219 protein-coding genes and 4 tRNA genes (2 of these 223 only partly in view) are annotated in these 230,686 nt (G+C 41.6%); 90 read left to right on the top strand and 133 right to left on the bottom strand.

The window, feature by feature from the left end:
- From pdxR to ACY3ZI_RS10085, 3 genes are all read left to right on the top strand, one after another.
- On the top strand, nt 1-515 hold the 3' portion of the coding sequence (gene pdxR, locus ACY3ZI_RS10095) for a MocR-like pyridoxine biosynthesis transcription factor PdxR (RefSeq protein ID WP_211885534.1). 973 nt of this gene lie to the left of the window's left edge; only the last 515 of its 1,488 coding nucleotides appear in the window; its start codon lies off the left edge, out of view; it ends in the stop codon at nt 513-515.
- 94 nt (nt 516-609) lie between these two features.
- A complete protein-coding gene (locus ACY3ZI_RS10090; protein WP_487377378.1) occupies nt 610-1,191 on the top strand; it encodes a YebB family permuted papain-like enzyme in 582 nt (193 codons plus the stop codon).
- A 245-nt stretch (nt 1,192-1,436) separates the two neighbouring features.
- Nucleotides 1,437-1,763 carry a hypothetical protein gene (locus ACY3ZI_RS10085; RefSeq protein WP_036948116.1) on the top strand — a complete coding sequence of 109 codons (327 nt, stop codon included), beginning with the start codon at nt 1,437-1,439 and terminating at the stop codon, nt 1,761-1,763.
- Between the two features lie 107 nt (nt 1,764-1,870).
- On the opposite strand, the gene ahpF is transcribed toward ACY3ZI_RS10085, so the two are convergent.
- The 6 genes from ahpF to ACY3ZI_RS10055 all read right to left on the bottom strand — a co-directional run bounded on the left by ahpF (nt 1,871) and on the right by ACY3ZI_RS10055 (nt 10,219).
- Entirely contained in the window at nt 1,871-3,445 is a 1,575-nt protein-coding gene (gene ahpF / locus ACY3ZI_RS10080; RefSeq protein WP_487377376.1) for an alkyl hydroperoxide reductase subunit F, read from the bottom strand.
- A gap of 126 nt (nt 3,446-3,571) precedes the next feature.
- Nucleotides 3,572-4,135, bottom strand: a complete 564-nt coding sequence (gene ahpC / locus ACY3ZI_RS10075) for an alkyl hydroperoxide reductase subunit C (protein ID WP_006659869.1) — start codon at nt 4,133-4,135, stop codon at nt 3,572-3,574.
- Nucleotides 4,136-4,357: 222 nt separating this feature from the next.
- Entirely contained in the window at nt 4,358-5,485 is a 1,128-nt protein-coding gene (locus tag ACY3ZI_RS10070) for an ABC transporter permease (RefSeq protein ID WP_036948121.1), read from the bottom strand.
- A gap of 2 nt (nt 5,486-5,487) precedes the next feature.
- Entirely contained in the window at nt 5,488-8,229 is a 2,742-nt protein-coding gene (gene rbbA, locus ACY3ZI_RS10065) for a ribosome-associated ATPase/putative transporter RbbA (protein ID WP_211886404.1), read from the bottom strand.
- 41 nt (nt 8,230-8,270) lie between these two features.
- Nucleotides 8,271-9,341, bottom strand: coding sequence for an HlyD family secretion protein (locus ACY3ZI_RS10060; protein WP_211885528.1), 1,071 nt, complete (start codon nt 9,339-9,341; stop codon nt 8,271-8,273).
- 401 nt (nt 9,342-9,742) lie between these two features.
- Complete coding sequence (locus ACY3ZI_RS10055; protein WP_211885526.1) at nt 9,743-10,219, bottom strand: GNAT family N-acetyltransferase; 477 nt, start codon at nt 10,217-10,219, stop codon at nt 9,743-9,745.
- A gap of 415 nt (nt 10,220-10,634) precedes the next feature.
- Between ACY3ZI_RS10055 and ACY3ZI_RS10050 the strand changes: the two genes are divergently transcribed.
- Nucleotides 10,635-12,380: an ABC-F family ATP-binding cassette domain-containing protein gene (locus ACY3ZI_RS10050; RefSeq protein ID WP_487377373.1), complete on the top strand. Its 1,746-nt coding sequence runs from the start codon at nt 10,635-10,637 to the stop codon at nt 12,378-12,380.
- 183 nt (nt 12,381-12,563) lie between these two features.
- Here ACY3ZI_RS10050 and ACY3ZI_RS10045 read toward each other — a convergent pair whose 3' ends face one another.
- The 5 genes from ACY3ZI_RS10045 to ACY3ZI_RS10025 all read right to left on the bottom strand — a co-directional run bounded on the left by ACY3ZI_RS10045 (nt 12,564) and on the right by ACY3ZI_RS10025 (nt 18,215).
- Entirely contained in the window at nt 12,564-12,782 is a 219-nt protein-coding gene (locus ACY3ZI_RS10045; protein ID WP_487377371.1) for a DEAD/DEAH box helicase, read from the bottom strand.
- 1 nt (nt 12,783) lies between these two features.
- Entirely contained in the window at nt 12,784-13,380 is a 597-nt protein-coding gene (locus tag ACY3ZI_RS10040) for a PadR family transcriptional regulator (RefSeq protein WP_487377369.1), read from the bottom strand.
- A 250-nt stretch (nt 13,381-13,630) separates the two neighbouring features.
- Nucleotides 13,631-14,779, bottom strand: a complete 1,149-nt coding sequence (gene tyrP, locus ACY3ZI_RS10035) for a tyrosine transporter TyrP (protein WP_487377516.1) — start codon at nt 14,777-14,779, stop codon at nt 13,631-13,633.
- An 82-nt stretch (nt 14,780-14,861) separates the two neighbouring features.
- The gene (locus tag ACY3ZI_RS10030; protein WP_211885513.1) at nt 14,862-16,802 is read right to left on the bottom strand and encodes a pyridoxal phosphate-dependent decarboxylase family protein; all 1,941 of its coding nucleotides are present in this window, start codon (nt 16,800-16,802) and stop codon (nt 14,862-14,864) included.
- A 402-nt stretch (nt 16,803-17,204) separates the two neighbouring features.
- On the bottom strand, nt 17,205-18,215 hold the full coding sequence (locus ACY3ZI_RS10025) for an NAD(P)H-quinone oxidoreductase (protein ID WP_487377367.1): 1,011 nt from the start codon (nt 18,213-18,215) through the stop codon (nt 17,205-17,207).
- Nucleotides 18,216-18,557: 342 nt separating this feature from the next.
- Between ACY3ZI_RS10025 and fnr the strand changes: the two genes are divergently transcribed.
- Entirely contained in the window at nt 18,558-19,313 is a 756-nt protein-coding gene (gene fnr, locus ACY3ZI_RS10020; protein WP_006659880.1) for a fumarate/nitrate reduction transcriptional regulator Fnr, read from the top strand.
- 126 nt (nt 19,314-19,439) lie between these two features.
- Nucleotides 19,440-20,384 (top strand): universal stress protein UspE, encoded by a 945-nt coding sequence (uspE, locus tag ACY3ZI_RS10015; RefSeq protein ID WP_036948142.1) that lies wholly within the window; start codon nt 19,440-19,442, stop codon nt 20,382-20,384.
- 186 nt (nt 20,385-20,570) lie between these two features.
- Here uspE and pntB read toward each other — a convergent pair whose 3' ends face one another.
- Both pntB and pntA read right to left on the bottom strand, forming a co-directional pair.
- Nucleotides 20,571-21,959: a Re/Si-specific NAD(P)(+) transhydrogenase subunit beta gene (gene pntB / locus ACY3ZI_RS10010; protein ID WP_487377514.1), complete on the bottom strand. Its 1,389-nt coding sequence runs from the start codon at nt 21,957-21,959 to the stop codon at nt 20,571-20,573.
- Nucleotides 21,960-21,972: 13 nt separating this feature from the next.
- On the bottom strand, nt 21,973-23,502 hold the full coding sequence (gene pntA / locus ACY3ZI_RS10005; protein ID WP_487377365.1) for a Re/Si-specific NAD(P)(+) transhydrogenase subunit alpha: 1,530 nt from the start codon (nt 23,500-23,502) through the stop codon (nt 21,973-21,975).
- Between the two features lie 387 nt (nt 23,503-23,889).
- Here pntA and ydgH point away from each other — a divergent pair, with 387 nt between their 5' ends.
- From ydgH to ACY3ZI_RS09990, 3 genes are all read left to right on the top strand, one after another.
- A complete protein-coding gene (gene ydgH / locus ACY3ZI_RS10000) occupies nt 23,890-24,840 on the top strand; it encodes a DUF1471 family protein YdgH (RefSeq protein ID WP_154603864.1) in 951 nt (316 codons plus the stop codon).
- 331 nt (nt 24,841-25,171) lie between these two features.
- On the top strand, nt 25,172-26,563 hold the full coding sequence (locus tag ACY3ZI_RS09995; RefSeq protein WP_211885511.1) for an amino acid permease: 1,392 nt from the start codon (nt 25,172-25,174) through the stop codon (nt 26,561-26,563).
- Between the two features lie 155 nt (nt 26,564-26,718).
- On the top strand, nt 26,719-26,964 hold the full coding sequence (locus ACY3ZI_RS09990) for a hypothetical protein (protein WP_487377362.1): 246 nt from the start codon (nt 26,719-26,721) through the stop codon (nt 26,962-26,964).
- A gap of 232 nt (nt 26,965-27,196) precedes the next feature.
- Here ACY3ZI_RS09990 and hrpA read toward each other — a convergent pair whose 3' ends face one another.
- The gene (hrpA, locus tag ACY3ZI_RS09985; RefSeq protein WP_487377360.1) at nt 27,197-31,096 is read right to left on the bottom strand and encodes an ATP-dependent RNA helicase HrpA; all 3,900 of its coding nucleotides are present in this window, start codon (nt 31,094-31,096) and stop codon (nt 27,197-27,199) included.
- 222 nt (nt 31,097-31,318) lie between these two features.
- Here hrpA and ACY3ZI_RS09980 point away from each other — a divergent pair, with 222 nt between their 5' ends.
- A complete protein-coding gene (locus ACY3ZI_RS09980) occupies nt 31,319-31,918 on the top strand; it encodes an FMN-dependent NADH-azoreductase (RefSeq protein WP_036948157.1) in 600 nt (199 codons plus the stop codon).
- A 99-nt stretch (nt 31,919-32,017) separates the two neighbouring features.
- Here the strand turns inward: ACY3ZI_RS09980 and ACY3ZI_RS09975 are convergent, their stop codons facing one another.
- The 4 genes from ACY3ZI_RS09975 to ACY3ZI_RS09960 form a co-directional block, all read right to left on the bottom strand.
- On the bottom strand, nt 32,018-32,347 hold the full coding sequence (locus ACY3ZI_RS09975; RefSeq protein ID WP_211885507.1) for a YdbL family probable chaperone protein: 330 nt from the start codon (nt 32,345-32,347) through the stop codon (nt 32,018-32,020).
- A complete protein-coding gene (locus ACY3ZI_RS09970; protein WP_036948339.1) occupies nt 32,344-32,529 on the bottom strand; it encodes a YnbE family lipoprotein in 186 nt (61 codons plus the stop codon). The genes ACY3ZI_RS09975 and ACY3ZI_RS09970 overlap by 4 nt, the downstream gene beginning before the upstream one ends.
- Before the next feature lie 38 nt (nt 32,530-32,567).
- On the bottom strand, nt 32,568-35,210 hold the full coding sequence (locus ACY3ZI_RS09965) for a YdbH family protein (protein ID WP_487377357.1): 2,643 nt from the start codon (nt 35,208-35,210) through the stop codon (nt 32,568-32,570).
- Between the two features lie 235 nt (nt 35,211-35,445).
- Complete coding sequence (locus ACY3ZI_RS09960; RefSeq protein ID WP_487377355.1) at nt 35,446-35,955, bottom strand: AAA family ATPase; 510 nt, start codon at nt 35,953-35,955, stop codon at nt 35,446-35,448.
- Between the two features lie 276 nt (nt 35,956-36,231).
- On the opposite strand from ACY3ZI_RS09960, the gene ACY3ZI_RS09955 reads away from it, so the two are divergent.
- Nucleotides 36,232-37,230 carry a 2-hydroxyacid dehydrogenase gene (locus ACY3ZI_RS09955; RefSeq protein ID WP_036948169.1) on the top strand — a complete coding sequence of 333 codons (999 nt, stop codon included), beginning with the start codon at nt 36,232-36,234 and terminating at the stop codon, nt 37,228-37,230.
- A 14-nt stretch (nt 37,231-37,244) separates the two neighbouring features.
- Nucleotides 37,245-37,682 carry an META domain-containing protein gene (locus ACY3ZI_RS09950; RefSeq protein WP_211885505.1) on the top strand — a complete coding sequence of 146 codons (438 nt, stop codon included), beginning with the start codon at nt 37,245-37,247 and terminating at the stop codon, nt 37,680-37,682.
- An 82-nt stretch (nt 37,683-37,764) separates the two neighbouring features.
- Here the strand turns inward: ACY3ZI_RS09950 and grxB are convergent, their stop codons facing one another.
- On the bottom strand, nt 37,765-38,409 hold the full coding sequence (gene grxB, locus ACY3ZI_RS09945) for a glutaredoxin 2 (RefSeq protein ID WP_211885503.1): 645 nt from the start codon (nt 38,407-38,409) through the stop codon (nt 37,765-37,767).
- 620 nt (nt 38,410-39,029) lie between these two features.
- Between grxB and ACY3ZI_RS09940 the strand changes: the two genes are divergently transcribed.
- Entirely contained in the window at nt 39,030-39,341 is a 312-nt protein-coding gene (locus ACY3ZI_RS09940; RefSeq protein WP_132495890.1) for a helix-turn-helix domain-containing protein, read from the top strand.
- A gap of 234 nt (nt 39,342-39,575) precedes the next feature.
- On the opposite strand, the gene ACY3ZI_RS09935 is transcribed toward ACY3ZI_RS09940, so the two are convergent.
- The 8 genes from ACY3ZI_RS09935 to ACY3ZI_RS09900 all read right to left on the bottom strand — a co-directional run bounded on the left by ACY3ZI_RS09935 (nt 39,576) and on the right by ACY3ZI_RS09900 (nt 48,662).
- A complete protein-coding gene (locus ACY3ZI_RS09935; protein WP_211885501.1) occupies nt 39,576-40,592 on the bottom strand; it encodes a fimbrial protein in 1,017 nt (338 codons plus the stop codon).
- A complete protein-coding gene (locus ACY3ZI_RS09930) occupies nt 40,583-43,057 on the bottom strand; it encodes a fimbria/pilus outer membrane usher protein (RefSeq protein ID WP_487377351.1) in 2,475 nt (824 codons plus the stop codon). Before ACY3ZI_RS09930 ends, ACY3ZI_RS09935 begins: the two co-directional genes overlap by 10 nt.
- An 8-nt stretch (nt 43,058-43,065) precedes the next feature.
- A complete protein-coding gene (locus tag ACY3ZI_RS09925) occupies nt 43,066-43,767 on the bottom strand; it encodes a fimbrial biogenesis chaperone (RefSeq protein ID WP_132495887.1) in 702 nt (233 codons plus the stop codon).
- Nucleotides 43,768-43,855: 88 nt separating this feature from the next.
- The gene (locus ACY3ZI_RS09920; RefSeq protein ID WP_036948189.1) at nt 43,856-44,431 is read right to left on the bottom strand and encodes a fimbrial protein; all 576 of its coding nucleotides are present in this window, start codon (nt 44,429-44,431) and stop codon (nt 43,856-43,858) included.
- A 1,670-nt stretch (nt 44,432-46,101) separates the two neighbouring features.
- Nucleotides 46,102-46,545, bottom strand: coding sequence for a cysteine cluster protein YcgN (ycgN, locus tag ACY3ZI_RS09915; RefSeq protein WP_196231028.1), 444 nt, complete (start codon nt 46,543-46,545; stop codon nt 46,102-46,104).
- A gap of 17 nt (nt 46,546-46,562) precedes the next feature.
- Nucleotides 46,563-47,219, bottom strand: a complete 657-nt coding sequence (locus ACY3ZI_RS09910) for a fumarylacetoacetate hydrolase family protein (protein ID WP_036948193.1) — start codon at nt 47,217-47,219, stop codon at nt 46,563-46,565.
- A gap of 20 nt (nt 47,220-47,239) precedes the next feature.
- Nucleotides 47,240-48,343, bottom strand: coding sequence for a lytic murein transglycosylase (locus ACY3ZI_RS09905; RefSeq protein ID WP_036948195.1), 1,104 nt, complete (start codon nt 48,341-48,343; stop codon nt 47,240-47,242).
- 49 nt (nt 48,344-48,392) lie between these two features.
- Nucleotides 48,393-48,662, bottom strand: coding sequence for a YcgL domain-containing protein (locus tag ACY3ZI_RS09900; RefSeq protein ID WP_036948197.1), 270 nt, complete (start codon nt 48,660-48,662; stop codon nt 48,393-48,395).
- Nucleotides 48,663-48,791: 129 nt separating this feature from the next.
- Here ACY3ZI_RS09900 and minC point away from each other — a divergent pair, with 129 nt between their 5' ends.
- The 3 genes from minC to minE are packed head-to-tail and all read left to right on the top strand — an operon-like array spanning nt 48,792 to nt 50,656.
- Nucleotides 48,792-49,517 (top strand): septum site-determining protein MinC, encoded by a 726-nt coding sequence (minC, locus tag ACY3ZI_RS09895; RefSeq protein ID WP_036948199.1) that lies wholly within the window; start codon nt 48,792-48,794, stop codon nt 49,515-49,517.
- A 23-nt stretch (nt 49,518-49,540) separates the two neighbouring features.
- Entirely contained in the window at nt 49,541-50,356 is an 816-nt protein-coding gene (gene minD, locus ACY3ZI_RS09890; RefSeq protein ID WP_036948201.1) for a septum site-determining protein MinD, read from the top strand.
- Nucleotides 50,357-50,359: 3 nt separating this feature from the next.
- On the top strand, nt 50,360-50,656 hold the full coding sequence (minE, locus tag ACY3ZI_RS09885; protein WP_036948203.1) for a cell division topological specificity factor MinE: 297 nt from the start codon (nt 50,360-50,362) through the stop codon (nt 50,654-50,656).
- A gap of 72 nt (nt 50,657-50,728) precedes the next feature.
- On the opposite strand, the gene ACY3ZI_RS09880 is transcribed toward minE, so the two are convergent.
- The 9 genes from ACY3ZI_RS09880 to yoaA all read right to left on the bottom strand — a co-directional run bounded on the left by ACY3ZI_RS09880 (nt 50,729) and on the right by yoaA (nt 64,177).
- A complete protein-coding gene (locus ACY3ZI_RS09880; RefSeq protein WP_249215388.1) occupies nt 50,729-51,508 on the bottom strand; it encodes an energy transducer TonB in 780 nt (259 codons plus the stop codon).
- A gap of 50 nt (nt 51,509-51,558) precedes the next feature.
- Nucleotides 51,559-54,591 carry a TonB-dependent receptor domain-containing protein gene (locus ACY3ZI_RS09875; RefSeq protein ID WP_487377346.1) on the bottom strand — a complete coding sequence of 1,011 codons (3,033 nt, stop codon included), beginning with the start codon at nt 54,589-54,591 and terminating at the stop codon, nt 51,559-51,561.
- Between the two features lie 18 nt (nt 54,592-54,609).
- The gene (locus tag ACY3ZI_RS09870; RefSeq protein ID WP_211885498.1) at nt 54,610-56,043 is read right to left on the bottom strand and encodes a surface lipoprotein assembly modifier; all 1,434 of its coding nucleotides are present in this window, start codon (nt 56,041-56,043) and stop codon (nt 54,610-54,612) included.
- 64 nt (nt 56,044-56,107) lie between these two features.
- Nucleotides 56,108-56,860, bottom strand: coding sequence for a Slam-dependent surface lipoprotein (locus ACY3ZI_RS09865; protein WP_211885497.1), 753 nt, complete (start codon nt 56,858-56,860; stop codon nt 56,108-56,110).
- Between the two features lie 518 nt (nt 56,861-57,378).
- Nucleotides 57,379-58,500: a ribonuclease D gene (rnd, locus tag ACY3ZI_RS09860; RefSeq protein ID WP_487377344.1), complete on the bottom strand. Its 1,122-nt coding sequence runs from the start codon at nt 58,498-58,500 to the stop codon at nt 57,379-57,381.
- A 108-nt stretch (nt 58,501-58,608) separates the two neighbouring features.
- Entirely contained in the window at nt 58,609-60,297 is a 1,689-nt protein-coding gene (gene fadD, locus ACY3ZI_RS09855) for a long-chain-fatty-acid--CoA ligase FadD (RefSeq protein ID WP_211885494.1), read from the bottom strand.
- A 332-nt stretch (nt 60,298-60,629) separates the two neighbouring features.
- Nucleotides 60,630-61,232, bottom strand: coding sequence for a Slp family lipoprotein (locus ACY3ZI_RS09850; RefSeq protein WP_036948218.1), 603 nt, complete (start codon nt 61,230-61,232; stop codon nt 60,630-60,632).
- 220 nt (nt 61,233-61,452) lie between these two features.
- Nucleotides 61,453-62,148, bottom strand: a complete 696-nt coding sequence (gene tsaB / locus ACY3ZI_RS09845) for a tRNA (adenosine(37)-N6)-threonylcarbamoyltransferase complex dimerization subunit type 1 TsaB (RefSeq protein WP_487377341.1) — start codon at nt 62,146-62,148, stop codon at nt 61,453-61,455.
- A 103-nt stretch (nt 62,149-62,251) separates the two neighbouring features.
- Nucleotides 62,252-64,177, bottom strand: coding sequence for a DNA repair helicase YoaA (gene yoaA / locus ACY3ZI_RS09840; protein WP_487377340.1), 1,926 nt, complete (start codon nt 64,175-64,177; stop codon nt 62,252-62,254).
- Between the two features lie 148 nt (nt 64,178-64,325).
- On the opposite strand from yoaA, the gene ACY3ZI_RS09835 reads away from it, so the two are divergent.
- Nucleotides 64,326-64,673, top strand: coding sequence for a RidA family protein (locus tag ACY3ZI_RS09835; RefSeq protein ID WP_036948225.1), 348 nt, complete (start codon nt 64,326-64,328; stop codon nt 64,671-64,673).
- A gap of 103 nt (nt 64,674-64,776) precedes the next feature.
- Here ACY3ZI_RS09835 and ACY3ZI_RS09830 read toward each other — a convergent pair whose 3' ends face one another.
- From ACY3ZI_RS09830 to mdtJ, 3 genes are all read right to left on the bottom strand, one after another.
- On the bottom strand, nt 64,777-67,059 hold the full coding sequence (locus ACY3ZI_RS09830; RefSeq protein WP_211885491.1) for an autotransporter domain-containing protein: 2,283 nt from the start codon (nt 67,057-67,059) through the stop codon (nt 64,777-64,779).
- Nucleotides 67,060-67,603: 544 nt separating this feature from the next.
- Nucleotides 67,604-67,936, bottom strand: coding sequence for a multidrug/spermidine efflux SMR transporter subunit MdtI (mdtI, locus tag ACY3ZI_RS09825; protein WP_211885489.1), 333 nt, complete (start codon nt 67,934-67,936; stop codon nt 67,604-67,606).
- A 1-nt stretch (nt 67,937) separates the two neighbouring features.
- Nucleotides 67,938-68,366 carry a multidrug/spermidine efflux SMR transporter subunit MdtJ gene (mdtJ, locus tag ACY3ZI_RS09820; RefSeq protein ID WP_036948234.1) on the bottom strand — a complete coding sequence of 143 codons (429 nt, stop codon included), beginning with the start codon at nt 68,364-68,366 and terminating at the stop codon, nt 67,938-67,940.
- Nucleotides 68,367-69,022: 656 nt separating this feature from the next.
- Here mdtJ and pdxK point away from each other — a divergent pair.
- A complete protein-coding gene (gene pdxK / locus ACY3ZI_RS09815; protein ID WP_108478183.1) occupies nt 69,023-69,871 on the top strand; it encodes a pyridoxine/pyridoxal/pyridoxamine kinase in 849 nt (282 codons plus the stop codon).
- Nucleotides 69,872-69,926: 55 nt separating this feature from the next.
- On the opposite strand, the gene ACY3ZI_RS09810 is transcribed toward pdxK, so the two are convergent.
- Nucleotides 69,927-70,115: a hypothetical protein gene (locus ACY3ZI_RS09810; protein ID WP_487377336.1), complete on the bottom strand. Its 189-nt coding sequence runs from the start codon at nt 70,113-70,115 to the stop codon at nt 69,927-69,929.
- 188 nt (nt 70,116-70,303) lie between these two features.
- Entirely contained in the window at nt 70,304-71,779 is a 1,476-nt protein-coding gene (gene zwf / locus ACY3ZI_RS09805) for a glucose-6-phosphate dehydrogenase (RefSeq protein WP_211885487.1), read from the bottom strand.
- Between the two features lie 459 nt (nt 71,780-72,238).
- Between zwf and ACY3ZI_RS09800 the strand changes: the two genes are divergently transcribed.
- A complete protein-coding gene (locus tag ACY3ZI_RS09800; protein WP_154603894.1) occupies nt 72,239-73,084 on the top strand; it encodes a MurR/RpiR family transcriptional regulator in 846 nt (281 codons plus the stop codon).
- A gap of 200 nt (nt 73,085-73,284) precedes the next feature.
- On the top strand, nt 73,285-74,727 hold the full coding sequence (pyk, locus tag ACY3ZI_RS09795; protein WP_036948247.1) for a pyruvate kinase: 1,443 nt from the start codon (nt 73,285-73,287) through the stop codon (nt 74,725-74,727).
- A gap of 55 nt (nt 74,728-74,782) precedes the next feature.
- Here pyk and ACY3ZI_RS09790 read toward each other — a convergent pair whose 3' ends face one another.
- From ACY3ZI_RS09790 to znuA, 8 genes are all read right to left on the bottom strand, one after another.
- Nucleotides 74,783-75,805: a fimbrial protein gene (locus ACY3ZI_RS09790; RefSeq protein ID WP_487377333.1), complete on the bottom strand. Its 1,023-nt coding sequence runs from the start codon at nt 75,803-75,805 to the stop codon at nt 74,783-74,785.
- A gap of 8 nt (nt 75,806-75,813) precedes the next feature.
- On the bottom strand, nt 75,814-78,327 hold the full coding sequence (locus ACY3ZI_RS09785; protein WP_487377331.1) for a fimbria/pilus outer membrane usher protein: 2,514 nt from the start codon (nt 78,325-78,327) through the stop codon (nt 75,814-75,816).
- 3 nt (nt 78,328-78,330) lie between these two features.
- A complete protein-coding gene (locus ACY3ZI_RS09780; RefSeq protein WP_487377329.1) occupies nt 78,331-79,128 on the bottom strand; it encodes a fimbrial biogenesis chaperone in 798 nt (265 codons plus the stop codon).
- Nucleotides 79,046-79,567 (bottom strand): fimbrial protein, encoded by a 522-nt coding sequence (locus ACY3ZI_RS09775; protein ID WP_211885483.1) that lies wholly within the window; start codon nt 79,565-79,567, stop codon nt 79,046-79,048. Before ACY3ZI_RS09775 ends, ACY3ZI_RS09780 begins: the two co-directional genes overlap by 83 nt.
- A 194-nt stretch (nt 79,568-79,761) precedes the next feature.
- On the bottom strand, nt 79,762-80,610 hold the full coding sequence (locus ACY3ZI_RS09770; RefSeq protein ID WP_487377326.1) for a LysR family transcriptional regulator: 849 nt from the start codon (nt 80,608-80,610) through the stop codon (nt 79,762-79,764).
- A gap of 220 nt (nt 80,611-80,830) precedes the next feature.
- Complete coding sequence (gene lpxM, locus ACY3ZI_RS09765; protein WP_211885480.1) at nt 80,831-81,805, bottom strand: lauroyl-Kdo(2)-lipid IV(A) myristoyltransferase; 975 nt, start codon at nt 81,803-81,805, stop codon at nt 80,831-80,833.
- A 117-nt stretch (nt 81,806-81,922) separates the two neighbouring features.
- Nucleotides 81,923-83,248: a murein DD-endopeptidase MepM gene (mepM, locus tag ACY3ZI_RS09760; protein WP_211885478.1), complete on the bottom strand. Its 1,326-nt coding sequence runs from the start codon at nt 83,246-83,248 to the stop codon at nt 81,923-81,925.
- A gap of 29 nt (nt 83,249-83,277) precedes the next feature.
- Nucleotides 83,278-84,237: a zinc ABC transporter substrate-binding protein ZnuA gene (gene znuA / locus ACY3ZI_RS09755; protein ID WP_132495867.1), complete on the bottom strand. Its 960-nt coding sequence runs from the start codon at nt 84,235-84,237 to the stop codon at nt 83,278-83,280.
- A gap of 73 nt (nt 84,238-84,310) precedes the next feature.
- Between znuA and znuC the strand changes: the two genes are divergently transcribed.
- Together znuC and znuB are read left to right on the top strand one after the other, a co-directional pair.
- On the top strand, nt 84,311-85,078 hold the full coding sequence (znuC, locus tag ACY3ZI_RS09750) for a zinc ABC transporter ATP-binding protein ZnuC (RefSeq protein WP_108478188.1): 768 nt from the start codon (nt 84,311-84,313) through the stop codon (nt 85,076-85,078).
- Nucleotides 85,071-85,856, top strand: coding sequence for a zinc ABC transporter permease subunit ZnuB (gene znuB, locus ACY3ZI_RS09745; RefSeq protein WP_036948270.1), 786 nt, complete (start codon nt 85,071-85,073; stop codon nt 85,854-85,856). The genes znuC and znuB overlap by 8 nt, the downstream gene beginning before the upstream one ends.
- A 97-nt stretch (nt 85,857-85,953) precedes the next feature.
- Here the strand turns inward: znuB and ACY3ZI_RS09740 are convergent, their stop codons facing one another.
- The 7 genes from ACY3ZI_RS09740 to aspS form a co-directional block, all read right to left on the bottom strand.
- Nucleotides 85,954-86,313 carry a hypothetical protein gene (locus tag ACY3ZI_RS09740; protein ID WP_211885474.1) on the bottom strand — a complete coding sequence of 120 codons (360 nt, stop codon included), beginning with the start codon at nt 86,311-86,313 and terminating at the stop codon, nt 85,954-85,956.
- Nucleotides 86,314-86,565: 252 nt separating this feature from the next.
- Complete coding sequence (gene ruvB / locus ACY3ZI_RS09735) at nt 86,566-87,576, bottom strand: Holliday junction branch migration DNA helicase RuvB (protein ID WP_036948275.1); 1,011 nt, start codon at nt 87,574-87,576, stop codon at nt 86,566-86,568.
- A 16-nt stretch (nt 87,577-87,592) separates the two neighbouring features.
- Entirely contained in the window at nt 87,593-88,210 is a 618-nt protein-coding gene (gene ruvA / locus ACY3ZI_RS09730; protein WP_132495865.1) for a Holliday junction branch migration protein RuvA, read from the bottom strand.
- An 84-nt stretch (nt 88,211-88,294) separates the two neighbouring features.
- A complete protein-coding gene (gene ruvC / locus ACY3ZI_RS09725) occupies nt 88,295-88,816 on the bottom strand; it encodes a crossover junction endodeoxyribonuclease RuvC (RefSeq protein WP_036948281.1) in 522 nt (173 codons plus the stop codon).
- Between the two features lie 225 nt (nt 88,817-89,041).
- A complete protein-coding gene (locus ACY3ZI_RS09720; protein ID WP_036948283.1) occupies nt 89,042-89,785 on the bottom strand; it encodes a YebC/PmpR family DNA-binding transcriptional regulator in 744 nt (247 codons plus the stop codon).
- Nucleotides 89,786-89,815: 30 nt separating this feature from the next.
- Nucleotides 89,816-90,250, bottom strand: coding sequence for a dihydroneopterin triphosphate diphosphatase (nudB, locus tag ACY3ZI_RS09715; protein ID WP_108478191.1), 435 nt, complete (start codon nt 90,248-90,250; stop codon nt 89,816-89,818).
- Nucleotides 90,250-92,019 carry an aspartate--tRNA ligase gene (gene aspS / locus ACY3ZI_RS09710; RefSeq protein WP_036948289.1) on the bottom strand — a complete coding sequence of 590 codons (1,770 nt, stop codon included), beginning with the start codon at nt 92,017-92,019 and terminating at the stop codon, nt 90,250-90,252. Before aspS ends, nudB begins: the two co-directional genes overlap by 1 nt.
- Nucleotides 92,020-92,370: 351 nt before the next feature.
- Here aspS and ACY3ZI_RS09705 point away from each other — a divergent pair, with 351 nt between their 5' ends.
- From ACY3ZI_RS09705 to cmoB, 5 genes are all read left to right on the top strand, one after another.
- Nucleotides 92,371-92,709 (top strand): DUF4377 domain-containing protein, encoded by a 339-nt coding sequence (locus tag ACY3ZI_RS09705; RefSeq protein WP_036948292.1) that lies wholly within the window; start codon nt 92,371-92,373, stop codon nt 92,707-92,709.
- A 72-nt stretch (nt 92,710-92,781) separates the two neighbouring features.
- On the top strand, nt 92,782-93,186 hold the full coding sequence (locus tag ACY3ZI_RS09700; protein ID WP_036948295.1) for an NUDIX hydrolase: 405 nt from the start codon (nt 92,782-92,784) through the stop codon (nt 93,184-93,186).
- 105 nt (nt 93,187-93,291) lie between these two features.
- Complete coding sequence (locus ACY3ZI_RS09695) at nt 93,292-93,690, top strand: MAPEG family protein (protein ID WP_211885468.1); 399 nt, start codon at nt 93,292-93,294, stop codon at nt 93,688-93,690.
- Between the two features lie 92 nt (nt 93,691-93,782).
- Nucleotides 93,783-94,535 carry a carboxy-S-adenosyl-L-methionine synthase CmoA gene (gene cmoA / locus ACY3ZI_RS09690; protein ID WP_487377318.1) on the top strand — a complete coding sequence of 251 codons (753 nt, stop codon included), beginning with the start codon at nt 93,783-93,785 and terminating at the stop codon, nt 94,533-94,535.
- Nucleotides 94,535-95,506, top strand: a complete 972-nt coding sequence (gene cmoB / locus ACY3ZI_RS09685) for a tRNA 5-methoxyuridine(34)/uridine 5-oxyacetic acid(34) synthase CmoB (protein ID WP_211885464.1) — start codon at nt 94,535-94,537, stop codon at nt 95,504-95,506. Before cmoA ends, cmoB begins: the two co-directional genes overlap by 1 nt.
- 102 nt (nt 95,507-95,608) lie before the next feature.
- Here cmoB and ACY3ZI_RS09680 read toward each other — a convergent pair whose 3' ends face one another.
- The 3 genes from ACY3ZI_RS09680 to ACY3ZI_RS09670 all read right to left on the bottom strand — a co-directional run bounded on the left by ACY3ZI_RS09680 (nt 95,609) and on the right by ACY3ZI_RS09670 (nt 97,669).
- Nucleotides 95,609-96,037, bottom strand: coding sequence for a hypothetical protein (locus ACY3ZI_RS09680; protein ID WP_487377316.1), 429 nt, complete (start codon nt 96,035-96,037; stop codon nt 95,609-95,611).
- Between the two features lie 138 nt (nt 96,038-96,175).
- A complete protein-coding gene (cutC, locus tag ACY3ZI_RS09675) occupies nt 96,176-96,937 on the bottom strand; it encodes a copper homeostasis protein CutC (RefSeq protein WP_108478196.1) in 762 nt (253 codons plus the stop codon).
- A gap of 177 nt (nt 96,938-97,114) precedes the next feature.
- Nucleotides 97,115-97,669 carry a VOC family protein gene (locus ACY3ZI_RS09670; RefSeq protein WP_211885459.1) on the bottom strand — a complete coding sequence of 185 codons (555 nt, stop codon included), beginning with the start codon at nt 97,667-97,669 and terminating at the stop codon, nt 97,115-97,117.
- Between the two features lie 174 nt (nt 97,670-97,843).
- On the opposite strand from ACY3ZI_RS09670, the gene argS reads away from it, so the two are divergent.
- The 3 genes from argS to amtB all read left to right on the top strand — a co-directional run bounded on the left by argS (nt 97,844) and on the right by amtB (nt 101,469).
- Nucleotides 97,844-99,574 (top strand): arginine--tRNA ligase, encoded by a 1,731-nt coding sequence (gene argS, locus ACY3ZI_RS09665; protein ID WP_487377313.1) that lies wholly within the window; start codon nt 97,844-97,846, stop codon nt 99,572-99,574.
- A gap of 251 nt (nt 99,575-99,825) precedes the next feature.
- Nucleotides 99,826-100,164 (top strand): P-II family nitrogen regulator, encoded by a 339-nt coding sequence (locus ACY3ZI_RS09660; protein WP_036954549.1) that lies wholly within the window; start codon nt 99,826-99,828, stop codon nt 100,162-100,164.
- 12 nt (nt 100,165-100,176) lie between these two features.
- Entirely contained in the window at nt 100,177-101,469 is a 1,293-nt protein-coding gene (gene amtB / locus ACY3ZI_RS09655; protein ID WP_487377311.1) for an ammonium transporter AmtB, read from the top strand.
- 71 nt (nt 101,470-101,540) lie between these two features.
- On the opposite strand, the gene murJ is transcribed toward amtB, so the two are convergent.
- Both murJ and rimJ read right to left on the bottom strand, forming a co-directional pair.
- Nucleotides 101,541-103,079 (bottom strand): murein biosynthesis integral membrane protein MurJ, encoded by a 1,539-nt coding sequence (murJ, locus tag ACY3ZI_RS09650; protein WP_487377309.1) that lies wholly within the window; start codon nt 103,077-103,079, stop codon nt 101,541-101,543.
- Nucleotides 103,080-103,157: 78 nt separating this feature from the next.
- On the bottom strand, nt 103,158-103,745 hold the full coding sequence (gene rimJ, locus ACY3ZI_RS09645) for a ribosomal protein S5-alanine N-acetyltransferase (RefSeq protein ID WP_036954560.1): 588 nt from the start codon (nt 103,743-103,745) through the stop codon (nt 103,158-103,160).
- Nucleotides 103,746-104,001: 256 nt separating this feature from the next.
- Here rimJ and ACY3ZI_RS09640 point away from each other — a divergent pair, with 256 nt between their 5' ends.
- Nucleotides 104,002-105,024 carry an alpha/beta hydrolase family protein gene (locus tag ACY3ZI_RS09640; protein WP_211885451.1) on the top strand — a complete coding sequence of 341 codons (1,023 nt, stop codon included), beginning with the start codon at nt 104,002-104,004 and terminating at the stop codon, nt 105,022-105,024.
- A 140-nt stretch (nt 105,025-105,164) separates the two neighbouring features.
- Here the strand turns inward: ACY3ZI_RS09640 and ACY3ZI_RS09635 are convergent, their stop codons facing one another.
- Nucleotides 105,165-107,420, bottom strand: a complete 2,256-nt coding sequence (locus ACY3ZI_RS09635) for a TonB-dependent receptor domain-containing protein (protein ID WP_487377306.1) — start codon at nt 107,418-107,420, stop codon at nt 105,165-105,167.
- Nucleotides 107,421-107,966: 546 nt separating this feature from the next.
- On the opposite strand from ACY3ZI_RS09635, the gene mdtH reads away from it, so the two are divergent.
- Together mdtH and ACY3ZI_RS09625 are read left to right on the top strand one after the other, a co-directional pair.
- Nucleotides 107,967-109,172: a multidrug efflux MFS transporter MdtH gene (mdtH, locus tag ACY3ZI_RS09630; protein ID WP_036954565.1), complete on the top strand. Its 1,206-nt coding sequence runs from the start codon at nt 107,967-107,969 to the stop codon at nt 109,170-109,172.
- Between the two features lie 39 nt (nt 109,173-109,211).
- Nucleotides 109,212-109,772: a lipoprotein gene (locus ACY3ZI_RS09625; RefSeq protein WP_154603922.1), complete on the top strand. Its 561-nt coding sequence runs from the start codon at nt 109,212-109,214 to the stop codon at nt 109,770-109,772.
- A 111-nt stretch (nt 109,773-109,883) separates the two neighbouring features.
- Here the strand turns inward: ACY3ZI_RS09625 and ACY3ZI_RS09620 are convergent, their stop codons facing one another.
- The 3 genes from ACY3ZI_RS09620 to ghrA all read right to left on the bottom strand — a co-directional run bounded on the left by ACY3ZI_RS09620 (nt 109,884) and on the right by ghrA (nt 112,540).
- The gene (locus ACY3ZI_RS09620; protein WP_487377305.1) at nt 109,884-110,612 is read right to left on the bottom strand and encodes a YnfC family lipoprotein; all 729 of its coding nucleotides are present in this window, start codon (nt 110,610-110,612) and stop codon (nt 109,884-109,886) included.
- A 76-nt stretch (nt 110,613-110,688) separates the two neighbouring features.
- On the bottom strand, nt 110,689-111,249 hold the full coding sequence (locus ACY3ZI_RS09615; RefSeq protein ID WP_487377304.1) for a TorD/DmsD family molecular chaperone: 561 nt from the start codon (nt 111,247-111,249) through the stop codon (nt 110,689-110,691).
- A 349-nt stretch (nt 111,250-111,598) separates the two neighbouring features.
- On the bottom strand, nt 111,599-112,540 hold the full coding sequence (ghrA, locus tag ACY3ZI_RS09610) for a glyoxylate/hydroxypyruvate reductase GhrA (protein ID WP_211885444.1): 942 nt from the start codon (nt 112,538-112,540) through the stop codon (nt 111,599-111,601).
- Nucleotides 112,541-112,881: 341 nt separating this feature from the next.
- On the opposite strand from ghrA, the gene ACY3ZI_RS09605 reads away from it, so the two are divergent.
- Nucleotides 112,882-112,969 (top strand) — tRNA-Ser (locus ACY3ZI_RS09605).
- Between the two features lie 13 nt (nt 112,970-112,982).
- Here ACY3ZI_RS09605 and ACY3ZI_RS09600 read toward each other — a convergent pair.
- The 5 genes from ACY3ZI_RS09600 to ACY3ZI_RS09580 form a co-directional block, all read right to left on the bottom strand.
- The gene (locus ACY3ZI_RS09600; RefSeq protein WP_132495850.1) at nt 112,983-114,497 is read right to left on the bottom strand and encodes an alanine/glycine:cation symporter family protein; all 1,515 of its coding nucleotides are present in this window, start codon (nt 114,495-114,497) and stop codon (nt 112,983-112,985) included.
- Between the two features lie 84 nt (nt 114,498-114,581).
- Complete coding sequence (locus tag ACY3ZI_RS09595) at nt 114,582-116,066, bottom strand: aldehyde dehydrogenase (RefSeq protein ID WP_487377302.1); 1,485 nt, start codon at nt 116,064-116,066, stop codon at nt 114,582-114,584.
- An 11-nt stretch (nt 116,067-116,077) separates the two neighbouring features.
- Entirely contained in the window at nt 116,078-116,944 is an 867-nt protein-coding gene (gene dapA, locus ACY3ZI_RS09590; RefSeq protein ID WP_211885440.1) for a 4-hydroxy-tetrahydrodipicolinate synthase, read from the bottom strand.
- Between the two features lie 15 nt (nt 116,945-116,959).
- Nucleotides 116,960-118,207, bottom strand: a complete 1,248-nt coding sequence (locus tag ACY3ZI_RS09585; protein WP_487377301.1) for an NAD(P)/FAD-dependent oxidoreductase — start codon at nt 118,205-118,207, stop codon at nt 116,960-116,962.
- Nucleotides 118,208-118,216: 9 nt separating this feature from the next.
- On the bottom strand, nt 118,217-119,167 hold the full coding sequence (locus tag ACY3ZI_RS09580; RefSeq protein ID WP_487377298.1) for a 4-hydroxyproline epimerase: 951 nt from the start codon (nt 119,165-119,167) through the stop codon (nt 118,217-118,219).
- Between the two features lie 152 nt (nt 119,168-119,319).
- Here ACY3ZI_RS09580 and ACY3ZI_RS09575 point away from each other — a divergent pair, with 152 nt between their 5' ends.
- From ACY3ZI_RS09575 to dauA, 6 genes are all read left to right on the top strand, one after another.
- Entirely contained in the window at nt 119,320-120,156 is an 837-nt protein-coding gene (locus ACY3ZI_RS09575) for an AraC family transcriptional regulator (RefSeq protein WP_487377296.1), read from the top strand.
- Nucleotides 120,157-120,455: 299 nt separating this feature from the next.
- On the top strand, nt 120,456-121,079 hold the full coding sequence (locus ACY3ZI_RS09570) for a CDP-alcohol phosphatidyltransferase family protein (RefSeq protein ID WP_487377292.1): 624 nt from the start codon (nt 120,456-120,458) through the stop codon (nt 121,077-121,079).
- Nucleotides 121,080-121,088: 9 nt separating this feature from the next.
- The gene (locus ACY3ZI_RS09565; protein ID WP_487377288.1) at nt 121,089-122,855 is read left to right on the top strand and encodes a bifunctional alpha/beta hydrolase/class I SAM-dependent methyltransferase; all 1,767 of its coding nucleotides are present in this window, start codon (nt 121,089-121,091) and stop codon (nt 122,853-122,855) included.
- Between the two features lie 164 nt (nt 122,856-123,019).
- On the top strand, nt 123,020-124,360 hold the full coding sequence (locus ACY3ZI_RS09560; protein WP_211885429.1) for a phosphatase PAP2/dual specificity phosphatase family protein: 1,341 nt from the start codon (nt 123,020-123,022) through the stop codon (nt 124,358-124,360).
- A complete protein-coding gene (locus ACY3ZI_RS09555) occupies nt 124,357-124,770 on the top strand; it encodes a hypothetical protein (RefSeq protein ID WP_187129040.1) in 414 nt (137 codons plus the stop codon). Before ACY3ZI_RS09560 ends, ACY3ZI_RS09555 begins: the two co-directional genes overlap by 4 nt.
- Before the next feature lie 281 nt (nt 124,771-125,051).
- Nucleotides 125,052-126,767 carry a C4-dicarboxylic acid transporter DauA gene (gene dauA / locus ACY3ZI_RS09550; protein ID WP_211885428.1) on the top strand — a complete coding sequence of 572 codons (1,716 nt, stop codon included), beginning with the start codon at nt 125,052-125,054 and terminating at the stop codon, nt 126,765-126,767.
- A 95-nt stretch (nt 126,768-126,862) separates the two neighbouring features.
- Here the strand turns inward: dauA and ACY3ZI_RS09545 are convergent, their stop codons facing one another.
- From ACY3ZI_RS09545 to hemA, 7 genes are all read right to left on the bottom strand, one after another.
- Nucleotides 126,863-127,615, bottom strand: coding sequence for a tetratricopeptide repeat protein (locus ACY3ZI_RS09545; protein ID WP_108478209.1), 753 nt, complete (start codon nt 127,613-127,615; stop codon nt 126,863-126,865).
- Between the two features lie 72 nt (nt 127,616-127,687).
- Nucleotides 127,688-128,590, bottom strand: coding sequence for a tRNA modification radical SAM protein MnmL/YtqA (mnmL, locus tag ACY3ZI_RS09540; protein WP_211885426.1), 903 nt, complete (start codon nt 128,588-128,590; stop codon nt 127,688-127,690).
- A gap of 12 nt (nt 128,591-128,602) precedes the next feature.
- Nucleotides 128,603-129,457 carry a 3-deoxy-8-phosphooctulonate synthase gene (gene kdsA / locus ACY3ZI_RS09535; RefSeq protein WP_487377279.1) on the bottom strand — a complete coding sequence of 285 codons (855 nt, stop codon included), beginning with the start codon at nt 129,455-129,457 and terminating at the stop codon, nt 128,603-128,605.
- Between the two features lie 43 nt (nt 129,458-129,500).
- Complete coding sequence (locus tag ACY3ZI_RS09530) at nt 129,501-130,310, bottom strand: transglutaminase family protein (RefSeq protein ID WP_036954641.1); 810 nt, start codon at nt 130,308-130,310, stop codon at nt 129,501-129,503.
- 24 nt (nt 130,311-130,334) lie between these two features.
- Complete coding sequence (gene prmC, locus ACY3ZI_RS09525; RefSeq protein WP_487377276.1) at nt 130,335-131,168, bottom strand: peptide chain release factor N(5)-glutamine methyltransferase; 834 nt, start codon at nt 131,166-131,168, stop codon at nt 130,335-130,337.
- Nucleotides 131,168-132,250: a peptide chain release factor 1 gene (gene prfA / locus ACY3ZI_RS09520; protein ID WP_211885422.1), complete on the bottom strand. Its 1,083-nt coding sequence runs from the start codon at nt 132,248-132,250 to the stop codon at nt 131,168-131,170. Before prfA ends, prmC begins: the two co-directional genes overlap by 1 nt.
- A 31-nt stretch (nt 132,251-132,281) precedes the next feature.
- Nucleotides 132,282-133,544 (bottom strand): glutamyl-tRNA reductase, encoded by a 1,263-nt coding sequence (gene hemA / locus ACY3ZI_RS09515; protein WP_036954652.1) that lies wholly within the window; start codon nt 133,542-133,544, stop codon nt 132,282-132,284.
- Between the two features lie 357 nt (nt 133,545-133,901).
- Here hemA and lolB point away from each other — a divergent pair, with 357 nt between their 5' ends.
- From lolB to prs, 3 genes are all read left to right on the top strand, one after another.
- The gene (gene lolB / locus ACY3ZI_RS09510) at nt 133,902-134,546 is read left to right on the top strand and encodes a lipoprotein insertase outer membrane protein LolB (protein WP_187129832.1); all 645 of its coding nucleotides are present in this window, start codon (nt 133,902-133,904) and stop codon (nt 134,544-134,546) included.
- Nucleotides 134,543-135,418 (top strand): 4-(cytidine 5'-diphospho)-2-C-methyl-D-erythritol kinase, encoded by an 876-nt coding sequence (gene ispE, locus ACY3ZI_RS09505; RefSeq protein WP_487377270.1) that lies wholly within the window; start codon nt 134,543-134,545, stop codon nt 135,416-135,418. The genes lolB and ispE overlap by 4 nt, the downstream gene beginning before the upstream one ends.
- Before the next feature lie 67 nt (nt 135,419-135,485).
- Nucleotides 135,486-136,433, top strand: a complete 948-nt coding sequence (prs, locus tag ACY3ZI_RS09500; RefSeq protein ID WP_006661866.1) for a ribose-phosphate diphosphokinase — start codon at nt 135,486-135,488, stop codon at nt 136,431-136,433.
- Nucleotides 136,434-136,758: 325 nt separating this feature from the next.
- On the opposite strand, the gene ACY3ZI_RS09495 is transcribed toward prs, so the two are convergent.
- A complete protein-coding gene (locus ACY3ZI_RS09495; protein WP_154638228.1) occupies nt 136,759-137,031 on the bottom strand; it encodes a DUF2583 family protein in 273 nt (90 codons plus the stop codon).
- A 309-nt stretch (nt 137,032-137,340) separates the two neighbouring features.
- Between ACY3ZI_RS09495 and pth the strand changes: the two genes are divergently transcribed.
- Complete coding sequence (gene pth, locus ACY3ZI_RS09490; protein WP_036954667.1) at nt 137,341-137,931, top strand: aminoacyl-tRNA hydrolase; 591 nt, start codon at nt 137,341-137,343, stop codon at nt 137,929-137,931.
- 102 nt (nt 137,932-138,033) lie between these two features.
- Nucleotides 138,034-139,125: a redox-regulated ATPase YchF gene (gene ychF / locus ACY3ZI_RS09485; RefSeq protein WP_036954672.1), complete on the top strand. Its 1,092-nt coding sequence runs from the start codon at nt 138,034-138,036 to the stop codon at nt 139,123-139,125.
- 107 nt (nt 139,126-139,232) lie between these two features.
- Here the strand turns inward: ychF and ACY3ZI_RS09480 are convergent, their stop codons facing one another.
- From ACY3ZI_RS09480 to ACY3ZI_RS09470, 3 genes are all read right to left on the bottom strand, one after another.
- Nucleotides 139,233-139,703, bottom strand: coding sequence for a hypothetical protein (locus tag ACY3ZI_RS09480; RefSeq protein WP_487377266.1), 471 nt, complete (start codon nt 139,701-139,703; stop codon nt 139,233-139,235).
- A gap of 78 nt (nt 139,704-139,781) precedes the next feature.
- A complete protein-coding gene (locus ACY3ZI_RS09475; RefSeq protein ID WP_211885417.1) occupies nt 139,782-140,747 on the bottom strand; it encodes an XdhC family protein in 966 nt (321 codons plus the stop codon).
- 25 nt (nt 140,748-140,772) lie between these two features.
- Complete coding sequence (locus ACY3ZI_RS09470) at nt 140,773-141,333, bottom strand: nucleotidyltransferase family protein (protein ID WP_036954684.1); 561 nt, start codon at nt 141,331-141,333, stop codon at nt 140,773-140,775.
- 207 nt (nt 141,334-141,540) lie between these two features.
- On the opposite strand from ACY3ZI_RS09470, the gene ACY3ZI_RS09465 reads away from it, so the two are divergent.
- Genes ACY3ZI_RS09465 through ACY3ZI_RS09455 form a run of 3 tightly spaced genes read left to right on the top strand, consistent with a single transcriptional unit; the run spans nt 141,541 to nt 146,116 of the window.
- Nucleotides 141,541-144,336 (top strand): xanthine dehydrogenase family protein molybdopterin-binding subunit, encoded by a 2,796-nt coding sequence (locus tag ACY3ZI_RS09465; protein WP_487377263.1) that lies wholly within the window; start codon nt 141,541-141,543, stop codon nt 144,334-144,336.
- On the top strand, nt 144,333-144,884 hold the full coding sequence (locus ACY3ZI_RS09460; protein WP_036954690.1) for a (2Fe-2S)-binding protein: 552 nt from the start codon (nt 144,333-144,335) through the stop codon (nt 144,882-144,884). Before ACY3ZI_RS09465 ends, ACY3ZI_RS09460 begins: the two co-directional genes overlap by 4 nt.
- Complete coding sequence (locus ACY3ZI_RS09455; protein ID WP_487377257.1) at nt 144,881-146,116, top strand: c-type cytochrome; 1,236 nt, start codon at nt 144,881-144,883, stop codon at nt 146,114-146,116. Before ACY3ZI_RS09460 ends, ACY3ZI_RS09455 begins: the two co-directional genes overlap by 4 nt.
- A gap of 80 nt (nt 146,117-146,196) precedes the next feature.
- Here ACY3ZI_RS09455 and ACY3ZI_RS09450 read toward each other — a convergent pair whose 3' ends face one another.
- Nucleotides 146,197-147,198 carry an acyltransferase family protein gene (locus ACY3ZI_RS09450; RefSeq protein WP_211885411.1) on the bottom strand — a complete coding sequence of 334 codons (1,002 nt, stop codon included), beginning with the start codon at nt 147,196-147,198 and terminating at the stop codon, nt 146,197-146,199.
- A 294-nt stretch (nt 147,199-147,492) separates the two neighbouring features.
- On the opposite strand from ACY3ZI_RS09450, the gene ACY3ZI_RS09445 reads away from it, so the two are divergent.
- Nucleotides 147,493-147,951, top strand: coding sequence for a hypothetical protein (locus ACY3ZI_RS09445; protein WP_249215384.1), 459 nt, complete (start codon nt 147,493-147,495; stop codon nt 147,949-147,951).
- Between the two features lie 118 nt (nt 147,952-148,069).
- Here the strand turns inward: ACY3ZI_RS09445 and ACY3ZI_RS09440 are convergent, their stop codons facing one another.
- Nucleotides 148,070-148,594: an Lrp/AsnC family transcriptional regulator gene (locus ACY3ZI_RS09440; RefSeq protein WP_051422784.1), complete on the bottom strand. Its 525-nt coding sequence runs from the start codon at nt 148,592-148,594 to the stop codon at nt 148,070-148,072.
- Between the two features lie 151 nt (nt 148,595-148,745).
- Between ACY3ZI_RS09440 and ACY3ZI_RS09435 the strand changes: the two genes are divergently transcribed.
- Entirely contained in the window at nt 148,746-149,357 is a 612-nt protein-coding gene (locus ACY3ZI_RS09435; protein ID WP_211885409.1) for a LysE family translocator, read from the top strand.
- A gap of 46 nt (nt 149,358-149,403) precedes the next feature.
- Here the strand turns inward: ACY3ZI_RS09435 and ACY3ZI_RS09430 are convergent, their stop codons facing one another.
- The gene (locus tag ACY3ZI_RS09430; protein ID WP_036954705.1) at nt 149,404-150,822 is read right to left on the bottom strand and encodes an aminotransferase-like domain-containing protein; all 1,419 of its coding nucleotides are present in this window, start codon (nt 150,820-150,822) and stop codon (nt 149,404-149,406) included.
- A 244-nt stretch (nt 150,823-151,066) separates the two neighbouring features.
- On the opposite strand from ACY3ZI_RS09430, the gene ACY3ZI_RS09425 reads away from it, so the two are divergent.
- The 4 genes from ACY3ZI_RS09425 (at nt 151,067) to ACY3ZI_RS09410 (ending at nt 154,534) form a co-directional block, all read left to right on the top strand.
- On the top strand, nt 151,067-152,404 hold the full coding sequence (locus ACY3ZI_RS09425; protein ID WP_036954708.1) for a cytochrome ubiquinol oxidase subunit I: 1,338 nt from the start codon (nt 151,067-151,069) through the stop codon (nt 152,402-152,404).
- On the top strand, nt 152,394-153,404 hold the full coding sequence (cydB, locus tag ACY3ZI_RS09420) for a cytochrome d ubiquinol oxidase subunit II (protein WP_036954711.1): 1,011 nt from the start codon (nt 152,394-152,396) through the stop codon (nt 153,402-153,404). The genes ACY3ZI_RS09425 and cydB overlap by 11 nt, the downstream gene beginning before the upstream one ends.
- Nucleotides 153,361-153,540: a DUF2474 domain-containing protein gene (locus tag ACY3ZI_RS09415; protein WP_071992173.1), complete on the top strand. Its 180-nt coding sequence runs from the start codon at nt 153,361-153,363 to the stop codon at nt 153,538-153,540. The genes cydB and ACY3ZI_RS09415 overlap by 44 nt, the downstream gene beginning before the upstream one ends.
- Nucleotides 153,541-153,694: 154 nt before the next feature.
- Nucleotides 153,695-154,534, top strand: a complete 840-nt coding sequence (locus ACY3ZI_RS09410; protein ID WP_108478222.1) for a siderophore-interacting protein — start codon at nt 153,695-153,697, stop codon at nt 154,532-154,534.
- A gap of 71 nt (nt 154,535-154,605) precedes the next feature.
- Here ACY3ZI_RS09410 and phoH read toward each other — a convergent pair whose 3' ends face one another.
- The 4 genes from phoH to ACY3ZI_RS09390 all read right to left on the bottom strand — a co-directional run bounded on the left by phoH (nt 154,606) and on the right by ACY3ZI_RS09390 (nt 158,440).
- Nucleotides 154,606-155,391 carry a phosphate starvation-inducible protein PhoH gene (gene phoH / locus ACY3ZI_RS09405; RefSeq protein WP_036954719.1) on the bottom strand — a complete coding sequence of 262 codons (786 nt, stop codon included), beginning with the start codon at nt 155,389-155,391 and terminating at the stop codon, nt 154,606-154,608.
- Between the two features lie 486 nt (nt 155,392-155,877).
- Nucleotides 155,878-156,843, bottom strand: coding sequence for an endonuclease (locus ACY3ZI_RS09400; RefSeq protein WP_148444747.1), 966 nt, complete (start codon nt 156,841-156,843; stop codon nt 155,878-155,880).
- A gap of 323 nt (nt 156,844-157,166) precedes the next feature.
- Nucleotides 157,167-157,628: a threonine/serine exporter gene (locus ACY3ZI_RS09395; protein ID WP_080675670.1), complete on the bottom strand. Its 462-nt coding sequence runs from the start codon at nt 157,626-157,628 to the stop codon at nt 157,167-157,169.
- Entirely contained in the window at nt 157,628-158,440 is an 813-nt protein-coding gene (locus ACY3ZI_RS09390; RefSeq protein WP_211885394.1) for a threonine/serine exporter family protein, read from the bottom strand. The genes ACY3ZI_RS09395 and ACY3ZI_RS09390 overlap by 1 nt, the downstream gene beginning before the upstream one ends.
- Before the next feature lie 148 nt (nt 158,441-158,588).
- Between ACY3ZI_RS09390 and ACY3ZI_RS09385 the strand changes: the two genes are divergently transcribed.
- Nucleotides 158,589-159,227, top strand: coding sequence for a TetR/AcrR family transcriptional regulator (locus tag ACY3ZI_RS09385; RefSeq protein WP_487377244.1), 639 nt, complete (start codon nt 158,589-158,591; stop codon nt 159,225-159,227).
- On the opposite strand, the gene ACY3ZI_RS09380 is transcribed toward ACY3ZI_RS09385, so the two are convergent.
- The gene (locus ACY3ZI_RS09380) at nt 159,222-159,629 is read right to left on the bottom strand and encodes a hypothetical protein (protein ID WP_211885390.1); all 408 of its coding nucleotides are present in this window, start codon (nt 159,627-159,629) and stop codon (nt 159,222-159,224) included. The genes ACY3ZI_RS09385 and ACY3ZI_RS09380 overlap by 6 nt on opposite strands.
- A 246-nt stretch (nt 159,630-159,875) precedes the next feature.
- Here ACY3ZI_RS09380 and ACY3ZI_RS09375 point away from each other — a divergent pair, with 246 nt between their 5' ends.
- Nucleotides 159,876-160,169 (top strand): DUF5339 domain-containing protein, encoded by a 294-nt coding sequence (locus ACY3ZI_RS09375; protein WP_487377506.1) that lies wholly within the window; start codon nt 159,876-159,878, stop codon nt 160,167-160,169.
- A gap of 71 nt (nt 160,170-160,240) precedes the next feature.
- On the opposite strand, the gene ACY3ZI_RS09370 is transcribed toward ACY3ZI_RS09375, so the two are convergent.
- The 5 genes from ACY3ZI_RS09370 to sra all read right to left on the bottom strand — a co-directional run bounded on the left by ACY3ZI_RS09370 (nt 160,241) and on the right by sra (nt 163,512).
- Nucleotides 160,241-160,690 (bottom strand): universal stress protein, encoded by a 450-nt coding sequence (locus ACY3ZI_RS09370; RefSeq protein WP_154627980.1) that lies wholly within the window; start codon nt 160,688-160,690, stop codon nt 160,241-160,243.
- A gap of 189 nt (nt 160,691-160,879) precedes the next feature.
- The gene (locus tag ACY3ZI_RS09365) at nt 160,880-161,218 is read right to left on the bottom strand and encodes a hypothetical protein (RefSeq protein ID WP_211885388.1); all 339 of its coding nucleotides are present in this window, start codon (nt 161,216-161,218) and stop codon (nt 160,880-160,882) included.
- A 117-nt stretch (nt 161,219-161,335) separates the two neighbouring features.
- Entirely contained in the window at nt 161,336-161,764 is a 429-nt protein-coding gene (locus tag ACY3ZI_RS09360; protein WP_006660028.1) for a universal stress protein, read from the bottom strand.
- Between the two features lie 485 nt (nt 161,765-162,249).
- Nucleotides 162,250-163,029 carry a YaeF family permuted papain-like enzyme gene (locus ACY3ZI_RS09355; protein ID WP_211885386.1) on the bottom strand — a complete coding sequence of 260 codons (780 nt, stop codon included), beginning with the start codon at nt 163,027-163,029 and terminating at the stop codon, nt 162,250-162,252.
- 267 nt (nt 163,030-163,296) lie between these two features.
- Nucleotides 163,297-163,512, bottom strand: coding sequence for a stationary-phase-induced ribosome-associated protein (gene sra, locus ACY3ZI_RS09350; RefSeq protein ID WP_211885384.1), 216 nt, complete (start codon nt 163,510-163,512; stop codon nt 163,297-163,299).
- 396 nt (nt 163,513-163,908) lie between these two features.
- Between sra and ACY3ZI_RS09345 the strand changes: the two genes are divergently transcribed.
- Both ACY3ZI_RS09345 and ACY3ZI_RS09340 read left to right on the top strand, forming a co-directional pair.
- Nucleotides 163,909-164,607, top strand: a complete 699-nt coding sequence (locus ACY3ZI_RS09345) for an aspartate/glutamate racemase family protein (RefSeq protein WP_487377240.1) — start codon at nt 163,909-163,911, stop codon at nt 164,605-164,607.
- 131 nt (nt 164,608-164,738) lie between these two features.
- A complete protein-coding gene (locus tag ACY3ZI_RS09340) occupies nt 164,739-164,972 on the top strand; it encodes a helix-turn-helix domain-containing protein (RefSeq protein ID WP_487377238.1) in 234 nt (77 codons plus the stop codon).
- An 80-nt stretch (nt 164,973-165,052) separates the two neighbouring features.
- Here ACY3ZI_RS09340 and ACY3ZI_RS09335 read toward each other — a convergent pair whose 3' ends face one another.
- The 4 genes from ACY3ZI_RS09335 to ACY3ZI_RS09320 all read right to left on the bottom strand — a co-directional run bounded on the left by ACY3ZI_RS09335 (nt 165,053) and on the right by ACY3ZI_RS09320 (nt 166,591).
- Nucleotides 165,053-165,196, bottom strand: a complete 144-nt coding sequence (locus ACY3ZI_RS09335; protein ID WP_211885380.1) for a hypothetical protein — start codon at nt 165,194-165,196, stop codon at nt 165,053-165,055.
- A gap of 133 nt (nt 165,197-165,329) precedes the next feature.
- The gene (locus ACY3ZI_RS09330) at nt 165,330-165,551 is read right to left on the bottom strand and encodes an HP1242/YdcH family protein (protein ID WP_108478997.1); all 222 of its coding nucleotides are present in this window, start codon (nt 165,549-165,551) and stop codon (nt 165,330-165,332) included.
- Nucleotides 165,552-165,693: 142 nt separating this feature from the next.
- Nucleotides 165,694-166,143 (bottom strand): carboxymuconolactone decarboxylase family protein, encoded by a 450-nt coding sequence (locus tag ACY3ZI_RS09325; RefSeq protein WP_211885378.1) that lies wholly within the window; start codon nt 166,141-166,143, stop codon nt 165,694-165,696.
- Nucleotides 166,144-166,234: 91 nt separating this feature from the next.
- Nucleotides 166,235-166,591, bottom strand: a complete 357-nt coding sequence (locus tag ACY3ZI_RS09320; protein ID WP_211885376.1) for an MmcQ/YjbR family DNA-binding protein — start codon at nt 166,589-166,591, stop codon at nt 166,235-166,237.
- Nucleotides 166,592-166,770: 179 nt separating this feature from the next.
- Between ACY3ZI_RS09320 and ACY3ZI_RS09315 the strand changes: the two genes are divergently transcribed.
- On the top strand, nt 166,771-167,115 hold the full coding sequence (locus ACY3ZI_RS09315) for a two pore domain potassium channel family protein (RefSeq protein ID WP_154603968.1): 345 nt from the start codon (nt 166,771-166,773) through the stop codon (nt 167,113-167,115).
- A gap of 45 nt (nt 167,116-167,160) precedes the next feature.
- On the opposite strand, the gene ACY3ZI_RS09310 is transcribed toward ACY3ZI_RS09315, so the two are convergent.
- Nucleotides 167,161-167,268 (bottom strand): DUF4113 domain-containing protein, encoded by a 108-nt coding sequence (locus ACY3ZI_RS09310; protein ID WP_211885374.1) that lies wholly within the window; start codon nt 167,266-167,268, stop codon nt 167,161-167,163.
- 342 nt (nt 167,269-167,610) lie between these two features.
- Here ACY3ZI_RS09310 and ACY3ZI_RS09305 point away from each other — a divergent pair, with 342 nt between their 5' ends.
- Together ACY3ZI_RS09305 and ACY3ZI_RS09300 are read left to right on the top strand one after the other, a co-directional pair.
- Nucleotides 167,611-167,742, top strand: coding sequence for an entericidin A/B family lipoprotein (locus ACY3ZI_RS09305; protein WP_036954779.1), 132 nt, complete (start codon nt 167,611-167,613; stop codon nt 167,740-167,742).
- 170 nt (nt 167,743-167,912) lie between these two features.
- Entirely contained in the window at nt 167,913-168,146 is a 234-nt protein-coding gene (locus tag ACY3ZI_RS09300) for a DUF1161 domain-containing protein (protein ID WP_487377234.1), read from the top strand.
- A 609-nt stretch (nt 168,147-168,755) separates the two neighbouring features.
- Here the strand turns inward: ACY3ZI_RS09300 and ACY3ZI_RS09295 are convergent.
- The 3 genes from ACY3ZI_RS09295 to cspE form a co-directional block, all read right to left on the bottom strand.
- The gene (locus ACY3ZI_RS09295) at nt 168,756-168,842 is read right to left on the bottom strand and encodes a hypothetical protein (protein WP_487377504.1); all 87 of its coding nucleotides are present in this window, start codon (nt 168,840-168,842) and stop codon (nt 168,756-168,758) included.
- A gap of 118 nt (nt 168,843-168,960) precedes the next feature.
- Complete coding sequence (locus tag ACY3ZI_RS09290; protein WP_036954788.1) at nt 168,961-169,416, bottom strand: Hsp20 family protein; 456 nt, start codon at nt 169,414-169,416, stop codon at nt 168,961-168,963.
- Between the two features lie 344 nt (nt 169,417-169,760).
- Nucleotides 169,761-169,973, bottom strand: coding sequence for a transcription antiterminator/RNA stability regulator CspE (gene cspE, locus ACY3ZI_RS09285; RefSeq protein ID WP_036954791.1), 213 nt, complete (start codon nt 169,971-169,973; stop codon nt 169,761-169,763).
- Nucleotides 169,974-171,055: 1,082 nt separating this feature from the next.
- Between cspE and ACY3ZI_RS09280 the strand changes: the two genes are divergently transcribed.
- From ACY3ZI_RS09280 to ACY3ZI_RS09260, 5 genes are all read left to right on the top strand, one after another.
- Nucleotides 171,056-173,974: a xanthine dehydrogenase family protein molybdopterin-binding subunit gene (locus ACY3ZI_RS09280; RefSeq protein ID WP_154609917.1), complete on the top strand. Its 2,919-nt coding sequence runs from the start codon at nt 171,056-171,058 to the stop codon at nt 173,972-173,974.
- Complete coding sequence (locus tag ACY3ZI_RS09275; protein WP_036953454.1) at nt 173,971-174,537, top strand: (2Fe-2S)-binding protein; 567 nt, start codon at nt 173,971-173,973, stop codon at nt 174,535-174,537. Before ACY3ZI_RS09280 ends, ACY3ZI_RS09275 begins: the two co-directional genes overlap by 4 nt.
- Nucleotides 174,538-174,548: 11 nt before the next feature.
- Nucleotides 174,549-175,868: a cytochrome c gene (locus ACY3ZI_RS09270; RefSeq protein ID WP_132494990.1), complete on the top strand. Its 1,320-nt coding sequence runs from the start codon at nt 174,549-174,551 to the stop codon at nt 175,866-175,868.
- Between the two features lie 322 nt (nt 175,869-176,190).
- On the top strand, nt 176,191-176,637 hold the full coding sequence (locus tag ACY3ZI_RS09265; protein WP_036953459.1) for a DUF3290 domain-containing protein: 447 nt from the start codon (nt 176,191-176,193) through the stop codon (nt 176,635-176,637).
- Nucleotides 176,638-176,645: 8 nt separating this feature from the next.
- The gene (locus ACY3ZI_RS09260) at nt 176,646-177,296 is read left to right on the top strand and encodes a DUF421 domain-containing protein (protein ID WP_036953461.1); all 651 of its coding nucleotides are present in this window, start codon (nt 176,646-176,648) and stop codon (nt 177,294-177,296) included.
- 57 nt (nt 177,297-177,353) lie between these two features.
- On the opposite strand, the gene ACY3ZI_RS09255 is transcribed toward ACY3ZI_RS09260, so the two are convergent.
- Nucleotides 177,354-177,602, bottom strand: coding sequence for an Arm DNA-binding domain-containing protein (locus ACY3ZI_RS09255; protein WP_487377230.1), 249 nt, complete (start codon nt 177,600-177,602; stop codon nt 177,354-177,356).
- 159 nt (nt 177,603-177,761) lie between these two features.
- Here ACY3ZI_RS09255 and ttcA point away from each other — a divergent pair, with 159 nt between their 5' ends.
- The gene (gene ttcA, locus ACY3ZI_RS09250; RefSeq protein WP_211885368.1) at nt 177,762-178,676 is read left to right on the top strand and encodes a tRNA 2-thiocytidine(32) synthetase TtcA; all 915 of its coding nucleotides are present in this window, start codon (nt 177,762-177,764) and stop codon (nt 178,674-178,676) included.
- 267 nt (nt 178,677-178,943) lie between these two features.
- On the opposite strand, the gene zntB is transcribed toward ttcA, so the two are convergent.
- Nucleotides 178,944-179,927 carry a zinc transporter ZntB gene (gene zntB / locus ACY3ZI_RS09245; protein WP_211885366.1) on the bottom strand — a complete coding sequence of 328 codons (984 nt, stop codon included), beginning with the start codon at nt 179,925-179,927 and terminating at the stop codon, nt 178,944-178,946.
- A 362-nt stretch (nt 179,928-180,289) separates the two neighbouring features.
- Nucleotides 180,290-181,912, bottom strand: a complete 1,623-nt coding sequence (locus ACY3ZI_RS09240; protein ID WP_487377227.1) for a peptide ABC transporter substrate-binding protein — start codon at nt 181,910-181,912, stop codon at nt 180,290-180,292.
- A gap of 460 nt (nt 181,913-182,372) precedes the next feature.
- On the opposite strand from ACY3ZI_RS09240, the gene tpx reads away from it, so the two are divergent.
- Nucleotides 182,373-182,873: a thiol peroxidase gene (tpx, locus tag ACY3ZI_RS09235; protein ID WP_036953469.1), complete on the top strand. Its 501-nt coding sequence runs from the start codon at nt 182,373-182,375 to the stop codon at nt 182,871-182,873.
- A gap of 87 nt (nt 182,874-182,960) precedes the next feature.
- Here tpx and ACY3ZI_RS09230 read toward each other — a convergent pair whose 3' ends face one another.
- The 8 genes from ACY3ZI_RS09230 to pspA form a co-directional block, all read right to left on the bottom strand.
- Nucleotides 182,961-183,335, bottom strand: coding sequence for a hypothetical protein (locus ACY3ZI_RS09230; RefSeq protein WP_036953471.1), 375 nt, complete (start codon nt 183,333-183,335; stop codon nt 182,961-182,963).
- A 273-nt stretch (nt 183,336-183,608) separates the two neighbouring features.
- Nucleotides 183,609-184,040 (bottom strand): DUF2059 domain-containing protein, encoded by a 432-nt coding sequence (locus ACY3ZI_RS09225; RefSeq protein ID WP_249215382.1) that lies wholly within the window; start codon nt 184,038-184,040, stop codon nt 183,609-183,611.
- A 1-nt stretch (nt 184,041) separates the two neighbouring features.
- A complete protein-coding gene (tyrR, locus tag ACY3ZI_RS09220) occupies nt 184,042-185,607 on the bottom strand; it encodes a transcriptional regulator TyrR (protein WP_487377502.1) in 1,566 nt (521 codons plus the stop codon).
- Nucleotides 185,608-185,838: 231 nt separating this feature from the next.
- A complete protein-coding gene (locus ACY3ZI_RS09215) occupies nt 185,839-186,894 on the bottom strand; it encodes a YcjF family protein (RefSeq protein WP_487377224.1) in 1,056 nt (351 codons plus the stop codon).
- Entirely contained in the window at nt 186,891-188,288 is a 1,398-nt protein-coding gene (locus ACY3ZI_RS09210; protein WP_211885359.1) for a YcjX family GTP-binding protein, read from the bottom strand. Before ACY3ZI_RS09210 ends, ACY3ZI_RS09215 begins: the two co-directional genes overlap by 4 nt.
- A 92-nt stretch (nt 188,289-188,380) precedes the next feature.
- Nucleotides 188,381-188,737: an envelope stress response membrane protein PspC gene (gene pspC, locus ACY3ZI_RS09205; RefSeq protein ID WP_036953477.1), complete on the bottom strand. Its 357-nt coding sequence runs from the start codon at nt 188,735-188,737 to the stop codon at nt 188,381-188,383.
- On the bottom strand, nt 188,737-188,967 hold the full coding sequence (pspB, locus tag ACY3ZI_RS09200) for an envelope stress response membrane protein PspB (RefSeq protein WP_006660057.1): 231 nt from the start codon (nt 188,965-188,967) through the stop codon (nt 188,737-188,739). Before pspB ends, pspC begins: the two co-directional genes overlap by 1 nt.
- Before the next feature lie 74 nt (nt 188,968-189,041).
- Nucleotides 189,042-189,707 (bottom strand): phage shock protein PspA, encoded by a 666-nt coding sequence (pspA, locus tag ACY3ZI_RS09195; RefSeq protein WP_006660058.1) that lies wholly within the window; start codon nt 189,705-189,707, stop codon nt 189,042-189,044.
- Nucleotides 189,708-189,991: 284 nt separating this feature from the next.
- On the opposite strand from pspA, the gene pspF reads away from it, so the two are divergent.
- From pspF to sapF, 6 genes are all read left to right on the top strand, one after another.
- A complete protein-coding gene (pspF, locus tag ACY3ZI_RS09190; protein WP_487377221.1) occupies nt 189,992-190,993 on the top strand; it encodes a phage shock protein operon transcriptional activator in 1,002 nt (333 codons plus the stop codon).
- Between the two features lie 372 nt (nt 190,994-191,365).
- Nucleotides 191,366-193,051 carry an ABC transporter substrate-binding protein SapA gene (sapA, locus tag ACY3ZI_RS09185; RefSeq protein WP_487377219.1) on the top strand — a complete coding sequence of 562 codons (1,686 nt, stop codon included), beginning with the start codon at nt 191,366-191,368 and terminating at the stop codon, nt 193,049-193,051.
- Complete coding sequence (sapB, locus tag ACY3ZI_RS09180) at nt 193,048-194,013, top strand: putrescine export ABC transporter permease SapB (protein ID WP_487377217.1); 966 nt, start codon at nt 193,048-193,050, stop codon at nt 194,011-194,013. Before sapA ends, sapB begins: the two co-directional genes overlap by 4 nt.
- Entirely contained in the window at nt 194,000-194,890 is an 891-nt protein-coding gene (sapC, locus tag ACY3ZI_RS09175) for a putrescine export ABC transporter permease SapC (RefSeq protein ID WP_211885356.1), read from the top strand. The genes sapB and sapC overlap by 14 nt, the downstream gene beginning before the upstream one ends.
- Nucleotides 194,890-195,885 (top strand): putrescine export ABC transporter ATP-binding protein SapD, encoded by a 996-nt coding sequence (sapD, locus tag ACY3ZI_RS09170; RefSeq protein ID WP_211885355.1) that lies wholly within the window; start codon nt 194,890-194,892, stop codon nt 195,883-195,885. The genes sapC and sapD overlap by 1 nt, the downstream gene beginning before the upstream one ends.
- Entirely contained in the window at nt 195,885-196,688 is an 804-nt protein-coding gene (gene sapF, locus ACY3ZI_RS09165) for a putrescine export ABC transporter ATP-binding protein SapF (protein WP_154603991.1), read from the top strand. The genes sapD and sapF overlap by 1 nt, the downstream gene beginning before the upstream one ends.
- Before the next feature lie 53 nt (nt 196,689-196,741).
- On the opposite strand, the gene ACY3ZI_RS09160 is transcribed toward sapF, so the two are convergent.
- Nucleotides 196,742-197,608, bottom strand: coding sequence for a DUF817 domain-containing protein (locus tag ACY3ZI_RS09160; protein WP_211885354.1), 867 nt, complete (start codon nt 197,606-197,608; stop codon nt 196,742-196,744).
- Nucleotides 197,609-197,898: 290 nt separating this feature from the next.
- Here ACY3ZI_RS09160 and gstA point away from each other — a divergent pair, with 290 nt between their 5' ends.
- On the top strand, nt 197,899-198,513 hold the full coding sequence (gene gstA, locus ACY3ZI_RS09155; RefSeq protein ID WP_154628001.1) for a glutathione transferase GstA: 615 nt from the start codon (nt 197,899-197,901) through the stop codon (nt 198,511-198,513).
- 85 nt (nt 198,514-198,598) lie between these two features.
- Here gstA and pdxY read toward each other — a convergent pair whose 3' ends face one another.
- The 4 genes from pdxY to anmK form a co-directional block, all read right to left on the bottom strand.
- Nucleotides 198,599-199,462: a pyridoxal kinase PdxY gene (gene pdxY / locus ACY3ZI_RS09150; RefSeq protein ID WP_211885353.1), complete on the bottom strand. Its 864-nt coding sequence runs from the start codon at nt 199,460-199,462 to the stop codon at nt 198,599-198,601.
- A 111-nt stretch (nt 199,463-199,573) separates the two neighbouring features.
- Nucleotides 199,574-200,848, bottom strand: coding sequence for a tyrosine--tRNA ligase (gene tyrS / locus ACY3ZI_RS09145; RefSeq protein ID WP_036953505.1), 1,275 nt, complete (start codon nt 200,846-200,848; stop codon nt 199,574-199,576).
- Between the two features lie 160 nt (nt 200,849-201,008).
- Nucleotides 201,009-201,662, bottom strand: coding sequence for a pyridoxamine 5'-phosphate oxidase (gene pdxH, locus ACY3ZI_RS09140; RefSeq protein WP_187129015.1), 654 nt, complete (start codon nt 201,660-201,662; stop codon nt 201,009-201,011).
- Between the two features lie 20 nt (nt 201,663-201,682).
- The gene (anmK, locus tag ACY3ZI_RS09135) at nt 201,683-202,807 is read right to left on the bottom strand and encodes an anhydro-N-acetylmuramic acid kinase (RefSeq protein ID WP_230082496.1); all 1,125 of its coding nucleotides are present in this window, start codon (nt 202,805-202,807) and stop codon (nt 201,683-201,685) included.
- A gap of 525 nt (nt 202,808-203,332) precedes the next feature.
- Between anmK and ACY3ZI_RS09130 the strand changes: the two genes are divergently transcribed.
- Nucleotides 203,333-203,800 carry an outer membrane lipoprotein gene (locus ACY3ZI_RS09130; RefSeq protein WP_036953512.1) on the top strand — a complete coding sequence of 156 codons (468 nt, stop codon included), beginning with the start codon at nt 203,333-203,335 and terminating at the stop codon, nt 203,798-203,800.
- 473 nt (nt 203,801-204,273) lie between these two features.
- Here ACY3ZI_RS09130 and slyA read toward each other — a convergent pair whose 3' ends face one another.
- Together slyA and ACY3ZI_RS09120 are read right to left on the bottom strand one after the other, a co-directional pair.
- Nucleotides 204,274-204,708 carry a transcriptional regulator SlyA gene (gene slyA, locus ACY3ZI_RS09125; RefSeq protein WP_036953515.1) on the bottom strand — a complete coding sequence of 145 codons (435 nt, stop codon included), beginning with the start codon at nt 204,706-204,708 and terminating at the stop codon, nt 204,274-204,276.
- 507 nt (nt 204,709-205,215) lie between these two features.
- On the bottom strand, nt 205,216-205,455 hold the full coding sequence (locus ACY3ZI_RS09120; RefSeq protein ID WP_036953518.1) for a DUF1289 domain-containing protein: 240 nt from the start codon (nt 205,453-205,455) through the stop codon (nt 205,216-205,218).
- 184 nt (nt 205,456-205,639) lie between these two features.
- Between ACY3ZI_RS09120 and gloA the strand changes: the two genes are divergently transcribed.
- Both gloA and rnt read left to right on the top strand, forming a co-directional pair.
- Nucleotides 205,640-206,047: a lactoylglutathione lyase gene (gloA, locus tag ACY3ZI_RS09115; RefSeq protein WP_211885351.1), complete on the top strand. Its 408-nt coding sequence runs from the start codon at nt 205,640-205,642 to the stop codon at nt 206,045-206,047.
- A gap of 128 nt (nt 206,048-206,175) precedes the next feature.
- Entirely contained in the window at nt 206,176-206,820 is a 645-nt protein-coding gene (rnt, locus tag ACY3ZI_RS09110) for a ribonuclease T (RefSeq protein WP_006660075.1), read from the top strand.
- Nucleotides 206,821-206,910: 90 nt separating this feature from the next.
- Here rnt and ACY3ZI_RS09105 read toward each other — a convergent pair whose 3' ends face one another.
- Nucleotides 206,911-207,258, bottom strand: a complete 348-nt coding sequence (locus ACY3ZI_RS09105; RefSeq protein WP_036953526.1) for a Grx4 family monothiol glutaredoxin — start codon at nt 207,256-207,258, stop codon at nt 206,911-206,913.
- A 599-nt stretch (nt 207,259-207,857) separates the two neighbouring features.
- Here ACY3ZI_RS09105 and sodB point away from each other — a divergent pair.
- Nucleotides 207,858-208,436 (top strand): superoxide dismutase [Fe], encoded by a 579-nt coding sequence (sodB, locus tag ACY3ZI_RS09100; protein ID WP_211885350.1) that lies wholly within the window; start codon nt 207,858-207,860, stop codon nt 208,434-208,436.
- Between the two features lie 88 nt (nt 208,437-208,524).
- Here sodB and cydH read toward each other — a convergent pair whose 3' ends face one another.
- Nucleotides 208,525-208,608 carry a cytochrome bd-I oxidase subunit CydH gene (cydH, locus tag ACY3ZI_RS09095; protein WP_108479009.1) on the bottom strand — a complete coding sequence of 28 codons (84 nt, stop codon included), beginning with the start codon at nt 208,606-208,608 and terminating at the stop codon, nt 208,525-208,527.
- 267 nt (nt 208,609-208,875) lie between these two features.
- Between cydH and purR the strand changes: the two genes are divergently transcribed.
- Nucleotides 208,876-209,901: an HTH-type transcriptional repressor PurR gene (gene purR, locus ACY3ZI_RS09090; protein ID WP_006660078.1), complete on the top strand. Its 1,026-nt coding sequence runs from the start codon at nt 208,876-208,878 to the stop codon at nt 209,899-209,901.
- 15 nt (nt 209,902-209,916) lie between these two features.
- Here purR and punR read toward each other — a convergent pair whose 3' ends face one another.
- On the bottom strand, nt 209,917-210,822 hold the full coding sequence (gene punR / locus ACY3ZI_RS09085) for a DNA-binding transcriptional activator PunR (RefSeq protein WP_487377211.1): 906 nt from the start codon (nt 210,820-210,822) through the stop codon (nt 209,917-209,919).
- A 122-nt stretch (nt 210,823-210,944) separates the two neighbouring features.
- On the opposite strand from punR, the gene punC reads away from it, so the two are divergent.
- From punC to ACY3ZI_RS09070, 3 genes are all read left to right on the top strand, one after another.
- Nucleotides 210,945-212,168, top strand: a complete 1,224-nt coding sequence (gene punC, locus ACY3ZI_RS09080; protein WP_487377209.1) for a purine nucleoside transporter PunC — start codon at nt 210,945-210,947, stop codon at nt 212,166-212,168.
- 173 nt (nt 212,169-212,341) lie between these two features.
- Nucleotides 212,342-213,097 carry a helix-turn-helix transcriptional regulator gene (locus ACY3ZI_RS09075; protein ID WP_487377207.1) on the top strand — a complete coding sequence of 252 codons (756 nt, stop codon included), beginning with the start codon at nt 212,342-212,344 and terminating at the stop codon, nt 213,095-213,097.
- A 24-nt stretch (nt 213,098-213,121) separates the two neighbouring features.
- On the top strand, nt 213,122-213,394 hold the full coding sequence (locus tag ACY3ZI_RS09070) for a putative quinol monooxygenase (protein ID WP_036953541.1): 273 nt from the start codon (nt 213,122-213,124) through the stop codon (nt 213,392-213,394).
- An 81-nt stretch (nt 213,395-213,475) separates the two neighbouring features.
- On the opposite strand, the gene ACY3ZI_RS09065 is transcribed toward ACY3ZI_RS09070, so the two are convergent.
- Nucleotides 213,476-214,153: a riboflavin synthase subunit alpha gene (locus tag ACY3ZI_RS09065; RefSeq protein ID WP_487377205.1), complete on the bottom strand. Its 678-nt coding sequence runs from the start codon at nt 214,151-214,153 to the stop codon at nt 213,476-213,478.
- Nucleotides 214,154-214,435: 282 nt separating this feature from the next.
- On the opposite strand from ACY3ZI_RS09065, the gene ACY3ZI_RS09060 reads away from it, so the two are divergent.
- From ACY3ZI_RS09060 to ACY3ZI_RS09035, 6 genes are all read left to right on the top strand, one after another.
- Complete coding sequence (locus tag ACY3ZI_RS09060) at nt 214,436-215,809, top strand: MATE family efflux transporter (protein WP_036953546.1); 1,374 nt, start codon at nt 214,436-214,438, stop codon at nt 215,807-215,809.
- A gap of 159 nt (nt 215,810-215,968) precedes the next feature.
- Nucleotides 215,969-216,045 (top strand) — tRNA-Val (locus tag ACY3ZI_RS09055).
- A gap of 41 nt (nt 216,046-216,086) precedes the next feature.
- Nucleotides 216,087-216,163: transfer RNA gene (locus tag ACY3ZI_RS09050), tRNA-Val, on the top strand.
- A gap of 42 nt (nt 216,164-216,205) precedes the next feature.
- Nucleotides 216,206-216,282: transfer RNA gene (locus tag ACY3ZI_RS09045), tRNA-Val, on the top strand.
- Between the two features lie 448 nt (nt 216,283-216,730).
- Nucleotides 216,731-218,143 (top strand): pyruvate kinase PykF, encoded by a 1,413-nt coding sequence (gene pykF / locus ACY3ZI_RS09040; RefSeq protein WP_036950412.1) that lies wholly within the window; start codon nt 216,731-216,733, stop codon nt 218,141-218,143.
- A gap of 458 nt (nt 218,144-218,601) precedes the next feature.
- On the top strand, nt 218,602-218,838 hold the full coding sequence (locus ACY3ZI_RS09035) for a major outer membrane lipoprotein (protein WP_004263789.1): 237 nt from the start codon (nt 218,602-218,604) through the stop codon (nt 218,836-218,838).
- A gap of 107 nt (nt 218,839-218,945) precedes the next feature.
- On the opposite strand, the gene ACY3ZI_RS09030 is transcribed toward ACY3ZI_RS09035, so the two are convergent.
- The 9 genes from ACY3ZI_RS09030 to ydiJ all read right to left on the bottom strand — a co-directional run bounded on the left by ACY3ZI_RS09030 (nt 218,946) and on the right by ydiJ (nt 229,794).
- Nucleotides 218,946-220,001, bottom strand: coding sequence for a L,D-transpeptidase family protein (locus tag ACY3ZI_RS09030; RefSeq protein ID WP_036950414.1), 1,056 nt, complete (start codon nt 219,999-220,001; stop codon nt 218,946-218,948).
- Between the two features lie 250 nt (nt 220,002-220,251).
- Nucleotides 220,252-220,668: a cysteine desulfuration protein SufE gene (gene sufE, locus ACY3ZI_RS09025; RefSeq protein ID WP_036950416.1), complete on the bottom strand. Its 417-nt coding sequence runs from the start codon at nt 220,666-220,668 to the stop codon at nt 220,252-220,254.
- 71 nt (nt 220,669-220,739) lie between these two features.
- Nucleotides 220,740-221,978 carry a cysteine desulfurase SufS gene (gene sufS / locus ACY3ZI_RS09020; RefSeq protein ID WP_487377201.1) on the bottom strand — a complete coding sequence of 413 codons (1,239 nt, stop codon included), beginning with the start codon at nt 221,976-221,978 and terminating at the stop codon, nt 220,740-220,742.
- 4 nt (nt 221,979-221,982) lie between these two features.
- Nucleotides 221,983-223,290, bottom strand: coding sequence for a Fe-S cluster assembly protein SufD (gene sufD, locus ACY3ZI_RS09015; protein ID WP_211885346.1), 1,308 nt, complete (start codon nt 223,288-223,290; stop codon nt 221,983-221,985).
- Nucleotides 223,265-224,011, bottom strand: a complete 747-nt coding sequence (sufC, locus tag ACY3ZI_RS09010; protein WP_211885345.1) for a Fe-S cluster assembly ATPase SufC — start codon at nt 224,009-224,011, stop codon at nt 223,265-223,267. Before sufC ends, sufD begins: the two co-directional genes overlap by 26 nt.
- A 45-nt stretch (nt 224,012-224,056) precedes the next feature.
- Nucleotides 224,057-225,556: a Fe-S cluster assembly protein SufB gene (gene sufB / locus ACY3ZI_RS09005; RefSeq protein WP_036950424.1), complete on the bottom strand. Its 1,500-nt coding sequence runs from the start codon at nt 225,554-225,556 to the stop codon at nt 224,057-224,059.
- 16 nt (nt 225,557-225,572) lie between these two features.
- Nucleotides 225,573-225,941: a Fe-S cluster assembly scaffold SufA gene (sufA, locus tag ACY3ZI_RS09000; protein WP_036950521.1), complete on the bottom strand. Its 369-nt coding sequence runs from the start codon at nt 225,939-225,941 to the stop codon at nt 225,573-225,575.
- Nucleotides 225,942-226,324: 383 nt separating this feature from the next.
- Complete coding sequence (locus ACY3ZI_RS08995; RefSeq protein ID WP_036950426.1) at nt 226,325-226,741, bottom strand: hotdog fold thioesterase; 417 nt, start codon at nt 226,739-226,741, stop codon at nt 226,325-226,327.
- Nucleotides 226,738-229,794 carry a D-2-hydroxyglutarate dehydrogenase YdiJ gene (ydiJ, locus tag ACY3ZI_RS08990; protein WP_487377198.1) on the bottom strand — a complete coding sequence of 1,019 codons (3,057 nt, stop codon included), beginning with the start codon at nt 229,792-229,794 and terminating at the stop codon, nt 226,738-226,740. Before ydiJ ends, ACY3ZI_RS08995 begins: the two co-directional genes overlap by 4 nt.
- Before the next feature lie 254 nt (nt 229,795-230,048).
- Between ydiJ and ydiK the strand changes: the two genes are divergently transcribed.
- A protein-coding gene (gene ydiK, locus ACY3ZI_RS08985) for an AI-2E family transporter YdiK (RefSeq protein WP_036950431.1) crosses the window boundary here: on the top strand, nt 230,049-230,686 show its 5' portion. It continues 478 nt past the right edge of the window; the window shows 638 of its 1,116 coding nt (coding positions 1-638); the start codon lies at nt 230,049-230,051; the stop codon falls past the right edge of the window.

Raw genomic sequence — 230,686 nt, 5'->3', positions numbered from 1 at the left:
ATCAACGTGTTATATATGCCGGTACATTTTCTAAAATGATGTATCCCGGTTTTCGCCTTGGATTTTTAATTGTGCCAGAAAGTCTGAGTGAAACTTTTACGATGATGAAATATTACAGTGACAGTCATTGTAGTTATTTAGAACAAGCCGCTTTAGCGCAGTTTATTCAAGAAGGTCATTACGCGAGACATATTCGTAAGATCCGCAAAATTTGTTATGAACGCCAAACTGCTTTTTGCCAATCCATCAATCAATATCTCCCGCATATTTTTGATGCCCAAATGAATGATTCAGGAATCCATACCGTCTGTTGGGTAAGAAAAGGCTATAACTTAGAGATTATCCTAGAACAGTGTCGTAACCTTGGTTTTGGTGCACAGCCATTATCTCGTTATTGTATTAACAGCCAAAATAATGATGCCATTCTATTTGGATATGCCGCCCACACTGAACAAGAGATCATCCAGAACATTCAGTTATTAAGTGAGGCATTGTTGAAAATATACCCAGGTTAAACAGAAATGATATTCGCCGCAATTCCGATTGCCGCTAGTATTGGACGGCTTATAAGATGACCTCAATGTAACTTTTCACTCTATTGAGGTGTCTATGACAAAAATAAGCTACCCATATGAACTGGAAATCGGTGACATTGTTTTCACCAGTATCGGCACTGAAGTTTTTCGCCAAATCGCTTCTGCATCAAAGTGTTGGAGTAACCATGTGGGCATGATCGTTGGTCATGATGGAGAAGACTATTTAGTCGCAGAAAGCCGCATTCCTTTATCGACTACCACCACATTATCCCGTTTTATTGCCCGCTCATCTGAGCATCGTTACAGTGTGCGCCGCTTATCCACACATTTAACCGAAGCACAAAAACAAGCGTTAGTGACACAAGTTTTTCCACGATTAAATAAGTTTTACCATACAGGGTTTAAATACGATTCATCACGCCAGTTTTGCTCCAAATTTGTATTCGACATTTACCAATCTGCCCTATCTATTCGTATTGGTGAAATCGAAACTTTCCAAAAATTATTAACAAAAAATCCGAATGCCAAATTAAAATTCTGGAAGCTGTGGTTTATTGGTTCCATTCCTTGGGAGCGCACGACCGTCACCCCTGCTAGCTTATGGCATCATCCAGAGCTTTCTTTGGTGTACCGTAGTCACGAAGATATTCATTAATTCCTGCATTTAACAACTGATTGATTGACTCTGACTACACAGATAAAGAGCCCTGAACCACAGGGCTTTAGCTAGCAACTCAACGTTTTTAGGAGTAACTTCAGCACTATCTTCACGCTATTTTTTGACTCTATTTCCTCATCAAAATACCCTCCTACCCCATACACCGATTTTTATGCCCGTTCGTTTGTTCAAAACGCAATTATGGATGAGCACGTTCAGTAAAAGGATTGAGGAGAAACGCAATGGCGAATCAATTCCGAGAAAAACAAGTCCCTTTAATGTTATTTGTTTCTTACAGCGATAATTCATTTAAACAGCATCATCCAAGAGCATCTCATGGGGGAAATAATATGGATTCAAAGTTAAATAGCTTAGAAAAAGAGATCGATAAAATGAAAAATGATCTGCATGAAGTCAAAACCAATATCGCCGTAATTAAATCCAACTATTCCACCAAAGAAGCTTTAGCCGCCAGCGCCAATAAAATTATTTTATGGTTTGTGGGTAGTGTGATATTGACTCAATTACTACCAGTGGTGGCTAGAGTTGTGGATGTGTGGGTAAAGTGATTAGCAATTATATTAATGAAATTGCCTTACTTATCTTGATTATTAGAACCACAAAAAAAGGCACTCGCCCCCGAGTGCCTTTTGGCTACAACCCGCTAAACTATGAGCTATTCAGCGGTTCTGGTACTTGTGCGGATAAGGTAATCAAATGCGCTCAATGCGGCTTTGGCACCCTCTCCGGCGGAAATGATAATCTGTTTATAAGGCACTGTTGTACAGTCACCTGCGGCGAATACGCCCTTCACGCTGGTTTCGTTACGAGCATCAACTTCGATTTCGCCCATACGGTTGCGAGCAACGGCATCACCCAACCAATTGGTATTTGGTAATAAACCGATTTGAACAAACGCACCTGCTACTTCCAAAGAATGCACGCTTTCATCCGTGCGGTCTTTGTACTCTAAGCTAGTCATCTTGCTGCCATCGCCTTTAACTTCAAGCGTTTGAGCATTCAAAATAATATCGATATTGCTCAGGCTGCGGGCTTTGGCTTGCAACACGGAGTCCGCTTTCAATTCTGGCGCGAATTCCAATACCGTCACATGCTCAACGATACCCGCTAAATCGATCGCCGCTTCGATACCGGAGTTACCGCCACCGATTACCGCGACACGCTTGCCTTTAAACAGTGGACCATCACAGTGAGGACAGAATGTCACTCCTTTTGTACGGTACTCTTGTTCGCCCGGAACACCCATATTTCTCCAGCGTGCGCCAGTGGCAATAATAATACTGCGTGCCTTCATCACACCGCCTGATGCGGTTTCGATTTGGTGATATCCGCCAATTTGTTCAGCAGGAATAAGCTTAGTGACAGATTGACCATCAATCACATCAACATTGTAGCTATCCACATGATTTTTCAGGGCGCCAGCTAAAATTGCGCCTTCAGTTTTTAATACCGAAATATAGTTTTCGATATCAACGGTATCCATGACTTGCCCACCGAAACGCTCACCGATAACACCGGTACGAATGCCTTTACGCGCAGTATAAACCGCAGCGGATGCACCCGCTGGACCACTACCGATGATCAGAACTTCAAATGGATCACGTTCGCTAATCGCTTTTGCCGCACGCGCGTCAGCATTGGTATCCACCTTGCTCACGATTTCGCTTAATGTCATGCGACCTTGACCAAATTCTTTGCCGTTTAAGAAAACAGCAGGAACACCCATGATGTTGCGTTCGTCAATTTCGTTTTGGAACAGCGCACCATCAATCGCCGTATGGCTGATGTTCGGATTCAATACCGCCATTAAGTTCAGCGCCTGCACAACGTCAGGGCAGTTATGGCAAGATAATGAATAGTAAGTTTCAAAGTTAAAGTCGCCTTCCAGCCCTTTCACTTGATCCAACAATTCTTGTGCTTCTTTGGATGGATGACCACCCACTTGCAAGAGAGCCAGCACTAAAGAGGTAAATTCATGGCCTAATGGTGAGCCTGCAAAACGCACGCCAATATTAGTCCCTGGGTTGGTGATTAAAAATGAAGGTGTTCTTTGTGCAGCATCGCGCTCTTCACGCACAGTCACCTTGTCAGACAGCGACGCAATTTGTTCAAGTAATTGTTTTATTTCAATTGATTTTGCGCTGTCATCTAAATTCGAAACTAACTCTACGGGTTTAGTTAATCTTTCCAGATAGGCTTTTAATTGAGCCTGTAAATTATTATCGAGCATGTAATCCCCTTGGTCATAAAATCGGGTACATATACCCGTCGAATAGCCCGTTGCAGGCTTTTACTTAATTGTGTTTAGCGCCTGCAACGTGGCTTATTTTGCAATATTCTTATCGAGGGTTATCGATTAGATTTTGCCGACTAAATCTAAAGATGGAGACAGTGTTGCTTCGCCTTCTTTCCATTTAGCTGGGCAAACTTCACCTGGGTGGCTTGCAACATATTGAGCAGCTTTAACTTTACGCAGTAAGTCAGCAGCGTCACGACCAATGCCTTCCGCAGTGATTTCGATAGCTTGGATGATACCTTGTGGATCAACAACGAATGTACCACGGTCAGCCAGACCTTCGTTTTCACGCATGTTTTCGAAGTTACGAGTCAGAGCACCTGTTGGGTCGCCGATCATCGCGTATTTGATTTTACCGATGGTTTCAGAGCTTTCGTGCCATGCTTTGTGAGTAAAGTGAGTGTCAGTCGATACAGAGTAGATATCTACGCCCATTTTTTGGAATTCAGCGTAATGGTCAGCAATGTCGCCTAATTCAGTTGGGCAAACGAAAGTGAAGTCCGCTGGATAGAAGAAGAAAACGCTCCATTTACCCGCAACATCTTTCTCTGTTACTTCGATAAATTTACCGTCTTTAAAAGCTTGATTAGAAAAAGGTTTGATTTGAGTATTAATTAATGACATTTGATGTCCTCCTGTTTGGTTGACTATTAAGTTACTGTTTCACAGAGACTTAATCCAATCAGTCGTTGCTATCGATTTGATAGGCAAAATCTAATCATTAATTAAAAATTGATAGGCATAGTATTTTATATGGTTCTGCATTAGAACGCTTGCCGATAAAATCTGCAAGCGTTTTGTGAGAAGTAATTCGAGGTAATTTAATGGGAGCTGATGCAATAAAAACTATGCCATTGTGGCAATGGTTTTGCGAAAGCGCATTAATGCAAAGCTGAAAAATACGCTACCAATGACCACTAAAATAACAAACTGTGGCCACACAATTTCGAATCCCGCACCACGATATAAAATGGCTTGCGCTAGGCTAACAAAGTGGGTTGTCGGCATGGTTAGCATGATGTCTTGTACCAGTTGCGGCATACTTTCACGGGCAGTCATCCCCCCAGAAAGCATGTTTAACGGTAATAATACTAAGATCATCAATAGACCAAATTGTGGCATTGAGCGCGCAATCGTTCCCATAAAAATCCCAATCGATGTGGTGGCAAACAGGCTAAGCGCAACCCCACACATAAACAGCAATATCGACCCTTCAATCGGTACTTGCAGCAAGGTTTTCACCACCAGCAACAGTGAGACTGCCGAGGCAATCAGTACCACTAATCCCATCGACCAAATCTTTGACATCATGATTTCAAAAGGCGTTAACGGCATCACCATTAAATGCTCGACAGTACCATGTTCACGTTCCCGGATCAGTGCAGCACCAGTTAGAACAATCGATAACATTGTAATGTTGTTAATGATAGCCATCACAGAACCAAACCAAGATTGCGTTAAGTTTGGGTTAAACCGCATACGCACTTCAAGATCAACCGGTAAACGCCCTTGGCTGCGGTATTTCGCCAAAAATTCGTTCACTTCTCCTAAGGTAATATTTTGGATATAGCTATTACCCAAAAAGGCCTGACTCATGCGTGTTGCATCAATATTAACTTGCAATTGAGGATGACGCCCTGCAAGTACATCCCGTTGAAAGTTAGGTGGAATATCAATTGCAAACGTATAGGCGCCTCTATCCAGTAAGCCATCTATTTCATTCGGTACAATATCCGCTGGCGGTAAGAAATACGGTTCATAGAAGCTATTAATAATACGGTTTGAAAGCTGGGATTTATCCTGATCTGCAATGGCTATCGGAGCATTATGCAGCGAACCCGGCGTTACCGTTGCAGATGAATAAATCGAGACAGTAAACGCAAACACAATCAGCGCCAGCATTGCCTTATCACGCCCTAAGCTTCGTAATTCTTTCACACCCAAGTTGAAAATATTCTGTATTTTACGAAACATCCCTATGCCTCCTGCTTTTTCAGGAAATAAACACTCAAACCAATCACAATCGGGATCGTGATGGCTAGCGGGATAAATGAGGCTTGTAAATCAAAGAAATTAAGCCCTTTAGAGAAGGTTCCCCGTGTAATGGTCAAAAAGTGGGATGTTGGGTAAATTTGCCCTACCCAGCGACCAATCCCTTCCAAGGAAGAAACAGGGTCAATCATGCCGGAGAATTGGGTTGCAGGGATCAAGGTAATAATTGATGTCCCAAAAATGGCTGCGATTTGGCTCTTCATAAAACAGGATATCAGCAGCCCCATTCCGGTTGCTATGGTGATGTACAAAAACGCTGCCAAGCTCAATGACAAGAAACTGCCTTTAAATTCCACACCAAAAACATAGACGGATAAAATGCAAAGTAAAACAAAGTTGAACATCCCTAAAACAATATAAGGGAGTTGTTTACCGAGCAGGAATTCTAATTTGGTGATCGGGGTGACATAAAGGTTAATAATTGAGCCCAACTCTTTTTCACGCACCACACTGAGCGCGCTGAGCATCGCAGGGATCATCATTAATAATAGAGGAATAACGGCGGGAACAATCGCCGGTAAGCTACGAACATCCGGGTTATAACGATAGCGTGTTTCGATATCAATAGCGGGAATTCCTGCAACACCTGCAGGCTGACGCGCCGCCATAGTGCTTAACCACGCTAAATGCATCGCTTGCACATAGCCACGCACCGTTTCCGCACGATTTGGCATCGCGCCGTCTATCCATACGCCCAGTTTAACGTTATTTCCTTTGGCGATATCACGAGCAAAATTAGGCGGTATTTCAATCGCCACCGTGATTTTTCCGCTGCGCATACCCGATTCGAGCTGCTCATAATCTTGCAATGGAGGCTGCTCAATAAAGTAGCGAGAACCTGCTAAGTTCAGCGTATAGCCTTGGCTCAAACCTGTTTGGTCTCGGTCGAGTACAGCAAAACGTAGGTTTTCCACGTCCATGCTGATCCCATATCCCATGATAAACATCAGGATCACCGTCCCTAATAACGCCAATGTGGAACGCACAGGATCTCGCCGTAACTCCATACCTTCACGAATGCTATAGCTAAATAAACGTCGTAAACTGAAGCGTTTTTTGAGTGCTTCCGCCGCTTGCTCTTTCAGTTTTGCATCCACATGAAATTCAGGGGCGGTCTCTTTGCCCGTATCTTTATCGCCCACTGCATCCTGCAAATAGGCAATAAACGTGGCTTCTAAGGTATCTAACCCACGCTTTTTGATCAGATTTTCTGGGGTATCACAATCCAGTACTTTGCCTGCATGCATCAATGAGATTCGATCGCAACGCTCCGCTTCATTCATAAAGTGTGTGGAGATAAAAATAGTGACACCGTCACGTCTTGAAAGATCGACCATTAAGTTCCAGAACATATCCCGAGCGACGGGGTCAACCCCGGAAGTCGGTTCATCGAGGATCAGCATTTCTGGCTGGTGGATAACCGCGACAGCCAAAGAGAGGCGTTGACGTATCCCTAGTGGTAGGTCATCAGGGAGTGTTTCTCGCACATCCTCCAAGTCAAAACGCTGACACATTTCATCAATGCGCTGGTTAATTTTATCTTCGGGAATGTGGAATAGTTTGGCATGTAATTCAAGGTTTTGCTGAACGCTTAATTCGCTGTACAAAGAGAAGGCTTGGGACATGTACCCAACGCGCTTGCGGGTTTCAATATCTTTTGGGTCAATCTCTTGCCCGAAGAGCCACGCTTGACCTTCACTGGCTTGCAATAAGCCTGTTAACATTTTCATGGTGGTGGATTTACCACACCCATTGGAACCTAAAAAGCCGAAAATTTCTCCTTTCGGAATTTTAAAATTCACATGATCCACCGCCACAAAGTTACCGAAACGCATCGTTAAATCCTGAGCTTCGATAGCGATAACGTCATCACCTCGTGTATCTCGAGGAGGAATCACCACTTTTTGGTGACCCGCACGTTTTTCTTCGGGTAATAGCGCGATAAAGGCCGCTTCGAGGTCATCACAACCCGTTTGGGCTTTTAATTCAGACGCATGCCCAGTTGCCATCACTTTGCCATCATCCATCGCCACCAACCAATCAAAGCGCTCCGCTTCTTCCATATAAGCCGTGGCCACCAGCACGCTCATATTGGTTTGGCGCTCTCGAATGCGGTCAATAAGATCCCAAAACTGCGCCCGAGATAAGGGGTCAACCCCCGTTGTCGGTTCATCAAGAATTAATAAATCTGGGTCATGAATTAGCGCGCAGCATAATCCTAGCTTTTGTTTCATCCCGCCCGATAACTTCCCTGCGGGTCGGTCTTTAAAGGGAGCTAGCCCTGTACTTTCAAGAAGATCCTGAATGCGATAGGCTCGCTCTTCGTTGGATTGCCCAAATAATCGACCGAAAAAATCCACGTTCTCGTACACGGAAAGCGTATGGTAAAGGTTTTTCCCTAACCCTTGAGGCATATAGGCAATTTTGGGACAGACATTGCGACGATGGTCGCTGTTATGCATGTCCCCATTGAGTACATTGACTTGCCCCTGCTGGATCACACGGGCGCCTGCAATCAGTGACATTAAGCTTGATTTGCCCACGCCATCGGGGCCAATCAGCCCCACCATTTTTCGAGCAGGAATTGCGAGAGTGATGTCATCCAACGCACAGTTATCACCGTAATTTTGGCTGACATGCTGTAAATCAACAATCACATCATCCATCAATTTATCGGTCTTTATTTTATGGATCATTGTGTTAGCGATCATTGTGGTAATCTCACCTCAAGATCAGTTGGCCATGCGGCTTGTGCATCTAAGCGAACGTATGCTTTTCCGGGCAAACCTGTTTTGACATATTCAAGGTGTTTTTCCAGCAATTCAGGAGAAATACGTGCACGAACGCGGAACATTAGTTTCAAGCGTTCATTTTGGGTTTCCACTGTTTTAGGCGTAAATTGTGCAACACTGGCAACGAATGAGGTTTTGGCTGGGATCACAATATTTGGGGCCGCATCGAGAATAATATGAACTTCACTTCCAAGAGCAACCTTGCCAGCTTGTTCTGTTGGCAAGAAAAAGGTCATATACACGTCACTTAAATCCACCATGTTCAGCACGCGACCACCCGCACCAAGGACTTCACCTGGCTCCGCCACTCGATATTGAATGCGTCCATTACGTGGTGCTTTTAGAATACTGTCTTCTAAATCAGCCGTGATGCGTCTTTCTGTTGCCGTTGCAGCTTCTACGCGGTTTTTCGCTTGGACGATACCCGCTTGTGCAGAGTCAATGGCGGCGGTGGATGCAGCAACTTGAGCCTTTGAAGCTTCAAGCGCAGCCTTTGCACCTTGCATTTGTGCTGTGTCGTCATCCACTTGCTGTTGAGAAACGGCTTTAGTTTTCACTAGGACGCGAGAACGATTTAACCGTTTTTGTGCAGCATCTAGCTCCGCTTCACGTTGACGAACGACTGCCTGAGCCGCCAGCTTTTCACTTTTGCGCTGTACTAACCCTGACTCTGCCGTGGCAACCGCACTAATGGCTTGGCGTAACTGAGCTTGTACTTCATGGAGTTGTTCCTGTAGGGCACGGGTATCCATACGGGCGAGTTCTTGCCCTTGTTGGACAAAGTCCCCTTCTTTGACAAGGATGGTATCAATTCGCCCTGCTGTTTTAGTCGCTATATCTATCTCGGTGGCTTCAATTCTGCCATTACTTTGTGCAAAACCCTCAGGAAGACTACTCGAGTTTTGGCTCCAGTAATAATATCCGACCGCTATAATTGCCAGAACCAAAATAAGATAAAACGATACTTTGCGCTTATTTATTTTCATACCATCCCTTCTCTATTCATTGAATAAATTAGTGAACCACAGTTGTTTTTGGTCGTTAATTAAATTAATTAGTCACATTACAAAACTGTTTTCTCTTGAAATAAATATCATCTACATTTTATTGTTTTATTATTTTTATAACGGACAAAGTCTATATAACAGCCATTTTGCGAGGCTATCTTATTATTTATTATAACTTTATCAGAATTTAGCTTAGGTTAAATCGTTATGTATCACAAAAAAGTCACCCTCTCGAAAAAAGAGATTGTTTCAAGTGTAGATAGGAATATAAAAAAGTAACAATAAAGCCAGCAACGTTATTTGCTGGCTTTGACATGGTGATGAAAATATTATTTAAGCGTTAATGTTTTTTTAGCAGTTAATATTGCTTTGCTAGCAAATTAATTGGCAAACTTCGCAATTGTTTCAGCATCCATGCGATATCGCACCCATTCGTCTTGTGGTTGTGCACCGATGCTTTGGTAAAAATCAATGGCTGGCTGATTCCAATCTAATACACTCCACTCTAAGCGCTGGCACTGGCGTTCAAAAGCCAATTGAGCAATGTGCTTGAGGAGTTTTTTCCCTGCCCCCGCGCCACGGCGCTCGGGTGAAACGTACAAATCTTCTAAATAAATCCCATTATTGCCTAACCATGTTGAATAACTGGTAAAAAATACGGCATAACCCGCCGGTTTACCATCAACGTAACACAGTAACGCTTCGGTTTTGGAATCTGGTGCGAACAATGAGTTTTCAATATCAGCAACACTGGCTTTTACTTCATGACGCGCTTTTTCATAGACGGCTAACTCAATAATCATCTCTAAAATCAGCGGGGCATCTTCACGGGTTGCCGTTCTAATTTGTATATCCATTATTATCTCTCTTGTTGTTTGAGGCTCAATTTTAACCATCGATGGCGCTAAACCCTAACGCTCAGCAGTTTTATTCATCAAAGCAACGCCATTATAAGAATGATTTATAACCAATAACTCATAACAACAGATAAACAGAATGAATGGGTCTATTGCTCTAAAATCCCCTTCTTTGCTATCATCCACCCCATTGTTCAACCGAAATATTGAAAATAAAAAAGGAGGCTAATCTTATGCTGTTGTGTGATCTTATTGAATACTCACACTTCTTTGGTAATCGCCAGAGCTCAGGCTTTCACAGTGTTACACTGCGATAACCCTGCCTGAGCAAAGCAGCTAAAGAGTCTTTTCTCAGCTTACTGGGTTGTCGTATCGACGATACCCGGCGTTTTTACGCCTAGAAATTGAGTAAGCTATGAGCACATTATTATCTGTAAAATCATTAAACTACGATACCTCCACCACCTCATTACTGTCTGATATCAGCTTCACTTTACTTCAAGGTGACCGTATTGGTTTGATTGGTCACAATGGTAGCGGCAAAAGTACCTTATTGAAGCTTTTGACCTCTCAGTTATCGCCAAATAGCGGGCAAATTACCTATTCCAATCATTGTGTGACTGCGTATATCGAGCAGCATCTTCCTGCGAAAGTCGCCCCATTAACCTTGATAGATGCGCTACTGCAAAAACTGCCCACGCAAGAACATGTTTCTGAACGTTGGCGAGCAGAAGTGTTATTAACGGAATTAGGGTTTGCACCTCATCAGTGGGAGCAATCGGCAAATGCCATTAGTGGCGGTCAACATACGCGTTTACTGTTAGGGCGCGCGTTAATCAGCCAGCCTGATTTATTGCTGTTAGATGAACCGAGTAACCATTTGGATTTACCTACCCTTATTTGGTTAGGGAATTTCCTTCAAAGTTGGAAAGGTAGCTTTGTGTTGGTTTCTCATGACCAATCTTTGTTGGATAAGGTGACAAACAGTACGTGGATTTTGCGAGATAAAACTCTGCATTTTTATCGGCTTCCATGCAGCCAAGCACGCCAAGCATTAGCAGAAACCGACCGCGCCGATGAGCATCGCTTTAACGCCGAGCAAAAGGAAATTGACCGTATTGCTTCAAGTGCCAAGCGGTTAGCGATTTGGGGCAAAGTTTATGACAATGAAGGGCTTGCTCGAAAAGCGAAGCAAATGGAAAAACAGATAGATCGTTTAAAAGAGGATCAAACAGACCTCACTGAAGGCTATCAATGGCAATTGTTACTGAATGGAAAAGCGATACCTGCGGATCGAGTACTTGAGTTAGATAATACACAAGTCACCACGCCGGATGGACAACTTCTGTTTTCAGTCCCCTTTTCGCAAGTGAAAAGCGGTGACCGAATTGCCATTATGGGTGCCAATGGCTGCGGAAAATCCACGCTACTGCGTTTGATTTGGCAGCAATACCTTGCTGACCTGCGTTATGAAACACAGTTAAAGTTCCATCCAACGATTTCAGTAGGTTATTACGATCAGCAATTAGCACAGTTGAATGACCATGATAGTTTAATCGATGCATTGCGGCATTTTGCCCCTATCACCGATGAACAGCGAAAAATGGCGCTGATCAGTGCAGGATTTGCCTATTCTCGCCATCAGCAAAAAGTGGCAACGCTAAGTGGTGGTGAACGAGCGCGTTTGTTATTTATTGGGCTAAGTTTGGCGCAATATGCGCTAATTTTGCTGGATGAACCGACAAACCACCTTGATCTTGAAGGTAAGGAAGCGCTGAGCGAGCAAATTTCCCAATTTGAAGGGGCGCTGTTAGTCGTTAGTCATGATAAATGGTTAATTGAAAATAGTTGCCAGCGTTATTGGTATATTCATAATAATCGCTTGGAAGAGTATCTGGATCTGGAAGAAATTTACCAGAAGATAGAGAAACAATCCGCCTTCTCAGAGAACGAGTTGGAAGAGAGCCAAACCCGTTTAATTTCTGAAAATACACAAGGGGTCATGCCTCATTCTCATGAAGATGACCTACTTGAGCAGCTGTTGGAGCTGGAAGAAAAGTTAGCAGCAGATAAACAACGTAAAGTTGCGCATCAGAAGCCTCTTCTTCAGCAACAGTGGATTGAGGAAATGAAGCGAATTCAAACTTTGCTAGAGATCTAAAATAATAAAGCCCCTAGATGCCAACGTGCACTAGGGGCTTTTCATTGCTTCAATAACAAAACAATACCGTGACAAAATAATTATTAATAAAGTAACGCAAATCCTTATCGGTGAAATGGGGTCAATCACCCTATTTACTCTCATTTTATGAATAACTGTTTTGCCACCTGTGTTACATCTAACTTAATATTTCTGTTTTTTTGCTCGCTTAAAGTATGACATTGGCACACTAGGACAAACTACCTCTTTAAATTTAACCTTACTCTTCGACGCGGAATCTGCCTGTTCATCTTTTAGCTCGATTTGCTTATTTTCTTCCGGCTGCATCACTTGTTCTGGCTGCATGGTCTCTTTCATATGAATTTGCTCTTTAACTTGGATAATATGACGGGTTTTTGCCATGTTATTTTCCTTCTACTGCGTTCTTCTCTAAAACGGCATTATTTTCCGAGACTACGTTATTTTCAGAAACTAATAGCGCCTCATTCACTTGCTCAATTCGTTTTACGGCTTGGTTGATAATATCCACCACTTGAGCCGATTCTTGCTTTGATAACTGCTGTAATACAATTTTATGCCGGAGTAATGATTTGAATTTATCTACCGCTAACTCAATTTCATTGGCAAATTGGTTACCCGCTTTCAGCTCTTGCGCATAATTTAGCTTCATTTTAACTTCAGCCAGAATGTCCGCTTTCAAAAGTAAAAAACAGCGGCCTTCCGGCGTGATAGCAAAGCATTTACGCCCTTTACCCGTTTCTTTACTGGTTGAAATAAAATTCAGTTCTTCCAGTAATGTCAGTGTCGGATAAATCACGCCAGGGCTTGGGCAATAAAATCCAGCTGTTTCCTCACTGATTTTTTTTATCAGTTCATAACCATAATTCGCGCCATCTACGAGTAAATGCAAAATATAAATACGCAGCTGTTTTGGATTAAACATGCGCCGAACACTTTTACCCTCACATAGACATGTATCGAGGGTTTTTGGATTGTCCATTTGGTCTCTCAGTAAATGTGCAAAAAATTAAAAACCGATATATCTAATATCATAATCGGTTTTCTGAATAATGCCAGAATTAGATATATCTGTTTTTATCAATACGTGCTAATGATAACCATTATCATTATGATAGCGAGAAAATTAGCGTCTTAGAGTACAAAAAGTGTTTTTAGTGATCCAAGTAAATGAAAAAAGCCAGTTCTGCGAGAGAACTGGCTTTCTAAATCAAAACAATAACTCGTTAGTGTTAGCCAATATCCGGCAGAACTTTGAAGACAATACCGAGCTGGATGCCGATAACTGCAATACCACACAGGAACACAATCACTAATGCTGGCTTACCACCGAGTACTTGGTATTTGCGAGGGTTAACATGACGAGATTTCAGAGCCATCGCACTTGGCAGTAATAACGCTAAGATAGACAGCGCGATTGCCGCATAACCCAACGCCATCACGAAACCTTTCGGGTAAAACAATGCGAAAACAAGCGGAGGTAAAAAGGTAATCAGCCCGGTTTGAATACGCCCTGATGCATTATCTTGGCGCTTAAACAAGTCGGCTAAGAAGTCAAACAAACCTAACGCAACCCCAAGGAATGATGTGGCTAATGCAAGGCTCATAAACATTTGTGCGACGAATTCAGTTTTACCTGACTGTGCAACCGCTTTAATGGCTTCCAGTAGTCCATTTAACCCAGAATTCTCAGCTAAAATTCCCACAAAGGTATTCGTGCCAATACTGCCCAGCGTAGCGATTTGCCATAAAATATAAGCAACTAGCGGAATCGCACTGCCTAATATAAAGATAATTCGCAGTTTTTTGACATCACCACCCATATATTTCACGACACTTGGCACACTTCCGTGGAAACCAAATGAGGTAAAAAAGACAGGGATAGCCGCGAGGATCAAAATTTTATCGGTTGGTGCTGACAATAAATTTAACTGTTCCACATGCGGGAACATCATTGCCAGAATGATCACTAAAAAGACGATTTTCGCGGTAAACAAGATGCGGTTAATAAAATCGACGGATGAAGTACCAAAGCAAACAACCCCACCACCAATAATGGTAAAGACGACAATGCCCATCCAGTCTGCCATTTCAATGGCAAAACTGCTTTTCAGATTGGAGGTAATGATTTGCCCTGCTCCCGTCACATACGCGGCAGTTAAGGCATACATTAAAAACATCATACTGAAACCTGTGATGAACTTCCCACTCGAGCCTAAATAGCGCTGGGCAACGCTACCTATCCCAGTTTCATGGGATTCATGCTGATAAACTTCAACCAGCAATAATGCGGTGTAGCACATTAGCGCCCACAGACCAAATAGCATCACTAAACTGACTGAAAACCCATTACTTCCCGCTGCAATTGGCATCGCCAACATTCCAGCGCCGATCGTAGTACCTGCAACAATAAAAACACTACCAAGTGTGCGATTTTTCATATTGAGATCCTAACAAAATTAATTAAACACTAACTTTTTGAATGGAATGATTACGTTTATTTTCTTCATCAATGAGCTGTTGTAGTTTGTCTTCAAAGATGTTTCTTAATTCATTCCAGTAGTTATCGAAGTGCTGTTTATCACGCAGGCAATGGGTCATAATTGCGGCCCTTAATACATAAATTGAATGGACTTTATGCCATTCCTCTTCCTTGAAATTCGCCTCTAGACACAGATTCTGAGGATTATCACCGTACTCTTCATGGGTAAGTGATGTTGACGACGTTAAAAAATCATTTGCATAAGTGCGTCCTGCTGCATAAGAGCAGAGTTCATACAAACGTTTATTTAACTGGTTTTGTTTCTCTAATGAGGTGTTTCCCGTTTCCCTGAACATAAAGTTGATCATGTGGAAATCCGGTGCAGGCATCGCTGCCAATGTAAACTCACGCCCATCAATCACAAACGGCTCGCTGGCATTGATTTTTTCAATCATCCAATTGGCGGTTGTTACCCCAGCCGCAATGACTTTGCCATACCCCAATAAGTTCAGCGGAACTAACCGATGTGCAGCCCATACTGCTGCTGCCGTCGCGCCAGCTTTTGAGCCTTCCATAATCGATGAGCCCAGTAATACATTCTGTTGCTTATCGGTTTTACGGCTACTTTCTTTCACTTCTTCAAACACATAGGCCGCATGATAGGAAATCAAATCGACAATGCGTTTGTCCTTCATACAAATCGCCCCAGCAGCATAAGGGATAAAACCGACTTTATGCGGATCAACTGTGATGGAGTCAGCTTGGTTTAAAGCTCGGAAACTCTGATAAACATCAGGCTTTGGCCAAACGATATCTGGCGGGAAAACACCTTCGTCATGGTAACGTGCAATAAGCGCATCATATTCAAGGAATTGGTTGTTTTCATCACGGAACATTGCACAGGCATAACCTGCATACGCCGCATCAATATGCACATAGAATGAAACGCCAAAGCGTTGCTCACATTCCTCGCGTAATTTAATGACTTCAGCGACGTTATCAATAGCACCTGTTTCAGTGGTACCTACAACAGCGACTACTGCAAGAATAGGCTCGCCTTTTTCAATCAATGAGAAAACAATGTCACGCATTTGCGAAACATCCGTGCGATAACGTTTATCAACGGGAAGTTGAACAATGTTTTGCTGCCCTAACCCTAAGATATCCATCGCTTTCATCCACGAATAATGCTTGGATTGCGGCACTAACAATTTACCGAGTTTACCTTGTTCAACACCGGTGCCTCGGCAGGTCAGATTGCGAATTTCTTCAAACAACCCTTGCTTTTTCAACTCATCAATCAGATCCAATACATCACAGGTACGCATATTCAGTAACGCGTTTTCTGAAACATCAGTTAAGAGTTGTTTGGCTTGAGGGTGGGATGCCATGGCTAAAGGTAAGGTTTTAATGTTTCTCGCGACCCATAACCCTTCGTAGTTAGCTACTGTGCCACCCGAGGTAATGTGCCCCCAAGATTTTTGCACGTCATATCCAAACATACCGCATAAATCTAACCCCGCTTCGATTTCTAATACCGTCGTTGTCGGTGAAGATTCTTGTGCGCAGTTATTTGGGTTGTACATCATAGCCATGACATACGCGAGATTGGAGATCATCAAAGTATCCGCGTTCATATGCCCCATGTAACGCGGTGAAAACCAAGGCACTGACGTAGTTTTCAACTTTGAGGAAAGCTGATTAAGGATACCTTCAGTGCGATATAACGTATCCCGATATTCCGGTGCATATCTATCGACGGTAGTAATTAAATCGGGATCTTCAGGATGATAACCAGAACGCCAATGCATATGCTCAGTCACTGCATATTCCATCATTTCTCTGAAAAATACCGCATTTTCAGATTTAGGTCCGAGGAACAATGCATCTACGTTCATGCTTTTATTTTTAAAATTATTCATTATCACTACACCTTCAAACTACAGCTGGCTGGCACCAGCTGCATTAAGTTACTCAACTCATTATCATTGGAAAGTGCAATAACGGGGGGATGTCTGTGTCGAATGACAACTTGTTAATGATATGACTAGACTTATATCCTTAACCTATATTCAGTAGTAGACAAGCCGTTAATGAGCCAACTTGTCTATAGATATAATCCATCTTCATTAAAACATTAACAAACTCATCTTAATTTTGTTCGGATTTGTGGACAGGCACAAAAATTCAAAAATTAATCATCTGTAAAGAGATATTTACGCTCAAAAGACTTGATAATGTAAATTATTTGTTATAAATAACAAATAATACCCTACGTAATTATTATCTAATTATATAAAGATTAAAAAATAGTTAGGTCGTAGCTACCTGTTTATTAAAATAATTTTACCAATCAAATCCCCTGACTCCATATGGTGATGTGCACGTTCCACCTGACACAATGTATATATTTTGTTAATTATTGGTTTTATCTTACCATTCTGTAACATTCCCCAAACTTGCTGATGCAGCTCTTTTGCGATTTGCGCTTTCTCTTCATTACTTCGAGAGCGCATTGTCGATCCAGTGTGGGTTAAACGTTTTACCATCATTGGCATCATGTTCAGCTGAGTTGGGTTTCCTTTCATCATGCCAATTTGGATAATCCGTCCAAATTTTGCGGCTACTACGTAATTTTTACTGACATAGTCTCCACCAATAATATCGACGACCATATTCACACCATGATGATTTGTATACTCCTGAGTCACTTTAACAAAATCGTCTGTTCGGTAATTAATCACACAATCCGCACCAAGTGATTTCGCCGCTATCGCTTTATCTTCTGAGCCAACCGTCGTTATCACCGTGGCACCAAAGGCTTTTGCTAACATGATGGCGACACTACCAATACCCGAGGTACCACCATGAATAAGTACTGCTTCCCCTTTTTTCAACTGCCCAATCTGGAACATATTCGCCCAAACAGTAAAAAAGTTTTCTGGGATAGCAGCCCCTTCTTCAAAGGATAAATTTCCTAATGGCAAAGCAATATCCTGATGCACTAAGCAGTACTCTGCGTAACCACCACCTGCTACAAGTGCACAAATTCGGTCGCCTATCGCCCACGTTGTTACATCATCAGCTTTAGCCACAACTGTACCTGATACCTCAAGTCCCATGATTGGTGAAGCATCTGGCGGTGGTGGGTATGAGCCTTTGCGTTGGAAAATGTCAGGACGGTTAACACCTGAGGCTTCCACTTTAACGATTAAATGACCAGGAAGGAGTTTAGGGAGCGGAATTTCTATTAGCTGCAGTTCATCCGAAACGCTTGGATCAATAATGTCGACAGCTGTCATTAATGGGGGCAACGACATCAAATTGTTATTCATTATGACCTCTTTTTATAAGTTAATAGGAAAAAATGATATTTTTCTGTTTATTCTTGTGTTAATTTAATGCTAATAAATGACGTAAAATAAAACGTGTTTTTATTAAGTTTTTTGTCCCTCTTTTTATATATTAAATTTATGTATTTAATATATGTCAAATCATGAAATTGCGAATATCCCGTAAATTAGCATGATCTGCTGAATCTATTAGATTGGTAAATTTAGCATTCTTTGCTTTTTTATTTAATAACTCGTTTCTGTCTTATATAGCCCTTACCTGATCAATTATCTTATGCTAAAATTGACTCATATCAATAATTTTAACCTGATTGAGCATTTAATATGATCCCAGAAAAAAGAGTTGTTCGTCGCATCCAGTCTGGTGGTTGTGCTATTCATTGCCAGGATTGCAGTATTAGTCAGCTGTGTATTCCTTTTACTCTGAATGAACACGAACTGGATCAACTCGATAATATTATCGAACGTAAAAAACCTATTCAAAAAGGCCAAGCTTTATTTAAAGCCGGCGATGAATTACGTTCTTTATACGCTATTCGCTCTGGCACAATTAAAAGCTACACCATTACTGAAGAAGGCGATGAGCAAATCACTGGTTTCCACTTAGCGGGCGACCTCGTTGGTTTTGATGCCATTATTCATACACAGCACCCAAGTTTTGCTCAAGCGCTAGAAACTTCAATGGTTTGTGAAATTCCATTTGAAACGCTGGACGATTTATCTGGCAAAATGCCTAACCTGCGCCAGCAAATTATGCGCCTGATGAGCGGTGAAATTAAAGGGGACCAAGAAATGATCCTCTTATTATCTAAGAAAAATGCGGAAGAGCGTTTAGCTGCATTTATTCTTAACCTATCTCATCGTTTTGCTGAGCGTGGTTTCTCACCAAGAGAATTCAGACTCACCATGACTCGTGGCGATATTGGTAATTACCTTGGCTTAACCGTTGAGACAATTAGCCGTCTGTTAGGCCGCTTCCAAAAAAGCGGTATGCTCAGCGTTAAAGGTAAATATATTACCATCGACGATATGGCGAAACTGACTGATATCGCTGGTAAAGTATCCCCTGTTTCTTGCTAGTATTCCTATAAACGGGTCACAAACTTTGTGATCCGTTGTTACTTTTTAATCACATTTCTTGCGTATTTATCCCCAATAACATAGTTTAGAGAGATGGAACTATCCGTTTATTGAGAGGATGTCAGCATGGCTAACTATAAAAATCTTTTAGTAGCAATCGACCCAAATCAGGATGATCAACCGGCATTAAGGCGTGCAGTTTATATCGTGCAGCGTAATGGCGGACGGATAAAAGCCTTCCTGCCTATCTACGACCTATCTTATGATATGACCACCCTGCTTTCTCCTGAAGAACGCAATGCGATGCGCAAAGGGGTGATCAGCCAAAAAGCTGCTTGGATCAAACAGCAAGCCCATTTTTATTTAGAAGCGGGTATTGAGATAGAAATTAAAGTCATTTGGCACAACAAGCCTTATGAAGCCATCATTCAGGAAGTGATCAGCGGTCAACATGACCTTCTACTGAAAATGGCGCATCAAACTGACAACTTAGAGTCCATCATTTTTACCCCGCTAGACTGGCATTTATTAAGAAAATGCCCGTGTCCTGTTTGGATGGTAAAAGATAAAGTTTGGCCAGATCACGGTTCTGTTGTGGTTGCAGTGAATCTTTCTAATGAAGAATCTTACCATGATGACCTAAATATCAAATTGGTTGAGAAAACCCAAGATCTTGCGCGACGGGTTATTAAAGAGCAGGAAATTCATTTAGTTAGCGCTTACCCGATTGCGCCAATGAACATTGCCATTGAGCTGCCTGATTTTGACCCAAGCTTGTATAACAATGCCCTACGCGGTCAGCATCTGATAGCCATGAAAAGCCTGCGGCAGAAATTTGCGATTGATGAGAAATATACCCATGTTCGTGAAGGGCTACCTGAAAAAATCATCCCTGACATGTGTGAAGAACTACACGCGGGTGTCGTGGTGCTCGGTATATTAGGTCGTACTGGGCTTTCAGCTGCCTTCTTAGGGAATACGGCAGAACATGTTATTGATAAGCTAAAATGCGATTTATTAGCGATTAAACCTGACGGTTTTGTCTGCCCTATTAGTGCCGCAGATGATTAGTTAAACTGGCAATAACAATCAAATTTAGACGCTCATAAATAGAAATATTTATGAGCTTTTTTCTATTATCTTCTTAATGACCATTCTTAATTACTCATAATTCGATTAATAATAAAAAGCGAATATTCAGATATAAAAACGCCCTGAATTCAGGGCATTTTATTTTATATTGTCAATGATAAGCAATTACAGCACTTTTAAAATTGCATCCACGCTGGCTTTCGCATCACCAAATAACATTTGAGTATTTTCTTTAAAGAACAGTGGGTTTTGTACCCCCGCATACCCTGTATTCATTGAGCGCTTAAACACAACGACATTATTTGCCTTCCAAACTTCTAATACAGGCATACCCGCAATTGGGCTATTTGGATCCTCTTGTGCCGCTGGGTTCACGGTATCATTCGCGCCGATAACCAGCACCGTATCTGTTTCGGCGAAATCATCATTAATTTCATCCATTTCTAATACGATGTCATAAGGAACTTTCGCTTCCGCTAACAGTACGTTCATGTGTCCTGGTAAGCGCCCTGCAACTGGGTGAATACCAAAACGAACATTGATACCGCGTTCACGCAGTTTTGCCGTAATATCATGCACCGGATACTGCGCCTGAGCTACCGCCAGACCATAGCCCGGAGTAATAATCACTGAAGTTGAATTTTTCAACATTTCAGCGACTTCTTCCGCTGTCGTTTCGCGGTATTCGCCCATCTCTTCTTCAGAACCTGTTGATGAACCATCAGTACCAAACCCGCCAGCAATAACACTGATAAACGAACGGTTCATTGCTTTACACATGATATAAGAAAGGATAGCACCCGATGAACCAACTAAGGCCCCTGTCACGATAAGTAAGTCATTACTGAGCATGAAACCTGCCGCTGCCGCTGCCCATCCTGAATATGAGTTCAGCATGGAAACAACCACTGGCATGTCTGCACCACCGATAGAGGCAACTAAATGCCAACCGAAGGCTAATGCAATCGCGGTCATGATCAACATAACAAATACTTGCAAGCCAACGCTGTCAGTTTTAACGAAAATAACCAGCAAAATAAATGAAACGACTAAGGCTGCAAGGTTAAGTTTATGGCGATTTGGTAACATCATCGGCTTCGATGACATTTTTCCCGACAGTTTGCCATAAGCCACAATTGAGCCTGTAAACGTGACCGCACCGATGAAAATGCCCAAGAAAACTTCCGTTAAATGAATATTTTCCATCACGCTGCTGGCGTGACCTTCACTTGCAATAAAGCTGTTGAAGCCCACGAGTACCGCCGCCAAACCCACAAAACTGTGCAAAATAGCAACCAGCTCAGGCATTTCGGTCATTTCAACTTTTTTGGCTAAACGAATACCAATCACGGCACCGATCACCATTGCCACAATCATCCAACCCACATTGGCGCTATGAGGTCCTAAGATGGTTGCAATCAGGGCAATCCCCATACCGATAATGCCGTATGTGTTCCCGCGTTGAGAACTTTCATGGCGAGATAGCCCCGCGAGGCTGAAAATAAATAGGATAGCAGCAACGATGTAGGCTGCTGTCACAACTCCACTTGACAACATAAGTTACCCCTTATCCCTTACGAAACATTTTTAACATACGTTGAGTTACTGTGAACCCACCGAAAATATTGATGCTTGCGATCAAGATCGCAATAAAGGATAAGAAACTTACCCAGCCACCGCTGCCAATTTGCAGCAATGCACCAACAACAATAATCCCTGAGATGGCGTTAGTGACCGACATCAACGGGGTATGCAGCGCATGGGTGACGTTCCACACCACGTAGTATCCCACCACACAAGCCAGCGCAAAGACGGTAAAGTGCGATAAAAACTCGGCTGGAGCTGAGTTGGCGAACCAACCAAACAAGATGATAGCCAGTGCCATCAGCGCCATTTTGGTTACCGGTGACATCTTTTTCTCTGGCGCTTTCATCTTTTCAACGGCTTTCGGCTTCGCTTGTGGCTGAGCTGAAACTTGAATTGGCGGTGCTGGCCAGGTGATTTCGCCTTGCTTGATAACCGTAACGCCGCGAATGACTAAATCATCAAAATCAATCGTGATTTCGCCATCTTTTTCTTTGCATAACAGCTTCATCAAGTTAACAAGGTTAGTACCATATAGCTGAGACGATTGCGTTGGTAAACGGCTTGGTAAATCGGTGTAACCGATGATTTTGACACCATTATCGGTGACAACTAATTTATCTGCTTGGGTCAGCTCGCAGTTACCACCCGTTTGTGCAGCAAGATCAACCACCACACTGCCCGGCTTCATTGATTCAACCATCTCTTTGGTGATCAATTTTGGCGCAGGTCTACCCGGAATAAGTGCTGTTGTTACAATGATATCCACGTCTTTTGCTTGAGCAGCAAATAGCGCCATTTCTGCCTTAATAAAGGCTTCAGACATCACTTTCGCGTAACCATCTCCACTCCCCGCATCCTCTTTAAAATCTAATTCGAGGAACTCGGCACCCATACTTTGAACTTGCTCTTTCACTTCAGGGCGAGTATCAAATGCGCGAACAATCGCGCCTAAGCTGCCTGCCGCACCAATCGCAGCAAGACCCGCCACACCCGCACCGATGATCATCACTTTTGCTGGTGGCACTTTACCAGCAGCAGTAATTTGTCCGGTGAAGAAGCGTCCAAATTCATGAGCGGCTTCCACAATCGCGCGGTAACCGGCAATATTTGCCATTGAACTCAATGCATCGAGTGATTGTGCCCGAGAAATACGCGGCACTGCATCCATTGCCATTACGTTGATATTACGAGCTTTTAATGCCTCCATTAATTCAGGGTTTTGCGCCGGCCAAATAAAGCTGACTAAAGTCGCCCCTTCTTTCAATAAAGGAATTTCGTCCGACAATGGTGCATTCACTTTAAACACAATATCCGCAGAAAACGCGCTCTCACGAGAGACAATTTCTGCACCAGCTTGCTCATAAGCTGCATCATCAAAACTTGCTAAATGTCCCGCATTTTGCTCAACACACACCGAAAAACCCAATTTTAACAATTGGGTGACTGTTGATGGTGTAGCGGCAACACGCGCTTCATTGGCAAGTCGTTCTCTTGGTATACCAATTCGCATAATATTCCCTTTTTAAAGCTCGAAGTAATCTATGTTGTAGGTTATTCGCCAAAAAAATGACTGCCTTATCAAAAGGAAAAGTCCTATTTTGTCGTTGAACAGCTGTAAAATGTCCTAATAACCTACTGAAATTAGCCTTATTGATCCATAATTGATCACGATTCTAAGACAGTAAATGGAATTCACCGTGGAAATCTTAGTTTTAGGTCAATAAAATACTGGATACTTTAAAAAAACTGGTAAATTTGACTAGTCAATCATTATTTGTGTCTTATAAAAATAAAATAGTGCGACAACATGGGCAGTTACGTGTAATAATCACCGCCATGTGTTACTACTATTATTCAGCATGTTTATAATAAATTGCGCAAGGCGGAAGGATTTTGTATGAAGCTGAAAACTACGGTCATCGCAGCCGCGGTGCTATCATTAACTAGTATAACCGCTACACAGGCGGCTGTTGAATTAACGCCAAAACAGGCTACTGAATTACAACCTTATGAGCGTATAACCGTCACTGGGCGTTTTAATGCTATCTATGAAGCATCCGATGCAGTTTCCCGTAGGGCTGATAAGATGGGGGCTTATGCCTTTTACATTCAAAGCCTTGATGATGTAGGTGACAGTGGCAACATGCGTGTTGTTGCTGATGTGTACGCAAAAGATGCATCAAAACGTGAAGAATCTGCTCGCCGAGTTTTCGGTGGTGTTGAAGAAATGTCTAAAGCGGACGCAAAAGTGTATCAACCTTTTGATGCCGTCACTGTAAGTGGTTTCTACCCATCTGAACCTGACTTATACGAAGCAATCGCGAAAAAAGCCAAAGAAAAAGATGCAGCCTCATTTTATGTGGTTCGTAACGTAGCCATGAATGACGGCGGTAACACTTTAGCAACCGCATATATCTATAAGAAAGATGCACCTAAGCGCCAAATTCAAAAAGAAGAAGCAGTTGTTCCTGCTGATTCAGAAGCGGGTCGTGCGTTGTTAGCGCAGGGTGGTGAAGCCGCTGATAAAGTTCTGATCCCAGGTGTTGCAAGCTCAGAAGAACCAACCGAAGCGGTTGGCCGTTTCTTCGAAACTTCCTCAAGCCAGCCGGGTCGTACTAGCGTGACATTACCAAGTGGTTATGTCATTGAAGAAGTGAACAAAACAGCAGCAGCCATGATGGTTCCATTTGATTCCATTACCTTCTCTGGTTATTACACCAATACCCCAGAAGTTCGTTATCAAATCGCCAAACGTGCAGAAGCTAAAGGTGCAAAATACTACCATATCACTCGTGAATGGCAGTCGAATGGTGGCAGCGTCACCATCAGTGCAGACCTGTTCAAATAGTCGATAGCTCTACTTTATTATGAAAGCCAGCTTAAATATTAAGCTGGCTTTTTTTGTTTGCATTGCCCTACTTCCTGATACCTATTCCTGAACAGCTCAAATTAGCACTTTATAAAATGTGAGCCTATTTACCATAAATAGCGAAAGTGAATAAAACATCTTGTTCTGTGCATATTTTCCCATTGCATCTGGCGCATTTCATTCGTAGAATCCACACTCTAATTTAGCAGGTGATCCAACTGGATTTAAAAGCTGTGACAGTGAATCCATTTATAGCATTGCTATCTTAACGTGATTTTAACTTTTGATTGCACAACAACCAGGATATACATTGAAAAATACATTAAGCCTTACTGCACTCACCGCGCTAGTTCTTAGCTCAATGGTTGGTGCTGGTGTATTTAGCCTTCCTCAGAATATGGCTGAAGTGGCAAGCCCATTAGCGTTAATTATCGGCTGGTCCATCACGGGCGTAGGGATCTTATTTCTTGCATTCTCTCTTTTACTCCTTTCCAGAATTCGTCCTGACCTGGATGGCGGAATATTTACTTATGCAAAAGTAGGATTTGGTGAGTTTATTGGCTTTTGTTCTGCATGGGGCTATTGGTTGTGTGCTGTTGTCGCCAACGTTTCCTATTTAGTGATTGTCTTTGCCGCGATCAGCTTCTTCACCGATACACCGGATAACATTGTGTTTGGCGATGGTAATACTTGGCAAGCTCTAATCGGTGAATCTATCTTACTGTGGGTTGTGCATTACTTAGTTCTTCGCGGTGTGCAAACTGCGGCGGGGATCAACAAACTCGCCACGATGGCGAAATTAGTCCCTCTTGGGTTATTTATCGTACTCGCATTCTTTGCCTTCAAGCTCGATATTTTTGATGCCGATTTTAGCGGTATTGACCTTGGCATTCCCGTTTGGGAACAAGTAAAAGACACCATGCTGATCACTCTGTGGGTCTTTATTGGTATTGAAGGGGCGGTCGTCGTCTCCGCTCGGGCGAAAAACCGCCGAGATGTCGGTCTAGCTACCATTTTTGCGGTAAGCTCCGCATTAATTATCTATATTCTTGTCACCCTACTATCTCTTGGGATCATGCCTCGTGCCGATCTGGCTGAGATTAAAAACCCGTCGATGGCGACTTTAATGGTCTCTTTAATTGGCTCTAGCGGTGACATCATTATTGCCGCAGGTTTGATTATCTCTGTTTGTGGCGCGTATTTGAGCTGGACAATTATGGCCGCTGAAGTTCCATATATTGCCGCACAATACCAATCATTCCCTAAAATTTTCAATAAATTAAATAAAAATGATGCACCATCTTCCTCGTTATGGTTCACCAACGGTGCAGTTCAACTATCATTAGTGCTAATTTGGTTAAGTGGCAGTAACTACAATACTCTGCTGACTATCGCTTCAGAGATGATTTTGGTTCCTTACTTTTTAGTCGGTGCCTTCTTAGTCAAAGTTGCTTATCAACGCCATAGCAAAGCCCTGCTCGCGGTTGGTTTTGTTGCTGCTGTCTATGGATTATGGCTGTTGTACGCGTCAGGATTGATTAACTTGATGCTCTCCGTGGTACTTTATGCGCCGGGGATCATTCTTTTTCTGTATGCTCGTTCACAGCAAACAGCAAAAGCCCCACTGAAGTTAATAGAGAAAATTTTAGCATTTGGGATTGCGATAGCCTCAGTACCAGCTTTATATTCCCTGTTAGCGTAATCCACTCTTTATTAATGAGCTAAATTTAACCCATTAAATTTAGCTCATTTTTTATTATCTTCATTTCCCCCTGACCAACCTCCTCGTTTTTTACAATTCTCATCCTTTTTTGTGATGTAGTTTTTGAATGACTATTCACCAATAAGGAAACTCAAATGAATCTAATCCCAACAAATCAGCGTACAGTCACATTTGCGGAACGCCCTTCTCTTATTCATTCGTTGTCAGAAGTACCGCATTTGGTGGCTCAAAGCATAATAGCCGTAACCCAATCATTCCCTACTCAACCATCAAGCCTCTTTCAGCAAAAGTTACCTAAAATTAAAGCGCAGGAGCGTGTCGAAGGCTTTCAGTTTAAATTAGCGACTCAGCAACAAATAGAACGAACTATTGAACGATAAATCCAAAACAGCGCTAGCTAGATAAATATATTGCAAACAACTCAATTGTTAATGTAGAGGTGGTACCAATCCATTGGTATGTTGTAACTAAATTGGGGTTGGATAGTAAAGCTTATCCGTAATTAATAATCTAATAATAAAAAATGCGCGAGCGGCACAGTGACCCAATCGCGCATTTTTATCTTATTATCCAATAAATTATCGTCAGCCTAACGCTATCATTGCCCCCTAACTACAGTTGCTGCGTTAAACTTTCCATGGTTTGAATGATCCGTTTATCCGATATCGGATATGGAGTTCCTAATTGTTGGGCGAACAAGCTCACGCGTAACTCTTCAATCATCCAGCGAACTTCCTGTACTTCCGGTAACTGCTTTTGTAGTGGCGTAAGTTTACTCATCCACTGCTGCCACATAGTTTGTACGTGTTCAACTTTGCTCATCTGAGCACGGTCACGATTTGGATCGATGGCTAACTTTTCTAACCGACGTTCAATGCCGTTTAAGTAACGCAAAATATCCGGTAATCGCTTCCAGCCCTGCTCTGTCACAAACCCTTTAAATACCAATCCTGACATTTGAGCTTTGAGATCAGACAATGCGAGCGCCATCGAAAAATCGACGCGACCTTTCAGCCGTTTATTGATAGCAAATACAGCCGTTAAGATTTGCTCAACTTGCTTGGCGATATTCACAACCACATCGTTCAATTCCGCTCTCGCGTACTCTTTTAATGATTCGAACTGCTCTTCAGTCCATACGGCACCGCCATAAGTTGCAATCAGCTGATCAATACCGCACGCGATACAGTCATCAATTAACTCAAGCACTTTGCCGTAAGGGTTAAAATAGAGCCCTAATTTGGATTTATTCGGTAGCTTTTCATGCAAATATTTGATTGGCGAAGGAATATTTAACAGTAATAATCGACGAACGCCGCCCCACATTGCTTGCTGTTGCTCGAATTCAGTTTCAAAAACACGGATCCCCACACTGTTCTTTTCGTCCACTAACGCAGGATAGGCTTTAACTGAATATCCCCCGCGTTTTTGTTCATAACGTTGTGGCAACTCACCGAAACTCCAAATATGCAAGCCACTTTGTTCAATACCATCATCCACAACCTCGGACAGTGTTTCTTGCACTTTTTCCTTAAGACTGTCTTTTAACGCATCCAGATCTTGCCCTTCCGCGACAGTTTTATTTTTGTCATTCACCACTCGGTAAGTCATTTTTAAATGCACTGGAAGTTGATCTAATTGCCAAGCCTCACGCTCAACCGTTACCCCCGTCATTCGACGCAGTTCGCGCTCTAGCTTATCTAACACGCTACCTTCCGGGGTCGGAACTCGCTCCAAAAATGCAGAAGCATAATTTGGCGCGGGTACAAAATTACGGCGAATAGGCTTAGGCAATGATTTGATTAACGCAACGATTAATTCATGGCGCAGACCCGGAACTTGCCAGTCAAAGCCCACATTTTGCACCTGATTCAAAATAGCTAATGGGATATGAACAGTGACGCCATCGGCGTCAGTACCTGGCTCAAACTGGTAGCTTAAACGGAATTTAAGATCGCCTTGATACCAATAATTTGGGTAATCAAGCGCCGACACATTCCCAGCATCTTCTTTGATCAGCATATTTTTTTCAAAGCTGAGCAAATCCGGTTGCTGTTTTGATGCAGTTTTCCACCATTTATCAAAATGGCGAGAGGAAATCACATCATTCGGGATACGCTGGTCATAAAACGCAAATAGCGTTTCGTCATCCACTAAAATATCTCGGCGGCGTGATTTATGTTCCAAATCTTCCACTTCTGATAACAGTTTTAGGTTAGCTCTGAAGAAAGCGTGACGAGTATTCCAGTCACCTTCCACCAGTGCGTGACGAATAAAGAGTTCGCGGCATAATAATGGATCAATCGAACCATAATTCACTTGGCGTGAAGCCACAATCGGCAATCCGTATAAAGTCACTTTTTCCGATGCTGTGACAGCACCTTCTGATTTTGACCAGTGGGGTTCGCTATAATGGTGTTTTACTAAATGCTCAGCGAGTGGTTCAATCCATTCGGGATCAATCGAAGCCGCAATCCGTCCCCACAGCTTTGAGGTTTCAACCAGTTCAGCAACCATCGTCCACTTCGGTGGTTTTTTGAATAAACCTGAACCAGGGAAGATAGTAAATCTCGCATTTCTCGCCCCCGTAAACTCATGTTTTTCAGCGTCTTTCTGGCCGATATGCGAGAGCAATCCTGCCAATAGCGAGACATGAATACTGCGAAAATCTGCTGGGGCGCTATTGATAGCAAACCCTTGTTCTTTCACGACTTGGCGCAACTGCGTGTAGAGATCTTGCCACTCGCGAATTCGCAAATAGTTAAGAAAATCCTGACGGCACATTTTTCTAAATTGTGCGTTAGATAATTCCTCTTGCTGCTGTTTTAAATAATCCCACAGATTTAAAAATGCCAGAAAATCCGATTGTTTATCATGGAAACGTCGATGTTTTTCATCAGAAGCTTGCTGTTTATCCAGCGGTCTTTCGCGGGGATCTTGAATCGATAATGCCGAAACGATCACCATAGTTTCGCGTACCGCACCATACTTTCTGGCTTCTATCACCATTCGCGCTAAACGCGGGTCAACGGGGAGTTGTGCTAACTGACGCCCGATATCGGTTAATCGATAACCTTTGTCTGCATCTTTGTGAGGTTGGATCCCACCTAACTCTTCCAGTAATTTGACACCATCTTGAATATTACGTTTATCCGGCGCTTCAACGAATGGGAATGCCGCAATATCCCCCAGCCCGATTGAAGTCATTTGTAAAATAACTGAGGCCAGGTTGGTTCTCAAAATTTCAGGATCGGTAAATTCCGGTCGAGATAGAAAATCTTCTTCAGAATACAAGCGGATACAGATACCGTCCGAAACACGACCACAGCGCCCTTTACGCTGATTAGCAGAGGCTTGCGAAATCGCTTCAACAGGCAGACGTTGTACCTTGGTGCGATAACTATAACGGCTGATACGTGCATAACCCGTATCAATCACATACTTGATCCCCGGAACCGTCAACGAGGTTTCAGCTACGTTAGTGGCAAGAATAATTCGACGGCCGCCATGAGGATGGAAAATTCGGTTTTGCTCACTGTTAGATAACCGTGCAAATAGCGGTAAGACTTCCGTATGGCGCAACTGTAGCTTGGATAAGGCGTCGGCGGTATCACGAATTTCTCGCTCACCACTCATGAAAATCAGAATATCGCCGGCACTTTCACGTCCTAACTCATTAACGGCATCGATGATACCGTCAATTTGGTCGCGTTCGCTGTCATTATCGTCCCCCATAATTGGGCGATAACGCACTTCAACTGGGTATGTCCGCCCTGAGACTTCAACAATTGGCGCATGACCAAAGTGTCGAGAGAATCGTTCTGGATCTATCGTCGCTGACGTAATAATGACTTTTAAATCAGGGCGCTTAGGCAATAATTGACGTAAATAACCTAAAATAAAATCAATATTTAAACTGCGCTCATGGGCTTCATCGATAATAATTGTGTCGTATTGCAGCAGTAACTTATCATTCTGCAATTCCGCCAGTAAAATACCGTCCGTCATTAATTTAACTTGGGTGGTATCACTCACTTGGTCACTGAAGCGAACTTTATAACCGACGTTTGCGCCTAGCTCACACTCTAATTCTTGTGCAAGGCGCGAAGCCACTGAGCGAGCCGCTAATCTTCTTGGCTGAGTATGACCAATAAAGCCCTTCACGCCACGACCCAGCTCTAAGCAAATTTTAGGGATCTGCGTGGTTTTACCTGACCCTGTTTCACCGGCAATGATCACCACTTGATGCTGATTAATCGCATCAAAAATAGCTTGTTTTCTTTGGCTAACTGGTAGGTTTTCAGGGTAAACAATTTTTGGCATATTCAGACGTTTTTTCTCAACCTTCTGTTTTGCCTTTTCAATATCCCCTTTGATGACTTCGATAACTGCCATACGAGATTTTTGATCTTGTATTTTTGCGATGCCGTGAAGGCGTTTCTTCAGTTGCCATTGATCGCGCAGTGATGTTTGTTCAATTTCAGCATGTAATGCTGATAGAATGGGATCCATTCTTAAATCCTTATTTTTCAATTCATTATAACGCCACTCATCAACCTATAATCATGTGGTGGCTAAAGATAATATTTAGGTTTGTTTTATGATTTTAGTTATCTCATACAAATACCATCAGTTTTTTTGAAGTATGACTTCTAAATTTCTTCCTATTAATCTGCCACATACCGAGTATCATCATTATCTGATGAGATAGACACATGAGTTTCGAGGAAAATAATGAGTAAAGTACTACTATTGAAATCAAGCATTTTGGCAGATTATTCACACAGCAATAAAATGGCTGATTATTTTGTACAACAGTGGCAAGAAAAAAATCCCGATGATGAATTTATAGTTCGAGATTTAGTTAACCAGCCGATCCCTGCGATTGATGGCGAAATTTTAGCAGCTTTTGCACCTACTGACACTAAAACTGAGCAGCAACAAGCACATTTAAACCTATCAAATCAACTCATTGATGAGATTAAACAAAGCGATGTTTTAGTGATCACCGCACCGATGTACAATTTTTCAGTGCCTTCTCAGCTGAAACATTACTTTGATTTTATCGCTCGATCTGGTCATACCTTTAAATATACCGAACAAGGTGCTGTGGGGCTATTAACCAATAAGCGTGCATATGTTCTGACTAGCCGAGGCGGGATTTATAAAGATACACCAACGGATATCATGGTGCCTTACATCACCCTATTTTTGAATTTCATTGGCATTAAAAACATTGAGTTTGTTTTCGCGGAAGGCACCTCGTTAGGCGCTGAATCAGCAGAGAAAGCGCAATCACATGCGAAAAACCATATTGATTCACTGATTGCTTAACAGTATACCTTGTTAAATAACGCTTTATTGCTGGTTATTAATTTAGCATCGAAAATAATGCGCACTTATTTCATCTAAAATTAAAAATAGTGCGCATTTTTATTTTTTCAGCATCCATTGCCCATTAATACCGCGTACATATTCTCCCGCGGGTGCACGTTCAACCAATTTTTGCCCTGCCATTCTTGCGACATCGTTGGTTTTAAGCCCATTTTTATCTGCAATTTCTGTATATCGGTTTTTTCTTTCAGTATTGATATGTTCAACCAATTGCTTTGCATCTGCACTACTTTGGTCAATTACCGCCAAATATCCTGATAAGGTTTCCCCTACCAGACCGTGAGTTTTACCTTCTTCCACAGTCAGAGCAAATGCAGAAAATATGCTTAATGTGGAACATAACGTGACGACTTTAAACCAGTTAATCATTTTGCAGGTACCTCACCGAATAGATCGCTGTTTTCCTTTAATAACTCTTCGACTTGTCGGTCCGCTTTAATTTGGATTTCATGTTCAATCTTAACATTCATATTGATGTTAATTGGCTTATCTGGCGTAGCGACCTCTACGCGTAAACATGCCGTTAATAGCGACGCCATTGCCATCATCATGATCAGTTTTAATGTTTTCACGTTAGTCCTTTTCCCTTTTATATATTCTTTTCGAGCCATTCTTCTAAGCCAGTACCAAAACGTAAACTGCGCCATAACTGAAAAATATTCTCTTCATGGTGATAGTTTAAGTGAACTTCACGTTTTTTGGCTTCTTTGGTGTTATACCCTTCAAGAATAGTCGACATAGTGAGCAATCCCAAGTTTGTGACATTCACATCGGTACGACTGCGTTGAATTTCAAGATATTGTAGCCATCCAATCGCCGATCCCGCTGAAATATTATCTTTGGCAATGGACTCCACGAAATTGGTATCTAAGCGTAATGTCAAAGGTCCGCTATTTTCCATCCATCCCCCTTTAATAATCCAATCAGGATTATTCAGGTAAAATGGTAACTCGCCATTTACTCGACCAGAAACCGCAAATTGTGAAACTTTTAGTTTTGTGAATAACTCGCTAAGTTCCACTTGGTGGACACTTATCGTCGCGGGTTTATTTTGTGGCCAGCGAAGTAAATCGAGATTAATTTCACCGCCTAACATTTTAAAACCAACATTACTAAGCTGGATCGGGTGGGTTTCCGTTGGCGGATACGTTCCCGATAAATCCGCTTTGATATCGGTGAATTCGAATAAGTTCGTGACATGTTTTATTCGTAATTCAACGGGCGATTTTTCACCTAATGTCCACGTACTATTATGCAATTTCCATGGTAAGACAAAATCCAAACCATTAAGCTCACCATCCTTCATCCATAAGCTCGTATTTTGCACTCGCCAATGCCCACCCGCAATAAAACCATTTTCTGGAGTCATGGAAAAAGCGGCTTGAGAAAATAGCTTACCTTCTCGTAATTCAATATTTAGGTCTTTCGGAATTAATGTTTGAAATGCTTTCACTGACTGCTCAGGCCAACGTGCTTCACCACGCAGACGTTCACCGTCCCAGCGCCCAAATATGACGATAGGCCCTACTTGCCTAGTACTTAAATCCCCTTTTAACTGAAAACTGGCTGGGGATGTTCCTTTAAGTTGCGCATTCACCGTAATTTTAGGCAAATAGCTATCTGCACCAAATAACATTCGATTACTGGTTAATTGCAACGCCCCATAAAAATCCGCTTTTGCGTGATCTCGCTGCCAAACCAACGGGGATGTCAATTTAAGACGTGGAGCAGACATGGAGAGTAAACCATATTTAATTTGGTCAAACCCCGTATTTAAACTATTGAGCGTTAATTGTGTATCTTGCCAATTACCGTTACCTTTCACATCCCAACGAGCGGCTAACGCAGGTAGCTGAGCATTTCCCCAGTAATTCCAGAACCATTTACCTTTATCAATATTAAACTTATTCGCGCTACCATCGAGGTGAATATCAAAATCCCCCCAGTACTGTTCTTTTACTTTTAAAATCGCTTGTAAGCGCCCCGAAATTCCATCGGCATTTAAACGCGCACCCGCCAAAGGTAAGCGTATTTCCCGTAACAGAATTGTCGGTGAAACCTGCCCATAGGCTCTCATTAATGAGCCGGGCATAAATGCAACGGTGGGTGAAACCAACTGACCTGCAATTTTTGCTGGCAAATTGATATCCAGCACCATGTCATCGTATTTCACTTGACCGTTGAGTCTAAAATCAATATCTGCATCGAGGAGATTGATACGGCTAGGTTCAAGGGTAAGGACTAAGTTAGCTTTTCCTTTTTTTGCATCAGTCAACATGTTCAAACGTCCTGAAACCACAAACTCACTCAAGGATTGATTCCAGTTATCAATTTGAAATGCAATTCCACCATGAAGTGGAATTTGTGCGTCATCCCAGCGCCATTGGCCATCCGTTACGATCACTTGTGATGATGAAACCTGCCATGGAAGATGAAATAATTCTTGCCGCTGGTCAAGATCTGTAACGGTCAGCAAGCCTTGGTCGCGCTGCCAATGCAGTTTTGTATTTAAGCGTTTATTTAACTCAATAAGCTTAAATTGAGCTTCGATATCTCCCGTTTCAGGCAGTTGAGCCGTCGTCAGAGGTAAAGCCAATTGCGCGGTTAATTCAATATGTTGAGGTTCTTCTTGTGGCTTACGTTGATCCAGTGTTTGCAACTCTTCTAACGCTAATGTGCTCTGAGGTAATGTTGCCGAAAATTGCTGCACAATCAGTTGATTTTGTGAATTAACAAAAGAAGAAACCCGTACATTTTCCCCTTGATAATCCAACATAAGTGGAGAGTCAGCGGTACTGCGTAACCATAAACTCCCTTGATATTGTTCCCAAGAATGCAGTGTGATTTTATCAATGACGAGTGAAAATTTAGGGAGTGCATCCAGTATCTCTGTGATATTGATAGGAGAACTTGGTGACTCCTCACTCGTTTTGATGCTATCCAAACATTCCGCATTAACATCAAGCCCATCAATTTTGGCTCTAATCGGGAAAAAAGAGATTCGGGCATCCGTTACTGTGACAAGAGAACAATTATTTGCACTTAATCCCACACTCGAAAATCTAATTTGATGATTAACAAGTTGTGGCTCAGAAAGTGACAGCGTCACTGCTGGCGGTAAAAAATGACTCGCAACAACGGGCGCCCAACGGGTTAATGTTGACCATAATATGATTAGGAGCACAACACTCACTCCTAATAAGAAAAACAGTATTTTTATTGCCCGTTTCATGAATATTCTCTGAGCATCATCTTCATGAAGCAGCGATAAATATCATTGATGAGATGGATGAAAATAAAGCGAAAGGATGCATTGGAACAAGCAGTTCAACGACTTGCATTGCGATGTAGGTCATTTCCATAATAACTTTCTCTATTTAGATAAATATATTCTAATCTTTTAAAGCAGAAATGAACAACTTAACCCTATATGTTCACTCCGTTACTTCATTATTTTCAGTCAGTTCTTAATGATTATGTGATGCTGCATAGTTGGCAATTGCACGAGAACATGATGGTGCATCATGCACAACCTTCACTTTTTCGGCAAACATCGGATTAGCTGCAAAAAAATCATCCAATCGCTGATCAAAGTGTTTAGCGAAACGCAGTAATTCTAACGTATTCATGAAGGTTTCTTTTGGTCGCACGCCCTTTAATTGCGATATTAAAAAGCGTTTAATGATCCGAAAAGCGCAAACTCGATAAGGAATGTTGAGCCGAATGATTAATGAGCAATCCGCAAAAAAAGGCGCTAAACGCTTGTCATAAGAGCCTTCCATTATCCAGCTTTCTTTAGATTTTATCTCCGAAATCAGTGATTTCATGGTTTCCGGCGAATTTTTAACGTACTCCGTTTGGGTTTTATTCCAATAAATGTCATCGTAGCCATATGCAGTGAGATTAAATTCTTCCGATAACTTCTGAGCGAGCGTTGTTTTTCCTGCTCCCGATATACCAATAATGCAAATTTTCACGCTGCTCCTTAACGTTCTTTATTCTCTAAAACCAATCTATTCTGTAAAAGAAGAAAAACAAAACTTAACAGTTGCATTATTTTAACACTAAAAATGGCTGTCTTTGTTAAAGATAGTGAGCAAACGAAAACCAAACGTAAACAGTAAGATATTTTCTTAATTTAGAGGTGATTTACGCCACTAATTGCCTTATTCTGAACGCATATTTTTGTAGGTTTGTTTATTTTACCTACACTTTGTCATTTATTGGTTCCTATAAATTATGGAGTTCCTCTGATGAAAATTGTTTCCTATAGCACCAAACAGTATGATCGCAAACATATGGAACAGGTCAACCAACAATCAGAGTTTAATTTTAATATTGAATACTTTGATTTTCCATTAACGGTTCAGACAGCTAAAAATGCCGTCGGTGCTGACGCAGTTTGCATTTTCGTTAATGATGAAGCAAACCGTGCTGTGCTGGAAGAGCTCGCGGCTCTCGATGTGCATATTCTCGCGTTACGCTGCGCTGGCTTTAATAATGTTGATTTAGATGCAGCCCATGAGTTGGGAATTCAAGTCGTTCGCGTTCCTGCTTATTCTCCTGAAGCTGTTGCAGAACATGCTGTTGGCATGATGCTATGCTTGAATCGCCGTATTCATCGCGCGTATCAACGTACTCGAGATGCTAACTTTTCTCTCGAAGGCCTAACTGGCTTTAACATGCATAACCGCACTGCGGGCATTATTGGTACAGGTAAAATTGGTCAAGCCACGTTACGAATTTTAAAAGGGTTTGGAATGCGCCTACTGGCTCATGACCCATACCCAAGCCAAGCCGTCCTTGATCTGGGTGCCGAATATGTCGATTTAGACACCTTGTATCGGGAATCCGATGTTATCTCTCTGCACTGTCCTTTAACACCGGAAAACCACCATTTGCTGGATGAAAACGCGTTTAATCGCATGAAATCAGGCGTAATGATCATCAATACCAGCCGTGGAGCTTTAGTCGATTCGGCTGCCGCGATTAATGCGCTCAAATCCCAAAAAATTGGCGCATTAGGTATGGATGTGTATGAGAATGAAAGAGATCTATTCTTTGAAGATAAATCTAATGATGTAATTCAAGATGATATATTCCGCCGATTATCTTCTTGTCATAACGTATTATTTACCGGCCATCAGGCGTTTTTAACCGAAGAAGCCTTAACAAGTATCAGCTTAACAACACTGAGTAATATTCAACAGATCAGTCGTGGCGAAAATTGCCCGAACGTTGTGAAGCCTTAGCTGGATCTCGCATCATGAAAAGATTGATCCCACTAACGCTCTTTGGGTTGTTACTTGCCGCTTGCCAAACCCATCAGGTAAAAGCAGGTAGTAGTCAGCAATCCCTTGAGCAGCAGCTGATGCATCATAATTTTGTCTTAACTGAAGTAGATGGTCAGCGTATTGCCAAAAAACAGACCATACCGTCCATTTCATTCGGTGAAAAAATGTTTGTCTCTGCCTCTATGTGTAATGACTTTAATGGAATGGGTGCAATTAATAATGCAACACTAAAAGTTAAAACATTAAGTAAAACAGAATTAGAGTGCGTAGATGAAGATCTTTCACGATGGGATACCTTAATTAATCGTATGCTGACAAATGGTGCAACAGTAACATTAACCAAAGATCATTTAACGTTGACGCAAGGGCATTATAAACTTGTTTATATTTTGAGTGATTATATGCAGTAATTCTACTTTTATTGCAAGATAAAAAACCGCCATTCTTAATTTGGCGGTTTTTTTATCTGTCCATATTGGTATTACTTAAATATTATTTGGCTTGGCTGAATAACAAATTAATTCCAGTCGCTTTTGATGTGCGGTCCATATAGTCATGAATTGTGGTGCTAAAACCTATTTCTTTCACAATACTTAAGCTACGCAACACAGGGAAGATAATAAAATCATTAATATCTACAAGTGCTTTGTTACGCTTTTCTAGCCATACATCTAATAGATCCATATGCGGCTCTAACTCAATCAACAGCGTGTGCGTTTCTTTACGCAGTACAGATAAATCATCTCCATGAAACTTGCTAACACGCTGGATATACGCGGTTTTAGCCGCTTCCGTCGCTATTTCAGGAAACTCAGATTCAGTAAAACGTGGTGTCACTAATTTAGATACCGTCGACGAAACTGCTTTATACCAACTATCAATTTCAGGGCTAATTTCCCCTGCGGCTAAACGAGGCTCACTTAATCGGTCAATATAGCGCACAATATCTAAACTCTCAGGTAAATAGCTACCATCTTCTTTCTCTAGAATAGGTACCATTTTACGCCCTATCATACGTGTTGGGGTTTCGATATCGTTATCCAACAAAATCACTTCTTCTACCGCAACTTTTTTTAAGCCAAAAATCATTCTGGCGCGAACACAAAATGGACAATGATCATAGATATACAGTTTCATATTACCCTCACACACTCAGTGATAAAGCGAATTAAGTTAACTTAAGTATACTTGATATTTATGCTTAGTGTAGTGCTAAAGAAATTTCTTTTTTATTATTTAATATAATAAATCTAGTTATATTTAATTATAAAAACAAAATAAATAAAATTAATTAAAATTTAATTCAAAAAAAAGTAATAAATTGTATTTTAAATTCCTGATTTTATATTTTAATTTGGAATTAAAATGAATAAATTATAGGATAACAAAAATGAAAACCATCCAAAATCAACTCCAACGTTTCATAATGAATCGGTTTAACCAATCTAATCAACATATTAAACAATTAAGTAACAAATAAGATAAATGTTGATTTTATTAAATAGACAGGTTTAACCGCGTAATTCTAGCGGGATATTCTTATTGTTATTTTAATTCAGAATATTCAAAATGGCACTACAGAAAAAAACGTCGAATTTTTGAATGTGACTATCACAAAATGAAAGACCATCATTGAAAGTTAAATACTTTAATTTGACGTTAATTTTAATTATTAGCTTTTAAACCAGCTTGTAATTTAATATAATATATAGTGAAAACGACTGATAATAACCTTAATAATAAGTTGAGTATGTCATATGGACATTCATAGTGTCATTGGTCTTAGAATAAAAAACCGGAGAAAAGAGCTAGGCTTGTCAGGTGCAAATCTAGCAAATAAGTTACATTTAAGTCAGCAGCAAATATCGCGGTATGAAAATGGTGTTAACAAGATCCCAATTGACCATCTGCTTGATATTGCTGAAATTTTAATGTGTCCTATTGAATGGTTCTTTAACGGTTATAAAAGTGAAATTAATAATAACGATGACCATTCATTCGACATTCCGAATAGAGAATTACAATACGCAGCAGAAAGTGTAATTATTCCATCTAAACATCACGCATAATAATCTTTTTTCGATTATCTAAAAATACCCAGTTAACGCTAATGTAGACCATTAATCTTCATCGATTAAAATTAGCTTTCTGGGTATTTTTTTATTTCTTTTAAAAAATTAAAGCTGCATTATATATAATAAACATCCGACCTCACACCACTGACCAGCATTAATTTTAAAACAAAAAAATCGCATATGTTTTATTAAAAATATGCGATTTCCTATTGAAGTTGAATATGATTTTTAATCGTAAGTGACATTGAAAACTAAGTGTGACCGAACATCACCTGCCGAAATGGCTCTCTCATAAGGAAAATATCGAGCGGTTAAAGGAAAAATCAATAAGTCATCCTGATTATTCACTACCGTACCGACTTTATAACTACGAGTAAAACTTAATGGTGCTTTACTACTTCTTTCTATTACTTGAATACCAACACCCTTTGCACCATTAGTTCCAGCTTCTTCATTTCTTAGTACGCCATTAACATCACTCGCCGACGCATTTCCACGAAAATCAATATTAAATGTAGTTAATCCTGAAGAGGTAATTCCACCGTTACACTCCATGGTAATATCAAAATCAATCTCTCCCACAGGTGCTTGATAAGCGGTCAATTGATTGCGTTTTATCGGTGCGAGTGTCACATTCTGTTCTCGTCCACCATTGATTAAGCAAGATGGCGATACAATTGTGATCGCATTTCCTTGTAGATACGTCCGAATTAATGGATCCGTATTATGTTTGTAACCATATTCGGTGTACTGCCCATTGGCAATTGTGCCAGAACCTGTTTTTCTTGCGGTTTTTATCAATGTTAATGTGAACGTTGAGTTTTCAAGGTATACATTTACACCATTTCGTCCGCCATAAATCGTATGAGTACCGGGATAGAGAATATTGACTTGGTTTCCACCTCGTTCAAATTTCATACCTATTCCTGGAATACTGGATTGATAAACGCCATCACCTAAATGACGCAGACCACCCATCACCACTTCAGCTTGAAGCGTATTCGTTCCATAACATGTTAAATACGATTGATAGCCATTAGTACGCATAGGCCATTGTTTTCTCATAATAACCCCTCCAACAGGAAGGTTTGGATCAACAACAACATTGCCTAAGGTCATATTGAGATCTATGGGTCTTACATTCTTGCGATAACAAACATCTGCATACCCGAAAGCTAATGCATACTGAGTAGTAAGGAGAACACCAGCACCAATTAGCCAGCGCCATTTTTTGATCATTGACATAGACTCTCCTGACTATTTTCCGTCGTTAATGGGAACGAACACTCTCCGCCTTCCCACTTCACTGTCGCAAGTTTAGATTCATTATTACTAATAAAGACTGTCCCACCTTGCCCTACAACACCAATGTAATTCCCTTGAGGATCCAACACATTGGCACCGAATGGCAGCGCTTTACTGTTCGGTCGAACGACGCTATACACTGCGTTTTTCTCAATTTTCGTATCAAAAACAACTTTTACAACGCTACCTTCATACGGTACAACTTGCGCTGTGGTACTGTTAAACACGATATCTTCAGGGCTACCTTTCGGGTCAATGTCGACATTATTAATACGATAAGGGCGAACATAAGGCGCTAACGCATATCCATGGCTATCAATTTTGGTATTCTGAGACCCCATGACAGAAGCCCCTTCGGCCCCCTTCGCTTCTATTAATGCAATCGTTGAAGAGGTATTCGGCGAGAATGTGACTCCACCCTCATGCACCACCATTGATCCATTAGCAGAAGCACCATATTGACGATAACCATTACCTTGGCTGTAGTTAGCATTCGTATTCACAACCGAAGTTTGATATCCCGTATTCAGTGCAAAGTTACTATTACCATGTTCTTCAAACGACGTATTTAAACCATAAGTCCAATTATTATCTGTATCAATTGACCCATTAACTCCCACTTGTGAAGAACCAAATTTATCATTATTAAAGATGGTGTTTGAGGTAATGGCAGCGTAATTGCGATCCCCGAAATAGAGAGGGAAGTTCACATTTAAACTCACACGATCATCTTGCGTTCTTTGCGTATTATCTGAATAGACTCGCATAAATGAGATGCCATACGAAAAGCGTTCAAATTGGTTGTTGTAATTTAATTGATACTGCTTTTCGATACCGCTACGGTTCCAATAACTTGAAATACGTCCAGTGAAATAGAAACTTCCTAAGTCGTACGGTAAATTTTGGTTAATTGTGTAGCTAAAACCGTTTTTCTCACGCCCTAATGAACTATCTATTCCTTTCTTATCCGCATCAATCGTGTAAATCGCATTAGAAAGGCTGTAATAATCTTCTGTTGAATAACGATATGCTGCTAATACAAGGTTTGTGTCAGTATCAGAAAATAACTTGTTAAAAGTAAACCGGTAACTTTGCCCCATATCCGTTTTTTGCTTGAATACCGTTCTTGATTGGGTAATATCGACGGCAACCGCACCAATAACCGTATTCACACCCGCACCTAGCAAATAAGCCTGATAGTCATCAAATGCCGTGATTCCACCATACAGTGTGAACGTGTTATTTAAACCGTGCTGCAAAGTACCTTGCATAATGAACGGTTGGTTACTGATGCCTTTAGCATCTGATTTACCACCTGACAGTTGATAACGGGTATAACCGGGACGTAGTAACTGTGCCATAGACGTGTAAGGCACACTAAAAGAAGATTCACTTCCATCTGCCTCTTTGATAGTCACAACAAGGTCATTACCATAACCAGATGGGTACACATCATTGAGGTTAAATGGCCCAGGGGAAACCGAGGTTTGATAAATAACGACGTCATTTTGTTTGACGGTAACAAGGGCATTACTTTGTGCAACACCTCGAATTTCAGGTACAAAAGAACTCATGCTATCAGGATACATTGTATCGTCAGTGGCAATTTTAGCCCCTAATAAACTGATACTGTCGAACATATCCCCGTCAGTATAAAACTGACCTGCGGTTGCTTTAGATTTCAATCCAACAATAGGACGTTGTAAATAGGTTTGGTTACTATGCCAATTAGCACCCTCTTTACGTTGCCAATTTAAATTTCCAATATGCTTTAATAACCAACCGTCATAGCTTAATCCTGCATTTAATCCGAGATAAGCACTCGCATTATTGTTACCATTTGAGCGACTATCATAATAGTTACTCATATACCCCAGATTCAATGCAGGGACTCCAGTTTCCCAAAATTGTTCAGAGACATAGCCACGAGATGATTTCTGCTCATAAATTTGAGGAACAGAAATATCAACTCGTAATGTTGATGAGTGAAATGTGTCACTAACATCAGGATCACTATTCCACTGAGTTAAAAAAAGACACTCTTTGCTATCGGGTTTCGCCGTTGGGGCAAACTTTTCGACATTAATACCTAAGTCAGATAACAGGGCTGGGGTATAGCAGGTTCCTAACTGTCCATTTTCTTTTGCCACGAAATCAAGGTCGAATCGCCCTTTCCAACTCCCATTGGTATATACATCAACGGAATATTTTCCTGGGCCAATCCCTGTTGTATTAAATCTGTCAAAATCAACGTTTTCTTGGCTACCTATAATGAAACCGCTGTTAAATTCATACGTGGTATCTTCTTCACTCCAAGCATAAAACGACGGTAAAGCACAGACTGTGACTAAACCTGTCACTGAGAGTAAGTTTGTATATTTATTTTTTAACTCTCTCTGCTTCATTCTAAATCCTATTTAACGGTAGTTTTTACCGCTACATCTGAGCCGTAATCGTTGATATTGTTAATAATAATTTTAGTTCCTGACGTCAGTGCTCGCTTGAGTGTCACTGTCGACTGGCTTTTAGGCTCTAAAAAAATTGTTTCATTATTCAATCCGTTAGAACCATCAGTAGAAATTTTTGTAATAGTAATAAAGTATGGCGACGGGTTGCCGATATTAAGTTTGCTGCCATCTGCTTTAACAACGAGTTGCTCAGGAGCAAGCTCTCGACTACCTAGACCTGATGGGCGATAGAAAAATTTAAAACGAGAACGGATAGCCAATTGCAGCACATTTTGATTTTCTTCTGCTTTATTTTTGACCATTGGTGGAATGTCTAACAAATTCAGCCACCATAAGGATTCTCTATCTTGTGGTAAGGCGGATTTATCCATCAGCTTAATGCGGATAGTTTGTCCACCTTTTGCTTCAATTCGGGAAATCGGTGGCGTGAGTTGAAATGGCGTTTTAATCGTATCAGGTGTTTCAGATGCATCACCTGTATCAAGCCATGTCTGGGCCATAGCTGGGCGGTCAGCCGTATTATTTAATTGGATAGTGATTTCTTTCTCATCGCTAGGATAAACAAAACGAGTACCGTTAACGATGATGTTATTTGCAAATGCTGTCACACTCGACAGTAAGCAAAGGCTAAATAGAATGGCTTTCATGTAGGCCTCAAAGCAAAAAGCGGCAGTTAGCCCACCGCTTACTAACTCATGCTTTTATCGAAAATGCCGATAAAAACTGACTGAAAAATTAGTTATAAGTAATTTCGTAAGTCGCGTAGCTTTGGATTTCACCCGCGCTTACAGTGTCAGGAGTTGCTGTTGAGTAACCAACATAGTAAGTGAAACGGGTATTGCTACCGTTTTTCTCACCAACTGCTTTTGGTTGGCTTGCTTGACCTGGGAAAATTTTAGTAGTTTTTTCGCCGTCAGTAGACAGTGCTAATTGGATGTTTTTAGCGCCATTAACAACAGTGTTAGCTAAGCTACCGTTAGTGTTAGCTGCTAAGTTACCACCAGTCCAACGTACGCCTAAGGCTGCAGTATCAGTAACAGGTTTGCCGCTTTGTGCACAATCGCTGATTTCGATAGCGAAAGTTTTTGGTTTTAAAATAGTGTTAGCGCCGCCGTTTTTAACTTCTTGTAAAGAAACAGGTGCTAAATACACAGTTGCATCGCTACCTTGACCATCAACAGAAACGTTACAAGAAACATCCATAACTTTACCGTTAAAGTTAACTTGGCCACCGCCAACTGAAGTTGCTGCATTTGCTGTTGTGAAACCAAGAACTGTTGCTGCGATAGCAGTCAGTAAAACTTTTTTCATTTTCAATTCCTAAGATGAGTTTTTTATTTATTGCTTATACAAATTATTAAGAGGTCTTTTATTCAGTCTTGGGTAACAGCAAAAACAGAGCTCGACCGTATTAAAATACAGCCAGAAGTCAGCATATTTAAAGCTTCTAACAGATCCCTGTGATGCACAAATCAAAAGTAGCTCAGTGCATTCTGTTTTTGACCAACAACTTGTATGACCATCTAATTCGAAGCAAAGAATACATAAAAACTTATGTGTCATTAAATCGTTTTTACCTTAGCTTATTAACATTTTGATAGGTGCAGGCTATTGCAAATGATCTATTAATCGAAATGGTCAATATATTAATTACACTTAATAAGTCATATTTAGAGGCTGAATTGGATGATTGAAAAACAAATACTCAAATTTATAAAATTTAATTTCGATTTTATAAGATATAAAAGATTTTTGTGAATATTTTAAATTTGAGATATAAGTTAAATTTTGTATTTTTATTTACATTTAGACACTTTTTCTAGTCTTTTGATTACAAAATAGAGTCACGCTATACGTGTTAAAAATACGTAATTGATAAATTTTTCTTATTAAAATAACCCATGTTCATATTGAAACATTTGCCAATAAATAAAATTAAATATCGAATTATTATTCCAACCCACAAATTAACTCTCATTGAGAGTAAAAGAATTATCTATAACTTTATTGCGCATTAGGGCAAAGTAAAAAGTTATATAACAACAATTTTTTAGTGACTACCACTACCGTAGAGGGAATAGAAAAAACACAGTAAAGAAGCAGGGAGAATATTTATGATAAAAAATCATAAATACCGCAAGATAATGCTCCTGTCATATAATAAGACTTTGACAATTTAATCTTATTAAGAGTATCAGGGTGTGAGGCTATGTAAGCGGAAATAATCATTTCTGATCTAACAATACTAAATAAGTGGTACTTTTTAACCAAAAACTTGATCTGTATCAAAATTTGGCGAATTTGCGTAATTCAGTGATATATAAGGTTATTTGCCAATAATAACAGTTCGACCAAATTTATAAAAATTGCCTAAAAAATGCATATTAGGAATATTCCTAAAAACGCATTTTGTGAGTTTTTGATTTGTCTTATGTCTTCATTTTGAACAAAAAAGCATTTAAAGCTAAGTGCTAATCGATTTTAACACTACCTATTCTACCCATCTTTTCAGTGAACTAACGTGACAATAACGTTAATAATAGTTCTATTTAGATAACATTGACTCATTAAATTAGCTCTTGAATGACAATATGATATTTGAGTGAAATAAGACAGAAAAAGTATATTATTTCAATATGTTATGAAATATCACTTAAAATCACCATGTGTGTGAATTAGGCTGACTGAATATTATTTAAATATCACTCTACTTTTTATTAAAGAATATTTAACATTTGAACATTACTAAATATAAACCGAGTTTGTTCTCATTTATAAGTAATCTATTTCAATAGGTTCCACAAAGTACAAATATCTTCTTTGTAATAAAAAATCTTGACAGGTGATTAATAGTGATTTTTTTTTGTTCGATTTGTCATTTTTAATCGAATTGATGGCGTTGGATCTAATGAGGGCGTAAGGATAAAAAACCCGCTCAGTGTAAATGAAGCGGGTTTTTAGAAGAGTCGATTAGTGATGCATTATCTGTCGTTTGGTCGGTTCATAATATGATCTTCCCACTCTACCACATCAATTTCTCGTACTGCGATATGGCGAACTGAAATACCTTCATTATGCATTGCAGCTTTTGAACCAGTTTTCAATGGATGCCATGCAGGAAGCGGCTTTCCTTCCATTAACAAACGGTATGCACAGGTACTTGGTAACCAAGCGAATGTTTCCAGATTATCCCGAGTCAGTTTTATGCAATCCGCTTCATATTTGAAACGATCTGCATAATGTCTGCACTGACAGGTTTTAATATTTAACTGGTTGCAAGCCACATTAGTGAAATAGATCTCATCGGTGTCTTCATCCATTAATTTATGCAAGCAGCATTGCCCACATCCATCACAGAGAGATTCCCACTCTTCATCGGTCATTTCATCTAAGGTTTTAACCTGCCAGAAAAACTGAGACATAATACTGCAAAATCCTATACTTAAATGACTCTAGTGGTCAGTGAATTATCATTAATCGTTAGCTTTAACATATCCCCAGAAGCCAATGGTCCCACACCTTCCGGTGTGCCGGTTAAGATAACGTCTCCAGGACGTAGGGTAAAGAAACGGGACATATAGCTAATGAGCGGTAAAACAGGCGTGATCATATCACGGGTCGAGCCAGACTGACGAATCTCGCCGTTGATTTCTAAACTCAGTGACATATTTTGCAGGTCACTGGTACCACTAACGGGAATAAATCCTGAAATTGGACATGAACCATCAAAAGCTTTGCTTTTTTCCCATGGCTGCCCTGCTTTCTTAAATTTCGCCTGTAAATCCCTTAGGGTTAAATCAAGTGCGACTGCATAACCGGCAATTGCACGAGCAACCCTATCTTCATCCGCATTTTTAAGAGGCATACCGATCAAAATCGCCATCTCAACTTCATGGTGAACCGAGCCTAATTCTTTAGGAATAACAATTGGCTGGTTCACATCACACAGTGCAGTTTCCGGTTTAATAAATAAGACAGGTTCTTCAGGTAATGCTGAACCCATTTCTTTAATATGTTTGGCATAGTTGCTGCCCACACAAACTACTTTATTGGCAGGGAAATCTAATAAAGCACCTTGCCAGTCGCGATGTTGATACATATCGGTAACTCCTATTATCGTTATTGTATTTTTGCAGCGATACCATCCGCCATCATACAAACACTTAATGCGAAATAATATGAACGATTCCAATGCATAATCGTGCGGAAGTTTTGGGTCACTAAGAACGTTCGACCTTCAGGGTCATCAGGAATAACCACCCATGTTTTTAAATCTGGCGATAGTCGAGAAAATGCAGGTAATTTAACCCCTAATTTTTCCCACTCCTGAACGGTTTTTCCTTGTTCCGTTTTAACCCCTTCTAAGCTACGGTTAAAATCAGCAGGTAGTGAAACTTGATAGCCCCATGGTAATGCAGATTGCCATCCTTCCGTGGATAAATAGTTGGCAACTGAAGCAAAGACATCGGCTTTGTTATTCCAAATGTCCATTTTGCCGTCACCATCGCCATCTGCGGCATAGGATAAATAAGACGTTGGCATAAATTGGCTCTGCCCCATCGCCCCAGCCCATGAACCTTTCAGTTGCTGATCTTCAGGAATATAACCTTTATCCATGATTTCCAAGGCTGCTAATAATTGCTTACTAAACAGTGCTTCACGACGCCCTTCAAAAGAGAGTGTGGCAAGCGCTGAAATTACATCTTCTTTACCCTGTGAACGACCAAAACCACTTTCGAGTCCCCATAAAGAGACAATGTACTGTGGCGGTACACCATATTTCTGGCTAATTGCGTTCAATACCGCTTGGTTTTCATAGTACTTTTCAACACCCGCATTAATGCGAGATTGTGGTAAGACATTTTTTAAATAGCTGGCTAACGTCACTGTTGCGCGTTTTTCAGGTTGCCCTTTATCCGCTTTTACGACACGTTCAAGGAAATAAATGTTAGCAAAGCCACGATCAATCGTAGACTGTTTGATACCTTGAGCCGCAGCATGTTGTTTCAGCAATTCCACATAGGCAGGAAATTGTGAAGGCTCACGTTGTTCAATTGGAAAAGCTTTATCTAGTGCGATAACTTCTTTCTCAATCGCAGCTTCTTGTGCCGTTGTCAGAATTCGAGTTTCGTTTGCTTGAGTTGCAGCTTTTTGGGTTTGCGGAGCACTGCAACTTGCTAAAAGTACACCAGCGACTAAGGTATATAATAACGTTGGCTTCATTTTTATCCTCCTGACGATAATGGCTTTTTAAGGATCATCCTAAATTGTCTTAGTCGTTTAATTCGCGATATTCAGAAAGTAAATTTTCAACCGGAGGTGGAAATTGCAAGTAGTAGCCAACGTCTTGAAGATCAGCTCGAACTCGCTCAATGTCCGCATTTGCTAGCTTTTCACGTTTATCCAATGAAATTAACATTGAAAACTGTGGTTTGCCAAATTGCTTCAGGAGTTCTTCTGGTACGCGTGAAAAGTCATCTTTCTTTTCGACATATAAATAAGTTTGATCACGGTTCGGGCTTCTATAAATTGCACAAATCATTATATTTAACTCTTTTTCTTGGTTCGTAAGCTTGCTTGAAGTATGCAGTAACTATAACATGCTATTGTTTTACTGAGTATCTTCACCCGAGGATTGTTTCGGAAATTTTAATTTGCTGAGTCTAGATAGATGCCACAATCGCCAATAGAACTTAAAGGCAGCAGTTTTACTCTTTCAGTCATTCACTTACACAGTGAAGAGCCTAAACTCATCAAAAAAGCGCTGCAAGACAAGGTCAATCAGGCTCCTGATTTTCTTAAAAATGCCCCAGTTGTTATTAATGTTGCAGAATTAACTCACCATGCGGATATGTACAGTATCCACAAAGCGATTGTTTCTGCTGGTCTTCGAATTGTGGGCGTCAGCGGTTGTACTGATCCACTGTTAAGACAAAAGATCAATGAAGCGGGCTTGCCAGTGCTTATTGAAGGTAAAAGCAAAAAAGCGCCAGAGCCATCAACGGATGACGTTACTTTTGCAAAATCTGATATTGCCCCACAACCTGCTCCTATCGAATCTGCTTATCGCAAAACCCGTATAATCAATACTCCTGTTCGTTCAGGTCAGCGTATTTATGCGCCAAATAGTGATCTCATCGTCACAAGTAATGTTAGTGCAGGTGCAGAATTATTAGCAGATGGTAATATTCATATCTATGGCGTTATGAGAGGTCGTGCCCTTGCTGGTGCCTCTGGTGATATGGAAAGCCAGATTTATTGTACTCATTTGCAAGCAGAGCTAGTGTCCATTGCAGGCGAGTATTGGTTGAGTGATCAGATACCTACTGAATTTCTCGCCAAAGCAGCTAAACTTTGTTTAGTTGATAACAAACTTAATATTGAATACTTAAATTAGACCTTATTTACAAGGAATTATTCATGGCACGCATAATTGTTGTTACTTCTGGTAAAGGTGGCGTTGGTAAAACCACTTCAAGCGCGGCCATAGCTACCGGCCTAGCTCAAAAAGGGAAGAAAACCGTAGTTATCGATTTCGATATCGGTCTGCGTAACCTTGACCTAATCATGGGGTGTGAACGTCGAGTAGTCTATGACTTCGTTAACGTTATCCAAGGTGATGCAACTCTTAATCAGGCGTTAATCAAAGATAAACGTACTGAAAACCTTTATATTCTTCCTGCATCACAAACTCGTGATAAAGACGCGCTGACTCGCGAAGGTGTTGAAAAAATTCTTGATGAACTCAGCAACGAAATGGCGTTTGACTTTATTATCTGTGACTCTCCTGCCGGTATTGAAAGTGGTGCATTAATGGCACTGTACTTTGCTGATGAAGCCATTATCACAACTAACCCAGAAGTCTCTTCTGTTCGTGACTCAGACCGTATTTTAGGAATTTTATCCTCTAAATCACGCCGTGCAGAACAAGGTCAAGACCCAATTAAAGAACGTTTATTGTTAACCCGCTATAACCCAGGTCGAGTGACTCGTGGTGATATGCTGAGTATGGAAGACGTTTTGGAAATTCTGTGCATTCCATTAGTGGGTGTGATCCCAGAAGATCAGTCTGTTTTACGTTCATCTAACCAAGGTGAACCTGTCATTCTGGACTCTGACTCTGAAGCAGGACAAGCATATAGCGACTGTGTAGAACGTATTTTAGGTGAAGATCGCCCTATGCGTTTCATTGAAGAAGAGAAAAAAGGCTTCTTAAAGCGTCTATTTGGGGGATAAATAATGGCTTTATTGGATTTCTTTCTGTCGAGAAAAAAGACGACAGCAAATATCGCAAAAGAGCGACTGCAGATCATCGTTGCTGAACGTCGCCGCGGTGATAGTGAGCCAGCTTATCTTGCTGATATGAAGCGAGATATTTTGCAAGTTATTTGCAAGTATGTTCAAGTTGACCCAGAAATGTTATCCGTACAATTTGAACAAAAAGATGATGATATTTCTGTTCTCGAATTAAACGTCACCCTTCCTGAAGCGGAAGAAGGTAAAGACGTCAAAGAAGCAAAACCCGCAGAACAGTAATATTGTACAATGCCGCTATATCGCTATATTAAATAACGCCATAGCGGCTTGATTTTGTTGTTGATTTCAGTATTAGTCTAATCTGAAGTTAATTTCTAATGTCATTTTTCTATTCATGCTTTCAGGTGGCTTACCGAGTGGCTTGCAACGCTTAATCGCATCCAATATTGCCTGCTCGAAAAATTGGCTCTTTTCTGAATCCACCACTTTTGCATTGACCAACTCACCTTTCTCTGTGACATCAAACTGAACTTGAATATCCCCTTGCATACGCATTTTGCGTGCTCTTCGCGGGTACTGTTTATGCCTATCAATTTCCCGTTTGATCTGGTCTAAATAGCGCTGTTTGGCATTGATGCTATTTTCACCATCAGAAAAATGGGAGAGATCACCTCGCTGCCCTGCGGCTAAAGAATTTGCTGTGTTTTCTCCTTCTTTAGCTCTTTGGGTTTGCAAATCATCTCGAAGGCTTTCTTTCTTGGTTTTTTCTTCCGGCTTAGCCTTATTTTTTACAGAACTACGTTTTTCAGATTTCACTTCTTTAGGTGTTTTTTCAGCGACGGTATTTGAGGCATTATCTTGCTGGTTACGCTGCTTACTGACCTTGATGTTCGCGTACTCAAATTCCTCAATGGCATTGAGTTCACCACCAGTTACCGATTGGCTTTCTTGGGGGATGCTCACTTGTTGCTCAACTAAAAACTGGGTTAACGCGACGGTCACTACTGGCGAAATTAACGGTGCTGTCATTTTGAATGACAATGAATTGAATGCAAAAAAACAGAAATAAATAATGGTGCCGTGTAATAAGCCAGAAAGCGGTAATCCATAATAAATTCGAAAATAATTCATGGCGATATTCCTAATCAGCCCCAGCAAATGTGCTTTGCTGGGGCTGAGCCTTAGAAGTGACTGGTCACACTTAAACGAAGGGATCTCCCCGGTGCTGGCATCATGCTACGTGTCAGCGGGTCAATGTAATATTCGTTTAATACGTTAGAGGCTAACAATTCCACTAACAGGTTCTTATTCACTTGATAAGTGACATAGGCATCAGTAACAAATACTGCATTCCAACTCATCGGATTATTGTTTAAAGGGGCATATAAAGGTCCAAATCGGTGAATCATGCTAGCTTCATCTTTATTTTCTGTTTTGGCGTGGTAGCGTATACGCCCACCGACTTCCAAGCTTTCATTAAAGAAGCGCATTCCCAAATTAGTGTGAATACTGTATTTAGGTTGTAACTGAGTGCGAAGGTAACCTAATGGAAAGCCACCTTCCGTACAGACGGAAGAATTAAACTTATTGATTGGGTCGAGGTGTGCCATAGAAGCATTATCGCAAACTTCATTTTTTAATCGAAAATCAACCCCTAAATCCCCAAAGAAGCGTCCATTATCATAACGAGCTAACACTTCTAATCCGGCCGTTCGGTGCTGATCCATTTGTGAAAAGACCAAATTACCATCACGATCAAACGCATTATCAATAATATTATGGTAATAATTGATTCTAAAATCGGCGGCATTTTCTGCTTTCAACCAACTTTGCAAATTACGTACATAACCGATTTCAAAGGTATGACTACGTTCTGGTTTAAATGGACGTGCTCTTATGAAACCTTCACCAGCCCCTGAAAATCCAATCGTATCTTCAAAAATGCTGGGCATTCTGACGGTTTCAGCATAACGAGCAAACACACGGTCATTTTCTGAAAGGTAGACAGATCCTCCTATTGATGGGCTCCATGCAGAATTAATGCGCTTACCGGGGTTTTTATACTTTTCGTTCTCGTTGACTGAAATATATTCATATCCCTTAGTCGAGGAACGGTAAGCTATGATTGCTTTTACTTTTTTCTGGCTAATCGGGTCAATCACTTCTTCTGAAAGGTCAATTTCCCCGTTATAAAATGGGTTATTCTCTGTCGTGAACTTACCATCTTCATCCACTCGCCATTTAATATAGTCGAATCCGGTAATACGAAATCCCTCATACTCTTCACGGATTGTAGAATAGTGTTCCGCACTTTTGAGGGAATGTTTAGGCAGTGATAACGCTTCGGCAACAAACCACTCTATTTTAGAAGTGCCAATGCTACTGTCTGGCCAGAGCCCTACTTCATTGTAGCCGCCAAAAGTGCGTCCTTTGCTGTCTACATACTCTCTCACTTTATGCGCTTCCTCTTCAGTGAGCACTCGAGAATATTCGAAATTTATGGCTTGCGGAATTTGATGAATCGCGAAGTTATAGTCTTTCGCTTTTAATCGACGTTCCCTTAATAAATCTCGTGACCAATAGTTTTGGTACTGTAGACCAGCATTTACATTTAGCCAGTTTGTTGGTCGCCAGTCTAATTTTATTGCTCCACTAAATTCTTGGCGTTTACCTTCTCGCGGAATAGCTCTAAATGTATTTTTTTTAGCGATTGTTGCATCTGGTGCATATATATCGTCATTAGTGTTAATCTCTTCTCTAATAAAATTCCCTATTAGAGTCATATCAAAGTTCGGAGTAAACTGTAATTTATTAGATAAAACTAGCCCTTGCCTATTATTGATTTGATTCAGTTTAATTCCATCTACTAATGTGCCATCTATATTGGGATTTCTTCTGCTTAAACTGTTAACTGACCAATCTAACTCCATCGCTTCCCTAGGTAATCCACCAGCAGTATTCGAATTTAAATCCGTTTTCGTTAGCCAGTACCCCATTTGAAGATCACCCCACGGCTGCTTTTCAGATTTAAAATCATAGTTAGCATAGAATGATCCTAGACTTATATTAGCTAAGGGCCACTGGGGAATTTCCCCCGCTAAATCATGAAAACGAATTTGTGAAGGCATAATTTCCCCGTAATGGCTTTTTGTATGCACATAGCCAAGGGATATTTTTTGTGATTCAGAAAGTTGCAAATTTATTTTTTGCAGAAAAGTTTCGCTATTACTCGAGGCATTCCCCACCTCTTTGGTGGGTAAGTACACATTCGCAACAAATGGAATATTGGGATCCACCATTTTTTTGGAGTTATCGATATCGGTAGTAATAATAGGTTCTCGGAAATAGTCTGCACCGTGGCGACCAGCAAAGTAGTTACCTTGATTTCGGTGACTATAGGCAAACAGTATATCAACTTTTTCTTGGCGTAATCCTAGCGCCACTCGTACCGCACTGTCTTTTAAATTAAAAAAATTCGAACTTCCCGGTTGATCTGGCTCGACTGAAGCTTTTGGATCTCGATAATAAATCCGAGTTCGATAATTATCTTTGCTTCCTAAGCTATACATGATAGCTGAATCATCACGATAATCTGTACCAAGGGTAAATTCATTAATTCTTGGTTTGGTTGAGTTAGTCCGTGTTTCTAATTTAAAATCTATTGCGAAGCGTTCATCGAATGGCACAACATCATCAATACTGAGAGTCTTAACCGCAACGCCGCCACCAACTGAAGTACGAATATCACGGTCTAACATTGGGCTTTTTACTACGGTAATACTACTGATCATGTTAGGGTCTACATAATTTCGGTTATTAGCCCCGTTGTAGCCACGCCACACTGTGATGGCTTGTTCTGTACCATCTACTGTGACGGGTACGCGCCCTTGCCCTTGAATACCGCGAACATTCGGGTCTAATGCACCGCTATTGCGCGCATCCCCGCTATACACACCAATACCGTGGTTAAGAACATCTGCGGGATTCGTTCCTTTGTAACGTTCTACCGCTTCTTTACTTATATAAATATTGGATTCATCTTTATCATATTGGTCATCCGCACCTTTTTGGTCACGTAGCTTAATAGTATCTGTTCTATCTTTTACCTGTATATTGCCCACCTGTTCCCTTGAGCTGGCATAAGACGAAAGTGAAATGATACCCATCGTTAACCCTGTGGCAATTTTCATTGCCACCACTGCTGTTACTTTCATACTAAATCTCAATACGAACTAAAACGTTTTACTTAAATTTAAACCCACTTCGCTTTTATTATAGGAATAGCTTATTTTTGCACTGCTATCATTGAATTTGTAATTAACATAGAGTGTTGGAGTTAATGATAAAAACTTGTGTCCTAATAGGGTTATTTGGCTATTTAACGCCCATGACTCATCGTGTCGCTTTGTATTAAGTGCACTGTCAAAATCAAAAAACGTATGATTACTACTTGTTAATTTATTGACTAACTTATTCGAGCTAAATACATTGATTGAGCCCACAGTTAACCCTGACACTTGATAACTGTCACTTTTATATTGCTCAATGTTTTTACCACCATATAAATTTGAAAATAAGCTCCATTGTGGATTGACCGAATAAATTGCCGTTATACTATAATTAATATCATAACCTGATCGCGATACTCGTTTCCCAAAGAAAGCTTGATTTTTATACGTTAGATTGGATAGCAAATAAAGCTTATTACTAGGGGAGTATGCCCCTGTAATGCTCGCGCCGACACTGTAATGGTCAAACAAATGCCCTCGCCAATTAATATCTACAATCGGTGAAAAAGCGATCTTTTTATTCCCATAAAGATACTGATAGCTTACTGATGAATAACTTGAAAAACGCCTTTTTACTGAGCGATGTGGGTATTCCCATACGTATCCACCAAGGCTGGCCAACAGTGAATGTCCTCGATTCTGCCAAAGGACTTTATTGGCATTTCCTGAAAAGCCATACACCAAACCGGATTTAATTTCGCTACCTTGCATACACCACATTGCACTACATTGCTGCTCACCATTACCATGAGCCTCGGTATAGTTTGTGTCATATTTTACATCAGCATTGAAATTTCCCTGCCAATGCGCGCGATTTTCTAATGCTGTAATTTCATTATCTATCTGTTTTATTCGCTCTTCAGATAAGTTTACTCGATATTTATTTTTTATTTTTTTATATAAAATCAATGCTTCACGGTGATAACTATTTTTTATATAGACATGAGCCAGTTTCATTTCAGCAAACACTGAGTTAGGGTTTCCATTAACTATTTTTAAATAAAACTTAAGTGACAATGGGTAATCCCCATTAAAGTAAGCTCTTTCTGCAGAAATATAATCCACCATACCTTTATCGTGATTTTTATCATTTAGATAATCAGGTAATAGTTCATCGATTTTTTGAAATTGCTGCCGATTGGTTAAATCATAAAGAATAAAACCAAGGTCGTCGACAGTTTTATTAATTTTAATTGGGATTATAATGGGGGATTTATTCCTTGTGTTATTTATTTCCGTTAAAACTTCAATTATCTGTTCATATTGTTGATGGCCATAATTTTGTTCAGAAAATGAATTTGCAGAAAACAATAATAGAATTAACACCTCAATATTGTTTATTATTTTTTTCATCTCTCTTTCCTGTTCTTTTTCCATAAAAATACAGGTAGGCAAAATCACTTTTGCCTACCTGATGAATATACAGCGCTAAATTAAAAGATTACTCTTGGTTCTGACTACCACCAAATGCAGTATCATATTTGTGGTCACTATTAAACACTGCGACACCACCAACATGTTCCGCATTCTCACCAAAGAAGCGCCCGTAACTTAAACCTAATACTGTATCATTGGCAGTTGCTGAACCTGAGAATGAACCTGCATCCTGTATTTGCCCCTCGAGAGCAATTTTTAACTCCTCACCTTGTAATGAACCCGTGTAATCCTTATCACCAAAGTCGGCTTCAAATGTACCAGAGAGTTGTTTCTCTCCATCATATTGGTTGATACCAGCAATGGTGTAAGTGGCTTTACCTTCGGTAGGAACTGCCGTTGTGGCGTCTAGGCCAGAGAAGAATGCCGTATGTTTAGCATCGTCTTCCTTTCCAGTTTGTGACCAATCACCGTAGTAAATTTCAGCATCTGCTACCTTAGAAAATTGAAATTTACCCATACCTGAATGACTTAATGGCCCGCCACTATTGACTATTGTTACATCTTCGTCTGTTTTTGTTCCCATCTTAGTCAGACCTAATAATGAAATTGTTTTTCCTCCTGCAATACTACGATGACCAACGCCAGGATCACCCAATTGACCTCCATGTGGACCTCTCACAACTTCCGTTCCAGCAACACGAATATCCGATCTTTCTGTCTCATACGTTTGGCTCTGTGCAGATTCCGTTACCGCACTCGCACAAGTAGAAACCCCCACCAACATAGCAATTAATGTAACTTTAGTGCTTTTATTCATAAGTTATTTCCTTATATATAAATAAGAAATTAAAAGGAGATGATACTTTTTGCTTTGTACTCTTGGACGTATTTGTGGGCCCACAAACTGGAAATGATTCTATGAGAATGAGTTTTATTTACAAATGGGGAATTTATAATTCAATTAAAAATCATTGTATTAGAATGATAGTTTTTCTTTTTATTTTTCAATCAACTATAAAACAACCCTCCCCATACAAATGTTAATCATCGCTGTAATGGGTTATTTTAAGTTCGATTTTTATTTATATTTGCTATTTTTTAAGAGTAATTACAGAATTGAAATGCAGTAAATAGTGCCATTAATATCAAAATGCGGTGTTATTTTTAGATTAGTGCAAAATAATAATCGTCATTATTTAAAGAAGAATAAATATTTAATATTGGCGGGATAAGAATAAAGCTTATTGATATGAGTAACAAAATGCCCAAGAAAAAAAGTATTTTGAAAATGATATAAAGGCACAAAATTATCTCTATTTTGTGCCTTTATTATGATTACGCTTGGCTAAGTAATTGGGTTAATGGCGCTTCTAGTAACCGGCCTCGCCAACCAGCAAGCAGTTCAGGCTGACATGATTTCTCTTTTAGCCCCCAATGCACCGCTAATAACTGGTTAATTTGTCGACGAGATGCCAATAACTCTGGGTTGAATTTTTCATTCTCGGCGATTTCTTTCACTACCCCTTTGATCTCTTTAAAAATGCTTTTGTATTGGCTCTGTTCAGTAATATTAGCAACAGGCACCGGATACTGGCTGGCATCCAGTTTCTTCGCGTCTTCGACAATACTTAACAAGCGGCGACCATGGCAGCGAATTTCTTGCCCAGATAAACCAAGGGCATCCAACTCACCTAAAGAGCTCGGTAAATAACGCGCAATTTTCCACAGATTTTCTTCTTTAACCACGAAATTGATCGCCATATCCCGCGCTTTGGCTTGATCCAAACGCCATGCCGCCAGCAACTGTAAGCAAGCAAGTTGCTCATCGCGTAATTGCCATGCATTCGTGATATTTAAGTAGGCTTTTTCAGGTTTAACTGTTTTTTGACGGCGAGCAACCACACGCTGACACTCGTCTTGGGCATCGGCCAAATAGCCAGCTTCCGTCACTTTTTCCATCAAAATTTTAGCCAGCGGCAGTAAATAAAGTACATCCGCCATCGCATAGTCACACTGCTTCGAACTTAAAGGACGCGCGAGCCAGTCTGTTCGAGATTCGCTTTTATCTAACTCAACTCCCAAATGTTCCGCCACTAACGTAGCGAAGCCGCAAGAAATGGGATAACCCAAAAATGCCGCTACGATTTGGGTATCTATCATCGGCTCTGGCACACAACCAAAATCATGCATAAACACTTCTAAGTCTTCACTGCCTGCATGTAAAAATTTCAATTGGTTTGGATTGGTTAACAGCGCCTTAAATGGGCTAAAATCCGTCATTAATAGCGGATCAATCAGTGAAACCTGTTTTCCATCATACAACTGCAATAAGCCCAGCTGTGGGTAATAGGTTCTAGTGCGAACAAACTCAGTATCTAATGCTAACCATGGCGCATCACTGGCCTCTTGGCAGATTTGGGCTAATTCGCTATCTGTTGTGACTAAACGGTAATTCAAAACAAGTTTCTCTTTATTATAATTTGGTTAAATGTATCTGATTGACACAGTAACGCCGGTAAAAACCGGCGTTACACACATTGCTTTTGTTAATTCATCGCCTACTCGCTATGACGGCGATTTTTCTCGTGTTTGCTGCTCTTCGGCTCGTAATTCTTTTCGTAGAATTTTTCCTACATTAGATTTCGGCAGCTCATCACGAAACTCAAAAATTTTCGGTACTTTATACGCAGTTAATGAACGACGGCAGAATGTTTTTAGATCTGCTGCGGTCAGTGCTGAATTTTTGGTGACCACAAAAACCTTCACCGCCTCTCCAGTACTTTCGCTTGGTACCCCAATTGCAGCACATTCGATAACATCAGGATGCATGGAAATGACATCTTCGATTTCATTCGGGTAGACATTAAAACCAGAGACAATAATCATATCTTTTTTGCGATCAACAATACGAATATAGCCTTCGTCATCTATTTCTGCGATATCGCCAGTCGCTAACCAACCATTGATAAGCACTTCACTGGTCGAATCGGGACGATTCCAATAGCCTTTCATCACCTGCGGACCTTTTACCCACATTTCCCCAGGAGTACCATGAGGAACTTCATGCCCATCATCATCTAAAAATTTCACATCGGTTGATGGAACAGGTATCCCGATACTACCACTATAAGCTGTTAAATTATATGGGTTACCAGAAACTAATGGCGAACATTCCGTTAAGCCATAACCTTCGAGTAAATGCCGTCCAGTCAGCGCTTGCCACTTCTGAGCAACCGCTTTATGGACAGGCATTCCGCCTCCAACAGACAGCCTTAAACGAGAAAAATCAAGCTTCTGAAACTCCGGGTTTTGCAACCATGCATTAAAGAGCGTGTTAACACCCGTGATCGAGGTAAAGGGATAGCGGGATAATTGTTTCACCGTATCTGGCACATCTCGCGGGTTGGTGATAAGCAGATTCACGCCACCCACACTGATAAACAATAAGCAGTTTACGGTCAGCGCAAAGACGTGATAAAGCGGCAGTGCCGTTACCACATATTCATGCCCAAAATGTAAAACAGGACCATACGCAGCTTTAGCTTGGGCGATATTCGCAAGCATATTACGATGCGTTAACATCGCACCTTTGGCTACCCCAGTCGTACCACCGGTATATTGTAAGAATGCTAAATCTTCGCCAATAATATTCGGCTTGATATATTGCATTCGATAGCCTTGATGCATAGCGCGACGAAACGAAATGGCATCCGGCAAATTGTATTTTGGAACCAACCGTTTTACATATTTCACCACAAAATCCACAATTGTGGCTTTCGGGCGCGGTAGCTGATCCCCTAAGCGGGTTAAAATAACGTGTTTAACTTTGGTATTAAAAACGATTTTTTCTAATGTATGTGCAAAGTTAGAAACGATGACAATCGCTGTTGTCCCACTATCATTTAACTGATGCTCTAACTCTCGCGGGGTATACAGTGGGTTAACATTAACCGCTACCATACCCGCACGCAAAATCCCAAACAGCGCTATAGGATACTGCAGCAAATTTGGCATCATTAACGCAACTCGATCACCTTTTTTAAGACCCAATCCATTTTGTAGGTATGCGGCAAATGCGCGGCTTCTCTCTTCAAGTTTACGGTAGGTCATCACTGCGCCCATATTAATGAACGCTGGCTGATCCGCATATTGAGAAACGGCGTTTTCAAGTAACTCTGCTAATGACGCGAAGTCATCAGGACTTATTTCTTCAGGTACATCAGCAGGATAGTTTTTTAGCCAGATTTTTTCCAAAATGTTACTCCTGAATTTAGTGAGTTATTATTTTACACAACCCTTTAACAAATTATTAACTCATTGTACCAGTTTGAAAATTAGACAATGTTAAGGTTGAGAGCTATATCACTAAATAAATTTCATTCCTTCGAGATAAAAATAAGGCGGTCAATGCCGCCCTATCAACTTATGATTAATTCACCAGAACTTTAGTCTGCTTATAACCTGTAATTATACACTGTTGGCAGGAATTTTTGGAGAATTAAGCGATTAATAGTCCACTCATGCTCAGTATTTTTATAAAAAAAATCCTAGCTTAACTAGGATTTTTAGCAGAATAATACTATTGCTTAATCTTCCGTTAAATACGTCTGTACTTGAGCCGGCCCCACTGGATACCCATAGCCCCATCCCCAAGGATGATTATAGTAATATGGGGAACCATAATACCCGTACCCCCATGGACCCGCAGGCGGTGGCATCATCACGCTTTGTGCAATACTCCAACGTTGGAAGCCTGTGACATTCATTGTCACATATTGATAAGGTACCTCTCCGATTTTCCCTGCTTGTTCTCCAGTTATGTTACCCACAACAGTGACATAGCGGTTTTTAAAATCGTTTGGCTCAACAAAACCGTTAATATAAGCGTAGATTCGACCAAGCGATGCAGAGTTTAATTCAGGCGCAGCGTCATATTTATTTAACGTCATGACGGCTATCTCAATCCGCGTTCTTTTCGGCTCATTAAAGACAGATAACACTTTACCGCCAAAACGCGCTTCTTGACCAATATACATCTCCGGCGCATTTTGCACCGACTTAAGATTATCTGCAGGATTAGGTACTGATCCCTTAATAGACTGAGGGATAGATACACAACCTGCCAGCGCTAATATGCCCGCAAGTAATAGAGTTTTCATTGCCGAGCGGTAGCTAAATTGAATTTTCATTTACCACCTCCAATTAGCAGTCATTATAAAGTGAGATAGTACGTATTAAAACTGCTGGTATTCCTTATCACATTATATGTGCAATCCAATTTTTATTAACGCTTATTTATTCAATAATAGCTCAATTAAACACCGATTCTATATCTTAGATTAAAAAAATAGCTATCGGTTTTACCCTGATAGCTATTTTTTCATTCGACAAAAATCATGCTGATTCTATTTATTCGCGACCCGGTAATTTTTTCCAAGTCACTTCATTACGCAAATAAGTCGGTTCGACATTCTCAACCGCAGTCACTTTACCTGCTAGCCACAGCTGCTCAGCAATTGGCAGCATATCTTGCGCTGCAGGTAACGTGATTAGGCTGTCACTTAAGGACAAGCCTTCTAATAATTCAGGATAAGCAGCCCAGCCCGTTCCTGCATGACTCCATTGCCCTTCTAATTCAGTGAATTTTAATTTGAAATCAGCAGGAAGCATCACAGCTTCAGTTTCTTCACCTACCCAAACACCGCGCTCATCACGTTGATATTGCGCACAATATATTTCGGACATTCGAGCATCAATCGCCACCAACACACGGGAACTATTCGTTGTGCGGTATACCCCTTGTGCCAGCGTCATCAACGAGGAAACTCCAATCATGGGTAAATCGGCACCCAGCGCTAAGCCTTGAGTAATGCCCACACCAATTCGAACTCCAGTAAAACTACCCGGTCCACGCCCAAATGCTAATGCATCTAATTGATTAAGTTTAATACCTGCTTGCGCCAGCACTTCTTCGACTATAGGCAGTACTTTTTGAGTATGTTCGCGAGGAGAGATTGCAAAACGCGAAATAATTTCACCGTCGCACAGTAATGCAACAGAACAAGCTTCAGTGGCTGTATCAACAGCTAGAATACGACTCGACATGCCTAAACTCCGGCAAATATTAGGTTTTTTGTTGTCGCCTTATGACGGCAACCTGAAAGATAGGCGGTATCTTAGCATAAACCGCCCACAGGATTGCATAAAATTAGTGTTTCTCAATCGCTTCCGCGCGCTTTGTTGCCAAAAATTCAATCGCTTTATTCAGATCTCGCGTACGTGGTGAAGGAGGTAAGCTTCGCAAAAACACCTCCCCATAAGGGCGTGTCACGAGCCGATTGTCACAAATCACAATCACGCCGTAATCTTTTGTATCACGGATCAAGCGCCCAACGCCTTGCTTTAATGTGGTGACGGCATCGGGTAATTGAACGTCGGCAAATGGGTCTCCGCCTCGGAGTTCACAATCTTCAATCCGAGCGCGTAATAACGGGTCATCCGGTGCAGTAAACGGGAGTTTATCGATGATCACACAGGTCAGTTCATCCCCCCTGACATCAACCCCTTCCCAGAAACTGCTCGTAGCCACCAAAACGGCATTTCCTGCCGCAATAAACTGTGCCAACAATTTATTTTTACTGCTTTCCCCCTGCATAAGCACAGGCAATGTCAGCGACGCTTTAAACTCTTCAGCTAATTCCCTCATCATTAAATGAGAGGTACATAAAAAGAAGCATCGACCTCGGTTTTTTTCAATTAACGGGCGCAACATATTGGCAAGCTTTTGAGCGCTACCCCGTTGATTAGGCTCCGGTAAAAAGCGAGGCACACACAGCAAAGTTTGGCTTTCATAATCAAACGGGCTTGCGAGCAATAATGTTTTCGCAGAGCTGAGACCTAAGCGGTCAGTAAAGTGGCTCAGTTTTTCGTTAACAGAAAGGGTTGCTGACGTGAACACCCAACTAGCCGGCGTACTAGCAATCATTTCACTGAATTTATCCGCGACAGTGAGTGGTGTTAAGGCTAATAAAAAGTGACGTCCGTAGCTCTCAAACCAGTAACTATAACCCGGTATGGTGACATCCTTTAAGCGGTTAAGACGGTTGCGGTAAATCGTCACGCGCTCAAAAATAGAATCCAAACTTTGGGAACGCCCTAATGACGTTTTGATGACTTCATAACAGAGTTCCAGTGCATCATCCAGTAGCGTTAACGCTCGCTGAACTTCGGATAACTTCAGTAATTCCCGTAAATTCCCTCTAAAGCTGTTTTCCCCTAAGTTAAGACGAAAATCCAGTGTGCTTTGCGTCAGTCGATCGGCACTTTTTTGCAATTGAGCTTGGTCTTTTAGTTCTGTACGATACGTCATTATCATATCGCGAGCTAAATCTAACAGTTGCCGGCTACTGAGTTGCTGACCAAAATATTGGCTTGCAATATCAGGGATTTGATGGGCTTCATCGAAAATCATCACTTCCGCTTGGGGGATCAACTCCCCAAAACCTGTATCTTTCACCACTCTGTCAGCCATAAAAAGATGGTGGTTAACGACCACTACATCGGCATCAAGAGCTTTACGACGCGCTTTGAGTACAAAGCACTCTTGGTAGCGGGGGCAATCACTGCCTAAACAGTTATCGTTGGTACTAGTAACTAACGGCCAAACGGGGCTATCTTCAGCAATATCATGGCAAGTACTGGTATCCCCCAGTTCTGATTCGATGGACCAACTGCGCAATCTAACAACCGCTGCGAGGATCTCCGGTTCAAGACTACCTCCACCGAGGGATTGCTGATCTAATCTTTCAAGACACAGATAATTTGAACGCCCTTTTAATAGCGCCGTTTTACCTGTGTAGTTCATCGCATCGATAATCGTAGGTAGGTCGCGGTGATAAAGTTGGTCTTGCAGTGCTTTCGACCCTGTAGAGACAATCACTTTTTTGCCACTTCGTAATGCAGGGACGAGATAAGCGTAGGTTTTCCCTGTTCCTGTACCCGCTTCAGCCACCAGCACATGCTGCTGCTCAATAGATTGAGTAACCGCGTCAGACATGGTGACCTGCGCAGCTCGAGGTTGGAAACCGGGAATTGTTTTTGCTAGAAAGCCATCTGCTGAAAAGTCGTTAGACACTACGAACCTATATTGCTTACTGTTGATGAGCACACTTTACCATGAGTTCAAGATGGCTGCTGAGCTAATTATCGTTTCATCAATGAACTGATTTTCATCATAGTAGCAAACTGATATCCTTGGTTAGCATTGATAATAAGGAACAATTATGACTATTGAACGCATTGACCCAGATACCCGTTGGTCTGAAGCTGTTATCCACAACAACGTGGTCTATTACACTAGCGTCCCAGAAAAACTGGATGGCGATATTATTATTCAAACCGCAGATACCTTAGCCGCTATTGATGTCATGTTAGGCCGTGTGGGTTCCGATAAAAGCAAAATCTTAGATGCGACTATCTTCCTCGCAGATAAAGCGGACTTTGCTGGCATGAACCAAGCGTGGGATGCGTGGGTTGTTGCGGGTAGCGCGCCTGTTCGTTGCACTGTTCAAGCGGCTCTGATGAAGCCTGAATATAAAGTTGAGATCAAAATCGTTGCGGCGATTGATTGACGTTATTTGATAAATATCTGAAGTTTGATTAAGACTTGAAGAAAGAGGGCTAAACGCCCTCTTTTTTACTTATTTATATTGTACTTATTTATTTTACCTATCATCACCAATGGTACGAATAACTTAACCCTGCTTGAACACCATCATGGTTATAATCCGTTTTTTGCCACCCAGCATCGGCGCGTAATGTAGAGTTTTTCGTGACATTCACATTGATACCCGCAGCCACATATGGAGTCACACTTTTCTCTGAGCCTTTGTCATAAGCATAAGCGCCAATGTACGGTACATAGCCTGTAAATGCATCACGATCACTATTTAGCTTGAATGCGCTACCCACTTTTCCATCTAACGTGACTACATCATTGATATTGTGATCCACTCGAATACCAAGGTCGATATCTGTACGTTTGTTACCCATACGTCCATATTGCGCAGCAAATTCCGCATTTTTCGCTTCAGTATACCCACTGCGATTAATATCTTTATAGGTCAATGCTACTTCTGGTAGCAATTGAGTTTGAGGAGCAACGGAAATACCGTAACCTGCACCTACACGAGCTTGATAACCTTTGATAGTCGCGTTGCCTTGCCCACCTTCCGTATTTTGTAAGGTATCACGGGTGATCACTAAGCCTTGGCTCAGGTATGATGCCGACAAATCTGCATAGAGACCTTCATTATTACGGTTTTCTTGATAGCGAATATAACCGCCCACCGCAGGATGATTGCTACCACGAGTATCATAATTGCTAGTGAGTGTTGTGTTATTGGCGAAGTTCATCGCCACACCAACAGTCCAGTTTTCTGCTGGTAAACGCAGAGTTCCATGCAAGCCAGTAGCAACACGATGGTTGCTTGATACGGTATCATATTGCGTAAATAACCCAACGCAGTAGTTGTCCTGCCCTAACTGGCAGCGACTTGAACTGAGAGTCTCTAAGCTATTTTGGTAGAGATCGAGCACTTCAAATCCACGACTTGCTGTACGAGACATTGCGCGGCTACTATTGGTGGCATCTACCGTCACAATCGTTGGTTTTGTTGGGTCTACGGGTTTTACTGGATCAACTGGCTTAGTTGGGTCTACTGGTTTCGTTGGGTCGACCGGTTTTATTGGATCAACTGGCTTCGTTGAGGCTTCCTTAATTTTCCACAAAACAGCATGGCTCTCACCACTGTCTGTGATTGAGGTTCCAGCCACGACCAAACCATCATCCGATACCGAATACGCCGTTGCGTTACCGAGGTTATCGGATTGCAGCGTTCCTAGGTTCACCATACCTGTTTCTTCAGTCCAACGGAAAGCCTGCATGTATTTATTAGAATCCGTGTATGACTCCCCCACAATCACTGAACCATCACTTGAGAGATCATACGCTTCTGAATAGCCTGAGTTGTCCGACTTTAATGTTCCTAAGCCTTTCATGCCGTCTTTTTCAGTCCAGCGGAATGCCATTGTGGAATCACTGTCATAATCAGAGTCAGACCCACCGACAACGACGGTGCCATCTCTGGATACATAGTCAGCCCCTGAACGCCCTGAATTATCGGCGCGTAACGTGCCTAGACCCACCATTCCGGTTTTTTCAGTCCAACGAAAAGCATTGCTATCCCCTCCATCTGTGTCAGAAGAACCTACGACAACTGAACCATTGGCAGACACGCCATTTGCCGATGAAATTCCTGAATTATCCGACGTTAATATTCCCAAGTCAGTCATGCCCGTTTCTTTACGCCATCTGAAAGCATGCGTATTTCCTGAGTGAGTGCTTGAATCCCCCACTACCGTTGAGCCATCAGCGGATAATCCATTAGGATCAGAAGTTCCTGTGTTATCGCTTTTTAATGTTCCCAGCCCAACCATGCCTGACTCTCGAGTCCAAATAAACGCAACAGAGCGGTTATCGTCCACTGACGCTTGCCCTGTAACTACCTTCCCATCATCAGAAACTGCTTGGGCATACGAACCGTTAATGCCATCCGTACGTAAACTACCTAAGCCTTCCATTCCGCCACGTTCAGTCCAGATAAATGCACTTCCGCGCCCATCATCTGTACTTGAATAACCAATAATCGTAGAGCCATCCTTTGAAACGCCATTTGTTGACGCACGACCGCTGTTATCTGCTTTCAGCGTGCCTAAATGCATGATCCCTTTGTCTTGTGACCAACGAAACACACCCGAATCACGATTATCCGAACTTTCATTTCCCGCAATAACCTTTCCATCGCCTGAAATCGAAAGATCTTCAGAATCAATACCAGGGCCAATATTGATATCAACCTTTTTCTCAATTTCAAGCTTATTATTCGCAGAATATCCTTGAGACGTTAATAAGGAAATTCCAATAGTCACTGCCAGACTTAATTTATTTAGCTTCATAATATTTTTCGCATAATTTTGTTATTATGAGAATTTAAATTAATCATCAATTCTCAATATGAAATTCAATAGAAACCATTCCTTTTTAAAGCGGGGAAAAGAATATCACTTAAGAAAGATTAAATACATTAGTAAAATCAAGAATTGAAAGCCAAATAAAGCAATGATTTACTCAATGAAGTTAAACCCTGAAAATCAATACGCATCATATTGAAATAAAATAATTTTCTATTAAAACTTGCTTTCCATTTATTATTAAATAAATTAAATTCAAATAAATTCTATTTTTAAGAATATTCTGTAAAACATATGAATTATTTTATTTTCGGCACGAAACTAATATAGCCAAAAAAAATCAAAATATAATAATGAATTGATAATGGAACGTTATACGCTTGTTTGAAGTGTAATATTCTATAAATGTACACTTACTAAGTACATTAAATCCAAGAGAGGAAAATTAAGTGAAGTCATTAGGTTGAATATAATTAAATAAAACCTAATGACTTCGTTGACAATATGCTTTTGTTGAGCAAATTATCCGTTACGACATTTTAATCAGCACCATACCGATAAGTAGGAATACTAACCCACCCCAGCCTTTATAGTTTAAGCGTTGATTAAATAGGATCCAGCCGGCAGCAACTGTGGCGATTAAACCGAACGCTCCCCATAATGCATAAGCCACTGACAGTTCGATTCCCTTCACTGCCTGCGCCAGTGCACTAAATGCCCCTAATACGGCGATGAGAGACAAAATTCCTAACCAATAACGTCTAAAACCATCTGACATTTTTAAAAATACGTTGGCAAGAATTTCCAGTACCACTGCGAGGATCAAAAATGCCGCATGCCACCATTCAAATTGACTGGCCATACTACACCTCCGATTTAGCGGTCTTTGTCACTAAAGCTCGGGCTTTGGCGGAATCAACCGCATTTTTTGCAGCTTGTTTTACTTTCTGAGCTGATTGGCTAACAGTCGCTTTTTTGGTGCCTGATTTGATCAATGCAATACCTGTGATCAGGAAAACTAATCCACCAACTTTCATTGGTGACAGTGATTCTCCAAACCACAATACGCTGAACGTCGTAATTAGCAGAACACCAACACCTTCCCACATAGCGTAAGCAACACCCAGTGCCACTTTTTTTACCGCAACCGCCAGTAAAATATAGGAAGTCGCAATCATCACATACATCACAGCCATACCAGTGAAATCACCGCTTACACTGGCATGTTTCATTGATAACGTACCAATGACCTCAGTCACGATAGCTAATGCTAAAAATATCCAATAAATCATTATAGTATCCCTCTAGATACAGCTTCGCCATAGCCTGTTTTTTGAACAAGACAGAAAGGCAATGAGCTTAATGGCTATGCTTTAAGCTGTTTAAAATTCAAATAAAAATAAAAGAGTGCTGATTTTATTCAGCGAATTGAATAATCTAGAAGGACGCTATAATGCGCCACACCAGTGATACTCACTGGAAAGAATAGCGGAAAGGAAAAGCTTGTGTGTTGATCTTCTTTGGGACTTACTGATCTTTATGCTAGTCACGCTAAGCATGATATCTCATTCATTTCATCGGATGGACATCCATCCAAGTTACTCCGAACCCTCATATAATTGTTAGTTTCAAGCTATTTCTACCACGCCAAAATTATTAAGTCAATGAATACAAACGCTTTTTGAATTCGTCATATTTATGCATAAATATTCATTAATATGCTAAGCAATACAGTGCCAGCGTCTATTTTGCGAATAATTCTGTCATTTTCCTCGCATTTATTTTTAGAGGATCTGAGCAAAAAAAAATTTTTTTACCCTTTTTTATGCTGCTAACATCCCATTCAATATGAATTTTTTCGGTTACGATTGACAATTAACGCCAACACGCTTCTTATCGTGTTATCCGTTAGAAAATAGCAATAATGAACACCAAATAAGAGAGAGTCATGGATACCTTTACGCTAACGTCAAATAGCTTTCAAAACGCCGCCGATGCCACCCCGCTTCCTTATGATGTTGTCTCCATTCAATCACAAGTTGTCTATGGCAGTGTGGGTAATAGCATCGCTGTCCCCGCATTGACCAAACAAGGATTACGCGTTGCTGCAGTTCCCACCGTTATTCTAAGCAACACGCCCCACTATGCCACTTGTTATGGTGGAGAATTACCCGGTGAATGGTTTCGTGGCTATTTACAAGGCTTTGTTGAACGTGGCAGTTTAAACAGCATTAAAGCCATTTTGACGGGTTATTTAGGTTCCCCAGATAAAGCTCACGACCTTGCAAATTGGCTTGGCTCTGTGCGCGAGCAACACCCTAAAATGCCTGTCATTGTCGACCCTGTCATGGGAGATGAAGATAGTGGCTTTTATATTCCTCCAGCGATAGCTGATGTTTATCGTCATGAAGTCATTCCACTCGCAACAGGGATTATCCCGAACAAATTTGAACTTTCCACACTCAGCGGGCAAGAGATAAACAATCTAGACGATGCCACCCGTGCAGCGCGTTCGTTACTCAAAGGTCACACGCAGTGGGTCATCATTACGAGCGCTTTCCAACCTGATGAGGAAAGCATTGAAGTGGTTTGTGTGACTAAACAGGATGTCGCCGTTATTCGCCATAAACGTTACCCTGTCACACCAAAAGGTACTGGCGACCTATTCGGCGCTGAACTTACCGCTCAATTATTAGCCGGATTATCCGTTCCTGATGCTGCCAAAATGGCGTGTTTGCGTATCGAGCAAGGTATCATTCATATGGCCGCTACGGGTCGTAGTGAATTAGTGCTTTAAGATAGCCAAAATTGAATGGTTGCCTTGAATCAGCATCTTGGTAACCATCAAATTATTAAAGAGAAGCGTAATGACTCATGGCACACTCCATATTCAATAAATGCATCACTAAAGGATTGATAATGCCATTACGTTCATGTTTTTCATCAACAAGATCGACAACAAACTGCCCCATTTTATCCAACTCTCCAGCTAAAATAACCCATCTGCCATCCGCTAAGCAGCTAGGTTCGGATTGCGTCATTGATGTCAAAAATTCAACAGACAGCCTCATAATTAAGCATAAAGGAAAATCATTACAATTCAGTCAGCCTGAATGTGATTGGTTGATAAGCATCATTGCACTTGAAGAAAAAAAGCAACCGTAAGCAAATAAAAAAATAGCGGGAAATCTCCCGCTATTGACTCAATAAAATCTACGTGAACAAATAATCATTCAAACTCATTCCACGAGCGACCATCGCGAGCAATCATTGCCACTGAAGCGATAGGACCCCATGTTCCCGCTTGATACGGCTTAGGTGCGTCGTTATCCATGGCCCACGCTTCCATAATGGAATCGACCCATTTCCACGCTTCTTCCACTTCATCACGACGTACAAACAATGCCTGAATGCCACGCATGGCTTCTAATAATAAACGCTCGTAAGCATCTGCAAGATGCGTTTGGTTGAAAGTTTCGGAGAAGCTCAAGTCCAGTTTAGTGGTCTGTAAACGGTGTTTATGATCCAAGCCCGGTGCCTTGTTCATAATTTCAATATCGATCCCTTCATCTGGTTGTAGACGAATGGTCAATTTATTTTGTGGTAAATCTTGGTAGCTTTCAGAGAAAATATTCAGTGCTGGCTTTTTAAAATAGACCACAACTTCTGAACATTTTGCAGGTAAACGCTTACCGGTGCGCAGGTAGAATGGAACGCCTGCCCAGCGCCAATCATCAATATCCACACGTAAAGCCACAAAAGACTCGGTCTGGCTCTGCTTATTCGCGCCTTCTTCTTCTAAGTAACCCGGTACTTTCTTACCTTGTACAAAGCCCGCAGTATATTGACCGCGTACGGCTTTCTCACGCACGTTTGTGTGGTCAATGCGGCGTAAAGAACGCAGCACTTTCACTTTTTCATCACGAATACGGTCAGTGGTTAAGTCTGCCGGCGGTGACATGGCGATCATCGTTAAGATCTGCAACAAATGGTTTTGCACCATATCACGCATCTGACCTGCTTGGTCAAAGTAACCCCAACGACCTTCAATACCGACTTCTTCCGCAACGGTGATCTGCACATGGTCAATAGTGCGATTGTCCCAGTTATTAATAAACAATGAGTTCGCAAAACGCAGTGCCAGTAAGTTTAAAACCGTTTCTTTACCTAAATAGTGGTCAATTCGGTAAACTTGGCTTTCATCGAAATATTTAGCCACTTCGTTGTTGATCTGCTGAGATGAAGCTAAATCTGTACCTAATGGTTTTTCCATGACCACGCGGTTAGGTTGCTTGTTCAGCCCTGCATGACCCAGCCCATGACACATTTCACCAAATGTGCTTGGTGGCATTGCGAAATAGTGGATAGCGGGTTGTGTATCTTGCTTAAGCATATCGGCTAAACGAACGAAGTTATCCGTTTCACTGACATCTAAATTGCAGAAATCTAAACGTGCGCTTAAACGCTCCCACAACGCAGGATCTAGCTCTTCTTTCAAAAAATCATTTAATGCTTTATGCACAAACTCTACATAATCGTTCCGTTCCCATTGGGCACGACCAACGCCGATAATACGAGTATCTGGATGGATATAACCTGCTTTTTCCAATTGATACAGTGATGGAAGTAACTTGCGACGTGCTAGGTCACCTTTAGTGCCGAAAATAATCAGGTCACAAGCTTGAGCAGCATTATGTACCGCCATGTTGGTTCTCCTCAATCTGCGGAATTTAGAAACTATCTGATTAGAGCCCAAAGAAAATAAGGGAATACTTCACTCTAATGAGATAGGTTCTGAGTGTCGTTTTTATAAAAATACAATCGGTTGCCTGCTAATGTACCCGTTTGCTACTGCTCAGTAAATATTGATGACGCTGGTCACAGTTTTTATGCTGAAAAATACAGCATACCCAGACATCAATAAAATTTTTTATCACTGAATGCTTCCAGCTTTGTTGGAAAATCACGGTTTATGTAGTGAGTTTACTAAGTTGAAAATTAGATACGGGTCATATTTTCGTAAAAAAAGCCATAAGTTACGCTCAGTGCATAGATAGCTTACAACCAACACGTAGTATATTTTCAGTCATATCCAGATGTTAATGCCACCATACTCTGATGGCAGAAATATTTCTCCTTTTGCTGAAATAGGCACTTTTGCTATATGAATATTTTAGAACAAATGAAAACTAGCCTCGATTTTTTGAGCAAATCAGAAAAAAAAGTGGCTGAAGTCATTTTAGGGATGCCCCAAAGTGCTATTCATCTCAGTATAGCGGCGTTAGCCCAACTGGCTGACGTCAGCGAGCCTACCGTCAACCGATTTTGCCGAAAAATGGAAACCAAAGGGTTCCCTGACTTTAAATTAAAGCTGGCTCAAAATCTTGCCAATGGCACGCCTTATGTTAATCGCCATATCGAAGAGACTGACACCGTCAATACTTATACCCACAAGATTTTCGAGTCGGCGATGGCAGGGTTAGACAATGTCAAACATACCCTCGATACGCATGCCATTAATCGCGCGGTTGATTTACTCACCCAAGCTCGGAAAATCAGTTTTTTTGGGTTTGGAGCTTCTGCGGCGGTAGCCCACGATGCGATGAATAAATTTTTCCGTTTTAATATTCCAGTCATATACTTTGATGATATTGTCATGCAACGTATGAGCTGCATCAATAGTAGTGAGGGGGATGTGATTGTATTGATTTCTCACACAGGACGCACAAAAGCCTTAGTCGATATGGCACAACTCGCTCGCCAGAATGATGCGACGGTCATCGCAATTACCTCCGAAGGTTCTCCTCTCGCCAAAGAAGCCAACTTATCGATTATTATTGATGTCCCTGAAGATACGGATATGTACATGCCAATGGTCTCTAGGATGGCACAGCTTGCCGTCATTGATGTATTAACCACTGGATTTACTTTGCGTAGAGGCGAAAAATTTAGAGATAACTTGAAACGGGTCAAAGAAGCGTTACGCGATTCGCGGTTTGATAATGTCTGAAAGATGGAAATAACAATGTTAAAAGAGGTTTCTTAATTCTACCGGGCCCAAAGAGTTTTTATTCTCCCGATGGCTTTAAGAAATTTGCTGTATATAATAGCTGTGCTCGTGTCAGCACCCCTATTTGCAGTAAATAGGTTTCGAAATGGAGTGAAATGGTTTCACTTTTATTTGTACCATTACAGGTCACGGAGTAATACATGTCTAGACGGCTTAGAAGAACTAAAATTGTTACAACCCTTGGTCCAGCAACCGATCGTGATAATAATCTAGAAAAAATTATCAATGCTGGGGCTAACGTTGTTCGCCTTAACTTCTCTCACGGAACTCCTGAAGACCACATGGCGCGCGCAAATAAAGTGCGTGAGATTGCGGCTCGATTAGGGCGTCACGTCGCTATTCTTGGGGATCTACAAGGTCCGAAAATTCGTGTTTCTACTTTTAAAGACGGTAAAGTTTTCCTTAATGTTGGTGATAAATTCACGCTGGATGCCTCATTAGGTAAAGGTGAAGGCGACCAACATAAAGTGGGTATCGACTATAAAGGTCTGCCTGCTGACGTGGTACCTGGCGATATTCTCCTACTGGATGATGGCCGCGTGCAGTTAAAGGTTCGTGAAGTTCAAGGTTTGCAAGTCTTCACCGAAGTGACTGTCGGTGGACAACTTTCCAACAACAAAGGCATCAATAAACTCGGTGGTGGCTTATCCGCAGAAGCGCTGACAGAGAAAGACAAAGCCGACATTATTACCGCCGCTAAAATCAATGTGGATTTCTTAGCTGTTTCCTTCCCGCGTTCAGGTGAAGATCTCGATTATGCTCGCCGTTTAGCGCGTGATGCAGGCTGCGAATGCCAAATCGTCGCCAAAGTTGAACGTGCAGAAGCAGTCGCAACTGACGACATCATGGACGAAGTGATCCTTGCATCTGATGTTGTGATGGTTGCCCGTGGTGACTTAGGAGTTGAAATTGGTGACCCTGAACTGGTTGCAGTACAGAAGAAATTAATTCGTCGTTCCCGTCAATTGAACCGCGTGGTGATCACGGCAACTCAAATGATGGAATCGATGATCACCAACCCAATGCCAACCCGTGCAGAAGTCATGGACGTGGCAAACGCGGTCTTAGACGGAACTGATGCGGTGATGCTATCCGCAGAAACCGCCGCAGGACAATACCCAGCAGAAACTGTCGCCGCCATGGCGCAAGTCTGTTTTGGTGCGGAGAAAATGCCGGGTCTGAATATTTCGAAACACCGTTTAGATGCTGAATTCGAAAGTTCCGAAGATGCGATTGCGATGTCAACCATGTACGCCGCCAACCACCTAAAAGGTGTTAAAGCCATCATCGCGATGACTGAGTCAGGCCGTACCGCGCGTATCATGTCGCGCATTAGCTCTGGACTGCCAATTTTCGCGATGTCTCGCCATGAAAAAACATTGAATCAATGTTCACTGTATCGTGGTGTCACCCCTGTATTTTGCAGCACGCATACTGACGGTATTGCAGCAGCAAGTGAGGCCATCGCACGTTTACGTGATAATGGCTACTTGATGGTTGGAGATACGGTTATCGTGACTCAAGGTGACCAAATGGGCACCATCGGCAGCACCAATACCTGCCGTATTTTAGTCGTCGAATGATAGCTTAATTTATTAAAAAATTAAGGGAGCTTAGGCTCCCTTTTATTTTGGAATCTCAATGATATTGCAAATTAAATTGCAGCGTTCCATCCGCCTTTCCTCCGCGTGTTTTCTCTGCAGTTTGAATATAGGCCGCTTCTAACGGAATAACATAGTGTTGCGCTTGATTTAAACGGGAAATTTGTACCATTTGGTTGAGTTTAATCGGCTTCCCTTTGTGCTTAATTTGAATACCAAAGCCTTTTGCTGTTTCCTGATGATTTGGATTATTGAGTGCAATCGTTCCACCAAGTCCACTCGCGTCAGCCGTTCCCATAAAACGGATCTTTATAGGTGAAGATTCATCGCATTCAAGCTCAATTTTGAATCGGTTACGGCTATTCGCAACCGTCACACCCACCCCCTTTGCACCTGACTTTTCCACCTGACCAAACGCAACATTGATCACTCGATTTTTGATTTCACATCCATTGGCAATCACATTAATCGGTGACAACCAAATTTTGGGCTCAACATTTCCAAATGCATCCTGAGTAATAAACTTGTCATTAAACACAATAAACATCGCGGCACTGGTGGATTGTAATAACTGCGTATTCACTTGAGGGCGAATTTTATAGAATGCGGCTTTCAAGGTAACATTGTAATTACCCCTTGATTCACTACTTGGGCAGAGTAAGCGATTCGCCGGATTTCCATCACGGTTATTTTTACCATTCACATATCCCCTTGCTGAACACGGGCTATTCACTGAACCGTGCAATGCAAAGCCGATACCTGATAGGCCTATTTCCTTAATGGCGCCAACCCCTGCTATCTGATAATGGTCATCAAATATACCAGGTAAATTAATTCCCACTCGCGTTGTCCCTGATTCATTCCACCATACCCATGGCGTATAGGTTCCCAGCTCTATCGTTGCAATATGTGAGTTGATGGGCGCACTTTTAGGGACATACAGCGTTTGAGATATCGGTACCGTGTAAGATGAAAATTCTGCTCGGTAGTCTGCGAAAAGTTTTGGTGAGAACAACAACATGATGGCGTAGATAGCGTTGGAGATAGCAAACTGTTTCATAAGCCCCCTTATTGGCAAACCCCGTCAATAAATTGAATGTTTTGATTGCTCAAATCAATCTGAAGAGGCAATTGGCACTGCTGTGCATGCGCTTCTCCCCATTTAATGTGAACAATACTCTGTGCAGGAACTCCACTCAAATAAACTTCTCCATCATTCGCTACAATGCCCGATGAGACGATATGCTGCTGTGCGAGAAGATTAACTTGGGTACCAAATCCGAGTAACTGATTATTTTTCTTCAGTTTTAATACCACACGCCCACCTCGCTTTGCTTTAAGATCCACCAAAATAATCGCACCGCTTGTGGGAACAACGGTCGCTGAGCTCAACTCCACATCATCATTACCCTTTAACGTCGAGGTATCTACGCTCACTTTATTGCGTTCATAGCGCGTTAACATGGGAACCACGGCATACCCTTGCCCATTAGTATGCAATGAAGGTGCATTATTCACTTTCAAGTTATCAATATCTTGAGCTTTAACCAGCCCAATGGCATTAGAAAACGCGCGTGAAGCTGTCACTCCACCTTGATGAAATAACAGCGATCCTGTCGCCTCAGCATGGGCAGCTTGATATTCAGAAGCATAATCCCAACCCGCCCCAAATTCGCCGTAAGAAGTTACGTAATTACCACGAATACCATGGCTGAATTGTTGATTCTTATGATGATATTGCTGAGTAATGTCATATTGTAATTGATTGGAATTGAAAGCTGAGCCATTCAAGCTAAATGTGCTTATTCCCCCTGCATTGTCGCTCGTGTTGTAGCTATAAACACCCCAATAAGCCTTTTCTTTCCAACGAAATGGCATACTGCAATTAAAGGAAAATAACTTATCGACCCTATGGGGATTATTTTGCTCAGAATGAGAATAGGAAAAACTGTAATTAATAGATTGATACTGAGAACTAAAACCGACTGTAAGGTTATTATCGGAGCCTGACTGCCCCCAATACTTTTGCTGATAGCCATTAATGTTTAAAGATCCCCATTTCCCTAACGCTTGACTCAACGCAATCTGTAATCGTTGTTTTTTTGATATTCGGTCAATACTTATGGTTCGAAAAAGAGCCTTGTTTATATCGGGTTCTACGGCATATTGAGCTGATAAATTCAGTCCCGTCGCTGTATTTTGAATATATTTGGTATATTGAAGACGGTAGGTTTGATCCGTCGTCTTTGCATATTGCTGCCATTGTGCTTGTGAGTATGTCATATCCAATGAAATACCCCCTAGGTAACCTAAACTCACCCCTGATCCTAAAACATAAACTTGTTTATTTTCTGAGATAAAAGCGCCACCTAATAACGATATATTGCCATAATTTGCCAAATTGATTGGCAAACCATAGATCCCAGAAAATTGAATAAAATAAGGTCGTTCTATCCCTCTCTCTTCCCGATATTTTCCAAGTTCGATGCTGTATTTTAATGAACCCTCCCTTTGCATGATGGAGGCATTGGAAAAAGGTTGGATAAATGTTCTTGTTGATCCATTGGCTTCAGTGACCATAACCTGTAAATCTCCATTGAACGATGTAGGATAAAGATCATTCAATATAAATTCCCCAGCAGGTACTGACGTTTGATAAATAATCTGACCATTTTGACGAACAGTGACTACCGCATTGCTATTTGCAACGCCATTAACGACAGGAGCAAATCCACGACGGCTTTGCGGTAACATACTTTCTTCCGACATAAGCTTTATACCGCGATATTGAAAAGCGTCCATAATCCCGTTATCAGATGCTGTTTCTCCAATAATTAAATGGCTTTTCAAATCACGAAGATCCCGCTCTAAGAAGGTTTGCAAACTATATAAAATAGTCTTTTCATTCGTGTCATTGTAATAACTGTGATTACGTAACCTCCAAGCTCCCCAATTAATTCCATTTCGTAAACCTACATAAATATTTTGTTGGCTGTTTGGATTTCCCCACGATCGATTAAAGCGTGCTGAATAGTTAATAAACATCCCGTTGATTCCATCGTCCCATTCAGTGGCGTCAATATAGCCTCGGCTCGCCATTTCCATTGCAATTTGAGGAATACTAATATCTAATCGATTTGAAAAGAAATCATGGTGAATGTCACTACCATCAATTGAGTACTTAATATCTAAGAATTTATCGGTTGAAGAGACTTCATTTTTTTGTAATAACATTGAGGGCTTAACACCCCAACTTATTAACTGTTCTTTTGTTATCTTAGGTTTCAGTTTTTTTTCTTCATTATCGTAAATAAATTCAATCAACTCATCTGCAACTTTGTTTCCATTCACATAAATATTGACCTGATAACGACCAGGGAGTTGCCCTTCGGTTTTAGAAAGATAATTTAATAGTGAAGAGTCAGATAGCTTATTTTCAATTCCCGTATTAATTGCATTGATGTCAAACATCTCACTTGCATTGGAGATTGATGCAAATCCAACTGATGAAAAAAACGTAATATTAATGAATTTTATTTTTTTACTGTAAAACCAATTTTTGATTAAGTGGTGTGTTTCCATACACTAGCTCTTGGTTATTTTCTTTTCCACAATAGCACCATAGTCATTAATAAATTCGACAGTAACTACATGCCCCTTATCTATCTTTCCTTTAAAAATATAATCATCTACCCAAGGGTAAACCATTTTCGTTCCTTTTATGGACTCCCCATTAATTAAAATACTTTTAATTGATAAATGATACGGTGTTTTATTATTGACTTTTATTCCATTATGCTCTTTTGTTAATATTATATTATCAAAATTTAATGGCTCAATATCGTTTGAGCGTAGGAAAAGTTTAAACTGTGAATTAATAATGATTTGCAATTCATTTTCAATACCCTCATCTTTAGGCGGTATTGATTTTATATTTAATAAAAATATTTTTTCTTGGTTAGATGAAAGTGGCTGACCTAAATACGCAATTCTTGCTGCCCCGTAACTATTCGGCTCAACACGGAATAAAGCTGGAGTTGCAATAAATGGCGCTTTAATGTCCTCATTAAACCCGGTCACCCAACTTTGGATTAAGAAAGGTTTTTTTTCATTACTATTAAAAATTGGAATTGAAATATCTCGTTTATTATCCATATAAACAAAACGAGTTCCACCTATACTGATCCCACTGGCTGATGCTAAAGAAACAAAGCAGAGACAAAATAAAATAGCTGAATAAATTATCTTCATATACATGCCAACATAACGTAAATATGGGTGACAAACGTCACCCAGCATATTATTGATATTGAATACTGTAAATTGCGCTGCTATTCGCTTGCCCCGCCGTTGCTGCACCTGTTGCTTTAAACGCTGCAACATACTCCAACTCTGCCGAATTTCCTGCTAAAACAACCTCTTTGGTATCTTCGTATAGTTTTATCTGAGATACTGCATTTTTTTCATACAATGCGATACCCACATTTTTTGCTGAACCATTGCCATGATGTAAAGCAAGAATATCTTGGTCAACAGCATCACGGTTTCCCGCGAAATTAACCGTGACTTTAGTATCAACAGGGCAATCCACCAGTTTAATTGTAAAATTCGTTAACCCAGCCATTTCTCCTGCGGAAGATAAACTTTTGGTTGATACACGGCCAAGATCTACATTTAAGTTACGTGATTGACTATCTACGGTACAAGCTTGCTCCGTTATTTCTCCCGTAAAATTAATTACACCAGAAGCAAACACTGCCGGTGCGATCGTGATAGCCAAACTCACTCCCAATAAATTTAGAGTTTTATTTAGAATATGCATAATTTTCCTATAAATAGAATGTATATTTTAAGATTTATTTTTCAAAAACGAAATATAAACTATATTTTCTGTTCGCCGAGAATATAGCATCACGCTTCAATTAAGTTAATGAATGGTTATATTGAATTTTTTCAATCTAAATCAAAAATACTTATACACTTTACAGAATAAGTTTAAAACTGAAATTAATTAACTTAGATATCATTAAATAGGTAATTTATGATTATATCATTTATTATAGGATTCTTATTTTTATACATATAAAATTGGTATTTAGAATTACAAATATCATTTTCAACTTCTTTTAGGATGCTTTCCTCAATCAATTCATGAATAATATTTCTTGGAAACCAAGAGTAACCAACTGAATTCCTAATTAATTTAATCGCTGTTTCAGTATTTGTAACTTTAACAGTTTGGTGACTCCGCATCTTATCTTGAAAAGTCGTAGACAAAACAATATGCGGTGTTTTTTCGAGTTTATGTCTAATTCTATCTTTGGTACATTGCTGCAAATAATGATTAGGCGCTGTAACAAGCACCGCATCAATCTCTCCCAAAAAAATGGGATTTAATGAACCGACATAATGATGCGATATCAATAAGTCAAATTCCTTATATGATAAAACATCTTCCCGATTAAGTAGTGTTTTGGTTAATTCAATATCATAATCTTTTCTACTTTTGATTAGACTTCCAATTTTATTTAATAGCTCATCACTGTTATATAATGAATCTATTACTATCTTTATTTTATTATTTATTTTTTTATTTATTAGTTTTGCGGCTATTTCTAATGCAATCGCTTTATTAGTTACTTCTCGTGATAATGCTAATAGTGCTTCACCTTGTTCTGTTAATACGGCTCGGCGTTTTTCCACGACAAAAATTTCAATATCTAATATTTGTTCTAGTTTACTAATAGTATAACTAATCGAAGATTGTGTTTTATGTAATACTTCAGCTGCTTGCGCGAACCCGCCATAGTCGACAACAGCTTGCAAAGTTACCCATTGATCTAATGTTGTTTTCGTTTTATCCATAATGTATCCAGCCCATGATCTTCCCTCAATTATATCTCAGGAAGAATATAACAATGCATTTAGAATATCACTCCTACAATTTAGGTTTTTAGCATTATTTTGAAGCCGTCTTTTAAATTAAATTTATTCCATAATTATATATAATAAATATCTACTGCCCTTAAAAAACAAAAGCCACGAATGATTATTACCGTGGCTTTTTATGATTCTGAAAAGAAATCTAGCGATATAAATCCTTTCGCTGGTAAGGTTCTATCTCACCTTCCTTACGCGTTTTCAAGAGCTTGAGGATCCACGTATATTGCTCTGGGTTAGGTTCAACTAAAAACTCTAACTCCTCATTCATTCGACGTGCAATATAGTTATCATCTTGCCCATCAATATCATCCATTGGTTCACGAACATAGATATGTAATTGATGATTAACGTGATCGTACACCGGAAATAAAGGAACAATTTTCGCTTTGCACACTTTCATCAATCGACCAATAGCGGGTAAAGTCGCTTTGTATGTACCAAAGAAATCAACAAACTCACTGTGCTCTTCCCCATGATCTTGATCGGGTAGATAAAAACCCCAGTAACCTTGTCTGACCGATGCAATAAAAGGTTTAATTCCTGCTTCGCGGGAATGAAGGCGCCCACCAAAATGGTAACGCGCTTTGTTCCACAAATAATCTGCAACAGGGTTTTTCTGGTGATGGAACATAGCCGCCATATTTTGCCCCATCGCAGCTAATAGCATCGCCGGAGCATCGACTGCCCAACCGTGAGGAACCATAAAAATCACATTGCTTTGCTGTTCCTGCAATTGGTCGATAATCTGTTTGTTATGCCACTGGGTACGCGCTAATGTTCGCTCAGCCCCACGGACACACAATTCAGCTAACATGACAAAAGACTGCGGTGCAGTTTCAAACATCCGGTCAACCAACCCTTCTCTTTGTTGCTCTTCCATATCAGGAAAGCAATAGAGTAAGTTAATTTTAGCTCGGCGACGGGCGCTCTTCGCTAATCGTCCAACCCATTTACCTATTTTTGCCAGCATAGGATCACGAACCTTAACAGGGATATAGGCAAGCGCAACAAACAGCCCTGCGCCTAACCAAACGCCCCAATATTTAGGTAATAAATAGGATTTATGAAACGTTGGCACATAGCCCTTTTTGCTGTCGGTATCTTGTTCTTTATTCATGTTATACCCAAGAAATCACGGCTATTTTGATAACCAAAAATGAATGTGTAAGAGCATTACAAAAAAAACTGGCAGACACAAGTATCTGCCAGTTTTTGGATGAAGAAACTGAAATGGTTATTTCAATTTAAGCTGAGGTTTAGTCTCTTTGACCAGCTCTAAATACTCTTTACGTTCTTTACCTGTTAAACCACCTGAGCTTGGTAATTTCGCAGTCAGTGGGTTGACGGCTTGTTGGTTAACCCACATTTCAAAATGGAGATGTGGTCCTGTCGAACGTCCAGTATTACCTGATAACGCAATGCGATCACCACGCTTTACTTTTTGCCCTGGTTTCACCAGCAATTGACGTAAATGCATATAACGCGTCGTATATTGGCGACCATGGCGAATAGCAATAAAGTTTCCTGCTGCACCACTGTATTTCGCCACAATCACTTCACCATCACCGACAGCTAACACCGGCGTGCCCACTGGCATGGAGAAGTCGACCCCTTTATGGGGCGCAACACGACCAGTTACAGGGTTAACACGACGTGGATTGAAGTGCGATGAAACTCTGAACTGCTTAACAGTTGGAAAACGTAAGAAACCGCGCTCTAAACCATTACCTTCACTGTCATAGTAGCGACCGTCTTCAGCACGGAAAGCGTAGTAATTTTTACCGCCAGACTGTAAACGTACGCCAACTAGTTGGCTCTGTTCATGAGTCCCATTGAGCATCTCGCGACCCATTAAAACGGTAAACTTATCGCCTTTTTTCAGCTTATTAAAATCCACCTGCCACTGTAATGCTTTGGTAACTTCACGGCCTTCTGTACGAGTCAAACCAGCTTTCTTAGTGCTTTGAGCAAACGTACCTTCGATAGAACCGGTCATCACGCTGTTTGTCCAATCCCCTTTGCGGATCTCTTTCACTTCCTCAAATTTGTTGGTTGCCCCAACACGTTTGAAGATACGCGTTTCACGACGAGAAACATCCCACGTTAGGGACTCTAATTCGCCATCAGCATTCAGTGTCCAACTCAGGGTTTGACCGATCTTTAAGTTACGTAATGATTTATGTTGGTTTGAAAGTGTCGCAACATCACCAGCTTCAATACCAAACTGGGTCAAAATAGACGATAAATTATCGCCACTTGAGACAACATATTCATGTGCGAGAGGTGTACCATCTGCATCTGATGCGTCAGTATCGCTGTCTGCAACGCCTTCATCGGGTAACTGCTCACTACTATCTTGAATTAAATCATCGCCTTCTGCTTCAATTGCTGATTGAGCAAAAGGAATGACTGTATCAGGAGAACTGTCACTTTCATGCGTGGTAGGGATATGTACAGGCCGCCAAATCGCGACGGCCATGGTGGCGACAGTGAGCGTGCTCAACACAATTTTATGGGTCTTGGACAAGCCGTTAAATGCCTGCACAATACCATTTGCCATTTGCTGCACTTTAAACTATTCCTCTATGCTTAATTCAGGCAGCTTGCGTATTGTTCTGATAGTTGAGTCAGAAACTTCATGTAGCTATCCGGTCCAATTGCCAGCCCACTACCGAGTGGGTCGAGAGTACCCATTTTGACTCCCGTATTTTTCGCTACGCTTTCAATAACCGCAGGTCTGAATTGTGGCTCAGCAAAAACACATTGCGCTTTATGCTCAACCAGTTGTGTTCGTATTTGATGCAATTTTTGGGCACCGGGCTGAATCTCAGGGTTTATCGTAAAATGCCCTAATGGAGCGAGCTGATAGTGTTTTTCAAAGTAGCCATAAGCATCGTGAAAAACAAAATACCCTTTATTTTGAGCCGGTTTTAAAATACTAGCAATTTTCTTATCGTTTTGCGCCATGTTTTCTTTGAATTTACGAAGGTTTACGTCCAGCTTATCTTTCTGAGCAGGATAAAGCTCTACTAAACGCGCGTAAATGTCATCGGCAGCCAAATTTGCAATATCTGGAGACAACCAGATGTGCATATTATACTCACCATGGTGATGATGTTCGTGATCCGCATCATGGTTAGGTTCATCGGCATGTTGATGGCTATCGTCCTCCTCATGGTTTTCAGCCATTAATAAGTTATGAATATTTTTCTGCTCAGCCAATGCCAGACGTTTATTCTGGTCTAATACATTGATTGGCTTCTCTAAAAACATTTCTAATTCAGGACCAACCCAAACAAATAAATCAGCCTGTTTTATCTTTTTTAAATCCGAAGGTTTCAGTGCATAATCATGTGGCGAAGCGCCATCAGGAAGTAAAACTTGTGTATCAGTGACACCATCAGCGATCCCCGCAGCAATGAAAGCTAAAGGTCGAATCGATGTGACGACATCGGCGTTGGCTAGTGGCAACATCGATGCGGTTAAAACTGAAGCTAACGTAGCTTTGCAGATGAATTTACGGGTAATAAGTTTCGATTTGTGTATCATGAACATTTTTCCGTGATCTTAAAATTGAAATGTTATAATATAACACAACTTGATTTCTGCAAGATGTTTTCATATGCAACCACTATTATCTTTAAATAAAATCTCTGTCTCATTTGGCGATAAACCCGTATTAAAGGATGTCACTTTTGCACTTAACAAAGGTGATATCGTGACGTTATTGGGGCCGAATGGTGCCGGTAAATCCACTATTGTTCGCGTGGTATTGGGGCTATTAGCGCCCACATCAGGCACTATCAATCGAGCCTCGTCACTCTCTATTGGTTATGTCCCACAAAAACTGCATTTAGATACCACCCTACCGCTAACCGTGAAGCGGTTTATGATGTTAAAGCAAGGTGTCCGCACGGCACATTTATTACCCGCTCTCGAGCGAGTAAAAGCCACGCATCTTATTGACCAGCCAATGCAGAAACTCTCGGGTGGTGAAACCCAGCGCGTTCTGCTTGCGCGTGCATTACTCAATAAACCTGATTTGTTGGTTCTCGATGAGCCCGCCCAAGGCGTCGATATTAATGGTCAAGTTGCGTTGTATGACCTAATCAATCAATTAAGAACTGAACTCGGTTGCGCGGTTCTCATGGTCTCTCATGACCTGCATTTAGTTATGGCAAAAACAGACCAAGTTTTATGTATTAACGGGCATATTTGTTGCTCTGGTACCCCTGATGTTGTCTCTAATCACCCTGAATTTGTTGCTATGTTTGGCTATCGGGGCGCACAGCAACTGGGGGTTTACCGTCATCAACATAATCACCAACATGATTTAGAAGGTAATGTGATTACATCCCACCAACACAGCAAGGATTGCCATCATGATTGAGTTACTGTTACCTGGTTGGATTGCAGGTATGTTACTCGCGATTGCTGCCGGTCCCTTAGGTTCCTTTGTGGTTTGGCGCCGCATGTCCTATTTTGGGGACACCCTCGCCCACGCATCTTTGCTAGGTGTTGCCTTCGGTTTGCTGTTAAACATTAATCCCTTTTACGCCGTGATCGCCGTGACGTTATTATTGGCTCTAATCCTTGTGTGGCTGGAAAAACGTCCTCAACTCGCCGTCGATACATTACTCGGCATTATGGCTCACAGCTCCCTCTCTTTAGGGCTTGTTGTCGTCAGCCTAATGGCGAATGTCCGCGTCGACCTTATGGCTTATCTATTTGGTGATTTGTTATCCGTAACATATGAAGACATTATAACGATTCTAATCGGTGTAGTTGTCGTTTGCGGGTTGCTTTTTTATCGATGGCGGGCGCTTTTATCGATGACAGTTAGCTCAGAGCTGGCTTTTGTGGATGGAATTAATCTCCAACGCTCTCGCTTATTGTTGATGATGGTCACTGCGTTAACTATCGGGATCGCAATGAAATTTGTTGGCGCGCTGATCATTACCTCTTTACTGATCATCCCTGCCGCAACCGCTCGACGTTTTGCAAAAACACCAGAGCAAATGGCGCTCACCGCCATTGGTATTGGCATGGTTTCCGTTACTGGTGGATTAACCTTATCGGCATTTTACGACACTCCGGCAGGCCCATCCGTGGTACTAACTTCTGCCATTTTATTTATTCTAAGTTTGTGCGTAAAAACGAAAAACTAGTTGTATAAAAAGAATGCCTGAATAAAACCGTATCTGGATAAAAAAACCTATAGAAAACCCGCTTTATGCGGGTTCCAATAAAATTCAATAATACGTATTATTTAGCATTCTTTTTATCGTCATTCACAGGGGTTTCTACATCACCGACACTATCATTTATAAATCCACCGACACAATCCATAAATTGATTAACTTTTAGTTTAAATCCTTCATCTGAGTATTTGGGATTATTTAACTTATCTTTTGGAACATTCACGTTTAAATCCCCATGAAATTTCTTGTTTAAGTCAATTTCACCCTCGATACTCACCCAATATGTTGATCCCTCAGGTAGATATCGAGAACAGCTTTCAATGGTTTCCTTATTGGAGATAGCTTTTGTGTTTTTTGTGCAACCAGAAACAACGGTCGCAAATAAAAGTATTGTGAGCGCAAATGTGTAAGAAGCTTTATTCATGGACCTATCCTAATAGTCGAAAAAACACCACATGATAATAAAAATCATTATCAGTGTCTGTGTTTTTAAAATTTACTGCATATAATCTCAATACCCTTTCGCTGACTAAATAATGATAATTTCGCAATTTAGTGAAATATGGATACAAAAAAACCCAGTAATTGTGGCTAAATTGCTGGGTTCATTTCATTTGAAATGCGTATGATAATATTTAAATCATACTCATCCATATATCAATCAAGCGTTTAAAAGCTAAACTTCTTTCGGCGTTAATCCAAAGTGAGAATAAGCGTGGGCTGTCGCCATGCGCCCTCTTGGTGTTCGCTGGATAAAGCCTTGCTGGATAAGATAAGGTTCAAGCACATCTTCGATGGTCTCGCGCTCCTCGCCAATCGCAGCGGCAAGGTTATCAACACCAACTGGTCCACCCATAAACTTATCGATGATGGCAACCAGCAGTTTACGGTCAAGATAGTCAAAACCAGCCGCATCCACATTCAACATATCCAGCGCTTGGCTCGCAATCAACTCATCAATACTGCCATTGCCTTTTACTTGGGCAAAGTCACGCACACGGCGTAATAAACGGTTAGTGATCCGTGGTGTTCCACGTGAACGCATCGCGACCTGCAATGCCCCTTCTTCGGTAATATCCAGTCCCATATACTGAGCGCTACGCTTCACGATATGTTGCAAATCATCAACTTGGTAAAACTCTAATCGTTGCACAATCCCAAAGCGGTCACGCAGTGGCGAAGTCAAGGAACCGGCGCGTGTAGTGGCGCCGATTAACGTGAATGGCGGTAAATCGATTTTAATGGAACGTGCCGCAGGACCTTCACCAATCATAATGTCTAATTGGTAGTCTTCCATGGCAGGATACAAAATCTCTTCGACTACGGGGGAAAGGCGATGGATTTCATCAATAAACAGGACATCATGGGGTTCAAGGTTAGTCAGCATCGCAGCCAAATCCCCTGCCTTTTCTAGCACAGGTCCTGATGTTGTCCGCAAATTAACGCCAAGTTCGTTGGCAACAATACCCGCTAAGGTGGTTTTTCCTAACCCTGGTGGTCCAAAAATTAACAGATGATCAAGCGCATCCCCCCGCATTTTGGCTGCCTGAATAAATATTTCCATTTGATGCTTAACTTGCGGTTGCCCAATATACTCATCCAGTAATTTAGGGCGGATCGCGCGATCAATGGCTTCTTCTTCAGAATGCAGCACTTCAGCAGTAATTAGGCGATCAGCTTCAATCATCGTAATAATCTCTCAATTAAAGTGCTGCGCGTAAGGCATCACGGATCAGGGTTTCAGAATCGCTATCAGGTTTCGCGACTTTACTCACCATACGGCTGGCTTCTTGCGGCTTATATCCCAAAGCAATCAAGGCAGCTGCGGCTTCGGCTTCAATATCAGCTTGGCTTGGTCCTTGGCTCTTCACGCTAGGTAAATCAATATCGCTCACTGGGTTGAAAAGATCCCCATTCAAGCCTTTGAAGCGGTCTTTCATTTCGACCACTAAACGCTCGGCAGTTTTCTTACCAATACCCGGTAGTTTCACCAGAGAGGAAATCGCTTCTTGCTCGATGGCAGACACAAATTGTTGAGCCGACATGCCAGATAAAATTGCGAGTGCCAGTTTAGGACCCACGCCATTGACTTTAATCAGCTCTTTAAATAGTGCACGCTCTTGTTTGTCATTGAAACCATACAGTAATTGAGCATCTTCTCGCACCACAAAGTGGGTGAAAACAATCGCTTCTTGACCAATTTCAGGTAATTCATAGAAACAGGTCATTGGCATATGAACTTCATAGCCAACGCCTTGTAGCTCAAGTAACACAATGGGTGGTTGCTTTTCTAATACGATGCCACGTAAACGACCTATCACACTGAACCCCTTAAATTTGATTAGCGTCTTAAAATTTTACTCTGCTGTTTATATCACAAAAAATGCTGGATGCATATCCAGTCCTCATCTTAATCTTCCACGGGTCAACACTAAACGCGGATCGCCGACTTTCAGCAGGTTTTGATTAAAATGGCAATGTGTGATGGCAATCGCCAGCGCATCCGCGGCATCCGCTTGGGGGCTAGCCGATAATTTTAGGATAGATTTCACCATATGTTGAACTTGGCTTTTTTCTGCAGCTCCCGTTCCCACAACAGTTTGCTTGACTTGGCGAGCCGCATATTCAAAAACGGGAATATTTTGGTTTGCTGCCGCGACAATCGCCACACCACGAGCTTGCCCCAGTTTCAGAGCCGAGTCCGCATTCTTCGCCATAAACACTTGTTCGATAGATAAAACATCAGGTTGGTACTGGGTGATAATTTCCGAGACTCCCGCATAAATACGCTGCAGACGGCTTGGTAAATCATCAACTTGAGTACGAATACACCCACTTCCAAGATAGAGTAGTTGCCTACCTTGTTGGCGAATAACACCGTATCCTGTGATCCGTGAGCCAGGGTCGATACCTAGAATAATCGCCATATAAAACCTATAGTTGCCCTTTATTAATTTTCATATCATCTTATTCCCATCTAATGGCAGCCACAATGGCAACAAGGAAATATCACCGTTTCCACCGGAATTTCAGTGTAAATAGCATTCCTACCATCATAAATATAGCAAATAAAAGAGAAGGTGAAGATGGGAGAGGCGTTAGAGAAAACAGGCTGGACACAGCCCGCTTTCTCTACGCAGACATCGTCTTAATTACAGTTGCTCAGCAACTTCATCAGAGATATCACCGTTATGATAAACTTCCTGTACGTCGTCTGAATCTTCTAACATATCAATCAGACGCAGTAATTTAGGGGCAGTTTCAACATCAAGTTCGGCTTTAGTGGATGGAACCATAGAAACTTCAGCGTTTTCGCTAGTAAAACCAGCGGCATCCAGCGCATCTTTCACTTCACCAAACGTTTCTGGTGTAGTGTAAACGTCAATCGCGCCATCATCGTAAGTTTCAACGTCGTCGGCACCCGCTTCCAATGCAGCTTCCATCAGAGCATCTTCGTCCACGCCCGGTGCGTAAGTGATCACGCCACGTTTGGTGAACAGATAAGATACAGAACCATCAGTCCCTAAGTTACCGCCCGTTTTCGTAAACGCGTGGCGAACTTCAGAGACGGTACGGTTACGGTTGTCACTTAAACATTCAACCATAACCGCTGTGCCGCCAGGACCGTAACCTTCATAAATGATGGTTTCCATATTATCGTTGTCATCATTACCCACACCACGCGCAATCGCACGGTTTAATGTGTCGCGAGTCATGTTGTTTGATAATGCTTTATCCACAGCAGCACGCAAACGTGGGTTAGTTGCGACATCGCCGCCGCCTAAACGCGCTGCAGTGACCAGCTCACGAATAATTTTAGTGAAAATCTTACCGCGTTTTGCGTCTTGCGCCGCTTTACGGTGTTTGGTGTTGGCCCACTTACTATGACCTGCCATGAAATATCTCCAAAAACGTCAATAAAATAATTAAACAGCAAATTCTAAAATAGCCTGGCTGTTGCTCCACGATTTTGTCAGCTTTGCCGCCTGTTGCGGTTCAAGCCAACAAAATTCTGTGTGTTCAGTCAGTAATGGCGTTTGTTCATCACTTAGCACCAATTTAAACCAATGTTCTTTACAGTGGGTTACATCCGGTGCATAACGATGCCTGAAATGCGGGAAAATTTCAAAGATGATACTTTTCGACAAATCATGTAACTGACTTGGTTGCGGGTTAAACCCCGTCTCTTCTTTGATTTCGCGAAGCGCTGCATCCGCAGCACTGTTTTCATGAAGTTCCAAACTTCCGGTTACTGATTGCCAGAAGTCTGGATCATCTTTACGCCGCATCATAAGCACCCGCCCCGTGTTTTCAGCCACCATAATGACTAATACCGATTCTGGGCGCTTATAACTTTTCATTACTCTTCTTCTTTCGCCACAACTGCAATCGCTAACTCAGTCAGCGAATCAGGGTTTGCATGACTTGGCGCATTGGTCATTAAACATGCCGCTGCGGTCGTTTTCGGGAAGGCAATAACATCACGGATGTTATCAGTTCCAGTTAACAGCATCACTAAGCGGTCTAAACCAAATGCCAAACCTGCATGTGGTGGCGTACCATATTTCAGTGCATCTAACAGGAAGCCGAACTTCTCACGTTGTTCTTCTTCATTGATACCTAAAATACCGAATACGGTTTGTTGCATTTCACTGCGGTGAATACGGACAGAACCGCCACCCACTTCGTAACCATTGATAACCATATCGTAGGCATTCGCAACGGCATCTTCAGGGTTCTTCGCCAGATCTTCCGGTGTGAAATCTTTTGGTGAAGTGAATGGGTGGTGCATTGCGGTTAAGCCGCCTTCGCCATTTTCTTCAAACATTGGGAAATCGATAACCCACAGTGGCTGCCAGCTATTTAAGTTGGTCAGCTCGAAGTCACGACCCACTTTCAGGCGTAGTGCGCCCATGGAGTCAGTCACCACATTTTTCGCACCCGCACCAAACAGGATAATATCGCCATCGGCAGCGCCAGTACGTTCAATAATTTGCTCGATAATTTCTAAGCTTAGGAATTTAGCAACTGGGCTTTGAATGCCTTCTAAGCCTTTCGCGCGTTCGTTGATTTTCATCCACGCTAAGCCTTTCGCACCATAGATGCCCACGAAATTGCCGTATTCGTCAATTTGTTTACGGGTCATTGCTGCGCCGCCTGGCACTTTCAGGGCTGCAACACGACCTTTAGGATCATTTGCTGGCCCCGCAAATACTGCGAATTCAACATCTTTAACGATATCAGCAACATCAACCAGTTCCATTGGGTTACGCAGGTCTGGTTTATCTGAACCGTAACGACGCATCGCTTCTGCGAAGGTCATGATTGGGAAATCGCCTAAATCAACGCCTTTCACGTCAAGCCACAAGTTGCGGATCATACGCTCCATCACTTCGCGAACTTGTTCCGCGCTCATGAACGAGGTTTCCACATCGATTTGGGTAAATTCAGGTTGACGGTCAGCACGTAAATCTTCGTCACGGAAGCATTTTACGATTTGATAGTAACGATCAAAACCAGACATCATCAGCAGCTGTTTGAACAACTGAGGGGATTGTGGCAATGCATAGAATTTGCCTTTATGAACACGGCTTGGTACTAAGTAATCACGCGCACCTTCTGGCGTCGCTTTAGTTAGCATTGGCGTTTCAACGTCCATAAAGCCTTCTTTGTCCATAAAGTTACGAACAAAGCTGGTGATTTTCGCGCGAGTACGCAGACGGTCTGACATCTCCGGACGGCGTAAATCTAAATAACGGTATTTTAAACGACGCTCTTCCGTGTTGGTTTGATTGCTGTCTAACGGCAGAGGTTCAGATTTGTTAAAGACTTCCAGACCTTCAGCAAAGATTTCAATTTCACCCGTAGCCATGTCTTTGTTTTTCTGGCTATCTGGGCGCGCACGTACTGTACCTGTGATTTGGATGCAGAACTCGTTACGCAGTTCTGACGCTTTCTCAAATATGTCTTTACGCTCTGGATCGAAGAAAACTTGAACGATACCTTCACGATCACGCATATCGATAAAAATCAAACCACCTAAGTCACGACGGCGGTTTACCCATCCACAAAGAGTGACCTTCTGGCCTTCATGAGCGATATTTAATTGCCCACAATAATTAGTACGCATACTCTATCCTTTTACTCAGCTTGTTGTGCTTTTGCTTGCTGCGGGAATTTGGCATTTAGCTGAAAATTCAGAATGTCAAAAAAGGCAGACATTATATAGGAAATTCTGTTAGACAAACAGTTTGCTATACAGCTTAACTGCGAAATTGATACAAAAAAACCATCTCTAATCAATAAAAATGGTTCTTATCTATTAAAACGATCCCAACGAATCTAAAAAAATCACACACCCAATTGAGAATTAAAATTTGATTGTTTGTTAGATCATAATTTTTTTGGGAATAATTACCCGTCTCATTTTGCTATAATTACTCATATTCAGACACTTTTGCCTGAAACTAGAGGAACCTTTATGAAAAAAATTCTACTCGCATCATCCCTTCTTGTTCTGCTTGCAGGATGCCAAAACGGAAATAATACCAATACGATGAAGCCCACCAATAGCAACAATAAAATCTTTTATATCGACTCCTCTCTGGCTGACTGTGTCGGCGTTGCACCTATGAAATGCATGAAAGTTAAAGAAAAACCAACTGATGATTGGCAATATTTTTACTCATCCATTCAAGGATTCAGCTATGAGCCGGGCTATAACTACGTGCTAGAGGTTCAACAATTTGATGTGCCTAACCCACCCGCTGATGCACCAAGCATCCGTTATGAGTTAGTCAAAGTTATCGAGAAAAAATAATGTCGACGCAGGTGTAAAACCACCTGCTCTTTTCTATGATTGACCACAAGCTACAACAGGTTAAGGCAAAAGATGAGCACTAAAATCATTGATAAATTAGGTTTAATTACCATTCAAAATGGCAAAGTTGCCATGGTTCGTTCCCATAATAAAACCCTATTTTATATTCCTGGCGGGAAACGTGAGCACGGTGAAACTGACCAACAGGCGCTTGCTCGCGAAATCGATGAGGAACTCACATTAACCTTGCACCCTGAATCCATCCGATTCTACGGAGAATTCACAGGGTTAGCCGATGGCAAACAGGATGGCACACAGGTTTGTATTCGTTGCTACCACGCTGATTACGACGGCATCCCTCAACCCGCGGCTGAAATTGCTGAACTAGTGTGGCTAGATTCCAATGATACTGACCGCTGCTCTATCACCGCGATAGCTGTCTTGGCGCAACTCAAAGCGGATAATCTTATTCAATAATTCAAAAATGAATTATCAAAATCGATATATTTCTATTTGTAGATTTACCTATTAGGTTTTAAAATTTAGAAAATTTAATTTATCTCCACAGAGGTAGAGTAAAAAATGGTCAGTTCTTTATACGCTGTACTAGGAGCCTTATTGATACTGAGACTATCACTCAATGTCGTAAAGCTAAGAAATCAGTACCGTGTGTCTGTTGGCGATGGTGGGTTTTCTGAACTGCAAACCGCTATCCGTGTGCATGGCAATGCCATCGAATACATTCCAATTTCATTAATTTTATTACTGTTAATGGAGATGAATGGCGCCAAAGTATGGATGATCCATGTTTGCGGCATTCTGCTAATTGCAAGCCGCATGCTCCACTCTTACGGTTTAAAAAACCATGACTATTCACAGCGTCGAATGGGAATGATGGGAACTTATTTGGCTCTCGCCTTGATGGTCATGGCCAATGCCTATTATCTACCTTGGGTACAAATGGTGTCGTTCTCCTTTTAGTTTTCCTTACTTTTGTGCGGATTGGTTTTCAGGTTATATGGCTTTCTGCTACAATCCGCCACTACTTTTGTTCTGCTAATTAATACAAGTCTATGTCAAGTCAGGATCCAAACCATAAAGACAGCCTTTTCTCCGCGCCGATCGCCAATTTAGGTGACTGGAAGTTTGATGAAAAAGTGGCTGAAGTTTTCCCCGATATGATCCAACGTTCCGTACCGGGTTACTCCAATATCATCACCATGATTGGGATGCTAGCGGGTCGTTTTGTGACACCAAATAGCCAAGTCTATGATCTGGGTTGTTCCCTTGGTGCCGCCACCCTGTCTGTTCGTCGAAATATTTCAGCGGAAAACTGCAAAATTATTTCTGTCGATAATTCACCCGCCATGGTTGAACGCTGCCGCCGTCATATTGATGCGTATAAAGCCCAAACCCCTGTCGAGGTTATCGAAGGGGATATTCGCGATATTCATATTGAAAATGCGTCCATGGTTATCCTTAACTTCACATTGCAGTTTTTAAATCCCGATGACCGCGAAAAATTACTCACTAAAATTTATCAAGGGTTATTGCCTGGTGGCATTTTAGTGTTATCTGAGAAATTCAATTTTGAAGATAAGCAAATTGGTGAATTGCTTTTCAACATGCACCATGATTTCAAACGCGCCAACGGGTATAGCGAACTCGAAATCAGCCAAAAACGCAGCATGCTCGAAAATGTCATGCTCACCGACTCTGTTGAAGCGCATAAAGCCCGCCTAAAACGCGTTGGATTCACCCATTGTGAAGTTTGGTTCCAATGTTTTAACTTCGGTTCATTATTAGCATTAAAAGAGGGGCAGTAATGATCGATTTCGGTCGTTTTTATCAACAAATTGCCGTTGGCCCTCTTAGCCATTGGTTAGAAACACTGCCTGCTCAACTGGCGGCATGGAAGAAAGAAGGTCTACACGGTGGGTTCTCTTCATGGGAGAAAATGTTAGATAACCTGCCTGTCATGACACCAACCCAGTTAGATATTAAAAATAGTGTCACTGCAACGCGCGATCCGGAATTAACAGAAGGTGAAACTCGCCGGTTAAACAATATTTTGGGGCAGCTGAAACCTTGGCGTAAAGGGCCATTTTCTCTCTATGGCGTCAATATCGATACCGAATGGCGTTCAGATTGGAAATGGGATCGCGTTCTGCCACATATTTCCCCATTAAAAGGCCGCCATGTGTTAGATGTGGGCTGCGGAAGTGGTTATCACATGTGGCGTATGCTGGGCGAAGAAGCGGAGTTTGTTGTCGGCATCGATCCTACTGAACTGTTTTTATGCCAATTTGAAGCGGTTAGAAAACTGTTAGGTGATGACCAACGCGCACATTTATTACCATTAGGTATTGAACAACTTCCCGCCTTAAAAGCCTTTGATACCGTATTCTCGATGGGCGTTCTGTATCATCGTCGCTCCCCACTCGACCATTTATGGCAGTTAAAAGATCAACTCGTCAGTGAAGGTGAGTTAGTGTTGGAAAGTTTAGTGATTGAAGGTGATGAATTCCAATGCCTGATCCCTGGCGATCGCTATGCACAAATGCGCAACGTTTACTTTATTCCTTCCGCCAAAATGCTCAAAGTATGGTTAGAGAAATGCGGTTTTGTCGATGTACGCATTGTTGACCAAGCGGTGACTTCGTTAGACGAACAGCGTCGTACTGAGTGGATGCAAACGGATTCGTTAGCGGAATTTTTAGACCCTAATGATCAATCCAAAACCATCGAAGGGTATCCTGCCCCTCTACGTGCGATTTTAGTGGCGAAAAAACCGTAATATTGTAAGACGGCAATTCTCACCGACCGTACACGATAAAACCCCCAAAAGTTCATCGACAACTCACGGGGGTTTTTATTTTTGTGCCACAAAAAATAACGGCTACAAATTATTCATTAAATACTCTTCAACCGCTTTTGCATCATTCGCCGAATCAAAATCCATTCCTAACGATAGCGTGCCATCTTTTAATTCAATTGCTCTAGGCTTGGTATAGGAATAGTTAATGTTTTTGATTTTCTCACCGACTGACTGTTTTGCCAGTTCAGAGTGTTCACAGACATTGGCTATTCCCTTGAGCATCTCTTTGCTATAACCATCGATACCCATAGTTTCGAGTTGCTCTTTTGAAAAGGTTGCCCAATCGAAGTTTGCTTTAATGTCTGACCCACAGGTTTTATTTAATGCCGTGATTTGAGAGGAAACTTCCGTTTCATACTTTTGATGCTTCTCTTTTTCAGCTAATGAAAAAGCAAATGAGGAGGTTGTGATAAGCAAAAGTGATGAAGTTAATACAATTTTTTTCAGCATGATTTTTTCCTTAAAATTCATTCAGCGGTTTTTAGTTTTTGCTAAGTTCAACAATCTAAAAACAAAGGGAGGTATTTAACCTCCCTATCTTAACTCTCCCTATCACAAATTCAGTCAGTCCTATTCCGAATTTATGATTTACGCCGGAACTTTTTCCGTTATAGAAATAAAGTCCATCATCGCTTCCACCGTTGGTCCATCCACACAGTAGTGCGTGAACTCATCGGTTTCACTGTTTGATGCCATGGTTACACCGGCTTTGCGGTAATTCATACTGGAAGGGACGGTTTTCCCTGCGGAGCTGTGTACTTCCGTTAGACCAATTTCCATAAACTTGGTCATATTCGCCAACCGAACTCCCGCGCCAGCCATAATGATTGGACCATTAATTTCACGGCTTTTTTCGTGCAACTCTTTCAGTAGCGGCAAACCTAACTCAGCACTTTGTTGCTGACCGGATGTTAAAATACGTGCCACCCCAAGGTTTTTAAGTTGCTCTAATGCCAGTAACGGATTGATACACATATCAAAAGCACGATGGAAAGTAATCTCCATTCCATTCGCAATTTCCATTAAGGTCTGCATCCGTTCGATATCAATGCGCCCTTCTGTATCTAAGATCCCCACCACTGCGCCGGGAAACCCCATCTCCTTGATCATCTGTAAATCTTCACGGATCACATCAAATTCACTCACGTTATAGCAAAAATCGCCACCACGAGGACGAATAATGGGATGAACAGGAATATGAAGTTTCTCTCTCGCCAATTTTAAATAGCCGTAGCTTGGTGTTAGCCCCCCATCTGCTGCCCCCGAGCAGAGCTCAATGCGATTTGCACCATATTCTTGCGCGACTTCGGCGCATTCTATACCAAAACAGCAAATTTCCAGTTTCGCCATGAAGATCTCCAAAATGGTCATAAGCTCAGTAGAATATGAGCTGAAAATTGAGGGCCAAAACGTGCTTTTTATTAGGCATTCAACTAACTATGCCACTTTTTGTTAAATGTTATCTGCGTGATATCACACCATTTAGAGTTGGCTCTAAATAATGATCAATAACGTTAATTGCATCACTTATTTTTCGCTTTCAACGATGTTTCTAAGGGAAAATGGGTGATATTTGAGGGTAATTAAGCCGTTTGTCACGGCCAAAGTCGGATTTGGCAGTCTTTCTTGCTGACCTTTAGGTTGACTCACTTTATAGGAGTAGCCCTCTGGTAGTGTGTCCGGTAATAAACGACGCGCTGTCTCTTCCAACAATTCTGGCGCGACCTCTATGACCATTTCAATATGTTCCCAGCTCTCTTGAGGATAGATTTTATCTTTTGGAAAAGGCAGTTCAATAATATAGACATCCTGCCCAGCAACTTGAATGGGCTTTTTCAGATCATAAAGACGAATTGGGCGACCATTAATCAGGTTATCGGAAAGTAACTCGGCGCATTGTAATAGCCCATCATGCCAACGCTCTGCGGTTTCCTGATGATGGCAACGTACAGAAATATGGTCAATCACATAATCTGTCAAAGACAAACCGAGTGCATGCGCCATTGCCGTCACTTTTTTTTCAAAATAAGGCAGGTCACACCATAAATCATTTAACTGAGGGATTTTATCGAAATCTAACATTCACATAACTCTATTGAAAAAAACAAAGATAATAAAAAGTGAAACAAGCGCCAGACTGTAGCACGACTCCCCCAAAATATGGTATAAAACCTGCCGTTTTTTCTCTTCCACCTTTTAGTTACGCCCATGAAATGGCACAATGCGGTAACTATGTTCGTTATTTAAGGTAATCCGGTGAATATTCAGGCTATTCTTTCAGATAAAATCAGTGCTGCAATGCTAGCAGCGGGAGCTCCAGAAGGCTGTGACGCCCTTGTTCGTCAATCAGCTAAAGCGCAATTTGGTGACTATCAGGCTAACGGCGTGATGGGAGCTGCGAAAAAAATGGGTCTGCCTCCCCGACAACTGGCCGAGCAAATTGTCAGCCAATTAGATCTCGAAGGTATCGCATCTAAAATTGAAATCGCCGGTCCCGGTTTCATCAACATTTTTATCGACCCAACATGGATTGCGACTCACGCAGAAAACGCGCTGACCAGCGACCGTTTAGGCCTAGCACCTGTTAAAGCCGAAACCATCGTGATTGACTACTCCGCGCCTAACGTTGCAAAACAGATGCACGTTGGTCATTTGCGCTCCACGATTATTGGTGATGCTGCGGCACGTACCCAAGAATTTATCGGTCACAAAGTGATCCGCGCTAATCACGTAGGCGACTGGGGTACACAGTTCGGGATGCTGATTGCTTACTTAGAAAAAGTGCAAAATGAAGATGCCAGCGACATGGCGCTTTCAGACCTCGAAGAATTCTATCGCGAAGCGAAAAAACATTACGACGAAGATGAAGACTTTGCCCTTCGTGCTCGTGGTTACGTGGTGAAACTACAATCTGGTGATGAATACTGCCGTAAAATGTGGCGTAAACTGGTTGATATCACCATGCAACAGAACCAAGAAACTTATCGCCGTTTAAACGTCACGTTAACGGAAGACGATGTGATGGGTGAAAGCCTGTATAACAGCATGCTACCAGGCATCGTTGCTGACTTAAAAGCCAAAGGTTTAGCCGTAGAAAGCGAAGGTGCAACGGTAGTTTTCCTTGATGAATTCAAAAACAAGGAAGGCGAACCGATGGGCGTTATCGTCCAGAAGAAAGATGGCGGTTTCCTGTACACCACCACCGACATCGCCTGTGCAAAATACCGTTATGAAACCTTGCATGCGGATCGCTCTTTGTATTACATCGACTCCCGCCAGCATCAACATTTAATGCAAGCTTGGACTATCGTCCGTAAAGCGGGCTATATTCCAGAATCCATGGCGCTTGAGCACCATATGTTCGGAATGATGCTAGGAAAAGACGGTAAGCCATTCAAAACCCGTTCAGGCGGTACTGTTCGTCTGTCCGACCTGTTAGATGAAGCCGTTGAACGCGCCCAAACGCTGATCCGGGAGAAAAACCCGGATATGGCAGAAGAGGAATTGCTGAATCTTGCTAATGTCGTAGGTATCGGCGCGGTTAAATATGCTGACCTGTCTAAAAACCGTACCACTGACTACATTTTCGATTGGGACAATATGTTAGCCTTTGAAGGTAACACCGCGCCATATATGCAATATGCCTATACTCGCGTTGCCTCTATCTTCAAAAAAGCGGACATTACCGAAGCAGATTTAACTTTACCAATCGTATTAGAAGCACCACACGAAATGGCATTAGCAACGCGTTTAATGCAGTTTGAAGAGACAATCTTAACAGTTTCACGTGAAGGTACGCCACACGTTATGTGTGCTTATCTGTATGACTTAGCGGGTCTGTTCTCTAGTTTCTATGAACATTGCCCTATTTTGTCCGCAGACACCGATGCACAGCGTCAAAGCCGTTTAAAACTGGCTTTATTAACGCAAAAAACCTTAAAAGCAGGTCTGGATACATTAGGTATCGAAACCGTCGAAAGAATGTAAGTTTTATTCTTTTGTTTAAAGCCCACTTCGGTGGGCTTTTTGCTTTTCACTTCTCCCCTCCCTTTCCCCTCTCTTTTCTGCACTATTTTTGAGCAATTTGTTGTAACGGATAGATAGCTTGCACTTATTTGGTGAGCAACCTCTCATTATTTCCCTTCATTTCAATTTATTACGCCCTAAAAACAAAAATTTAACATTTGGCACGATGCTTGCTTTATCTCTTTTGCCTTTTCAAAAAGACAGGGGGATTTATGAAGTACATCATCGCAATTATTAAACCGTTCAAATTAGAAGATGTTCGTGAAGCACTCACTGAGTTAGGAATACAAGGGATGACCATCTGTGAAGTCAAAGGATATGGCAGACAAAAGGGTCACGCGGAACTTTACCGTGGTGCGGAATATGAAGTGAGTTTTCTACCCAAAACCAAAATGGAGATTGCTATCAGCGATGACTTACTGGAACCCGCTCTCGATGCGATTATTCGTACCGCAGATACGGGGAAAGTGGGAGATGGAAAGCTGTTTGTTTTTGAACTTCTACAGGCCGTTCGCATTCGTACCAGCGAATCCGGCGATGACGCACTTTAAGGGAGATAAATAATGAGACGATTATGGTTACCTGCCACACTCTTCGCCTTAAGTTATTTCGCACTTCCCGCCTATGCGTCGGAAGTGAATGCAGTTGATAAAGCGGATAATGCTTTTATGTTGATCTGTACGGCGTTGGTATTTTTTATGACCATCCCCGGAATTGCGCTGTTTTATGGCGGATTATTACGCAGCAAAAACGTGTTATCGCTGATCACCCAAGTAATGCTGATTTTTAGTGTGGTGATTATTCTTTGGTTTGTATTCGGCTATAGCCTCGCTTTCACCGCAGGAAATAAAATCTTTGGGGATGGCTCTTTAACGTTTCTAAGCGCGATGTCCATCGACGATTTATCGGGTTCCATTAATCGATATATCCATGTTGCCTTCCAAGGCTCATTTGCGGTTATTACCCTCGCATTAATTGTCGGAGCACTGGGAGAACGCGTGCGTTTCTCCGCACTTCTTATTTTTACCGTGATTTGGTTTACCTTCTCTTATGTACCTATCGCGCATATGGTGTGGGCTGAAGGTGGATGGCTGGCGGATGATGGCGCTCTCGATTTTGCAGGTGGAACCGTAGTGCACATTAATGCCGCTGTCGCTGCACTGGTTGGCGCCTATTTGCTGGGTAAACGTAGTGACTACAGCCAAGTGGTGCTAAAGCCCCATAACTTACCGATGGTCTTTATGGGTACCGCGGTACTGTATATTGGGTGGTTTGGCTTTAACGCAGGCTCCGCAGGCAGTGCCAATAATATTGCCGCACTGGCGTTTATTAACACGGTGATTGCCACGGCTGGCGCTATCCTTTCATGGACATTTACTGAGTGGTTATTGAGAGGAAAACCCTCCATGCTTGGAAGCTGCTCCGGTTGTATCTCTGGATTAGTCGCTATCACACCTGCGGCCGGTACTGTTGGTCCTATTGGTGCACTTGTTATTGGTATTGTCGGAGGAATTATTGGGCTTTGGGGGGTTGTCGTCTTAAAACGTTGGTTAAAAGCCGATGATGTGTGTGATGTTTTTGGTATCCATGGCACCTGCGGTATTGTTGGCTGCATACTCACAGGCGTGTTTACCTCGACGCTGTTTGGGGGACTCGGTTATCGTGACAACGTCACGTTATCTCACCAAGTCTTTGTTCAGCTTGAGAGTATTGTGGTCACCATTGTATGGTCGGGTGTTGTCGCATTTATCGCCTTTAAACTGGCGGATAAGCTAGTTGGTCTGCGGGTTTCCCCAGAAGAAGAGTGCGATGGGTTGGATCTTACCACTCATGGCGAGCGCGCTTATCATCCGTAATTGTCTACTCCCCCTCGATTGAGGGGGGAGTTTGTTCGATGTAAAGCTAATACATATGGAGATTATAAGAACTACGCAATACTACGCTTCATAAAGTCACGCGGGCGGAAGCCTAATAGATACAGCGCCACAAAATAGCTCCCTGCACCAACAACCACTACCCCCATCAAACGTAACATGCGCATCAGCATATTGCCGTCTTGCCACGGTGGCATAAAGTGCAGTACGCCAAATAGCACCACAACCATCACCGCCAAGGCAACAAACAATTTAACTAAGAAACCGCGCCAGCCTGCTAACGGCTGGAAAATATCTTGCTTGCGTAACTGCCAATACAGAACACCGGCGTTAAAACATGCCGCCAGCCCAATAGACAGCGCTAAACCTGCATGTTGCAGAGGTCCAATAAAGGCTAAGTTCATTAACTGAGTCAGGATCAAAGTGACTATCGCTATTCTGACCGGAGTACGAATATCTTGGCGAGAATAGAAACCTGGCGCCAAGATTTTTACTAAAATCATCCCCGTTAAGCCTACACAGTAGGCCATTAATGCATACTGGGTCATCAAGGAGTCGTGAGCGGTAAATTTATCATATTGGAAAAGCGAAACCGTTAACGCTTCAGATAATATCGCTAGCCCTACCGCACACGGTAGTGCCAGTAATAAACATAAACGTAATCCCCAATCCATTAAATGGCGATATTCTTGGTGATTTCCGCTAGTAAAACTTTTAGAGAGCGATGGCAATAGGATGGTACCCAGTGCAACACCAAGCACCCCTGAAGGTAACTCCATTAAGCGGTCGGCATAATACATCCATGATACCGAACCTGATTGCAGGAATGAGGCGAAGATCGTGTTAATAATTAATGAAATTTGCGCGACAGAAACCCCGATAATCGCCGGTCCCATCATCTTCATGACTCGCCAAACGCCACTATCGTGGAACGATAAACGTGGCAATACCAACATACCGATTTTCTTTAAATGCGGTAATTGGTAACCCAATTGCAGCACACCACCAACAAGAACAGCCCAAGCCAGAGACATAATCGGCGGGTCAAAATACGGCGCAGCGAACGCTGCAAAGAAAATCATGCTGACGTTTAATAGCGTCGGTGCAAACGCGGGTACCGAAAAGCGGTTCCACGTATTAAGGATCGCACCCGCTAAAGATGCCAATGAGATCAAGAAAATATAAGGGAACGTCACACGCAATAAATCTGTCGTTAGTGCAAATTTATCGGCATTCGTGGTAAAACCCGGCGCCGTCACATAAATGACCCACGGCGCAGCAAACATGCCGACAACCGTCACGATCGCCAATGCTAATGTAAGCATCCCCGAAATATAGGCTACAAACGTGCGCGTGGCCTCTTCGCCCTGCTGGTTTTTATATTCGGCAAGAATGGGAACAAATGCTTGAGAAAACGCCCCTTCAGCAAAAATTCGACGTAATAAGTTAGGGAGTTTAAAGGCGACAAAGAAGGCATCAGAAGCCGCTCCCGCACCAAATACACGGGCAATAATGGCGTCACGAATGAAGCCTAAAACCCGTGACATCATCGTCATCGAGCTGACTGCCGCTAAAGATTTTAATAAATTCATGATTGCTAGACTAAAAGAAGACAATCGCAGCAGTTTAACAGCGGATGGCAAAACTGACTACGATTGTAGAGTAAATGTTTAGGCTTTAGTCGACTTCCATTCATTGTCGGTTAATGCCGTTAAGACGTGGTCGCGCCATTCTCCATTAATTTCGAGATACTGCTTTGCATAACCTTCACGTTCAAAACCTAGGCGAGTGAGCAAGTTACCGCTGCGCATATTATGGGGCATGTAATTCGCCATGATGCGGTGCATGCCTTGGTGTTTTTGCATGTAACGAATAATTTGGGTTAAAGCTTCGTACATCAGCCCCTGTCCCTGCCATTTTTCACCCAGCGAATAGCCCAGATAACACGCATGGAAGGAGCCGCGTAAAATATTGCTAAAATTCGCGACGCCAATCACTTCGTTTTCATCTTTATCCAATAAAAGGAAATGAAACGCGCTGCCTTGGCGATGCATTTCGCTCATGGCATGTAGGCGGTTGTTCCAACCTGAAGGGTTAAAATGAGAGTTGTCACGGGTAGGTTCCCATGGGGTTAGGAACTCTTTGTTTAAGCTGTAATAGTCCGCAAGTCGGTAATTATCTCGTTCGTAGGCTAAACGGATAATCATTCTGTCTGTCATTAGACGCACTTTGGGTTCATTTGAACGATAACCAAACATCGTTAGCCCTTAATTAGTAGTGTTACCAGTCTTACTTTCGATGTTTGAATTATAACTTAAATTTATCACTTAACTAATTCAATTCTCTCTATAATTAAGTCATTTTTTGAGCGGTTGGTTTTGTTTTATTTCATGTGTCCGTAAAAAACACACAATTGATGTTTACAGATAAACCCTAGATACTCCTATTTCGTGCTTTTCACCTTAAGCTAGAGCATTAGAAATACATAAACTAATAATACTTCAGGAACCTCCGATGTCCCGATTATATTTCGCTTTAATCTTGACCCTATTCTCTCATTCCGTCATTGCACAGATTTCATCGTCCGTTGGATTCAAAAATATCACTATCGATAAAGGCAGCGAAAGACCGCTAAATGTTGCTATCTGGTACCCCACACCACCCAATAACAACTCAATAAAAGTCAGTGATAATGCTGCTTTTTACGGAATAGATGTCATAAATGATGGAGCCCCCTCTGATATTAAATCTCCATTAGTTATTCTTTCTCATGGCTATGCGGGAAGTTGGAATAACTTAAGTTGGCTAGCGAGCGAGCTTGTTAATAAAGGATATATCGTTGCCGCCCCTAACCATCCGGGTACAACAACATTTAATCTAGACAGCCAGCAAGCCAAACAATTGAGGGAACGTCCCAGAGATCTAAGCCGAGTTATCGATTACTTAACGTTAGACCCTTTATTTAAGAAGCACATCGATAACAACAATATTATTGCTATCGGGCATTCTTTAGGTGGTTGGACAGTCGTTGCTTTATCGGGTGGAAGGTTTGATACCCAGTTATTTCAAGAAGATTGTATTGAACACGCCATCCTAGCTGCTTGCAAATTATCATCAACTTTAGACCTGAATAATCCTGCATTAAATAACAACATGGCAGACCCTAGGATCACCACCGTTATATCCTTAGATGCCGGTTTATTAAGAGGATTTTCTCAAGAAAGCTTGGCGAAAATTCAAACTCCCACATTGATTATTGCAGCTGGTATCGATATTGGTGATATGCCCGCTAAATTAGAGTCAGGTTACTTACATATATATATCCCCAAAGATACGTCATCTTATATTGAGCTCCCTGACACTACGCATTTTAGCTTTATGCAATTATGTAAACCTGGTGCAGTTGCCTTATTGGATGCAGAGTATGCTGGCGAAGGAATTATTTGTAAGGATGGAAACAAGAGAAATAGAAGTGATGCACACAAGGAAATGACCGAGCTTATTTCTAACTTTATGATGAACAACATGCGTAAATAGGTGTTGGAGCTGGCGTCAATCCTTGTAGCACACCATAGACATCACCAAGAAAAACCATAAAAATCAATTTATTAAATCCAACCAAGAATTCTATATTACCTTAGGCTAATATAAGCCTAAGGTAACAATCACGATATTAATTAAAATTTTGCTTCCAAACCAAGCCTAAACGTTCTTCCAGGGATAGGCATATAAATCACAGTTCCTGGGTCAAATGCATAGCGGTTAGTTAGGTTATCAATATTAAAATTCACATGAATATTTTTCGAAACATGATATTGGCCTAACAAATCAAATGTCGTGGTTGAGTACAGCTTAGTTACTGGGGCAGCAGCGGTTCCCGCTAGCCACTCATGAGGGTAATCTTTGCCAGAGTTATAACGAACTCGTAAACCTGTTTGTAGTTTTTGATCAAACATTTTCACCCCAACAATTCCAGTCACAACCTTTTTCGATGGGATCCGTGAAGGTGATAACCCCCAAGCAAACCCAACAGAATTACATGCGGTTGGGAGACGACCTAGCTCCATTTCATCTCTTGAACATAACTCAGAATTGTTATAAAAAGTCGCATCGAATGAACCAAATGCGTAATTAGAATCGTATTTCAGTTCAATTTCATAACCTGAGAGTTTAAAGCTGTCATAGTTTTTCATCACCACATATGGAGAATAAACTCCCGTTGGGTTTACACCTTGAGAAAGATACCCTTTAATATCATTATTAAAATAAGCCACACGTAATTCAGTATTATCTTCATCAAATATAAGATTTTCTTTTTCTACATTCATCCCAACTTCAAATGATTTAGCATGCTCTGGTTTTAATGGAACATCCGGAGAATACGAATAGGTTTGTCCTGATGCAGTGCTCTCGAATAAACTCGGTTCTCTATAGCTATCAGAATATTTTGTATAAATATCAAATTCGTCAGTTACATGGAAACGCAGTTCACCCATTAAATCATTTTTTGGACCATAGCTAGTACTTTTACCTAAAACATGGTCATCAACATCGAAAGCGTGAATACGCCACCCGACTAAAGTACTCACCCACTCCCCTTGATATGCCATATTGGTAAAGACGGATTTATTCGTTCCTTTAGCATTACGCGTTACAGAGTCTAATTCCTCACCGGGTATTGTTCCTTCTGGAGTCCAAATCGGTTGATAGGTTTTAGTCAATGGCTTTGATTTTTGTTGCATATATTCCACACCGTAAGTGATATCGATAGGATAATCTGCAAACTCAGACGTATTTTCTAAATTAAAGCCCACTCGCTCATCAGTGTAGCGGTGCTGATATTGATTACCATAGTGCGCGGTAACATCATCCGTTGTGCCATTACGTTGTTTAAATTTCCCTTTTGTCCACCATACGCCTAAATTCATATCTACCCATAATGAATCGGGTTTATAAGAATAATTTAAAGAGGCAGTATCAATATCTGCGGTGCCTAAAGACCACTGTGGCATTTTCCCATCGTATTGATACCAATACGCCGCTAAAACCTCACCTGCTTTTTGTTCATGATGGCGGTAATTTAATTCAATACTTGAGTATGGGTTAAGATAAATATTGGTTTTTAATAATGTTGACTGGCTTTCATAACTGGTATTAACCACTTCTTGCCCTGGCTTAATAGGAGCATCTGTATTTTCGTATTTATGATAACCATTTTTACCGGCGAAGAAGTTCCCTTGTTTTCTATCACTATGTGCCAGTAATATATCAAATTTATCATTTCGATATGCAACCCCTGTCGTGATAGAGCCATTATTAAAATGTGAATTTTTAACGCCATTTGAAACACGATATCCAGATTCTCCTTTCTCATCTGAAGCGATAGTTGGGCGTCGGTTATTATTGTAAATATTCCCCTTAAATAAGAAACCAAATTGGTCACCTTGAGGAATAATACTGTTTGCTGATAATGTTTTTAATTTAACCGTACCTCCGATGGCTCCTCCTGAGAATTTACTCATAGAAGCCCCTTTTTCGATTTCAATTGTATCGATTAAATCCATATCCACATAAGTTCTATCTGTACTTCCTTGGTAACCACGCCATGTATTGGTTGATTGCAAACTGCCATCAATAATAATTGGCACTCGTCCATTCCCTTGTAACCCCCGAATACCAATATCTAATGCACCCGCTTCATTTCGTGCATTATTAACTTGTAATGAAGTTTTATTAGCAAATATATCTGAATTGGTTGTTCCTCTTACGGTAGAAATATCATTGGCGTCTATTTGCTTGCTATTTGGCTTTATTTTGCTGGCTGTGACGAGAAGTTTATCTTTTTGAGTCGAAATATTGGTTTGATTTGCTAAGGCTGTATTTGTAGAACATATAATAATTAAACTAATTATACTTTTATTTTGAAATATCATTTAAGTAATGCCTTCATTAATTAATGATGATTAAATAGACGTGACGAAATAGCGTATAAAAATATGAGGATATATTTTTTATACTTTTCAATTTATGCATTTAAAGTAAATTTAAGTGCAATGCCATAGATGTAACTCATTCGAAAAACCTTATTTATTGAATGGTTACGTACTCATTTCCCTTACAAATATTAACAAGCCTTGAAATATACATTAATGATAATAATTATCAAGATCAAAATGAGTATCATTATCATTTATGTAATCATCTAGCGAGCGCAGCCAACCCCCCTATAATGGGAAATATCTTCCCACCCTAAATCCTAAATAGTTCACATTAGAGGTAGGCGGCAAGTGAGTGAGTCCCTTGGAGCATACATCAGTATGTGACGAGGGCGAACGAACGTAGCCAACACCCCTATAATGGGAAATATGACGGATTTATCGATAAAAAAATATCATGGTGCATATACCATCATTCCCGCCAAACTCCTGATACTATTAATAAGAATCATTCCTTCCGTTACTATTTTTTTATGGTGTTTCATGGCGCAGGTATCACGGGCAAGAAGCCTCGGCAAATATTTCCTTTTACTCGATAATATGCTGGTTGTTCTTGGCTTTTTCGTGGTTTTCCCTTTAATTTCAATTCGCTTTGTTGAGCAGCTTGGCTGGGCAGCTGTGGTGGTTGGGTTTGCCCTTGGATTACGCCAATTTGTGCAGCAAGGATTTGGGATTTTTGGGGGAGCTATTGCCGACCGATTTGGTGCAAAACCGTTAATTATTATTGGGATGCTGTTGCGTGCCGCAGGCTTTGTGTTGATGGCTTTGGCTTATGACCCTTGGGTGTTATGGCTTTCTTGTATATTGTCTGCCCTTGGGGGCACCTTGTTTGACCCTCCTCGTACCGCTTTAGTGATTAAATTGACCCGCCCTTATGAGCGTGGGCGTTTTTACTCATTATTATTTATGCAGGACAGCGCTGGCGCGGTGATTGGGGCATTAATTGGTAGCTGGCTTTTACAGTATGACTTCCACTATGTTTGCTGGGCTGGCGCGGCAGTGTTTGTGATTGCGGCTCTACTTAATGCTTGGCTACTTCCTGCTTATCGCATTTCCACCATCAAAGCCCCTATTCGTGATGGGATGCGTCGAGTCTTGAAAGACACCCGCTTTGTGACTTATGTGATCACGCTTTCTGGCTACTTTATGCTGTCAGTACAAGTAATGCTGATGTTTCCTATCGCCGTTAACGAATTGGCTGGCACACCAACGGCGGTGAAATGGATGTATGCTATTGAAGCGGCAATTTCCCTAACACTGCTTTATCCAATTGCCCGTTGGAGCGAAAAACATTTTCGCTTAGAGCAACGTTTGATGGCAGGGTTATTTTTAATGAGCCTGAGTATGTTCCCTATCGGTATGACCACATCGGTCAATATTTTGTTTGTGTTGATTGGGATTTTCTATTTAGGCACTATCACCGCCGATCCTGCTCGTGAAACCCTGAGCGCATCCCTTGCCGACCCTCGCGCCCGTGGCAGTTATATGGGCTTTAGCCGACTCGGTCTTGCGCTAGGCGGTGCAGTTGGTTATACCGGTGGCGGTTGGATGTACGATATTGGGCACCAATGGAATATACCTCAACTTCCTTGGTTCTTGCTCGGCACTATTGGTTTTATCACCTTATGGGCGCTTCATCGCCAATTTAACCGTAAAAAAATTGAAACAGTCATGTTGAGCGGGCAGTAATACGTTACACTTGGGTTATTACTGTATAAAGGAGTGATTATGAAAAACATTTTCTTGGCATCTATCTTTGGATTGCTATTTATTCTCACGGGTTGTGACAAATTAACCGAATTTACTATCAGTGAATCACAAATTAACAGTTACCTTGCGACCAAGGTTAAGTACGAAAATAATATCGGCATTACTGGGTTTGCAGATGCGGATATCACCTTGCATAACTTACAATCAGAAATTGGTCGTAGCGAACCGGGTATTATTGCATTAAAAGGCGAAGCCACTGTCACAATGAATTCACTACTTGGTGCTGCGGCGGCCGATATTGCATTGACCTTAACCGCGCGCCCTGTTTTTGATGCACAAACAGGCTCTATCTATTTGAAAGAGCTGAAAATTACCCAATATAAAATTACACCCGAAAATATGGAAACCGCCATTTCTGTGGTGATCCCGTATTTAAATAGCTCCCTTGAGACCTTCTTCGCGACTCAGCCTGTCTATGTGCTCAACCCAGATAATAGCGCCGCAGAAGCGACCGCGAAAAAACTCGCTAAAGGTTTAGAAATCAAGCCGGGTAAATTAGTTATTCCAATGGTTGATTAATTGACCATAAATATTTTTGATTGATAAATTGATAATCTAAAAATGAAAAAAGCAACCTTTCTAGTCGGTTGCTTTTTTATTGGAATGCCATTTATTTTTAATACTAAAAAGTCACTCGTAATAACTCGTTTTGTATTCAAAATCGAATTTTTCTACCCGTCCATCACTGTATGTCACCACACTGGTACATACAGTTGGGTTTTTATGATCATCATAATGCGTGCATTTTTGAGTAGTTTCGACAAACGGTTGCTGATTTTTCGTCGTATGAAAAAGAATTTTAGTGACTAAGCCATTAGTGAAAAAGTATTCATTTTTTGTATTAATAACTTCATTTTCATCAAAATATGTCGTTTCTATCGGTAAAAAATGTTCACCATAAACAAATGTCGCTATCTCTTTCTTCCCTTGAGTGATCTTATTAACAAGACCATCACGGTAATAATATTTCCAATCTTGCAGTTCTCCGGTTTGTAAATTGCACATCTTATCGATGCCATAACCTTTGAATTTTTGTTTATCTACTAAGTAATAAAGTTGCTTAAATTTTCTGACAATCACAAATGCTGTTTCACTGTCTCTATTGTAATAACTTAAATTGTTGAGACAACCGTGGAGATTAAAAGACACAGTCACTCTTTTGCTGAGCCCTTTTTCATCGTTCATGATTTGTGTTAATTCTTTTACTTTTCCGTAAAGCGGGTCAAATTGAAATTCAGTACTGTAATTAACCATACGTTTACTGTAGCTAGGTAAATCATTATCCACTTGTGCCAGTGCTAACGGTGAAATAAAGAGCAACATCAAGCCATGAAGTTTTATCGAGGTCATCGTGTCCATCCTTTTAACCTTTGATGAGAAAAGACGTTTCAGCGCCGTCTTCCCCCAATCATTAGTCTTTAAGTGACGGTGTCACTTATTCATCATCATTTTCTGAGTCAGATTCTAACTCATCACGCAGTGCAATTACGGCATCGCGGGTAATTTGCGCTAATGTACGGTAAAACGGTGTTGTCGCGTGAGCCTCAACTTTCCCCAGAAATGCGCCATACCAGCTCAGGATATAGCTGTCGAATAGCTCTTCCTGCGCGGCGGTTTCATCTTCAGCGGCTTGGTCTTCTAGCCATGATGCGGCTAACAGTAGCGCACCAAATGCATCCGTTGGGGCATCCGTTAAGGTCATTCCACGGGTCACTAGGAATTCGCGAATTTCTGCTTCAGTGATTTCTTCATCATAGCGATGAGCAAAAGGCGGAACCGTTGGTTCACTACCAAACATCGCTTGATAATCCGCCGTGATAGCCTTGTGATCCACTGCCTTCGCCATTCTTGCCCACAGTTCATCTTGCTCCAACGGCCATGAGGCTTTGAGCTTATCTTGAGCAATCATATCGATAAGAGGCTTCACAAGCGCATCGTCCGGAGAGCGTTGAAATAAGGTACCTAAAATACGGCAGACGATTGAGAATTCATTCATGGGTTTCTTCCTGTTGGCGATTTTCCTGCAATCACTTTTTCGTGATCATGATGCGATGCAGTATACCTGAAAAAACAGAAAACCCACGCTTTGAGCAATACCATATATGACATAGTCCAATATATGGCGCTGATAGTCGCTAATGATGATTTATTAAAGAATCAGATAACAGATAACCAAAGCATCCTCAAAATAATTCGCGCTGTGCATAAATATAGCGAACATTTCCCTAACGAGTTTTAGTTGTCACTAGGCGGCAAGAAAGCACATCCCTAGGAGCATACGCAAGTATGTGACTAGGGTGTGCTGACGCAGCCAACAACGTGACGGCGAAAACTAGGACGGGAAATTAGTATCCGCGGGCAGTATTAACTATCCCCTCTGGTTGCTCGCCCTTTTCAATCCGCTGAATATTACTCGCAATCATATCCATCGCCTCATTAGGCAACGTAAACGCCGCAACGTGTGGCGTAATGGCGATACGTGGATGAGTCCAGAATGGGTGCATGTGTGGCAGTGGCTCTGTAGCAAAAACATCGAGTGACGCCCCTGCAACTTGCCCTTTTTCTAATGCTTCCAGCAAGTCTTGCTCAATTAAGTGCGCACCTCGGGCGAGGTTAATAATATAGGCGTTTTGCTCAAGCTGGCTGAATAATTGATGATTTAAAATACCCACCGTTTCTGGGGTGCTTGGCAGCAGGTTCACAATCACGCGGGTGCCTGATAAGAAATCCGCTAACTGGTCTTGCCCATAGTAACTTTTCACATTTGGGATTTGCTTTTCTGAGCGACTCCATGTTCTGACTTTAAGACCAAAACTGGCTAAGCGTTTTGCCACGGCTTGACCTAACGCCCCTGCGCCCATCACGCCCACCACAAACTGGTCATGGGTGTAGGCTGGCAGTTGTTTCCATTGACGTTGGGATTGCAACTGACGGTACTCATCCATACGACGGAAGTAATACAAGACTTTTGCAGCGGCATATTCTTCCATTTGAATGGCCATACCCGTGTCTTCTAAGCGCATCAATGGAACGCCTGCCGGTAATGTTCCCGGGTTATCTTGCTCTTGCTTTAGAATCGCATCCACCCCCGCGCCTAATGCGAAAATCCCTTTTAAGTCTTGGCGACCCGCAAGGCACTCATAAGGAGGAAGCCATACCATGGCATAATCTGCCAGTTGGGTATCTCCCGGCTTCCATTGGCGAATATTGGCTTGAGGCAATCGAGCACGCATGCCATCAATCCACTGATTGGCATCAAAAAATGGATGGTAAAATAAAATATTCATGGCAACTCCTTATAGGTTTCCACCAGAGTGTGCGTAATGGTGTTTATTTTCAAGTCAATACCCCATATTTATATCCATAAGATGAGGATTTTGTTAAGGAGTTAACGGATTCTGGATTAATTGCTTGAAGTTTAAATAAACAATTTATTATCAATTTCTAATCAATAATAATTTATTAAGATTAGAGAGTAACCAAATTGGTTTTTATTTAGCTAAACGATAGAAAAAAGTGGATTTTTATTTAATTGGGAGTTGACGGAAGGCGCTCTTTTCCCTATAGTAGCGCCCCGTTGAAGGACAAGTTATTTATAACAAATTCTGCAACCACAATTTAGAAAAACGGTGAGGTGTCCGAGAGGCTGAAGGAGCACGCCTGGAAAGTGTGTATACGGCAACGTATCGAGGGTTCGAATCCCTCCCTCACCGCCATTTCTAATCTAAGTTATTCTTCCTTTAGTAATTTCTCGTTTATCTTCCCAGAACCATCGATTCTATCAATCCCAACGCCTTTCGCATGATATTCACGACTGATTTCTTCCCATAATTCTGCGTTTTCTACACCTGCGGCTCTTGGATCAAACACCGGATCAACGCCTAATTTGGTTTGTCTTTCAAAGTCACGTAATGCTCTTAAAGCGGGTTTTGATAAAAACACAATCGCAATCAAGTTTAAGTAGCTCATGCTGCCGAAACCGATATCACCCAGCCCCCACATAATACTGACCGACTGCACGCTGCCCATAAAGACAATCACCAAGAAGACGAATTTCAAAATCAGCTTGAGCACAGGATATTTCAGCTTACGATCAAGGTAAACAATGGTGGTTTCTGCAATATAGTAGTAAGCCATAAGCGTTGTGAAGGCGAACAAGAATACCGCTATAGAGACAAACCCTGCACCCGCCGATGTAAATACCGTAGAAACTGCCATTTGAGTCCATGCAGTTCCTGCTGCCACACCTGGCACATACTCCACAAGAGCAGTCGCTGAACCATCAGGGAAAACGTTGTACATATTGGTGACTAAAATCATCAGTCCCGATGCTGTACACACAACCACGGTGTCGATATAGATAGAGAATGCTTGAATAAGCCCCTGTTTGACCGGATGGCTAACTTCTGCCGCCGCGGAACTGAATGTCGCTTCACCTGCTCCTGCCACGTTTGAGAACACAGCACGACGCACGCCCCAAGACACCGCAGTTCCCACGATCCCACCAAATACCGCATCCATTCCCATCGCACTGCGGAAAATTAAGCTGAACATACCCGGTACGCTATCCCAATGGCTGCCCAGAATAATCACCATCATCACGATATAAGCTAATGCCATGATAGGAACAATTTTATCGGCTGCGCTCGCAATACGTTTCACACCACCAAAAATTAACCACGCCATTAATACTGTCACTAATGCACCTGTTGCCATTGGTGGAATATTAAATGCCGTTTGGAACGAATCCGCGATGGTATTGGCTTGAATACCCGGTACCAACACACCGTAAGATAAACAGATCACTGCCGCAACAAAGATAGCAAAAGGCTTTAATTTCAATCCTTTTTCAATATAGTACGGCGAACCACCACGATATTGGTCATCTGAGCGCTGCTTATAAATCTGCGCCAGTGTAGACTCAATAAAGGCGCTCGCGCCTCCAAGTAAGCCCATGACCACCATCCAGAAAATAGCACCAGGACCACCTGCCGCAATCGCCGTTGCTACCCCTGCAATATTACCGACCCCAACACGCCCCGATAATGCTAAACAGAAGGCTTGGAATGAGGAGATCCCGTCTTTTGATGCTTTATTTTCTTTTAATAAACAGACCATTTTTACGATGTAACGAAACTGCACACCGCGTGTTGCTAATGTGAAATAGAGACCGACACCCAGAGATAAGAATACGAGAGCATTACCCCAGATGTAACCAACGATGGTATTAACGATGGCTTCCATATGTACTCCTCGACTATTGTAATTGTATTTGTGTATTTGCAAGGGTCGAAACCTGAACCCTGCAAGGTTCAGGTCAATGTCATTTTACTGATTGATAAACCAGATAACTTTCGTTTGGGTGTATTGCTCAAAGGCTTCTAAGCCGTTGTCTTTTCCACCAAAACCTGACTGACGGAAACCACCAAATGGTGTGGTGATATTACCTTCGCTAAATCCGTTGACAGACACCGTCCCCGCATTGATACGACGTGCAATATTCATCACTCGATGGACATTTTGGCTGTAAAACGATGCAGCCAATCCGTAGTGAGTGTCATTGGCTAAATTGACCGCCTCGTCATCGGTTTTAAACGATGTGACGGCTAAAATGGGACCAAAAACTTCATGTCGAAAGAGAGACATTTCTGGCGTAACGGCATCAAAGATAGTCGGTTCGATATACCATCCTGAGCCGAGATCACTGCGTATTTTTCCTCCTGTCACCAATTTTCCACCTTCTTTAACAGTGGTGTCTAAAAATGATTTCACTTTCTCAAAATGCGCTTCTTCAATCATTGGACCAATAGAGATACCCGCATCACGAGGGTCGCCCACTTGCCATGTTGATGCCGCAGCGGTTAACTTCTCGAGTAAGGATTTTTTGACATTTTCATGCACAATTAAACGAGAGCCGCAGCTACAGTTTTCGCTCATATTCCAGAACGCAGCCGCCATAATATGTGGAATAGCCCCATCTAAGTCCGCATCCTCAAACACCACTTGTGGGCTTTTTCCGCCACATTCCAAGACAATCTCTTTTAGGTTACTTTCCGCGGAGTATTTCAGGAATAAACGCCCCACTTCAGTTGAACCGGTAAACGACACCACGTCCACATCAGGATGGCGTCCTAAGGCTTCCCCGACTTTCTCACCTAGCCCACACACTAAACTTAACGCACCTTTAGGGACGCCAGCTTCATAAGCCAGTTCCACCATGCGGTAGGCACTCAAGGAAGTTAACTCTGCGGGTTTGACAATCACCGAGTTCCCGACAGCCAACGCCGGTGCCACTTTCCATGCAAACATTTGAGCAGGGAAGTTCCACGGTAAAACGGCACCCACAACGCCAATTGGCTCATGAACAATCAGCCCCATTTCTTGGCGACCCGTTGGGGCAATTTTGCCGAACAATTTGTCGATAGCTTCCGCATACCAATAGAAGGTTTCGACGGTAGCAGGTAAGTCAGTATTCAGACATTCCGTGATCGGTTTTCCCGCATCTACGCAATCTAACGCAGCCAGCTCTTCACTGTGTTTTTCAATTAATTGCGCCCAGCGCAGCATCACTTGCCTACGTTCTTGGGGAGATAACCCACTCCAGCACCCTTCTTCAAAGGTTTCACGAGCAATATTCACGGCAGCATGAACATCTTGCGCGCTGCCATCCGCAATATAACCAATCGCGCTATTATCGATAGGCGTATAGTTTTTAAGTTTGGCACTGCCACTTTGGTAGCCCGCAATTAAATTCCCCGCCCACAGTTTGCTCTGTTTTGCTCGCTCAAATATTTGCTCTTTGGTGATCAACATATGCAACCTCGCTATGGTTTGATCAGCGCAAGAAACTCATGACGTTCTTGCTGGCTAATATTTGACAGAGGCAAGCGAACTGGCCCCACGTTAAAGGAGCCTTTTAAGCAACCCGCTTTTGCTTTTTGGTTATAATTGCCTGACTCCATGGAATAAATGGCTGGGTAAATCTCTTGCATGATCTGCTTAGCCTTCGCCCAATCCCCTTTTTGCGCTGCGTTAAAAATCGCCACTTGCTCTGTTGGGAAAACATTACCCGCACCGGCGATCCAGCTTTTCGAGCCCCAAAAGAAAAAGTCCACAGGTTGGTCATCACAGCCGCAAATCACTTCGAAGTTTTTAAATGGCGTTTGTAACAGATGCAGAGCACGGCTAAAGCTGCCACTGCTCTCTTTGATAGCGACGATATTGTCGATTTCAGCCAATCTCACCACGGTATCTAACTCAATTTCGATACCAATACGGGCTGGGAAGTTGTACATAATGATTGGTAACGAGGTGGATTTCGCCACTTTTTCGTAGTGGGCATAAACGCCGTTTTGATCCGGCAGGCTGTACGGAGGCGGCGACAGCATCAATCCTTCGTAGCCCAGTTCTTTCGCTTGTGCTGCGCGTTTAATTGCGCCCTCGGTAGATAAGTCATTAATCCCTGCGATCAGTGTCACACGCCCTTTGGCAATTTTACTGACCGTGGTTAATACGGTTTTACGTTCATCTTCATTTAATGCGTAATACTCACCCGTGGTGCCGCAGACAACTAACCCGGTCACACCGCTGGCGATCAGTTTTTCGGTTAACTCTGCTAATGCCGTGATATTCAATGAAAGATCATCATGAAACGGAGTGACTAACGGAACAAGGATGCCATGAAAATTCATTATAATTCTCCTGAATTAAAGAAAGCGCTTAATCGAAAAAGGCGAGCAATCGAGCGGTGTCGGTTGCCCGTGGATCATGTTATTGACGATATCTGCGGTAATTGCCGCTTGTGTTAGCCCTAAATGTTGATGCCCAAAGGCAAAAACATACGGGCCTTTTTGGTCTATGACCGGTAAGGAATCTGAGATAGTGGGACGAAAACCCATCCATTCACTGGTATTCTGGCTATCCAATGGTGTTTTTAGCATTGGGTTAGCCAACGGTAAAAAGTGACGAGCGCGCTGCATATTCGGCGGGCGTTTTAACCCTGCGTATTCCACCGTCCCCGCAAGACGTAACCCACCGTTCATTGGCGTCATAATAAAACGGCGATCCATACTAGAAATGGGAATGGATAAACGCCCTTTTTCATTCGGTAGCATCAAGTGATAACCGCGCTCCGTTTCTAACGGCACATTAATACGGCTCACCATCTTCACTAACGATTTCGAAAATGCACCACCCGCAATCACCACTTTATCAGCGATAAATGTGCCTTGTGATGTGGTTAAATGAGCTTGGCTCGCCGATGACGAATCAATCGCCGTGACTTCACACTCAGTCAGGACTTTTCCCCCTAACTGTATGAATGCTTGAGTTAATCGCTCATGCATTAAGGCAAGATCCACCACATGCCCAGTCTCGGGGTAGAACAATCCACCGATTTGGTTATTGGCAAGTTCAGGTTGCTGTGCCAACAGTTGGGATTGATCCCATAATTGGTTATGCACCCCCATGCTATTTAAATACTCACCGTGGCGACGCAGTTTTTCGAGGGTCGGCGGTTTCTCAGCCACCAGCAAAGAACCTTGGATTTTGACTAAATCCTCTAACTGCCACTGCTTAGAAAATGCCTGCCAAGAAGCCAATGATGCCCCATTGAGCATCGAGAGAACGTGGTGAATATGCATAAACGGTTTGTAGCGCATATTGCCCAACAATTTCAGTAACCATGGTGTGAGCGGCAATATATAACGCCAATCAATACGCAATGCGCCTAACGGGTCGAGCAACATGCTAGGAATTGATTTCAAAACGGAGGGGTCAGCCACAGGAAAAACCTGCTCCGTGGCGATATGCCCTGCATTGCCAAATGAAGCACCGGATCCAATTTGGTTTTTGTCGACCAATAAAACGCCCGTGCCTTGATTCTGGACAGATAACGCAATACTGAGCCCGACAATGCCACCACCCACCACAATCACAGAATATTTGTTATCCATTGGCTTACCTCACTCCACCATGATCCCAAAGCGGAACGGGTCGTTTTTATCGATCAACAAGGTATTTTCGCCGCTGATATAGGCATTTCCGCGAATAGTCGGGATGATGCCATTAGCATCTGCAATCTGATAGCTAGCTTGGAATTGGCTACCGATGACACTTGCCTGACGCCAAATTTTGCCTTCCGCGAGCTTGTTGTCTGCCGCAAGACACGCCAGCTTGGCACTTGTTCCCGTGCCACAAGGAGAACGGTCATAGGCACCGCCTGGGCATAAAACAAAACTTTGACTATCCGCATCTTCGCAATGACCAAATAGTTCGATGTGGTCAATTTCTTGGTTATCTTTACCAAAAATACCTTGGTCAACGAGGGCTTGTTTGATTTTCAAACAGATTTCAGTCAGCGCCTTCGCGTTCCTATACTGGATAGCGAGTGGTGAATTTTCGACGAGGAAAAACCAGTTTCCTCCCCATGCAATATCCCCAGTCACTAGCCCAACCTCCGGCACGTTGACTTGGACGGCTTTGCGATAGCGGTATGCGTAGACGTTTTGAATGCTCACGCTACCATCTTCATGTAATTTAGCGGTCACATCCCCGACAGGGGTTTCAATTAAATGCTCCCCGTAACCTATGCGCCCTAAGTAATGCAATGATGCGACCAAACCAATGGTGCCGTGACCACACATACCTAAGTAGCCTTCGTTATTAAAGAAAATCACCCCGGCGGCAGCTTTCGGATTCACTGGTTTGCAAAGTAATGCGCCCACTAAAATGTCATTTCCACGTGGTTCTAAAATCGTTGTGCAGCGCCAATGATCATATTCCGTACGTAATTTTTGCAGGCGCGACGCCATGTCTGCATTCCCTAAATCAGGAAAACCCTCAATGACTAAACGTGTCGGTTCTCCTGCGGTATGAGAGTCAATGACTTCAATTTTCTTATATTTACTCTGCATCAGTTCATCCTTATTAATATCATTTGTTAATAGAATGCTTGATTTATGTAAACAACTCTTGATATCTTTCGAATCAACCCATGCGTATTTCTGCACAATTTAAAAACATTTCAGATAACTATTAAAATTAGTTGAATGCATTGGAGCGCAATATGATTGATTTAAATAAACTGTTGTTGATTAGTCAGGAAAACATGCTCTTTCCCGTAGATAATATTAATAATTTGTTAAATCATCTTGGGTTGGTGATGCCACTGATTAATACGCTTCCTAATGTGACTTTCTTCGTCAAAGACCGTAATGCCAAATACTTGCTTGCCAATGAAAACTTGGCTAAACGGTGTAAAGTTGACCAACCAAATGGTGTAATAGGAAAAACTGCAGAAGATATCTTTCATGCAGATTTAGGTCAGAGTTATAGTTCTCAAGATTATTTGGTTATGCAGAAAAAAATCAGTGTTATCAATAAACTAGAATTACATCTCTATAAGGCAGGGTTATTAGGCTGGTGTTTAACAACCAAGGTGCCGATTTTTGATACTAAAAATCAGGTTATCGGTGTTGCGGGAATTTCGGTAGATTTGCAGGATGAAAAATCAGTGAGTCCAAAATTAAATGGTCAATTGGGACGCGTTGAACACTATATTAGTCAGCATTTTGATACTGCCATTAAAATAACGACTCTGGCTGAGATTTCAGGGTTGTCATTATCACAACTCAATCGTCAATTTAAAACGGTATTTCATATTACTCCCCAACAATATATTCAAAAGAAACGCCTTGAACACGCGATTGAATTATTAGAAGAAGACTATTCGATTACGGATATTTCCATTAAATGTGCCTACGCCGACCACAGCGCATTCTGCCGTAAATTTAAAGAACTCACTAATATGACCCCAAGCCAATTTAAACGCATGCGTTCTACTCTTAATCATAAGTGCAATAATAAAGCCTCTCATGAATTGGATGTAGCTTATTCTATTTAATCCTCAGAAAACGCGCATTTTCTTTAAAGGCTGCGCGTCTTTTCTTTTTTGAAACACACGAACTTTTTTCTATCCATTCCCTCTAAATTCTCAGTTGTTCTTTTAGAAAGTAACCGTTGAGTCTCTTTTTGTTGTCACTATGAATCACTGTCACGATAAATTGCTGTCACGGTGAATAGTTATCACGATAAATAGTTGTAACAGTGAACTTAGGACAGCTCTTATTGCAGCTAAAACATAATCGCGTATTGATATAGCACTAAACTGCACACTATGCGGCATATTTTAAGGATGAGTGAATGACCATTTATGATCTGAAACCGAAGTTTCAGAATCTGTTACGCCCTATCGTTCGTCAGCTCTTTGAGGCGGGAATTACAGCCAACCAAGTCACCCTCGCAGCATTAGGGTTATCCATTATCGTTGGTGCTCTATTAGCCATTTTCCCTAGCCCTTATTTGTTTATCCTGCTGCCGTTTGTCCTTTTCATTCGCATGGCGCTCAATGCTATTGATGGCATGCTGGCACGTGAACATAACCAAAAAAGTCACCTTGGAGCAATGCTAAATGAGTTAGGCGACGTCATTTCTGATGTTGCCTTATACCTGCCTTTCGTGCTGATTTTCCCGCATGCATTTTGGTGGATTTTACTGATCCTATTCCTCAGCGTTTTGACTGAATTTATCGGCGTCATTGCTCAAGCGATTGGCGCATCTCGGCGTTATGATGGTCCCGTAGGCAAAAGCGATCGTGCTTTTGTTTTTGGCGCGCTCGGGTTGTTTGTCTGTATTTTTCCGCAACTGATGACCGCAAGTTGGATCAATATCCTGTTTATCATCTTTGCCTTGCTGTTGTCCTATACCTGCTATAACCGTATTCGCCGCGCACTGACTGAATTAAGTGCAGTATCGGAAAATAATTAAGGAATAATTATGAACGCTCAAACTGACTATTCGACTCAGCGTCCTGTTGTCGAATCTCAATTTACCACCAGTGATCATACCAATTTGTTTTATCGTTATTGGCCAACTGAACAAATCACCGATAAAGCCATTATTCTATTTCACCGTGGTCATGAGCACTCTGGTCGTGTTGCGCATTTAGTGGATGAGTTGAACCTCCCTGATTTTGCTATGTTTGCGTGGGATGCTCGTGGACACGGTCGCAATGAGGGTCCGCGTGGCTACAGCCCATCGCTAGGCACTTCCATCCGTGATGTGGATGAATTTGTCCATTACGTATCAGAGCAATATCAGATCCCTCTCGAAAACATTATTGTTATTGGTCAAAGTGTCGGAGCCGTTTTGGTCTCTACGTGGGTACATGACTATGCACCTAAAATCCGTGGTATGGTGCTAGCCTCCCCCGCATTTAAGGTCAAACTGTACGTCCCATTTGCCCGTACAGGCTTAGGGTTAATGCAAAAAATTCGCGGTTTGTTCTACGTGAATTCTTATGTAAAAGCCAAGTTTTTAACCCACGATGAGCAGCGTATTCACTCGTTTAACAATGACCCACTGATCACGCGCCCAATTGCCGTGAATATTTTACTGGAACTGTATACCACCGCAGACCGTGTGGTAGCGGATGCCGCGGCCATCACTTTGCCAACTCAGTTGTTTATTTCTGGTAGTGACCATGTGGTACACCATAAACCACAGCATCAATTTTATGAGCGTCTAAATACCTCAATTAAAGAGAAGCATATTCTTCCTGGTTTTTATCACGACACATTAGGTGAAAAAGAACGCCATATTCCTATCGAAATGATCCGTCAATTTGTTGATAAATTATTTGCACTTCCTCTGTATCAACATGATTATCAGTTCGAAGATACCTGGAGCACCAGTGCCGACGCATTCCGCTCATTGAGTGTACCGCTACCTAAATACTGCCCGAAAAACCTTGCTTATAAAATCATGAGCAAATCGATGAGCACATTAGGCAAAGCATCTGAAGGTGTACGTATCGGCTACGATAAGGGTTTTGATTCCGGCTCTACCCTCGATTATGTCTATCGCAACGAGGCGCAAGGTTCCGGTCTATTTGGCCGTATTATCGATAGGCAGTACCTCAACAGTATTGGCTGGCAAGGGATCCGCCAGCGTAAAGTCAATATTGAAAACATTATTCGCCAAGCTATTCGTGAACTGACTAATAACGGGAAGCCTGTTCGCATTATGGATATTGCCGCGGGTCAAGGTCGCTACATTTTTGATGCCATTAATGACTACGGAAAAGTCGATTCCGTTCTACTGCGCGACTACAGCCCAATTAACATTGAGCAAGGGCGTTTACATATCAAAGAGCGTTACTTGGAAGATAAAGTTCGCTTTGAAGAAGGTAACGCATTTGATGCAGACGACCTCGCGGCAGTTTCTCCTGCGCCGACGTTGGGGATTGTCAGCGGTCTATATGAGCTTTTCCCAAGCAACGAGCTGATCCGCGCTTCCCTTGATGGGCTTTCTCGTGCCATTCCATCTGGTGGTCTACTCGTCTATACCTGCCAGCCGTGGCACCCACAAGTTGAAATGATCGCCCGAGTACTGCCAAGTCACCAAGGTGGACAAGCGTGGGTAATGCGCTGCCGCAGCCAAGGCGAAATGGATGCTTTAGTCGAAGAAGCTGGCTTCGAAAAAATCACGCAGTCCATCGATAACTGGGGCATTTTTAGTGTTTCCCTTGCAAGGCGTCGTTAATAATTTATCTTTTTAACCAACAGGTTATTGGTATCATCAATAACCTGTATTTTTATCTGCTCAGCTCTCATTGAGCCTGCAAATAGCTCACTTGGCTTGTAGATGACTCATTGATGTACCTTCAGTGCATCGAGAGGCGATTAATAAGGATAGGAACCGAACCCATGCTCCATTTAGCCCAAGATACGCGCCCGACATCACGACGCCAGATTTGGCTCTATGGGTTAGTTTGGTTGCTATTTTTAGCCCCTTTTTTCTTTTTAACCTATGGGCAAGTCAATAATTACACCGCGACACTGCCTAATGTGCCTTCTTATGTATACGGATGGGAAACACACATTCCATTTTTGCCATGGACCATCATCCCCTATTGGAGCATCGACCTGTTCTATGGGCTTTCCTTGTTTGTCTGTGTTACCCGCCGTGAGCAATGCATCCATGGTTTGCGTTTAGTTGCAGCCTCCCTCATCGCCTGTGCCGGCTTTTTACTTTTTCCACTTAAGTTCAGCTTTCCTCGCCCTGAAACCAATGGGGCATTCGGCTGGATGTTCGATAGCTTAGAGCTGTTTGACTTACCTTATAACCAAGCCCCTTCACTGCATATTATTTTACTGTGGTTACTATGGTTACGCTTCCGAGCACATACTCCAACTCAATGGCGCTGGTTACTGCACAGTTGGTCAATCCTTATTTTGTTCTCCGTTCTCACCACATGGCAGCATCACTTTATCGATGTGATCACTGGCTTCGCCGTTGGTGTCATCATCAGCTACTTGTTACCCATTAACACTCGCTGGCAATGGCACTACACCGGCAGCCCTCGTAGCCTGAAAATAGCAACAAACTATGGAGTGGGCGCTATCGCCTGCTATGCTCTCGCCTTTTTCGTGCAAGGTGCAACATGGTGGCTCCTATGGCCTGCAATCGCCTTAACTTTCGTCACACTAGGCTATTTAGGTGCTGGTGCTTCGATATTCCAGAAAACAGCCTCTGGGCAGGTTTCTCCTTCTGCCACATTAGTTTTACTTCCTTATCGCCTGATCGCTTGGGGTACCTATCATTACTATGCCAAGCGCTGCCAGCAACCTAGTATTGTGAACGAAAAAATAGTTTTGGGAGGACGCCCGTTATATCCACTGCAAACTCAAGCCGTTCTCGATATGACTTGCGAGTGGCCTCGCAATAACTACAGCCAAGGTAAAAATTATTGTAGTCAGCCACAGATTGATTTGTTACCTCTAAGCCCCGAGGATATTGAGAAAGCCGTTATGACCATGGATAGACTCGCCCAAAGTGGTTCGGTGTATGTTCACTGTAAGTTAGGCTATTCCCGTAGTGCGACGGTTGTAGTGGCTTGGATGGTGCATCAAAATATGGCGGAAAATATCGATGAGGCAATCGCTCATGTGGAACAAGTTCGCCCTCAGGTGATTTTAAATTCAGCGACTGTTGAACAGTTACATCACTGGTATCAGCAATTTCATGTACGGAGAACACACCAATGAGTTCACTGATGGATAAAAACCGTGGCGATGTGATTGTGGTATTCACCGCGAGTTGGCGCTATTTTGCCGTCGGTGCCATCCTCGCGTTGTTGGGTCAATTCGCTTTACTGCTTCATGATTCAATCTCACATTTTAGCCTCGCGGTGAGTGTCGGGCTGTTTTTTGCTAGCCAATACTTTATTTTCCGCCTATGGCTCGACCACCATTTCTTCACGCTGATTTATCGTCAGGGAGATACCCAAGCCTTCGATGAAGCCCTTGGGCTGCTAGTTCCTCAATCCTCAGCGAATCCAAATAGGGAAAACCGAAGCATGGAAAGTCGCTGGGAAGGCACTCGCAAATTATTTCAGCGTGCCAGTTATTGCGTGGTTCTCTTGTGGGGATGGTTATTATTTTCGCTTATTTTTTAGTTTGTTTTGGGTGGTATTTAAATAAACGGTAAATTGACTATTAATTAATTATCACACCTTTTAACTTGCTGTTTAAAATAGCAAATCGATAGTTAATAATTATTTTAAATACGTTTAATGATATTTAACGGAGTAAATAACGCTTTTTTACTTTTGATACTGAAAACGTTATGATAATTGTAGTTTCATTGATAAATAACACATTTTTTTGATTCAGTTAGGCGTATCCTCATATCTTCATTTCGTTTATTTTTCACCCTGTTATTTTGGTAGGGTTTTTAATGAGTACAAAAAATATTAATAGATTGCGCCCTTTTAGCGCATTGATTGATTCCTGTTGGAAAGAGAAATACACCGCAGCCCGCTTTATGAAGGATTTAATTGCGGGTATTACCGTTGGGATTATTGCAATTCCACTGGCTATGGCACTCGCTATAGCCAGTGGTGTTCCGCCTCAATATGGTCTTTACACCGCGGCCATTGCGGGGATTGTCATTGCAATTTCGGGTGGTTCCCGTTACAGCGTTTCTGGTCCAACTGCGGCCTTTGTGGTTATCTTATACCCCGTATCCCAACAATACGGGCTTAGTGGCTTATTAGTCGCGACATTAATGTCAGGGATTATTTTGCTGGCGATGGGTTTTGCTCGCTTCGGTAAGTTTATCGAATATATTCCTGTGTCCGTCACACTTGGTTTCACGTCGGGGATTGCGATTACGATTGCGACCATGCAAATCAAAGATTTTTTTGGTCTGCAGATGGAGCATGTTCCTGAAAACTATGTCGATAAAGTGATTGCGCTGTCTAAAGCATTTCCAACCCTACAATACAGTGACACCTTGATTGGGCTTGCGACTTTATTAGTACTGATTTTCTGGCCTAAACTCAAAGTTCGCCTACCGGGACACTTGCCTGCAATTATTGTCGGCACCCTGATCATGTGGGTGCTAACCCTGTTTGATATTCAGGTAGAAACTATCGGTTCTAAATTTAGCTATTTATTACCGGATGGAACTCAAGGTAACGGTATTCCACCTATTCTGCCGCAGTTTATGTTGCCTTGGGAGTTACCGGGTAGTGCTCCCATCAGTTGGTCGATGATCACCGCATTGATGCCTGCCGCTTTGTCAATGGCTGTTCTTGGTGCAATTGAATCCCTATTGTGTGCCGTCGTGCTCGACAACATGACGGGGAAAAAACACCATTCCAATAGTGAACTTATTGGTCAAGGATTAGGGAATATTGCCGCCCCATTCTTTGGAGGGATCACCGCAACCGCGGCGATTGCCCGTTCTGCTGCAAACGTCCGCGCTGGTGCAACATCCCCTATATCGGCTATTGTGCACTCTATTTTAGTATTGCTGACCTTGCTTATTCTTGCACCATTGCTCTCCTATTTACCGCTCGCTGCTATGTCCTCACTGCTACTGATTGTGGCGTGGAATATGAGTGCCGCTGGCAAAGTGTTTACGTTGATCCGCCGCGCGCCAAAAGATGACATTATTGTTTTACTGCTGTGTATGTCATTGACTGTCCTATTTGACATGGTTATTGCTATCACTGTCGGAATTGTTATCGCATCACTGCTGTTTATGCGCCGAATTGCCAATATGACACGAGTAACCCAACTACCAGAGACTCAAGAAGATAAAAGCCTGCTGGTTGTGCGAGTGAATGGTCCTCTATTCTTTGCTGCCGCAGAGCGTATTTTTGATGAACTACGGATAAAAAGTCACGGTTATGAAACAATTGTGATGCAGTGGGATGCCGTACCTGTATTTGATGCAGGGGGGCTAGAAGCCTTCCATAAATTTATTGATATCGTTCGTAAAGACACCCACATTATTGTGTGCGATATTCCATTCCAACCACTGAAAACATTAGCGCGTGCCAATGTTCGTCCGATTGATGGCGTGCTGAGCTTCCAAAATTCACTGAAAAGTGCATTAGAAGAAGTTCATCAGATCCAGGAAAATAAAAAGCAGCTTCAGTCATAACAGTGCTACCGTGTTATTAACTTAACGCTGACAATAAAAATGCCGCACTGACTTAACAAGGGCGGCATTTTTAATTCCATCATGTACGCTAAAAATCAGTAGCAGTACATTTCATTACCTTCGGTTTTACCTAATTCACAAGCCATCGCACGGAGTTTTGTCGCTTTCTGCTCGTCATCTCTGACTGCACCATTGTTACCATCATTAAATTGAAATGAAGCCATACCTTCTGCAAAGCCAGCGAAGGTTAATGCATCGGCTTTCGCAAACCATTCCAAGGCTTTTTTCTCATCTTGCGGCACCCCATTACCATCATAATAAATGATGCCTAACCATAAAGGCGCATTAAAATAATCTTTATCATTTAACGCACTGACCTCCTCAAGTAGCGTAATGGCGCGCGGGTAATCAACATCACCTGACTCAGGTGTAATCAACGTTTCTGCTAAACTTATCTTCCCTCGAATACTCCCACCAGCAACGGCTTTAGTCGCATATTCACGGGCTTTGACAAATTCCTCAGTAAACGTTCTGTCCCCACTAATTAACGTAATATCCGCCAATAATGAATACGCATCTGCATTGCCTGCTTGTGCTGACTTCTCTGCCCATAACTTGGCATTGTTTTGGTTTTGTAATACACCAATTCCCGACAAATACATTCCAGCTAATTCATATTGCGCTTTAGCGTCATTGTTTTGAGCCGCTGTTTTGGTCTGTTCAAATATTTTCTTATCTTCAGGCGTAATATCGTATTGCGCCATTGCATGTAGTGAGAACATTAAACCCACCGCGCCTAAGCAAAATTGGCGGCTGGTATTTTTAATAACAGAGAGGATTGGGTACATAGGTGCCTTATTATTATTTATAAAAGTGAATTCGTATGAATAAATGATATTTTTAAAACGGTTCTTGAGACGCTATAACGCAGAGCCTTGCCCACCATTAGCAAGCAAATACTGGTACAAACTGTTCATGCCTACCCAACGATTTTCACACCATTGTGGGGCTAATAGAGTCGGTTTTCTCGCACTGGCACTGATACGATGGTACAGAATATCCGTTGGCGTATGGCGGATCATCTCCCCCGCAGTTGCGGTATATTCTTCTAAAGATAGGGTGTCTATGCGACCCACTCGCCAACTTTTTGCCATAATGCTGCCCTCAACAATATGCAGTGGATGCAGTTTTATACCGTCTGTACCACACGCCAAAACCGCCTCTAACGTCTGCATATTCATTGCCACATTTTCATTTGGCAGGCCGCAAATCAAATGAGTACAAACCTTGAGTCCCAGCGCACGGGCTTTTTGGGTGGTCGCTTGATAGGCAGCAAAATCATGACCCCGATTAATACGGTGCAATGTTTTGTCGTGAGCAGTTTGTAAGCCAAGTTCTAGCCAAATCTCATAACCTTGCTGGCGATAATCCGCCAGTAAAGATAACACCGCGTCAGGCACACAATCAGGGCGAGTGCCTACGCATAAGCCAACCATATCGGCCTGTTGCAGCGCTTCTTCATACAGCTGTTTTAAACGATACACTTCGTCGTATGTACTGGTATAGGCTTGGAAATACGCCAAATAGCGATTGGCTCGAGAGATTCGGGAAATTTGTTGCTGGATTTGAAGGGTAATGGGTTGTTCAGACTGTTTTTCATCACTGAAGGATGACACATTACAAAAGGTGCAGCCACCTCGCCCCAACGTGCCATCACGGTTTGGGCAGCTAAAGCCACCATGTAAGGTGACTTTATGAATTTTTTCACCATATCGGCGCTGGAGATCAGCGCCGAACATGGAAACAACATCATTTAATTGCATTTGAAGCGATAATTAGCTGTTGGTGTCCAACGCAGGGAAGCTTTTTACAACTTCGTCAATGGCTTTAACTTGTTGTAAGAATGGCTCTAATTTATTTAATGGTAATGCAGAAGGACCATCACAACGTGCGTTATCTGGATCTGGGTGAGCTTCAAGGAACAGACCTGCTAACCCTACCGCCATTCCCGCTCTTGCCAGTTCAGCAACTTGTCCACGACGACCACCTGATGCAGCGCCAAATGGGTCACGGCATTGCAGTGAGTGTGTTACGTCAAAAATAACTGGGCAGCCGTTAGAGGCTTGCATCATGACATTAAAACCAAGCATATCAACCACTAGGTTGTCATAGCCAAAGTTTGCGCCACGGTCGCACAGGATAATTTTATCGTTACCACCTTCGATAAATTTCTCAACGATGTTGCCGATTTGTCCCGGGCTGATGAACTGAGGTTTTTTGATGTTAATAACCGCATCAGTTTTCGCCATTGCCGCAACTAAGTCAGTTTGACGCGCTAAGAATGCTGGCAGTTGGATAACATCCACCACTTCAGCAACTGGCTGAGCTTGCTCTGGAGTATGAACATCGGTAATGATTTTCACACCAAAAGTCTGTTTGATTTCTTGGAAGATTTTCAGCCCCTCTTCCAAGCCCGGTCCACGATAAGAGTGAATAGATGATCGGTTAGCTTTATCAAAAGAGGCTTTAAATACATACGGAATGCCTAATTTTTGTGTCACAGTGACATAATGCTCACACACTTTCATCGCCATATCGCGAGATTCAAGTACGTTCATGCCACCAAACAGAACAAATGGCAGATCGTTTGCGACCTTAATATCACCGATACTGACTACTTTCTGTTGCATACTCTTACCCTTTATAGGAAGACAAAAACTGTCTATACGTTAATCAATGCAGTACAACTGGAAGGTTATCCAGCGAATAAATTTGAATTTTAATCATTTCCGACACAGGGTCTTCTGGGCAATGCTCAACAAAATAGTTAAGGTCACTCAGCGCCACATGGTTACAATCTAAATGCGCGAGAATAAGCCCTCGGTCGCGAATTTCATAAGGGTCTTCAGGATCGAGGATCAGCAATGTCTCACAGACTTTTAATGCCATCTCCATTTTTTTCTCTTCCATCAGCGCCGCTTTTAACGTGTCGAAAATTTTGCGAACAATAACGCTATGTTCAGCCACATCCAATTCATCAAAGATAAATTCGGAGTATGGATCAACGGTTCCTTTTAGCCACATAGTTAGTGTGTGTTGTGATAAGGTTTCACCGCTAACAGGGTTAATAAACCACTGAGAACCATCGCGTTTTGTCGAGACAAAGAGTAATTGAGTCGGGAAAATTGCAGCTTCAATCTCTAAATCGAGCTGTTCAGCAATAAATAAGAAAATTGAGCCAAGAGAGACCGGAGTGCCTTGCTTAGAGGCTAAAACCTTATCCAGCCACAGCATATCAGATAGCGCGTAAACACCGTGCGCCGCACCAAATTTCCACTCACTATAAAACAGTGCAATCAGCTGCTCTATCTTTGACTGGTTATCCGCCGTCAAATCTATCGCTGCACGCGCTTTAGTGACTAAATCATCTAATTGCGTTTGTACCTGCATAAAGGGAAAATCGGCGCGAATGATGTTAGAGACCATCATAATGCCTTCACTTAACGGTAGCTGATTAAACTCAATATTTGCTATTGTTTTCATTACAATTCCACTGCAATTGCCCGCTTAACCATTCCATTGGCCAAGGGAAATTCGCTCTTTACCACCATAATCCAGACAGGTCTCGACATTGGTGTACCCATTTTCATTAAACAGCTCTCGCACTGTTAAACCTTGCTGCCAACCATGCTCAAGCAGCAGCCACCCTTGTTGTTTTAGGTATTGTTTTGATGTGGCTATAATGTGTGCTAAATCTGAAAAGCCCTGCTCATCAGCAATCAATGCCGTTGAAGGCTCAAAACGCACATCACCTTGGCTCAAGTGAATATCACTCTCATCAATATAAGGTGGATTACTCACAATCATATCAAATAGTTCATTGGGGAGTGAAGTAAACCAATCACTTTGTGAGAACTGAATATTTGAAATGGCTAAACGTTGTTGATTTCGTTGCGCTAACGCCACCGCATCGGGGTTAAAATCCACGCCCGTTATGCGACTATTTGGTAACTCTGACGCCAAGGCTAACCCAATAGCCCCCGTTCCTGTGCCAAGATCCAAAATACGACACGCGTCTTTAGGAATGCGCGCTAACGCTTGCTCAACAAGGCATTCGGTATCTGGACGCGGGATCAAGGTTGCGGGAGATACATACAGCGGCAGTGACCAGAACTCGCGTTCACCCACAATGTAGGCAATCGGCTCTCCTTGTTCACGACGGGCTAATAGCGCTTCTAATTGCTGCTGTTCGTGGGGAGTTAGTTCGGTTTCATCGAAAGCGAGGATGTAAGTACGACTGCGCCCTGTCGTATGCTGCAACAGGATCTGCGCATCTCGTTTAGCGCTATCACTGGCAGACAGTCTGACGACTGCCTGCTGTAACCATTCGCTATAACGCATTAGTCCTGCTCAGATAAAGCAGAAAGCTGATCAGCTTGGTATTCGTTGATGATAGGCTGAATGAGTGTATCCAGTTTTCCTTCCATCACTTCATCCAAACGGTACAGCGTGAGGTTAATACGGTGATCAGTGACTCGACCTTGTGGGAAATTATACGTACGAATACGGTCAGAACGGTCACCGGAACCTAATAAGTTACGGCGTTCAGAGGCTTCCGCTGCATGGCGTTTATCCATTTCAGCTTGGCGAATACGCGCTCCCAACACAGACATCGCTTTCGCTTTGTTTTTGTGTTGTGAACGTTCATCCTGACATTCAACCACAATCCCCGTTGGTAAGTGGGTAATACGAATTGCGGAGTCGGTGGTGTTAACGTGCTGACCACCCGCGCCCGATGAACGGAAAGTATCAATACGTAAGTCCGCTGGGCTAATTTCCGGTAATTCCGCTTCTGGCAATTCAGGCAAAATAGCGATAGTACAAGCGGAGGTATGAATACGACCTTGTGATTCCGTCTCCGGAACACGTTGTACGCGGTGACCGCCGGATTCAAACTTCAAGCGACCATACACGCTATCACCCGAAATTTTTGCGATAACTTCTTTGTATCCGCCGTGCTCACCATCGCTGGTGCTCATCAGCTCAACGCGCCAGCGGTTACTTTCTGCGTAACGGCTGTACATACGGAATAAATCACCCGCAAAAATTGCCGCTTCATCGCCACCCGCACCCGCGCGAATTTCCACAAAGCAGTTATATTCATCATCAGGATCTTTTGGAAGTAACAACAATTGCAATTGTTGCTCTAGCTCTTCATTGCGCTCTTTGGCTTCTTTTAGCTCTTCTTGAGCCATCTCTTTCATTTCAGGATCATCTAACAGCATTTGAGCTGTTTCAATATCATCCTGAACGGTACGCCACGCAGTAAAACACTTCGCGACATCCGATAACTGAGCATATTCTTTTGATAAAGCACGAAAACGGTCTTGATCAGCAATCACACCCGCATCAGCAAGGTGCGCTTCAATTTCTTCGTAGCGTTCTTGTAATGCTTCTAGTTTTGCGACAATAGAAGGCTTCATTCGTTATTTAAGACCTATGATTAAAAAGTGGTTATTGATGGTCCAGCCCTAAGCTGTCCCTAAGTAGATTTAGACGCTCAACATCCCCATTTCCCGCAGCTTGCTGCAAAGATTTAGTCGGAGCGTGGATCAGGCGGTTGGTTAACTGTTGTGATAGCTGCATAATCACTTGCTCAGGGTTGGCACCTTGGGCAATGGCTGCAAGTGCTTTTTCGGTCATACTTGCCCGAATTGCTTCCGCCTGTTCTCTGTATTCGCGAATTGTAGAGACTCCGGCTTGTGAGCGCAACCAATCCATAAAATGACCGCTTTCTTGCTCAACAATAAATTCCGCTTCAACCGCGGCAGCTTTACGTTGCGCCAAATTCTGGGCAATGATGGATTCCAAATCATCAACAGTATAGAGATAAACATCTCTGAGTTTTTCTACATCCTGCTCGATATCACGGGGAACTGCGATATCAATCAATAACATAGGTTTACTACGGCGTGCTTTCATCGCACGCTCGACCATCCCTTTACCAATAATTGGCAGCGGGCTAGCCGTTGAACTAATCACAATATCCGCTTCAGCTAAACGATTATCGATATCGGCTAATGAGATAACTTGCGCGTTCACTTCTTTGGCTAGAAGTTCTGCACGTTCTAGCGTTCGGTTAGCTATCATCATTTTTTGCACGCCATGCTCACGCAAATGACGAGCGACTAATTCGATGGTTTCCCCTGCACCGACTAACAAAATATTCAAATGTTTGAGTGATTCGAAAATCTGTCTCGCCAGTGTACAAGCCGCAAAAGCGACAGAGACCGCATTCGCACCGATATCAGTTTCAGTTCGTACACGTTTAGCCACGGAAAACGATTTTTGGAATAAGCGCTCTAATTCGCTAGATAGAGAATGATTATCTTGCGAAAGCGCAAACGCCTTTTTCACTTGACCGAGAATTTGAGGCTCACCAAGAACCAACGAATCTAGCCCACTTGCCACACGCATAAGATGGCTAACTGCGCGCGCATCTTGGTGCCAATAAAGGCTAGGTTGTAGATCTTTGGCGGTGATCCCGTGAAAATCACATAACCATTTAGTTAACTGCTCCTGCGCTTTTTCTTGGGATTCAAGGCTAAGATACAGTTCGGTTCGGTTACAGGTAGACAGCACAACGCCGCCACTTACTTGAGGCTGTTTCAGTAACTCCTCAAGTGCGTGGTCGATTTTTTCAGGACCAAAAGCGACTTGCTCACGCAAAGCCACTGGTGCTGTTTTATGATTAATGCCTAAGGCTAATAGGGTCATTGTGCTTACGACTTACTCACATTGCTCACATTGCTAATTTATTTGTCAGTATGATACTAGTGACCTAGCTCATTGCTGCGATTTATATTCGTATATTGTAGATGATTAACGCGTCTGTTTCTACGGGTAGCCTATCATCAACAATCAGAAAGATGATGCACACCAAAATTTACGTTGATTATCGGACTGTCTGATATCAATATCAATAAGATGCATCAAGGATGCCGCTATTTGGCACAGAAAGCAAATTCCCTATTTTTTAGTATGTTTTCATTGATAACCACTGCAGATTAGCGCAATATTCCTGAAAATTACCTTTTGAGAACCGATATGCAACTTTCTTCAGCTCTGTCGTTTATGCGCCCAGCCAGAAACTTTTGGCGATTAATGCCCCTTTCCTGCCTGCTGCTGACTGCCTGTGTGACCACATCTCAAGACACTACGAAAGGCACTTCATCTTCAACGGATGCGCAGTGGAAAGCCCACCAATCACAAGTGGTTGAACTGCGTGACTATCAAACTCGCGGCTCCTTTGTGTACATTGGCGGTCAAGGTACCGGAACAGAAACCAAAACTTACGCGAAGTTTTTCTGGCAACAATATACCCCCGAAAAATACCGTTTATTGCTGACTAACCCATTAGGCACCCGTGAACTGGAACTCAGTGTGGAACCTGATTTAACCAAATTAACCACGAAAGATGGGCAAACTCACATGAGTGATGTGCCAAGTGAATTAATTTATCAGTTAACAGGTATGGATATTCCGATCGATGATCTCACCGCATGGTTGGTCGGTTCTCCAGGGCGTGCCACTGAATATACTCTCGATAGCAACCACCTGCTCAAATCCGTGACGTTTAAAATCAATGGCGAAACATGGAAATTGGATTATCTCTCTTACGATACCAAAACCTCGCCGATGCTGCCGAACCACATGGAATTGAAGCAAGGGGATAAAATCATCAAGTTAAAAATGGATAGTTGGACACTGAAAAAATGACGTTAACGTGGCCATCACCGGCAAAATTGAATCTTTTTTTGTACATTACCGGGCAGCGAGCTGATGGTTATCATGAGCTACAGACTCTGTTTCAATTTTTAGATTATGGTGATGAAATCACCTTTAGTACTCGTTCGGATGATCAAATTAATTTACTCACCCCGATGCCGGGTGTAGATGTCGAAAAAAACTTAATCATTCGTGCCGCCAAAAGCTTGCAAACCTATTGTCGCGAAACCCTCAAGCATCAAGGGGCGTTAGGTGCAGATATTCGCATCAACAAAGTGCTGCCAATGGGCGGTGGAATTGGCGGCGGATCATCAAATGCGGCGACAACGCTGATTGCGCTTAACGAGCATTGGGGAACTCACGTTTCTGATGAAATCTTAGCTGAATTAGGTAAACACCTCGGTGCCGATGTCCCCGTTTTTGTTCGCGGTCATGCCGCCTTTGCCGAAGGCATTGGCGAAATTTTAACACCCGCAGAACCAAAAGAGCGTTGGTATTTGGTCGCACACCCCGGAATTGAAATCTCAACCCCGATGATCTTCACAGATCCAGAATTAAATAGAAATTCTCCAAAACGCTCTTTAGCCGCATTATTACTGGCTCCGTATGCAAATGACTGTGAACCGATCGCAAGAAAACGTTTTCGTGAGGTTGAACAGCTCGTTTCTTGGCTGTTAGAATATGCTCCGTCTCGCCTAACAGGAACAGGCGCTTGTGTGTTTTCTGAATTTGAAACCCAAGCGGATGCCCTGAAGGTGTTAAATAAATCCCCATCGTGGGTGCAAGGATTCGTCGCTCAAGGAGCGAATGTTTCTCCTGTGCACAAATTCCGCGCTGGGATAACCCGTGTATTGCACCGATAGTGATGACTTATCCATCATTGCTGTTGGTCAACAATATCTCTCTGGACGCAAGCCTGAGGTTTTTCTCGTGCCCGATATGAAGCTTTTTGCTGGTAACGCTACACCGGAACTAGCACAACGTGTTGCTAACCGCCTTTACACTAATCTTGGAGACGCGGCTGTTGGTCGTTTTAGCGACGGCGAAGTCAGTGTTCAAATTAATGAAAATGTTCGCGGTGGTGATATTTTTATCATCCAGTCAACTTGCGCACCAACCAATGACAACCTGATGGAACTTGTTGTTATGGTCGATGCCCTGCGCCGTGCATCTGCTGGTCGTATTACCGCTGTTATCCCTTACTTCGGTTATGCAAGACAGGATCGTCGCGTACGTTCTGCCCGTGTACCAATCACCGCTAAAGTTGTTGCCGATTTTCTGTCAAGTGTGGGTGTTGACCGTGTTCTTACTGTTGACTTACACGCAGAGCAGATCCAGGGCTTCTTTGATGTTCCTGTAGATAACGTATTTGGTAGCCCAATCCTTCTGGAAGATATGTTGCAGAAAGATTTAGAAAACCCAATCGTTGTTTCTCCAGACATCGGCGGCGTCGTTCGTGCTAGAGCAATCGCGAAATTACTGAACGATACTGATATGGCAATCATTGACAAACGTCGCCCGCGCGCAAACGTTTCTCAAGTTATGCACATCATCGGTGACGTTTCTGGTCGTGACTGTATCTTAGTTGACGATATGATTGATACTGGTGGCACACTGTGTAAAGCAGCTGAAGCGCTGAAAGAACGTGGTGCTAAGCGTGTATTCGCTTACGCAACTCACCCAATCTTCTCAGGTAATGCTGTCGACAACATCAAAAACTCTGTGATTGATGAAGTCATTGTTTGTGACACAATTCCTCTTTCTCCTGAAATCAAGGCGCTGAACAAAGTTCGCACCCTGACCCTTTCAGGCATGCTGGCCGAAGCGATTCGCCGTATCAGCAATGAAGAGTCAATTTCTGCGATGTTCGAGCACTAATTCTAAAGCGGGGTCTTAATGACCCCGTTTTAACATACTGGTTTCAGTGATTTTTCATTAAATTATTGAAGCGAGAAATGTGCTTTATCGCACCACATTCATTGTGGTCACGATACAAAAATTTATAAGTAGCGCCCCTACTGTTGTTCATCAACCGTAGGGGCTTTATTTTTTTGAACGGTTTCATTTATCGTGGTTTTAGACAAAAAATAAGAGTGAAATCATTGATATCGAATTTCACTCTTATTTAGATTTTATCTATTTTCAATAATATGCTTCTGTTCATCTCTATTGATAAACTTCAAATGAACTTCAGCCTAACTCGCTATGGGTAACGGTGGTTATCATTACGGGAATGAAATTGACGTTTCACCAAACAGTAACGGTCTTCCACTTTCTCTTTACCACCCATTCTTGCGCCTACTAACCAAACCAATGCACCGATAAAGATCCCGAACAGTGAGCCATTGATGATGTCATCGGACAACCCTAAATCAACAATATGAGAAAACAGGTTTAAACCGATGCTTCCCCCCATCACCACCATACCCAAACCCATCAAGCCATTACCAATGAGAGTAACCATTTTCCGTTTCATATCTACCTCCAATATCAGTAAACTGATACGCAAGCATTAAAGAAAAGTTCGATAAAACTTTATATTTATGTAAAGAGTATAGCTCTTTAAGTAAAATTATTTGCGATAAGCTTCACATGTATAGAAGAGTTTAAGGATATCTACTCAAAAAGTGCTTTTAATCAATTTAACAACTGATGATGGTATTGACGAATAATTCACAAACTAATTATCACTAGCACAACCTTATCAATGACAATTTTGTACATCCACCCCGACACGAGGTAAACTAGTCGCCAATTTCTATACATTGACAGTGAAAAAGTCCCCGTGAGTAAAATAAAATTAATTGTTGGATTAGCCAATCCGGGCGCTGAATATGCGCAAACCCGCCATAACGCTGGTGCGTGGTATGTTGATTTACTGGCACAACGCCATAACCAATCGTTAAAGGAAGAGCCTAAATTTTTTGGTTATACGGCTCGCATCAATCTTAATGGCAATGATATTCGCTTGCTGGTTCCAACCACCTTTATGAACTTGAGCGGTAAATCCGTCGCCGCGGTCGCTAATTTTTATCGCATTAATCCGGATGAAATTTTAGTGGCTCATGATGAGCTCGATTTACCACCGGGTGTTGCCAAAATGAAACTCGGTGGCAGTAACGGTGGACATAACGGCTTAAAAGATATTCAAAGTAAATTTGCCAATAACCCTAACTTTTACCGCTTACGCATTGGTATTGGGCATCCAGGCGATAAAAACAAAGTTGTTGGGTTCGTTTTAGGCAAGCCTCCGCTGTCAGAACAGAAGCTTATTGACGATGCGATTGATGAATCTGTGCGCTGCACGGACATCCTGTTATCAGATGGAATGGATAAAGCTATCAATCGCTTACATGGTTTTAAAGCCACAGCCTAAGAGTTGATTTCATCAAACACGAGTTTTTGTGTATAATCAGCGCCAATTTTCTAAACATTAGGGGCAGCACTCGCCTGCCCCCGCTATTAAGGTGAGAAACATATGGGTTTTAAATGCGGTATCGTTGGTCTGCCTAACGTGGGTAAATCCACTCTGTTTAATGCATTGACCAAAGCCGGCATCGAAGCAGCCAACTTCCCTTTCTGTACAATTGAACCAAACACGGGTGTTGTGCCAATGCCAGACCCACGTCTTGATCAATTAGCTGAAATTGTGAAGCCTCAGCGCATCCTGCCAACCACGATGGAATTCGTTGATATCGCGGGTCTGGTAAAAGGCGCATCAAAAGGTGAAGGTCTTGGTAACCAATTCCTGACTAACATCCGTGAAACGGAAGCGATTGGTCACGTTGTTCGTTGTTTCGAAAATGACAATATCATCCACGTTGCTGGCCAAGTTGACCCAGCAGCCGATATCGAAGTGATCAACACTGAATTAGCGCTGTCTGACCTAGATACTTGTGAGCGTGCTATCCACCGCGTACAAAAACGCGCAAAAGGCGGCGATAAAGACGCAAAAGCGGAATTAGAAGCTCTAGAAAAATGCCTGCCACACTTAGAACAAGCTGGCATGCTGCGTTCATTAGATTTAACCGCTGAAGATAAAGCCGCAATCCGTTATTTAAGCTTCTTGACCCTGAAGCCAACCATGTACATTGCTAACGTCAATGAAGATGGTTTTGAAAATAACCCATACTTGGACAAAGTCTACGAAATCGCTAAAGCCGAAGGTTCTGTAGTTGTGCCTGTTTGCGCCGCTATCGAATCTGATATCGCCGAGTTGGACGATGAAGAGCGCGATGAGTTTATGGCTGATTTAGGCATTGAAGAGCCAGGTCTGAACCGTGTGATTCGTGCAGGTTACGAATTATTAAACCTGCAAACTTACTTCACCGCTGGCGTGAAAGAAGTGCGTGCATGGACTATCCCTGTTGGTGCAACGGCTCCACAAGCAGCAGGTAAAATCCACACTGACTTCGAAAAAGGCTTTATCCGCGCACAAACTATCGCATTCGAAGATTTCATCAAATTCCGTGGTGAACAAGGCGCGAAAGAAGCAGGTAAAATGCGTGCAGAAGGTAAAGATTACATCGTTAAAGATGGCGATGTGTTGAACTTCTTGTTTAACGTATAAGCCAATACTTTCATCGTAAAAATTATTATCTAAGATAAACAGCATAAGATCGTTATGCTGTTTATCTAATCTACATTTCATCCCACATCAATTAACTCCCCTATCTTTCAATTCACCACATCATTTTTTATATTCACATTGGTTTCTGGCGCTGATGGTGCAAATAAAGCAATCAATGCCCCAATCAACAAAATAAACATAAATACGACTGAAAGAGTCGATGAGTTAAACATACTTAATGGTGCTAAAAATAATGATGCTGATGTAAAAACAAGCGAAATTATAAATGGATATTTAATACCCATATCCCTAACTCGTTGTGTAAGAAGCAGCGTAAATATATAGATTTGGATAATCGCAAACAGAACTTCCATTAACCCAAACTGGCTAAAAGAGAATTGATGATAAAAATTACTTTGAAAAACTAAACTTGCATCCTCTGGATGAGCACTCAAGTACCATTGATAGACTAATGCCTGAATGATGCCTAAAACTACCGACCAAAGGATCTCTGCGCCTAAGAAAGAGAGCCTGGCTCTCCTTTTGTACTTCCATTGATAAATGAGTTTAGAGCGCATTATAAATCCTTCCATGTTTTAAAATAGCCATACATTTCCCACTATTTATTTTCCCGATTCGAAATGGGCAAAACTAGCTTAACCCCGCCCATTCTTATGCGCCACTATGTCTGCCATAATCGCTAACGCAATCTCTGGTGGTGTTTTACTGCCAATTGGAATACCGATAGGCGCATGGATCTGGTCTAGCATTTCAAGCGTTAATCCCCCTGAGTTTAATAAACGCTCTCGGCGCTTGGCACTGGTTCGGGTTGAGCCCATTGCACCAATATAAAATGCAGACGTGTTCACTGCTTCCATTAATGTTAAATCATCAATACGAGGGTCGTGAGTCAAAGACACAATAGCGGTATTAGATGCGCTTGGATTCTCTTCTAAAAATCGGGCAGGGAATATTTTTTTAATCTCAACTTGTTCCGCAATTTGCCCAGCAAAACGTAACAATTCGTCATCGCGATGCTCACAAAGAATCACTTCAAACCCTAATGTGACCGCAAAATTAGCGCAGTAAACGCCGACATTGGAGATACCCGCAATAATCAGTTTGGGTGGTGCCATGATATAAAACTGGATCTCATCACCATTGCGTTCAATATGCGTGGGATGTTGTGAGTTTGGCACTGTCGTGATTTCACTTCGCTGGGGTAACGTCAATTTTTTGACGATGGCCGTATAACCGAGCAGTGCGGTCTGGATTTGTGTGAGATATTGTTCAGAACATGGGTTACAGGGTAAATATTCGATAAGAACATCTAAACTCCCTTCACAAGGTAAATTGACTTTGGCTTCCACCCCGCCCTGACCATAGCGAACAACTTGGCTATCTTTTAAATAATGACCTTGCTGAATTCGTTGCAGAAAATCCTCTTCAATACAGCCTCCAGAGAGAGAACCTACGTACATTCCATCCCCTTTAGCGACCAATAAAGAGCCGGGGCTTCGCGGCGATGAACCATAAGTATTCAGCACAGTGCATAACCAGACTGGTTCATCCATTGCCCACTTTATTGCTTGAGAAATCACGGACACATCTTCACGTAGCATATTCAGTCCCTATTGATTTTTATTCTTAGTTTTTATTTGGAAGATAATCAATATCTTTAATGACATTCTCATCATTTATCTGCATTTCGTAAACCAATTGATGACGTAATATTGATTTTGCGCCATTATCTCCCGATAAATTAAGCAAATTTTGTCGATACTTTTCTGATATTCCGACAGGGTGCCCCGGTATGTTTTTATATACAGGTCGCACTAATGAATAATTTTTTAATTCGTTCGCAACTCGAATAAATATTTCGTGAGAAATATAGGGCATATCACCCAACTGAATTAACCAGCCACTCCAATTAGATGTGTTTTTTACACCTAACGCAATCGATTCCCCTAGTCCATGACTATTTAATACGGAAAATGGAATATTAAAATGTAAACAATTGTTAATGACACCCAAATTATCAGCGCGAGTGACTACATGAATAGGCAATTCACTATTCATTGAATTTACAAGCGTTTTTTCGAACACTGTTTGTTGGTCAATTCGATAATTTAATTTACTTCCTTCACCACCAGCACGTTGAAAACGCTCACTTTTTCCTGCCGCTAATATTAATATACCTATATTCATGGTTTACATTATACATAATTAATTTTATTGTTTATATTATAAATAATAATATGCAGATTATGCTAATCGTCATCATTTTTATTATCCATCCAATTCTACTCATATTTCGATATAGAACCATTGGATATATAAATATTTATATCACGAAACTAGCAATGAAATAAAAAATAATAATTGAAGCAATGAAAATAAGTGTAAGGGTATATTATGAGCAATAACCATGTCGGACTATCCCGCAGACACTTTATCAAATGTGCTGTTGTTGCGGGGATCTCTTGTTATATCGCCCCTTTGTATAGCCGAGCTTTTGATGTGCTATTCGAGGAAAAAATTCTTCAGGCTCCCGACTGGAACCCTGTCGATAAAAAAATCAAATTCCGAATTGATGGCTATGCCAAAGTGCAAGGTGAAAAAGTCTTTGCAAGAGATATTCGAGCCCGCGATATCCCTCACTGGCCCAAACAACAAGGACACGCCTTTCTTCTACGCGTCACCCAAGCCGATAAAATCTACGAAGGTTTTAATCTCGAACGACTTAATGATGGCTTAATGCCTGACCGTATTGTTACTGCCAGTGATTTAGAAAAAGATGGCGTTGCCTTCCCTGAGTTCTATGGTGAAGATTTACTATTACCGACAGGAAAAACCCCTGCTTACTTAGGGCAAGCCGTCGCATTACTGATTTATCATGATTTTGCCAAATTTAACTTCGCTAAAGAGACACTCAAATTCCACGATGATGTCATCCAATATGGTGCTTATACGGGACCATTACAGCGAGATCCTTGGGGAACTTATCGTGGGGTTCGTATCGGCGGAGAAACACCATTCTCACCTGATACATACTCCAGCATGAAAGATATGCCTATTTCCCCGATTGGTATGAAAAAGCATATCCCAATCTGGCCTGAAGGTCGCGAAGGTGGAAAGCTTGATCAAGAAGGCATGTATTATGCGGATGAACTCGCAAAACAGTTAGAAAACCCACCGGAAGATTGGCTGGTTATCAAGCGTAAATACTTTTCGCAATCTATTGATACCTCAGCGCTCGAACCCGATAATGCCAATGGCTGGTATGATGCAAAAACACAATCATTCCATTTAGTGATCCCAACACAGTCCCCGCAAGAAGTTGCTGCATCACTGCCAGAAATGCTCGCGAAATCTAAATTCCCAATTAAGCAAATATTCTTACACCCTTGCTTTACGGTGGGTTATGGCTCGAAAGATCACACCCCATTCCCTTATTATGGTGCGATGGCAACCCTGTATGGTGATGGCGTTCCGATCCGCCTAGCCAACGACCGTTATGAACAGTTCCAATCCACCATCAAACGCCATGCGTTTGACATGGATTATACCCTCGCCGTCAATAAGAAAACCCATAAAATTGAAGCACTTTCCGCCTCATTTATTGGGGATGGCGGCGGTCGATGTAACTTTACGCCTTCCGTTGTGATGGTTGCAGCCACTGGTGCCCAAGCCATCTACTATATTCCTCGCAGTGATTTATCGGCTGTGGGTATCGCTTCTCGCGCGGTCGATGCGGGATCTGCTCGTGGTTATGGTACGTTACAGGCCATGGCTGCCACTGACATGATCATGGAAGAAGCCGCAAAATTACTCAAAGCCGATCCTATTGAGTTTCGCCTGAAAAACATCATCAAATCAGGAATGAAAAATACCCAAGGGGCTATCCCAGGCGGCGCAATTCGTGCGGATGAAGTGCTGAGCCGTTGCGCTGAGCACCCAATGTGGAAAGAAAGAGCGAAACGTAAAGCCGAGTTTGAAGCTAAAAATGCAGGCAAATTATTTGGTACCGGCATTTCTTGCGTTCAAAAAGACTTCGGTACAGGTGCTGAATCCTCCTTTGCGCGCGTTGAACTCACCCCTGAAGGAAAAATAGCCATTTATCATAGTGGTGCGGAGATTGGTACCGGGATGTCCACATCCCAAGCCGTGGTCTGTGCCAAGTGGTTAGGTAAGCCTGCGGAAGAAGCTCATTTTTCGGTTGTGGATTGGTCAGTTCTGCCGATGATTTCGACAGGAAACCCATTTGCCATGGCGCAAGATGAACAAGAACGCCTCGCCACTAACCCGCTTTGGACACCGAATTACTGTTCCCCAGCCAGCGCCAGTAACTCCGCTTATTATTTCACCCACAGTACTGAAGAAGCCGCTCGATTAGTCTTTGAATATGGTCTGTGGCCTGCGGCAATGTCAATTTGGCAAGAAGGCATTGGTGGTGGGCAAGCAGCGCCACTCGTGGTTCGTCGTGAAGATGCCCGTTGGGTTGCCAATGGTCTCACCGCTGATGGACTAGAAGTGCTTAGCTTACAACGCTTAATCGACCGTACATTTGAGATGGGTGGTTTAACTGGCGCAGTTTGCCATGTCTTTAACCGCTGGGAATGGGCTGAAGCTGATTTCAAAATTAATGATGAAACCCGCCGCCTTCCTGTTGATGGTCTTTCCCTGCGATTTGCAGACAAAGATTATCAAGTGTGGCATCGCGAAAAAGCGTATTACCCTGATACTCAAAGAAACAATGCTGGCGTTACCTATTACAGCGCCGTCGCTACCTTATCTGAACTTGCTATTGATAAAGCCACCGGTCATGTCGAATTGCTCGACCACCACACCGTGGTTGAATGCGGAAACTTAATTGTTCCTCAATTGGTTTCAGGTCAAATTCAAGGGGGATTAGCGATGGGTATTGGTCATGCGCTCCATGAATATTTACCTCTCTACGAAGATGGACCCGGAAATGGAACGTGGAACTTTAACCGTTATCATTTACCCCTCGCGAATGATGTTGCGGTTTGGAAACAAACTAGCGAGATCCTGCCGGGGTTATCCGATACCGACCCACCAAAAGGGGTCGCTGAAGTTGTTATGATCCCTGTCGTTTCTTCCATCGTCAATGCGATTGCTGATGCAACAGGGCACCATTTCTTGAGTCTGCCTGTTCGCCCTAACGATATTCTAGAGGTATTATCATGAGCCTAAATTTTCTACCACTCACCATCAACATTAACGGTCAACAATATGGACCGATGGATGTTCCTGAAGGTCTCATGATGATTGATTTTCTTCATGAATATGTTGACCTTACGGGTTCACGACTTGGCTGCGGTCAAGGTATTTGCCACGCTTGTGTGGTGATTTTAGATAACCCATCAGGCACAAGTGAAGAAGTTCGAACCTGCATTACAGGCGCACACTTTTTCAACAATAAAAGCATTCGTACCATCGAAGGGGCTGCCACCAAAGAAGAAAATGGTGACGTTAAATTATCCCCTGTACAAGAAGCGTTTATCGACCATTTTAGTTTCCAATGTGGTTACTGCACCCCAGGCTTTGTCAATGCGGCAACGATTTTCGTTGAGGAATTGCAACGCAACCCGATTGCCGAAGAAGAGCTAGAAGAAGCCATCAAAACAGCTTTAAATAATCACATTTGCCGCTGTACGGGTTATGTTCGTTATTATGAAGCGGTACGGGATGTGGTGATGAGCACTCCGGGACTAATCAAGGAGACGATAAAATGATCAAACGTATTATTTTATGGTTGATAGCGATAGCTATTGTCGTCTGGGCGATTCTGTATTGGTATGAGAGTCGCAAACCTGACGGTCCCATGCAAAAAGTCACCGCGAGTGCCGAGGAAATTGAGCGTGGTCGTTACTTAACGCTTGCCGGTGACTGTGCAGCATGCCACACCAGTGCAAACGGCGCGCCTCTAGCGGGCGGTTTTCCTCTCGATACGCCTTTTGGCACTATTTATAGCAGTAACTTAACGCCTTCTGCTGATTATGGGATTGGTCGTTGGACAAAAGAAGAGTTCCATAAAGCATTAACTGAAGGCGTTTCACCTCCAAGCAAAAACCTCTACCCTGCGATGCCATATACCTCCTATAAAGGGATAACTCGCAGTGATTCTGACGCTATCTACAGCTATTTAATGAGCCGCCCAGCGGTAGATGTGGCACCACCAGAAAACTCACTGCCTTTCCCATTAAATCAGCGTATGGCGATGATTGGCTGGAACCTATTGTTTTTCAATGACAAACCATTGCCGAACAGCTCCCAAGGCAGTTCTCCTGAATGGGAACGAGGAAAATATTTAGTCAACGTGCTTGAACACTGCTCTGAATGCCATACTCCTAGAGGCGCACTCGGCGAAATGGAATTAGATAAGTATATGAAAGGTGGCGCATTGGGTCGTTTCACTGCCCCTGACATTACCCCTGATGCCCTCGCCGCTCGAGGGTGGACAAAAGAGGATCTCCAGCAGTTCTTTATGACTGGCTTAGCGCCGCAAGGTTCAGCCTACAGCGATATGCATCCAGTTATTTACCTCAGCACGCAACATTTAACTCCGGAAGATAATAAAGCCATTGCTACCTACCTAATGGGTGATAATCCACCAGCCACATTACCGCTCAAGATGGGTGATGGTAACGCAGCAGGTAAACAGGTTTATCTGGAAAGTTGCTCAGGTTGTCACTCCTATGATGGCAGCGGTAAACCTAATGTGGCAGTGGCGATGAAAGGTAATTCGACCCTGCGTGATGTGGACAGTACCAATCTCATTAATGCCGTATTGGATGGTTTGCCGGAGCAAGCATTCCCAAATAACCAAAACATGCAAAGCATGCCAGGTTTCGCCGACAAGCTTAACGACCAGCAAATTGCCGATTTGGTCAACTTCCTGCGAGTTCAATGGGGTGGACAGGCCGGCAATGTGACCCCTGAGCAAGTTAAAGCCTTGCGTAAATAAACCCTTTTGCTCTTAAATAAAAGCTTACCGAGATTATTCGGTAAGCTTTATTTTATAGATCCCTTCCGCTCCTAACCTTACTATTCTCTATTATTTTTCGACTTTAATTCAGGGTTTAAAAACCAATGAATAGTCGAGTTTTTGGCCAGAAATAACGCTAATGTAATGGTAAAGAGAGTGAGCAAAATTAAAAGCGGTAAACCCGCTTCAATATGGAATGAACTTAACCCAGTTAATAGTAAGAAACAGATGATCGGATGAATTAAATACACCCCCAGTGCATTATTGGCTATTTTCACAAATCGCTCAGTCGATAATGCAATACACATCACTGCGATTGAAATTAACACGCCCATTAGAAATGCAAAAACATGCTCAAAGAAATGATAAGCAAGTTGGTTTCCCCCTAAAATCTTTATTAGCTCAAATTCAATATCTACTGAGGTATAAATATAAATCGCAACCAAGGCGATTACTGCGGATACGATAAAAAATACATTTTGTCTAAGCCAAGTTATTTTTTTATCATCAAAAAAGTAAGCCATAACAAAGAATGGAAAATACTGAATAATCGCCGAAAAACCAGTAAGATCCGATAAGTATATCTTGGAGAAAAACGCAATAATGATGGATAACAGCAAGGTGATAAATATTCCCCCGCCGTTATTCTTTATAAATGAAGGCAGTAATAAAAAAATGGCTTGCCATATCGGTACCGCTAAGAAAAACCAAACACCGTTTTGAGGGAACAGTAAATATTCTTCGATAGTTAATCGGTTTGTAAAATAAAGCGGGATCGCATCTATTGTTTGAAATGTGAAATAGATAATTAAAGGTGGGATTAAATGGTCACGCCAACCTTGCCATACAATTCCTTTGCTTAAATATGCAGCAATAAAGACAAACATCGGGATTAATACCCAATCAAATATTTCAATCAATATTGAATAATCGGATTTCACGGTTGGATTAACATTTAAATAAAAATTAAAGACAATTAAAGAACTCAATATTAATTTTAATGTTTGCCAATTCGGTAAATTACGATTCTTCACCTGCATAGCAAGAGTTCCATCACGCATATTTCACCCTGTATTATCATTATTCGATTAGCACCCTCGTACTTTAAAACTACTCCTCTAATTTAACAAACGTCATTGCAATAATCTAATCCTTGCCGAAAGTCTGAGAAAATTTTTCCATTTATCTGCCACATTCGTACATTTTGTCTAATATTGACAACATACCGTGTGGAATAATCTACTTTTTAGTCATCAATACATTTAGCTTAATTTTAAATGCTAAACTCTCTCTAGAGCATCCGAATACGATGCCGATAACATCAATATTGATAACTCTTTTTTGGTAGGGATCCCATGAAACTTCGCCGTACACTACTCGCTCTAGCATTACCTGTATTAATGTCCGTTCCAGCACTGGCTGACGCCTATACAGTCACTGTTTTTCAGTGTGTAAACAAAAATAACAAACAAGTTCGCGTGACATACGTTGATGGTCAGTATCGATATGCTTTTGGAAAAATAGATGATATTCCCGATATTGAAATTGTTCGCTCACCACAACAACTCACTCAAAATTTATTAAAAACTCAAGCTGCCGATACGGATACAGGTCACGCCCAAATTATGGAGCTAGATTTTAAAAATGGGACATATGTATATACCGTTCACTCTGACTATCTAGGAACAAAACGCGCGGGTGGGGTTTATGTTTACAATAAAGGTAAATCGATTGCTTCAATCGACTGTTTACCGAATACCATTGTCGATAATCTCAGTGAACATATTTACAATCTGCCTGAGCGCCCTTATTAATATTCTCGGAGATATTACTGCTTTTGTAAGGTAATCAATACAAATCAGCAAGCTGCTCAATAATATCAATGGAGATTATTGAGCAGTATAGAGTGGTAAATAGGTGGATTTCGTAAGCTTATAAAGGAAGTGCATACGTGACTTTGACTGTCTCCATAGGTACTTCCGTTTTGATACTCTGCACACTGCTTATTTGCGTCAAATAGTCCGCGTGAAAACGACGATAAGATGCCATATCTTCCGTCACAATGCGGATCAGCGCATCACATTCACCCGCCATTAAATGGCACTCCACCACTTCCGGCATTTGCTGAATATCAGCCACAAATTGATTAATGGTTTGCGCATCTTGGGTTTTAAACCAAATGCGTGCGAACAGGGACAAACCCGCGCCAATCTTTGTACCATCCAACACCGCAACATAACGTTTGATTACGCCAGCATCTTCCAGCAACTTAACGCGTCTTAAGCAAGGTGATGGAGATAAACCAACCTCTTTTGCCAGTTCAACATTTTGGATTTTTCCATCTCGTTGCAGCACCTGCAAAATATGTTTATCAATCGCATCTAATTTGATGGCGGATGAGCTGCTATGTTCCAGCTCATGCTTTTCTGCATAATGCGAGCCAGTATTCTTTGGCATTCGAACCTCTTTTGATTTTATTTTTTGATATTAAATGTCAAATAAGCATCCATGACAAGCAACAAAACAACCAAATTTCAACGGGAAATAGCTATAATAACCAAACTTTGTTCTCTTCATAAGAAAATAATAATAAATTAGAGGTGTTTGGATGGATCTACAAACGTTATTGCTGTTTAGTGCAACTGTCATTCCTTTGATTTGCACACCAGGTCCCGATATTTTATTTATCTCATCACAAGGGTTATCAGGCGGAATCTCTGCTGCGTGGAAAGCCAATTTGGGTATTATTCTCGGCTATGTGACCCATGCCATTTTAGCGGCACTTGGGCTCGCGGCTATTGTTGCAACTTCACCAATTATCTTCCAAACCATCAAATGGGTGGGGGTCGCCTATGTTGCTTACTTAGCTGTCCGTATGCTGTTATCGGCCATGAAATCGAGAAAGATTCAAATTAATACCGTTTCCACGCAAGCTGTGATTGGCAAAGCGTTCCTCACTAGCTTCCTTAACCCTAAGGGATTACTAGTTTATTTCGCAATTTTACCTAATTTTATCCATGTTTCCGAAAGTGTTGCAATACAATCTTTAATCTTATCAGCGACTTTCATCACATCATGCATCATTATTTACGGTGCCATCGGCATGATATTCGCATCAATGCATAATCGCCAACAATATAACGATAAAAAACGTCGCATTACCGAAGGTGTTGCTGGTGGAATGTTAACCTTTGCAGCTATCGGACTTGCAAGCAGCTAAGCAACTCTTAAGGGTAAGCGCGACCTCCACGCTCACCCTATTTTCCCTATTTTAGCCCCGTTAATCGATAGCATAAACGCCCTAAAACTTGCATCGCCTGTTCAAGCCTGTCATTCCATGCAAATGATGCATTTAAGCGAAATGCATGATTGAATTGGTCGCTGGTTGAGAACATGCTCCCCGGTGCTATGCTAATCCCTTCCTTTAATGCTAATTGATACAGCTGGATGGCGTTAAATGGTGGTTCAAATTCCAACCATAAAAAATAGCCCCCTTTTGGGGTATTCACTTTAACCGTGGACGGCATATATTTAGCGATTGCGCTCAGCATTAAATGTTGCCGCTGTTCCATCGTTTGGCGAAGCTTACGCAGATGACTATCATACCCCCCTTGAGATAAGTATTCCGCGATCGCCAGTTGGGTTGGCACACTGGCCGAAACGGTGCTCATCATCTGCAAATGCTGAATTTTGCTCGCGTGATGACCTGCTGCTACCCACCCGACACGGTATCCCGGCGCTAAACATTTCGAAAATGATGAACAGTGGAAAAAGTTTCCTTGTGAATCGAGTGATTTTGCAGGAATAGGTTGCTGAGTACCAAAATAAAGCTCGCCATACACATCATCTTCGATCAACACAATTTTATGACTGTTCAAAATATTCACCAACCGCTTTTTATTGGCTGGAGGCATCGTACCGCCTAACGGGTTTTGGTAGTGCGTCATCAACCAGCAAGCTTTGATCGGGTATTTATCCGCAATATCCTCTAACGCATCAAGATCAATTCCAAATAATGGGTCAGTTTTGATGGCAATCGCTTTAAGTTTTAAGCGCTCTATCGCCTGCAAGGAACCATAAAATGCAGGAGATTCAATCACTACCCAATCACCCGGTTGAGTAACCGCTTGTAAGCTCAGCACCAATGACTCCATCGCACCTGCCGTGATCACAATTTCATCAGGGGCAACGTGGATCCCTTGCGTTGCATAGCGCTGGGCAATATTGCGACGTAGCTGTTCATTCCCCGGAGGTAAGTTAGTGGTGGTATTGGTTTTCGATAAACGACGCGCCACCGAAGCGAGAGACTTGGCTAGTTTTGGATCATCCAGTAAAGCGGGCTCTGGGAAAGCAGAGCCAAATGGGATAATATCTGGGTCTTTGCATGCTTGCAGTACACCGAAAATAGAGGCGTTAATCTCCACATTTTCATTTAGATGGAGCCCTTTTCCCCCTTTTGCGGCGGCAAATGCATTATTGCGATTTGCAACATAATAGCCAGATTGCGGGCGCGCAGCGACCCACCCCTGACTTTCCAGTAATTGATAAGCTTGTACCACCGTCATTAAGCTTAAACCCGATTGCTTAACGCTCTCTCTCAGTGAAGGTAGCCTGTCACCTACTTGCCAAATATTATCTTCAATCTGTTGACGAATTTGTGCTGCTAGCTGTTCGTATCTCGTCATTCCCGCCTCACTGTTATAGGTGATTTGCTAAAAATTGTTACTATTATAGTTTATCGTCTCATGTTCTACTTATCCACACATTCACCTGACTTTTTTTAACTATAACCACAAAACATTTTTAGTTGGATTTATGAGTGTTAACAATCCAGCGAAATCAATTATTTATTGCTAAGGAACAGCCCAAAATTGCTTCGCAATGGCTGGAAATGTGGCGTGTCGAAATCAATTCCATTCAGGGGTCAATATGTTTGGACTAACTGCGCTGGAGCTTGCCCGTATTCAATTCGCGTTTACGGTATCGTTCCATATTATCTTCCCTGCCATCACCATCGGACTTGCCAGTTTTTTGGCGGTACTCGAAGGTTTATGGCTCAAAACCCGCGATACTGACTATATAAAGCTGTTCCATTTTTGGTCAAAAGTGTTTGCTGTCAATTTCGGTATGGGGGTCGTTTCTGGATTGGTGATGGCATACCAATTTGGAACTAACTGGAGTTTCTTCTCGGATTTTGCAGGTGGCATCACCGGCCCACTCTTAACCTATGAAGTGCTCACCGCCTTCTTCTTAGAAGCTGGCTTCCTCGGTGTCATGCTATTTGGTATGAATCGCGTGGGCGAAAAGCTTCACTACTTTGCGACGTGCATGGTTGCACTCGGTACCATCATTTCAACCTTCTGGATCCTTGCATCCAATAGCTTTATGCAAACGCCTCAAGGTTTTGAAATTATCGATGGGCGAATTGTCCCTGTCGATTGGTTAGCGGTGATCTTTAACCCATCATTCCCATACCGCTTACTCCATATGACCACTGCGGCATTCTTGGCAGCGGCATTTTTTATTGGTGCATCCGGCGCATGGCATTTACTCAAAGGCAATAAATCCTCCGCCATGAAGAAAATGTTCTCCATGTCCTTGTGGTTGATCCTGATTTTAGCGCCAGTCCAAGCTTTTATCGGCGATGCTCACGGGTTAAATACCCTAAAACATCAGCCTGTTAAAGTCGCAGCAATGGAAGGTCACTGGGAAAATAAACCCGGCGAAGCCACCCCGCTGATCCTCTTCGGTATTCCAAATATGGAAAAAGAAAAAACCGAATATGCCATTGAAATTCCCTACATGGCGAGCCTGATTTTGACACACAGCACCACCAAACAGGTTCCAGCACTAAAAGAGTTTCCACCTGAAGATAGACCAAATGTGTTTATGGTGTTCTGGTCATTCCGCGTGATGGTGGGCTTAGGCATGTTAATGATTGCTGCTGGTGTTTGGGGATTATGGCTGCGTTCGCGTAAAAAACTGTATGAATCCAAACTGTTCCTGCGTTTTATGTTCGTCATGGCACCATCAGGTTTAATCGCCATCTTAGCCGGTTGGTTTACCACCGAAATCGGTCGTCAGCCTTGGGTTGTCTACGGGTTACAACGTACCGCAGATGCTGTGAGCGCCCATGGTGAAATGCACATGAGCGTGAGCTTGCTAGCCTTCTTTGTGGTGTACGGCGGCGTATTTGGGATTGGCTACATGTACATGATGAAATTAATTCGTAAAGGTATCTCCGAGGAGGCAACTCATGGGCATTGATTTACCACTAATTTGGTTTGTCATCATCGTCTTCAGTATGTTGATGTATATCGTGATGGACGGTTTTGACTTAGGTATTGGTATTTTGTACCCAGCCTTAAAAGAGAGCCAAGACCGAGATTTGATGATGAACAGTGTGGCACCTGTTTGGGATGGTAATGAAACGTGGTTAGTGCTTGGTGGTGCGGCGCTATTTGGAGCATTCCCATTAGCCTATGCTATTGTTTTAGATGCGCTATCTATTCCACTAACCTTTATGTTACTGGCATTGATTTTTCGCGGGGTCGCCTTCGAGTTTCGCTTCCGCGCCGATGAATCTCATCGCCGCCGCTGGGATCACGCCTTTATTTGGGGCTCGATTCTTACTACATTCTCCCAAGGGATTGTGATTGGCGCGTTTATTCAAGGCTTCCACGTTGAAAACCGCGTGTATATGGGCGGCTATTTTGACTGGTTCGCACCTTTCCCGCTGTTCTGTGGATTCGGTTTAGTCATAGCTTATGCTTTACTGGCATGTGGCTGGTTGATCATGAAAACGGAAGGACATCTGCGCAAAACCATGTATCGCGTGTTAACCCCATTAACACTGGTCATGTTAGCAGTGATTGGCGTTATCAGTTTATGGACGCCAATGTTAAATGACGCCGTTTATGAACGCTGGTTTAGCTTGCCAAACCTGTTTTTCTTTTTACCCGTTCCTCTATTAGTGCTCGGTTGTGTATGGTTGATTTTAAAAAGTGCCAAACGCCAACGTTACGATAGCGTGCCATTTCTTGCTGCATTAATGCTGATTTTCTTAGGATTTACAGGATTAGGCATCAGCGTTTGGCCAAGTTTAATTCCGCCAGCAATTACCTTCCGCGATGCGGCAGGTCCTTCAGAAAGCTTAGGCTTTATGCTAGTTGGCGCCCTGTTCATCATCCCTGTTATTTTGGTTTACACCTATTGGAGTTACTATGTCTTCAGAGGAAAAATTACCCCAGACCAAGGCTATCACTGATACAACTCTTCGCTCACCTTGGTGGAAGAAGCTCGGCTGGATGGCGGCAATTTGGTTAGGAAGCGTATTGGCACTATTCGCCTTTTCTTCCTTATTTAGATTGTTGATGACTGCCGCCGGCATGAAAGTGAAGTAAACTCGTTGCCGCAGCATTAAAATGCTGCGGCATATTTATAATTAGACGCTCAATAATCCTGCATCTTTTGAATAGTTTTCCTATAAACATTCATGATATGATAATGATAATAATTAACATATAATAATATTATCATTAAGAAAGGAGACGGTTAGTGGCTAGTGAACAGACTGTTGAAAAAAATATCTACCGCCCAGCGCCCCCACAGCTCATTCAAGTTAAATCCATTGTCGATATCAGCCCTTCTATTCGCAGCATCACATTTACGGGTGAAAAGTTAGCCAATTATCCAACGAAGTGTGAAGGTGGTCATCTCAAAATTTTTATTGCTCCTGACCATCAAAGCCAACCCGCGCTTCCTTTTCTCACTGAAAAAGGACGTAGCTGGCCAGAAGATAAGCCGCGCCCTTTTGTGCGCACTTACACCGTTCGCGCTATTCGCCCTGAGCTCAACGAAATCGATATTGAATTTGCCATGCACGAAGGGGTGACGGGGCCGGCTTATCTGTTTGCTCGTGATGCAAAACCGGGTTATTGGCTGGGGATCACCAACCCTGGAGGGCCAGATCCACTACTGCCTATCCGCGCACATTACTTTATGGCGGGTGATTCAAGCTCTTTACCCGCAATAGCAGCGCTACTGGAAAAAATGCCTGACACAGCAACGGGACGCGTCGTTTTACGCCTTGACCATCAAACGGATATTCGCGAGTTAACCAAACCGGCTGGTATCGAAATTGATTGGATTTGTGGAGATATTAGCCAGACTACTAATCTGATTAATACCTTTAAATCGTGGGATATTCCAGAATCCGATGTGGGCTTCTGGATTGCTGGTGAAGACCAAATTATCCGCGAATTGCGCCGTTTTATTCGCCGTGAAAAAGGTTTTGGTCGCGATGATATCTACGCAATTCCTTATTGGCGATATGGCTATGATGAGGAAGGTTATCATCATGAACGTCATGCCGTCATGGATAACCCCGACGACTAATTAAAAAAACTGCCCCTAATCTGGGGCAGTTTCATACATTAATTAGCCTGTGTAGTGGGTTAAACTAGTTATTAGTCATTGTAAGCCATCAGCGCTTTGTGACACAGCTGAGATCTTACACAGTCATCAATCGTGAAGTTGACCATCGAGACCATTTCATCGCTACTAAAACGCTGTAACGCATCCCCCAAACCTGACTGAACGCCGCTTGGTAAATCACATTGGGTTACGTCACCGTTCACAATTACCGTTACGTTCTCACCCAAACGGGTTAAAAACATCTTCATTTGAGTGACTGTGACGTTCTGCGCTTCATCGAGAATAACAATAGCATTTTCGAATGTGCGACCGCGCATATAAGCAAATGGTGCTATTTCGACTTTAGCAATCTCAGGGCGTAAACAATATTGCAGGAACGAAGCGCCTAATCGCTTCATTAATACGTCATAAACGGGTCGGAAATAAGGCGCAAACTTTTCAGACATATCCCCCGGCAAGAATCCGAGATCTTCCTCCGCTTGCAATACCGGTCTGGTCACAATGATTTTACTGATTTCCTTGTTAATCAAGGCATCCGCGGCTAACGCAGTACTAATATAGGTTTTACCGCACCCTGCCTCACCATTAGCGAAAATCAATTGTTTGTGTTTGATGGAATTAATATAGAGCTTTTGGGCTTCATTACGTGGTGTTATCGGAGTTTCATCGCGACGTTCTTTCGCCATACCTATCGGCTCAATGCCCGTAAATTCAGCGAAGGAGGTAACGTTGTTCATATCATACCTCCCTGAACGATCTTTGCGTGATGTACGTTTCATTTCACGACGTGCTTTTGTTGCAGCTTTCTGTCTACTCATAGTATTAACCCTTCCAGGTATCGATGATGTCAATTTCAGATGACGAACTATTCAAAACAGAGAGGAGCTCCCTTCAAGCTCTTGTGTAACTTAGGTTGATAATTTGGGTATAAAAAAACCGGTTAGCAATCTCATCATGTCAGTTTCATGATGGAGTGGTAACCGGTCTCGCACATTGATTAACAAACACCTAGTTCTCATTAGTTTCTCCTATACAGGCGATACTCGTAAACTAAAGAATCTGCATGACAATATTATGACAATATAAAAAATAATTCACTCGCACTATAAATATTACATTGAGCCGAATATCATCAACCTACAACGTTTCCTTATATTAAATATAGCGCGTGTTTTTTTTGAATTGCAACATTAAATTAACAGGAAATGTGTAAATTCACCTACCCATCAGATAAAATGTGAGAAATATCATATAAAAGCTGCAATAACCTATCAATACATTGCATTATTACAGCTTAAATTTGATTAGCGTGGTTTACAATTACCCGCAAGCTGATAACCTTTTGCTTGAGCATCCGCTTCATTAGCAAAGAATTCTGCATTTTTATCCGATAAGGTTTTAAAGCCAGAACAGTGGGATAAATGATATTTCTTTGAATTACGGTTACCTTTTACCTGCATCTCATTTTCCTTGTTTGGGGTAGATTGAGGTGCTGGCAGAGGAACTATTTCACTGGGCTTATCACTCATATTTAAGCCATCGCCGCTATTTTTATGCCCTAAACTCCATGTTCTTTCGCCCGTCACAAATGGGTTATGGTGCCCCATCATTTTAGCAATACGCTGGTCACGTTTTTGTTCCCATTCATCCACTGGGTACTGTTTATCCCACGCCATAAATAACTGCTGCTGTTGGCGTGACATGGATAAGTTATAACGGTCATGCATATAGAAGTAGACCCGTGCAACCTGCCCTTTTACCTCATCGCGCGGCTCAAAGATTCTCTGTTTAAAATCAATACGACTACGACATGCACCGTAAGAATAAGGCGCATTAGCAGGTAACTGACCATAACTCCAATTACTGCGGTCACCGTTCACTTCCCCAATTGAAGGCGCGAGGTTATGCATATCAGCCTCCATTCGAGAAAACACTGGGTCAGTTGAGACGCAATTTTTACGACCGCCATTTTGCCAGCACTGTCTTTGATGACCAAACACCCAAGCAGGAACGATATGTTCCCACTCAATACGCTCCGCACGGCTCTGCTGCTTGCGTACTTGGTAGCCACAGGAGGCTAAATCAACTTGTCCACCACTTTTACCTGTCCATTCCCACTCACAGCCACAGTATAGCGTTCCTTGTCCTTGATGATTTTGATCACCATAAACGAGGCTTTTACTGGACGTTTTCGCTTCAGTGAAGTTGTTCGGTGCAGCATAAACGGAAGAGATAAATAACGAGGAAAAACATACTAACGCAATGATCATGCGCGGAAAATAAAAAATCTGTTTCAAAATAACACCATTGATAGGAAAAAAAGCAATTTATTAAATACAACACGTAAGTTATTCATGCAAAAATTGCTGAATACGCTATGTATACTCGCTAGTTGAATGAAATATAAGTCTTTTTGATATCAATTGGTACTCAATTTTATTACATCAAAAGCAATATCGGAATTTGTGCAATAATATACAAAGAATAGATAACAAACTTTATTAACAAAAAGCGTTAATCACTATCAATTAACGCTTTTGCTATGACGTGGTTTACTGCTTAATGACTTCAAACAATGAAATATTCTTGAGCATCAAACACTTGGCTTTTTGCGATATAGCCATAATCCCGGTAATGAAATGCCGATAGAGAGCGCACCGACAATAAAAGATGCCCTTAAAAAGTATGTAACCAGCGTTTCCATTAACTCAGGGGTATAGCCATATTGAGAAATTTTCACCACAGAAATCATTGCGATATAAGCGCTGATCCCCGGAAACATAGGAATAACCGCTGCAACGGTAAAAACTTTTGGATGAGCCAGCCACCAACGCGACCACTGGATGCCAATCATGCCAATTAAAATCGCAGCAAGAAAACTCGCCCATTCAATTTGCAAACCCAGCGACATTAAAATCATTCGTGAACCATAACCAATCGCGCCTAATAGCCCACAATATTTCAGCGCCCTCACTGGAACATTAAACACCATTGCAAAGCCGACTGCGGGGACAGCCGCCAAGACCATTTTCTCAATTAGCTCAATGAAAAACATTAGGCCCACTCCCTCAGATTCCAAATGATCATCGCCAGTACCACGCCGATACAGGTTGCCAGCGTTAATAAGCTCGCCATCATCCAACGAGCAATCCCTGTATTCACATGGCCTTTGAACATATCTGCCACCGCATTAATTAATGGAAATCCGGGGACTAATAGCAGCACACTTGCCGCCATTGCAATGGTTTCAGTCACATTTAAATAAGGTATTTTGAGTAATAATCCCGAAACAGATGTCGCAACGAATGCTGTAATACAGAAGTTAATCAATGGGTTAATCTGGCGAGATGTTAACACTTGCCGGATATACATTGCACAGCCACTCGCCATAAAGGTGATCAGCGCACTTTCCCAACCACCGCCGTTAAGGGAACTGAAGCAAGCACAAGAAAGCGCCACCATCACCACCATTAACCAGCGGGGATAACGTAATGGTTTGATACCTGCTAATTTTTTTTGTAGCTGTTTACGATCAAGTAAATGATGCTCAACGAGGATCACCGCATGCTGAACTTCAGTCACCACATGCATATTAATGCCACGGTCAATAATCCGCCGAGTCGATGTTAAACAGCGCCCATCGATGATTGTGGTTAATACGAGTGAGTTAGATGAAATCGCACTATCTACCTGATTAGCGCCCAAAGCGATACCTAAGCGTGTTGTTAATTGCTCAACCAGCATACTCTCAGCCCCATGCTGTAATAACAGCAAACCGCATTCAATACACAGCTTTGTCATTTCTCTCTGTGTATCAACAACCTTTTCTTCTCCCTGCGTTTTTTCATCAACGATGCAATCCTTCATTCTCTCCCCCAAGGATTTGACAAAAATTCAGATATTCATTTAAACATGATAATATTCATATACATCATAGAGGAAAATAACAAACTGAATTATGACCTCTTTCAGATAATTTAGCCTCGTGCCGCCATTTTGTTAGGAAATTGATTTCATGAACCAGACAAGTTCCGCCAAAACACCAAAAGGACAGCGTCGCCATCAAGCGCTTATTACGGCTGCGGCGGATATTTTTCTGCAATATGGTTTTGAAGGCACGACATTAGATATGATCATCGAACGCGCAGGCGGTTCCCGTTCGACGTTATATAAAAACTTTGGGGACAAAGAAGGTTTATTTGCCGCAGTTGTGGCATATATGATAGACGATATTTTTACTGAACCTGACCATAAAGAGCCACCTTTAGAGAGCATTGAAGCGGTATTATCGTTTTATGGTTCGCGTTTTTTAGTCAATGTGATTAAACCCCAATCTATCGGGCTATACCGCTTAATACTGGGGGAATACAACCGCTTTCCTGATATTAGCCAACTCTTTTTCGAACAAGGTCCCGTACAAAGCTATCAGCGCCTTGCCGAAAAGCTTGCACAAATTCCGACTGTCAAAGTCGATAAAGACATACTGTTAAATATTTCATCCCGTTATTTAGAGATGCTAAAAGCGGATGTTTTTATCAAAACTTTCTGTGTCGAAAACTTTAAACCTAGCGATGAATTTATCCATCAACAAATTGGGCTTTCCGTGGATATCATCGCTAGCTATATTCGTAAAATTAGTGCCAGTAAATCATAATCCATTTAAAATTTCAGTGGCTTGCTGTTGCGCAGCTTGAGAGCTCCCTACTAAAAAGACTTCAGGCCCATACAGAGATGAAATAACCGGTGCTGTACGCTCCATTTCATCTTTGTCTCTCCCATCTGGCTGTAATGTGATCACCATAGCTCGACAATATTCTGCCATCGCCTCTCTTCCTTCCTTCAACCAACGACGTACAAATTTCATACACTCCATGTCTTCTTCTGTTGGTTTTCCTTTCGATTCCATTGGCGGATAAATTAAAACAAATGGAGTCTTTTTCGTTAATAGTTGCTCAAGTTCCGATAACCATGACTGAGTTTCCATCATTGTTGTTGGAAAGGAATTCATCACACAGACAGGCCAGTTCTGAGTATTAATCATAATACAGTTATTCATTTTCATTCCTTACGTTGGATTGTTAACTCAATAAAGTGTACTGAAATGTACACTTTATTATTACACGCAGTCAAGAATGATTCTCATTTATAGTTTGCAATTTATGCTATAGCCACTTCCTTTAATATTGGCATGATTAATTTGATAAAAATTAAAACTCACTGAAATATTCATCATTGGTCGATGTCTTTTTAAAAAATGGGATGCTATGCTGACCGAAATATGACTTTTGAAAGTGAAAATATGATGAAAAATATTCTGCCAATTGCATTGGGTCTATTTGTTTCGCTGACTGCATTGAATGCAAATGCAGGACAAGTTTGTGACAAATATTTCAAAGAAATGAATGCGCTAGTTCAACAAGCTGAAGAACAATATAAAAATGAGCCTAATGCGAGTGAACAAATCGCATTAATGAAATCACAATTAGAAGACGCAAGAAAAACCCTCGCAAGTTATCCTGAAGATACTCAAGAGCAAGCATGTAGCCAAGCATTAACCGCTATTGAGCAAGCAAAAGAAACCGTCAATAAATCTTAATTGCCCCAAAGAAAAAGACCTGATAACTCAGGTCTTTGTTATAAATTCAGTCTGGATATTAAACAATAAAGCTATCTTACGACTAAAACAGATATTTTTGCATAAGAGACGATCCCGGAAGCATTCGAACCTAATAAGTGTGTTGAAATACTTGGGTTACGCGAGCCAACCACAATAAGGTCAGCATGAACTTTCTCAGCTTCATCTAACACTTTTTCTCTTGGCGAACCGAACTCCACTTTATAAGAAATTCTATCTGCCGGGAAATCCATATCTTTTACTATGTGATTAACCAATTCAACCAGCTGTTCTTCCGAACGTTCAATAGCCTTTTTCGTAAATGAGGTGAGCAAATCATAATGATAGCTATAGCTCATCGAAAATCTTGAAACATCCGGCACTGAGTGAAATAGATGGATGTTAGCGTTATCCATTTTTGCTAAATGAATGGCTTGCTTTAACGCTTTATCAGTCAATGCATCTTCAGAAATATCAACGGGAACCAAAATAGTTTTATTCATATAAGCCCCTCTCAAGGATGTATCTCTCATTCAATTTATTCGTTTTTTGAATAGATGAGATAGCGGTTTAATGGTTATTTTTTTGCCAAGAAAAGTATAGTCTGAATAAAATGAAAATGTCGTGAACTGGTTTACTAATCTGAAAATCAATTCAGTAAAATAACCACAACATTTGGCAACTCATTCAATCTAATCCTCTTCTAAGTGCCACTTATGTAATATGCGATGAATAAACGGCGTGACGATTAAGCCAATACTAATAATGAATACACTTTGTAAAAATAAACCGTAAATAGCGATAAAGAAGCGGCCTGTTTGGGTGATTGGTGCCGGCTCAATCGCTTGGCCGCTCAGCATTGATAATGCATTTAGCATTGACTCCATCATCGAATGCCCTTCAATAAAATAAAAGCCAATAATCCCAGGCAGCAAGCCAATAAAAAACACTAATAACGCTAAAAAATAAAAACGCAGAACTCGCAAAACAAAATGTTCCATGCGCATTAATTCTTTAGTGAATTTCTCCATAAAAATCCTACTCAGTCCATACCGATATGCCGATTCAATAATGTTCTTGCAAACGACATAAAAAAACCTATGCAACATTATAGGAACTTCATTGCATAGGTTTTAAAAAAGAATAAATTAACGAACAACCAATACGGATGTTTCTGCGTAACGAACAATTCCTGCCGCGGTAGAACCTAACAAGTGAGTCGTAATATTTGGACGGCGAGAACCTATCACAATAATATCGGCATTAATATCTTTTGCGGTGTTAATCACTTCATCACGAGGTGAACCAAACGTAATCGTGTAACTGACATCATCATGAGGAAGATCAATCGAATCCATCAGCATTTTCATGTCTTCTTCTGCTTTCACTGTCGCGCGGTCTTTAATTTCCATATAACCCAGCGCATATGCATTGATAATTGCCGAAGAGATAGGCAATACGTGGATCAGGTGAATTTTTGCGCCAGATTGTTTCGCTAAATTTACCGCATGACGAACCGCTTTACTGGTCAACTCTTCTTCAGTGAGATCGATAGGGACCAAAATTGTTTTGTACATAAGCCCTCCTGATAAATTATCGAATAAACATTAACAATAAAATTATAATCAACTGTACGTAAATGTCTCTTATCTCAAAAGATAAATGAGATCTCCGGCTACAAATTAACAACATTATTTCTTTATCAGCACTAAAATTCACTTCATCACTCAGAGAAAAAGCAAAAAATGTTAAATATTTTTCGTAGGAATTAACTGAGATTCCAGCAAAACAAACCAATAAAAACATTGATCAATTTGTTTTTTAAGCACTTTTGGGATTTATGATGAGATAAAAAATTATAATAGTTATATGAAAAAAGGGGTTGATTTCTTAAATGAGAATAGTTATCTTTTATCTCGTGAATAGTTGAGTAAATTACTCGGTCTTTTCACAACGACATTGCTCACATTGCTTCCAGTTTAGCTGGCCAACTCATTTGAGTTGGCCTTTTTTTATTTTATGGCAAACAGTATTTCATCAAAACTGCGCCTGTAATATCTCATCACTTATTGAGGATAGCGCCCCCAAAGCTCCAATTTTTTAAATGCCCAACATAGGTTAAACGCTCTGTTGGCATAAAAGTAGGCACATCCCCTGAACGCATGTGCAAAATATCAGCAGGCGTAATCCATGATGAGTTTCCTTCAAACAACGGCACACCGGCATATTTATACGCATCTAGGACAAACTGCGAACAAAAAAAGCCGTTGGCTTGTTCAATATCATCCCCTAGTTGGACTGTAGCCAGTGTTTTAAGACAGAAATTACGGATAGTCTGCCCAATCAGTGGTAATTCACAAACGCGTTTTGTCAGCATCCACGGCGCAATCATGATAATCCCCTTCATGTTGTATTTACCTCCGTCATTAACAGTAGAAAACTCACGCAGTTTTTCTGCATGAAATGACGTTAATAAGTTATGCCGTAATACAACCATATTATTAGAATCCGTGATTGCTTGGTCGAGAGGAATAATTCTGACTCCACTTCCAACCGATTCTGCCACCTGACCAAATCCTAAATAAATAGAAGCGTGACTCACCCCACTCACACTAAATAAGCGGATCCCCCACGAGTTCACCCCCGTTGCTGAAGACAAAAGGATATCTCCGGGCAGCATATCCGCCACTGTCAATGTTTCAACTGAATCCTTAATCGGGATCGTGTTAGCGTGCTGAATACTAAACTTCAGCTTATTTGATTCATCTTCAGTTTTAAATTGTGTTGAACAACCATTTATAAATAGAAAACAAAAAAATAGCATCCATTGGCATAATTTCATCTACACATATCCATTTTAGTTGTATTTATCATTATTCTCGCTCCCGATTTTATCGACAGAATATGACTATCACACTATTTTATTTTCTTTAATAGATAGAAACTTAGTCGCGATCACAAAAAATTACCGAAGGATCATGAACCATTCCAATGATAAAATACCATCAGATAATTCAAAAAAAGACGTGGATATATGAAAGGAATTTATTATTGAGGAACAGAAACCCTCTAGTCAATCTAGAGGGTCACATCTTACCCTAAAATTAAATTAGATATATTCTGGATAAAATACGCTGACGGAATGATAGGTTTTCTTCTCGGTTGCTTTATTTTTCTGTACCGCAACAAATGGCTTATCCTTAAGTTTTTCAGGTAAAGCCGTAGCATTTTCCTTTGCAATCACAGAAACTTGAATATTACGCTTAGAACGACTTAATTTGAACGGCATCCCTAATAAACGACGAGCCTGGTTATTACTTACCATCATAAACTCCTTAACTAAAAAATTTAAATTCATAAACTGAACATCAAAAAAAATAGTCAGTGTAGGTCACTAGGTTTATTTTACTTCCTCGTTATCTAAAAAATAAAATAAGTAACTTTAGTAGTATATCAGCAATAAAATATTATTTAATGAAGATTTACTGGACAGTCCCAGTACGTTACCAATCAATCTTTTAAAAAAACAAAAATGAAGTTAATCTCTAATATACGATTAATTACAGAAAGATAACTCCAATATTAAAACTAGTAAGATAGTTATCAGTTAAAAATAATCTCAGCTTTATTTATATTATTGATAAAAATTGATATTAACGGATTGACTCCCCATAAATACGCTCAGTATAGTAAGAAAAAAACGTATATAAGGTACTTATCAATGAAGACTATTGGACTTATCGGGGGAATGAGCTGGGAATCAACCCAACTCTATTATCAGCAAATAAATGAAGGTGTTAAGCAAAAACTAGGAGGCTTACATTCCGCTAAGATTGTTTTATACAGTGTTGATTTTGCTGAAGTTGAATATTTTCAATCTCACGGTCAATGGGGTCTTGCTGCTGAACATTTAGCCAAAGCAGGGATGAGTTTACAAGCCGCTGGCGCTGATTTTTTAGTTTTGTGTACAAATACAATGCACAAAGTCGCCCCACAGATTGAAGAAAAATCTAATCTTCCTCTCCTTCACATTGCAGATGCTACAGGTGAAAAAATAACACAATCGGGCATTAAAACTATTGGGTTGTTAGGTACTGCATTTACAATGGAACAAGCTTTTTACAAAGATCGTCTGATTGATAAATTTAATTTAAGAGTTATCACGCCGAATGAGGCAGACAGAAAAATCGTTCACGATATTATCTACAATGAGCTGTGTTTAGGCATTATCTCTGAGGCTTCACGAACCGAGTATCAACGCATTATGACATCACTCGTTGAACAAGGCGCTGAAGGTATTATTCTTGGATGTACTGAAATTACATTGCTGGTAAATGGAGATGATACGTCCGTACCCGTCTTTGATACCACGGCAATTCATGCGCAAAGTGCGGTTCAATACGCACTAAAAAACCAGTAATAGCGAGTTACCATACATTAGGATAATTATCATAAAATTATCCTATCATCACCAAAATGCAGATACTTCCCTATTAACGTTTAACATATCTATGCTATTTATTGTCCACCACTAATTTTAGGGCTGTACCGATGAACGAAAGAAAACTTAACAATCTCTCTTTAGGACAATTCATCAAAGAACAGCGTCTCGCTCGTCAAATAACTGTTACCGAGATAGCCAAAGCCATTTCAGTTTCAGAGCGCACATACTCCCAATATGAAGACGGCTCCTCATCAATATATGTTGCGCATCTTATCGCACTAAGTTCAGTACTAAATATTGAACTTCAAACACTGCTCGACGCTTATTTAAACCCTGAATAATAATATTTACACCCTTCTCTTAGCATAAAGCGCTTAGCTTTTACTTTATGCTAAGTATCGTTTATTGATAAATTTACTTCTTAGTGTTGAATATAAAATACACTCATCATAAATATTTCCGCTATTTTTCCACTATAAAGCAAGTGTTCCACAGGCGTCGCAATCATACTAATTGTGTTTATCATCGCTTCAGCGATCATTTCTACTGGGTTAAATGCAGGCATGTTTATTCTCCTTTTTAGACACACTATATTAGTAAGGTAGTTCCGCCTATAGGATTAAGTGCAAATTGCTTCTAAATAAATCAATAAAAAGCCCCACACTTGGCGAGGCTATGAATGGTAGTAATCTATCGATTTAACTCAATTCTGGCGGGTTTTTAAGTATTTGATGTATCTCTTCTTTGAGACGAAGTTTTTCTTTTTTTAACTCGATAACATCAGTGCCATACCCACTTCTGTCTGGATGCTCCAGCCTGGCTATTTCATGATCGAGTTGGTTATGCCTATTAAATAAGGCTCTAAAATCAGGATCTGACTGACGAAGTTGCGAGATTAAATCACGATACTCTGGGAACATAAATTATTACTCCATTAGCTGATTAATACGCATGATCCAGTGTCACGTAGATTAAAAATGAAGTCACTTTACTTATTGTAAATATAGGACAAGAATCACTAATATTAACCTGTAAATCGACTAGCGCATAAGGCAGCTATAATTACGGCTTCACTTTATAGCGGCTCGCGATAGCAATGCGATTAAAAGAACCTATGATGATAGATACCCATTCAATTAATGCTAATTGCTCATCGCTCCAGTACTCCTCGGCTTTTTCATAAACATCATTAGGTATATGCCCCATATGAACCATATTAACTGATTCCGCCAACAAGAACGCTGCTTTTTCTTTTTCTGAAAAATAATCGGCCTCTTCCCACACTGCAACCAATGCGATTTTATCAATGCTCACATTATTTTTTTGAGCGTCTTGAGTATGAAGCCGCACACAAAAAGCACATCCATTAATCTGAGATATTCTCAATTTAAGTAGATGAATAAACCCTTCTTCCAATCCTAATGATACTGCTTGCTGATCAATATGATTGCTAATCTCAATCAGCTTGTTATACGCATCAGGAGAACTTTTAGATAATGACGCTCTGCTCATATACACTCCAAGTTATATTGCAATGAATGTATATAACCAGTTTCAATAAGATTCATCTATCGATTTAGTGTTGCACAATCACTGATTAAGCTTATGCAGTCAATTTGTAACTTTCATCAATCAACGCTTTAATCTCACCTTCTGGAAATCCACTGTCCAACTTTATAGTAATCCAGTGCTCTTTATTCATGTGATATGCTGGATATACCCCTTCCTTTAACCTCAATGAACCAACTAATTCAGGAGGAGATTTGAGGTTTATAATATTTACCATCTCATCACGCTCGCTTTCATATAATCTCTTTGATGAAATCGTCAGAATGGCAGCAAACCACTTTGCATTATTTTTATGCCTATAAATGATGTAACTAGGAAATTTAGCCCATGGGTACTCAGCAACTGCACCATAATTACTCTGGATATACTCCATAAGTTCATTTTTGTTCATCTCACCATCCCACTAATAAGTTTTAGTTATGCTAACTTGGCAAGAATATAAATTGCAACAAACGAAAAATACCCGAATTTAGCCTAACTTATGACACTATTGTCAAAATAAAAATTTTAGGTAATCTTACATAGGTTTATTATGTAATTACTTCATTAAATTACTTTTTAGGAAAAATCATGTTTGAATCTAAAAATATGCCATTAATTTCTTTCCGCTCTTTTTTAAAACGAATGCTATTACATTTTGGTTACGCTTTTGCACTTATCGTTACCACTTTATTCATTGGCATTGTCGGGCATATCGCTTTTGATTCGAGCATAAGTTGGCATGATGCCACATTCAACAGTGCCTTTATAGCTAATGGAATTGGTCCATACATTGTTCCGCAAAACATTTCAGGAAAGATTTTTTTCGCTTTTTATGGTGTATTCACCAGTCTGGTTTTTATGACCACTCTAGGTTTGATATTTGCACCTATTGCGCATCGAATGTTACATAAATTCCATTTAGATGATGAGTAAAAAAGCCTCGTCTGGTTAAACTCCATGACCTAAGACATGATCTTTTCAAGCTCTCACCACTGGCAATTCATCAAAATTTGTTGTGTACGCTGGTGACAACATTTCACTCTTCGTCTGATATCCACTATCGCTTCCTTTCGCAGAAAACCCCAATCAGAGTGGTAAAGTGATGAATGATAATATTAAAAGAATACCGATTAATAAGCATTGAAAAACATTAAGCATACGGATAAATATCTATTCTAATATCACAGAATGTACCCTTCATTGCTAATATTGATTGATAGCGAAATAAGTGTTAACACTTAAAATGTTAATACTAAAAATATAGCAGCTCATTTTCATTTGCCAGATATCACTGACCTTATGATTCAACATCAATGATAGAAGTTAATATTACAGCTCTATGCAAATGAAAATATCAATCAAGTTGTTCTGCTATAATTAAAAATGATCTTTTGTAACTTATAACTTCACACCTAAAAGGAAGAAAATATGTTGAAAAAAATCAGTTTTCTTATTTGCTCATTAGCTGTTGTTTTCACATTAACTGCCTGTAACACCACTAAAGGTGTTGGTGAAGACATAGAGGCTGGAGGTAAGGCAATACAGAGAGTAGCCCAGTAAAAATCTACATTTGACAGATTAATAAAACACTAGCGGGTTAGAGATGAAGATATCTTCTAGTGTTTTACGACTATCAATTGATAGCTTTAAATATTTCATTTAAGTATACTTATTAAGCTTTTTTAAAAGAATTTCTATTAACTGACTCCAGCTTATAAGGAATATTGCATATGAAAAGAAGAATAATTATTGCTACGTTAATGACATTATTTATTCCAGCGATTGCGAGTGCGTCATGTGAAAGCGTTGTTGAAGAAATTACGCAAAAAATTATTAACAATGGCGTGCCTGAAGAGAGCTTTACCATTACCGTCGTTTCAAATGAAGAAGCATCCTCACAGCAAGGTACTGTTGTAGGTAATTGTTCTAATGAAACACAAAAAATTATTTATACAAAAAAATAATTCTCTCCAAAAGGGCTTGTTGCAAAGCCCTTTCATTTCTCATTACCAACTTAATAAGACGCAATCATCTTCCTGCAAATGGTCACCAACCACAAATTGATTTATGTTGGTTGCATTTGTAAAGTTCACTACTACTATCGTGATTGTAGTCAAGGTTTACCTACCTTAAGTTACTCAACCCGCTATGAAGTGATATCTGTGTATTGGTGAAATTTTTATATTAATTGTTGGCATATTAACAATTTAAGCAATTGGATTTGTTGACCACTCTATTGTTAAATTCGTTGTTGCTCAATTTTCCATATTGCTTTCCTGTTAAAAATATACTTTACTATTGAATAAAATTTTCATTACATAAGGGAGCGGTATCGATATATATGTATACTAACCCTATGGCTCTCTTACTCGTATTTATCCCTGCCCTTGCCTGCATCCTATTCATTATTGCTCAAGATAAAAAACAACCAGATATAATGACACTTTTTTTAAAATTCTCTATCTACTTGTTAAGCACTCTGGCTTTCATAAATTTAATTTTTTTCGCAAGAGCGTTCACTGATTGGTATTAACGTAAGCACTCCGTTCTAATATCATCTTGCAAACCAAGTATCATTTGCTTGAACTTCGCGACTCATTGTCGGAGTAGCCAATAATTTTGGATAACAGAGTCAGTAGATCGGACAGTGATTGCATCATCCAAGCCGGTGGCAGTAACAATTTCGATTTTTTACAGTTGGTTTTGATGTTCCCTTCACTAACAAGTATTAGGCAAAAAAAACCCGTCATTGCTGACGGGTTAGAAAATACAGAAAAATTATTTTGTATCTTTATTTTCAATAGCTATGATCTGAGGTTTCTCTTCTTCCGGAATTTCATATTCAATATTTAATGTTAACAAACCGCTTGATAATTCTGCGCTTTCAATTTTTACATTCTTACCGAGATTAAATTCAAGAGAAAATTTATTTTGTGTTATACCTTTATGGATCCATTTCTCTGAATCATTAACTAATTCAGTTGATTGCTCACCTTGTACATAGAGCTTCCCACCTTTTAAGGATACGCTTAAGTCATCCTCTTTATAACCAGGAACACTGACAATTAATTGATAATTTGATTCATTTATTTGCTTTAAATTATAAGGATGCTCTGAGGTTAATGGTCGGTTACCAGTTAATTGGCTGAATAAACGATCCATTTGGTCAAACCTGCTAGAAAGTAGGTTATCAGATAATGTTGGAAGTAGTGAAAAAGATCTAATGTTAGACATAATTTCTCCTTCAATATCAAACTAACTACCTATTACATAAGCACCATTGGCCATTTTCCCGTATGGATTAACTCTTTATCTTGGTGCATAACTTATATAGTGTCGCTAGTGAAAATTTCAATCTAGCACTTACAATTCTTTACATTAAATATAAGCAAGCATAAAAAAACCCCGCCATAGCGAGGTTTTTAATAATAACCAATCAAGTAACTAACACGTCTAAACTTTCATAGTACTTTTGCAAAAGTACATTTAACACCGGAGGGTTACTTTTGGTTGCTTCAAAATGTTAGCGTCTGTATTGAGACCCTTTACAGCAAGGACATCTCATAAAGAGATCGATCTTAAAGTGCCACTACATTTACAGCAGCTGGACCTTTTGCGCCATTTTCTACCGAGAAGCTGACTTTTTGCCCTTCATTAAGAGTTTTGAAGCTATCACTTTGGATTGCAGAAAAGTGAACAAACACATCTTTGCTTCCATCTTCAGGAGAAATAAAGCCAAAGCCTTTAGATTCGTTAAACCATTTTACTAAACCAGTCATTGTATTAGACATATTGAATTCCTTTAAATTTTTAATTGTTGCCACATGGCATATAGGTTTGATTTTTCTTGATACTTATGGAACTAATTAGAAGGAATTCACTACGAATGGATATCTGTGGGATAACGCTAAACGGGGGAACTTTTCAAAACTTGCTTTCATAAATAGGTCTGTACTTCCAAACCGATAAGTGCATTTACTCATACATCCTTACGTATAGCAAGGTTTTTTTCATAGACACTACGATTATTTTAATAATCAATATGGATTTAGCAATCCATTCAATACACGAATATATAGATAACTCAATGATAAATAATAATTTTAAACCCCATCAACCCATGCATCAAATACAATTTAATAGAAAAGGTCGCACTAGACGACCTCTTGGAAAAAACTCTATCCATTAATTATTTGATACTATCATCTTCTGTTGGGTCAAAAGGCATTCCACCCGCAAAGACAAATGACAGTGCAACAATTACAAATGAAGCTACAACAAAAAATGAATCAATTATCTTTTTCATGTCTCTTCCTTCATAAATTAAGCCGAAAACAATATGATAATTAATCTCATTAATCAATAAAAATACCATTCATGTTGACAATTAAAATCAGTTGTTCGGAATAGCCTTCGATTTACTTAAGCGCATCATGTATACAAATCCCCAGAAACCCCACTGAAGTGAGACTCTTTAGCTTCTGATGTTGTAGTCACTCTTATCACAATATCGACATAATCATATGCTTTATATAATAAAATACATATTGATTTAATTATTCATTAATAAGAATTACTATCATTTAAATAAATTACATTCTAATAAAGCTCAGTTATTTTATTCAATACTGTCATATTAAGATGACCCCAACAGTATTATTCACTTTCTTGTCTAAATCCCTTTACTCGTTCTTGATATATCAATACAGATACCCATACTATTTATGTAACTTACTGAGCTATCTGATATTAGCCATCAAATTGCGAACAAATTAAATCGAAATAAAACAATCTTATAATGCGTGGCTAAAAAATATTATTGACTTCCATTGCTCATAATAAAAACCCTAAAAATATAATCAGGGAGCACACTATGTCGGGTCATATTTCTAGACGTAACTTCATCAAACTAGGCACTATTGCAGGCATTGCAGTGATGGTGGGTAAACTCCCTTTTGCGATAGCAATGGAGCTAGATTCTGACTCTCCATCAACCGATTGGATAGGTCAAAATGGTAAAGCACGCTTTCGTTGGGATGGTGTTGAAAAGGTCACCGGCCGTAAAAATTTTGCTCGTGATTACCGCGCTAAAGACATTCCCGGTTGGCCTAAAAAACAAAGTTATGCCTTTATGTTAAAAGCAACAGAAGCAGATAAAACCTTTGAAGGCATTGATATTTCAATGTTAGGTCCAAATTTACAGCCTGATAAAGTTGTTTTACAAGAAGACCTTATCCGTGATGGCTTAAATATTCCTCAAGACACCAGTATGGGAAAAGGCTTCTATGGCACCAATATTTTAGTGCCTCTAGGGGACACTCCGCCGATTATTGGCCACCCTGTTGCCATCTTGATTTATCATGATTTCGATAAATACAGCGCAGCACAGCGTATGTTACGTTTTGCGACAAACACCGTAAAATATGGAATGGTGACTGGACCAAAACCGCCCGCTAACTATGGTGCAGCGCGATATGTACGTATCGGTGGTGATACACCACTTTCACCTTCTATCTTTTCCCCTTATCAAGATTCAGGTATTAAAGGTGGGTTCGATGGCAATACACCTGTTTGGCCTCCATATGACCCCAAACATGCCATTTCTATTCCACCAGTGATCCGTAAAGATCGTGGTGGTGGTTTTATTCAAGCCCTTCATCAGGCAGAAAAAAGCCCTGATAAACAAGAAAAAGCAATGGATTACGCACGGCAAATTGAACAAGAAATCGCTGCAGCTCGCCAGAATCCCGATAAATTTGTGATTGAGCGCCATGGTTTTTCACAATCCATTGACCCTTGCGCAATGGAACCTGATAACTGTAATACTTGGTATGATGCACAAACCAAAACACTACATATTTTAACCGCGACACAGTCTCCTGCAGGAGTCGTTAACGCCGCTGCTGAGTTATCGAAGCACAACAAACATTTTTCTGTCGAGAACATTGTGTTATTAACAGGTTCTACCGTCGGTTATGGCTCAAAAGACTATTCGGTTTTTCCTTTCTATTCGATGGTCGCCAGTTTCTATGCTGATGGCTTACCTGTTCGTATGGCAAATGACCGCTATGAACAATTCCAAATGGGAATGAAACGCCACTCTATTGAGATGGATGTCACCATTATCGGTGATAAAAAAACGGGCAAATTTGATGTATTAAAAGGTACTTATAATTGTAATGGTGGAGGCCGTGAAAACCTCTCGGTTGCCGTATCACACGTTGCGGTACGTGGTGCCCAATCTATTTATTATTTCCCAAAATCTGACCTCACCGCTCTCGCCATGGCCACCCCGGCAGTCGAAGCGGGCTCAATGCGTGGCTTTGGTTCCTTACAGTCGATGGCAGTCACTGAATTGATGGTCGATGAAATCGCTCATAACCTCAATATTGACCCAATTGAACTGCGCCGCCGTAATGCCATATTAGAAGGTTATCCGAATACACAAGGTGGTGTAATAGCGGGTGACCCTCGCAATGTCGAAATGTTAAATCTTGCGGAAAAACACCCGATTTGGGTCGATCGTGAAAAAAATAAAGTCGATTATGAAGCAAAAAACCCCGGTAAGTTATACGGCGTTGGCTTTGCGCAAGTGCAGCAAGTTTATGGTTCTAGCGGTGTTCCAACGATTCTTTCTCTTGAATTTGATGCGAATGGCAAGCTAACAATGCGCCATTGTATGCAAGAGATTGGTACCGGTGGTACAACCGCACAACAAGTTATGGTATGGCAAGCACTCAGCAAAGCCCCTGATGTGGTTGAATTTGGGGTAACTGAATTTGCAGAACTACCACTCAAAACCAGTTGGGCAGATCAGAAAAAACAAGATGAACTGTCAAAAACTGATCCCTATTGGACACCTGCGCTGATCCCTGACATGAGTTCATCGAGCGGTGTTTATTACATTGGATTTGGTACACGCCAAGCGGGTCATTTTTTATTAGAAAATACCCTATGGCCTGCGGCCAAAAGCATTTGGAGTGAAGGTCCAGGCGGAGGAGCATTCAATGGCTTAAATGTTGAATTTGCAGATATTCGTGTCGGATCTGATGGTATTGGCGGTGGTGGGATGAAGCCCATTCCTTTTGACATTTTAGCCAAAAGAGCCCATGAGATGGGGCTAATCACCGGAGTTGCTGTTCACGGCTATTCAAGCTGGCAGTGGGCTCGCGCAGAGTTCGATATTCCAACTGTAGGATTGAAAAATCTCCCTCTCGATGCAATATCCGTTCGTTATGGCGAGGGTGCTCCACAAGAACTGAAAAAGCAGATGACAACTGGCGGTTACCATTTTATTAAACGTAAAATTGCCTATTACCCACCAACACAACGCGCAAAAGCTGACCCAACTACGGTCACACCAGCTTCCTGCCTAGTCGAGCTCAACGTCAATACTATGACGGGTGAGGTCGATATCATGCGCCACCATATGATTATGGATCCCGGTACAATGATTGTCCCTGAATTGGTTTCAGGCCAAATTCAAGGAGGTACCGCGATGGGTATTGGTCACGCATTGATGGAAGAATTGCCACTGTATGAAGATGGGCCAGGTAATGGAACATGGAACTTTAATCGCTATGTTCTGCCACGCGCAAAAGATGTTGCGGTTTGGCAACAAACCATTGATTACTTACCTCCCCTATCAGAAACTTCGCCACCAAAAGGCATGGCAGAACTGGGAATGATCCCTATCTTACCTGCGACGAGTAACGCATTAACCCATGCGACAGGTAAGCGTTTCTATGAATTCCCTATCACGGTAGATAAAATTAAAAAGGCACTCTCATGAAAATCAACCATGCCGTTCCGATTATTGAGCGCAAGCCACTAACACTGACCATTAACGGCCAGAAAATTGGTCCTATTGATGTCCCTGTTGGGATGCCAATGATTGAGTTTTTACATGAATACCTTGACCTCACAGGCACCCACTTTGGTTGCGGGCAAGGGATCTGCCATGCTTGCACTATTATGGAAATTCAGCCCGATGGCTCAACGGTTGAAAGCCGTACCTGTATCTTTGGTGCCCATTATTTCAACAATAAAAATATTGTTACCATCGAAGGGCAAGCCAAACTGGATGAACAAGGCAAAGTTGTTGAATTAACGCCAATTCAACAAGCTTTTATCGAAAACTTTTCGTTCCAGTGTGGCTATTGTGCCCCCGGTTTCGTCACGGGTGCGACAGTATTTCTTGATAAACTGAAGAAAAACCCAGTGAAACGAGACCAACTCGAACATGCGATTGAAGAAGCCCTCAATGAGCATATTTGCCGTTGTACAGGCTATGTTCGCTATTATGAAGCAGTGAGGAAAGTCGCTCTAGACACTCCTGGCTGCGTGATCGACTAGGGAGAAACCTCATGGCCAAATCCAGCTCTCTACGTAAAAGCATTTATATTATTATCTTATTATTCATCATATTAATGCTTGCGATCCTATTTGGTGCTTTTCGTACCTCCAGTATCGGTCCTGATTTAGATAAACCGCTGACCTCAGAAGAAGTCGCCAAATTGCTGCCAAGAGGGCAAGAGTTGGCAACTGCTGGTGATTGCTTTGGTTGCCACTCATTACCTGAAGGGCCATTGGCTGCGGGTGGGCGTGCCATCGGAACCCCTTTTGGTACCATTTATTCCACAAATATCACACCTGATAAGCAATTTGGTATCGGTAACTATACCCGTGCTGATTTCCATCGTGCTTTGAAAGACGGAATTGGTAAAGAAAGAGGCAATCTCTACCCTGCCATGCCGTTTGTATTTACCCATATGACGACATCGGATGATATTGATGCCCTGTATGCTTATGTGATGTCACTTCCGCCAATCAATGTGCCAAACAAAGAAAATACAGGTGTATTTGTCCTACCCGTTCGCCCATTTATGAACTTCTGGACTTTACTTAATTTCCCTAAACAAAATGCGCCTCATGACCCACAACGTTCTGCCGAGTGGAACCGAGGAGCTTATATTGTTGAAGGTCTAGCACACTGTGGCGCTTGTCACTCACCACGTAATTTAATGATGGGTGTCGAGTTTTCACGGTCACTTCAAGGGGGTGAAGAAGCCGGTTTAGCCATCCCTGATATTACAGCCGAAGCGCTTTCCAAACATGGGTACGATACCGCCTCTTTGCGCCAATTCCTGCTTACAGGGAATGCCCCGCAAGGCTCTGCATTTGCAGATATGAGCACAGTGACTCATTTTTCTACTAGCCAGATGAATAAAAGCGATGTTAATGACATGGCAATTTATTTAATGACGGATAAACAAGGAAAAATACTTGGAGCCGAAGCTCCGCCAGCTCCATTGCCTGAGGCAAACTCACCAGACGTGGGTAATGTAAGTCAAATCATGGAAACGGGTCGGTTAATGTATATGTCTACCTGCGCAGGTTGCCACGGGATCACCGGAGAAGGAGTCCCTAATGGCATTCCAGCGTTAAAAGGTAATGCTATCTTAGCTATGGACAGCCCCGAAACCTTTATCAGTGTAGTGTTAACGGGTATTCCAACCACCACTTTCCCTAATGGGCAGCGTATGTATGCTATGCCAAGCTTTGCCGATGATTTAACGCCACAAGAAATGGCAGATTTAATATCATGGGCGCGCGCCGAATGGGGGGGGCAAGGTAAGCCTGTCACTGCCGAACAAGTTGAAAAACTGAAAAAGGCGGCTCAGTAATCGCTCATCGCTTCTCTTCAAATGACTTATTTATTGAAGGGAAGCGACATTATTATTTTCATTACGATATTTGAATAAAATCTCCATTAATATTTTTGTTATCTAAAAACCTATCTTGAATTAATCCCACAAGCAGGTTTTCAAAATGCTTCCTTTGATAAATACTGAAACCATCGACAATTTTTAACTTCAACATAAAAATCAATGACAGATCTTGGGTAATGACTGACAACTCAAAATTAGATTTTAATATCAGAGCTAAAATGCGAATAAGTCACTATAATAAAGATGGATATAGTGAACAATCAGGAATGATTTTTATATGAATTTTTATGGGATAGATTACTTGCAAGCGCAGTCTAATATAAATGATTATTTTAAATATATTATTATTTTTGGCACTTTATTTGCTTTAATCGTTTTTTTCATCCTATATATGCGTCACCGCCTACAAACTAAATATCGGGATTTAACGATTATCGCCTTCTTATTTTTACTCTTCATTTCAGGCATTCAGTATCAAGATTATACCGATAGTCAAAATATACACTCAAAATCATCCCAAATGGTTAATTTCGTAAGGTTATTATCAAAAGAAAAAGGTGTAGATATAAATTCTATATTTTCTAACTCAGTACAATTATCCGATGGCATCATCATTAAAATTGATGACCGTTATTACCGTATTCATTTAAGCGTAGATCAACAAACTTACAGCTTAGAAAAAGTTTGGTTAACAAATCCCGAAATTAAAATCATAAAAAAATAAGGCATAAAATGATTATTTATACACCTATTATTATAAAGCTTGGATTAGGGATCCTATGCCTGATTGTTCAAATAAACCTCATGGGCAAAGGAAATTTAGCCCCCTCATCCGCAATGGATCAAGTTCAAAACTATGTTCTAGGCGGTATTATTGGTGGTGTCATTTACAATGAATCAATAACAGTACTGCAATTTATCCTCGTGTTAATCATATGGACTTTACTTGTTTTTGCCCTTAAATTTTTAAAAGAGAATAATCCCTTTATTAAACGAATTATTGACGGCAAACCTATAACCTTGGTACATAATGGCAGCGTTAACGTTAAAGAATGTCTAAAAAACGGTGTTTCTGCTAATGATTTGATGTTCAAACTAAGGTCAAATGGCATATACGAAATAGAGCAACTAAAACGCGTTGTTCTCGAACAAAATGGGCAATTGACTATTATCCAAAGTGGCGATGAAAATATACGTTATCCAATTATCGTCGATGGATTAGCTAACCATGACTTACTCGAAATCATCGGCAAAGACATTGAGTGGTTAGAAGACAATATTTCGAAACAAGGTTTCAATAAAATCAGTGAAGTATATTTAGGTGAGTATTTGTCCGGTAGGATTAATTTATATGGATATGAAAGAAAGAATAACGCAGATTAAGTTAGATTCACACCTTGTATAGCACTAACAGAACAGTTACCGCTTTTGGTATTTGGGTTATGCCCTGAAACCAAAATTGCTCGAAGCCTTGTCTTGCGGCTGTTTCATTGATAAATCAGGATATTGCCCTATTATCATCCTACTTAACTTACCTTCAAATCGGTAAGAGTATGACCATGAGATAGAACCTTTTTTGCTTACTAGTATCGAAAGCCCCCTACCATCTGCTATCATTACCGGCTTAGAGTTTTCTTTACCATGAATGTTTTTTAGCTTTTTGTCTGTGAGTTTATTAATTTCTGACATATCAGTCTTATCCAATGTCTAGAATCTTATACAAAGTCTTATACACGAGTCAGTATAAGACTGGGTTTATTCAGAAACAACGAGAACGACAAAAAACCAAAAAGCATATATATTTCAAAAATTTAAATAGCAATCAGAAACAAGAAAGAACAACCGAGAATGACGACTAATAAAGAACAATACAACTTAAACAAACTCCAAAAAAGAATCCGCCGTGATGTTGGGCAAGCCATCGCCGATTTTAATATGATCGAAGAAGGCGACCGTATCATGGTCTGCCTGTCTGGGGGGAAAGATAGCTATACTCTGCTGTCTATTTTGCAAAGCCTGCAAAAAAGTGCCCCAATTTCATTCTCTTTGGTCGCTGTTAACTTAGACCAAAAACAACCAGGCTTCCCTGAACACATCTTGCCAGCTTACTTAGACGAACTCGGTGTTGAGTATAAAATTGTCGAAGAAAACACTTATGGCATCGTAAAAGAAAAAATTCCTGAAGGGAAAACCACCTGTTCCCTGTGCTCTCGTTTACGTCGCGGCATCTTATATCGCACCGCAACAGAGTTAGGCGCAACCAAAATTGCACTCGGCCATCACCGCGACGATATTTTACAGACCCTGTTTTTAAACATGTTCTACGGCGGTAAATTAAAAGGCATGCCACCAAAATTGATGAGTGACGATGGCAAACACATTGTTATCCGCCCTCTGGCCTATTGCCGCGAAAAAGATATTGAGCGTTTTGCTGAAGCAAAAGGATTCCCTATCATCCCTTGTAACTTATGTGGATCCCAGCCTAATTTACAGCGCCAAGTCATTAAAGAGATGCTTCGCGATTGGGATAAGCGTTATCCAGGGCGTATTGAAACCATGTTTAGAGCGACTCAGAACGTCGTATCATCTCACTTATGTGACACTGAATTATTTGATTTTAAAAACATTTCACATGGTGATGCAGTGATCAATGGTGGCGATATGGCTTTTGACCGCGAAGAATTGCCTACTCAGCCAATGATTGATGAAGATGATCAACCAGACTACAGTGCTGACCGATTAGATGTGATTGAAGTTAAGTAAGATAATAAAAATTGATCCGCTACCTCTGGGCAAACTCAGGGGTGGCTTCAGATTTTATGCAAAAAAAAGCCGATGTAAAATACATCGGCATTACAGTGGTCAATTATTCTGTATAAGAACTCAATATGAGAAAAACTACAATTATGGAGCACAACGTTCATCGCTCAACGTTGCATTCACCTGCGGGAGTAATATTGCCTTAAAACCCTATACCCTTTATTGATTTATCTCAAACTAGCACCCATTATCCAGAACAATTCACCTTTCTTATAGCCATCGACTTCTTTTTAACCACCAAAATACCGTAGCGATTAAGCAGGCGAGTAATAAACAGAACGCACTAAAGGCAAACCTGAATTCATTTCCAGGGATACCCCCTAAGTTCACACCAAATAAACCAGTTAAAAATGTGGTTGGTAAAAATATCATCGCCATTAATGACATGGTATAGATTCGGCGATTCATCATTTCCGTCATCATATTCGTAATTTCATCAGACATAATCGCAGTACGAGCAATAAAACCATCTAAATCTTCAATACAGCGCCCTAATCTGTCTGATATTTCTTGTAAACGTCGTCTGTCGTTATCATCTAGCCACAATAATTTTTCAGCGGTTAATCGAGAAAACATATCCCGCTGCGGCGCCATATAACGGCGCACGACAATAATCTGTTTGCGCAGTAACGCTAATTCCCCACGTTCAGGAATTTCGCCATGTAATATCAAATCTTCCATTTCAATAAGGCGTTCGTGAAGAGAATCGGTGAAATCACTAATTTCATCGGTCATTGCATCAGTGACATCTGCAAGCCATTCACCGGTACTCTGTGCACCGACGCCTTCTTTAAGATCATCAATAACAGAATCTAATGAGTGAACACGTCGGTGACGGCATGAAACAATCAAACGGCTATTCATAAAGATACGAAATGCCACCAATTGCTCTGGGCGCTGCCCTGCGGTGTTATTCAGGGTTTGTAATGTCAGCAGAACGCCATCACCAATACGCACCATCCGCATACGATTCATTTTACCCGTCAATGATGACTTCACTTGGTCATTAAACAAATCAGTCTGTTGGATCCAGCTAGACGTCTCTTTATTTTTATAATCGTAATGCAGCCAAAATGGAGATTGCTGTGTTGCAGTGGCATTTAAATCGATAGGAAGAACACCGCCATCTCCATCTAACTGAAAGGCATGAACGGGGTTAGAGTGTTGAAATTGCGATCCATAGGTCGACGCCATGCAATTATCTCCTTAAATTGAAAAGTAAGGTATTTTTAGTTGATTAAAGGGAATATTGCAATGATTTCAATAACAAAATCAAAATACAAAGTTTAAGTAGGTGTTAAGCAAAGGAAAATAAAAGCATAAAAATAAGATGTTATGCAAGATTTATAGCCCAATGAAATTTCTCAATTTTTGCTAGAGAGATCCCATTTGATTGACACAAATTAGCAATAAAACCGCAAAGTTTTTTCCTATTATTAACGCTGTAGTGTTTATTCCTTTTTGGTCCTCCTTCTGACTCTCCAGTGGAAGGAGTTTTTTTTATTTTGGGTCTCCCAAAATTTAGCCAGCACACCTGCACTGGCTAAATTTCATTCTTAATGTTTAATCATATAGAAGCTATGGCTGTATGCCACATCCTCTGGATTTTCAATCGGATAACCTTTTAACCACGGTTTAATCAAACGCGCATTCGTATATTGATAGATTGGTGCAATTGGTGCTTCTTTTGCAATAATGGCTTCCGCTTGGTTGTAATACACATTACGCTGCGCATCATTCGTTTCAATGCTAGCTGAAGTCATTAGTGCGTCATATTGCGGATTATTAAACTTAGGAATATTGCCACTGTGTTGAGAAGTTAGCAGTGATAAGAATGTAGATGGCTCATTAAAATCACCAATCCAAGAAGCACGGATTACATCAAAATTTCCGGTGTTACGGCTATCAATATATGTTTTCCACTCTTGGTTAACTAACTTAACTTGCACCCCGAGTTTTTTCTTCCACATGGAAGCAATCGCAATAGCAATTTTTTGATGGTTTTCCGAGCTGTTATACAGCAACGTTAATTCCAAAGGATGCGCTTCACTGTACCCAGCCTGCTTTAATAACGTTTTGGCTTGTTGGTCTAACTCTTTTTGTTTATGAGTCTGATACAGCCCTTTTTCCGGCTTAAAACCTGCCGTCACATCAGGTGTAAAATAATTAGCGGATTTTTCCCCTGTCCCTAAGACTTTGCTAGCAATCAATTGGCGGTCAATTGCCATTGATAATGCCTGTCGAACCCTGACATCATTGGTCGGCGCGCGCTGGGTATTAAATGCGTAGTAATAGGTACCGAGTTGATCGGGCGTAAAAACTTCGTTAGGAATATCTTGTAATAATTTTTGATAGCGCTGCTTAGGAAAGGATTCCGTGATATCTAAATCCCCAGCCAAATAACGATTAGTCGCATGAGATTCTTGGTTGATAGGGACAAAAGTCACTTTGGTGATCACCGTATTTTTATGATCCCAATAGTGCGGATTTGGTGTTAATACGATTTTCTCATTAACAACACGGTCATTAAGTTCAAATGCACCATTTCCAACTAAATTACCGACTTTAATCCAGTCTGTGCCATATTGTTCAACGGTTCCGCGATGAACAGGAAATAAGCTGAAGTTTGCGGTTAATGACGGGAAATAAGGAACTGGCTTATTTAACACAATTTTCAGCGTGTGTTTATCGACAGCTTCCACCCCTAACTGTTCTGGTGGCAACTTACCATCGATAATATCCTGCGCATTATTAATTCCCGCTAATGCTGCAAACCAAGCAAATGGCGAAGTATTGGCTGGCGTGACTAAACGGCGCCAACTGTAAACGAAATCGTCAGCGGTAACAGGCTCACCATTCGACCATGCCGCTTCAGGGCGTAACTGAAAAATCCAAGTTCGATTGTCATCGGTGTGCCAATTTAGTGCGACACCCGGTATCGGCTTCCCATGATTATCTTGATTAACTAAGCCTTCAAACAAATCACGCATCACTTGAGCTTCAGTCAACCCAACAGATTTTATCGGATCTAATGATGCGGGCTCATCTTTCAGATGGCGTACAACTTCTTGATTTTCAGCTAAAACAGTACCAGCAGGAACCGTCGCACTGATAACCGGTGTAGAAAGGAAAAGTGATGAAATGAATACAGCTAAAGAGGTCAATGAACGTTTATGCATATTATTATTTCTATCTATTAATCAAAAAGAGGATTGCTCAGCGTTATTCGCTAAGCTTTGATGAATTAACCCATTACAAACTGCTAAATTGATATTTGACATGCCAAGGCATTAGCCGTGATAGGCGAATAACTCATTGACTTGATTGTCAGTTTAAAATTAGCTTTCACTTCATCATATAACAAGTAAAACACGGCACAAAGCGCTCTTTTTATCGTATTGAATATGGTATTTTAGGATGATACATAATAAAAAACATAAACTCTTAATAGGGCTTATTACTTGTATAATGCAGCGTAACCTTCTTACTTATCATGCCGAGAAGGCAACAATGCAATTCGGTCAATAATAGGATTTAAAAACAGAAATCCCAGAATGTGAAACTGGTAATAATTTGATTTTAAAAATCATTTAATATTTTCATCTTCTGTAACTCAACCTATAAATGGGAGAAAAACACATGTCACAGACAGTAAAACTCAAAGGCAATAGCATTTCACTTGCAGGTACTTTTTTACAAGCTGGCTCACAAGCTAAACCTTTCACTTTAGTTGCTAAAGATTTAAGTGAAGCAACCTTAGAAACATTCCAAGGCAAACGCAAAGTTCTGAATATTTTCCCTAGCGTAGATACCGGTGTTTGCGCCGCTTCTGTGCGTAAATTCAATCAATTAGCCAACGGTTTAGACAACACTGTTGTGTTATGTATCTCTGCTGACTTACCTTTTGCTCAAGCACGCTTTTGTGGTGCAGAAGGCTTAGACAATGTGGTGACATTATCTTCATTCCGTAGTGATTTTGCCCAAGATTACGGCGTTGAAATGACCACCGGTCCATTAAAAGGTTTAACGGCTCGTTCTGTCGTTGTATTAGATGAGAATGACAAAGTGATTTACAGCCAATTAGTGCCTGAAATTACTGAAGAACCTGATTATGACAATGCGCTAAATAGCCTGAAATAATCGTATATTATGAAGAACCACAATCACCGATGCTTTCGGTGATTGTGGCTTCATTTGATAGGGGTTGAGGGGTTATCAATCATGCTTTTAATCAACATAAGCCCAAAATAGTGGTTTATGATTTTTCGCGTTGACCACATTCGTAAAAATCATATTTCCTTTCATCATACTCACTAACGAATGCGACAACGTACTTAATATCCGTTGAGCCTGCTCTTGGGTCACAGGGCAACAAGACGTGAGAATATCAATAATCAAATCTCTTGGTTTAACGCCATTTTTGACTAACACATCCCACGTAAAACGATTTTTTTTCGCTAAATAATTCGCAGCTGCCTTGTTCATTAAATAAAGTTCTGCGGCAGTATTCGCGGATTCAAACATATCACCTTGGTAGTGACATTTAGACATATATTCACGTAGCTTGAAATTGACAATAAAATTAATCGTAAATTGTTCCATTGCAACTCCTTAAAGGTATAAAACCCGCGTTGCTAATATTAATAATCAATGCACAACTTAAGCATTTTTTTATCGTTAATTTAAAAATTGAAGCTTTGCTCACCATTTTTATAGCAGAAAAAACAACCAATCCGCAATGATCAGGACGTCGTTTTACGATGAAAAATATGTAAATTTAGTTTAATCGAGTAAGCTCACTCCATTCTTTTAACTGATTTTGAATGAGTGAGCTTATTTATCTGGCATGTTTCATTGGAACTAACTGAATGGGCGTTAGTCAGGAAAATATCTTATTTCAAGCGAAGTGCCTTTATTATTTTGAATAAATTGGAGGTACGTTTCTCCCCCTGGAAAACTTTGCTCAATTTCTAGTTTTTTGTCCCCACTCCATCGATAAATAATAGACGGACAGTTATCATCCGAGCAAATCACTTCTTTGTTTTTGTTTGGTTCTAACTTAGCTTCTAAAAACTTTTTATCATCACCAAGCAGATTACGATATTCTTGATAAGCACTTAGTAGCGAGCTATTAGGGAAATGACACTGAGTTAATGCGCCATTTTCATACACATCTTCCATGGATTGCTCTGCATTTTTACAGAGTTTATCAATCAACTTATTATTCGGCTTTTCTTGTGCAACAGCACTAATACTCACACCCATTAATACGCTAAGTAGACCCAATTTAAACAGCTTTTTCATCATGTTAATCTTGCTCTTTCTTGGTACTGAGCCCGTATTCTCGCAATTTGTTCGCAATAGCGGTATGAGAAATATTTAAACGTTTAGCCAATTTACGCGTACTCGGATAATCACGATATAATCTCGCCAACACCGAGGCTTCATAGCGTTTGGTTATTTCATCCAGTGACCCATTTAATGTATCTAAAGCAATCGCAGGCGCGTTAACTGCATCAGGAAGTTGAATATCATCAACATCCAGAATATTGCCATTAAATTGCGACAGCCCCTGATATAACGCATTACGTAATTGTCTAACATTACCCGGCCAATAATAAGAGCTGAGTGATTCAATTAATGCTGGTGAGATTTTTGGCTCATCAATGTTCAATTCTTTGGCAAAATTAGACACAAAGACTCTCGTGAGCGGTTTAATATCTTCGCTACGCTCTCTTAATGGTGGGATCGTGAGCGTTATAACATTCAAGCGGTAATAGAGATCTTCACGGAATTTTTTCTGTTCCACTAGCTCAGGTAGATTCTTCTGTGTCGCACAAATCACGCGTACATTGACTTTGACCTCATGTTCTTCGCCAACACGCCTGAAAGTTCCATCGTTCAGAAAACGTAATAGTTTAATTTGCATTTGAGGGGACATTTCAGCAATTTCATCCAGCAAGACGGTACCGCCATTAGCTTGCTCAAAAAAGCCTTTTTTCCCTTCAACCGCATTTGGATAAGCCCCTGCTGCATAACCAAATAATTCACTTTCAACGACATCATCAGGCATAGAAGCGCAGTTCAATCCTAAAAATGGCGCATTACCACGAGCACTGTGCAAATGGCAGGCTTTTGCCAGAATGTCTTTACCCGTTCCAGTTTCCCCGACAAGCAGCAACGGCTCATCCAGCATAGCAACACGTTTAGCTCGCTCAACGACTTGGATCATCGCAGGACTGACCGCCACAATCTGGCTAAATCCACGGTTTTCAATATCAACTTCAGCCACTTGCTTACGTTGATTTTCAAGAATTGCCACGGATTTGAGTAAGATCACCGCACCTGTACAGTGAGATTTCCCATCTTCATCGGCGAGAATAATTGGTGTGACCTGCATTAAATAGTCGCTCCCTTTGACCGAAATGCGTTCGGTGTAAGGTTCTGGTGACTCACGTTCAAACCAGCGTTGTAAACCATGGTTAGGGATTAACTGGGAGAAGGATTTCTGTTTGATTTTAGTTTCATCAACCCCAAAAAGTTGCAAGCTCATTGGGTTAACCAGCTCAATATTCAGTTTATTATCAATGGATAAAACTGGCTCAGGGAACGAATTCAGTAAAGCCCACACTGCTTTATGCTCACGTTCGGATGGCATAAAGTAGATACGACGAACATCAATTACCCCGTTTATGCGGCGGATCTCTGCCATTAACGTACTGAAAACCTGAAAGTCAACAGGTGCAAAGTTCAGGTAAATTCGACGTTGAGCTGAAATTTCAATGCCTTTTAAGTCAATGTTTTGTAGGACTAAAAGATCAAGTAATTCACGCGTTAAACCGATACGGTCTTGGCAGGTCACTTCGAGGCGCATGATGAAACCTTTTGTAGAGAACATAATTACTCATATTTTAGCGTTAATCAGGACAGTAATACAGAGCCGTGTCACATATTGTTGACACTCGTCTAGTTTCTAATAAATATCAGCAGCATTTCTTTCTTTAATATGAGGATTGTTGATTAATTCGACAGGGAATTACCCTTTTAGACATGACTAGCAGAATGATTAAAACTGTCAACTCATCCTGCCAGTCAAATTTACAGCTTATGGATTCTCTTTTTTTGAGGGAATGGCATTTTTCAGCTGGCTAATTAATTGACGGCGAAAATCACCCAATTTCGGTTTGTCTTCTATCCAAGGTAATGGACGGCATAGCTCCATCGCCTTAATGCCTAATCGAGCGGTCAGAAGCCCAGCGCCGATTCCTTGTGCCGCGCGTGTTGACAACCGTGCGGTAATATCCTGAGATAACCAATCCATCCCGACCTCACGAATAAGCTCAGAAGCGCCAGCAAATGCAATATTAATCAGCACCATACGGAATAAGCGGATCCGACTATAGTATCCCAGCTCGATACCATAAATAGCTGCAATGCGGTTGATTAAACGGATGTTGCGCCACGCGATAAATGCCATGTCGACAATCGCCAATGGGCTGACCGCTATCATCAAGGCAGATTCTGCTGATGAACGGCTAATCTCTTTACGCGCTTGCTCATCCAGGATCGGCTGTACTAATTTACTATACAGTTCAATAACCTCGCGGTCATTATGCGAATCATGAACCGTGGCTTGCCAGCTTTGTATAGCAGGATGTTGCATCGGTAATGCAGATTGTTTGGCGAGCTTTTCACAGAATGCTTTACCCTGCCCCATGCCGTGGCTATGAAGCAATTCACGTGCAAAATCACGCTCCTCTGCACGCTCTCTGAGCCGATACAAGCGACGCCATTCGCCGATGACTGAACCCACACCAGCGACCACAATTAAGCCCCCTGCCGCTGCGGTGCCTAACGCTGTCCAGTCTTGAGTTATCCATGATTGATGGATCCAAAGTCCTAATTGAGCGACTACGCTCACCCCAAAAATACCTGCCGCCGCACCGACTAGCTTGCGCCAGAAACTGCGTTTAGGTTTTAAAGCTTCGTTGATAAGACTTTCAACTTCGCCATCTTGGCTATCTTGTTCTTCTTGTATATCGACCGGTACAAATTTTTCAAACGCTTTTTCATCAAAGGTTTGCGCTTGTTTTAATGGTTCCATAGTCGGCTTATCGGCTTTATCGGCAAAGTCCACGCGCTGTTTTAGAGGCTCACTCATTTCAGTTTATCTCCTAACAAAAATTCCAGAGCACTGTCCATGCGAATATGTGGCAGCGGTTGATCTAACGGCGTTGGTCGAGGACGGAAGTTTTCAAATTGAAAGCCTTGCTGCTGCCAAAACTGTTCATTAGGTAAGCGTTTAGGGACATCCCCTGGGTAGAACGTTAAGGGTTGCCCATCACTGAGTCGCTCACCTTTTAAAGCCGGTAATTTTTCACCCTTGTAGTCTACAATGCCACTTTCAGTCGCTTGAATAGATGCCAGCCCCATACAATCCATGCTGATCCCTTCAAATGCCGCATTTTGCCAAGCATCTTGGACTAATTGCTGCAATAACGAGACCAAGTTTGCATGTTGATCGGGTGTTACGTGATCCGATTTACTGGCGGCAAAAAGTAGCTTATCAATACATGGAGAAAACATGCGTCTGAGCAATGTGCGTTTTCCATAATGAAAGCTGCGCATTAACTGCGTTAGCGCCATTCGCATATCATTGAAGGCGTCTGCGCCGCTATTTAAAGGCTGCAAACAGTCCACCAGCACAATTTGTCGGTCAAAACGCTGGAAATGATCCTTATAAAACCCTTTCACCACATGGTCACAGTAGTATTGATAGCGACGCTGTAATGCACCGATATTGGTGTTTTTATCCGCTTGTGCTAACTGCTTTTCTCCGTATTTTTCGATGTTTGGCCAAGGGAAAAATTGTAATGCCGGCGCTCCTGCTAATTCTCCGGGTAAAACAAATCTACCAGGCTGAATAAAGTGCTGCCCTTGTTGCTTACATTCATGTAGATATGCGGTGTAAGCATTGGAAATTTCAGCCAATAAATTTTCATCGACAGGAGCTAATGGATCACATTTCTGGCAAAGCTGTAGCCATTCATTCGCGAGCTCCCCACGTTTACCTTTAAGTAGTACTTTCATTTGGCTAGACCATGTTAAATAATTCAGATCTAGCATCGGTAAATCCAGTAACCACTCCCCCGGATAATCGACAATTTCTAAGTACAGGGAGGAGTTATCGACAAAATGGCGAACAAACGAATCATTTGAACGGTAATGAATTTTTAAGCGAATTTCGCTCACTCCACGGGTAGGCGTCGGCCATTGCGGCGGGTCGCCATAAAGCGATGCAATTCCTTCATCATAAGCGAAACGCGGAATTGACATATCGCGCTGTGGAATGCGCTTTACCCCTAAAATTCGTTTGTCTCTCGCCGCCGAAAATAGCGGAAGACGCGCGCCCGTAGTGGTGTTAAGAAGTTGGTTAACGAGAGAAGTGATGAATGCGGTTTTTCCACTGCGACTTAATCCAGTGACAGCAAGCCTTACATGGCGGTCAACGCTACGGTTCATTAAGTCAGTTAATTCATTTTGTAGCCGTTTCATAATGCTCCTAGTTCTCGCTCTCCCAATAAAAATATAAAGGGAATACAGTTATTAAACTCTATTCCCATTTATGTGATGGTGCAAATCAGTTGTTATAGATGACGAAACTTGCTGTTCACAGCATAAGTATCCGAAGTGACATAGCGCTCCATTTGGCGCAGTTTCATTTCCCCAGCTTGTAGCTGAGCATCAATTTGGTTTAATAGTGTTGTCACTTCTGGTCCGATATCCTGTTCGCTTCGGTAACCGCTTGGCGCAGCTTCCACAAAGAAACACATCACCACATAGACAATCAAGGTCAATCCAAAACTCATAAACAGGGCAAGTACAGCTAATGCTCTGACCAAAGCAACCGGTAACTCTAAATATTCAGCGAGACCGGAACAAACACCACCAAAAACACGTTTATCCGTTAAGCGATATAACTTGCGGTTGCGTAGATTAGTCATTATTTTTGCCTCCAATTTGGGTGCTCGGCATCTAAAATATCTTCCAGCGTTTTGATGCGTTGCTGCATACGCGATGACTGCTCTGCCAATTGCATCAAACGTTGCACTTCATTTTCAGTAAGCTGACTTCCCTGCCCATTATTTTTCTTACCATAATGGAGCCACAACCAAATCGGCAGAACAAAAATGACAAAAATGATTAATACGAGAGACAGTAAAACGTAGCCCATCACATTTCCTTATTTATGGTTATTTAGCCTAGCGCACTGGCGCAATGAAATCACTGCGCCTTGCGTGTTGAATATTATTCGTCTTTATTGATTTTAGCTTTAAGCGCGGCTAACTGTGCACTAATTTCATCATCCGCTTTTAACTCAGCAAATTGCTGTTCTAAAGAGCGTTGTTTACCAATACCGTAGCTTTGCGCTTCGCCTTCCATATGGTCAATGCGACGTTCGAACTGTTCAAAACGCGCCATTGCTTCATCCAGTTTACCACTGTCTAACTGGCGACGAACATTACGGCTTGATTGTGCCGCTTCTAAACGTACGGTCATTGATTGCTGTTTTGCACGCGTTTCTTGCAGTTTATTTTCTAACTCCGTGATTTCGCCTTTTAAGCGAGTCAGCGTTTCATCAACAATAATCAGCTCATGTTTTAGCGTATCGACCATTGCACTGACTTTTTGTTTTTCAATCAATGCTGCGCGAGCTAAATCTTCTTTATCTTTGATTAATGCCAGTTCCGCTTTTTCTTGCCATTCGGCAATCTGTTTTTCGCCCATTTCAACGCGGCGCTCTAAACTTTTTTTCTCAGCTAATGTACGTGCTGAGGTGGAACGGATTTCCACTAACATGTCTTCCATTTCCTGAATCATCAGGCGGATCATTTTCTGCGGATCTTCAGCTTTATCAAGCAGTGAAGCAATGTTGGCATTAATGATGTCGGCAAAACGTGAAAAAATACCCATAATTTATATCCTCTTGATGGATGTTATCTTTCTGTAGAGCCTCAACCCGATGTTGGCGTCCAACCAATACGTGATGCTCCATGAATATAAAATTGAAATTATTAAACCGATAATTATTTCAATCAAAATCTTTTACAACTCTAAGATAGCAATTGGCGTGCCAACTTTTACAGAATGGCATAACTAGCTAATAAATAACAAAATATTATTTCGATACCTATCGACAGTTATTTGTACTATAGTTAATCACAGGTAAAGTTAACCAAAATTTGGTAAAAATAACCATGAAAGAGACTAACAATACTATTCTTGGTGTATCGAGTAATTTCCTTGATGTCCTAGAACGTGCTTCTGAGCTTGCCAAGCTAAATAAACCTGTCCTTGTTATTGGCGAACGAGGAACAGGTAAAGAGTTAATCGCGGATCGCCTTCACTATCTATCTCCCCGCTGGCAAGAGCCTTTTATCTCCTTAAATTGCAGCGGACTCAATGAGAACTTGCTGGATTCTGAATTATTTGGACATGAAGCAGGATCGTTTACCGGGGCGCAGAAACGCCATCAAGGTCGCTTTGAACGTGCAGATAAAGGCACATTGTTCCTTGATGAACTGGCAACCGCTCCGATGTCTGTACAAGAAAAACTGTTACGTGTGATTGAATATGGCGAATTAGAGCGTGTAGGCGGAAGTCAGTCATTAAAAGTAGATGTTCGTTTGGTCTGTGCCACTAACGCCAACCTTCCAGAATTGGCTCGCCAAGGACTTTTTCGCGCTGACCTGCTAGATAGAATTGCCTTTGAAGTGCTCCGCATGCCGCCATTACGTGAACGTGTTCCTGACATTTTATTATTGGCTGAGCACTTTGCCATTGGTATGGTTCGTGAGTTAAAACGTGCTTATTTCACTGGTTTTTCTGACAACGCTCAGCAAACACTGATTCGCTATTCTTGGCCAGGTAATATTCGCGAACTGAAGAATGTTGTCGAGCGCTCCGTTTATCGACATGGGGAAAGTGACTTGCCGGTGGATACGATTATTTTAGATCCCTTTGGTGAGAAACTAGCAGAGCTTCATGAGATACCCGCAGCGTCATCAGAAAACCCCGAATTGACACCCGTTTTTCCCTTTGACTTACGCCAATGGCAATTAGAATCGGAAAAACAGTATGTGGAAGAGGCGCTACGCCAAGCCAATTTTAATCAGCGCAAAGCTGCCCAATGCCTATCGCTGAGCTATGACCAATTTCGAGGATTAATAAAGAAGCATCAAATTAGTTTGGAAAGCTGATTTTTACGCAAAAAAAAGCCAGCACCCGAGCTGGCTATATAACTAAAACACTGAAAGCAATAAAACACTGGAAGCAATGTGAGCAATGTCATGCCTTGTCTGCTAAAGCTAAGCACTCAAGAGACTGAGTTAATGATAATAGTTATTAGTATCATTTGTAAAGCATTTTAATGCGATTATTTCTCATTAAGATTGAATTAAAAATAATAGTAACCATTACAATTAGATATAGCCTTGTTGATTCTCATTTACAGTTAAAAACCCTCATTTCCCTCGGCGCTATGCACAAAATATCACCACAAATTTTGCTTATACCCTGTTACCCTATTTTTACGCTACAATAAGGCAATTCAGGTCAACGATATTAGCTCTATGCGCCTTTTAACTCTTTGGTTTTTATTTACTGTTTCTCTTTCAACATTGGCAGAGCAAACAGACATAAGCTACAAAGACACCATTGCCAATGATGTCCCAGCTGATATTCGCCAAAATGGCTTTATTTACTGCGTCAATGGCATTGTCACCACATTTAATCCACAACTCGCCAGTAGCGGGTTAATTATTGATCCCCTAGGCGCACAACTGTATGACCGCCTACTGGATGTTGACCCCTTTACGTATCGCCTGATCCCAGAGTTGGCTTCCCGCTGGGAAGTTTTAGATAATGGTGCGACCTATCGGCTACATCTGAGAAAAGACGTTAAGTTTCAAACCACACCTTGGTTTACACCAACGCGTAATATGAATGCAGATGATGTGGTATTCAGTTTTTCCCGCATGTTTGAAACCAGCAATCCTTACCATTTCATTAATGGCGGGCGCTACCCCTATTTTGACAGTTTGCAATTTGCGAGCAGCGTCGAAAGTATTAAAAAACTGAATAACTACACCGTTGAGTTTCGATTAAAATCCCCAGATGCCTCATTTTTATGGCACTTGGCGACTCACTACGCGCCCGTTTTATCTGCCGAATATGCGGATGAGCTTTCGGCTAGCAATCGCCAAGAGATGATTGATTGGCGCCCTGTAGGTACTGGACCATTCTATTTTGATGATTACCAAGCTGGACAGTTTGTCCGTTTATTGCGTAATAAAGATTACTGGAAAGGTGAACCACGCATGGAAGAAGTGGTGGTGGATATGGGAGCGGGTGGTACAGGACGCATTTCTAAGCTGCTCACTGGTGAGTGCGATGTCCTCGCCTACCCAGCCGCAAGTCAGTTAAAAGTGCTACGTGATGACCCTCGCCTGCGTATTTCCATGCGTTCGGGAATGAATATTGCGTATCTTGCGTTTAATACAAGCAAGCCGCCTCTCGACCAACTCAAGGTTCGCCAAGCAATTTCTTATGCCATTAATAATGAGCGACTCATGCAGTCCATTTATTATGGTACCGCAGAGACGGCATCATCGATTCTCCCCCGTGCATCTTGGGCATTTGATAATCAAACAAAAATAACCGATTACAATCCTGAACTTGCCAAACAAATGCTGCAGGAAATGGGGTTAGAAAAATTAAAATTAGAACTATGGGTTCCTGTCGCCTCTCAATCTTATAACCCTAGCCCATTGAAAATGGCGGAATTAATCCAAGCAGACCTCGCCCAAGTGGGGGTCATCATGAGTATCCGCTCAGTGGAAGGTCGCTTCCAAGAAAATCAATTAATGGATCGCTCCCACGATATGACATTAGCGGGCTGGACAACGGACAGTAATGACCCAGATAGTTTCTTCCGTCCACTGCTCAGTTGCGCCGCCATTGGCTCACAAACCAACTTAAGCCATTGGTGTGATTCTAAATTTGATGATGTTTTGCATAAAGCCTTACTGACGCAAGAGCTGGCAGACCGCATTGATTACTATCATCAAGCACAACAAATTCTTGCGGAAGAACTGCCTATATTGCCATTAGCTTACTCGCTGCGTTTACAAGCTTATCGTTTTGATATGAAAGGGTTGGTGATCAGCGCGTTCGGCAATACTTCATTTGCTGGCGTTTATCGCGAGATGCAAGAGCCGAAAAAAGCACCACCTCGGCAGCAGGAGCCGCAACCATGATCATCTACTCACTGAGACGATTTTTGCTGTTGCTGGTGACGGTCTTCTTTTTGTCGCTGGTCAGTTTCAGCTTAAGCTACTTTACGCCAAATGCGCCTCTCAGCGGCGCATCACTCATTGATGCCTATATTTTCTATTTTGATGGCTTACTGCATTTCGATTTCGGCGTCTCAAGCATTAACGGAGAACCTATCACCGAGCAACTAAAAGACACATTCCCTGCCACCATGGAATTGTGCATTCTCGCCTTTTTATTTGCATTGTTTGTCGGGATCCCGCTAGGGATGATTGCCTCCTTCTGGCGAAACAAACCCGTTGATATTGCGATCAGCACGTTTGCCCTATTGGGCTTTTCCGTGCCTGTCTTCGTTTTAGCGTTAGTGCTAACCCTATTTTTCTCGCTTCACTTAGGATGGCTGCCCGTTTCTGGACGAATCGACCTACTTTATAACCTGAAGCCAGTCACAGGCTTTGCCCTTGTGGATGCGTGGCTTTCGGATTCGCCATACCGTAAAGATATGATCATCAATGTGTTAGAACATATGATCCTGCCAGTACTCACACTCGCCTTAGCGCCAACCACCGAAGTGATTCGGTTAGTCCGCATTAGTACGGATGAAGTAGCTAGCAGAAATTATGTTAAAGCTGCCGCCACTCGCGGGCTTTCTCGCTTTAAAATTATTCGCCGCCATATTTTTCATAACGCCATACCGCCGATTATCCCGAAATTAGGGCTACAGTTCTCCACGATGCTAACATTAACCATGGTGACAGAATTAGTGTTTAACTGGCCGGGATTAGGTCGCTGGTTGGTCACTGCAATCCGCCAAGGAGACTACTCGGCGATTTCTGCAGGCGTGATGTTAATTGGCGCATTGGTGATCACCGTGAACGTGTTATCCGATATTTTAGGCGCAATGATGGACCCGTTAAAACATAAGGATTGGTATGTCCTCAGATAATTTTTATCGTGAACAGAAAATGCCATCCCCGACACGGGTGGTATGGAATATTTTTTCCTCCGACATACTGGCAATGATCGGCTTTTTTGGGGTGATTTTTTTAATCATTCTCTGTTTTGTAGGACCTTATTTAGCACCTTATGCCATCGACCAACAATTTTTGGGTTACCAAATTACGCCGCCATCATGGTCACACTACGGTGAAGTGGCATTCTTCTTTGGTACGGATGATTTAGGACGCGATATTTTAAGCCGTCTCTTGATTGGTACTAAATCCACATTCGGCTCAGCCTTGTTGGTCACTGCGATTGCGACAATAATCGGCTTAGTGTTAGGTTGCCTTGCGGGTATGACCCGTGGACTCAAATCCGCTGTGTTTAACCACGTTCTGGATACCTTGCTATCGATTCCTTCTCTACTATTGGCAATCATCGTGGTGGCATTTATGGGTGCCAGCTTAACCAATGCGATGCTTGCAATTTGCCTCGCGCTGATCCCTCGTATGGTACGAACTATCTATGTTGCCGTGCATGATGAGCTAGATAAAGAGTACATCGTGGCGGCACGTTTAGATGGCGCCTCAAACATCTTTATTTTGTGGTACACGGTACTGCCAAATATCACCCCTATTTTGGTCACTGAATTGACCCGCGCCCTCTCCATTGCGATTTTGGATATTGCGGCATTAGGCTTTTTAGATTTAGGCGCACAGCTCCCATCATCTGAATGGGGCGCGATGCTAGGCGATACGCTAGAATTGATTTATGTGGCACCGTGGACAGTCATTTTGCCCGGCGTTGCGATTATGTCGAGTGTCTTATTTGTGAACTTACTGGGTGATGGACTGCACCGAGCGATTAATTCGGGGGTGGAATAATGCCATTACTTGATATTCGTAATTTAACCATTGAATTTATGACAGCTAACGGTCCCGTCAAAGCCGTTGACCGTGTCTCCATGACCTTATCTGAAGGCGAGGTTCGTGGCTTAGTGGGTGAATCGGGTTCCGGTAAAAGCTTAATTGCTAAAGCCATTTGTGGGATCACCAAAGATAATATCCGCGTAACTGCTGACCGTTTTCGCTTCCAAGACATTGACCTATTAAAACTCAGTCCACGTAAGCGTCGTCGCCTGATTGGTCATAATATTTCGATGATTTTCCAAGAACCGCAATCCTGTCTTGACCCTGCGGCTGATATTGGGAAACAGCTAATTCAATCTATCCCAAGCTGGACATACAAAGGGCGTTGGTGGCAGCGTTTTAATTGGCGAAAACGCCGAGCAATTGAATTATTGCACCGTGTGGGTATCAAAGATCACAAAGATATCATGCACAGTTACCCGTACGAACTGACGGATGGTGAATGCCAAAAAGTGATGATCGCTATTGCGATTGCCAATCAACCTCGCTTGTTGATTGCGGATGAGCCCACCAACGCGATGGAATCCACCACGCAGGCTCAAATTTTCCGTTTATTGGATAAATTAAACCAAAACAATAATATGGGAATTTTGCTGATCAGCCACGATATGGAAATGATGTCTAAATTGGTTGACCGAATTAATGTCCTATATTGCGGTCAGACTGTAGAAAGCGCCACACCGAATGATATTTTACAGCGACCTCGCCACCCTTATACGCAGGCACTGATTCGCTCTATTCCTGATTTTGAAAGCCCTATCCCTCATAAAGGTCGTTTAAATACGCTGCCGGGGGCTATCCCTTCATTGGAACACTTGCCGATTGGCTGCCGTTTGGGGCCTCGTTGCCCTTACGCGCAACGAACCTGTATCGATGCACCACCACTACGCAGTATTAAGGGGCATCTGGTTGCCTGCCATTATCCACTGAATACCGAGGAACAACCCTAATGGAAACGTTACTTGAGGTACGTAACCTGACAAAAACGTTCCGTTTTCGTGAAGGGTTATTTCGTCGTCATGAATTACAAGCCGTCAAGCCGCTGAGTTTCAACCTACAAGCGGGGCAGACTTTAGCGATCATCGGCGCTAACGGCTCAGGGAAATCCACCTTGGCTCGTATGTTGTCTGGCGTGACAGAACCTTCTGGCGGAGAGATTTTGATCCGTGGTCAACGGCTAAGTTTTGGCGATTATAGCTACCGAAGCCAACGTATTCGCATGATATTTCAGGATCCAAGTACCTCCTTAAACCCGCGCCAGCGTATTGGTCAAACCCTAGAATTACCTTTAAAACTAAATACCAACTTAACGGGAATTGAGCGGGAAAGACGCATTATTCAAACACTGCGCCAAGTGGGGCTACTGGCCGATCACGCGGAGTATTACCCACATATGCTGGCATCGGGTCAAAAACAACGGATTGCCCTCGCCCGCGCGTTAATTCTGCAACCAGAAATTATCGTTGCTGATGAAGCACTTGCCTCGCTGGATATGTCGATGCGTTCGCAAATCATCAACTTAATGCTCGATTTACAAGCTAAGCAAGATATCGCCTATATCTACGTTACCCAACATTTAGGCATGATGAAGCATATTAGTGACAAAATGCTCGTGATGGATAAAGGTGAAGTGGTTGAGCGAGGAAATACCGCGGAAGTTTTAGCGGCTCCACTTCATGACGTGACGCGTCGGCTGATTGAAAGTCACTTTGGTGAACCTCTATCTATTGATGCGTGGCGACAAGATTTGTAATGACAGAAAGACGGGGGAATCAACTCTCCCGTCCTTTAACGAAAAACCTGCCGCTAACGCGCTATCGAAACACAACTTTTTATGTGTTTGAGATGCACCACAATCGTGAAAGTCACAATCACCAGTAGCGACCATGCTCCCCACTTCCCAGCATGCACCATCGACCATGCGCCAATTTGATTTGGATATTGCCAAACACCGAAGAACGTTCCGAAGTTTTCCGCCAACCAAATAAAGAACCCTATCAGCATAAATGCAAGTAATAGTGGCATTTTACGTTCCCTATCTAATGGGGTGTAAAACACCATACTGCGCGCATACAAACCAAATATAAATGCCGTTAAGTACCAACGATAATCATCAATATAGTGATGGCTAAAAAAGTTAATATAGATGGCTAGAGCCACTAATGTCGCCATCCAATAAGGTGGATAATGTTCAATTCTGACATTAAAAAAGCGCCATGATTGAATGATATAGCTGCCGACTGCTGCATACATAAACCCAGTGAACAGCGGAACGCCCCAAAGTTTGGTATACGCCTCATCAGGATATTGCCATGAGCCAATGGTCGCAGAGGTTTTGAATAATTCCATCATAAAGCCGACTAAATGGAATACACAGATGGCTTTTAGTTCATCCCACGTTTCTAATTTTGACCAAACCAAAAACGCTTGAAAAGATACCGCGAAAATTAATAAGGCATCATAACGAGGAATACCTAGAATGCCTTTAGCTGGCACTAGGAATAAAGCTAAAAAGAAGAAACCAGCAAACAGACAAGAACGAGCATTAATTAAACCAAAAAACCAAAATTCAAGAATAAAGCGTTTTAATCCTTTACTACTATTCGGTTTATGAGCCATTAAGATGGCATCTAGCTTGGTTAAGTAATTAAGGTTGTGAAAAATGGATGCCATTTTGACAGCTCATAAAATGTGACTAAGGATTGAGAGAATAGCTCAATGAGAGGCAAAATTATAACAGAACCCTCTCAGATTCCTCTCCTGTAACATTCTTAATTTTAATGAATTATCAATTAAATAGACAATTTCCCTAAGAAATACTCGTCTATCGTAAGCTTGCCATATATTAGTGTGATTTTAGATATTGAGAGCCACCCCGCATCCTTTGGCAATTCTCTTTTTAAATCTGGTGTATACTTGGAAGAACAATAATGATGACCATTCTATGACTTAGGAGTTTTATGATGAAATTGTATTACGCTCCCGGTGCCTGCTCACTTTCTCCTCATATCATTCTGCGTGAAGCAGGATTAGATTTCAGTATTGTTCGTGTTAACTTAAAAGAGAAAATCACAGAAACGGGTGAAAACTTCTTAGAGATTAACCCGAAAGGTCAAGTTCCTACTCTCGTTTTAGATGATGATGAGCAATTAACTGAAGGTGCTGTGATTGTTCAATATATTGCAGATCAAAACCCAAATAGAAACTTAATTGCCCTACCTGGTTCAATGAAGCGCTACCATCAGTTAGAAGCGCTAAACTTCATTTCTACTGAACTGCATAAGAATTTTGGCCCATTATTTGCGCCAAATACCCCTGAAGAATATAAAGATGTTGTTCGCGCAAATTTACTGAAAAAATTCCAGTACGTGAATGATGTTCTGAAAAATCAGCCTTATTTTGTTGCTAAAAGTGATTTCTGTGTTGCTGATGCGTATCTGTTTACCGTCACCAACTGGACTCGTTTAGTTGGTGTTGATATCAGTGCATTAAGCCATCTGAACGAATATTGTGAGAAGATTGCGAAGCGTCCAAAAGTACAAGAGGCATTAGAAGCAGAAGGGTTACTGAAAAAGTAATCTATCGCATAAATCGTATTTACAAAAACAGCGCCATTCGGCGCTGTTTTCATTGCTATATTTAGTAAGTCACTACTATGCTCAATCAGTCTAACTGAGTGGCGCAGAATTTATGTTGAGGGCTAACCATCAAATCTTGAGCTGCAACTAACTGTAGTTCGTACTCACCCATTTCTTTGGTTTTCAGCATCACTTCATAAACGGCTGCGGCAACATGCTCTAAGCCTTTATCGAGTGGCTCACCTTTTAAGATATTGACCAACATTAAGCCACTCGTTAAATCACCGACTCCCACAGGCTGCTTTTCACCGAAATCCACTAGTGGGCGGCTAACATGCCAGCTGTGTTCCGCAGTGACTAAGATCATTTCAAAGCGGTCTGCACGATAGCCAGCACGACTTAAATGCTTAACTAATACAGTTTTAGGGCCTTGCTGACATAACCGACGTGCAGCTTGTACAGCTTGCTCTACCGTCGAGATTTTTTCATTCGCTAAAGTTTCTAACTCTAATAAGTTAGGTGCAATCACATCACTCGCCGCTAGCGCTTGTTGGCAAAGAAACTCAGCGACACCTGGTGCAACGATGCATCCCTTCTCTGGATGTCCCATCACTGGGTCACAAAAATAGAGTGCCTGCGGATTCGCCGCTTTGACTCTTTGGACAATCGCTAGAATATCATTACCTTGCTCAGCAGAACCAATATAACCACTTAACACGGCATCACAGATTGCCAATTTATGGATTTTTGCTAATCCTTCGACAATATCTGTCAAATGCTGAGCTGGAAATACTGAGCCCGTCCATTGTGGATACTGAGTATGGTTGGAGAATTGCACTGTATTAAGTGGCCACACATCTACGCCCATGCGGCACATAGGGAATGCAGCAGCACTGTTTCCTGCATGGCCGAAAACAACATGGGATTGAATTGATAATACGCTTTTCATTGGAAACCCAGAGAATTGTTATGTCGAATGAAGAGAAATCAGTGAGTAGCCATTTGCCAATATGAATAGCCCGGAGATTTCCGGGCTATATATTACAAAGGTTCGTCAGAGCTATTTCCAGTTAACTAAGCAGTCATTTTTCTTACCGCGGCGGATAAGTGTATAACGACCAAATAAACGGTCAGCATCAGTGAATACATACATTGGTTCAGTTTGTTTCTGACCATTCACAGAAACTGCATTTGAGCTGATTGCCGTTCTTGCTTGACCACGAGAAGGTACCAGTTCTGAATCAACTAATGCTTGCTGGAGATCTGCACCATCTTCTAGGGTGATGCATGGCATACCGTCTTGAGCTAACTGTTCAAAGTCAGCTTCAGTTAAATCAGATACTGCGCCAGAGAACAAACTTTCAGTAATGCGTTTTGCAGCCGCGAGACCCGCTTCACCGTGAACTAATTTAGTTACTTCTTCTGCTAATACATACTGTGCACGAGGCGCTTTACCGCTATTTTTATCTTCTTCTTCCAATGCGTCAATTTCACTTAATTCCATGAAAGTAAAGAATTTCAGGAAACGATAAACGTCAGCATCTGCTGTGTTAATCCAGAATTGGTAGAATTTATATTGGCTGGTTTTCTTCGGATCTAACCATACTGCACCACCTTCGGTTTTACCAAACTTGGTACCGTCTGTTTTGGTGATCAGTGGAACAGTTAAACCAAACACTTGGTTTTGATGCAGACGACGAGTTAAATCAATACCTGATGTAATGTTACCCCATTGGTCTGAACCACCAATTTGTAACTCAACACCCATTTCTTTATTCATGTTCGCAAAATCGTAACCTTGTAATAGGTTATAGGCGAATTCAGTGAAAGAGATACCTACATCATCGCGGTTTAAACGCTGTTTAACAGACTCACGGTTGATCATTTGGTTAACGGAGAAATGTTTACCAATATCACGTAAGAATGTCAGCACATCCATTTTGCCAAACCAATCATAGTTGTTAGCTAGGCGTGCACTGTTATCACCACAATCAAAACTAAGGAATGGTGAGACTTGGTTACGGATTTTTTCTACCCACTCTTGAACGGTTTCTGTGGTGTTTAATTTACGTTCAGTAGCTTTAAAGCTCGGGTCGCCAATAAGGCCCGTTGCGCCACCGACCAACGCCACAGGCTTGTGCCCGGCTAGTTGGAATCGTTTTAAACACAGCAAAGGAACCAGATGTCCCAAGTGCAAGCTATCGGCGGTAGGGTCGAAGCCACAATAGAGAGAGATAGGGCCCTGCGCCAGTCTCTCTGCTAACGCATCCTCATCCGTTACCTGGGCAACGAGGCCCCGCTCTTGCAATTGTTTAATCAGGTTATTGCTAGACATCAATGACTCCATCGGTTGAATTTTGTCTATCTATTTTAATGTAGAAAATTGACAAAATAAGGCTTAGCTCAAAGGCTCGCCAGTATGATTTGTCAATTTTCTTAAACGAGGCTATAGCATAAAGCGCATATCAATTAAGCGCCAGCTAAAAAACCATTTATTACGGGGCTAATCGGTCAATTACCCAGCCATCACCTTCTCTTTGGTATAGAAAGCGGTCATGCAGGCGGTGAGCGCCGCCTTGCCAAAATTCGACACTGTTAAAAACAACGCGATATCCCCCCCAAAAACTTGGTAATGGAACCTCACCGTTTTTGAATTTCTGCTTAAGTTCTAAAAATTTCCCTTCTAAGATTCCACGCGCCGAAATCCGTGAAGATTGAGCAGATGCCCAAGCCGCGATTTGGCTATCTTTTGGGCGACTATGGAAATATTTCAGTACTTCAATAGGACTTAAACGCTCAGCAACACCGGTAAAATGAACTTGGCGTTCCAATTGATACCACGGAAAATGCAAACTGATTTTATTGTTATGCTCTAAATGCTGTGCTTTACGGCTTCCCAAATTGGTATAAAAGACTAATCCGTTTTCATCGAAGTGCTTTAATAATACGATCCGTTGATAAGGCTGCCCTGTTTCATCAACTGTTGCCACACACATTGCTGTCGGGTCAGTTAATCGCGCTTCACAGGCTTGCTTTAACCAGCGCTCAAACAATGGAATAGGATCTGGCGTTAAATCTTTGCGTCTCAATCCACCTTTTGTATATTCACGTCGTACCGCAGCAAGATCGATCTCTTCAAGTTCGTTCATTTTACTGTCCTTTCAAGCGGTTATTTTATATCAACATTCGCGGGGTATATCGCACCTAATATACTGTCTCTGCTTGCGCCCGTTACTGATGCAAGGCTACCTGATAAGCCTGAAACTGTGCGAGCGGCAAGCCAAGCAAATGCCAGTGCTTCCATATCATCACCACTCAGCCCATATTTATCACTTGGCGCGACTTCAATCCCCGGCAGTAATGTTGCTAATCGCAACATTAAGAATTTATTTTGAGCGCCGCCGCCACAAACAATTAATCGCTCGCAGCCGCCACATAACTTGACTTGATCCACGATAGATACGGCGGTCAATTCACACAGTGTTGCTTGTACATCTTCAGGAGATAGTAATTTAAAATGCGCCAAATGCTGCTCTAGCCATTGCATATTAAAATATTCACGCCCAGTACTTTTAGGAGCTGAACGTTTAAAATAGCTATCATTAAGCATCGCATTTAATAATGCCTGATTCACCGTTCCCGTTTTTGCCCATTCACCATCTTTATCATACGCTTGTTGCTTGTTACGCCAGACCCAAGTGTCCATTAACATATTACCAGGCCCTGTGTCATAGCCTTTTACATATGCATTTGGCAGCAATGCAGTAACATTAGCAATCCCGCCAATGTTAAGCACTATACGTTTTTCAGTCGGATGCCCTAATACGGCTAAATGAAATGCAGGAACTAGCGGAGCACCTTGTCCACCATAAGCCATGTCTCTGCGGCGAAAATCACCGACTGTCGTTATTCCCGTTAATGCTGCGATGCGGTTGTTATCACCAATCTGCATAGTAAATGGTGTTTCACTATCAGGTTCATGCCAAACCGTTTGCCCGTGACAACCAATCGCAATAATATCTTCGGGAGATAGACCCGTTTGATGAAGCAGCTGATTAATGGCATCGGCATATATTGTGCCAAGTTCTCTGTCTATTTTTCCCAATTCAGAAAGTGTTGTTTCTTGTCCTTGGCAAATATTGAGAATGCGCTTTTTCAGTTCAATCGGAAATGCGGCGCTCAAGCTAGCTTGCTCTGCAACAAACTTATCATTAATTGCTGCTAATACGACATCAACACCATCTAGACTGGTTCCTGACATAACACCGATATAGCGACCCGATTTAATCATCATTATTCCCTTTAACGTGTCTATTCACTCGATGAGATAAACTAGGAAAGATTGTGCTTTTAGAGAAAAATTTGTCAACTGATCGATTCAATTTCTCGTAGCGCTTCGCAGGAATAATAAATAATTGATAGAAGAGATGAAAATAGTGAGCAAAATAGCAGCAATGAGTCACTTTGCTATCTCTCATTTTTTTAAATTTGATTTATAATGGTTCATTCTGTAATTATCTGCTACACCTTAAGGTGAGTAGTTTTTATTACAGGTGAAAATCCCCTATTTAGCCTTTGCCATAAATTGATGTTCTAAAATAGTCAAAAAATAGATGATTCTTTAGCAAAGGGTGCCTTGAGTTGGGATTTTGGGTGAAATTTGAGATATTTTACCTAGTGTTGATGCATTATTTAATTCAAAATTAGTAGTCTAGGCTCTGTTATCTAAAACAAATTTTTGATGTTGTTGTGCTTATGGTAAGAACAAATCTTCGATGCTACGTTACTGCCACGAACAGCAAGTCTCATAGGAGTTATTATGCTTAAGAAAGTTTTTGTAGGTGTTGCTGCGGTTGTTGCGTTATCTGGCTGTGTCAATACAAGTACGCTTTCTGGTGATACTATTTCAGCTCAAGATGCTAAACAAGTCCAAACTGTGACTTATGGTACCGTACTCAATGCACGCCCAGTTACCATTCAAGCGGGTGAAGATGGTAACGTAATTGGAGCAATTGGTGGTGCAGTTATCGGTGGTCTATTAGGTAATACCGTCGGTGGCGGTACTGGTAAAACGCTAGCAACAGCAGCTGGTGCAATCGCGGGTGGTTTAGCGGGTCAACAAGCACAAGGTGCCCTAAATAAAAGCCAAGGTGTGCAGCTTGAAATCCGTTTAGACAGTGGTAAAAACATTGTTGTGGTTCAGAAACAAGATCCTGCTGCTTTCCGTGTAGGTCAGCGTGTTATGATCGCAAACAGTGGAAATACAGTGACTGTGTCACCCCGATAATTTGACATAAGTTCAAGATAAAATGCGTTCACCGACTAATTAATCGATGAACGCATTTTTTATTTAAATCATAATTAGCGTTTTACTTTTTAGCTTATTAATAATGCTTTTTATCGAATCTGAGCTCTTTACTATCTTTTTGTCTATGAGTTCCATTGCGGGAATTTATTAAATTTTTGTGATTGATATCATTCAAGTAAAATGTAATTTATACAATTTGAATTCTCTATCTTTCTTGAGCCACATTTTTTATTCATATTTTTACACCTTAATATCCCATATATCCCATATATCCCATATATCTAAAAATTAATTCATAGTAGTGAAATACAAAGCCGCCTCACATAATAAAACAATGTAACTAGATAGAAGTACATATTATGTGAATGGTGGCTATAATTATTAGATTAATATATATTTATGCGAATTACATTCATAGAATGAAAAATCAATTATAAAATACAATTATTAGTCTATGAATCATTCTGTAAGCGTAGAATATTTTTCTCCAATCTTAGCAGTAATAAAGATAACTGACTTAGTTCATCATGACTAATATTACTTAAAATTTCTGTCCGAGTATTATTAATCACTTGATCAACCGTTTTGATGAAAGGCTCCGATTCCTCTGTGAGTTTGATTCTCTTAGCACGTCGGTCATTCGCACATGTATGACGAGAAATGAGCCTTTTTTCTTCTAATTGATCTAATGTTCTGACCAAGGAAGGTTGCTCAATACCAATTGCCTTTGCCAATTGAATCTGCGACTGCTCGGGCGGTAACTGGCTAATATTATGCAGTGTTACCCAATGTGTTTGCGTGAGTTTAAGTGGTTTGAGGCGATAGTCAATCAATGCTCGCCACATACGGACTACACGAGATAATTCAGTTCCAATTTGAGATTCCAATTTACCCTCCTTTATATAATTATAATGTCTAAAAAATATACCAAATACATATTATTTTTTGAATTATATATTAACTCCCTTTTATCTTTACAACCTTTTATTGAGCCAATACCTCATAAATACCTATATATAGTGAGCATCAATAAATCATTGAGTGATATACATCTTACTTTCCCCCATGATTTTTCATATAAAAACAATATAATCACTTAATAAGACAATCTATCAATTATCTTATTAATAAGAATAGCCTTACTCTTCTTTCGAATCTATCTATTTTAACCCTTATAGTAATTGCAGCTAACAATAAAAAATGCAATATCAAATAAATCCTTAAAAAACAAAGCAATATAGTTGCTCTTAAAATTATGTCATTTACAGTTGATTTAAATGAACTTCATCATCATTTTGAATAAATAAAATTTTATTGAAATGTAACTATTGGAATTAATCTAAATGAATTAATTTTTGATTAAATTATCTTATTTTTAATAGTTTTATTATCAATCAAAATAGAGGTTGTTGAGGATCATTCATCTCTTCTTGAGCCACTTTCTTATTATTTAATCTTAAAAATCGCTGGCGACATAAACGGATGACATGACGTTTTTCTGCGTTAGTTAGCTGCAACCAACCAAAACGTTCATCTCGGGTTCGATAACAACCTCGGCAATATCCCTGCTCGTTGGTCTGGCATATCCCACGGCAAGGGCTTGGAATATCAAAAAACTCAAGTTGTTCTGCCATCGTTAACCACCCGTAATATAAACATAAAATTATGATATACTCCCTCGAATTGAGTATAGCCATGATATGACTAAAAAATAAACCTCAATCACTGTATTTAGTCATATTGCCACGTTATATTAATAGATAAATCGATTCGACTTTAAGCATTATTGCCTGAAGAATTTATAGGGAAACTACTATTATGCGCTTACTACATACCATGCTCCGTGTTACCGACATGCAACGCTCCATTGATTTTTACACCAAAGTATTAGGTATGCGTTTACTGCGCACGAGCGAAAATACAGAATACAAATATTCTTTAGCGTTTGTCGGTTACAGCGATGAAAGTGAAGGTGCTGTTATCGAGTTAACTTATAACTGGGGCGTAACAGAATATGACTTAGGTAATGCTTATGGTCATATTGCATTAGGTGTTGATGATGTTGCTAAAACCTGTGAAAACATTCGTCAAGCCGGTGGAAATATCACTCGTGAAGCTGGTCCAGTCAAGGGTGGTACAACCGTTATCGCATTTGTTGAAGATCCAGATGGCTATAAAATTGAGCTTATCGAAAATAAAAGTGCAAGCAAAGGATTAGGAAATTAATCCCTCACATACATTTTATATTTTAGGTGGTGATAACCATCACCTAAAATATCTTCAGTATCTACCTGCAAAAATGCATTCCCTTTGGCATAATGAAAGCCAACCAGAAACTGTAAATTGAAAGCCTAATGTCTGAAAAAAATAACCCTAACTCACTGGTTAACCGCTTCCGGGGTTACTACCCTGTCGTTATAGATGTTGAAACTGGTGGGTTCAACCCTAAAACTGATGGTCTATTAGAGATAGCGGCCATTACACTCAAAATGGACAAAGATGGCTGGCTAGCCATTGATGAAACGCTGCATTTTCATGTAGAACCATTTGAAGGTGCGAATTTGGAGCCCTCTGCACTGGAGTTCACAGGTATTGACCCCACGAACCCCCTACGTGGTGCAGTGAGTGAATATGATGCATTACATGCCATTTTTAAAACAATTCGAAAAGGTATGAAGAATACCGATTGCAATCGCGCGATCATGGTAGCTCATAACGCAAATTTTGATCACAGCTTTGTTATGAATGCGGCAGAACGCTCTGGGTTAAAACGTAACCCATTTCATCCCTTCGCAACCTTTGATACCGCCGCACTGAGTGGATTAGTTTTTGGGCAAACCATTCTTGCAAAAGCCTGTGTCACCGCAGGTATTCCATTTGATGGCAAGCAAGCCCACGGAGCCCTATACGATACTAACCGTACCGCGCTATTATTTTGCGAGTTAGTCAATAAATGGAAAAAATTAGGTGGATGGCCACTACCTAGTGAGCCTCAATAACCTCGCCCCCTAAAAACAAAAAAACCGTATTAGTTTTAGGCTAATACGGTTTTCATCAATATAAGCATTAAAGCCTATTCAACAATTTAATTACTCAGTGATGGTTTCATCTGCTGGACGGTATTTGTCTGCAGTTTCTTTGATCAGAGCTTGTAATTCGCCGCGTTGGAACATCTCAACGATAATGTCACAACCGCCAACTAACTCACCATCAACCCATAACTGTGGGAATGTTGGCCAATTAGCATATTTTGGTAGCTCTGCACGAATATCTGGGTTTTGTAAAATATCAACGTAAGCAAAACGCTCACCGCAAGAAGAGAGAGCTTGAACAGCTTGAGCAGAAAAACCGCAGCTAGGCAGTTTTGGAGAGCCTTTCATGTATAATAAAATTGGGTTTTCTTTAACTTGGCGCTCAATTTTTTCGATAGTTGTCATTTTATATCCTAAAACGTGGGTGCTGATTTTGCAGTCACTGAGCCACTTTGAATCATTTGCAAGGCAACTCATTAGACAGAACACATTGACCGGTGTAATCGCCGGCATAGTCAAAACATCGCAAATTGTTCCGTGATTGTTTCATACAATATGCCAGTTTTATAAGGCGAATACTATAGCACTCCTATTTGCTGTACTCAAAAGGTGAAAAGCAAATAGCAACGTTTTCTTTTTACTATAAAAAATTCACTCTGGGTGTTTTTGCCGTGTAATCATGGGAGTTATTTGTTAATATATTAGCAAATTAATAACACTTGATGTATTTCCCTGCTCTTCAATGACAATAACGACACGCAGTGGAATAATTATTATGCAACTTACTAACAATTAAGGCATAAATAGCATCATGGAACAGGTTTTTTCTTACTGTAACCTGTATTCTGTTATGATAAATCATGACTTACAATGCGGCGCAATAGCTCAGCACAGCTCAACGTCACTACACTAGAAGTAGATTAATTAATAGAAGTACATTTAATTTCGCTCATTTTACGAGCAAACACCCTAAACACTGAATAAAAGCAATCAAGGAGTACGCAATGTCTTTTGAATTACCAGCTCTACCTTATGCTAAAGATGCTTTAGAACCTCATATCTCTGCTGAGACCTTAGAATACCACTATGGTAAGCACCACAACACTTATGTTGTTAACCTGAATAACCTGATCAAAGGCACCAAATTTGAAGGTCTGTCTTTAGAAGAAATCATTAAAACTTCTGAAGGTGGCGTATTCAATAACGCGGCTCAAGTTTGGAACCACACTTTCTACTGGCACTGCTTGGCTCCAAATGCAGGTGGCGAGCCAACCGGTAAAGTTGCAGAAGCTATCAACAAAGCATTTGGTTCATTTGCTCAGTTCAAAGAGCAATTCACTGATGCCGCAGTTAAAAACTTCGGTGCAGGTTGGACTTGGTTAGTGAAGAAAGCAGATGGCAGCCTGGCTATCGTTAACACATCTAACGCGGCAACACCAATTTCTGGTGACGATAAGCCAGTTCTGACTGTTGATATCTGGGAACACGCTTACTACATCGACTACCGTAACGCACGTCCAAAATACTTAGAAAACTTCTGGGCGTTGGTTAACTGGAAATTTGTTGAAGAAAATCTGGCTTAATTTTAGTTCAGATCTAAAATGACTAAGGGCGAGTATATTACTCGCCCTTAATTATTTCTCATCCTTATTAGATAGGATGGAAATGAAATCAGAAAATGTGCACAGCAAACAAAATAATTACAGCTAAAGAGCCAAACGCAGCTAGCAATCCATATTTAAAATCTGTATCCATGAGACCCTCTCATATAAAGAAATTGAATTATCAAATAACCATAAAATAAAAAGGTTATTTCAGTATACATGCACAAAAACGTAAAACCAGTGTCTATATCACATGTTATAACATCAATTATTTCTTTCGTTTTTGCGCTAGATCAGACAAAATCGACAACAAATCGCTAAATTATTGCCAGCAAAGGTACTATGCATCAATATGCAGGTAATTATTTAACTAGAATTATTTTAGAGACCAAGTTTTGGTTAGGAGTTTTTTCTTCTCATGGCAACAATTAAAGATGTGGCGAAACGTGCGGGCGTCTCTACCACAACCGTCTCCCATGTTATCAACAAGACGCGTTTTGTCGCTGATGATACAAAAACAGCCGTTTGGGCCGCCATCAAAGAGCTCAATTATTCTCCGAGTGCGGTTGCGCGTAGTTTAAAAGTCAACCACACCAAATCAATTGGTCTGTTGGCAACATCAAGTGAAGCCCCCTATTTCGCAGAAGTGATCGAGTCTGTCGAGAATAGTTGCTATGAGAAAGGCTATACTCTAATTTTATGTAACTCTCACAATAACTTAGGTAAGCAAAAAGCGTACTTGCAAATGTTGGCACAAAAACGTGTCGATGGGCTACTTGTGATGTGTTCAGAATACCCTGACACCTTGATAGGTATGTTGGAAGATTACCGAAATATCCCAATGGTCGTCATGGACTGGGGTACCTCTCGCGGGGATTTCACTGACAGTATTATTGATAACTCTTTCCACGGTGGTTACTTAGCGGGTCGTTACCTTATTGACCGTGGTCACCGTGAAATTGGCGTGATCCCTGGCTCTCTCGAAAGAAATACAGGTATTGGGCGTTTAACCGGCTTCAAAAAAGCCATGGAAGAAGCCAAAGTCACATTAAAAGATGAATGGATTGTTCAAGGGGATTTCGAGCCAGAATCAGGCTATAAAGCGATGATGCAGATCCTCAGTAACAAGCACCGCCCTACTGCGGTCTTCTGTGGTGGAGACATCATGGCGATGGGGGCAATCTGTGCGGCTGACGAGATGGGATTACGTGTCCCTCAAGATATTTCCATTATTGGTTATGATAACGTGCGTAATGCACGATATTTCACGCCTGCATTAACCACAATCCACCAGCCAAAAGAGCGTTTAGGTCAAATGGCGTTTGCGATGTTGCTCGATCGTATTGTGAATAAACGCGAAGATGCGCAAACGATTGAAGTTCATCCGCGTTTAGTTGAGCGCCGTTCCGTGGCTGACGGTCCATTTATTGATTATCGCCGCTAAGTCTACCTCAGCACATTAGCTCGCAAACCACTCCGCGTTGAGCGTTTCGCTATCACCAAGATAGTCAAGCAGCCATCTCAACGCTGGAGATGTATCATTCTCAACCCACGTTAAGCAGCAAGGGCTTTCAGGAAACGGCTGTGCTAATTCCAGCTCAACAAGCTTGCCTTCTGCACACAATGGCGCTGCACGGTGCTCAGGAACCATTCCCACACACAGCCCATTTTCCAAACACGCTAAACCACTTTCCCAGTAAGGCACAACTAAGCGACGTTGGTTATCCAGCGCCCAAGTATCTCTTTTCGGTAAGCTTCTTGAGGTATCTTCTAAGCACAAACTTGGATATTCACGCATTTGATCATCTGTCAGTTTGCCCTGAATTTTTGCTAATGGGTGATCGGGGCTCGCAACACAACGCCATGACATAAAGCCCATATCACGGAAGCTATAGCGCTCTCCAATTGGTGAAGCACGGGTCGCTCCAATCGCAACATCCACACGTCCATCGGCTAAAGCATCCCAAACTCCATTAAACACTTCAGGGTGGATATACAGTTCAATATCAGGGAAATGACGATAAAAATCCAAAATCAGCTGTTCCGTACGCTGCGGTTTTACGATGCAATCAACAGCAATACTGAACTGTCCGCGCCATCCATTGGCGACTTGTTGGCATTGATGTCGAGTATCAATCATTTTTTTGATAACACTTCGACTTTCTTTAATAAAGATAGCCCCGGCTTCCGTCAATACCACATCACGGTGACGACGTTCGAATAGCGGAACTGCTAACCATTCTTCGACTTGTTTTACTGTGTAGCTGATCGCTGAAGGAACTCGATGCAGCTCATCCGCAGCACCACTAAAGCTTCCCGTTCGAGCAACTGCGTCTATGACTTCAAGTGCATGAGCTGACCACATTTTCTTTCCTTTCAAATTATTTGATAGCAGAGTCCAAATATTACCGTTTCACAACGTAAAAAAATAGCCTATACAATAAGATAACTATCAACATTATTTTAAATATAGATTAAGCAAAAACTATGACAAATACTGCGACAAAAAACTCCTCTGGATTTTTGATTTATCTTGCTGGCCTAAGCATGCTGGGGTTTTTAGCCATCGATATGTATCTGCCAGCCTTTGGTTCAATGCAAACAACCTTAAATACGACTGAAGGCGCTATCAGCGCATCATTAAGTATCTTTCTAGCGGGCTTCGCGTTTGCCCAGCTATTATGGGGACGCCTTTCAGATAAATTAGGACGCAAACCTATCCTTATTGTTGGGCTTTCCCTGTTTATTGTTAGCTGTCTAGCAATGATTTGGGTCACCGATGCCACTCAGTTATTAATCCTTCGATTCTTGCAAGCCGTTGGCGTTTGTTCTGCTGCGGTTTTATGGCAGGCCCTCGTTATCGACCGCTATAACGAAGCTGATACTCAAAAAGTATTTGCCTCTATCATGCCTTTAGTGGCGCTTTCTCCTGCATTAGCGCCACTTTTAGGTGCCTGGGTGCTTGAGCACAAAAACTGGGAATTTATCTTCATCGTGCTGATGATGGTGGGCGTTTTACTCCTGCTACCGACCTTGATGCTAAAAAAAGTGGCACCGAAAGTCATCGCAGAAGAAAACCAGCCACAAACCAAAGTTTCCTTTGCTACCTTGCTAAGCTCCCCTGTTTTCAGTGGTAACGTACTTGTGTATGCAGCGTGTAGCGCTGGCTTTTTTGCATGGCTAACGGGTTCGCCATTTATTCTACGCAATATGGGCTTTAACCCTGCGGATATCGGCTTGAGTTATATCCCTCAAACACTGGCATTTATTGTCGGGGGATACGGCTGCCGCTTCGTATTAGCTAAAGTTCGCGCTGAAACGTTGTTCCCAATCTTGCTAGCGGGTTATGCCGTTAGTATGATTATTCTCTTTGTGATGGCGATTTATACGCAGCCAACATTAACCATGATTTTGGTTCCATTTTGCTTTATGGCAGCAATGAACGGAGCATCATACCCAATTGCAGTCGCCAAAGCCCTCAATACGTTCCCATCTGCTAGTGGTAAGGCCGCTGCACTGCAAAACGCCTTACAATTAGGGTTATGTTTCTTAGCCAGTTTATTAGTGTCTGCACTTACATTTGACCCTTTACTCGCTACAACTGGCGTGATGGCATTTACTGTAATCCCAATGATTATAGGCTATTTCATGCAGCGTTGTGCTAGCAAGTCCAATGATGCGATTAAGCACACTGAATATCAGCATGACTAATCGTTAGTTAACGTTATTTTTTGGCATCATAATAATCAGTTCCGTTACTATTATTAATAACGGAACTGATTTTTAATAAATACGTTATTTGGTGAATATATCGTTTATAGAGTTAATTTTTTCCCTATAACACGCTATTATTAGCATATTCAATTATGACGTTTTGAAGAGCCATGCTGAAACAGTATTATCCTCCTGATGAATTAAAAGAATTTGTTAGTTCAGTTTTGATTATCAAGAAATTTACTGATGCTATTAAGATCTTCCCAGGTACAGGTGCTGAAATATGGGTTTCGACTGAAAATATCAGTATGTCGACTCACGAACATACATCCGTCAATCCATTTCAGTTAATCATCCCCAGAGTCAATATATTTACCGCCATCCCGAATAATGCCAGCGTGATGGTGCTGCGTATTCGCCACGATGCCTTACGTTTTTTACTTCCCCAACGCACGTTAAATTATACGGATATCCCTACTCCGCTTAGCCAAATATGGAGCAATAATTGGTTTAAATCATTGGCCAATTCTTCATTCAAAGAGTTGCATGAGTGTTTTTATGTCACTAAGGCAGCGAAAAAGGCACATTTTATTGACCACGTTCTGGACTCTCTTTATCACAATCCAAATAAAAAAATTACCGAAATTGCCGATGATATTGGCTACAGCGCACGCTTAGTTCAAAAAGAGTTTTTAAAAGAATTTGGGATCACACCAAAACGGTACCAGATCAATTGTCGCTTAGAGCAAGTGATGAAAACTATGGTGAAAGAACAAGATACTTATCGTTGGTTTGAAACGGGCTATTATGATCAATCCCACTTTTATCGCGATTTTAAGCGTTACTTTACCATGACACCGTCGGCATTTTTAAAGTCAAATTATTCGCTTTTTTACAATACAAAAACAAAGTCTCCATTAAGATAGTTCTGAGTACATAAGGAGAATGGTATGAGTATTGTTGTATATGCCCAAATCACTACCGAAAAAAAGGACGGGTATTTAACGAAGAAAATCGTTAGCGAAATTGCCAAACGCAGCCGGATGGAAAAAGGATGTTTGCAGTATGACCTGATGGCAAAAGAAAATGGCTACATTGTGTTTGAAGAGTGGGAAAATGCACAAGCATTAGAAATGTATCAAAAAAGCGCTCATTTCAAACAACTTGTTGACGCGATTGAACGTGACAATGCCATTTTTTCGGTCAATTTTAGTGAGAAGTAATAGAATATTCCGGTGAATTTATTACCTACCGATTCAACAGGTTATAGCTCTGTATAGAGCTATAACCTTATCAGCTGAAAACTAGATTGACGATTTTTCACTGTCTACTGAGTCATCACTCTCTTGTTTCTGCTTCAATAACATTTCTTGTTCTTTCTGATACAAAACACGCTCAACAGTATCAACAATAGCTTGAGTTTGTGGGTCAATCTCAATGTTGACTTTATGGCCCAGTCGTTTGCTACCCAGTGTTGTTCTCGCCAACGTTTCTGGGATCAAATGCACGCAGAAACGGTTATTGATAACATCACCAACCGTTAAGCTGATTCCATCAATCGCCACAAATCCCTTATGTAAGATATACTTCATCAAGGCTTTATCATAAATAGATAGCCAAACTTGATGATTATCTTCAGAGGTGAAAATCTTACTAATTTCTGCGGTGGTTACAATATGACCCGAAACCACATGTCCGCCAATTTCATCACCATATTTCGCAGCACGTTCAATATTAACCACATCCCCTTCTTTTAAGTCACCTAAATTAGTGAGGCGCAATGTCTCTTTGATTAAATCAAAGCTAACGTTCTCCCCCTCAATTTTAGTCACCGTCAAACAGCAACCGTTATGCGCAACGGATGCACCGGTTTCTAAACCCACTAATAATTCCGGTGTGAATTTCATGACATGAGTACGGAAATTAGCTCTTTCCGTGATTGAGATAATTGGAGCGGTTCCTTGAACAATGCCTGTAAACATAATGACTCTCAGTGCAGTGAATTAATGAACTCAGTTTACCTAAGAATTTTCAGAGATCTATCTTATTTGAGTGGTTATATTTATGCTGCCATCACAAAACATTTAAACGGTTTCTATACTAATCTGCTGTTTTATTATTCTTATCTATAACTATGTTGGATTGGTTACATAAAAGAGATAGAATAAGGGGTTAGCATTAACTATCTGATTTTTTAGTAAATCATAGATTTTCATTCCGCTTTTTTCTTTTTTTAATTCGAAACTTATTGTGAAGGTGTATGCGTGCAGAAATATATTACAGAAGCGCGTAGCTTGTTGGCTCTCGGTATCCCTATCTTCTTTGCCCAATTTTCCCAAACCGCCATGGGGTTTGTGGACACCATCATGGCGGGAAGTGTTAGCGAAATCGAAATGTCAGCTGTGGCTGTTGGTTTTTCTATTTGGTTGCCTGCTATTTTATTAGGGCAAGGTATTCTCATGGCGCTCACGCCAATCATCGCTCAAATGAACGGTTCAGGTCGCAGAAACCTAATTGGCGACCAAGTTCAACAAGGCTTGTGGCTAGCCTTTATTTTAGGTGTTAGTATCATGTTACTGTTATATAACAGTAAATTGATCATTAGCAACATGCCTCATATTGACCAAGAGTTAGCCGATAAATCGGTTCGTTTCCTACACGCGATTATGTGGGGAGCCCCAGGTTACCTATTTTATCAAGTGTACCGTAGCCAGTGTGAAGGATTATCAAAAACCAAACCTGGCATGGTCATTGGTTTTCTTGGCTTGATGGTCAATATTCCAGTGAACTATATCTTCATTTATGGTCACTTTGGAGCACCTGCCTTAGGTGGTGTTGGTTGCGGCGTGGCGACAGCAACGGTGTATTGGGCAATGTGCCTGATGATGAGATGGTATGTTAAACACGCACCAAATCAGAGAGATATTCGCCCTGCTCAGCCATTAGGCGCACCAAATCCAGATATCCTGAAACGCATTATTGTGCTTGGAACACCGATTGGATTAGCGCTGTTTTTTGAAGTCACCCTATTTGCGGTTGTTGCCCTATTGGTCGCTCCTTTAGGCGTTGTTGCGGTCGCGGGTCACCAAGTAGCGCTTAACTTTAGTTCTGTGATGTTTATGTTCCCATTATCAATGGGTATCGCTGTCACCATTCGAGTTGGCTATAACTTGGGACGTCAATCTACCGATGCCGCAAAAGTCTCTTCCTATACTGGTTTAGCGGTAGGATTAAGTTTAGCTTGCTTAACGGCCATCTTTACCAGTACGTTCCGCGAACCTATCGCCATGATGTATAATAAGAATCCTGAAGTAGTTGTTTTAGCATCTAGCTTGATGCTCTATGCAGCGCTTTATCAGCTTTCAGATTCTATTCAAGTCATTGGTGCCGGTGTGTTACGTGGGTATAAAGATACTCGCTCAATCTTCTTTATTACCTTTACAGCATATTGGATTTTAGGTTTACCGTCTGGCTATGTTTTGGCGTTAACCGATTTTATTACCGAACCGATGGGACCAAAAGGTTTCTGGTTAGGATTTATTATCGGGCTCACCGCGGCGGCTATTGGTATGGCAACACGAATTTTGTGGATCCATCGCCAACCTGACAGCGTCGTTTTATTACGTTCAACGCGATAATTGGCGTAATTTTCAGCATTTTATGGTAAGGCGGTAAATGTTTTTCTGCGAATAGTTTTAAATACGAGCAAACTCTCGCAAAATTACATTTTCCCCTTGCCAGATTGACAGCAGAACGTTAATATTCGTCCCCGTCGTTAGAGCAGTAATAATTGATATGCGTCCGTAGCTCAGTTGGTTAGAGCACCACCTTGACATGGTGGGGGTCGGTAGTTCGAGTCTACTCGGACGCACCATTTAAATTCATCACTAGCGACAAACAAAGTTTCACCTCAGTGCGTCCGTAGCTCAGTTGGTTAGAGCACCACCTTGACATGGTGGGGGTCGGTAGTTCGAGTCTACTCGGACGCACCATTTGAATTTGTCATCAGTGACAAACCAAAGCTTCATCTCAGTGCGTCCGTAGCTCAGTTGGTTAGAGCACCACCTTGACATGGTGGGGGTCGGTAGTTCGAGTCTACTCGGACGCACCATTCTACTTATTCCGAATCATTATTTATCCTGAGCCCTACTTACCCTGATTAAAGTGCTTTTTTCAAATATCATATTTATCTTGATTGTGATTTTGTTTTCCCTTATTTTGTTGCGCAACCCACTTTCAACTGAAAATCTCGCTGTTGTTTGATCTTAATTACTTCTGCATCAAATTTAGCAAAATTTGATTTGTCTCACAGTTTGATGTTGTTTATAATAATCCCACAAGCTGAAAGGTTTCAACAAAGGCAAATCAGCATGTTAGCTTTAATGAAAAATGTCATCTACACTATAATAAGAGTCAAAAAGTGACGTTTTTTAAATAACCAGATTTTGAATACCAGACTGTCGCCTATTCTTATAAATGAGTTGCGCAACATAGACTATCTTGCGCATTAAGCATCGGCGGCAATACCGATTTCCTTTATAACCATTAGATAGACTGCCATGAAAAAAACCAAAATTGTTTGTACCATCGGTCCAAAAACCGAATCAGAAGAGAAATTAACTCAGTTATTGGATGCAGGCATGAACGTCATGCGCCTTAATTTCTCCCACGGTGACTATGAAGAACACGGTCAACGTATCAACAACCTCCGCTCTGTCTGTGCAAAAACCGGTAAACAAGCAGCTATTCTGCTGGACACTAAAGGTCCAGAAATCCGCACCATGAAACTGGAAGGCGGCAATGATGTTTCTCTCGTTGCAGGTCAAACTTTCACTTTCACAACAGATACTTCCGTTATCGGCAACCAAGAACGCGTTGCAGTCACTTACCCTGGCTTAACCAAAGACCTGAAAGTGGGTGACACCGTTTTAGTGGATGATGGTTTAATCGGGATGACCGTAACCAACATCACTGCAACTGAAGTCATTTGCCAAGTATTAAACAATGGCGATCTTGGTGAGAAAAAAGGTGTTAATTTACCGGGCGTTTCTATTGGCTTACCTGCTCTGGCAGAAAAAGATAAAGAAGACCTCGTTTTCGGTTGCCAACAAGGTGTCGACTTTGTTGCCGCTTCATTTATCCGTAAACGTTCAGACGTTGAAGAAATTCGCGCTCACCTGAAAAAACACGGTGGCGAGAATATTCAAATCATCTCTAAAATCGAAAACCAAGAAGGTTTAAATAACTTCGACGAAATTCTTGAAGCCTCTGACGGTATCATGGTTGCTCGTGGTGACTTAGGGGTTGAGATCCCGGTAGAAGAAGTTATCTTCGCCCAAAAAATGATGATTGAAAAATGTGTTAAAGCTCGCAAAGTCGTTATTACTGCGACTCAAATGCTAGATTCAATGATCAAAAACCCACGCCCTACCCGCGCAGAAGCTGGTGACGTTGCAAACGCCATCTTAGACGGTACAGATGCAGTTATGCTGTCTGGGGAAAGTGCGAAAGGTAAGTATCCAGTTGAAGCTGTGACTATCATGGCAACTATCTGTGAGCGTACTGACCGCGTTATGCCAACGCGTATTGAAAATCAAAAACCAACCCAGCGCTTACGTGTGACTGAAGCTGTCTGCCGTGGTGCCGTTGAAATGTCTGAAAAACTGGACGTGCCATTAATCGTTGTCGCAACTTATGGTGGTAAATCCGCAAAATCAGTACGTAAATACTTCCCTACCGCACCGATTCTGGCTCTGACAACTAACGAAGAAACTGCTCGCCAGTTACTGTTAGTGAAAGGCGTTATTCCGATGATCGTGGGTCCTTTCGAATCCACAGATGATTTCTATCGTGAAGGTAAACGTGCAGCGTTGGAAAGTGGTTTAGCGGTTGAAGGTGATGCCGTCGTGATGGTATCCGGAGCATTAGTACAAAGTGGTACAACAAATACCTCATCAGTACATGTTCTGTAGTTGCCTTGCATCACAGTTGTCCTGCATAATCTAGCGTGACATTAACCCTATTGCTTCACGGCAGTAGGGTTTTTTATTATCTGGAATAACTGAAATTTAGCAATCCGTGCGAAACATAATTTCAATAAGTTACGTTATGATCCGCGAAGATATAATTCACCCAGATTTTGATTACAAAGCATTTACAAAATAAATCATAAAACGATAACCATTTGCTCAAATTTCAAACTAAACAACCCTTAATTGAAATTTTTATTCGTTTTCACCCTGTTAAATATAAAGTATTTCTAGCAAAACTTTGAATTACGTACTAGCATAAGACTTAGTAAGTACCATACCCTAATTTACATTAGGTTGTTTTAAAGGGATAGAGGTAGCTTTAAGATAACGCTCTTAAGTCTATTTTTTGGTTACTTGCTTTTATATTTTCAAGATAAATCAATCTAGAGGGTAAAATAATGATTCGTACTAAAATTGTACTGGGCTCTATCGTATTAGCTTCAGCATTACTGGCGGGTTGTTCTAACAGCACTGAAGTGCAAAAGCTCTCTTCAGACGTGCAAACTCTGAACGGTAAAGTTGACCAACTGAGCAACGACGTTCAGTCTCTGCGTTCTGATGTACAAACTGCACAAGAAGAAGCAGCTCGTGCAAACCAACGACTGGACAACCAAGTACGTACTTACAAAAAATAAGTCCGGCTTGATGTTATCTAGAAAAGCTTAATAGCTGAATTATTGTTGAGGGCCTATTTTATAGGCCCTTATTTTTTACTTCAAAACTGATTTAAGGCAGGTAGTCATTAGCTTTTAAATGACTGATATTTGGCAGGAATTGAAGACTTCACTTCTCCTTCAAACACAGGTTGTGGTTGAGTAATCGTGAATGGCGCAATGGGTTTTAATTGCTGATAATCGCGTTTCATCGATTCTGAATCATCCCCAACATTAACCCTTACAGGCAATCCTGAACGTCTAGACAACTCTGCTTGAACTTTCGCTTTATCAATGCCTGGGTTACTCGCTAAAAACGCTTGGAAATCTTCAGTCAGCTTGATTGGCATTGTCTGTGGGTCATCACTGTCTTTACGTGACAGTGGCTGATGCACTTCAATGTAATAGCTACCATCTGGCTCTTTTGCATATTTAACTGGCTGATCGATAACTTGAACGCGCGTTCCTTTTGGTACGTTAGTAAACAGTGCTTTAATATCATCTGGGCGTAGACGAATACAGCCAGAGCTAACACGCATACCAATACCAAAATTGGCGTTTGTACCGTGGATCAAATATTCACCACGACCATAAGACAGGCGTAACGCATACAGTCCCATCGGGTTTTCTGGACCAGCAGGTACCACCGCCGGGAGTGTGATACCCTGCTGTGCATAATGTTTACGGATATTGGTGGTTGGTGTCCATGTAGGGTCTTTAATCAATTGGCTAATGGACGTCACCATTTCAGGTGTATCTCGTCCTAGCTGACCAATACCGATCGGATACACAGCCACTTTATGGCTATTTTCAGGGTAATAATAAAGACGCATTTCCGCTAAGTTAATCACGATACCGGTACGCGGTGTCGAAGGTAATAACATTTGAGCAGGAATAATCAGTGGCTTACCCACTTCAGGTAAATAAGGGTCTGTTCCTGGGTTCGCCTCTAACATCGCCAACAAACCAATCTGATAGTCGCTTGCGATAGCTTCCAGTGGACGTCCATCGTTAGGCACCACATAGGTGATATTTTCCCCGATCAGGCGTGTGTTGTTATTGGGTAATGGATAATCTTTAGCCTGCGCTGGTGCCAGCACCGCACTCATGACAAACAGACTTACCGCCGTCAAAACTCTTTTCATACCTACTCCAAGGAAAATAAGATTCATTACAAAATTCAAACAATATCGCTCATAATAGCAACTATCTCGAATATCTTTAATACTTAATAAATATTTTAGTCTGCTAATAATTTGAATGTGAGCTAATTTTGTCTCGCCATTGTTAGTTTAGCAATAAAATACAGTGAGTTACTTAAGTATATTTTCTAGAATAAGAATAATAGGAAGAAAAGAAAAGTGTGGGAAATTCTGACAATTTCCCACTGAGTACTTAAAGAAGTTGGTGAGCTCGCGCTAAAATTGACTTGATCATGCCATTTAAACCTTGAGTCCTAGAAGGCGTAAGATGCTGCTCAAGCGCCAATTGCTGGAAAAAGTGTTTTACATCCACAGCAAGGATCTGTTCAGGTGTTTTTCCTTGAAAGAGAATAATCACAATCGCCACTAACCCTTTAACAATAGCGGCATCACTATCTCCGGCAAGAACAACATGACCATCCGGTTGTTTTTGCATATCAATCCACACTTGGCTTTGGCAACCTGCTATCAAGTTATCATCCACCTGTTGAGCTTCAGATAACGCAGGTAATCGCCCGCCCAGTTCAATCATATACAAATAGCGTTCTTCCCAATCTTGGCAACGTGCAAAATTGCGTAATAGCTTCGCTTCATCGGGTAACGCCGACATAATATTTCCTTCTCTCTATCTGCTACAATCTCTATTTGCTGCAATACGGTGACTTCGATATACCATCGGTACTAGCCAAGTAATTGTTTAACACGCAGTAACGCATTATACAAAGCATCGATATCCTGCTTAGTCGTATAAACACCAATAGATGCCCGACACATCGCAGGAACTTGATAATGTTCCATTAATGGCATAGCACAGTGGTGCCCAGTACGAATAGCAATCCCATATCTATCCAGAAATGCCCCAACATCATATGCATGATGTTCACCTAAATTAAAGGCTATCACGCCTTCACGCTGGTCATTCCCATATAAATGAAGGGAAGGCACTTGCTTAAGCAAATCCGTCGCATATTGCATCAATTGCTTTTCATACGCAAAAGTTTCACTTAATCCTAACTCATTGAGATAGTCTAAAGCTGCGCCTAACCCAATGATACCACTGATATTTGGGGTGCCAGCTTCAAATCGCCATGGAATGTCCGCAAATGTGACTCCTTTTTTCAGGCTGACTTGGCGGATCATCGCCCCACCCCCTTCCCAAGGTGGCATTTTCTCAAGCAATGCCTTCTTGCCGTAGAGGATCCCAATACCTGTTGGTCCATATAGCTTATGACCTGAACAAACATAAAAATCGCAGTCTAGCGCTTGTACATCCACCTGTTGATGCATCGCCCCTTGCGCACCATCTACCAGGATAGCCAGCCTATTTCCATACTGCTCTGAAATTTCACGCGCTTGTGAAATCAATTTTTTCACCGGATTAACGGTACCAAGCACATTGGAAATATGAGTGAAACTGAAGAGTTTTGTACGCGCATCGATGAGTTGTCCGAGCTGAGTGGTATCGAGGGTACCGTCCTCAAGGATAGGCAGAATTCGGACGTCAAAACCACGCTCTTGCGCCAACATAACCCAAGGAACAATGTTCGCATGGTGCTCCATTTCAGTGATAATAATATTATCACCTTGCTGGATAAACTGGCGCCCAAAGCTATTAGCAACAAGGTTAATCCCTTCCGTCGTCCCTTTGACAAACACTATCTCTTCAGGGGAAGCCGCATGCAAAAAATCCGCGGCTTTTTGGCGAACATTTTCCACCAGCGTGGTGGCATTCGCGCTTAACGTATGAACCCCACGGTGCACTGCCGCGTATTGATGCAACGTAAATTGACTCTCTGCATCCACAACCTGCTGAGGCTTTTGAGCACTCGCCGCGCTATCTAAATAGACCAATGGATGGTTATTCACGGATTGCGCTAAGGCAGGAAAATCCTGCCTGACCGATTCAACGTCAAATGGCATCAGTTTACACCTCCGCTAAACGTTGATGAATACTCGCCATCACCGCCTGTTTTAACCCATCGATAGTAATCGATTCGGTTAACTCAGCTGCGAATGCATTGATAATCATCTGCTTAGCAGCTTGACTATCAATCCCTCTAGAACGTAGATAAAAGAGTTGCTCATCATCGATACGCCCAACCGTTGCTCCATGACCACATTTCACGTCATCGGCATAGATCTCCAGTTGAGGCTTCGTGTCGATTTCCGCTTTTTCACCTAGCAATAAGGTATTGTTAGTCATTTGACCGTCTGTTTTCAGCGCATTAGGGTCAACTTTGATCATCCCGTTGAATACCGCTTTGCTGCTATCCATAGCGATCACTTTATGCAACTGTCGACTATTACAATAACCCGCATTATGTTCAAGATAGCTGCGTGTGTCGGCAATTTCATTACCTTGCGGCAACAACAGGCTGTTTAGCTCAAACTCCGTATTTTCACCGTCAAGACGGCTACTTGTATGATGACGGGTTAGCCCTGCGCCTAATAAAAAGCTGCTACTTTTCACTTGGCTATCACACCCCACCACAATGTCATTATGAGCAAAGTGCTGCGCCTGTGGATTTTCTGTCATCAGCTTGAAATGGGTAAACTGAGCATTATCACCCACTTCGACCGTTAAACGCCCTCCGGTGAGATGCGGTTGGTCATCTAAGCTGATAAAGTGTTCAATCACTTGAGACTGGCTATTATTCCCCAGTGTCAAATGGTAGCGATATTGGCTCATGTTCATCGATTCTAGATCATGGCTACCACTGGAGATATTCAGTAAATAGAGTGGCTTAGTCGCAACTTTATTGGCAGCTAACTGGATGATAAGCGGTTGAGCCGCTAGGCATTCCGTTAAATGTAAGAAAATCTCGCTGTTCACCGCATCTGGTAGCCAGTCTTGGCTATCGAGCAGAGAAATTTGAAATTCCCCCGTATCGACAGAGCTCAGTTCCGCATTGTAGCGTCCATCCACCAACACAACACGATAGGCATTGATAGCTAATGCAAGTGCGTCACTTAGCGGTGCCTGCTGTTCTTGCGAGCTAAAACGGTAGTGGGTATTTAACACGCTGTTTAACGGAGTATAGTGCCAGTCTTCATGACGAAAAGCGGGCAGCCCTACGTGTTTAGCGAGGCTCCAATGGGTTTGTGCGTGCTGAGATTTTCCACCTAATCCTTGCTCATATAGCGTTTCAAAACGGCGCATTGCCTGCTGATTTAAAGCATCAACCGCAGCGCGTTTTTCCGCTCTTTCACTGTTGGTCAATAAGCCAGCCATAGCCTTGCTCCTCCAGTTTTTTCGCTAAACTGAAATCACCGGATTTGATGATTTTTCCTTGATACAGGACGTGAACAAAATCAGGTTTTACATAGTCCAAAATGCGCTGATAGTGGGTCACGATAATAAATGAACGCTCTGGTGTACGTAGTGAATTCACGCCATTGGAGACGATTTTTAGCGCATCGATATCTAAACCCGAATCGGTTTCATCTAAAATACATAACTTAGGCTCTAACGCCGCCATCTGTAAAATGTCATTCCGTTTTTTCTCGCCACCAGAGAAACCTACGTTAACTGAACGGGTGAGCAGGTCTTGTGGCATATCCAACAATTCGATTTTATCTTCGATAAAATCTTGGAAATCAAAGCGGTCTAACGCCTCTTGCTGACGATATTCGCGCACCGCATTCACTGACGTTTGCAGGAAAAATTGGTTACTCACGCCCGGAATTTCAACCGGATATTGGAATGCAAGAAAAATCCCTTCGCCTGCGCGTTCCTCTGGATCTAACTCAAGTAAATCCTTACCGTTGAATGTCACTTCACCACTATCAATTTGGTAATCTTCACGGCCTGCTAGGGTTGCGGACAAAGTACTTTTACCCGAACCATTTGGTCCCATAATGGCATGAACTTCCCCCGGTTTAATATCCAGAGACAGCCCTTTTAAGATTTCATTACCTTCTACACTTACATGTAAATCTTTAATACTTAACATATCAACATGCCTTTAGCGCTCAAGCGCAACTAAACTCGGTTAGGATCAGCCCACACTGTGTTCTAAGCTGATAGCCAATAATTTTTGTGCCTCAACGGCAAACTCTAGTGGCAATTCTGAGAAAACATCTTTACAGAAGCCGTTAACAATCATTGAGATAGCGTCATCTTCGCTGATCCCACGTTGCAAGCAATAAAACAGCTGGTCTTCACCAATGCGCGACGTTGTCGCTTCATGTTCTAATTGCGCGGTATTGTTCTTCACTTCCACATATGGGAAGGTATGAGCGCCACATTGGGTACCAATCAGCATGGAGTCGCATTGGGTAAAGTTACGGGCGTTATGGGCGCTCGGGAGTATTTTGACAAGTCCACGATAACTATTTTGGCTTTTACCTGCCGAAATCCCTTTTGAGATAATCGTTGAGCGGGTATTTTTGCCGATGTGGATCATTTTGGTTCCCGTATCCGCTTGTTGGTTACCGTTGGTCAGCGCGACAGAGAAAAATTCCCCGACAGAGTTATCCCCTTTTAAAATCACGCTTGGGTATTTCCACGTAATGGCAGAACCCGTTTCGGATTGTGTCCATGACATTTTAGAGTTTTCCCCTTCGCACAGGGCGCGCTTAGTCACGAAATTAAGAATTCCCCCCGTTTCGCTATCACCACCCGAGAACCAGTTTTGAACTGTCGAGTACTTCACTTCGGCATCTTTATGGATAATCACTTCTACAACAGCTGCGTGCAATTGATAGCTATCCCTCACTGGTGCTGAACACCCTTCGATGTAACTCACATAACTGCCTTCATCGGCAATTAAGATTGTACGTTCAAATTGCCCTGTTTTTGCCGCATTAATACGGAAATAGGTCGATAACTCCATCGGACAACGCACCCCTTTCGGGATGTAAACAAAGGTTCCGTCCGATGCTACCGCCGCATTCAGTGCAGCAAAAAAGTTATCGTGGCTCGAAACAACGCTACCCAAATATTTTTGAACCAGTTCAGGGTATTCTTGAATAGCTTCGCTGAACGAGCAAAAAATAATACCGTGTTTGGCTAAGTCGCCACGGTAGGTTGTCGATACAGAAACGGAGTCAAAAATTGCATCTACCGCCACTTTGCTGCCTTCACGGACAGGCACGCCAAGCTGATTGAAAGCATCTTCAACTTCACTCGTCAGGTAATTTGCTTCTTCCGCAGCGCCTGTTGATTGCGTCGCGCCTGGCTGTGAACCACAGGCATCATCACACGACCCGCAAGATGGCGCGGAATAATAGCTATAATCTTGGTAATCCAAATTTGGATAATGGGCTTTCAGCCAGTGTGGCTCTTCCATGCCTTTCCAGTGATTAAAGGCATCAAGACGAAATTGCAGCATCCACTCAGGTTCATTACGCTTCGCAGAAATAGCACGAACCACCTCTTCATTTAGCCCTTTTGCCATCTCATCGGTGGCAACTTGGGTAAAAAAGCCTTCTTTATAACGTTTTTCATCAAGCCAGCTTTGAACATCTTCGCCAACTTCTACATTGCTCTGAGACATAATCTAGCTTCACAAGTTAAACGCCGAAGCTTTCACCACACCCACAGGCATGTTGAGCTTTCGGGTTATTAAATTTAAAAATATGGTTAAGCCCTTCTTGGACATAATCCACTACCGTGCCATCAATGAATGGCATTGCTTTTTTAGGCACATACAGGTGTGCACCATCGAGTTCAAACACTAAGTGGTCATCGGTTGGGTTTTCAATCATCTCGAAGACGTATCCAAAACCTGCACATCCCGACTGTTTCACGCCGAGGGATAGACCTTTACTATTCGGTGTTTGAAGAACTAACTTATTGATCTGTTTAGCGGCACTTGGGGTTAGGCTGACGCCCTGCCATGAATTTTCATCCAATGAAAATGTTTCTACACCACCAGTCATATTGACCTCACTTTTCTTATGGTTTTTCAGCCTGTTATCAGCGATTTCTTCTCTATATGACATGGTAATGATTACCCATATGACTTCAACCATTTGTTTTAAGAGGTTATAGCTATGAGAACGGTTTACTGACAGGATTTTAGTTTATGGAAATATCTAACCAATTAATAATTAAGAAATAAATCTCATTCATGATAATATTTTTTATGTATTATTGAGTACATAAAAATAACACAAATTAATAAAGTGATATTCGGTTTAGTACCACATTCATTGAATGAGAATGAATAAATTAGATAAGTTATAAAGAATTGATATGAAAGATAAATATAGGATTGATACCCTCAAATAAACTGAGGGTATCAGAATAAACAAACTGCTGATTATTCAAACAATACGGCAGTTGTTAAACGGGAGGTGCAACACAGTTGGTTTTTCTCGTTAAAAATTTCGATATTCCACACTTGCTGACGGCGCCCTAGATGAATCGGTTTGCATACACCTCTCACCACACCTTCTCGCGCTGCACGAATATGGTTTGCGTTAATTTCCACACCAACTACACGTTGATCACCTTCACTGCATAGGTAGCCTGCGATTGAACCTAAGGATTCAGCCAATACAACCGAAGCACCACCGTGTAGCAAACCAAAAGGCTGTTTGGTGCGATGGTCGACTGGCATGGTACCTTCAAGGTAGTCATCACCAAAGCCTGTAATTTCAATCCCTATATGGCCTAACATACAGCTTTCAGCCATCGCCGCCATTTGTTGCAAGTTAAATTGACGCTTCCAAATCATGAAACAATCTCCAGTAAGGCTTGAATTGGGTGTTTGATTGCCGTTTTTTCCATTCGTTTTACTTGGCTACGACAAGAATATCCCGAACTTAAGCAGCGTTCTAGGGGCAGTTTTTCTATCGCAGGTTTCCACGACAGATTGTAAATACCTTTTGAATTCTCAAGGTTAGCGACTTCATGACCATATGTTCCCGCCATTCCACAGCATCCAACACTCACGTTAGTCAGTTTGCGTCCGTAACGGGAAAACAGTGCCGCCCATTGGTTGGCGCTATTTGGTAATGCCGTTGATTCGGTACAGTGACCAAAGAGATACCAAGGTTGCTCATCTGTCCCATCATTCTTGGTTTGTTCCGGTAATGAGATTAACCATTCATGAGCCAGCATTACCGTAAATTGGCATTGCTGCTCACCTAAAATTTCATGGTATTCATCGCGATAACACAGTACCAATGCAGGATCGACACCCACCATCGGTAATTGCAGTTTAGCAACGCGATTTAAAAAATCCGATGTTTTACGTGCGGTTTTCGCAAAACGGCTTAAGAAACCTTTGATATGTTGTGCTTTGCCATTTGGTGAGAATGGGAGTAACACAGGTTTGTAGCCTAACTTTTCAATCAAACGAACAAAATCCGCGACCACTTTTGCATCGTAGTAGCTGGTGAATGGGTCTTGCACCACAAGCACATGTTTTTCGCGCTGGCTGGCAGACATTCCTTCAAGTTGTTCTAATGTCAGGGAGGTCGCTGCATGCCCTGATAACTCCTGTTTCAGCGTCGGTTGAGAAAATAACGGTAAATCCACCATACCAATAGTGTGTTCGCTCAGTTTCTGAACCACCGTTTGACGCAAGAAGAAGTTAAAAACGCCCGGTGCTTTTGACATTAACGGAGCACTGGCTTCCACATTCGCCACAATATGGTCACGAACCGGTCGCAAGTAACGGCTATGATATAGCGCAAGAAATTTTGCGCGAAAAGACGGTACATCAATTTTAATTGGACACTGAGTCGAACACGCTTTACAGGCTAAACACCCAGACATCGACTCTTTCACTTCATGGGAAAAATCATAATCCCCTTGCTTCGCCCGCCATGAGTTACGTGTTTTTTCAATCAACCCACGTAACGATGGAGACTCACTTTTCACGCCTTTTTCAATTTGCTCTGGCGTTACGCCCTGTTCCGCCAATAAACGTAGCCATTCACGAACTAACGTTGCACGACCTTTCGGTGAATGCACACGCTGGCGGCTAATTTTCATTGATGGACACATTTGACTTTTAACATCAAAGTTAAAACAGAGCCCGTTGCCGTTGCAATCCATCGCACCTTGGAACTCTTGGCGTATTTGAACAGGAATTTGCCGATCGTATGTACCGCGTTTAGCTGCATCTACCTGTTTCATTGGGGCATCGATACCCGCTGGTGGGCAAATTTTTCCAGGGTTCAAACGGTTATCAGGGTCAAATGCCGCCTTAATATTGCGCAGTTCACCGTAAAGCACTTCACCAAAGAATTCTGGGCTATATTGCGCTCTGAAGCCTTTACCGTGTTCCCCCCACAGTAAGCCACCATATTTTGCCGTCAAAGCAACAATCTCATCCGAAATTTGTTTCATTAACATTTCTTGCTGAGGGTCGCACATATCTAATGCTGGGCGAACGTGTAAAACGCCCGCATCCACGTGACCAAACATCCCGTAATTCAGTTTATGGCTATCCAGTAGCGCTCTGAATTCCTCGATATAATCCGCAAGATGCTCCGGTGGTACACAGGTATCCTCAACAAATGGGATGGGTTTCGCGGCACCTTTGCTGTTCCCCAATAATCCCACTGCTTTTTTACGCATATTATAGATACGGATAATATCAGCAAGGTCATGGCAAACTTGGTAGCCAATCACGCCCGCTTGCTGGCTCGCCATCAATTCATCAAGGCGCTGGCATAAACTATCAGTCAAATGATTGATTTCGTCTTCATCATCGCCACTAAACTCAACAATGTTCAGCCCAAGCATCTCTTTATTCGGTACATCGGTGATCAGCGATTTGACGGAGTGCCAAACAATATCTTCTTTCGCAAGATTCAATACTTTCGAGTCGACGGTTTCTACCGAGAGCGCTTGCGCCTGCACCATAAACGGTGCGTTACGCAATGCGGATTCAAACGAATCATATTTGACGTTCACCAAACGGCGCACTTTCGGTAGCGGCGTGATATCCAACGTGGCTTCCGTAATAAACGCCAACGACCCTTCAGACCCCGTTAGAATTCGCGTTAAATCAAATTGAGTAAGGTCATCATTAAAAACATGGCGTAAGTCATAGCCCGTTAAAAATCGGTTTAGTTTTGGAAATTTTTCTTCAATTAACGGACGTTGCTCTAAGCAGCGTTCAAGTACAGTTTTATAGATACGCCCTTCGACTGAATCCTCTAACGCAATCGTTTGGGCGAGTTCGATAGGCATAGCGCGAGTATCAAGACAAGCGCCACCCAAAACCATCGCTTTAACCCCTAAAACATGGTCTGACGTTTTGCCATACACTAATGATCCCTGTCCAGAAGCATCTGTGTTGATCATCCCGCCCAATGTCGCACGGTTACTTGTGGATAGCTCCGGAGAGAAAAAGTAGCCATACGGTTTTAGAAATTGGTTGAGTTGGTCTTTAATCACGCCAGCTTCAACTTTTACCCATCCCTGTTCTGGGTTGATTTCTAAAATTCGATTCATATAGCGGGACATGTCCACTACAATCCCTTCGGTGAGTGATTGCCCATTAGTGCCCGTTCCCCCGCCGCGTGGCGTGAAACTTAATTCACGGTATTTGTCTTGCCCTGCGACGCGCGTAATGATTTGTACGTCAGCGCTGGAACGCGGGAAGATGACAGCTTGTGGTAATAGTTGGTAAATGCTGTTGTCAGTCGCCATGGATAAACGCTCAGCGTAGCTGGTGCCAGTATCACCAGTAAAACCTTGCTGTTGTAGCTCGTGCAGAAATTGGATAGCTAACTGACTAAGATGTGGTGCTTCAGATATACGCGGGATCATTATTAATCATGACTCTTGTTGTTGAGTAATCGCATTTGTCGTTATGTACTATCTTTAGTTTAAGTAGCACAATAGGCACAAGGTTTATTGGAGTGCTCCCTCGCAGCCTGTAAAGATAGCGCATCTGCCGGTGACATTGTCAGTAAAACCATATCACAATATCGTTTCTTTTAAGCATGAAAAATAATTACGTTATTTTCACCTGTAAAAGCCCTAACCCCACAGAATTTTCATTTGTTAAGGATTGATCATTAATGGAAAAATCGCAAAAACGTTTGGATTTACCCAAACTCGTCCTTGGACTGCTCTCTATTATCTTTATGATAGCGACCTGTTTTTGGGTCTTAAGCCCATTTATTTTAGGATTCGTATGGGCAGGGATGATGGTGATTGCTACTTGGCCAATTCTCTTACGACTACAAGCACGTCTTTGGAATAAGCGCTGGCTTGCTTCGCTGACCATGGTTCTACTGATATTCCTTCTTTTCGTTATTCCAACCAGTATTCTGATTGGCAGCATTATTCAAAACAGTGCGCCACTTATCGAATTGGCAAAATCACCGGCCAGCATCACCTTGCCGGATTTAGAGTGGCTGAATCAAGTGCCTATGGTCGGAGAGAAACTGTATTACGCTTGGCACAGTTTAGTGGCAAGTGGTGGTAACGCGTTATTGGCTAAAGTTCAACCTTATTTCGGTCAAGCCGCGGGATGGTTTGCAACGCAGGCCGTGAGTGCCAGCCGCTTCTTATTTCACCTCGTATTAATGCTGCTGTTTAGTGGGCTGCTCTATTATAAAGGCGAGCTGGTGACAATCGGTGTTCGTCATTTTGCTGTACGTCTTGCGGGCATCCGCGGCGATGCCGCCGTGGTACTTGCAGCACAATCTATTCG

This window comes from Providencia sp. LY12, assembly GCF_057621555.1.
The sequence above is the reverse complement of the archived record's forward strand: the minus strand, read 5'-3'. Positions and strand labels throughout refer to the sequence as shown.

Coding starts and splice junctions, on each gene's coding strand:
- ACY3ZI_RS10090 (WP_487377378.1), top strand. CDS start 610: ATGACAAAAATAAGCTACCCATATGAACTGGAAATCGGTGACATTGTT.
- ACY3ZI_RS10085 (WP_036948116.1), top strand. CDS start 1,437: ATGGCGAATCAATTCCGAGAAAAACAAGTCCCTTTAATGTTATTTGTT.
- ahpF (WP_487377376.1), bottom strand. CDS start 3,445: ATGCTCGATAATAATTTACAGGCTCAATTAAAAGCCTATCTGGAAAGA.
- ahpC (WP_006659869.1), bottom strand. CDS start 4,135: ATGTCATTAATTAATACTCAAATCAAACCTTTTTCTAATCAAGCTTTT.
- ACY3ZI_RS10070 (WP_036948121.1), bottom strand. CDS start 5,485: ATGTTTCGTAAAATACAGAATATTTTCAACTTGGGTGTGAAAGAATTA.
- rbbA (WP_211886404.1), bottom strand. CDS start 8,229: ATGGATGATGTGATTGTTGATTTACAGCATGTCAGCCAAAATTACGGT.
- ACY3ZI_RS10060 (WP_211885528.1), bottom strand. CDS start 9,341: ATGAAAATAAATAAGCGCAAAGTATCGTTTTATCTTATTTTGGTTCTG.
- ACY3ZI_RS10055 (WP_211885526.1), bottom strand. CDS start 10,219: ATGGATATACAAATTAGAACGGCAACCCGTGAAGATGCCCCGCTGATT.
- ACY3ZI_RS10050 (WP_487377373.1), top strand. CDS start 10,635: ATGAGCACATTATTATCTGTAAAATCATTAAACTACGATACCTCCACC.
- ACY3ZI_RS10045 (WP_487377371.1), bottom strand. CDS start 12,782: ATGGCAAAAACCCGTCATATTATCCAAGTTAAAGAGCAAATTCATATG.
- ACY3ZI_RS10040 (WP_487377369.1), bottom strand. CDS start 13,380: ATGGACAATCCAAAAACCCTCGATACATGTCTATGTGAGGGTAAAAGT.
- tyrP (WP_487377516.1), bottom strand. CDS start 14,779: ATGTTGGCGATGCCAATTGCAGCGGGAAGTAATGGGTTTTCAGTCAGT.
- ACY3ZI_RS10030 (WP_211885513.1), bottom strand. CDS start 16,802: ATGAATAATTTTAAAAATAAAAGCATGAACGTAGATGCATTGTTCCTC.
- ACY3ZI_RS10025 (WP_487377367.1), bottom strand. CDS start 18,215: ATGAATAACAATTTGATGTCGTTGCCCCCATTAATGACAGCTGTCGAC.
- fnr (WP_006659880.1), top strand. CDS start 18,558: ATGATCCCAGAAAAAAGAGTTGTTCGTCGCATCCAGTCTGGTGGTTGT.
- uspE (WP_036948142.1), top strand. CDS start 19,440: ATGGCTAACTATAAAAATCTTTTAGTAGCAATCGACCCAAATCAGGAT.
- pntA (WP_487377365.1), bottom strand. CDS start 23,502: ATGCGAATTGGTATACCAAGAGAACGACTTGCCAATGAAGCGCGTGTT.
- ydgH (WP_154603864.1), top strand. CDS start 23,890: ATGAAGCTGAAAACTACGGTCATCGCAGCCGCGGTGCTATCATTAACT.
- ACY3ZI_RS09990 (WP_487377362.1), top strand. CDS start 26,719: ATGAATCTAATCCCAACAAATCAGCGTACAGTCACATTTGCGGAACGC.
- hrpA (WP_487377360.1), bottom strand. CDS start 31,096: ATGGATCCCATTCTATCAGCATTACATGCTGAAATTGAACAAACATCA.
- ACY3ZI_RS09980 (WP_036948157.1), top strand. CDS start 31,319: ATGAGTAAAGTACTACTATTGAAATCAAGCATTTTGGCAGATTATTCA.
- ACY3ZI_RS09975 (WP_211885507.1), bottom strand. CDS start 32,347: ATGATTAACTGGTTTAAAGTCGTCACGTTATGTTCCACATTAAGCATA.
- ACY3ZI_RS09970 (WP_036948339.1), bottom strand. CDS start 32,529: ATGATGATGGCAATGGCGTCGCTATTAACGGCATGTTTACGCGTAGAG.
- ACY3ZI_RS09965 (WP_487377357.1), bottom strand. CDS start 35,210: ATGAAACGGGCAATAAAAATACTGTTTTTCTTATTAGGAGTGAGTGTT.
- ACY3ZI_RS09955 (WP_036948169.1), top strand. CDS start 36,232: ATGAAAATTGTTTCCTATAGCACCAAACAGTATGATCGCAAACATATG.
- ACY3ZI_RS09950 (WP_211885505.1), top strand. CDS start 37,245: ATGAAAAGATTGATCCCACTAACGCTCTTTGGGTTGTTACTTGCCGCT.
- grxB (WP_211885503.1), bottom strand. CDS start 38,409: ATGAAACTGTATATCTATGATCATTGTCCATTTTGTGTTCGCGCCAGA.
- ACY3ZI_RS09940 (WP_132495890.1), top strand. CDS start 39,030: ATGGACATTCATAGTGTCATTGGTCTTAGAATAAAAAACCGGAGAAAA.
- ACY3ZI_RS09935 (WP_211885501.1), bottom strand. CDS start 40,592: ATGTCAATGATCAAAAAATGGCGCTGGCTAATTGGTGCTGGTGTTCTC.
- ACY3ZI_RS09930 (WP_487377351.1), bottom strand. CDS start 43,057: ATGAAGCAGAGAGAGTTAAAAAATAAATATACAAACTTACTCTCAGTG.
- ACY3ZI_RS09925 (WP_132495887.1), bottom strand. CDS start 43,767: ATGAAAGCCATTCTATTTAGCCTTTGCTTACTGTCGAGTGTGACAGCA.
- ACY3ZI_RS09920 (WP_036948189.1), bottom strand. CDS start 44,431: ATGAAAAAAGTTTTACTGACTGCTATCGCAGCAACAGTTCTTGGTTTC.
- ACY3ZI_RS09910 (WP_036948193.1), bottom strand. CDS start 47,219: ATGTATCAACATCGCGACTGGCAAGGTGCTTTATTAGATTTCCCTGCC.
- ACY3ZI_RS09905 (WP_036948195.1), bottom strand. CDS start 48,343: ATGAAGCCAACGTTATTATATACCTTAGTCGCTGGTGTACTTTTAGCA.
- ACY3ZI_RS09900 (WP_036948197.1), bottom strand. CDS start 48,662: ATGATTTGTGCAATTTATAGAAGCCCGAACCGTGATCAAACTTATTTA.
- minC (WP_036948199.1), top strand. CDS start 48,792: ATGCCACAATCGCCAATAGAACTTAAAGGCAGCAGTTTTACTCTTTCA.
- minD (WP_036948201.1), top strand. CDS start 49,541: ATGGCACGCATAATTGTTGTTACTTCTGGTAAAGGTGGCGTTGGTAAA.
- minE (WP_036948203.1), top strand. CDS start 50,360: ATGGCTTTATTGGATTTCTTTCTGTCGAGAAAAAAGACGACAGCAAAT.
- ACY3ZI_RS09880 (WP_249215388.1), bottom strand. CDS start 51,508: ATGAATTATTTTCGAATTTATTATGGATTACCGCTTTCTGGCTTATTA.
- ACY3ZI_RS09875 (WP_487377346.1), bottom strand. CDS start 54,591: ATGAAAGTAACAGCAGTGGTGGCAATGAAAATTGCCACAGGGTTAACG.
- ACY3ZI_RS09870 (WP_211885498.1), bottom strand. CDS start 56,043: ATGGAAAAAGAACAGGAAAGAGAGATGAAAAAAATAATAAACAATATT.
- ACY3ZI_RS09865 (WP_211885497.1), bottom strand. CDS start 56,860: ATGAATAAAAGCACTAAAGTTACATTAATTGCTATGTTGGTGGGGGTT.
- ACY3ZI_RS09850 (WP_036948218.1), bottom strand. CDS start 61,232: ATGAAAATTCAATTTAGCTACCGCTCGGCAATGAAAACTCTATTACTT.
- tsaB (WP_487377341.1), bottom strand. CDS start 62,148: ATGTCGAGTCGTATTCTAGCTGTTGATACAGCCACTGAAGCTTGTTCT.
- ACY3ZI_RS09835 (WP_036948225.1), top strand. CDS start 64,326: ATGACTATTGAACGCATTGACCCAGATACCCGTTGGTCTGAAGCTGTT.
- ACY3ZI_RS09830 (WP_211885491.1), bottom strand. CDS start 67,059: ATGAAGCTAAATAAATTAAGTCTGGCAGTGACTATTGGAATTTCCTTA.
- mdtI (WP_211885489.1), bottom strand. CDS start 67,936: ATGGCCAGTCAATTTGAATGGTGGCATGCGGCATTTTTGATCCTCGCA.
- mdtJ (WP_036948234.1), bottom strand. CDS start 68,366: ATGATTTATTGGATATTTTTAGCATTAGCTATCGTGACTGAGGTCATT.
- pdxK (WP_108478183.1), top strand. CDS start 69,023: ATGGATACCTTTACGCTAACGTCAAATAGCTTTCAAAACGCCGCCGAT.
- ACY3ZI_RS09810 (WP_487377336.1), bottom strand. CDS start 70,115: ATGACGCAATCCGAACCTAGCTGCTTAGCGGATGGCAGATGGGTTATT.
- zwf (WP_211885487.1), bottom strand. CDS start 71,779: ATGGCGGTACATAATGCTGCTCAAGCTTGTGACCTGATTATTTTCGGC.
- ACY3ZI_RS09800 (WP_154603894.1), top strand. CDS start 72,239: ATGAATATTTTAGAACAAATGAAAACTAGCCTCGATTTTTTGAGCAAA.
- pyk (WP_036948247.1), top strand. CDS start 73,285: ATGTCTAGACGGCTTAGAAGAACTAAAATTGTTACAACCCTTGGTCCA.
- ACY3ZI_RS09790 (WP_487377333.1), bottom strand. CDS start 75,805: ATGAAACAGTTTGCTATCTCCAACGCTATCTACGCCATCATGTTGTTG.
- ACY3ZI_RS09785 (WP_487377331.1), bottom strand. CDS start 78,327: ATGGAAACACACCACTTAATCAAAAATTGGTTTTACAGTAAAAAAATA.
- ACY3ZI_RS09780 (WP_487377329.1), bottom strand. CDS start 79,128: ATGTTGCAGCGTTTAAAGCAACAGGTGCAGCAACGGCGGGGCAAGCGA.
- ACY3ZI_RS09775 (WP_211885483.1), bottom strand. CDS start 79,567: ATGCATATTCTAAATAAAACTCTAAATTTATTGGGAGTGAGTTTGGCT.
- ACY3ZI_RS09770 (WP_487377326.1), bottom strand. CDS start 80,610: ATGGATAAAACGAAAACAACATTAGATCAATGGGTAACTTTGCAAGCT.
- lpxM (WP_211885480.1), bottom strand. CDS start 81,805: ATGAATAAAGAACAAGATACCGACAGCAAAAAGGGCTATGTGCCAACG.
- mepM (WP_211885478.1), bottom strand. CDS start 83,248: ATGGCAAATGGTATTGTGCAGGCATTTAACGGCTTGTCCAAGACCCAT.
- znuA (WP_132495867.1), bottom strand. CDS start 84,237: ATGATACACAAATCGAAACTTATTACCCGTAAATTCATCTGCAAAGCT.
- znuC (WP_108478188.1), top strand. CDS start 84,311: ATGCAACCACTATTATCTTTAAATAAAATCTCTGTCTCATTTGGCGAT.
- znuB (WP_036948270.1), top strand. CDS start 85,071: ATGATTGAGTTACTGTTACCTGGTTGGATTGCAGGTATGTTACTCGCG.
- ACY3ZI_RS09740 (WP_211885474.1), bottom strand. CDS start 86,313: ATGAATAAAGCTTCTTACACATTTGCGCTCACAATACTTTTATTTGCG.
- ruvB (WP_036948275.1), bottom strand. CDS start 87,576: ATGATTGAAGCTGATCGCCTAATTACTGCTGAAGTGCTGCATTCTGAA.
- ruvC (WP_036948281.1), bottom strand. CDS start 88,816: ATGGCGATTATTCTAGGTATCGACCCTGGCTCACGGATCACAGGATAC.
- ACY3ZI_RS09720 (WP_036948283.1), bottom strand. CDS start 89,785: ATGGCAGGTCATAGTAAGTGGGCCAACACCAAACACCGTAAAGCGGCG.
- nudB (WP_108478191.1), bottom strand. CDS start 90,250: ATGAAAAGTTATAAGCGCCCAGAATCGGTATTAGTCATTATGGTGGCT.
- aspS (WP_036948289.1), bottom strand. CDS start 92,019: ATGCGTACTAATTATTGTGGGCAATTAAATATCGCTCATGAAGGCCAG.
- ACY3ZI_RS09705 (WP_036948292.1), top strand. CDS start 92,371: ATGAAAAAAATTCTACTCGCATCATCCCTTCTTGTTCTGCTTGCAGGA.
- ACY3ZI_RS09700 (WP_036948295.1), top strand. CDS start 92,782: ATGAGCACTAAAATCATTGATAAATTAGGTTTAATTACCATTCAAAAT.
- ACY3ZI_RS09695 (WP_211885468.1), top strand. CDS start 93,292: ATGGTCAGTTCTTTATACGCTGTACTAGGAGCCTTATTGATACTGAGA.
- cmoA (WP_487377318.1), top strand. CDS start 93,783: ATGTCAAGTCAGGATCCAAACCATAAAGACAGCCTTTTCTCCGCGCCG.
- cmoB (WP_211885464.1), top strand. CDS start 94,535: ATGATCGATTTCGGTCGTTTTTATCAACAAATTGCCGTTGGCCCTCTT.
- ACY3ZI_RS09680 (WP_487377316.1), bottom strand. CDS start 96,037: ATGCTGAAAAAAATTGTATTAACTTCATCACTTTTGCTTATCACAACC.
- cutC (WP_108478196.1), bottom strand. CDS start 96,937: ATGGCGAAACTGGAAATTTGCTGTTTTGGTATAGAATGCGCCGAAGTC.
- ACY3ZI_RS09670 (WP_211885459.1), bottom strand. CDS start 97,669: ATGTTAGATTTCGATAAAATCCCTCAGTTAAATGATTTATGGTGTGAC.
- ACY3ZI_RS09660 (WP_036954549.1), top strand. CDS start 99,826: ATGAAGTACATCATCGCAATTATTAAACCGTTCAAATTAGAAGATGTT.
- amtB (WP_487377311.1), top strand. CDS start 100,177: ATGAGACGATTATGGTTACCTGCCACACTCTTCGCCTTAAGTTATTTC.
- murJ (WP_487377309.1), bottom strand. CDS start 103,079: ATGAATTTATTAAAATCTTTAGCGGCAGTCAGCTCGATGACGATGATG.
- rimJ (WP_036954560.1), bottom strand. CDS start 103,745: ATGTTTGGTTATCGTTCAAATGAACCCAAAGTGCGTCTAATGACAGAC.
- ACY3ZI_RS09640 (WP_211885451.1), top strand. CDS start 104,002: ATGTCCCGATTATATTTCGCTTTAATCTTGACCCTATTCTCTCATTCC.
- ACY3ZI_RS09635 (WP_487377306.1), bottom strand. CDS start 107,420: ATGATATTTCAAAATAAAAGTATAATTAGTTTAATTATTATATGTTCT.
- mdtH (WP_036954565.1), top strand. CDS start 107,967: ATGGCGCAGGTATCACGGGCAAGAAGCCTCGGCAAATATTTCCTTTTA.
- ACY3ZI_RS09625 (WP_154603922.1), top strand. CDS start 109,212: ATGAAAAACATTTTCTTGGCATCTATCTTTGGATTGCTATTTATTCTC.
- ACY3ZI_RS09620 (WP_487377305.1), bottom strand. CDS start 110,612: ATGGACACGATGACCTCGATAAAACTTCATGGCTTGATGTTGCTCTTT.
- ACY3ZI_RS09615 (WP_487377304.1), bottom strand. CDS start 111,249: ATGAATGAATTCTCAATCGTCTGCCGTATTTTAGGTACCTTATTTCAA.
- ghrA (WP_211885444.1), bottom strand. CDS start 112,540: ATGAATATTTTATTTTACCATCCATTTTTTGATGCCAATCAGTGGATT.
- ACY3ZI_RS09600 (WP_132495850.1), bottom strand. CDS start 114,497: ATGGAAGCCATCGTTAATACCATCGTTGGTTACATCTGGGGTAATGCT.
- ACY3ZI_RS09595 (WP_487377302.1), bottom strand. CDS start 116,066: ATGTTGATCACCAAAGAGCAAATATTTGAGCGAGCAAAACAGAGCAAA.
- dapA (WP_211885440.1), bottom strand. CDS start 116,944: ATGAATTTTCATGGCATCCTTGTTCCGTTAGTCACTCCGTTTCATGAT.
- ACY3ZI_RS09585 (WP_487377301.1), bottom strand. CDS start 118,207: ATGGATAACAAATATTCTGTGATTGTGGTGGGTGGTGGCATTGTCGGG.
- ACY3ZI_RS09580 (WP_487377298.1), bottom strand. CDS start 119,167: ATGCAGAGTAAATATAAGAAAATTGAAGTCATTGACTCTCATACCGCA.
- ACY3ZI_RS09575 (WP_487377296.1), top strand. CDS start 119,320: ATGATTGATTTAAATAAACTGTTGTTGATTAGTCAGGAAAACATGCTC.
- ACY3ZI_RS09570 (WP_487377292.1), top strand. CDS start 120,456: ATGACCATTTATGATCTGAAACCGAAGTTTCAGAATCTGTTACGCCCT.
- ACY3ZI_RS09565 (WP_487377288.1), top strand. CDS start 121,089: ATGAACGCTCAAACTGACTATTCGACTCAGCGTCCTGTTGTCGAATCT.
- ACY3ZI_RS09560 (WP_211885429.1), top strand. CDS start 123,020: ATGCTCCATTTAGCCCAAGATACGCGCCCGACATCACGACGCCAGATT.
- ACY3ZI_RS09555 (WP_187129040.1), top strand. CDS start 124,357: ATGAGTTCACTGATGGATAAAAACCGTGGCGATGTGATTGTGGTATTC.
- dauA (WP_211885428.1), top strand. CDS start 125,052: ATGAGTACAAAAAATATTAATAGATTGCGCCCTTTTAGCGCATTGATT.
- ACY3ZI_RS09545 (WP_108478209.1), bottom strand. CDS start 127,615: ATGTACCCAATCCTCTCTGTTATTAAAAATACCAGCCGCCAATTTTGC.
- mnmL (WP_211885426.1), bottom strand. CDS start 128,590: ATGCAATTAAATGATGTTGTTTCCATGTTCGGCGCTGATCTCCAGCGC.
- kdsA (WP_487377279.1), bottom strand. CDS start 129,457: ATGCAACAGAAAGTAGTCAGTATCGGTGATATTAAGGTCGCAAACGAT.
- ACY3ZI_RS09530 (WP_036954641.1), bottom strand. CDS start 130,310: ATGAAAACAATAGCAAATATTGAGTTTAATCAGCTACCGTTAAGTGAA.
- prmC (WP_487377276.1), bottom strand. CDS start 131,168: ATGCGTTATAGCGAATGGTTACAGCAGGCAGTCGTCAGACTGTCTGCC.
- prfA (WP_211885422.1), bottom strand. CDS start 132,250: ATGAAGCCTTCTATTGTCGCAAAACTAGAAGCATTACAAGAACGCTAC.
- hemA (WP_036954652.1), bottom strand. CDS start 133,544: ATGACCCTATTAGCCTTAGGCATTAATCATAAAACAGCACCAGTGGCT.
- lolB (WP_187129832.1), top strand. CDS start 133,902: ATGCGCCCAGCCAGAAACTTTTGGCGATTAATGCCCCTTTCCTGCCTG.
- ispE (WP_487377270.1), top strand. CDS start 134,543: ATGACGTTAACGTGGCCATCACCGGCAAAATTGAATCTTTTTTTGTAC.
- ACY3ZI_RS09495 (WP_154638228.1), bottom strand. CDS start 137,031: ATGAAACGGAAAATGGTTACTCTCATTGGTAATGGCTTGATGGGTTTG.
- ychF (WP_036954672.1), top strand. CDS start 138,034: ATGGGTTTTAAATGCGGTATCGTTGGTCTGCCTAACGTGGGTAAATCC.
- ACY3ZI_RS09480 (WP_487377266.1), bottom strand. CDS start 139,703: ATGCGCTCTAAACTCATTTATCAATGGAAGTACAAAAGGAGAGCCAGG.
- ACY3ZI_RS09475 (WP_211885417.1), bottom strand. CDS start 140,747: ATGCTACGTGAAGATGTGTCCGTGATTTCTCAAGCAATAAAGTGGGCA.
- ACY3ZI_RS09470 (WP_036954684.1), bottom strand. CDS start 141,333: ATGAATATAGGTATATTAATATTAGCGGCAGGAAAAAGTGAGCGTTTT.
- ACY3ZI_RS09465 (WP_487377263.1), top strand. CDS start 141,541: ATGAGCAATAACCATGTCGGACTATCCCGCAGACACTTTATCAAATGT.
- ACY3ZI_RS09460 (WP_036954690.1), top strand. CDS start 144,333: ATGAGCCTAAATTTTCTACCACTCACCATCAACATTAACGGTCAACAA.
- ACY3ZI_RS09455 (WP_487377257.1), top strand. CDS start 144,881: ATGATCAAACGTATTATTTTATGGTTGATAGCGATAGCTATTGTCGTC.
- ACY3ZI_RS09450 (WP_211885411.1), bottom strand. CDS start 147,198: ATGCGTGATGGAACTCTTGCTATGCAGGTGAAGAATCGTAATTTACCG.
- ACY3ZI_RS09445 (WP_249215384.1), top strand. CDS start 147,493: ATGAAACTTCGCCGTACACTACTCGCTCTAGCATTACCTGTATTAATG.
- ACY3ZI_RS09440 (WP_051422784.1), bottom strand. CDS start 148,594: ATGCCAAAGAATACTGGCTCGCATTATGCAGAAAAGCATGAGCTGGAA.
- ACY3ZI_RS09435 (WP_211885409.1), top strand. CDS start 148,746: ATGGATCTACAAACGTTATTGCTGTTTAGTGCAACTGTCATTCCTTTG.
- ACY3ZI_RS09430 (WP_036954705.1), bottom strand. CDS start 150,822: ATGACGAGATACGAACAGCTAGCAGCACAAATTCGTCAACAGATTGAA.
- ACY3ZI_RS09425 (WP_036954708.1), top strand. CDS start 151,067: ATGTTTGGACTAACTGCGCTGGAGCTTGCCCGTATTCAATTCGCGTTT.
- cydB (WP_036954711.1), top strand. CDS start 152,394: ATGGGCATTGATTTACCACTAATTTGGTTTGTCATCATCGTCTTCAGT.
- ACY3ZI_RS09415 (WP_071992173.1), top strand. CDS start 153,361: ATGTCTTCAGAGGAAAAATTACCCCAGACCAAGGCTATCACTGATACA.
- phoH (WP_036954719.1), bottom strand. CDS start 155,391: ATGAGTAGACAGAAAGCTGCAACAAAAGCACGTCGTGAAATGAAACGT.
- ACY3ZI_RS09400 (WP_148444747.1), bottom strand. CDS start 156,843: ATGATCATTGCGTTAGTATGTTTTTCCTCGTTATTTATCTCTTCCGTT.
- ACY3ZI_RS09395 (WP_080675670.1), bottom strand. CDS start 157,628: ATGTTTTTCATTGAGCTAATTGAGAAAATGGTCTTGGCGGCTGTCCCC.
- ACY3ZI_RS09390 (WP_211885394.1), bottom strand. CDS start 158,440: ATGAAGGATTGCATCGTTGATGAAAAAACGCAGGGAGAAGAAAAGGTT.
- ACY3ZI_RS09385 (WP_487377244.1), top strand. CDS start 158,589: ATGAACCAGACAAGTTCCGCCAAAACACCAAAAGGACAGCGTCGCCAT.
- ACY3ZI_RS09380 (WP_211885390.1), bottom strand. CDS start 159,629: ATGAATAACTGTATTATGATTAATACTCAGAACTGGCCTGTCTGTGTG.
- ACY3ZI_RS09375 (WP_487377506.1), top strand. CDS start 159,876: ATGAAAAATATTCTGCCAATTGCATTGGGTCTATTTGTTTCGCTGACT.
- ACY3ZI_RS09370 (WP_154627980.1), bottom strand. CDS start 160,690: ATGAATAAAACTATTTTGGTTCCCGTTGATATTTCTGAAGATGCATTG.
- ACY3ZI_RS09365 (WP_211885388.1), bottom strand. CDS start 161,218: ATGGAGAAATTCACTAAAGAATTAATGCGCATGGAACATTTTGTTTTG.
- ACY3ZI_RS09360 (WP_006660028.1), bottom strand. CDS start 161,764: ATGTACAAAACAATTTTGGTCCCTATCGATCTCACTGAAGAAGAGTTG.
- ACY3ZI_RS09355 (WP_211885386.1), bottom strand. CDS start 163,029: ATGAAATTATGCCAATGGATGCTATTTTTTTGTTTTCTATTTATAAAT.
- sra (WP_211885384.1), bottom strand. CDS start 163,512: ATGGTAAGTAATAACCAGGCTCGTCGTTTATTAGGGATGCCGTTCAAA.
- ACY3ZI_RS09345 (WP_487377240.1), top strand. CDS start 163,909: ATGAAGACTATTGGACTTATCGGGGGAATGAGCTGGGAATCAACCCAA.
- ACY3ZI_RS09340 (WP_487377238.1), top strand. CDS start 164,739: ATGAACGAAAGAAAACTTAACAATCTCTCTTTAGGACAATTCATCAAA.
- ACY3ZI_RS09335 (WP_211885380.1), bottom strand. CDS start 165,196: ATGCCTGCATTTAACCCAGTAGAAATGATCGCTGAAGCGATGATAAAC.
- ACY3ZI_RS09330 (WP_108478997.1), bottom strand. CDS start 165,551: ATGTTCCCAGAGTATCGTGATTTAATCTCGCAACTTCGTCAGTCAGAT.
- ACY3ZI_RS09325 (WP_211885378.1), bottom strand. CDS start 166,143: ATGAGCAGAGCGTCATTATCTAAAAGTTCTCCTGATGCGTATAACAAG.
- ACY3ZI_RS09320 (WP_211885376.1), bottom strand. CDS start 166,591: ATGAACAAAAATGAACTTATGGAGTATATCCAGAGTAATTATGGTGCA.
- ACY3ZI_RS09315 (WP_154603968.1), top strand. CDS start 166,771: ATGTTTGAATCTAAAAATATGCCATTAATTTCTTTCCGCTCTTTTTTA.
- ACY3ZI_RS09305 (WP_036954779.1), top strand. CDS start 167,611: ATGTTGAAAAAAATCAGTTTTCTTATTTGCTCATTAGCTGTTGTTTTC.
- ACY3ZI_RS09300 (WP_487377234.1), top strand. CDS start 167,913: ATGAAAAGAAGAATAATTATTGCTACGTTAATGACATTATTTATTCCA.
- ACY3ZI_RS09295 (WP_487377504.1), bottom strand. CDS start 168,842: ATGATGCAATCACTGTCCGATCTACTGACTCTGTTATCCAAAATTATT.
- ACY3ZI_RS09290 (WP_036954788.1), bottom strand. CDS start 169,416: ATGTCTAACATTAGATCTTTTTCACTACTTCCAACATTATCTGATAAC.
- cspE (WP_036954791.1), bottom strand. CDS start 169,973: ATGTCTAATACAATGACTGGTTTAGTAAAATGGTTTAACGAATCTAAA.
- ACY3ZI_RS09280 (WP_154609917.1), top strand. CDS start 171,056: ATGTCGGGTCATATTTCTAGACGTAACTTCATCAAACTAGGCACTATT.
- ACY3ZI_RS09275 (WP_036953454.1), top strand. CDS start 173,971: ATGAAAATCAACCATGCCGTTCCGATTATTGAGCGCAAGCCACTAACA.
- ACY3ZI_RS09270 (WP_132494990.1), top strand. CDS start 174,549: ATGGCCAAATCCAGCTCTCTACGTAAAAGCATTTATATTATTATCTTA.
- ACY3ZI_RS09265 (WP_036953459.1), top strand. CDS start 176,191: ATGAATTTTTATGGGATAGATTACTTGCAAGCGCAGTCTAATATAAAT.
- ACY3ZI_RS09260 (WP_036953461.1), top strand. CDS start 176,646: ATGATTATTTATACACCTATTATTATAAAGCTTGGATTAGGGATCCTA.
- ACY3ZI_RS09255 (WP_487377230.1), bottom strand. CDS start 177,602: ATGTCAGAAATTAATAAACTCACAGACAAAAAGCTAAAAAACATTCAT.
- ttcA (WP_211885368.1), top strand. CDS start 177,762: ATGACGACTAATAAAGAACAATACAACTTAAACAAACTCCAAAAAAGA.
- zntB (WP_211885366.1), bottom strand. CDS start 179,927: ATGGCGTCGACCTATGGATCGCAATTTCAACACTCTAACCCCGTTCAT.
- ACY3ZI_RS09240 (WP_487377227.1), bottom strand. CDS start 181,912: ATGCATAAACGTTCATTGACCTCTTTAGCTGTATTCATTTCATCACTT.
- tpx (WP_036953469.1), top strand. CDS start 182,373: ATGTCACAGACAGTAAAACTCAAAGGCAATAGCATTTCACTTGCAGGT.
- ACY3ZI_RS09230 (WP_036953471.1), bottom strand. CDS start 183,335: ATGGAACAATTTACGATTAATTTTATTGTCAATTTCAAGCTACGTGAA.
- ACY3ZI_RS09225 (WP_249215382.1), bottom strand. CDS start 184,040: ATGATGAAAAAGCTGTTTAAATTGGGTCTACTTAGCGTATTAATGGGT.
- tyrR (WP_487377502.1), bottom strand. CDS start 185,607: ATGCGCCTCGAAGTGACCTGCCAAGACCGTATCGGTTTAACGCGTGAA.
- ACY3ZI_RS09215 (WP_487377224.1), bottom strand. CDS start 186,894: ATGAGTGAGCCTCTAAAACAGCGCGTGGACTTTGCCGATAAAGCCGAT.
- ACY3ZI_RS09210 (WP_211885359.1), bottom strand. CDS start 188,288: ATGAAACGGCTACAAAATGAATTAACTGACTTAATGAACCGTAGCGTT.
- pspC (WP_036953477.1), bottom strand. CDS start 188,737: ATGACTAATCTACGCAACCGCAAGTTATATCGCTTAACGGATAAACGT.
- pspB (WP_006660057.1), bottom strand. CDS start 188,967: ATGGGCTACGTTTTACTGTCTCTCGTATTAATCATTTTTGTCATTTTT.
- pspA (WP_006660058.1), bottom strand. CDS start 189,707: ATGGGTATTTTTTCACGTTTTGCCGACATCATTAATGCCAACATTGCT.
- pspF (WP_487377221.1), top strand. CDS start 189,992: ATGAAAGAGACTAACAATACTATTCTTGGTGTATCGAGTAATTTCCTT.
- sapA (WP_487377219.1), top strand. CDS start 191,366: ATGCGCCTTTTAACTCTTTGGTTTTTATTTACTGTTTCTCTTTCAACA.
- sapB (WP_487377217.1), top strand. CDS start 193,048: ATGATCATCTACTCACTGAGACGATTTTTGCTGTTGCTGGTGACGGTC.
- sapC (WP_211885356.1), top strand. CDS start 194,000: ATGTCCTCAGATAATTTTTATCGTGAACAGAAAATGCCATCCCCGACA.
- sapD (WP_211885355.1), top strand. CDS start 194,890: ATGCCATTACTTGATATTCGTAATTTAACCATTGAATTTATGACAGCT.
- sapF (WP_154603991.1), top strand. CDS start 195,885: ATGGAAACGTTACTTGAGGTACGTAACCTGACAAAAACGTTCCGTTTT.
- ACY3ZI_RS09160 (WP_211885354.1), bottom strand. CDS start 197,608: ATGGCATCCATTTTTCACAACCTTAATTACTTAACCAAGCTAGATGCC.
- gstA (WP_154628001.1), top strand. CDS start 197,899: ATGAAATTGTATTACGCTCCCGGTGCCTGCTCACTTTCTCCTCATATC.
- pdxY (WP_211885353.1), bottom strand. CDS start 199,462: ATGAAAAGCGTATTATCAATTCAATCCCATGTTGTTTTCGGCCATGCA.
- tyrS (WP_036953505.1), bottom strand. CDS start 200,848: ATGTCTAGCAATAACCTGATTAAACAATTGCAAGAGCGGGGCCTCGTT.
- pdxH (WP_187129015.1), bottom strand. CDS start 201,662: ATGAACGAACTTGAAGAGATCGATCTTGCTGCGGTACGACGTGAATAT.
- anmK (WP_230082496.1), bottom strand. CDS start 202,807: ATGATGATTAAATCGGGTCGCTATATCGGTGTTATGTCAGGAACCAGT.
- ACY3ZI_RS09130 (WP_036953512.1), top strand. CDS start 203,333: ATGCTTAAGAAAGTTTTTGTAGGTGTTGCTGCGGTTGTTGCGTTATCT.
- ACY3ZI_RS09120 (WP_036953518.1), bottom strand. CDS start 205,455: ATGGCAGAACAACTTGAGTTTTTTGATATTCCAAGCCCTTGCCGTGGG.
- gloA (WP_211885351.1), top strand. CDS start 205,640: ATGCGCTTACTACATACCATGCTCCGTGTTACCGACATGCAACGCTCC.
- rnt (WP_006660075.1), top strand. CDS start 206,176: ATGTCTGAAAAAAATAACCCTAACTCACTGGTTAACCGCTTCCGGGGT.
- ACY3ZI_RS09105 (WP_036953526.1), bottom strand. CDS start 207,258: ATGACAACTATCGAAAAAATTGAGCGCCAAGTTAAAGAAAACCCAATT.
- sodB (WP_211885350.1), top strand. CDS start 207,858: ATGTCTTTTGAATTACCAGCTCTACCTTATGCTAAAGATGCTTTAGAA.
- cydH (WP_108479009.1), bottom strand. CDS start 208,608: ATGGATACAGATTTTAAATATGGATTGCTAGCTGCGTTTGGCTCTTTA.
- purR (WP_006660078.1), top strand. CDS start 208,876: ATGGCAACAATTAAAGATGTGGCGAAACGTGCGGGCGTCTCTACCACA.
- punR (WP_487377211.1), bottom strand. CDS start 210,822: ATGTGGTCAGCTCATGCACTTGAAGTCATAGACGCAGTTGCTCGAACG.
- punC (WP_487377209.1), top strand. CDS start 210,945: ATGACAAATACTGCGACAAAAAACTCCTCTGGATTTTTGATTTATCTT.
- ACY3ZI_RS09075 (WP_487377207.1), top strand. CDS start 212,342: ATGCTGAAACAGTATTATCCTCCTGATGAATTAAAAGAATTTGTTAGT.
- ACY3ZI_RS09070 (WP_036953541.1), top strand. CDS start 213,122: ATGAGTATTGTTGTATATGCCCAAATCACTACCGAAAAAAAGGACGGG.
- ACY3ZI_RS09065 (WP_487377205.1), bottom strand. CDS start 214,153: ATGTTTACAGGCATTGTTCAAGGAACCGCTCCAATTATCTCAATCACG.
- pykF (WP_036950412.1), top strand. CDS start 216,731: ATGAAAAAAACCAAAATTGTTTGTACCATCGGTCCAAAAACCGAATCA.
- ACY3ZI_RS09035 (WP_004263789.1), top strand. CDS start 218,602: ATGATTCGTACTAAAATTGTACTGGGCTCTATCGTATTAGCTTCAGCA.
- ACY3ZI_RS09030 (WP_036950414.1), bottom strand. CDS start 220,001: ATGAAAAGAGTTTTGACGGCGGTAAGTCTGTTTGTCATGAGTGCGGTG.
- sufE (WP_036950416.1), bottom strand. CDS start 220,668: ATGTCGGCGTTACCCGATGAAGCGAAGCTATTACGCAATTTTGCACGT.
- sufS (WP_487377201.1), bottom strand. CDS start 221,978: ATGCCATTTGACGTTGAATCGGTCAGGCAGGATTTTCCTGCCTTAGCG.
- sufD (WP_211885346.1), bottom strand. CDS start 223,290: ATGGCTGGCTTATTGACCAACAGTGAAAGAGCGGAAAAACGCGCTGCG.
- sufC (WP_211885345.1), bottom strand. CDS start 224,011: ATGTTAAGTATTAAAGATTTACATGTAAGTGTAGAAGGTAATGAAATC.
- sufB (WP_036950424.1), bottom strand. CDS start 225,556: ATGTCTCAGAGCAATGTAGAAGTTGGCGAAGATGTTCAAAGCTGGCTT.
- sufA (WP_036950521.1), bottom strand. CDS start 225,941: ATGACTGGTGGTGTAGAAACATTTTCATTGGATGAAAATTCATGGCAG.
- ACY3ZI_RS08995 (WP_036950426.1), bottom strand. CDS start 226,741: ATGATTTGGAAGCGTCAATTTAACTTGCAACAAATGGCGGCGATGGCT.
- ydiJ (WP_487377198.1), bottom strand. CDS start 229,794: ATGATCCCGCGTATATCTGAAGCACCACATCTTAGTCAGTTAGCTATC.